Here is a 220,333-nt window from a genome sequence, read left to right as displayed (position 1 = left end):
GGAAAGATCGAGCTCGGCGAGGTCGCCGAGTTCGTCCTGTTGAACGCCGACACCACGGTGACACTCGTTCGATGACCGGACGCACCTACCCCGACGATCCGGCCGACTCGTTCCCGGAACCGCCGCTGTCGTTCACCGACGGCGAGGACCGAGAGATCCGGATCGAGGACAGCGGCGTCGACGACTTCGACGCGCTGGTCGAGATGTACGGCGAGTTCGACCCCGCCGACCGCGCCCAGGGGATCCCGCCGGTCAAGGAGGAGGCCATCCGCGAGTGGCTCGACACGCTGCTGTCCGAGGAGTCGATCAACGTCGTCGCCGTCCACGACGGCGCGCCCGTCGGTCACGCCATCCTCGTGCCCGACCGCGAGGAGGCGTTCGAACTCGCCGTGTTCGTCCTCGGCGACTACCAGAGCGCGGGCATCGGGACGAAGCTCCTGCAGGCGCTGCTGGGTCACGGCCAGGCCGAGGGCGTCGAACACGTGTGGCTCACCGTCGAACGCTGGAACGAACCGGCGATCGCGCTCTACGAGAAACTCGGGTTCGAGACGAGCAACGCCGAGAGCTTCGAACTGGAGATGTCGATCCGGCTGCGATGAGGACGAGCCGTCACCGAGCGGAGTTTCTGGAAAAGATATTTTAGACGGAGAGGACCGGCTGGCTGGCGTACTCGACGACGTACTGCGCGGACTTGCCGAGCGTCTCGTCCGGTTCGATCCCGTGCTCGCGGGGGACGACGATGAAGTCGACCGACAGCTCCTCGGCGACGTCGAGGATGGCGCTGCCGGGATGCTGGCGGAGTCGCGAGCGGGAGAACCCGACGACCGTCGAGTGAGTGACGGCCACGTCGTCGGCGAGTTCGTCGGTCTCGTCGGCGAAGGTGACCTGTTCGTCCGCGACCGTCTCGGCGTCGACCTCGCCGGTCTCGATCCCGCGTTTGACCGGTTCGTCGATCACGTGCAGGACGTGGACGGCGGCGTCGTAGCGCTCGGCGAGCGCGAGCCCGTAGCCGACGGCCCGCTCGGCCTGGTCGGTGGCGTCGACGGGCACGAGGACCTGCTCGATGTCGAGACTCATTGTCCACAGGTCTGTCAGGCGAGGGCAAAAAGTCACCGAGGTTCGGCCGTCGCGGGCGAGGCGGTCCGGATCGGCGCTCGCGCGAGCCGATTCCGGATAGCCCGCTCGGGGCTGCGCCGCCCCGTCCTGTGCCGGGTCGGCGGCGTCTCGCGTGGTTTATAGGCCTGGGCGGGGATACCTCGACCATGTTCGACACGGTGGTCATCGCGACCGACGGCTCCGAGAGCGCGTCGCGCGCCGTCGACGTCGCGCTGGACGTCGCCGCGAAGTTCGACGCGGACGTCCACGCGCTCTACGTGGTCGACCGGGGGGACGTCGCGGCCTCGCCCGACGAACTGCGGAAAGAGCTCGTCGAGGCCCTCGAATCGGCCGCCGAGGAGGCGCTCGACGACGTGCGCGAGCGCTCGGGCCGGTCGGTCACCACCGCCGTCCGGAACGGCCGCCCCGGCGCCGAGATCACCCAGTACGCCGAGGACGTCGACGCAGACGTCGTCGCGCTGGGGACGCGCGGCCGTCACGGCGACCACGGGTTCGTCCTCGGGAGCGTCGCCGACGCCGTCGTCCGGCGCTGTGACCGCCCCGTGTTGACCGTCCGCCAGCTCGACGCGGCCGAGAGCGACGCACAGGCCGTCTGAGCCGGCGTGCCGCACGGTCCCGGCGGTCGAATTCTCCCGTAACCGGGGCCTTCATTGCCTCGCGGCCGCTCCGACCCGTATGGACGACTGGATCATCGACGGCGACCGACTCCCGCTCGAACGGAAGTCGGTCCTGCCGGGCGAGGGATTCTTCTACCCGGATTCGCTGCAGGAGACGAAAAAAGAGAGCGAGGCGGTCGACGCGCTGTCGGGCGCCGAGACGGTCGTCATCGCCGACACGGACGCGGACGGACTGGGCTGCGTCGCCCTGATCCGCGAGGTCCACGGCGACGACGCGGCCATGGTCCCCTCCGGGCCGCACGAACTCCGCCAGAGCATCGAGTGGGCCGTCGAGTACGCCCCGGACGACGCGAGGGTCTTCGTCTGCGACCTCTGTCCCGACAGCCCCGACGACGTCGCGGGCATCGACGCGCTGGCCGAGCGGACGACCGTCCGCTGGTTCGACCACCACCAGTGGGACGACGACCTCGCCGCGGCCGTCGAGGAAGCGGGCGTCGACCTCACCGTCGGCGACTCCGAGGAGGTCTGCACGACCGACGTGGCCCTCGCCGAACTCGACGCCGACTTCCCCGAGAAGTTCGCGGACCTCGCGCGAGTCACCCGCGACCACGACCTCTGGATCAAAGAGGACGAGCGCAGCGACGACCTGGCCGACTACGCGATGTGGGCCGAACCCGAGGAGTACGTCCGGGTGATCCGCCGCTACGGCGTCGACTTCCCGCCGGAAGTCGAGGAGTACCTCGAAGAGGAACGCGTCGAGAAAGAGGCCCTCATCGAGAAGGCCGTCGAGCGCGCGGAGCTGCGCGAGGTCGGCGAGTGGACCGTCGGCGTCACCTACGGCCGCTGCTCGCAGAACGAGGTCGCCGAGGCGCTCCGCCAGCAGGGCGCCGACGCCTCGGTCATCGTCAAGCCCGCCGGGAGCGCCTCCATCCGCGGCTCCGAGGGCTTCGAGCGCGCCCACGAGGTCGCCGAGCAGGTCAGCGGCGGCGGCCACCCCCGCGCCGCCGGCTGCAAGCCCCACATCTACGACGACATGCTCGACTACGCCCACCACTGGACGACCCGCGGTGCCGTCGCGAAGCAGGCGATCCTGGACGCGTTCCGGGCGCTTCCTCCCGAAGAAGCCGAAGAAGGCCTCGACACCGACCGGTAGTCAGAGCAGCGCTTGGACGTTCTCGCGTAACTGCGCCGCCCGCTCGTCACGGGCGGACGCCTCGGCGCCGCCCCACCACACGTCGAAGTGTCCGAGTTCCGCGATCCACGAGACCGCCAGGTAGAACCGCTGGCGCCGCTCGAAGGCGGTATCGCGGTCGAACCGGATCCCTCTCTCGGTCTCGTACGCCTCGAAGAGCGCTCGCCGGACCCGTTCGCGGGTCGGCGAACCGACGGGCGCTCGCTCGGTGAACTCCCGGACGACCCACGCGAGTTCGTAGCGCGGGTCGCCGGCCTGCGCGGCGCCCCAGTCGAGCACAGCCGTGACCTCGCCAGTCCCGGGGTCGGCGAGTAGATTACCCGGTCGGTAGTCGCCGTGCAACAGCGTCGACTCGGCCGTCAGGTCGAGCGCGTCGAGTCGGTCGTCTACGTACTCGCGCAGGGGCGTCTCGAGGTCGGCGAAGCGGTCGTCGAGCCCGTCGAGCGCGGCGTCGACGATGTCCCGGAGGCGGTCGGCCCACGCGGCGCGACCGTCGGTGACCACCGGTTCTGCCAGGTCGGTCGGATCCCCCGCAGAACGGCCTGCGTCGGCGACGAGGTCACCGAACCGGTCGAACGACCGCAGGTCGTGGACCCTGGCGAGGTACCGGCCCGATTCGGCAAGCAAGCGGTCGGCGACCTCGTCGTCGCCCACAGCCAGCCCCATCGGGGGGTCGCCGGGCATCAGTTCCATCAGGAACGCGGGCGCGGGGCCCCCTTCGTGGGCGTCGGAGACGCCGAACACCTCGGGGACCGGCAGGTCCGTCTCGCGGCCCGCGAGCCCCAGTAGGTCGACCTCGGCGAGAAATCGCTCGGGCGTACGGCCTGCCAGCGCCTCGGCGCTCCGGAAACACTTCAGGACGACCCGGCGCTCAGCCCCGTCGCCGTTGCGGACGGTAACGGCGTAGACGTAGTCGCTGCCCCCCGGCATGGGTTCGGCGTCGACCGGGCGCCAGTCCCGTCTGACCGCGCCGACGGCCGCCGCGAGTTCCCCCGCCGAGAGGGAGTCGTCCGGGCCGAGGCTCGGGTCGGTCATGCCCGGCCTACTTCTCGCCGGCGAGCCACTTCTCGGAGTAGGCGGTCCCGCAGTCGCACTGGACGTAGGCGTGGATCACGTCTCCCTCGGCGTAGAGACCCTCGACCTCCTCGTTTTGCTCCTCGGCGAAGGCGAAGACGAACCGGGCGACGTGGGGGCCCTCGGTCTCGTCGGTGTCTGGGCACGTGCCGCCAGTGCAGTCGGGGTCGACGGTGCCGTCGTTGGCCATCGCCTGCTTGGCGAACGCCATCGGATCCATGTCGGTCGCCCGCTGGAAGGCGCTGCGGCCGCTGTCGCCCTCGACGACGAGGACGACGCCGTCGTCGACCCGCTCGCCGTGGCCGGCCAGCGCGTCGATGCCCGATACGGTGTGGTCTGCGAAGTACATGAACACGTCTTCCGGCCGGTCGCCGGCCAGGAACTCCTCGCGGTCGCTCATGCCCACACGGAGTCGGTCCCCGGTGAAAAAGGGCGCGTTCCCGGGCAGCACCGCGCGGCGGTCGGTCGCCGCCTTCACTCACCCACGCCGACCAGCGACGACCCGCCGACCAGGTTGAGGGCGACGAGCGCGCCCGAGGCGACGGCGACGAGGACGACGGCGACCGGGACGGCGGCGTCGAGACCGCGGCCCTGGAAGGTCGCCCAGATCTGCACCGGGAGCGTCCGGGGGTAGTACGCGAGCATGAGCGTCGCGCCGAACTCGCCGGCCGCGCGGGCGAACGCCAGCGTCGCGCCGGCGAGGATTCCCCGCCGGGCGAGCGGGAGCGTCACCCGGCGGACGGTCCGCCAGCGGGAGACGCCCTCGGTCCAGGCGACCTCCTCGAGGCGGCGGTCGACGCGTTCGAACGCGCTCCGGGCGGAGAGGACGACGAACGGCGAGGCGACGAACGTCTGCGCGAGAACGACGCCGGCGAGCGTGCCGTCGACCGAGAGACCGACGACCCCGCCCAGCCCGTTCGGTCCGAACGCGCTCAACAGCACCATCCCGCTGACGACCGGCGGCAGGACCAGCGGGAAGGCGACGACCGCGGTCACGAGCGTCTGCCCGCGGAACTCCGCGCGGGCGAGCCAGTACGCGAGCGGGAGGCCGAGCAGGAGCGCGAGACAGGTGCTCGCCGTGGCCGAGACGAGCGTGTTCCGCGCCGCGCTGGCGACGAACGGCTCGCCCAGCGAGGCGAGGATCCGGCCCGGGGACTGAGCGACCAGCAGCCAGGCGATCGGGAGCGCGTAGAGGGCGAGCAACGCCGCGCCGACGAGGGGAACCGCCGTCTCCCAGCGCCGGCGGTCACGGGCGGAGGCCACGCGGGACATCACCACTGTACTCGGGGTAGCTCTCGGGGAGGGCGAAGCCGTGGTCGGCGAGGTAGTCGCCGGCGACGAGGGCGTCGAACGTCTCCGCGACCCTGTCGCCGTCGCGCCGGGCGACCGCGCCGTACTCGACCGGTGCGCCGCGGACCGTCTCGCCGCTCGGCAGGTCGTAACTCACCGCGGCGTACTCCTCGGTGCGGGAGGGGTCGCTGAGGTCGACGGCGTCGGGGAGTTCGACGTGGTCGTAGCCGCGGTCGGCGGCCATGCTCCGGTAGACGACCGCGGCGTCGAGGTCGCCGGTCTCGAACCGCGAGAGCAGCGAGGTCTCGGGGTAGACCTGTCGCGGTTCGACGAGGGCCTCGCGGAGGCCGGGGCGGTCGTAGTACTCCCCGGCCAGGTCGAGGGCGAACAGCGTCCGGTAGCCCAGCGGGTCCAGGTCCGGGTCGGTCCGTCCGAGCGTCGCCTCGCCCGCGAGGACCGGGTCGAACCAGCGGTCGGCCTCGCCGACGCGTCGACCGCCCTCACTCCCTTCGTCGTAGGCGACGACGAGGGCGTTCGTCGCGAAGGTCGCGTGCCAGTCGGTCGCGAGCGGCCCGTCGAACAGCGCCGTATCGGCCAGCGCCACGACGTCCGGGTCGCGTCTCTCCCCGGCGACCAGGCGCGCGGCCGTCACCGACCCGTGGGCTTCGACCTGCAGCGGACGGCCGACCACCGCCCGGAGTCCCTCCGAGAACGCCAACTGGAGGCTGCCCGCGGCGAGGACCGAGACGGGCTCGTCGCTCCCGCCGCTCGCGCCCACGCCTGCGACGCTCCCCGGGCTCCCGACGCACCCACCGAGGGCAGACGCCAGTACCGTCGCCCCCGCAGCGCCCGTCGAACTGAGAAATCCGCGGCGGGTGACGCCCGACGACCCACCCCTGCCGCGGGACCGGCCGCTCCCCGACCGTTGTGTCGGCATAGACATATCGACGTTGTGCCGGTCGAGACATAACGGTTTTGGTCGGTCCGGTCGACCGGGGGGTATGGACGCGGGGTTCGAAGCACACCTGCGGGTCGGCGGGGAGACCTTCGACGGGAGAGACGCGGCGCTGTTGCGCGCCGTCGCCGAGCACGGGTCGCTCAACGCGGCGGCGTCGGCGCTCGGCAGGTCGTACTCTCGGGCGCACTCCCGTATCGGCGACCTCGAAGACGCGGCGGGGCCGCTCGTCGAGCGCGAGCGCGGCGGGAGCGAGGGCGGCGGCAGCCGACTGACCGACGGCGCGCGCGAGTTGCTCGCGCAGTTCGACCGGCTCCAGGCCGCGCTGGAGGGGACCGCCACCACGGAGCGGCTCGTCCTCGACGGCCGGGTCACCGAGCGCGACGGCGACCTCGCGACCGTCGAGACCGCGGCCGGAACCGTCCGGGCGCTCGCGCTGACCGACGCGGAAGACGTGCAGGTCTCCTTCCGCTCGGACGCGGTGACGCTGCACGACCCCGAGAGCGCACCCGAAGGCGGTGAAACGAGCGCTCGCAACCGATTCGTCGGCGAAGTCGTCGGCGTCGACGGCGGCGACGGAACGGCGCTCGTGCGCATCGACGTCGGCGCGACCGGCCCGCTCGCGGTCCGGGTGACCGAGACGAGTCTGGACGCGCTCGGTCTCGAACCCGGAACGCCGGTCGTCGCGTCGTTCAAGGCCACTGCGACGTGCGCGACGGCCGCGCCGGGTATCGACGGCGATCACTGAGGGAGGTGCTTGGCCGGCCCGCCGCGCTGTCAGAGCGCCTTCTCCATCTCGACGTGGTCGATGCCGGCCTCCTCGAACACGTCGCTCGTCGTCTCGTAGTCGAGGTTCCGGTAGAACTCCTCGACGTGGGTCTGAGCGTGCATGACCAGCCGGTCGATATCCCGGTCAGCGGCGGCCGATTCGAGCGTGGCCATCAGTTCGCGGCCGATGCCCTCGCCGCGGCGGTCGGCGACGACGGCGACGCGCTCGACCTTGCCGACACCCGATTCGACCTCGCGGAGCCGGGCCGCCCCGACCGGCTCGTCCCCGTCGGTCGCGACGAAGTGGACGGCCTCGTCGTCCTTTCCGTCCATCTCGATGTCCTCGGGGACGCCCTGTTCCTGGATGAAGACCTCGCGCCGGACCGACAGCGCGGCCTCCCGGTCGGCGTCGGAGTCTGCGGCGCGCACGTCGACACTCATGGCCGTACCGTCGTGTTCGGACGCCCCTGAGAATTTCGGTCGGATAGTCGAGGACGAAAGGAAAGTCGCTTACGAGCCGTCGGGGCTGTAGTTGGGCGCCTCGTCCGTGATGACCACGTCGTGGGGGTGGCCCTCCTGCTGGCCCGCCTGCGAGACCTTCACGAACTCCGCGCGCTCTTTGAACTCGGGGACGGTCTCGGCACCGACGTAGCCCATGCCCGACTTCATGCCGCCGACGAGCTGGTGGAGTTCGCTCGCGACCGAGCCCTTGTACGGCGTGGCCGCCTCGACGCCCTCGGGGATCATCTCCTCTTCCTCGTCCTCGTCGACGTCTTTCAGGTAGCGGTCGCCGCCGCCCGACTGCATCGCGCCGACCGAACCCATGCCGCGGTACTGCTTGTACTTCTTGCCGTTCATCGTGACGACGCGGCCGGGCGCCTCGTCGGTGCCCGCGAAGTACGAGCCGAGCATGACCGCGTCCGCGCCGGCCGCGATGGCCTTGATGGCGTCGCCGGAGTAGCGGATGCCCCCGTCGGCGATGACGGGCACGTCCTCGCGGCTCGCCACGTCGGCGACCTGCGCGACGGCGGTGATCTGGGGCATGCCGGCGCCGGTGACCACGCGAGTCGTACAGATCGAACCGGGGCCGATGCCGACCTTGATGCCGTCGGCGAAGTCGACGACGGCCTCGGCGGCCTCGCGGGTGCCGACGTTGCCGACGACCACGTCGGCGTCGACCTCCTCGGTGATCTCGCGGGCGCTCTCGATGACGTTCATGTTGTGCGCGTGCGCGCAGTCGATGAACAGCACGTCCGCGCCCGCCTCGTCGGCGGCGGCGGCGCGTTCGGCCTCGAAGGGGCCGACGGCGACGCCGGCCCGGAGCGAGCCGTCCTCGTCGCGCGCGGCCGAGTCGTACTCGCGGCGCTGGAGGATGCCCTGCATCGTGATAAGGCCGATGAGGCGGTTGTCGTCGTCGACGATGGGGACACGCTCGATCTTGTGCTCGTACATGAGTTCGAGCGCCTCCCGGGGCGTGACGTCCTCGGGCGCGGTGATGACCTCGTCGGTCATCGCCTCGCGCACCTCGTCGGACTCGCCGACTTCCAGATACGGGCGGATGTCGGTGCCCGAGATGATCCCGAGCACCTCGTCGTCGTCGCTGACCACGGGCGCGCCGGAGACGCCGGCGCGGGCCATCATCTCGTCGACCTCGCGCACCGTCTGGTCCGGTTCGGCCGTCACGACGTCGCGGATGATCAGCTCGTCGGCGCGCTTGACGCGCTCGATCTCGGCGACCATCTCGTCGACGGTCATGTTGCGGTGCATGACGCCCAGGCCGCCCTCGCGGGCCATCGCGATCGCCATCTCGCTCTCGGTGACGGTGTCCATCGCCGCCGAGAGGACGGGCACCTGCAACTGCACGTTCGTCGAGACGTGCGTCGCGGTGTCTGCGTCGTCGGGTTCCACCCGGCTCTCCTTCGGTCGGAGGAGCACGTCGTCGAACGTCAGCGCCTCCGGTACGCGGAGTTTCTCCGAGAAAGGTTCGGGATCGTTCGCCATGTAAACCGTCGCCGCCCACCGCCCAAAAACGTTGCGAGACGGTCCCTCCGTGCCAGCCCTTCCCGAGATCGCGATCCGGTAGCCGGCGGCCGCTCGGCCGCCGTCGCGGCGCATGTGTCCACCTCTCACGCAATTCTTATACTCGATAGGATAATAATGACAGATATGCACTCCGCCAGTCCCGCCGCTGCTGGCATCGGCCAGAAGACTGCCCGCGACGCCGCCGGCGTCGCGTTCACAGCTTCTGCCGACTTCTTCAAACGGGACTTCGCGGAGACACCCGCCTCGAAATTCGGCGCGAACCGGTGGCAGTCCGCCGCCCGCCGGAGACCGCATCGAGGATCGGGACACCCCCTGGCCACGGGAGACGGCCGCTGCTGAGCGGATGAGTAGCTCCCAGCACCCGGTCGCACTCACCGTCGAGCGACAGGTCGGCGGTGCGACGAGGCTCCTCGCGACCATCATGTGTCTCCCGCTGGTCGACGGCATCTTCCCGGCGCTCGTCCTCGCGGGCGCGCTCTCGGACCCGATCGGCATCCTCGAAGTCGGCCTGCTCATCTTCGGCGGCAGCGCTACCGTCGCCGTCATCCTCGCCGAGATGGACGGTACCCGCCGCGAGCAGGCGACGGCCATCCTCGCCGTCGGCGCGGTCCTGATACCCGTCGCCGCCGTCGAGGCCGCGCTCGCGCCGACCATCCGCGACATGCTCTCGATGGTCGTCTTCGAGCGCTTCGCCGGCCTCGTCATCCTCGCCGTCGCCGCGAAGACCGCGAGCGCCCGCATCGGCGAGTACCTCCCCCGGCCCGCGGTCATCATCGCCCTCGGGCTGGTGGCGAGTTTCGAGCCCGGCGGCTTCGCGCTGACGGTGACGACCGACCTCGAACTGGTCGCGCGAGCCGTCGCCGCGGCCGGTGTCGGCGTCGCCTTCGCGCTCGGCGTCGCCCTGCTCGGCCCGCAGTTGCGAGCGGTGGTCGACATCGACCGCTTCCGCTTCGGCAGCGCGGTCGCCCTCGGCGTGCTCCCGCTGTCCATCTTCGGGTTGGTCCCGGGGGACGCCCCCATCGCCCTCGCCGTCCTCGGCGTGACGGCCCTGTTCGCCTTCGACCCGTCCGGCGACCGCGAGTACGACGTCGTCCCGGAGGGGGTCGCCGACGACGCCGGGGTCGCCGACGGTGGCGACCCCGAGAGTGTGGAGGATGACGAGGACGGCGAAGACGACGACGCCGAGTCCGTCCCCGGCCGCGTCTCCAACTACGTCACCGCCGACAACGAACGCGCACCCTGGCTCTGAGCGTTCGAGTTTGGTGGTTTTCCTGTGGGAGTGGTGACAGCAGGATAGGACAGAGTAGGTGTTTCGAACAGGAATGCTACCAATGGCACCGCGAACGGGGTGAAAGCCTCCGTGTTCTGCGGTCCCGCGGCTCGTTGCGCGCTTCGCTCACTGCGTTCGCTCCAGTGTTTGCGTCGCCGGGGTTCCCGCAGAACACCGGCCCGTTTCATTCCCACCCGATTCGGCTTTCCGATCAGTCTGTGCGGGTGGGAATGAAAGGGGCCGCTCGCTCCGGGAAGACGGCCGAAGTAAGCACCGTGGTTCGAGAGAGCTTCGCTCTCTCGTCATCACGAAAGAGTGCGAAGCACTCTTTCGAACGACAGCGGAGCGAGGAGCACAGCGAGGCCCTCGACCGGAGCGAGCGGGGGCTTTCACCCCGTTCGCGGTGCTGTCGGTTCCAGTCTCCAGTCTGGTACTCGTGCTAGCTGCGGTGCTGTCGACGACCACTCTCCCCACAACAGAGAATCCGGCACCAGCAACTCGTAACCGCGAGTGGAAGGGCTTACGGACAGGCGCGGCTATGCAACGGTATGGCAGACAATCGCGTCGTGCAGGGGCGGATGGTCACGCCCAAGCGCCTGGCGGAACTCATCGAGGGCGAATCGGTCATGGACGCCGAGGCCATCGAGGACGCCGACCGGGAGTGTCCCGAATGCGGCGGCAACGTCTTGGAGGTCGGCTACATGCCCGGGGTCACGTCGTTCGTGACCGGCTACAAGTGCCAGGACTGCGACTGGTCCGAGATCGACGACGAGGACTGATCGGGGGAGACCGAAACCCCTTTAGTGGGATTGGGCATACCGGGTTATGCAGGCGGGGTCGTGGCCAAGTCCGGCATGGCGACTGACTCCAGAGGCAACGGCGCCCGGGACGACACTCCAGCTGATATACTGAACGGCCGGCTGATCACCGACCGTGTGATGACCCTCTGGAGTTCCGAGGCGCTACCGGAGATATCAGTCGATCGGGGGTTCAAATCCCTCCGACCCCATTCACACCTTATCGCTATCTTATCATTGCCGAGAGGTATCTGACGGAATTTTCTGCAGCCCAAGGGGGTGGTCAGCGTGAGCCGTTCGCACCCCGACGCGGACGGCAAGGACGTGCCGGAGACGGCCGTTCGGAACCGCTCGCAGTACGCAGACACGCTCCACCGCCCGGACCCGGACAGCGACGAACCGCGGCCGGCGTGTGTCGAGCCGGACTATCGGGAAGAGGCAGACTTCACGGACGTTCCGGTAGCGGCGTATCCGCACTACAAGCTCTGCGGCAATCCGGAGTGTTTCGGGAGTGAGTGGTGGTGAAGTACCAGTCGTCTCTCTTCGAGTACGAGGAGGATCTGTCGGCGCTCTCCGAGGCAGAGCGAGAAGTGTACGAGGCGGTCGAGCAGGACGGCTACGGGATGCGGGAGTACGCCCGCAAAACCGGCCGGTCGGCTGGCACCGTCGGAAACCTACTCCGCCGGGCTCGCCGCCGGCTTGACGGGGGTGAGGGCTCGTGAGCGACGACCAAGATCGGGCGACGACCCAGCAAGAGTTCTGGGCTGGAGCGGCCAGCGGGTCGTCGCGGAAGATGCTGGCCCGCGCCCAGCGCTGGCTGGAGGGACCGCGGCCGTCGCGGATCATGGTCAATTATCAGACCATGCTGAACGGTCGGGACTCGCGGTGGCGCGACTACGACCTGTTCATCGACCCCGGCGCTTACTCGATGTTCGCTCCGCCTGAGAACGGCGGTCAGGGGCTGGCGGAGTACCCCGAGTCGACGGAGTTGTATCTTCAGGCCATCGGGACGCTCCAGCCGACGTGCTACGCCTGGCGGGATTACGTCTGCGAGGATGACGTGCGGGAGTTCCACGACTGGAGTGTCCGTGAACAGCAACAGCGGACGTTAGAAGCGCATATCGAGTGCGCTGAACTGCACGATATCCTCGATATCAGCGCTGAGCCGGTTGCGGTGGTACAGGGTTGGGAACCGGAAGACTACCAACAGCACGCTCAGCAACTCCGAGACCACGATCTGGTGACCGACCGGGTCGGCATCGGGACGATGTGCGGCCGTGACGACGTGGAGGTTTGCGAAGAAATCGTCGCCGCGGTCCGCGAGGTACTCCCCGACGTAGAACTGCACGCATTCGGGCTGGACAAGCGGTGTTACGACAGCGAGTTCATCATCGGCGAGATCACTTCGACGGACTCGCTGGCCTACTGCTACCGCTACCAGCGGCCAGCGGGGTGGTCCCGGTGGGAGTATATCTTCAAGCTCTACCTGGACCACCGCGCCGCCTGGGACGACGCCGTCGGTGGTACCGAGTATCAGTCCCATGAGAACCGAGATCGTGGCCAGTCCTCACTGGAGGGGTTCGCGTGAGCGAGTTCGTCCGCGCCTCTCGCCTCTACGACGTAGCGGCAGGCGAGCGCGTCCGCTGGGACTGGAGCGGTCAACAACCTGTCGCAGAAAGCGAGGCGCGAGTCCAGCGCGCCGTCGCTGAAGTCGACCAGGAGGGGTGAAAGTGCGCGCAATCGAACCGGCCTGGCACGAGTACGCGGCGAATCTCCTGTTCGCCGAAGACGGCCTGATGCCGTACTTCGCGGCGGATTCGCAGGTCAAAGCGGGTGGCGGAAGTCAGCAGGCCCGCTTCGAGGTTGCCGGCGAATCATGGAACGTGAAGCTCTATTATCAAGATTCGGGTATCGTCCATCCCGGCCCATCTACGCCCACAGGCACCGAGTTCCGACTGAACGAGATCCGCGAGTTCCGGCTGCACGTTGCCCGTGAGTCCGACGAGGACCCGGTCGGCGAGCAGAGCTTCAACGCCCACATCGCCCCGCGCTGGCAGGGGATGGAAGTCGAGAGTGATGACGGCCAGCGCTTCGAGATGGACATTCCCGAGGAGATGGACGAGGGAATCAACGTCCGAATCCAGGGGAGCAACATCAACGCACTTCGGTACTCTCGCCTGCTCAAGCGCGCGGCGGAAGCCGTCGGGATCTCGATGGGATACTTCGAGAACCCGCTGGAGTTCAGCAACACCCAGGACGCCGAGCGGTACGTCCGAGTTCACAAAGCTGAGAGCGGCCCGGTTCATGCCCGGGACGGCCCGGTGGCGACGATGGGGCATCTACTCGAAGACGACCGGACGGGCTACCGGAAGGTCGTCCAGAACGATGACGATGAACACGGCCGGAACCTACCGGGCTACTATCACACGGTTACTCTCGGACCTCAGCGCGTCCGTGAGGCGTTCCCGTCACACGAGTTGCCCGTGGAGGTGAAGCACTACTATTCCCGCGAGGCGCTTGCGAGGGACCCGGACGACCCGCTGGCGCATCCGAAGGTGGGTGTCTCCTATCAGGTGAGTCGCTGGGATGACACCCTCGGCGCTGATCAGGAAGCGCTGGCACAGCTCGAACGCGAGTTGGACCGGGTGCTTCACGCGGTCCTCATCGATGCCGGCTTGGACGTTGCGCCGGACCACGGGAGCGGCCCGTTCGTCGAGGATGCCTACTTCGACGCGGAGGTAACTGACGGCTTCGAGGAGCCGCCGACGCTGGACATGGCGCATATCCACCACGAACAGGAAAGCGTCGTTCTCAAGCACGTCAAAGACGGCCTCTCGCCGGTTGAGTGGGAGTCCCTGGAGGTACTGGTTACCGACGGAGGCGACGTAGCCCCGGCGGACATAGCGGAGGAGAAAGGCCGTCACGTCGATAGCGTCCGCGACGCGCTCCGGCGGATGGACGACCTCGTGCAACGGGAGTACGGGAGTGTCTCGCTCCGGTCGACCTACGTAGCCGAGTTGGTCCACGACGCCGTGCAGCGGGCAGAGGAAGCGGTGCGAGACGCCGCGTCGGCGAGTGCGAAGGCGCTGGAGGCCGCGGAGCGCGGGCTGGACGAGCGGACCAGCGCGCTACTATAGTGGACGTTAGAAATAATTGCTCACCTTTGGAAGCGACAGTTGGTCGAGAGCAGTATCGATCGCGGTGGTCAGTTGCTCAAGCGAGTCGAAGAACCGGTTGCTGAGAGCGTTTTGGAGTTGTCGCCAGCACTCTTCGACAGGGTTGAGTTCCGGCGAATACGCCGGTAACGTGACGAAGGCGAGGTCGTCACGGGCCGCTAGGTCCGTGACGGCCGACGCCTGGAAGTACGGCGCACCATCTAATACGACGATCAAGTCTTCTTCGAATTCTTCGCATAACGCGAGAATGAAATGTTTTGCATGATCGGCGGTGACGTACTCGGTGAACCGTGAGAAAAAACAGTCACCGTCTTCGGTGATTGCGCCGAGCAGACACGTCCAGTCGCGTTGGCCGGACAATTCGGCGCTCGGCCGCGTGCCGCGCGGAAACCACGCGGCACGCGGCTCGACTTGCACCGATTTCTTCGTCTGATCGATACAGACTATTTTGGCGTCCATCTCCGCTCGCTTTTTTTGATCTCGTCGTGGAACTCTTCTTGGTCGGATTCTTCAGCTTCGGCGGCTGTGCGGCGTGGTTTTTGATAACTCAATCCAGCTTCTTTCAACAGCCGCCGGCAGCTCGGATAGGAGTACTCGACATCGTAGGCGTCTTCGAGAAATTCCTGGACGAGCGCCGGCGTCCACGCCGGCGCGTCGATCCCGGCCTCTTCGGGCGGTTCGTGCACGGCTTGTTCGAACTCTTCTTGCTGTGATTCTGAGAGTTTTCGTTTTCTCCCGGATCGATGATCATCAGACACAGCTTGCTCAAGCGGTTCGTCCGTATCAAATCGCATCAGCCAGCTGTAGATCGTTCTTCGACCGGTGTCGTGCCACTCTGCAAGTTCGGATTGCGTTACGCCGTTTTTGTACGCAATTGCGGCTAACAACCGTTGTGTCGGCTTGTTTCCCTCGACGTTGTCGAGGGCGTCTTGGAGGTCTTCGACGGAGATCTCGTCGAGGTGGTCCATTGATCACAGCAACACTCTCTGAGCGGAAAGTTCTAACGGCTACTATAGCGTTCTGCGACCGGTACAACATCGACTATCGGGACAAAGGCGATGCACGGATGAAGATACGCTTCGGGGAACTCGACCCCGACGCGGACCCGTCGCCGGCCTTTCTGGCGAAGCGGGCGTTCGGGCTGTGGACCGATGCGAAGCAAGATGCCGAGCGGTTCCGGTCGGCGGTCGTGAAGTGGTCGCGGCCTGACGGCGAGCGCTGCCGGGTGGACGCCTGGAGGCTGCTCGCGTAGCGGTCGCCTGCCCGCGGGCTGGGAGCGTCCCGGTTCGCGGGTAGTGGCGACACTCTCGATTCCCTCTATTTTCCGGGTGTTTTCGCCTCTGTTGCGGGTTTCACCCCGCGGTGAGGAAGGTAATCGAGGACGTCGAGCCGGGCGCGATGGGCTATGGGCGATGGGCCGTGGCCACCGCCCGAGCGGAAACGCGACCGGCGAGGTCGCGTTTCCACTTAGGGGTGTGAGGGTGTCATAGAACTCTTCTCACACCGTGATGATCGTGCTTCCCGGATTGTCTCCACGTTCGTAGTTGGTGATCGCGATGACAAGGCGAAGGCACAGCGCGAGGAACACCTGCGCTCGTGCGTGGACGCGGCCTCGGGCGTGGGTGCGCCCGAGGCCGCAGTCCTTCACTGATTCGTTGGTTCGTTCAACTCCCGTGCGGCGGTTGTACGTCTCATCTAGCGTCGGTTGCTTCAGCTGAACGTCTTCACTGTGTTCCTCGATGCGGTCTTCGACCCTGTACTCGATATCGAGCGGGTCGTCGGTGTTTCGCGCGTTGTACGGAGCGACTGGCACGACCCCTGCGGCCAGCAGGTGGTCGTGCCAGTCGAGCGTGTCGTAGGCGCTGTCACCGACCATCCAGATCGGTTGCTCGACGGCGAGCGCGTCACGGGTGACGCGCATCGCCGTCTCTTCTGGTGCTTGTTTGCTCTCGGTGAACTCCGCTGCGATCGGTATCTTTTGCCCGGTCGAGACGATTGTACAGCCGTAGCCGTAGTAGTACTCGTCCTTGGTTGGATCGTAGCACTTTGACGCATCTGGGTCGGCTGGCATCGCCCTCACGTCGGTCGAATCGATACAGTAGGTCAAGTCGAGCAGGCCGCGGCGGGCGGCCTGCTCGACGAGGTGATCGAACACCTCGTTAGCGACGTGTTCGAGGTCGGTGAGGAAGCGATCGACCGCGTCTCTCGACGGCGGTCGATCGAAGCCAGCTCAACCAGACGACCGTGTTCCGAAGCTCTCGTTCGACGGGGCGGATGCCGTAGATATCTTTGTAGTAGCAGTGGAGAAAGCCACGCATCAGCTCTGGTGGTTCGTGGTCTCGTGTTCGCCCCGTCTGCGCCGGGGCGAACACGTCAAACTCTTCGAGAAATTCGAAGGAGAGGTGCTCGAACAGCGCTAGCGTCTCTGTCTCCACGACATTGAAGAACGACTCTACCGAAGGATCATCTTGCAGGGTCGCTGAACTCATCCACCTCAGCGTTCACCCTGCTCTTTGGTGTGCTAATCGTTCTATGACACCCTCGTCTCCGGTTCCTCTGTCGACTATGCCCGCAGACGCCCGCCGGTTCGTCCTCGCGCCGGCCGTTCTCGCCCTCTTCGCCCTCCAGATTGTCTCCTACGCGGCGCTCCTGGCTGTCTTCTCCGTCCACGGCGAGGTGGCGCCGGTCGCCGCGGCGTTGCGCCTCCTCCCGGTGCCGGTGCTGGTCGCGCTGTCGATCCCGGCGATACCGGCAGTGGTCCTGTCGGTCGCGCTCGCAGAGATCCTCCGCCTCGCGACCGGCGTCTCGCCCTTCGACCTCGGGGCCGTCCTGCTGACGCCCGGCGACGCGCTGGTCGTTCTGACCGCGTACCTCCTCGCCGCCGGCGCCGTCGCTGCGCGACGAACGCTGTTCGGACCCCAAACCGGGGCGAGCGGGCCCGACTGAATGGCGGACCCCGTCTCGAATACCGCCGGGGCCGCGCCGTCGCCTACTTCGAGGAGAACAGGTATCCACCGACACCGAGCGACAGCACCGCGAACAGCACGGCGGCCAGCCGGAGTAGCTGGGGCGTCGCGCCCAGTGGCGGCTGCTCGGTCGACGTCTCCATCGCGTCGTACCGCATGGCCTGTTCGCGGCGCTGCTGGAGCTGCTCCTCTGTCATGTTCGTCTCCTCGGGCTCGGGCTCGTGGTAGTACTCGTCGGCCCGCGGGAGCCCGCTGTCGTCGGCCGGGCGCTTGATCACGACCTGGCCGAGCGCGGTCCTGTTGTCGTTCTCGTAGGCTCGCCGGGCCTCGCTCCGGGTGGGATAGCGGAACTCGTCGGCGCCCTGGTCTTGGGGAACGGTGTAGTCGCCGTCCTGCTTCAGCGCCTCCACGTACAGGTCCTGGGCCTGCGACGAGAGGTTCTCGTAGCCGACGATCCGGTAGCCCTCCTGTCGCAGTTCCTCCGGAGGCGCGTTCACCGACCTGTCCGTGTCGTGGACCAGCACCGGCTGGACCGGGAAGAACGCCGGCACCGTGAACAGCACGATTGCCAAGACAGCCAGCACCGTACCGAGTGTGTTGCGTCGATTCATCGATATCACTCCAGATCCGCCCGTTCGAACAACCAGTACCCGATCAACAGCGGTACCACGAGCCAGAACGCCAGCACGACCAGCGAGACCTGGTCCTGCAGGTACATCGGGAGCGCCTCGTTGGCCGCGGTCGGATCGTACTGCAGGTCTTCCGGCAGACTCGACCGGAAGACGTTCCGTCGCATCTCGGCCGGCATCACGAGATTGACGGCCTTGCGGTAGGCCACGTAGGGGCTGACGTACTGGATTGCGTTGTAGACGTCGGGGTTGGCGTCCGCACCGAGGATCGTCGTGTGGACCCACCCGACGATGGTCGAGACCGATACGACCGGGATCAGGAACAGGATGACGAGCACGAAGTACGTCCCGAACGCGCCCGCGATGGCGCGGCTCCGCGATGCCGCGGCCGAGGACATCGCGAGCGCGACGCTGACGAACGTCGACCCGTACACCAGCGTCACCAGCAGCGTCCCGAAGACGACCGCCGCCGGGAACGCGCCGTGGCGGGTCAGCGCCACGCTGATCACCGCGACGTACATGAACCCGATGCCGCCGGCCACGACGCCGTTCCGGCTGAGCACCTTCCCGGCGAAGACACTGCGGCGCGTATTCGGCAGCGAGAGCAGGAACTTGATCCCCCCGCCCTCGCGCTCGCCGGCGATGGCGAGGTAGCTCGCCACCAGCGCGACGATGGGCAACAGGACGCCGAGGAACATCGCCAGCGTGCGAAACAGCGACTGGACCCGCCGGACGTCGGTCGCTTCGGCCCCTCCGGCGACGTATCCGACGAACGCGGCGATCATCCCGAGAGCGATGGCCGCTCCCCAGAGCATCTTCGAGCGCCGCGCCGCCTTGAAGTCCTTCTTCGCGACGGTGACCGTGCTCATGGCGAGGCCTCCTGCGCGTCGGCACGCTGTCCCGTCTCGCCGGCGGGCATCTCGACGTCGTTGTCACGCCCGCCGCCAGTGAACTGGTTGAACAGCTCTTCGAGGGACGTGTTGTCCGCCAGGATGTCGACGACCTCCGCGCGGCTGTCGACTCGCTTGACCACGTCGACCTTCGCGCGCGGGTCGGTGCACGTCGCTGTCAGTTTCGTCCCCGCCACGTCCACGCTGGACACGCCGTCGATGTCGGCGACGCCGTCGCGCGGCGGCGCCTCGGCGCACTGCAGTTCGATAGTCGCCTGCCCGCTCGCGCTCTCGCGGAGGCCCTCGATGGTGTCCATCGCGACGAGTCGCCCCTCGTTCATCACGCCGACGCGGTCGCAGACCGCCTCGACCTCCGAGAGGATGTGACTGGAGAAGAAGACGGTCGTCCCGCCCTCGGCGCGGTCGCGGATGACCGACCGCATGTGCTGGATGCCGTTCGGGTCAAGCCCCGTCGACGGTTCGTCCAGGATGAGGAGGTCGGGGTCGTCCGCGAGCGCCATCCCGAACGCGAGGCGCTGTTGCATCCCCTTGGAGTAGCCGGAGGCGACGCGGCCCGCGTCCTCGCGGATCCCCACGAGGTCGAGCAACTGTTCGGGGTCGTCGTCGGCGCCTTTCGTCTCGACGGCCCACTCCATGTACTCCCGACCGGTGAGGTAGTCGTCGAAGCCGTACCCCTCGGGGAGGACGCCGATGCGCTCGCGGATGGCCGCCGCCTCGTCCTGGGCGTCCATGCCGAAGACCTCCGCCGACCCCGCGGTCGGCCGGATGAAATCGAGCAGCATGTTGATCGTCGTCGACTTCCCCGCGCCGTTCGGACCGAGGAAGCCGAAGATCTCCCCTTCCTCGATCGTCAGGTCGAGCCCGTCGACGGCGACCACGTCGTCGCCGAATTCCTTCGTCAGTCCGTCCGTCTGGATGGAGGGCATGTATAGTTCTCGTCCGCCGACACACGGTCGTCCAGTAAGTGTCTTCCCGTTTGTTCGACGGCTGTTTGAGCTACCACCTTTTTCTTCGTCGGGTCGCCGAAGGCGACCACTCCTCGAAAAAGATGGGGCAAAAAGGCCGCGACCTCACTCCGTTCGGTCGCGGTGAAACCGCTCGCTTCGCTCGCGGTACGTTACCGCTCTTCGGAGTCCAGCACGCGGATCTGGTCGCCACGGACCGTGACCGGAATCGGGACGGTCGCCTCGTACAGTTCGACGGTGACGCTGCCACCTTTTTCTTCGTCGGGTCGCCGAAGGCGACCACTCCTCGAAAAAGATGGGGCAAAAAGGCCGCGACCTCACTCCGTTCGGTCGCGGTGAAACCGCTCGCTTCGCTCGCGGTACGTTACCGCTCTTCGGAGTCCAGCACACGGATCTGGTCGCCACGGACCGTGACCGGAATCGGGACGGTCGCCTCGTACAGTTCGACAGTGACCTGGTCTTTGCCCTCGTCGATGCGCTGGACCTGCGCCTTCTCGCCCTTGAACGGGCCGGCGATGAGTTCGACGATGTCCCCTTCCGCGATGCCCTCGACGTCCGGCTTGGGAGAGAGGAAGTGCTCGACCTCGGAGATGCCGGACTCCCCGGGGACGACGCCGCGCATGTGGGGGATCTCGTCGGAGATGCGCTCGAAGACCGCGGAGTCCTCGGCCTCGACCATGACGTAGGAGGTCAGCGAGTCGGGGGCGAGCGCGGCGTGGATCGACTCCTCCTCGCGGTTCATGATCATGTCCGCGACGGTGCGCTCCTGGCTGGCCGTGGTCTTGACGGCGAAGATACCCATCAGAAACCACCCGGGCCGCCCGGCACGAAGTTCATGATCACGAAGATCAGGAAGCCGAGGATGCCGACGAGGACGATGCCGGCGCCGGCGATCTTCGCGACTTGCGAGAACTCCTCCCACGAGGGTGTGCTCGCCAGTTTCAGCACGCGGACGTAGGAGTTCAGGTCGTAGGGGACGTTCATACCGAGCGGTTGCTCCCGCGGGCTTTTCTATCTATTGATGCCGGCCGGCGGTCGTCGGCGACCGCGGCCGGCGCCCGGCGGTCCCGTCTTTCTCGCCCAGAACCGTTATACGGCCGAACGGCAACCAAGTGGATATGAATACGTGGCAGCGCCGGTCGGTGTGGTACACCGGCGTTCTCGTCCTCTCCATGGTCGTCTTCACCCTCCTCTACCAGTACGGGATGGGCGCCTACGAGAGCACGTCGCTCACGTTTCTCCAGGCGTTCCAGTTCGTCGTCGAGACCTTCACGACGACGGGCTACGGCGCACAGGCCGGTTGGGAGTCGTCGGCCATGCTCGTGCTGGTCGTCGTCATGGACATCTCCGGGACGGTCATGATATTCCTCGCGCTGCCGGTCGTGGCGTTCCCCGCCTTCGAGGAGGCGCTGTCGACGACCGTCCCCGGCGCGGTCGAGAACGGCCACGAGGACCACGTCATCGTCGCCACCTACACGCCCAGAGTCGAGACGCTCATCGCCGAACTCGACTCCCGGAACGTCGAGTGGGTCATCGTCGAACCCGACCGCGACACGGCCACGGATCTCTACGAGGAGGGCTACGAGGTCATCCACACCGACCCCGACTCCACGGACGGGCTGAGGGCCGCCAACTTCACCGACGCCCGCGCGCTGGTCGCGGACGTCTCCGACCAGGTCGACGCGAGCATCGTCCTGACGGCCAAGGAACTCGACGAGTCCGTCCGGGTCGTCAGCGTCGTCGAGGAGCCCGACCGCGCGCGCTACCACGAACTCGCCGGCGCCGACGCGGTGCTCTCGCCGCGGCCCCTGCTCGGCGAGAGCCTCGCCCGCAAGGTGACCGCCAGCGTCTCGACCGACCTCGGCAGCAAGGTCGAACTCGGCGAGGACTTCGACATCGTCGAGCTACCGGTCCACCGCGGCGCCGACCTGGCCGACAGCACGCTCGCCGAGAGCGGCCTGCGCGAGCGGGCCGGCGTCAACGTCATCGGCGCCTGGTTCGACGGCGAGTTCGAGAGCCCGCCCGAACCGGACTCGGTCATCGAACCCGGGACCGTCCTGTTGCTGACCGGCGAGGAGGCGCAGCTGGAGCGCCTCGCCGACCGCACCCGCTCGGAGGTGCGCCGCCACACCTCCGGCGAGACCATCGTCGTCGGCCACGGCGAGGTCGGCCGGAGAGTCACCGCCGTTCTTGGCGACGCCGACCTGCCGTACACGGTCGTCGACCGGGACGACGACCCCGGCGTCGACGTGGTCGGCGACGCGACCGACCCCGACGTGCTCGAACGCGCCGGCCTGGGCTCGGCCCGGTCGGTCATCCTCGCGATCCCCGACGACACCGCCGCGGAGTTCGCGACGCTGGTCGTCCGCGACGAGAACAGTGCCGTCGAGATCATCGCCCGCGCCGAAGAGGCCGAGTCCGTCCAGAAGATGTACCGCGCCGGCGCCGACTACGTCCTCTCGCTCGGGACGGTCACCGGCCGCATGGTCGCCTCGGCCGTCCTCGACGACGAGGACGTGATCTCCCTCGACACCCAGGTCGAGGTCATCCGGACGCGGGCGCCCGGCCTCGTCGGGTACTCGCTGGGCGACGCCGACGTGCGCGAACGGACCGGCGTCACCGTCGTCGCCGTCGAACGCGACGGCACCGTCCTCACCGACCTCGGCCCCGACTTCCGGCCCCGATCCGAGGACGAACTCGTCGTCGCCGGCCCTGACGAGGCCACGAACCGATTCACAGAAGTGTTCGGCTGAGAATCCGGACCAGCCACTGCGTCGCCCCGCCTGTCGGGTCCGCCCGACCCGTCCGGTTCGCAGCCTTCAGTCGCCGCCGAGACGGGTCGGCGTCACGATCCCGGGCTGTCCGAGCCGGAGGCGGTCGCCGACCTCGATCTCCTCGATGATACGGGGGTACTCGAAGGTCGTCGCGGCCTTCGACAGCGCGCCGGGGTCGGCCTGGATCGCCCGCCAGCGCCGCCAGTGCGTGGGGACGAGCCGGTCGATGCCCACCATGTTCGCGGCGTCGATCACGTCCTGGGCGTCGTTGTACAGCTTCCGCCGGACGACCTCGCCGTCCTGGTAGAGCCGCGCGCTCGTCCCGTAGGAGAGCATGCCCATGTCGACGTCGAACTCCTCGCCGACGGCCTCGAACGCGTCGCAGGGGCGGTTGTCGCCGCCGTGGAAGATCGTCCCCTCCTCGTGTTCGAGGACGTAGGTGACGCTCCCGTCGGCGTCGGGGTCGCGGCCGCCCCGGACGTGGACCGTCAGGTCGCCGACCTCGTAGCTGTCGCCGGGTTCGACGACCTCCTGCTGGTCGTCGGCGATCTCGCTCACGTCGAAGTTCTCGTAGCACGCCCCGGGCGCGTGGATCGAGGCTCCGTCGATATCGAGGAGCGGGCCGAACGACGGCGGCCAGAAGTGGTCGCGGTGGTCGTGCGTGCAGAACACGGCGTCGCAGGCGTCGGCCCACTGCGGTTCCATCGGCACCGGCGGCATCCGCGCGATGTACTCGCGGTCGCGCTCGGTGCTGAAGTACGGGTCGATGAACAGCGTGGTCTCGGGCGTCCGGATCGCCCAGCCCGTCACCCCGAGGAACCACAGTGACACGCCCTCCACGTCGGGGCCGTTGAACTCCTCGCGGGCCCACCACTCGCCCCAGTCGCTGTTTATCGTCATCGGGTCACCCGCCGGTTCGTGTCGATTTCGCTGTGAACGTGCATGCGGGACCCATCCGCTCGGGCGTGGGTAAATCTTCCGAGGGACCGACCGCGGGACGGTGACTGTCCCAGCCGGATCACCGGTCCCGACGACCGGGGAGGCAACCGAACGCAACGAGCGCCAGTGATCCGAGAAGTGCCGCGACTGCGCCGAAGCCGGGACCGTCACCCGTGGTCGTCCCGGCCGTCGCGGTCGGCGTCTGGCTCCGCGTCAGCGTCACCCCTGGGTCAGCGTGGGGTGTTGCGGTCGGGGTCCCCGTTGCGATCGGCGTCTGTGCGGACGTGCCGGTCGGGGCGGGGAGAGCCGTTTCGGTCGGCGTCGCGGTCGCAGTGGCCGTCGGCGCGAGTGTGGGGTCAACGAAGCCACGGGGCCCATCGTCCCAGGAGTCTTGCGGATTGAGCTGCGTCCCGTTCGACCGGATGTCGACATCGAAGGTAGTTCCTGGCTCGGCCTCACTGAGGTCGAACTCGGCTCGGTAGCGGTAGACGGCCCCCTCTGCGCCGGGCGGTCGCTCTTGCACGACTCTGACCGTCCGGGTCGCCGGGAACGAGTCGCCCTCGTCGTTCGACAGTTCGACCGTCACCGTCGACCCCGGTGCGACGGTCGTCCACCCGGCGACGACCTGGTTGGACGACGGCGCTGCCTGGAGGGTCCCGTCCCGCTTCCCGGGGTATGTGACGACCGCGTCCGGTCCGACCGCGGCGAACTGGCCAGTCCGGCTACCTTCGGAGATATCGCTCGGGTTCAGCCGGGAACGGTTGTCGACGAGGAACCGCGGGACGTAGGTGTTCCCGTACCTGAGAGGGGAATCGGCGAACGACAGTTCGCCCTCGCGGAGGCTGTGACTGTATTTCCAGGGGAGCACCGCCAGATCGGCCGCGACGTAGTAGGTGTCGTTGTCAGGGTCGGCGACGACAGTCGTGGTGTTCGATGCGTCGAGGGAGAGGTGGTGGCGCGGGCGCGACGGACCGGGCATCTGCTCGCTCAGCAGGAGCGACGTGTTCGAGCCCGCGAGCAGCCGCCGAAAGCGCGCTTCGTCGGTCGGCCCCGATTCGTTGGCGACCGCGCCCGCGACGCCGGGCACGTCCAGCCGCAGGACGAACGTGTCGCCGATCGCGACCTCGTTCGTCGGCGTCAGCCACCGTCGCTCCTGCGCGCGCTGGATCGCCGCCAGCGAGTCGAGGCGCTCGCGCGAGCCGTTCGGCGCGACCATGACCGTGGCGTTGCCGAGCCCGCGGTCGGTGAGCGTGAGCCCTGCGGTGTCAGCCGGCTCGCTGTCGGTCCCGTCGGCGTACGCCGCGATCCGGTACGACCCGGGCGGCAGTCGACCGGTGGCCTCGCCCTCGACCGACAGCCGGTCGCCATCGCCGACGCCGTACACCTCCGTTGCGGTCGCGTCCGGTCCGGCGAGATAGCTGTTGATCGACAGCGCGATCCGACCGTCTCCGCTCGCGTCCGAGAGATTCAGTTCCCGACTGCCGCCGGGTCCGTCCACGACGGCGGCGACCGACTCCCCCTGCGGAACCGACAGCATGAACTCGGCCACGTCGCCGTGGGCCTGTTCGACCGCATCTTCTTCGATGGCGAGGTGGGAATCGGCGACGACGGGCGCGCTCGCCGCCAGGGCGGCGACCGAGAGACACACCGCGAAGAGTGCGAGCATCGCCCCGAGACGGCGGGGCCGGAGAGACTCGACCATCAATCGTCCCTCCGTCGGCGTGCGCCCGTACCCAGTGCGGCGAGAACGAGAGCGAGGCCGGCGAGCGCCGGAAGCACGCCGAACCCGAGGCCGTCGGCGGTGGTCGTCTCGGTCGTTGCGGCCGGCGTCTGCGTCTCGGTTGGTGTCGTTCCCGGGTCTCGGTGCGGTGTCTCGGTCGACGTCTCGGTTGCAGTCGGCGTCGGCGCCGGTGTTTCAGTCGGAGTGGGAGTCGGCGTCGCAGTCGGTGCGAGTTCTGGATCGACGTAGCCGCGGTACGGTCCGCCGATCAGCGTGCCGTTCGCCCCGATTTCGATCAGGAACTCGGTCCCGGGATCGGCTCCGCTGAGGTCGACGGTCGCCCGAAATCGGTTCTCTTCTGAATCCGCAGCCGGCGGCGACTCCCGCGTGACGCGGGCGGTCTCGGTTATCGGGAACGGTTCGCCCGATCCGTTGAACAGTCGGACGGTCACCGTCGTTCCCGGTGCGACGTTCGTGTAGCCCGTGATCGTCTGATTCGGTGCCGGTCCGGCTGGCACCGTCACCGCTGTCTCGTTCGGGAATGCCACTGTCGCATCAGGGTCGAATATCGTGAACTGGCCGGTGCGATTCGGCTCACCGATGTCGCCTGGATTCAATCGACGGTGTCCGTCGACAACGAAGCGCGGGACGTACTGGTGCTCGTCGATCAGCCACGGTTCAGAGAACGACCGTTCGTCGTCGTTCGGCGACGACGACGGAAGCGCCGCCAGGTCGGCGGCGACGTAGTAGGTGTCGTTGTCAAGGTCGGCGACGGCCGTCGTTACGTTCGCTGCATCCAGATAGAGTTGTTGTCGATTGCGCGACGGAGTGGGGTATTTCTGGATCACCATCAGCGACGTGTTCGTATTAGCGAGGAATGACCGGAACCGTGCTTCGTCGGTAGCGCCGCTTTTGTTCGCCACGGCGCCGGCGATACCCGGTGCGGTGAGTCTGAGGCCGAACGTGTCGCCTTTCGTGTACGTTTCCGAAGTCGTAAGCCATCCCTCCCGCTGCGCTTGACGGATAGCCGCCCGCGACGACAGCGCCTCCCGTTTCCCGCTCGGCGCGACCATGACCGTCGCGTTCGGTGTCTTGGTTGAGTCATCGATCGCCGCTGCGGTGGCGTTCCACGAGACGGTCGCGCCGACCGGTCGCATCGAGTCGGCGTAGGACCGGTCGGCGCCCACGAAGTAACGTCCGTCGCCGTCGGAGTCGTGGGCGAGGGAGACCCGAAGGGTCGAGTTGTCGGCGACGTGCTCGCTAACTCTCACGCGTAGCCCCTCGTGGGTGCCGGGGTCGAGATAGCCGCTGCTGCCGACGACCGTGCCATCGGCCACTTGCTCCACTGCGACGAACCCGCCGTCGGGGAGAACCGCTCGCTCGACTCGGACGGCGTCGTTTCGGATCGGACTGGTCGCCGGCAGTTCGACCGCGGTGCCTGCCGAGTCGACCGGTGCCCGGAACCGATCCTGCTCGTACTGATCGCTGATGACCGTGCCGTTCGACGTGACGACGAGACCGATTTCGGTTCCGGGCTGGACCCCGCTGAGATTCAGCACGGACTCGAACACGAACTTCGGTGGCCCGTACTCGTCCGGTCTGGCCGTCGCTCTCGTGACCTGCCCCGTCGCCGTCTTCGGCGTCTCGATACCCGTGGCGTTCGTCACGGTGACGGTCACCGTCGACCCCGGAGCGAGCGTCGTATGACCGGTAACGGTCTGGTTCGGCGCGGCCGCGAACCCGGGCGCGAGGCGCTTGTCGGTGTCGACACCGGTCAGCGATCCCTCCCGGTCGACGAGAGTGAACTCGCCGGTCCGGTTCGACTCGTCGACTTCGCCGGGATTCAGCAGGTGGTCCCCCTCAACAGTTAGTCGAGGGACGAACTCGGCGTCGTGGAGGTAGTCGTCGACCCCAGACTCCCCCCAGGAGTTCGGTGCCTCGGCGAGGTCGGAAGCGACGTAGTATGTGTCGTTGGCCGGATCTGCGGTGACCGACCGCCCGGTTGACTCGTTCAGATAGACCGTAAGGCGCTCTCGGTGGGGGCTCACGTGTTTCTGGACGAGCCGGAGCGACACGTTCTCGCGACCGATCAGCGACCGGAATCGCACGTCGTCGGTCTCACCCGTCGCGTTCGCCACCCTGTCGGTGAGCCCAGGCACGGTCAGCCGAAGCACGACCGTGTCTCCGACGGCGACAGCGGGCGACGGCGTCACCCACCCGGCCTCGCGCCCCCGTTCGATGGCCTCGGCAGACGTGAGGCGGTCGACCGATCTGCGCGGGGCGACCATGACCGTCGCGTTCGTCCCGTTCGGAGCGGTGTCTGTCGTGGCAACGTCGGAGCGTACCCGGTCGTTCGTCTCGTCGCCGACGACGGCGATTGGACCGGAAATGACGGTGCCTCCGGCGGTGACGGCCGTCGCCGCGAGAGCGACGGCGAGGAGCGTCGCAACTACACCGCGAGCGGAGGGCAAGCGAGCGGCAACCATAGGTCCCCGTTCACCACTCCCCCGGAAGTGTCTTGTGGCTATCACCAACGCGGCGAGCGAGGGGACAGCCGGCGGCAGTCGCGGAGTCTGAGATCGTTCGATATCGACCAGAAGCGGCGCTAGAAGGACAGAAAGAACGGAGAATCCAGGCTATCGAGTCCGATTACTCGACGTAGTCGATGTCGTCGCCGAGTTCCTTCGCGGCGCGTTCCTTCTCGGCCTCGCTCTTGCCGTAGATCTGCGGGGACTCGACGCCGGTGACGACGATCATCGTCTCCATCTTGCCCTCGAACTCGTTGTTGACCGAGGCGCCCCAGATGATGCGGGCGTCGGGGTCGATGCGGTCGTAGATCTCCTCGACGACGCCCTCGGCTTCCTCGATAGACATGTCGGGACCGCCGACGACGTTGACGAGCGCGGAGTTCGCGCCGTCGAACTCCACGTCGAGCAGCGGCGAGCGCAGGGCCGAGCGGATGGAGTCCTGGGCCTTGTTCTCGCTGTCGGACTCGCCGAGGCCGATCATGGCGACGCCGCCGTTCTCCATGATCGTGCGAACGTCGGCGAAGTCGACGTTGACGAGGCCGGGCTTGGTGATCAGTTCGGTCATGCCCTTGACCGAGCGCATGAGGACGCGGTCGCAGATCTTGAACGCGTCCTGCAGGGGCATGCTCGGCGCGTAGTCGAGCAGGCGGTCGTTCGGCACGACGATGACCGTGTCGGAGACGGCGCGCAGCCGTTCGAGACCGGCGTCGGCGTTGGCGCGCCGGCGCTCGCCCTCCGCGGTGAAGGGGATCGTGACGATGGAGATGGTGAGCGCGCCGTTGTCCTGGGCGGCCTGGGCCACGACCGGCGCGGAACCGGTCCCTGTGCCCCCGCCGAGGCCCGCGGTGACGAACACCATGTCCGAGCCGTCGATGGACTGCTGGATGTCCTCGATGTTCTCCTGTGCGGCTTCCTCGCCGATCTTGGGGACGGAACCGGCCCCGCGACCGCCGGTTCGCTTGCGACCGATGAGGATCTTCGTGTCCGCGGCCACCTCGTCGGCGAGGTGCTGGGCGTCCGTGTTCGCGGCGACGAGCTTCGCCCCGTGGATCCCCTCTTCCATCATCCGCGTGACGGTGTTGCCGCCGGCGCCCCCGCAGCCGACGACGGTGATCTTCGTCTCCAGATCTTTGACGACATCGGCCAGCTCCTCGTCGGACATCTGCCCGGAGGTCGACATCTCGTCCGTCCCCGTCGTTCCCGTGCTCTCCTGGGCCTGTCCGCCGCCTTGCTGGGCCGCCTCTTCGCGCTCTTCCTCGGCCTCGTCGATCGCGTCGTCGATTATAGAGTCCATAATTTAAGTTGCCGTTGATGGCCAACATTTATGAAGCTTCCCCTGAGCGTCAGACGCCTGACTGACGATCGGTAACACGGGCGTACCGGACGGTTCCCGTCCGTAAGCCCGCGTTACTCAGCCGTATCGGCGTCTCTGCCGATCTCCACCTGAAACGGCGGGATCGCCGCCGGACGGACGGGTACGTTTCAGTTGGAGATCAGCTACGTACCGGATGGTCGCGATTACTGACGGCGCGCAGTCTGGGAAGTGCGGGCGCGGATCCGCGCGACACGGTGAACCATCTCGTCTCGGACGTGCGCTCCGTGGCGCCGTCGCTCGGGGGACGGCATCGGCGTCGCTCGGTGGGCCCAACGGTGTCGCTCCCGCGAGCGGTCAGTTACGAGAGAAGGTCGCCGACGGGGAAGCGATGCTCGCGGTCGACGTGGACGACCGAGGGGTCGATCCGGTCGCCGTCGACGGTGACGGCTTCGCCCTCGGCGAGTTTCCCGAACTTCGGGCCGTCCGGGATGCCGAGCGTACGGGCGCGCTCGGGGTCGAACGCCGTCTCGCGGGCGACGACGGTGCCGGCCTCCCGCTCGACGGAGTCGTATCGCTCTCCGAGGACGCCGGCGAGTTCGTCGACGAGCGCGTCCCCGTCGTGGTCGGCGTCGACGACGGCCCGGCGACCGAGTCGGGTCCCGCCCTCGGTCGTCTCGTAGGCGACCGTCGCCGCTTCGACCGCAGCGCGCGTCGCGTCGGGGTCGACGCCCTCGGCGGCGGCCACGAGTTCCTCGGGGAGGTCGACCACGGAGAGGTCTCCGCGGTCGGGGTCCCGTCCGTACCCGACCGCACTGTCGCCGAATCGGACGCCTTCGTCGACAGCGGCCAGTCGCTCCTCGACGACGTCGACCAGCGCGAGCGGGACGCCCGAAGTCTCACGGACCCACGTCTCGCCGACGGCGCGGTAGCCGAGGTCGGCGACGACCTCCCGGAGCCCCGGTCGGTCGCCCTCTACGACCGCGTAGTCGGCGGCGCTGGCTTCGAACGCGCGCCGTATCACGTCGCGGTTGGCGTCGGGGTCGCCCATCGCGTCGAGGCACCAGTCGGCCGCGACGTGGCCGACCGCCCAGTCGGTCTCCCGGACGATCCGCTCGAATCGGGGGGCGTAGTGACCCCCGCCGAAGCCGACGAGGTGGCGCCGTCTGCCGTTCTCCGTGGGTGCATCGGGGGCGACCTCGCGGAGCGATAGGATGGCCCGCGCGACGGCCTCGGCGGCGTCGGGGTCGTCCCACTGCGGTTCGTCGCTGCCGACCTCGACGAACATCGAGGGGACGCCGACCTCGGTCGGACCGTGGTGCGTGCACTCGATTCCGACCTCGTAGCCCGGCGGCGCGTGCGATTCCAGCGCCTCTACCACGCGGCTGTGGGCGTTCGGACACGTCCGCGCGAAGTGACCCGTCTCCCCGCCGTACTCCGCGGGTCCGAAGTTACCGGTCGGGTGTGCGGTCAGGAGTTCGTCCGTCTCACCGGCGTGTCGGGAGGCGAAGACGAGCAGGTCCGGCTCGCGGACCGTCTCCTCGTCGTCGACCCGACCGAAGGCGTCGCCCGCGTCCGCCAGGTTCAGGTGCAGGTCGTCGAACTCGCGGAGTTCGACGGCGTCCGTCCGAAAGACGGTCCCGCCCCCGTCGGCGTCGGGACGGGTCCCGTCGGCGTGTTCGGTCCAGTCGGCGAGGTCGCGCAGGCGCTCGCCGACGTGGACGGAGGCGGAGTCCGCCCGGGAGACGACGACGGCGAGCATCTCAGTCGGCGTACTCCGGGTGCACCGGTTCGCGGCCGAGGGCGGTCCGGCCGGCGTCGGCGGCCAGCCCGAGCATCTCCTTGAGCGCCTCGCGGCGGATGACGAACAGCGCCGTCCCGAGGAGCGCGTACGCCGCCGCGTAGACGAGCAGGAGTTCGTAGCTCGTCAGCGGGAGCGCCACGATGTCGCGGATGATGATGAACTCCAGCAGCACCTGCGAGATGAACAGGACGAAGATGGTCAGCGCCTCGCGGACGCTGATCTCGAAGTTGACGAGGATCGCCAGCGCGAAGTACGACTGGGCGGCCGTGATCCAGATCTCGGCGGCCTGCTTCTGGTCGAAGGGGAGGACGCCGTACTGCCCGTACGCCAGCGAGAAGACGACCGAGAGCGTCCCGATGAGCAGCGTCCACTGGTTGAGCTTCGAGGAGATGAGCGCGTTGAACCCGGCGGTCGACCGGGCCTTGTTCACGAGGACGACCACGACGATGAGCTCGGGCGACTCGCTGGCCAGCGGCGCGATCCACTGGATCATGAAGAACTCGGGGATGCCGTTCTCGACGCCGATCGTCTCCAGGCCGTGGGCGAACGGCTCGACGGCGGTGAAGATCATCGTGCCGGAGTAGGCGAACAGCGTGAGCACGACCATCGGCCGCCAGGGCAGCGACCACTGCTGGAAGTAGTTCGGGACGCCGACGTGCTCCTCCTCGGCGTCGACGTCGCCGCGGATGATGATCCCGATGTAGGTGACGTAGAGGCCGACGAGCAGGAACGTGTCCAGCGCGTCGATGCCGCCGCCGAGCGGCACGAAGAAGGCCCAGACCGTCGCGGCGAAGAGGAAAGCCACCTCTGTCGCGATGGCGCGGTCGAGCGTGACGGCGTCCGAGAGCCACCCCTCGCGGTCCCGGACGGCCGAGTCGTGGGTCTTGGCGGCGCGCCAGACCGTGAAGACGGCGATCCCGGCCCAGCCGATGCCGATGAGGATGCGGTTGGCGCCGGTCATGTTCGCGACCGCGAGATTGGCGTCGTGGCAGGCGCGGGCGAGCTGCGTCTCGCCGGCCTCGACGGCGGCCGCCGAGAGGTCGGCGCACGCGGCGGTGGTCGCGCCGCCCGAGCCCGCGTTCCAGGCGTAGAGCGCGTCGACGGCGTACTCCGGGGCGACCGCCAGCACCGCGAGGACGGCGATGGCGAACGCCCGCGGGACGTCTTTCTCCGCCGTCTCGGCGCCCCACGCGAGCAGGAACGAGGCGCCGAGGACGGCGACGCCGCTGACGACGACGGTCAGAACGACGCCTAACTCCTCGTAGGTCGGTATCACCGGGAGCGCGCCGCCGCCGAAGAAGACGGCGACCCAGCCCGCGGTGAGCGCCAGTGCGGCCGCGACCTGAACCAGTGGGTGACTGAGACGGCTCACTACCGAGTGTCACGCCGTGTCCGCATGAAATAGTTGCGAATGATCGACGCCGGTGGGTCCCGACGGGAGCCGACGGAACGCATCGATTATGTCGGCCGCCCCACAGGGGCCGGTATGGACGTCTACGGACTCATCGGCAACCCGGTGGGCCACTCGCTGTCGCCGCCGATGCACGAGGCGGGCTACGAGGCGCTCGGTCTCGACGCCCGCTACGTCACGTTCGAACCGCCGAGAGACGGCGCCGCGGCCGCGGTCGAGGGCGCCGCCGACCTGGGCGTCGCCGGCCTCAACGTCACCATTCCGTTCAAACAGGACGTGCTCGCGGCGGTCGAACCCGACTCCCTCGCCCGCCGCATCGGCGCGGTCAACACCGTCGACTTCTCCGGCGAGACGCCGACCGGCCACAACACCGACGCGGTCGGCGCGACGCGCGCGCTCCACGCCCACGACGTGTCACTCTCCGGGACGGCCGTCGTCGTCGGCGCAGGCGGCGCCGGACGCGCGGTCGCGTTCGGCCTCGCCGACGAGGGGATGGAGGTCCGGATCGCCAACCGCACCGAGTCGAAGGCCCACGATCTGGCCGCCGACGTCCCCGACGCGACCGGCCACGGCCTCGGTTCGCTGGCGGACCTGCTCGCGGACGCGGACGTGCTGGTCAACGCGACGAGCGTCGGCATGGAGGAAGACGCCACGCCGGTTCCCGCGGAGGCGCTGCACGGGGATCTCGGCGTCCTCGATGCGGTCTACCGGCCGCTGGAGACGCGACTCCTCCGGGACGCCGAAGCGGTGGGCGCCACGACGGTCGACGGCGCCTGGATGCTCCTCTACCAGGGCGTCGAGGCGTTCGAGCGCTGGACCGGCCGAGATGCGCCGGTCGAGGAGATGAACGACGCGCTCCGGTCGCGGCTCTGAATCGGACCGGATCCCACCCGACGGAGGGTCGCTGGCTGGTCCCATCCTCGCCGGGAGCGCAGAAAGAGGTTAAGTGATGGGGTACGCTATTGCCAGCCATGGGGCTTATCGAGCGTATCAAATCTGCACTCGGGCTGGGCACTTCTGCGTCGAGTTCTCAGTCTGCACCGTCCTCCACAGACGGCCCGTCGCCGGGCGACGGCGTCGACGTGACCGTCGAGCACGAACCCGCGACCGCCAGCGAAGACGCCGTCAAGGGGACCGACACCGCCGGCGACGCCGGTCCGACGGCCGACGTCGAGTCGACGACCGACGCCGAGTCGGCCGCCGAAACCGAACCCGACACGGAGACCGAACCGGAGACCGAGACGGAATCGGACGTCGACGCCGGTAGTGCCGACGGCGAGGGGGACGACGAGGCCGCCGAACCGATCGAAGAGGCCGAATCGACCGAATCAACCGAGGGGGCCGAGGGGGCCGAACCGGACGACGCGTCCGCGGAGGACGCGGACGAGGCCGACGAGAGCAGCGAGACGGACGAGGCCGCGCCCGACCCGGAGGAGCCGGCGCCGGACGCCGAACTCGAGGACATCAAGGGGATCGGGCCGACGTACGCCGAGCGGCTCCGCTCCGCCGGCGTCGAGGGGGTCGGCGGACTCGCCGCCGCCGATCCAGCCGAGATCGCGGAGGAGACCGACATCGCCGAGTCGCGCGTCGAGAACTGGGTCGAGCAGGCGAAGCTCTACTGACGCGGTCGAGCCCTCCGTCGCTTGCGTCGACCGCAAAACGGTTACTCTCCGCCCTGTTCTGTCCAGCCGATGACCGAGCCACGGATCGTCACCGACAGGGAGGCGTTCGAGCGCGCCGCGGCGGCGGGGCCGAGGGGCGCTCGCGTCCCCGTCGAGGTCCGCGTCCCCGTGGCCGACCCGTTCGACGCCTACCGCCGCGCCCGCGACGGCGCCGGCGGCTTCCACCTCGAAACCACCGGCGGGCAGTCCGGCTGGGGCTACTTCGGCGTCGACCCCGTCGACCGGCTGTCGGTCGAACCCGACGACGTTCCTGACGCACCGAGCGGCGAATCGCCGAGCATCGCCGCGCTCGTCGACCGGCTCGACCGGGAGTCGCTCGCCCGCGGCGACTGCGACGTGCCCTACCCCTGCGGCGCCGTCGGCTGGCTCTCCTACGACGTGGCCCGCGAACTCGAAGACTTACCCGCGAGTTCCGACCGCGACCGAGAGCTGCCGCGCCTCCAGATCGGGGTCTACGACTGCCTCGCCGCCTGGGAAGAACCGACCGACGGCGAGACGACGCTCCGGATCACCGCCTGTCCGCCCGTCGGCGGCGACGCGCCCGACGCACTCGAACCGGAAGCGGCCTACGAGTACGGCCGCGACCGCGCTCTCGAACTCGCCCGTGCCGCTGTCGAGGGCGACCCCGCGGTCGGCGACCCGCCCGTGGCGACCGACCAGGCCGAGTTCGAGAGCGACTGCGGCCGGGCGGCGTTCGCGGACCGCGTCCGCCGCGTCAAGGAGTACATCCGCGACGGCGACACGTTCCAGGCGAACGTCTCCCAGCGACTCACCGCACCGGCGGCCGTCCACCCCGTCGCGGCCTTCGACGCGCTCCGGACCGTGAACCCGGCGCCGTACTCCGCGCTCCTGGAGTTCCCCGGCGTCGACCTGGTGAGCGCGAGCCCGGAACTCCTGCTCCACCGGGACGGTGACCGCCTCGTCACCGAACCCATCGCCGGGACGCGCCCGCGCGGGGACACGCCCGAGGAGGACGAGTTCCTCGCGGAGGACCTCACAGCCGACGAGAAAGAGCGCGCCGAGCACGCGATGCTGGTCGACCTCGAACGCAACGACCTCGGGAAGGTCAGCGAGTACGGCAGCGTCGAGGTCAGCGAGTACCGCCGCGTCGACCGCTACTCCGAGGTGATGCACCTCGTCTCGCTCGTCGAGGGCCGCCTCCGGCCCGAGTTCGACCTCGGGGACGCCGTCGCCGCCGTGTTCCCCGGCGGCACGATCACCGGCGCGCCGAAACCCAGGACCATGGAGATCATCGACGAGGTCGAGTCGACCCGTCGGGGGCCCTACACCGGCAGCATCGGCATCTTCGGGTTCGACGGGCGGGCGACGCTCAACATCGTGATCCGGACGCTCGTCCGCTACGGCGAGGAGTACCACCTCCGCGTGGGGGCCGGCGTCGTCCACGACTCGGTCCCCGACCGCGAGTACGAGGAGACGCTGGACAAGGGCCGCGCGCTCGTCACCGCCGTCGACGAGGCGCTCGGCGACCGCGCGGCGTTCACCGTGGAGGACCATGACTGACCCCTCCGCGCCGGACGCCGCAGCCGGGGCCTCCGAGGACCGACTCGCCGCAGACGCGACCGCCGTCGACACCGTGGAAGAGATGACCGTCCTCGTCGTCGACAACTACGACTCGTTCGCATACAACCTCGTCCAGTACCTGGGCGAGGTCGTCACGACCGCCGACTGGCTCCCCGAGGTCGCCGACGGCGAGGTCGTCGTCCGCCGCAACGACGCGATCGACGTGGCCGGGATCCGCGAACTTGACCCCGACGCTATCGTCGTCTCCCCCGGCCCGGGCACGCCCGAGGAGGCGGGCGTCTCGATGCCGATCTTCAGCGACCTCGACTACCCGACGCTCGGGGTCTGTCTCGGCCACCAGGCGCTCTGTGCGGTCAACGGCGCGCCGGTCCGCCGCGCCGAGGCCGTCGTCCACGGCAAGCCCTCGACGGTCGGACACGACGGCCGCGGCATTTTCGCGAACCTGCCCGACCGCCTGGAGGTCGGTCGGTACCACTCGCTCGCCGTCGAGCGCGCGGACCTGCCCGACTGCCTGACCGAGACCGCCCGCACGGAGGACGTCTCCGGGAGCGAAGCGACCGGAGGCTCGTCGGACGAGCGGAGCGAGTCCGACGGTGAGGCCGGCGTCGTGATGGGCGTCCGCCACGACGACCGGCCCCACGTCGGCGTCCAGTTCCACCCCGAGAGCATCCTCACCGAACACGGGAAACAGATGATCGAGAGCTTCTGTCGCGCGGCGCTGGAGGGATCGCTGTGAGCGGCGAGCGAGACGGCGCAGAGCTGACCTACCACGTGAACGGCGACCTCGTCCCCGCGAGCGAGGCGACCGTCTCCGTCCGGGACCGCGGGTTCATGTACGGCGACGGCGCCTTCGAGACGCTGCGGGTCTACGGCGGGACGCCCTTCGAGTGGGACGCCCACCGCGACCGCCTCCGGCGGACGGCCGAGACGCTGGGATTCGGCGACGCCGTTCCCGACGACCTGCGCGAGCGGGTCGACGAGACCCTCGCCGCGAACGACCTCGCGGACGCGTACCTGAAGGTCTCGGTCACGCGGGGCGTCCAGCCCGGGAAGCTCACGCCCGGCCCCGACGTGGACCCGACGGTCGTCGTTTACGTCTCGCCGCTCGGCCGCGGCGGCGTCGACGGCGACCCGGTCTGGGACGGCCCGGCGACGGTCCAGACCGTTCGGACCCGGCGGCCGCCAGACGAGTCGTTCCCGGCCGACGCGAAGACGCACAACTACCTGCCGGGGATCCTCGCCCGCATCGAACTCCGGCGGGCGGCGACCGACGAGTTCGCCGCCGACGAGGCCGTGATGCGGACCACCGACGGCTACCTCGCCGAGGGCGCGACGAGCAACTGCTTCTTCGTCGACGAGGGCGTCCTGAAGACGCCGAGCGCCGACCTCCCGATCCTACCCGGAGTCACCCGCTCGGTCGTGATGGACCTCGCCGAGAGCGAGGGGTTCTCCGTGCGGACGAGTCGGTACGCGGTCGACGACCTGCGGGACGCCGACGAGGCGTTCCTGACCAACTCCACCTGGGAGATCCGCCCGATCGAGAGCGTCGACGGCATCGACGTGGGCATCGGCCCGATGACCAAGCTCCTCGCGCGGCTGTACGACGAGCGCGTCGAGCGCGAGCACTACGACGAGAACGACGAACGAGAGCGTCCCGACGCAGAAACCGTCGAACGCGAAGAACGCGACGAGTAGTTCGGCCGGTCAGACCGACTTCTGGACGGTCTCGACGGGGTCGTCGGTCCGCTCGACGCCCTCGATATCGAGGATCAGGTCCGGCCCGTACGCTCCAGCTGGCGTCTGGAACCCTTCGGGCGCGTCGCCACCGACGACGCGCTCCGCGATCTCGACCGCCGTGAGCTTCGTCAGGCGGTAGGTCTCGGGCGCGACGAGCCGCGAGACCGCCCGATCGCCGTCGGCCGTCTCGGCCTCGCCCCAGACGTAGCTCCGGCCGTCTCTTCGCTCGCACTCGTCCGGACCGTCGACCCGGGCGTCGACCAGCGATTCGAGCAGCGACTGCACCGGGCCGGAACCGGCGAGCGGGCCGAACAGTTTGCCGAGACGGGCCGCACGAGGGACCCACGAGGGGACGGCGGTGTAGACGGCGACGGTCTCGATCCCGGTCGTGTGGTAGGCGGTCGACACGTCGCCCCAGGGGATCGCCATCGCGGTGCGTTCGCCTCGGCCGAAGTCGATCCGGCGAGTGTCGATCCCGATTGGTACCACCTCGATGCGCCCGTTCCGCCGGACCGCGCCGCCGTCGCCGAGTCCGCGGATAGCCGTCTTCGCGGTGCCCGGGGAGATCCCGCCGGAGGCCTCGAACCCCAGGGCGATCCGGTCTGCGTCGGGCACGCGCTCGGCGAGGTGGGCCGCCAGACAGTCCGTGGGCACCACGTCGAACCCGACGCCGGGCAGGACCATCACGCCCGCTTCCGCGGCCTCGTCGTCGTACCCCGCCAGCCGCTCGAACACCTCGATCTCCCCGGTGATGTCGAGGTAGTGCGTCCCGGTCCGGAGACACCCCTCGACCATCGGTTCGGCGGTGTCTGCGAACGGGCCCGCGCAGTGGAGGACCGCCTCGACCTCCTCCAGCGCGTGGTCTACCAGTCGCGGCTCGTCCAGCGAGAAGACCCGTTCGTCGCACTTCTGTCTGATCGCCTGGTTCTCGACGGCGTTGCGGTCGCGGCCGGCGACGATCACGTCCAGGCCGCGGTCGAGCGCTTCGTCGACTATCAGCGACCCCGTGAACCCGTAGGAGCCGTAGACGAGGAGATCCGCCATGCCCCCGCGTTCGCCGGGTGCGTGGAAAAGGATAGGGGTGTCCCGGTCGCGTGTGGCCCCTCCCGCTCAGTCCTTGGCGACCTGTCCCCACCTGCGTTCGAGCCATAGGGGCCGCGTCGCCGCCTCGCGCAGTCGGACGAACGCGAGCCCGAACACGAGCAGGTTCCCCCACAGCCCCGGTTGGAGCACCCAGTACGGAGCGAGCAACTCGAACGGGGGGAACAACTGCGGGAGCCAGTCGACCGCGAACTTGAGGCCGAACGCGTGTAGGTGCAGCAGCAAGAGCCCGGCGACCGGGACCGCCGGATACCCGTCCCGCTCCAGTTCGCCGGCGAGCAGTACGACGATCGCGGGCAAGAGCGGGACGAAGTAGTACGTGTACGCCAGCGGCGTGAGCAGCGGGAACGCGGCCACTCCGACGGCGAACGCGAGCGGGTGGGCACTCCGAGGCGCCAGGAGCGCGTAGCCGGCGACGAGCAGGCTGACCGCGATGCGGATCCACTGCGCGGCAGGCAGCCAGTGGAGCGGCTTGTAGTACCCCGGAAGCCACAACGTGGGCGGGCGGCTTCCCGACCCCTGACCGACGCCCCACAGCAGCACCTCGAGGTACGTGCGGTGGACGTCCACGCCGAACCACAGGAGCGAAATCACGGCGAGCGCGACGCCGGCGCCGATCGCGCCGACGAATCGGCGCCAGTCCGCGAGGAGATGCGCACCGACGGGGGCGTACGCGAATTTGATCACCCCGACGACCGCGGTGACCGCCCCGCTCAGGTACTGGAACGCTCGGCTGTGCTCGCCCGTGTTCGCGAGAGCGACGAGGGCCACGCACAGCAGCGCGGCCATGAACGGCGCCAGTTGGCCGAGCTTCAGCGCGAACAGCAGCGGATGGAACCCGGCGAGCAGCCACAGGAGACCGACTCGCTCCCACGACTGCAAGCGGCCACCGACCGAACGCACGACCAACTGCAGCGCGAGCCACAGCCCGACCACCGAGAGGAGTGCCCACGTCTGGCCGGCGGCCCGATGGTCCAGTCCTTCGAAGGGCAGAAACAGGGGGAGCACGACCGGCGGATAGAGGTACGACCCGTGAAACCCGCCGTCTTCGGCCCGCTGGTACAGCGCCTCGCCGGCGTGCCACCGCTCGACGGCCGCGCGGAAGGCGCCGAAGTCGTGATACCGATACGCTCCCGCGACTTCGATCGACCGAAGCCACCAGTCGACGAACGGGTACAGGACCAACAGGACGATGGTGACGAGACAGAGAGCGACGAACAGCGGGCGCTCGTCACGCAGGTCCCAGAGTTTCGCTAGTGCAGCCATCGGTGGACGTCCTGTTAGGATTCTAACCCCTGGGGCAACTAATTCGATGCCGCCAGTCGCTGATCTGATTGCCCTCGATCGTTGCCATCACCTCCGCAGAACATTCGGTTCGGGGCAGGATTGGATCTCGGATGCTGCCACCGAGCACGCGTGGTCTCACCGACGCGTCGGACGTTCGTGTCGGGCGGGGTCGATTGCGCCGATCGGTGCGTTCAAGCGACGATGGGCCCACGGGCGAGTATGGACGGGACGCGAATCGCCGACCTGGCGGACCTCTCGACCGACGACACCTTTCTCTTCCGCGTGCGCTCGGAGGACACCGCCGTCGCCAGCGGTGACGCGGCCCTCAGATCCGACGAGAACACGGCCGCGAACGCGGAAGACGGGGACTCCACCGATTCCGACGACGGCATCGCGATGCCGGACGACATGAAGCAGGACGACGACGTGCGCGAGGCGATCCTGTTGCGACTCGCGACCGAGGACGGCGACCCGGCCGACGACGTGGCCTGCTGGCTGAACTACTGCCAGCACATGACCCACATCAAACTCGACAAGGGCTCCGGCGCGCCGGTCCGGGACGGCGAGGTGATCTGCGTCAACCACGGCGCGCTGTTCGCCGCCGACTCCGGGGAGTGCACCTACGGCCCCTGCGAGGGCGCGTTCCTGAACGAGATCGACGTGCAGGTGGCCGACGGCGGCGTCTTCCTCGCCGATGACGAATACGAGTACGTCGGTGAGGGGCCGGTCGAGAGCGACGACGACGACCTCTCGTCGTCCTCGAACGTGATCCTGTAGCGGGTCGGCCGATCGCCGAGGGGGCCGTCTGCCCTACTCGATGACGAACGTGGGTTCGGTGACGGACTCGCACTTGCACTCCGGGCAGCGCGCCGGGCGGTTGACGAGGTCGTCGAACTCCTCGAACCCGCAGTCGTCGCAGGTCGGCGGCGCGACGAGGAGCGTCTCGTCGGTGGATTCGAGCGACTGAGAGATGTGTTCGACGTGGTCGAGCGCGGCGTCCGTGCGGACTTCGAACTCGCGGGCGAGGGCCCCGGCGGCCATCGGTTCTTCCCGCAGACGGTCGGCGATTCGCTGGCGCGTCGTCCGACTGGCCTCGCGCATACCGGGCGTTGGGGAAGCGTTCACAAATCCTTTCTGCCGGAGGGACCCGCCGGCGGCCGCCCGGTATCGCCACCCGTCGCGGCTGTGTTACTCATTGGCAATGAAAAAGACCTTCACTGGCGGCGGAGGAGGATGGCGTATGGACGCTGTCGTACTCGCGGGTGGGTACGCCACCCGCCTCTGGCCGATCACGCGCCATCGGCCGAAGATGATGTTACCGGTGGGCGAGACGACCGTCATCGATCGCGTGCTGTCGGAGCTCGAATCCGACGACCGGATCGAGGACGTCTACGTCAGCACGAACGAGCGGTTCGCCCCCGACTTCGAGGCGCACCTCGCCGAGCGCGACTACGAGAAGCCACAGCTGTCGGTCGAAGACACGACCGACGAGGACGAGAAGTTCGGCGTCATCGGCGCGCTCGCCCAGCTGGTCGACCGCGAGGGCGTCGACGACGAGGACCTGCTCGTCATCGCCGGCGACAACCTCATCAGCTTCGACGTCAGCGACTTCATCGACTTCTACGAGGAGAAAGGCGGCACGACGCTCGCCGCCTACGACGTCGGCTCGCGCGAGAAGGCCAAGTCCTACGGACTCGTCACCCTGGACGGCGACGAGGTCGTCGACTTCCAGGAGAAGCCCGAGAGCCCCAACAGCACGCTGGTTTCGATCGCCTGCTACGTCTTCCCGTCCGATCAGGTGCGGTTCGCGGAGTACCTCGCGGACGGCAACAACCCCGACGAGCCCGGCTGGTTCGTCCAGTGGCTCGTCGAGCGCGATTCGGTCTACGCCTTCCCCTTCGACGAGGCGTGGTTCGACATCGGCACGCCCGAGAGCTATCTCGACGCGGTCGCGTGGCACCTCGACGGCGAGAACCAGATCGACGAGACCGCGACCGTCGAAGGGACGGAGCTCGGCGAGAACGTCCACGTGCTGGGCGATTCGACGGTGGTCGATTCGCACCTGGACAACTCCATCGTCTTCCCCGAGGCGGAGCTGCGCGACTGCGACATCCGCGAGTCGATCATCGACCGCGAGACCCACGTCGAGAACCTCGACCTCGCCGGCGCGCTCATCGGCGCGCACACGACCATCACGAACGGCGACGGCGAGCACTGACTACCTCGGCGCGCCTCCCCGTTCTCTCTAACTGCCGGCCGACTGCCCGCTTCAGCAGCAGGCGTCGGCGGAACAGCAGTCGTCGGCCTCACCGCCGTCCGCTGTGCCGTCCGCATCGAAGAGTGCGTCCGCTAGCTCCCTGGCGATCGCGACGCCCTCGTCGGCGGGGACGGCCGTCGTCGACGCGTCGACCTCGGCGGCCCACTCGTCGTACTCCGCGGCGTCCTCGAAGGTCTGGATGTACCCGCAGACCTCCTGGTAGACCGCCTCGATCGGCGTCTCGTCGTCCTGTTCGACGTCGTCGGAGACGCCGATAGAGACGAGCGCGTCGTCGTGCGAGACTGTCGGTCCGTCGGGGTCCATCTCGAAGGAGACCTCGGTGCCGCGGACGGGCGTCGTCGACCGGACAGTCCCGGACTCGCCGGTCAGAAACGGGTAGACGAGCGGGTCGAGGACGCAGATGTACGTCTGCGTCCCGTCGGCGCCGACGAACGCGTGGTCGCCGTCGTCGACCGTACAGAGGTCGTCGACGGTCGGGCTCCGGTCGCGCGTCCGCTCGATGGCCTCGCGGATATTCGCCACCCATTCGGCGGCCGTCTCCGGTCGCTCGTCGCTCCCGTACAGCCGCGCGAACCCCTCACCGACGGCCGGGGGCAGTTCCACGTCGTCGAGCGACAGGGTCGATCCAGTACCGTTCGAATTGCCTGCGTCAATCCACATGCGTCTATACTTCGGAGAGCAAAGTTATTAAACTGTCAAGTCCAAAGTATCGAATCAGATGCGAGAACCCGAAGCGATGGCGGAGAGCGAGTGTGCGTGCACCGACCCGGCGTGTCACTGCCTGCTGTCCGAGCCGATGGCGCTGCTCGGCCGCAAGTACGTGATGGACATCGTCTGCGTCGTCGCGAACCACGGGACCGTGCGGTTCGGCGAGATAGAGGAACACCTCCCGGACGCGAGCACGTCGACGCTGTCGACACGGCTGGACGAACTCGTCGAGGCCGGGCTCGTCGAGCGCGAGCGCTACGCCGAGATCCCGCCGCGCGTCGAGTACCGACTCAGCGACGACGGCGCGGAACTGGGCGAGCGGCTACAACCGCTCGTCGAGTGGGCGAGAGAGCGGGGCGAGGAGTGCTGTTAACAGTCGTCGATCGTCCGGTTTCTCAGCCCGGACTGGCCCCTGAAACAGGCCCGTCGACTCGCTACGTACGTGTGCGGAGTTATCGTCTGCTCAGACCGGCGCCGATCGCGACGCCGAACACGATCCCCAGTGGGATCCAGAGCGCTAGATCATCCGTATAGAGACCGATCACGGTCCCGAGTACGATTCCGAGCCCCATCCCAGCCCCGATCTCTTTTCCGCCCCTCCCGTCACCGACCGTCGTTGCCATGGACTACCACTCGTCTCCGACGTCAATAGGTATTTCTCCTTCATTGACCGGTGGTTTCGGGGGTTCTGGAAGCCAAGTGAACGCTTGCGTGGGCGGCGCCGCCGCTCGCCGGTTTGAGACGGCTGAGGGGAGTAAGCCCCCTTCTGTTCGGCCCGGCATTCGGCTGAGCGTCCGCGCCCTGTCCGGGCTACCTTGCGGCGCGGACTTGCACCGGTGAGGATTCGCCGTTCCATCCGTTCTCCACCGTCGGACGCGAAGCGCCCGACGAGCCCGCGAGTCCGGAGGACTCGCGGACGCCTTCTGCCCTCGGCGGGTTAGCTCCCCGTCGCTTCCCGGCGAGGCCGGTCGCTTCGGGTTCGCACGCCTCATCGGTCGAGCGGAGCGGTATCGTTTCTGTTCCAGCGCCAGCGGTCGCCCGCTCCGGGTTTGCACCCGGTCACCTGCCCGGACGGTGGGGGGACTTTCCTCGTGCGCCTTGCCCCGGTGGGGTGCCGGTGCACGGAGGCCGGGCTCCCTCTGCCACCGGACCGTAGACGACTCCGACGATTAAGGCGTTCGGTCCGCCCGCCGATCCGCCGGCAGACAGTGCGGCGATTTTTATGGCGTCCACTCCATGGTTCGGGTAGACATGCGTTCAGCCCTCTCAGCAGTCGTCGTCGGCCTCGTGGTGCTATCGGCGGTGGCCGCGGTCCCCGTCGCGAGCGCCCAGTCGGTCGCCGACGCGACGACGGACCGGTCGTCCGACGCGAGTGGTATCGACGCCGAAGGCGCCGCGGCGCAGGCGAGCGACGACTGCGCGCCCGTGGGGAACGGGAGTGCCATCGAGGACCCCGACGGCGATCCCCTCGGCTGGGAGAACGGCTGCTGGTACAACGAGTCGATAGAGGTGACTCGCGACGACGGACTCAACGACACCGAACTCGACGCGGTCGTCTCCCGCTCGATGGCCCGCGTCGAGGAGATCCGCGAACTTGAGTTCAACCAGACGGTCCCCGTCGAGGTCATCTCCCGCGAGGAGTTCCGCCAGAGCAACGCGACCGGCGGGAACCACTCGGTCAACAACACCCTCCACCAGAACGTCAAGTGGGAGGCGATGCTGATGGTCGGCGAGGACACCGACGCGATCTCGGTGCAGCAGTCGAACCTCGGCGAGTCCGTCGGCGGCTACTACAGCCCCCGGCAGGAACGGATCGTCATCGTCTCGGAGAACGCCACCTCGCCGAAGATGAACGAGGTGACCCTCTCCCAGGAGCTGTTCCACGCGCTGCAGGACCAGCGGTTCAACCTCTCCTCGTTCAACCAGACGACGCGCGAACTCCACAACGCCCGCGACGGAATCATCGAGGGCGACGGCAACCTCGTCGACAGCCTCTATCAGAAGCGGTGCCAGGCCGAGTGGAGCTGCCTGATGCCCCAGACCCAGGGGGGCGGCGGCTCCACGCCGGCGGGCTTCCACTACGGGATGTACTTCGTCAGCTTCCAGCCCTACAGCGACGGCCCGAAGTTCGTCGACCAGATCTACGAGGCCGAGGGCTGGGAGGGCGTCAACGCCGTCTACGAGAACCCGCCCGCGAGTACCGAGCAGGTCATCAGCCCCGAGAAGTACGGGAAGGACGAACCGACGAACGTGACGTTCACCGACCGGTCGAACGAGGAGTGGGCGGTCCCGCATCTGGAGAACGGGACCGTCGACTACGCCCAGTTCGGCGAGGCCGGACTGGCGACGATGCTGTTCTACCCCACCTACGCGAGCCAGGGGCAGGCGTCGCCGGTCGTCAGCATGCAGTCGTTTTTCAACACCACGGGCCCGAACCAGGTCAGCTCCTACGACCCGCTCAACTACACGACCCGGTACACCGACGGCTGGGACGGTGACAGGCTCTACCCGTACGTGACGAACGACTCCGCCGAGACCAACGAGACGGGCTACGTCTGGAAGACCGTCTGGGACTCCGAGAAGGACGCCGCCCAGTTCGTCGAGGGCTACCGGATGCTGCTCGACTACCACGGCGCCGAAGCCGTCGACGGCCGCGCGAACACCTACCGGATCCCCGAGGGCGAGTACGCCGACGCCTTCTACGTCAACCAGACCGGGTCGACGGTGACGCTCGTCAACGCCCCCACGGTCGAGGAACTGAGCGAGGTCCGCGCCGGCGCCGCCCCGGAGGACAGCGGCGGCGAGGAGGAGACGCCCACCGATACCGATACCGGGACCGACGAACCGACCGACACGACGACGACCGAACCGGGCGACGTGGAGACGGCCACGGGCACCGAGACTGACACCGACGCGACCGAGACCGCGACGCCCATCCCCGCCGACGGCGGGATGGACGGCGGCGACGGCGACTCGACCGACGCGCCGGCCGAGACCACCGCCGGCGACGGTCCCGGCTTCGGCGCGGCGCTCGCGCTCGCGGCGCTCGCACTCGCCGGATTCACGCTGCGCCGACGGGAGTGAGTCGACTCGATGGGACTCCGGGCATCTGAATCGACTCGCACGCAGATCGCGCTCGCGGCCGTCGTCGCCGTCGCGCTCCTGGCGGGCTGTACCGCGCTGGAGTCGATCGGCGGCCACCCGCAGGGCGACCCCGCCAGCGACCGCCTCGGCTGGGAGAGCGGCTACTGGTACGACGACGCGGTGGCCGTCACGCCCGCCGACGGCTACAACGCGAGCGAGCGGGAGGCCGTCGTCGCCCGGACGATGGCCCGCGTCGAGCGGATCCGCGAACTGGAGTTCAACGAGACGGTTCCCGTCGAGGTCATCTCCCGCCAGCAGTACCTCGAGAACCGGAGCAGCGGCGGCAACGGTTCGGCGACCTACGAGCGCTGGAACGACCAGGTCTGGGAGTCGCTGTTCGTCGTCGGCGAGCGCTCGTCGTACTCCAACAGCTCCGAGGAGACGCTCGGGCAGACCATCCAGGGGTACTACTCGCCCGGTAAGGACGCCATCGTCCTCGTCAGCGACTCCGAGACGCCGACCATCGACCGGACCACGCTCGCCCACGAACTCGTCCACGCGCTCCAGGATCAGCACTTCGGCTTCGGCGCCGAGGGGGAGACCCAGGACCAGCAACTCGCCAACCGCGGCGTCACCGAGGGGGACGCCCGCTACGTCGACGTGCTCTACGACAACCGCTGTGGCTCCCAGTGGTCGTGCATCCCCAAGCCGTCGAGCGACGGCGGCGGTGGCGGGTCCGGCGGTAGCGACTACAACCGCGGGCTGTTCCTGACCATCTACACGCCCTACGCCGCCGGGTCGCAGTTCGTCGACGGCGTCCGCTCCGATGGGGGCTGGAGCGCCGTCGACGATCTCTACGACGACCGCCCCGACAGCACCGAGCAGCTCATCCACCCGGAGAAGTATCCCGACGAGGAACCCGTCAACGTGAGCGTCGCCGACCGCTCCGGCGGCGAGTGGCGCCGCTTCGACCACGACCCGGTCGCCGACACCGTCGGCGAGGCCTCCATCTACGCCATGCTCGTCCACAACGGCGCCGTGAACCCCGAGAACCGCTACGGCTACCAGTCGACGCCCTCCGCGGGCTGGGCCGGCGACAGCGTCGTCCCGTACACGAACGGGTCGGCCGGCGGCTACGTCTGGACGTCCGTCTGGGACACGGAGAAGGACGCCAAACAGTTCCACCAGGCGTATCTCGACGTGCTGAACGAACACGACGCCCGGAATCCGCGCGGGAACGTCTACGTCGTCCCCGAGGACAGCCAGTTCGGCGACGCCTTCCGCGTCGTCCGCAACGGCGATACGGTGCGAGTCGTCAACGCGCCGACCGTGGACCAGCTCTCCGAAGTCCACTCGCGGACGGGATAGACCGGTACCGGCGCCGGTCGCCGGATCGGCGTGCCGATAGCGATTTTCTGCGCCGGGGCGGGACGAACGCCTACAGCCGCGTCTCCGCGGAGAAGAGGGCGAACCCTCGATTCCGTAGCGTCGCCCTGACGAAGTGCTCCAGCGCCCGACTGCCTTCCGGCGGCCCGTCGGTCCCCACCGACAGCTCATTGCTCTCGGAGAAGCTCAGGTACAGCCGATCGCCGACGGCCACCGGGTCCGAGAGTCGCCTCTCGCCGTGCCCCTTCGCGTCGGACAGGGCGACTCGCGTGTCCCGGGGCACCTCGCCGCCATTGACCATCTCGAGTTCGATCGCGGTCCCGTCCGCGACGGTGTTCATCTCGAACTGGATGCCCGTCTCGCGGGCCGTCCCGGCCCACTCGGGCGCCTCGACTGTCGTCTCGCCGACGGACTCGACCGTCCTGGAGACCTTCGATCGGATGCGCCTGTCCCCGCGCTCGACGGCGATGTCGTAGGCGATCTTCCGGACGTAGCCGGACTCCGCGACCGCGATCGTCGCGTCGAACTCCGCGACCCGGTCGCCGAACACGAGGCGGAGCAGTGGCCGCTCGTCGGCGATCCCGGTCGATTCGTAGGTGACGGCGTAGTCCTCGGCGCCCGCCTCGACGACCTCGGTCGCCTCGCCCCACTCCGCGCCCGCGAGCAGGCGCTTGAACCGAGAGAACTCGACGACTTCGTTCGGCCGGGGCGCCCGGTTGTCGATCCGGTAGCGCTCGTCGAAGCCCGATTTCATCTGCACGTAGGCCACCTCCTCGTCGGAGGGCGACCAGGACGACTCCGTGATGCCCTCCTGGGCCTGCTCGCGCGTGATAGCGATCCCGCCGTCCCCGAGCGCCTTCGTCGCCGTGGTCGTCGTTTCGAAGTCGGGCCGGATCGTGCGGACCGCTCCGGCAAGCGTCGCCGACCCGGCGCTGGTGAGCGTCGACTCGTGGGTCCGGTAGAGCTGTGCCGCGCTGACCCCGTCCCGGTTTGCGCCGTCGGGGTACGGGAACGCTTCGAGCGACGGGGCGGGATTCGCGGGCGTGGGCGTCTCCGTCGGCGTGGGCGTCTCCGTCGGCGTTGCGGTCGCCGTCGCGGTCGGTTCCGCGGTCGTCGGCGCCGGCGTCGGGGTCGACGCGTCGGTCGCCGGGGCCGGCGTGGCCGTCTCTTCGCCGCCGGAACAGCCGGCGAACGACACGCCGGCCGCGATGCTCGTCGCCAGCAGTGCACGTCTCGACAACTTCGTCTCGTCTTCCATCGGTCCCGACTGCCAGTCCGCCACTCAAGTAAACACCCCCCTGGTTTTCCCGATTGATAGCCAGCCCCCAGCAGGGTCGGCCGCCAGATCTCCGGTCGCCCGGGGCGCTGGGGTTCACGCGCCGGCTCCCGTCCGCCGCGGGCCGAACGCGGACAGTTTTTCACGGTCGCCTCGGTACACCACGGCATGACCGACGAGTCGGGCTTCGACATCGTGTCCCCGGACGCCATCGCCGACGGGCGAGCCACCGACGCCTACTTCGACCGGACGGTCGAGACGCTGGAACACGCCGACCGGAACCCCCGCGTCGTCGCCGAGGTGACGGCCGACCAGTTCCCCACCGGGGAGTGGGAACTGCTGGCGGGCGTGAAAGACGCCGCGCGCCTCCTGGAGGGGCGCGGCGTGGACGTCGACGCCCTGCGCGAGGGGCGGCTGTTCGACGGCGGGCCCGTTATGCGCATCGAGGGACCGTATCTGGAGTTCTGCCGCCTGGAGACCGCGCTGCTGGGCTTTCTCTCCCATCCGACGGGCGCCGCCACCGCGGCGCTCGAAGCCCGCTACGCCGCGCCCGACTCCGCGGTCCTGAGCTTCGGGTCCCGGCACGTCCACCCCTCCATCGGCGCGATGGTCGAGCGCTCGGCGCTGCTGGGCGGGCTCGACGGCTTCTCGAACGTCGCCGCGGGCGAGGTGATCGGCCGCGAGGCCGGCGGGACGATGCCGCACGCGCTCGTCATCTGCTTCGGGCGCGGCGAGCAGGAGGCGGCGTGGCGGGCCTTCGACGAGGCGGTCGGCGAGGACGTGCCGCGGATCGCGCTCACCGACACCTACAGCGACGAGGTCGACGAGTCCGTCCGGGCGGCCGAGGCGGTCGACGCGCTCGAATCGGTGCGGATCGACACCACCTCCTCGCGCCGCGGTGACTTCGAACACATCATCCGGGAAGTGCGCTGGACGCTCGACGCGAAGGGGTTCGAGGACGTGGGAATCTTCGTCAGCGGCGGGCTCGGCCCGGAGGAACTGGTCGAACTCCGCGAGTACGTCGAGGGGTTCGGCGTCGGCAGCCACGTCAGCAACGCCGACCCGGTCGACTTCGCGCTGGACATCGTCGAGGTCGACGACGAACTCGCCGCCAAGCGCGGGAAGCTCACGGGGAAGAAGGAAGTCTACCGGACCGACGACGGGGACCACGTCGTCGCGCTGGCCGAGGAGGGCGGCCCGGACGACGGCGAAGCGCTCCTCCAGCCGCTCGTCCGCGACGGGGAGGTCGTCCGGGAGTTCGACCTCGACGCCGCGATCGACCGCGCGGCCGAGGACGCGGCGGCGGTCGGGTTCGAGGCGCCCGTCGACGACGCCGAGTGACAGGACGTCCCGGCGGCGTCGTGCGGTGACGCCACGCCGGCCGGCGTGACGCACCGGACTCGCCGGCCGACGAACCGGGCGAGTATCGGCACGTCCGTCCGCGACGCCAGCGTTTACCCGTGGTGGGTTCGAACTCCTGACCGAACATGACGACAGTCGAGATCGAATACTGCGTCCCGTGTGGCATGCGCGACCGCGCCGTCGACCTGCAGACCGCGATCCTCGAGGAGTTCGGCCAGCGCGTCGAGGCCGTCTCGCTGGTGACCGGCGACGACGGCGTCTTCGAGGTCCGGGCGGACGGCGAGGTCGTCTTCGACAAGGAAGAAGACGAGTACGACGCCGACGCCATCGTCGATGCGGTCGGCGAGCGAGTCGGCGCAGCGGCCTGAGCGGTCGAATCACCGCCGAAACGACCCCGCTCCGACAGTTCTTTTGGCGCCCGCTCGCCAGCACACCCAGACGTGTCCGCGACACTGGCGAGGGCGGCCGACGCCGTCGACGACTACCTCCTGGTGTGGGTCCTCTGCTCCGTCGCGGTCGGCGTCCTCGTTCCGGACATCGCGGTGCTGACGCCGCTCGCGACCCCGATCCTCGCGGTGATGATCGGTAGCATCTCGCTGACGCTCTCGCCCGCGGCGTTCAGAGCGGTCCGCCCGCGCCCCCTCGCGACCATCCTCGCCGTCCAGACCGGGATGCCGGTCGCCGGGTACTTCGTCGCCAGCGCGCTCGGCGTCGGCCCCGCGCTGACGGTCGGGTTCGTCGTCCTCGGGGCGGTCACGCCCGAACTCGTCGCGCCGGTGATGACAGAACTGGCAGACGGCGACACCGCGCTGGCGACTTCGGTGCTCGTGATCGTCGGCGTCGGGACGCTCGCGCTGGTCCCGCTCTCGGTGCGCGTCCTCGCCGGCGAGTCGGTCCCCGTCGAGACGGCGAGCGTGGTCGAGCAGCTCCTGCTGGCCGTCGTCGGACCGATGGCGGTGGCCGTCGCGGTTCGCGCCCGGTTCCCCGCACGGGTCGGCCGGTACGACGAGTTCTACCCGTCCGTCTCCGCGCTGATGGTGATCCTCGTCATCGGGATCGTGACCGCCGCCAACGCGGGCGTGCTCCGCGCCGGCGGGTCGACCGTCCTGCTGGTCGCCGCCGGGGCCGTCGCGCTGAACGCCGTCGGCTACGCCGGCGGCTGGCTCGCGTCGCGACCGTTCTCCCGCGAGGAGCGCGTCGCGGCGCTGTTCTCGGTCGGGATGCGCGACTTCGCGGTGGCCGCCGCGCTCGTCGTCGGTGCCGGCCTCCCGACGCTCGCCGCGCTCCCGGCCGTCGTCTTCGGCGTCGTCGAGATGAGTTCGAGCGCCGCGCTGGTGAAGGTGCTCTCTCGGACCCGATTCCGAACCTGACGAGTCCCGGACTCGAACCCCGACCCGGACCTACCAGCGGCGGCGACTCGCGGACCGTCGCCCGAAGTATCAACTCGGACACGATCGGTTTGATGTGGAGTTGCCGACTGTATCGTACCGTGAACCACCGCTCGGACGCTCCGGAGAGAGCGCGTTTGGACAGTCGGACGACCGTCGGACGGACGGGGCAGACGGACCAATGACCGGCGAACCAACCGGTCGCGAACCGGCCCGGCTGGCGACCCTCGACGTCAGCGCCGCCGGCGGCCGACCGAAGACCCTGCTCGGTGACCTGACCGGCGACGGCCGGATGGAACTGCTGTTCGTCCAGGGCGACGACATCGACGCCACCTACGACCCGCATCAGGTGATCTCCCTCACGGCCATCGACCTCGACGGCGAGGTCCGCTGGCAGGTCGGCGACCCCGACCCGACGGGCGGGAGCCACGGCGCCGACTTCCCCGCCCAGATCTGGGACTTCGACGGCGACGGGTACAACGAGGTCGTCTGCGTGATGGACGACGAGTTCCGCGTGATCGACGGCCGGACGGGCGAGATCCAGCGGACGGCCGAACTGCCCGCGCCGCAGGCCCACGACTGCATCGTCCCCGCGAACCTGACCGGCGGCGACGGACGCCACGACATGATCGTCAAAGACCGCTACCGGCAGGTCTGGGCGCTCGACTCGGACTTCGAGACGCTGTGGACCCACGAGGGTAACACCGGCCACTACCCCTGGCCGCACGACGTCGACGGCGACGGCCGCGACGAGGTGATGGTCGGGTACTCCTTCCTCGATTCGGACGGCGAGACGCTGTGGACGGCCGACATCCCCGACGAGCACGCCGACTGCATCTGGGTGGCCGACCTCGACGAGGACGGGAACTCCGAGGAAGCCAACGACCCCGAAATAGTCATCGGCGAGGGCGGCGTGTACGCCTACGCGCCCGACGGCACCGAACGCTGGCGCAACCGCGAGCCCAGAGAGGTCCAGCACATCGCGCCGGGCAACTTCCGCGAGGACGTCGACGGCCTGCAGGTCGCGGGGCTGGACCGCATCGTCCGCGGCGGGCCGGACCAGACCGGGCAGGACGGCATCTTCCTCGTCGACAGCGACGGCGAGACGGTCTGCACCGAGGACCGCGACCCCGGCGGCTGGCTCACCATCGTCGAACCGATGACCGCGTGGGACGACGCGGATCTGGACTACGTCCTGGCCTGGCGCCGTGGCGGCGGGACGAACCCGACGCTCTACGATGGCCACCTCGACCCGGTCGTCACCTTCCCCGAGGACGGCTACCTGATCCACGGCGACCTGCTCGGTCGCGGGACGGAACAGGTGATCGTCCTCGACGACGGCACCGCCCACGTCTTCGGCCACGAGGAGGGCAGCCTCGACGCGCCCGGCGACGGCCCGCTCCCCCAGCCGAAACGGCTGGCCAACTCGACGCTGTACCCCGGCGGCGAGCGACCGGACGGACCGCTGCACGACGTGTAACGACCCGACTCGTCCCCCTCGCGATTCCGGCCGCTGACGGCAAACCTATTGGCGAACCGTTCGTAGTTTCGCGTATGAAACTCGACGCCGACGCTGCGGCCGTGGTCGTGGTGGACATGCAGAACGGCTTCTGCCACCCCGACGGCAGCCTCTACGCACCGGGCAGCGAGGAGGCCATCGAACCGGTCGGACAGGTCGTCGACCGGGCGCGGGCGGCGGGCGCCGAGGTCGTCTGGACCCGCGACGTCCACCCGCCCGAGCAGTTCGAGGACGCCCACTACTACGACGAGTTCGACCGCTGGGGCGAGCACGTCCTCGAAGACTCGTGGGAAGCCGAGATCGTCGACGAACTTGATCCCGCGGACGACGACCTGATCGTCGTCAAACACACCTACGACGCCTTCTACGAGACGCAACTGGAGGGGTGGCTCGACGCCCACGGCATCGACGACCTCGTCATCTGCGGGACGCTCGCGAACGTCTGCGTCCTGCACACGGCCTCCAGCGCCGGCCTGCGGGACTTCCGCCCCGTCCTCGTCGAGGGCGCCGTCGGCTGCATCGAGGACGCTCACCGCGAGTACGCGCTGGAGCACGCCGACTTCCTGTTCGGCGAAGTGACGCCGTTCGACGAGATCGAATTCGCCTGAATGGTCCGGGACACCTCCGGAACGCTCCGGCGGTACGAACCCCGCGACCGCGACGCGGTCTGGCACCTCCACCGGACGGCGCTGCGCGAGGCGGGGTCGAACCCCGAAGACGTGCCGAACAGCGACGACATCCGGGACGTCGAGGGGAACTACCTCGACGCCGGCGGCGAGTTCCTCGTGGTCGAGCGCGACGGCGAGATAGTAGCGATGGGCGGCCTCACCGCCGCAGACGCGGAGATTCCGCCCGGCGCGGGCGAACTATTGCGGATCGCAGTCCACCCCGACCACCAGCGAGCGGGACACGGGAGCGCTATCGTCGCCGGACTGGAAGACGCGGCCCGGGAACGCGGCCTCGAACGGGTGTTCCTGTGGACGGCCCAGCGCCAGCGGTCGGCGGTGGCGTTCTATCGGTCCCGGGGCTACGAGGGCACCGACCACCGGACGGAGGGGGAGTACGAGCTGCTCCGGTTCGAGAAGGCGCTCGACGGCGCTGGGTCAGAGCTGCTGGAACGGGCCGACGGATGAGCGACCCCGTCCGCGGCGAGGTCGCCGAAGTCGAGGGCGGCCCGGAGTACGACCTGGATTTCCGCGAGCACCCCGAGCGCTACCGGCACACGCCCGACGAGCGCGGCGCGTTCAAGATCGAGCCGTACAAGAGCGAACTCCTGCCGGAGTGGGGGATAGCGACGCTGGCGAACGCCGAGGACGGCGCCGAAGCGATCTACGAACGCTACTGCCAGTACCGCGCGGCCGATGACTTCGTCGGCATGGACCTGGCCCGGAAGTACCTCCAGATGGGCTGGACGCGGGCGATGCGGTACGCCAAGTACCCCGGCGGGAACAAGTACCGGACTGACGAGGACGGCGAGGCGCGAAGCGCCTCGGACAGCGCGAGCGGAGAAACCGCGAGCGGCGGCAAGCGCGTCGAGCGCGACCCCCAACAGTGGTACGACCCAGAGAAACGGGAGATAGCGGTCGTCTACAAGGAATATCTCGACCGCGTGCGCGGCGACGAAGCGTACGAGCGGTCGAAACGCGATCACCGCGAGCGCTACGGGGAGTAGCGCACGGCGGCCGGACTACGGGTCCCGGGTCTCGACGCTGACCGTCACGTCCGTTCCGACCGGCAAGTCGATGGACTCGCCGACGAGTTTCACGCCCGCCCGGTCCCGCCCGAACGCCAGGGCGAGTCCCGTGATCGGTTCGCCGTTCGCCAGGACGGTCACGTCGCTCCAGGCGATGTCGCGGCCGTCCGCGTGGCCGACTCGCTCTCCGGCGAGAAACACGTCGCCCGCGTCCGAGTCGGGGCGTCGACCAAGCAGCCCGCCGCCGTCGTAGTGGGGGAGTCCTCCGTCGAGGACGCCAACGGGGTCGCCACCTGCGTCCGTGGCGGCGAGACCGGCGAACCGCTCGCCGGGCGCGGGATGGGTCGGCGAGTCGAGGACGGCGTAGGTCTCGCCCGCCGCGACCACAGTCCCGGTCCCGTCCCAGTCGAGGACGGCGATGCGGAGCGCGGGGTCGATCTCGATCGGGAGCGACCCCGCCGCGCGGTGATAGTCGGCCCCGTACTCGCGGAACCCGAGGTGGAGGTGGTTCGCGACCCACGGCGCGAAGAATCCCGCGCGGACCAGGCGCCCGAGCGAGTCGCCGACGGCGACGGTGTCGCCCGCCGAGACCGCGGGGTCGACGTGCAGGATCCGCGCGACGCGCTCGCCGGTGTCGACGAGGATCAGGTGGTCCTCGTCGGCGGCGTAGGGCTGGGTAGGCGCGGTCACAGTCCGCGTTTCGAGAACCTCGCCGGTGACTGGTGAGGGCGCGTCGACGGGCGGGTCGTCTTCGGGGTTCGGGCGGACCGTCTCGCCGTCGCTATCGCCCGGGTAGAGGTCGACGGCACAGCCCCGGTCGTGCGCCGCGAACGGGGAGTTGTAGAGGGTGAACCGCGGGTAGCGCGACAGTACGTCGGCGGACAGCGTGACGGCCATCGGCGGTGGTTCGGCCGTGACCCTCATTACGGTCCCGTTCGATGCCGCCCTTGCTCCGCTCGACGTTGCCGAACGCCGGGCCACCGCTGCGGTTTTCGGCTTCGGGTCCGAATCCCCGCTATGCGCGTCTACCGCGGCCGCGCCGACACCATCGAGGCCGACCGCACGCTCTCGGACCGGCTGGTCGAGCGGGTCGCCTCCCACGGCGAGCCGGCGGTCCGTGTCTGGCGCCCGCACCGACAGATCGCCTTCGGCCGCCGCGACACCGCCGCCGACGGCTACGACCGCGCCCGCGAGATCGCCGAAGCGCAGGGATTTCCGCCCGTCGAGCGCGAGGTCGGCGGGCGCGCCGTCGCCTACACCGGTTCCACGCTCGCATTCGCGCGCGTGACGCCCGTCGAGGACCCTCGATCGGGACTTCAGGACCGATACGACGCGGCCACGGAGGACCTGCTCGCCGCGCTGGAGGACCTCGGCGTCGACGCTCGCGAGGGGGAACCGCAGGGCTCCTTCTGCCCGGGGACGCACTCGGTCCAGGCCGACTGCGGCGAGCGGGCGGGGAAACTCGCCGGGTTGGCACAGCGCGTCCGTGCGGACGCTGCGGTCGTCGCCGGCGTGCTCGTCGTCCGCGACCGGGCGGAGATCGCGGCGGTGCTCGACCCGGTTTACGACGCCCTGGGGGTCGCGTTCGACCCGGAGACCGTCGGGAGCGTCGCGGACGCGGGCGGCGAGTCCGATCCGTCGAGCGCCGTCGAACGCGTCGAGGCGGCGTTGGCCGGCCGAGACCCGGATCGAGTGACTCGCGTCGACCAGAGGGAGTGACGGACGGTCGGAACGGCCGCTGGGGGCCGCTCTCGCCGAGAGAGATCAGCCTGGACCAGTCCGGGAGATTTAGGACCACGCGCGTCAGAGGTGGCGTATGCTATTCCGGAACGCGACGCTCGCGGACGGGCGCCGCCGGGACGTCCGCGTGTCGGGCGAGACCATCGCGGCGGTGGGTGAGGGGCTAGAGGCCCGCGAGGGCGAACGGGTCGTGGACGCGACGGGCAAGCGCCTCCTCCCGGGGATGATCGACGCGCACGTCCACTTCCGCGAGCCCGGCGACTCGCACAAGGAGACGTGGGAGACGGGCTCCCGCAGCGCCGCTGCCGGCGGCGTGACGACCGTCGTCGACCAGCCCAACACCTCGCCGCCGACCGTCGACGGCGCCGCCTTCGACGAGAAGACCGACCTCGCGGAGGCCTCGCTGGTCGATTTCGGCCTCAACGGCGGCGTCACCGCCGACTGGGACCCCGACTCGCTGTTCGACCGTGACGTCTTCGCCCTCGGCGAGGTGTTCCTCGCCGACTCGACGGGGAACATGGGCATCGAGGAGCCGCTGTTCGTGGACGCGCTCGCCGAGGCGGACGCCCGCGACGTTACCGTCACGGTCCACGCCGAGGACGCCAGCCTCTTCAACGTCTCCGCGAAGGAACGCGACGACGCAGACGCCTGGAGCGCTTACCGGACCGCCCGCGCGGAGGCCGCCGCGGTCCGCCGCGCCTGCGAGGTCGCCGTCGAGCGCGAGACGCGGATCCACATCGCCCACACCTCCACCCCGGAGGGAATCGACGCCGCGACGGAGTCGGGGATGACCTGTGAGGTCACCCCTCACCACATGTACCTCTCCCGGAGCGACCTGCGCGGCCTCGGGACGCACGGCCGCATGAACCCGCCGCTCCGTCGCGAGAAGCGCCGCCAGCGCGTCTACGACCGGGTCGTCGAGGGGCAGGTCGATATGATCGCGACCGACCACGCGCCCCACACCGCCGCGGAGAAAGACGCCGACATCTGGGACGCGCCCTCGGGCGTCCCCGGCGTCGAGACCGCCCTGCCGCTCCTGCTCGCCGACGCCCGCACGGGCGCCCTCACCTACGAGCGCGTCCGCGACCTGACCGCCGCCAACCCCGCCGACGTGTTCGACCTGCCCGCGAAGGGCCGCGTCGCGGAGGGGATGGACGCCGACCTCGTGCTCGTCGACCCCGGGAAGACCTACCCGATCCGCGCCGACCGCCTGCACACGAAGTGCGACTGGACGCCCTTCGAGGGCCGCGAGGGCGTGTTCCCGACCGTGACGCTCGTCCGCGGGACCGTCGTCTACGAACGCGACCCCGACGACCGACCGGGTGGCGAGAGCGAGTCCTTCGGCGACCCTGTCGGCGAAAACGTGCGTGCCGGCGACGAGACGGGCGACGACGCCGGAGACGACGGGTTCACCCACAGCGACCGCGAGAGCGAGTCCATCGCCGACCTGGCCGCCGAGGTCGTCGAGGAGTCGCCCGAGGACGACCGTTCCTGACCGAGTTCCGAACCTCCCGAGTCCCCCTTCTCAGACTGCTCGTTTCTTCGCGCCATCGAGTCGCGACTCGGGAACGGGCCTGAGGACGCCGAAGACGATGCGATACCCCAGTAGACCGGCGCCCATGCCGGCGAGGACGACGCTGACGACGGTCAGAACGACCATGTCCGTCGCGACGACGACGGCTCCGCAGACGGCGACCACAGCGACGACGCCGACGATAGCGAGCGCGTAGCGGTAGAACTCGTCCACTGCGACTACTCGGTGTTCGTCGGCGTAGGTGGTCGCGACCGTCGCGGCGAGCGCCGCGAGAGCCAGCCACCACCCCTCGCGGAGGTCCGCGACGCCGACGTTCAGCAGCCCGAGCAGTATCCAGGCGAACCCCATCCCGCCCTCGAAGAGGACGACGCGGCGGGCAGCGTCCATACGAGAGGATACACCGCTCGAGTGATAAATCGACGGGCCCGTCTCCAGTCCGAAACTCGCCTCAGAGCCGCGAGTCGTCGCGGTCCCGTCTACTGGTCGGCTTCGATGTCGTGGCCGCACTCCGGACAGGTCACTTCGTCGTGGCGGAGCGCGGTCGAGTGCTCGCGCACCTCGCGCATCACCTCGGAGATCTCGTCCTCGGCCTCCAGCTCCTCCTCGACGGTGAGCTCGACACCCTCGACTTCGAGGAGGAACTTCGCGACCTCGGTCGCCTCGTACATCACGTCGTCCAGTTCCTCGGCGGTGAAGAAGTCGCACATCGCGCCGTAGAGGAAGGTCGCGCCCGCCTTCCGGACCTTCTCCTCGAAGGAGGCGCGGGCCTGGTTGACCGCCTGTGGCGTGTACGTGTCGGTCATGAACGGGACGAGTTCCGGCAGGTTCTCGCCGATCTTCGTCATCTCGACGCCCGTCTCAGTCCGGAAGTCCGCGCAGAGGCGCGCGATGGCCCACTCGCGAGCGGTGATGTAGGTGCGGTCGCGGAGGAAGTCGTTCGCGCGGTCGTAGGTCCCGCCGTCGATCTTCTTGAAGCGGTCGTACTTCTGGACGTCCGGCGGCACGTCGGGGGCGGGCGAGTCCGCCGGACCGTCGGCGGGCTCATCATCCGCCGTCGTGTCCGACGGCGGCGTGTCCGACTGCGGGTCGGCGGCCGCGTCGTCGTCGTCGGCCGAGTCATCGGTGGTCGCCTCGGCCTCGGTTTCAGTCGCTACCTCGTCTTCGGGGTCGGCTGTCGTGTCGCCTCCGGCGCCGGCTGCAGTGGGGTCCGTCGCCTCGTCTGTCTGCGTGTCGGCGGTCTCGTCGCGGTCGACATCGTCCGTCCCCTCGGCGTCCGTTCGACCCTCGGGGTCGGGCGACGTCCCGTCCGTGGCTTCCTCGCCCTCGCCCGTCGCCGGTCCGTCTGTCATGGTCACCACTGTGTCGGGGCCGGGAAAAAGGGTGTCGCCCTCGGTCGTCGGCCCCGCGTGGCCGGGATTCCCCTCGGCTTTCGTAAAGGAATAATTATAACGATCCGGCGGAAACTGGTATGCAGACACGTACCATGGTCAACACGGCGTACCTGGCGAGCACGGTGGTAACGGCGCTCCTGGGGGTCGGGGTGGTCATCCTGGCGCTGCGTTCGCGCCCCTGGCACCACTACGCGCCGCGGGTTTCCTACGGCGAGCTCGCTGGCGGCCGGCCGAGAGGAGGAGTGGCGCAGATCGCCGGGCGAACGAGCACCTGGACGGCGCTGTACGTCGTCCTCGTCCTCGGGTTCCTGGCGGGCGCGACGGGGTACGCGAGCGGCGCGATCACCGGGCCGGCGGTCATCGGCGCGGTCGTCGCCCTCGTCGCCAGCTTCCTGGTAGCCGGCGTCTACTTCGCGTTGCGCGAGCACGGCCGCCCGAGCGCGCAGGCGGCGGCCGGGAGCGCCGTCGCGACGGGCATGCTGTTCGTCCTCGCGATCACCGTCGTGCTCGTCACGAGCTGATCGATGGCGCACTCGACCCGGGAGACGGCCTGGCCCTGGCCGAGCGGGACGGGCGTGCTGGCCGCGGCGGTCGCGCTCGAAGGCGTCCTCGTGGTCGGCTACTTCCTCGCGACGCCCGGTGAGGTGACCGTCCCACGGTACGTCCTCTACCCGTTCGTCTGGATCAACGCCGTCCTCGTCGCGGCCTACCGGACGCCGATCTCACAGGCTCCGCGCCGCCGCCACCTCCTCGCGGGCGCCCTCGCCGCCGTCTACTTCCTCTTGCTCGCCAACTGGGCGGGACTGGTCGGCCTGACCGTCGGCGGCCACCACCCGATTCCCGAGAGCGTGCTGGGACTCAGCGTCGGGTCCGGCTCGCCAGGCTGGGGGCGCGTCCGGCTCATCACGCGCGTCTTCTACGTCTCGTTCGTCCCCTACCGGGTGATCGGCTACCTCGGGCTCACCTACCTCGTGTACGCCGCGATCCTCGACGCCAGCGGCGCCGTCGCCTCGGGCGCGCTCGGTCTCGTCTCCTGTCTCAGCTGTTCGTTCCCGGTCCTCGCCTCGTTCGCGACCGGATTTCTCGGCGGGTGGGTCACGCTCATGTCGACGGCGGTCGCCTACTCCGTCGACGTCTCGACGGCGGCGTTCCTCGCCTCGGTCGCCCTGCTGTACTGGCGACCCGGCTTCCCGTCGGTCGGGTACCGAAGCGACGACTCGGAGTGACACCGGTTCGAGCGCCCCGTCTGTCACCCTCTCAGGGCGCCTCACAGGTCGTCGCCGTCGTCTGGTTGTCGACGAGCATCCCGGTCCGGAACGAACAGCGGTAGGTCGCCGGCTCGTCGACGGGGAGCCGGATCGTCGCGTCTCGCAGCGGGTGTTCGACGAGCAGGCGGAACCGGGCGGTGACGTTCGACCGCTCGCCGCGGCGCACGTGACTGGTGAACCACTCGTCGATCTCGTCGTTGTCCATCGTCGCGACGACGGTCACGGTCCGCGTCTCCCCCGGCCGGAGCAGTTCCTCCGAGCTGACGTTCCGGAACGAGAGGGCTTCGGCGTCGTGTTCGAACAGCTCGACGCCGTTCGCCTCCACCTCCGCCCGGACGCTTTCGGGCGCCGCGACGACCGGTACGTCCCCGGGATTGGTGACCACGAGGTGGAACCGGACGTTCGTCCGATTCCGGTTCACCTCGCCCCAGGTCGCCCAGCCGCGCTCGACCTCGTAGCCGACGGTCACCGTCCGCTCGTCGAGCCCGAGCGCCGAGACGACGAACGGCGCCCGTCGCGCCAGGTCGATCTCCTCCGTGTACCGGCCGCTGGTGCGGTCCGCCGCCGTCGACAGCGCGTCGACGACGGGCCGAGAGTCGGCGAACATCGTCCGGTCTCGCTCGACGGTGTGGGTGACGTTCGGGCTCGGCCCCACGTTCGCGCGTAGCGTCGCGTCGACGTCGGCCCTGAGCGTCTCGTTGGCGCGGACGTACGCGACCCACCACGCCGGGATCCGCTCGTTGCGGACGTAGCTGTGCAACCGCACCGTCCTGTTGCCCGCCGGTAGGGATATCCCGGAGCGGTCGCCGGTGGCGACGGTGACCCCGTTGAACTGTACCTCGTACGCCGCGTCGAGTCCGGTCCCGAGCGTCGCACCGACGGGGTTCGGGTTGCGCACCCAGACGGTCGTCACCACTTCCGTTCGGTTCTCGGTGACCTCCCCCCAGTCACCGGCGTCGGCGACCCCGACCGACGGCGCGCCGAGGACGCCGAGCAGATACAGTACCACGAGCGCGACGATCACGACCAGCGGAACGACGGCGAGCCAGCGCCACCGGAACCCGGCGCCGTCACCGGATTCCTCGACCGTATCGTCGTCTGACATTCCCCTGGTCGTTGGGCAGCGAGCGGAAAAAGCGGCGCCTACGAAACAGCAAGCGGTCGCCGAGCGGGCCGTAGACGCCGGCGAGTGGGCCCGCCCGGTCGCCTGTCGCTCAGTTCCCGGTCGGGACGGCCGGCGGTTCGCACGTCGACGTGCTATTTTGACCGTCCACGAGGATCGCGGTCTGGAAGGCGCAGTCGTAGGTGATCGGCGAGTCGCGCGGGACCCGGATCTCGCCGCCGGTGGCGGGGTTGTCGAAGACGACCTGGAACTGGGCGCTGACCGCGGTCGCCTCGGCGCCCGGGCCGGCGTCCGCGCGGACGTGGCTGGTGAACCAGTCGTCGACCCTGTCGTTGTCCATCGTCACGGTGTAGGTGACCTCCCGCGTCTCGCCGGGCGCGATGACGGTGTCCGTCCCGGCGCTGCCGGCCGAGAGTTCGCCGCTCTCGGCCTCGAAGGTCCGCACGTCGTTCATGTCGACGCTGACGCCGATACCGTCCGGCGCGGCGGGCACCGGGACGTCGCCGGGGTTGTGGACGAGCATGTGGAACTGCACGGTCGTCTCGTTCTCGGTGACCTCGCCCCAGGTGGCCCAGCCGCGGCGGACCTCGTAGCCGACCGTCACGGTGTCGCTGTCGCCGAGCGTGTCGCCGAGCAGCGAGTCGTCCACCTCGCTCGCGCTCACCGACTCGGTGTACGTGTCGCTCGTCTCGTTGACGGCGGCCGAGAGCGCGTCGATGACGGGCGTCGACTCGTTGAGCATCGTCCGCTGGCGGCGCACCTCGTAGGGCACCGTGCCGACAGGCGTGTTCACGTTCACCGTCGCGTTCACGTCGAGGGCGACGGTCTCGTCGGCGCGGACGTACGCGACCCACCAGTCTGACAGCCGCTCGTTGATGAGGTCGGTCCGCAGTTCGGTCGTGCTGTTGCCCTTCGGCACCTGGATGTCCGACTTCGTCCCCTCCGCGAGCAACACGTCGTTGAGGACGATGCCGTACTCGGCGGTGACGGCGTTGCCCAGCGAGACGCCGACGGGGTTGGGGTTGTCGACCCAGACCGTCGTGACGATCTCCGTGCGCTGGTCGGTGACTTCGCCCCAGTCGCCGCGGTCGGCCAGTCCGGCCGCCGGCGCGCCGACGATCCCCAGCAAGTAGAGGACGAGTACCAGGCCGACGAACCCGCCGAGTACGACCCCGATCTTCCGGGGCCAGGTAGCGACGAGCGCCCCCAGGCGCGACCCGTTCCCCCCGTTCGTACCGCTCGATCCCGAATCCGCTGAACCGGCCTCTGACATGGCTGTCGACACAGTAACTGTGGACGGGATAAACCCTGACGATCACGGCCGAACCGGCTCGGCTGGGTGACAGGAACGCCGGCCGGCAGCGGTAGAATCGCCGCGGCCTACAGGATCGAGTAGGCCGCGGCGGTGGTGAGCGCGAGCGCGACGAACAGGCCTCCGAGCATCAGGTAGGTGACCGACCGGGGTTCCCACCGGAGGTGCATGTAGTACGTCGCGACGAACGTCGCCTTCACGAACGACAGCACGAGGATGATCCCGAAGGCCGTCCAGTAGGTCCCCGGGGCGTCGAAATCGACCAGGCCCGTCTGTTCGACGAGCGCCTGGGTCGTCGACAGCGCCATCAGTACCACGAATATCCCGGTGTAGAGTTTGAATCGTGTCATGGTTCTAGAGGATGTAGAACAGCGGGAACAGGAACAGCCAGACGATGTCCACGAAGTGCCAGTACAGCCCGAAGTACTCGATGGAGGTCTCGTCGTCGCCGAGGTACGCGCCCTTCATCGCCCGCGGGATCATGTACATGAGCATGATCAGCCCGACGATGACGTGGGCGCCGTGGAGCCCGGTGGTCAGGTAGAACGTCGACGAGGCGACGTTCGTCCCCGCGTTCCAGCCGTTCGGGAACGCCTCCGTGTGGATGTGGAACAGGTGCTGCCACTCCATGGCCTTGTTGATCAGGAAGCCGACGCCGAGCAGCCACGTCACCGAGAGGGCGGCCACGACGCCCCGGCTGCTGTTCCTGTGCGCAGCGACGAGGGCGAGCACGACCGCGAAACTGCTCGCCAGCAGCAGGTACGTGTTGACCAGCCCGGGGAACGTGACGTGGGCCTCGGGGATGAAGGCGTGGTGCCAGTGCATCCAGCCGTTGGCGACCCGCAGGAACAGGTACGAGCCGATGAAGCCGCCGAACAGCACCACGTCGGAGGCCAGGAACGTCCACATCCCGAGTTTCATGTTCTCGACGCCGCCGAAGGGCCACTGCTCCGCGACCGTGGGCTCGGGGACGTGGAACGGTTCGCGCGCGAGGCCGACGAACCCGACGGCGCTCAGGACGCCGCCGGTCCCGGTCAGCCAGTAGTAGGCGCCGCCCTCCTGGATGCCAGAGACGCCGAGGAACGTGAGGAAGCCGGCCAGGCCGATGATAAACGGCCAGATGCTCGCGTGGTCGGCGTGTTCCTCTTCGGCGTGGGCCGTCGCGCCGCCGGTCGCGCTCGGGGTCACCGCGTCGGGGCCGGTGACCAGCGCGCCGCCGCTCCCAGCCGTCGCGCCCTCCGCGCGGACGCCGCCGTCAGGCCGATGGCCGGCCGAAGTCGCGGTCGCGGTCGCGGGTTCCGCGTCGCCGCTGCCGTCCGCGGTCAGTTCGGGATCGTCGCGGAAGGAGAGCGTGCCGCCGGCGTAGCTCGGCTTGCCGGGGAAGTTCTCCAGGGGCGGCGGCGAGGAGACGGCCCACTCGGCCGTGGTCGCGTACTCCCAGGGGTTGTCGCCGACCTCCTCGCCGGTCGCCATGCTCTTGAACAGGTTGTAGAACATGACGAGGAAGGAGATCCCGAGCAGGAACCCGCCGATCGTGGCGACCTGGTGCCAGCCCGAGAGACCGGGCGCGTAGTCGAACACGCGCCGCGGGGTCTCCCAGGCGCCGAACATCGGGAAGTACAGCAGGTTGAACCCGACGAAGTACAGCCCGAAGTGGAGTTTCCCGAGGAACTCGTCGTACATCCGGCCGGTCATCTTCGGGAACCAGTAGTAGATGCCGGCGAACAGGCCAGTCGCGCCGCCGACCATTACGTAGTGGAAGTGCGCGACCACCCAGTAGGTGCCGCGGAACTCGTAGTCGAGGACGACCGCGCCGAGGAAGACGCCGGTGATCCCGCCGATGATGAAGAGGATCAGCGCGCCCAGCGAGAACAGGAACGGCGTCGTGAACCGGATGCGGCCCTTGATCATCGTGTAGATCAGCGAGAAGACCATCAGGTCGAAGGGGAGTGAGATGCCGATGGTCGTGACCATGAACAGGGTCTTGATCTCCAGGTTGATCCCCGTGAGGAACATGTGGTGCATCCAGACGACGAAGCTCTGGAGCGCGACGAGCACCATCGCGAGGACGAACCACTTGCGCCCGACGAGGCGCTGGCCGGTGAACGTCTGGAAGCACTCGGCCATGATGCCCAGCGCCGGGAAGAAGACGATGTACACCTCCGGGTGCCCGAAGAACCAGAACAGGTGCGTCCACAGGAGCGTCCCGCCGTCGGCGGTGAAGTAGGTGACGCCGAGCAGGTGCTCGGCGGCGAGGATCATCAGCGCCGCCAGCAGGGCGGCGAAGGCGAACAGCATCATCCACACCGTCAGCAGGATGGACATCGAGAACATCGGCAGGTCGCGCATCCGCAGGCCCTCGGCGCGCATGCGGTACATCGTCGTCAGGAAGTTGACCGACCCCATCGTCACCGCCGCGACGAACATGATGAGCGCGAGCACGACCGTCGTCCCGCCGACGTTGGGCATGTAGGTCGGCACGTTCAGGGGGGCGTACATCGTCCAGCCGCCGGCGAAGGTGCTCCCCTGGAAGAACGAGGCGATGAACAGGAGGCCCGAGAAGAGGTACGCCCAGTAGCTCATCGCGTTCAGCCGCGGGAAGGCGAGGTCGTCGGCCCCGATCTGCAGGGGCACGAAGTAGTTGGCGAAGCCGAAGGCGAACGGGGAGATGAACCAGAAGACCATCAGCAGGCCGTGCGCCGAGACCGCCTGGTTGTACGCGCCGGCGCTGAGGATGCTCTCGCCGGGGCCCCACAGCTGGACGCGCATCAGCATCGCGAGGACGCCACCGAGGACGAGGAAGAACAGCGCCGTGATGGTGTAGAGGATGCCGATGTCCTTGTGGTTGGTCGTGACGAACCAGCGCCGGACGGAACTCATCGGCGGGAAGTCGTGCCCGCCGGCCTCCTCGTGGCTCACGGAGCACCACCTCGTGCGGGCGCGGACGACGCGTCGAGCGCGCTCGGACCCTGTGGTGCGAGCGAGTGACCGCCACCGCCGGCCGTGGCGGTCTCGTTGCCCGCCGCGGTGTCAGTTCCGGCGGTCTCGTTCCCGCTCGGCTCGGCGTTCGCGTACCACTCCTCGAAGGCCGCGGGCTCCATCGCGACGACCTCCGCGGTCATCCCGGAGTGGCCCTCGCCGCAGATTTCGTAGCAGTTGGCCTGGTACGTGCCGGTCTCGTTGGCGACGAACCAGGTGTTCGTCGTCTGGCCCGGGATCGCGTCGGCCTTCGCTCGCAGTTCGGGTATCCCGAAGTTGTGGAACACGTCCCTTGAGGTCACCGAGAGGTTGATCACGGTGTCCGTCGGCACGCGGAGCGTGCTCGCCTGGGCGCCGTTCGGGTAGGTGAACTGCCAGCCGAAGCGGAACCCGTCGACCTCGACGTTCATCACCTCGCCGCCGGTCTGCTGGACCTCGGTCGGCTTCCCCTCGACGTACAGCAGCGACGCGTACGTCCAGATGACCAGCGAGAGGACGATGAGCGCGCTGATACCGAACGAGAGGAAGAGTTTCTTGCCCTTGCCGCCTCCCTCGGGGAGCTCCCCGAGTTCCGGCCGGTCGACGTCCGGTGCGGGGTCCTCGCCCTCGCGGTAGCGGTACTTGTACGCGTTGTACAGCGTGTACGAGATGACGACGACCCCGACCAGGGTCCCCAGGCCCAGGAAGACGACGAAGATGCTGTTGAACACCTCCGCCGGCGCCCTGATCCCGCTCGTGCCAGCCAGGACGGTGTCGCCGACCACCGGTCCACCGGACTCTACCATATTCGATCACCAACGACCTACCCGCTCTTATCGTTTGGGGGGCGTTGGCACATCGCTTTTTCAAGTACGCGAACAGGTTCGGACCGCGCTCTATCCGCCGAGGGTTTTTTGCCCGCTGCCGTGGTACGTGAGTACATGGCAGACACACGCGAACTCGACGACCCGACCGTCGACGAGGAGGAGTTCGAGGACCCGGCGGTCAGGGACGACGACTTCGACCGGCTGTTCGGGATCGCCGCGGACGGGGTGATCGGGGCGGCCGGGGGGCTCGTCGGGACGACGCTGATGACGGTCGTGTTGCTCATCGGCGAGTCGTTCGACGTGTTCTCGCGGTCGTCGTTCGCGACGGTGACGAGCATGGTCGGCCTCGACGGCGTCTTCCCCGAAGTGACAGCCGGCTACGTCCTGTTCGTCCTCGCCGGGATGTTCCCCTGGCCGCTGCTGTTCGCCTCGCTCAAGGAGTACCTCCCGGGCGCCCGCGACCCCGTCCACGGGATCGTCTTCGGGACCGCGCTGTGGACCGGCTTCGTCTTCGCGTTCTACGACGGGTACACCGGCCTCGCGCTCGTCGGCTACCTCGCGGTGACGCTCGTCGCCCACTGGGTGTACGGGATCGGCCTCGGCGCCGTCTTCGAGTACCTCGCGACGCGCCCGGACACGCTCGTGTAGAACGACCGGCGAGCGACCGACGAGCCGTCGGCGCACGCCTCCTCTCGCACCGCGTTCGTCTGCCGATGCCCGTCCTCGTCCCCGAACCCGTCTCGACGCCTCGACAGGGCCGATACGACCGTTTTTGTGGGAGACAGCCCTAGTCGTCACATGGTAGATACGGGAGAGCTGCTCGAACTCGTCGCCCACTACGTCGTCATCCTGATCATCGTGACGATCGTACTGGCGGTCGTCAGGAGCGTCGTCGGCGACATCGGTTTCTGGGTCGAACTCGGCGTCATCGTCGTCCTCGTCGCGCTGTACCGCCCCCCTCGTCAAGTCGCTGGGCGTCGAGCCCAGCGCGTGGCGCAGCGAGTGATCGCGACCCGGCGGCGGACCCGATCGGGCGCCCCGCTTTCGGGTCCGTTGGGCCACACCGCTTAACCCCCCGGCCGCGCGAGGGGCCGATATGCACCTCTCGGAGTCGACGTGGACCGACGCCGACGCCGTCGAGACGGACCTCGCGCTCCTGCCCGTCGGGAGCACGGAGCAACACGGCCCCCACGCGCCGCTCGGCACGGACGCGCTCACGGCCGAGGCGGTAGCCGAGGCCGGGGCCGACGCCTACGACGGCGAGGTCGTCGTCGCCCCCGCGATCCCCGTGGGCGTCGCCGAGGAACACCGCCACTTCGCCGGAACGCTCTGGGTCGGCGAGGACACCTTCCGCGACTACGTCCGCGAGACCATCGGCAGCCTCGCACACCACGGCTGGGACCGCGTCGTCGTCGTCAACGGCCACGGCGGCAACGTCGCGCCGCTCCGGGAAGTCTGCGCTCGCGTCACTCGCCACGACGACGCCTACGCCGTCCCGTTCACCTGGTTCGACGCCGTCGCGCTCGACGGCGACTGGACCGGCCACCCGGACGCCCCACCCGTCGACCTCGCGGAGATCGCCATGGGCCACGGCGGACCGGTGGAGACGGCGCTCGTCCGCGCGGTGGCTCCCGACCTGATCCGCGAGGAGCGCCTCGACGACGCGGCCGCGGGCGCCGCCGACGCCTGGGGCGAGTGGGTCGCGGGTGCCAACCTCGCCTACGACTCGGCGGAGTTCTCGGACAACGGCGCGGTCGGCGACCCGCGCGGGGGGACGGCCGAACTCGGCGCGTGGCTCCGCGACCGCTCGGCGGAGAAGGTAGCGACGCTACTGGACCGCGTCGCGGCGCGCGATTGTTCGCGACCGGACGACGGCTGACAGCGGACTGTGCCGCGGCGGGACGGTGACCGCGGCGCCGGGCCGTCTCAGGCCTCCGCCTCTGCCTCGTCGGCCTCTGCGTCGGCGTCCGTGTCCGCCTCTGCGTCTGCCTCGTCTTCGGCGTCTTCGTCAGCGTCGGCCTCCTCGGCGAACTCCTCGAGCGCGCTGCGGAGCTGCGGGACCGTACTGGCGAGGTCGCTGACCTGCTCGTGGGCGTCGGTCACGTCGTCGAGCACGTCCTCGACGGCCTCGATCTCCTCGGCGAGGTCGTCGGCGTCCTCGAAGGCGTCGGCGCGCTCGCCCATCGTGTACCACTTCTTGGCGTCGACGAGGTGGTCCTCGGCGTCCTCGATGTCGAGCGCCGAGCGGAGCGCGTTGAGTACACCCAGGGTGTTGTCGGCGTCGACCTCCCAGATGGCGTCGGCCTCCGGGAGCTCCGCGCGGGCCTTCCCGAGGCTCTCTTCGACGTCCTCGCGCATCTCGCTCGCCGCGTCCTCGAACAGCTCGTCGTCGTCGAGCGTCGCTTGACTCATGGTTCCCCCTTCGGCCCCTGCCGGTTTAAAAACACGCCTGAAAGTGAAAGTGAAAAACCGATACAGGACACCTGACGGGGGCGATACGCCAGAGGGGGCCGATCAGTTACGATCTGCCGCTATCGATCTCGACGTACGACCGGTATCCCCCTCGCGCCGCGGTCGTCGCTCCCGGCTATCTCGGTCCGCCGATCCGTCTTCTCTCGTCCACACGATCTATCCCCTCGGTCGCTTTCACGACCGACCGTCTCGGTCGTCGTCGCGATCGACGTTCCACCCGCCGTCGGCCTCGTCGACCGACGCGTCCGTTCTGCTGGCGTCCGTTCCGCCAGTTGGCGTTCCGTCCGTGTCCGTTCCGCCGACGCCCGGATCGTCCGGACCACCGCCGTTTCCGGTGGGAGCGCCACCACCGGTCGCTCCGTCGCGGTCGTCACCGCCGTCGGCACGCACCGCGGCGCGGGTATCGGGGATCACGTCCAGATCGCCGTCGACGTCACCGAGGACGAGCAGCGCGTAATATCGCAGGAACGTCTGGAACGGGACCAGGACGAGCAGCGACGCGACGAACAGCAGGAGCAGGTACGCGAACACGAGCACGAGGGCGACCAGTCCGCCGGCGCCCGAGAGCCCGAGGACGAACAGCAGCGGCGCGCCGACGACGAGGAACGGGACCGCGAACGCCACCGCGACCAGCACGAGTAGGAAGCTCACGGCCATCCCGACGGCGATGCTCAGCAGGAAGCTCACGAACAGGTACGCGAGGAACTCCACCAGGTTGCCGACGAGCGTCGACCAGAACCGCCGCCAGCCGCCGATCACCCCGCGGTCCTCCCGGAGCATCACGGGCACGACGAACATCGTCGTGAAGCCGAGGAGGGTGCCGACGACGACCGCGAGAAACAGGAATATCGGGATCGCGAGCAGTATCACCGCCAGTATCGTCCCGTCGGACCAGCCCGTGGGAGGCCACCCGCTCATCCCGGTCCCGACGCCGAGCAGGACTCCCGCGGCCGCCCCGGCACTCAGCGTCCAGACGAGGAACCGGAACGCGAAGAGCCGGGCGCCGCGCCGCCAGTACCGCTTGAAGTACCGCCGCAGTCGGACCTCCTCGTCGCGCAGCGAGGCGACGAAGACGAACTCCATCGTCGCGCCCGCGACGGAGTACAGGAGGAAGACGAGTATCCCGACGAGGACGATCCCGGCTAGCAGGACGAGCAGTTCGGTGGTCACCTCGGGCGTGATATCCGGCCCGGGCTCGCCCGGCATCGGCTCGCCGGGGTCCGTGTCACCGCCGAACCCGCCCGGGAAGCCCGGGAACGAGAAGCCGACGCCGCCGACGAAGAACATCACGACGGCGAGGCGGAACCACCGCACGCGGTCGAAGGGGGTGAGGAACCGCTTCGTCGCCTCGATGGCGTCGTCGATATCGTTCAGGGCGGCGAGGGACATACCGGCCCTCTACTCCGCCCGGACACATATCTCTCGTGGTCCGTTCAGCCAGTGGACCTGTCCGAACGCAGAGGTTCCCGTGACCCAGTCGGCCCCGTCAGTCGTCCGGGCGTACGTCTTCGACGCGCATCAGCGGGTAGCCGTCCTGCATGTCCATCCGCGTGCGGACCTCCGTGCCCTCGTAGTTGATAACCATCTCGACGTCGAGGAAGCGGCCGGTCAGTTCGGTGTAGTCGGCCGCCGACTCGGCGAGTTCGGCGGCGAGTTCCTCGCGCAGCACGTCGACTGTGACCGACTCGCAGTGGGGCTGGTTCTCGATGGCCTCCTCCATGGCGCGGGCGAGGCTGTCCGCGCTCGCGGGGCTGACCGGCGTCCCCGCGAACTGGTGGTACAGCGAACCGAACTTGATACCCGCCTCGAAACACGCCGTCTGGGCGTCGGTGGGGTCCATACCGGGCGCTGGACGCCCCGGGAGTAATCAGTGTCGCCTCTCGGCGCGCCGGTGGGTCGGACGTGCGGGCCGACTCCCCGGTGACTGTCGGCGGCGTGACACCCACCGCGCGGAACCGTACGTTACTTACTGGGCGGTCGCAAGGGTTCACCTGAATGGACGAGCCGGTCTTACTCACTGGTGCGGGAGGGCGCGTCGGGCGGGCCGTGCTACAGGGGCTCGAAGACGAGTACGAGTGGAAGCTCCTCCTCCACAGCCCGCCGGACGAGGAGCCCGACCACGAGTACCTCATCGGCGACGTGACCGACGAGGAGACCGTCGCGGAGGCGATGGACGGCGTCGGCGCGGTCATCCACCTCGCGGGGGACCCGCGACCGAGCGCGCCGTGGCCCTCCGTGCTGTCGAACAACATCGACGGCACCCAGAAGATGTACGAGGCGGCCGTCGACGAGGGCGTCGAGAAGTTCGTCTTCGCCTCCTCGAACCACGCCGTCGGCGCCTACGAGACCGACGAGCGGACGCCCGACATGTACCGCCGCGACGACGACTTCCGCCTCGACGGGACCGAGTTCCCCCGCCCCGGCAACCACTACGGCGTCTCGAAAGCCACCGGCGAAGTCCTCGGCCGCTACTACCACGACGAGTACGGCATCGCCGTCTGCAACATCCGCATCGGCAACCTCACGAAGGGCCACCCGCCGATCGACTACGAGCGCGGCCAGGCCATGTGGCTCTCCTACCCCGACTGCGCCCGCATCCACCGCTGCGCGCTGGAGGCCGACTACGGCTTCGAGATCGTCTACGGCATCTCCGACAACGACCGCAAGTACTACTCGCTGGAGCGCGCCCGCGAAGCGCTGGGCTACGACCCACAGGACAACTCCGCCGAGTGGGACGGCGACGAGCACGTCGCCGAGTGACCGCGATCGAAGACGAGACGGTTCTATTCCGTGAACACGCCCAGTACCTCTCTCAGTAACTGCGGGGCCGACTCGTTCCCGTGGTACCGGATCTCCTTGCTCCGCTGGTCGAACTCGAGCCACCCGGCCGCTTCCAGCATCGGGAGGTGCTTGTGCACGAGAGCCGTCGAGAGCGTCGCTCGGTCGCGGTCCGGGACGCGAGCGTCGATGTGGGCGACGATCTCGCTGATCGTCGACGTGACCTCGTCGACCGTGTTCTCGAAGTAGTTGATCACCTCTCTCCTGAAGTGGTGACTCAGAACGTCCAGCGTCTCGTTGACCGCCGCCGCTTTCTCCGGATAGCAATCAGCGGGAGGCATAGCCACAGTTCGGCGCCCGGGTCAAAAAATATTCCCTGGTTAACACCACTCGTAATGGCCGTGTCGGCGCAGAACCCCGGTAGTTCTCCGTCAATTCCCGGAGACACGCGGGCACCGAAGCGCCGAGCGAGAGGGTGGCCGGCCGGTCGCGGTTGCGATCCGGTTTCACGTCGTGCGTGACTCGATGGCGCACCTGAAAGCGGCCGGCAGGCCGGCGGTGGGTGGGCAGACGAGCGGTGGGAACCGGACCCGTGTCTGCCTCAGCCGGCCTCGACGGCCGGTGAGGGACACGTCCGCCCGTTCGACGCGCATTCCGCCGCCGTCTCCATCCCGTCGGTAGTTACCCGAACCGTGCCGGATAGTGACACTGGCGGAATTCTTACGGGGCCCGCACGTATGGATCCGCTACATGAGTTCCTCTTCGCGGAGTGACGCCGAACCGCACCGCCGAGCCCGCCAGCAGGAGGCGGTGGCGGACTTGGGGCAGCGGGTGCTGGAGGCGGACGAGCTCGACGGGGTGATCCGCGACGCGACGACTGCGGTCACGGAGACGCTCGATATCGACCACTGCGCGGTGTTCGAGCTCGATGCGGGCGGGGATCGGTTCGCGCTCAGGGGAGGCGCCGGCTGGTCCGACGAGGCCGCCGACGCCGCGACGGTCTCGGCGGCGCCCGACACGCAGGCCGGGTACACGCTCCGGTCCGGTGGACCCATCGTCGCGGCCGACCTCGCCGACGAGGAGCGCTTCGACGGGAGCGACCTCCTCGCCGAGAACGACGTGGTCGGTGGTATCACGGCGGTCGTCGGACCGGATTCGGACCCGTGGGGCGTGCTCGGGGCCTACGCGACCGAGCGCCGCGAGTTCGCCGACGGGGACGCCACCTTCATCCAGAACGTCGCGAACGTCGTCGCGTCGACCGCCGAGCGGGCGGCGACGCGGAGCCGGTTCGACGACCAGGAGCGCAGGCTCTCGGCGCTGATGAGCAACGTCCCCGGGATGGTGTACCGCTGTCGCAACGAGCGCGGGTGGCCGATGGAGTTCGTCAGCGAGGGCTGTCGCGACCTGACCGGCCACGACCCCGAGGCGCTGGAGCGCGGCGAGGTGTCGTTCGGTGAGGACGTCGTCGCCGACGCCGACCGCGAAGCGCTCTGGGAGGAGGTCCAGGAGGGACTGGCCGACGACGGGACGTTCCTGGCGACCTATCGCGTCGAGACGACAGAGGGCGAGGTCAGGTGGGTCCGCGAGCGAGGGCACGGACTCACCGAGGACGGCGACGTCACCGCGCTCGAAGGGGTCGTCATCGACGTCACCGAGGAGGTCCGCGCGGAGCGACAGCTCGCCGAGGAACGGGACATGTTCGCGGACGGGCCGGCGATCGTCTTCCGGTGGCGCAACGAGGAGGGGTGGCCCGTCGACTACGTCTCCGAGAACGTCGAGGACGTCCTCGGCTACGACCAGGCGACGCTGGAGTCGGAGGACGTCCCGTACACCGACCTGCTCTTCGACGAGGAGATCGACCGGATCGCCGCCGAAGTCGCGGAGCACAGCGACGAGACGACCGAGCGGTTCAGTCACGAGCCCTACCGCGTCGAGACGGCGGACGGCGACGTCAAGTGGGTGAAAGACACCACGAAGATCGTCCGCGATGAGGACGGCGAGATCACCCACTACCTCGGATATCTGGTCGACATCACCGAGCGCAAGGAGCGCGAGCGGGAACTCCGCCGCTACGAGACCATCTTCCAGGCGGTCAACGACGGGCTGTACGTGGTCGACGAGGAGGGGCAGTTCACGATGGTCAACGACGCCTACGCGGAGATGGTCGGCTACGACCGCGACGAACTCGTCGGCGAGCACGTCTCGATGATCGTCGACGACGCCGTCCGCGAGCAGGCGATGGACGAAGAGGCGGCGTTGCAGGCGGGGAGCACCGAGACGGCCATGGTCGAGGCGGAGATGAAGACCGCAGACGGCGAGCGGATCCCCGCCGAGGCGACGTTCGCGCTGTTGCCGACCGACGAGGGCGACCCGCAGCGCGTCGGCGTGGTCCGGGACATCGCCGACCGGAAGGAACGCGAGCGTGAACTGCAGCGCTACGAGCGCCTCGTGGAGAACCTCCCCGTCGGCGTGTACCGCAACACGCCCGGACCCGACGGCGAGTTCGTCGAGATGAACGACGCGCTGGCGCGGATCTTCGACGCCGACTCGCCGGCCGAACTGATGGAGGTGCCGGTCAGCGACCTCTATCCGGACCCCGAGGCCCGCGCGGCGTTCAGCGAGCGGTTGCGCCGCGAGGGGATCGTCCGGAACGAGGAGCTGCGACAGCGAACGCTCGACGACAGGGAGATCTGGATCTCGGTGACGGGGATCAAGACAGAGGAGGACGGCGAGGTGTACTTCGACGGGATCGTCCAGGACATCACCGAGCGGACGGAGCGCGAGCGGGAACTGCGGGAGACCGAGCGGCGCTTCGAGGCGGTGTTCGAGGACCCGAACATCCTCGTGGGACTGCTCGAACCGGACGGGACGGTGCTGGACATCAACGAGACGGCGATGGAGTATATCGAGGCCGACCTCGCCGACGTGCAGGGCGACCCGTTCTGGGAGACGCCGTGGTGGGGGATGGGCGACGACGTCGGCGAGGAAGTCCGCGAGTGGACCGAGCGCGCCGCCGCCGGCGAGTACGTCGAGTTCCAGGCCGACCTCACTCGGCCCGACGGCGAGCGGTACGCCCTCGAAGGCTACTTCAGGCCCGTCACCGACGACGACGGCGAGGTCGTCTCCATCATCGTCTCCGACCGCGACGTCACCGAGCGCCGCGAGTACGAGCGGCAGCTCGCCGAGTCCGAGCAGCGCTACCGCGCGCTCGCGGAGTACTTCCCCAACGGCATCGTGACGCTGTTCGACCACGACCTGCAGTACACGCTGGCCGCCGGCCAGGGGTTCGACAGGATCCCCGTCGAACCCGCTGACCTCGAGGGGAAACAGTTCTACGACGCCTGGCCCGAGGATACGGCCGACGCGCTCGAACCGGCGTTCGAGGCCGCGCTCGACGGCCGCGAGCGGGCGGTCGAGGTCGAGTACGAGGGGCGGGACTGGGTAGTCCACGGCGTGCCCATCACCGACGAGCGCGGCGACGTCTTCGCCGGCATGACGATGGCCCAGGACATCACCGAGCGCAAGGAGCGCGAGCGGGCGCTCGAGGAGTCAGAGCGGCGCTACCGGACGCTCGCGGAGCACTTCCCGAACGGCGCGGTGGGCGTGTACGACCGCGACCTCCGGTACACCTTGGCCGCGGGCGCGAAGCTGGGGACGGACCTCCCCGACTCGGACCGCATGGAGGGCGAGCGGATGCCGGACCTCTTCCCCGAGCAGACCGTCGCGGACCTCGAACCGCTGTTCAGGGCGGCTATCGAGGACGGCAAGACCGCCAGCACGACGACCGAGTTCGGCGGCCGACACTGGCGGGTGTGGGCGGCGCCACTGCGCCGCGCCGACGGCGAGATATTCGCCGGACTGAGCTTCGCCCAGGACGTCACCGAGCGCCGCGAGTACGAGCGGATGCTCGAGGAGTCCAACGAGCGCCTCGAACAGTTCGCCTACGCCGCCTCCCACGACCTGCAGGAACCGTTGCGGATGGTGTCGAGCTATCTCCAGCTGATCGAACGCCGCTACGAGGACGAGCTCGACGAGGACGGCCGCGAGTTCATCGAGTACGCCGTCGACGGCGCCGACCGCATGCGCGACATGATCGACGGGCTCCTCCAGTACTCCCGCGTCGAAACGCGGGGCAATCCCTTCGAGACGGTCGATCTCGACGCGGTCGTCGCGGAGGCCCGCGAGGACCTCGGGATGAAGATCGAGGAGAGCGACGCCGAGATCACGGTCGCGGACCTGCCCCGGGTCGAGGGCGACGACGGGCAACTCCGACAGGTGGTCCAGAACCTGCTCGACAACGCGATCGAGTACAGCGGCAACGAGCCCCCGCGGGTCCACGTCTCGGCCGAGCGGACGGGCGACTGGTGGGAGGTCTCGGTCAGCGACGAGGGCATCGGCATCGACCCGGAGGACGCCGACCGCGCCTTCGAGGTGTTCCAGAGCTTGCACGACCGGGCCGACTACGACGGGACCGGGATCGGCCTCGCGCTGTGTGAGCGGATCGTCGAGCGCCACGGCGGCGAGATATGGGTCGACTCCGAACCGGACGAAGGCGCAACCTTTTCGTTCACGCTCCCGGCACCGGAGGACGACAATGAGTGAACGACCCGGCGCCTCGGCCGATATCCTCCTCGTCGAGGACAATCCCGGCGACGTCAGGCTCACGCGGGAGGCCTTCGAGGAGGGGAACATCTCCAACACGCTCCACGTGGTGACCGACGGCGTCGAGGCTCTCGACTTCCTTCACCAGCGCGGGGACTTCGCCGACTCCCCGCGGCCGGACATCGTCCTGCTGGACCTCAACCTGCCGCGCAAGAGCGGCGAGGAGGTCCTCACGGAGATCAGGAACGACGACGACCTCTCCTGTCTCCCAGTGATCATCCTGACGAGTTCGGAGGCCGAGGAGGACATCGTCCAGTCGTACGAACTGCAGGCGAACGCGTACCTGACGAAGCCTGTCGACCCGAGCGAGTTCATCGAGACCGTCCGGCGCTTCCGGGCGTTCTGGCTGGAGGTCGTCAGGCTCCCGCCGGACGAGGTGGAGTGATGTCCGGAGACGAACAACTCGAAGTCCTCCTCATCGAGGACAACCCCGGTGACGCGCGCCTCATCGAGGAGATGCTGCGCGACGCGGGCGACCTCCGCCGGCGCGTCGAGGGCGACGCGGCCTCGGCGGGCGGCTCGCGGATCCACCACGAGACGCGTCTCTCCGACGGCCTCGACCGCCTGAACGAGACCGGCGCCGACGTGTTGCTCCTCGACCTGGGGCTGCCCGAGAGCACCGGCCTGGAGACGCTCGAACGCGTCCTGGACGCGACGGAGTTCGTCCCCATCGTCGTCCTCACGGGGCTGCGGGACGAGGGGGTCGGCATCGAGGCCGTCGAGCGGGGCGCCCAGGACTACCTCGTCAAAGACGAGGTCACGAGCGACCTGCTGGTGCGCTCGATCCACCACGCGATCGAGCGCAACCGCCAGGAGCGCGAGCGGGCCAGACGGCTCCAGCAGCTTGAGGCGCTCAACAGGCTCAACCGGGTCAGCCAGGACATCACGCACGCGGTCATCACGACGGACACGCGCGAGGACCTCGAACGGACGGTCTGCGAACGGCTCGTCGCCTCTGACGCCTACCGCTTCGCCTGGATCGGCGAGGTGAACCGCTCGACCGACGAGGTGACGCCGCGGGTGTCGGCCGGCGTCGAAGAGGGGTACCTCGACGAGGTCACGGTCACGCTGGACCGGGAATCCGAACCCGAGGGGCCGGGCGCGAAGGCGGTCCGGACCAAGTCGGTACAGGTCGTCCAGAACCTCCAGACGGACCCGGAGTTCGAACCGTGGCGAGAGCGAGCGATCGCGCGCGACTACGGGTCGGCAGCGGCCGTCCCCATCGTGCACGAGGACCTCTTCTACGGGATCCTGGCGGTCTACGCGGAGTCCCCGGACGCCTTCTCGGAACCGGAGGTCGAAGTCCTCGGCCGCCTCGGTGACGTCATCGGGCACGCGATCACCGCCGTCGAGCGCAGGGACGCTCTGGTGAGCGATGCGGCGCTCGAAATCGAGTTCGCGGTGAGGGGAGCCGCCCAGGAACTCGTCGGGCTCACGTCTGACGGCGACGCCTACATCGACGTCGAGACCGTCGTCCGCAGCGACGAGGGCGTCGTGGCGTACGGCCGGGCCGACGGCGTCGCGGAGGGCGAGTTCCGGGACGCGCTCGAGCGGACCGACGCGGCCGACGACTTCCGGTTCCTCTCCTCGGACGGTGACGAACTCGGGTTCGAACTCGTCACCGACGCCGCCACGTCGCTGGTCACGGCCGTCGCGACTCACGGCGGCCAGATCTCGTCGGCCACGATCGCAGACGGGGAGTTCCGCTTCGTCGTCGGGTTCCCGCGCGGCCGCGACAAGCGGCAACTGGTCGAACTCGTCGAGGAGCACTGCCCCGGCGCGACGCCGCGCGCCCAGCGGACGGTCCAGCGCGACGACGCCGACGTCGAGACGGCCACCTCGGTCATCGAGGACCGCCTCACCGAGAAGCAGCGCTCCGCTGTCGAGACGGCCGTCTTCGCCGGCTTCTTCGACTGGCCGCGGACGAGCACCGGCGAGGACGTCGCCGACCGCCTCGGCGTCTCGCCGGCGACGTTCACCCAGCACCTCCGGGCGGCCGAACGGAAGCTCTTCGAGGCGCTGTTCCGGGACGAGTCGGCCGAGGAGGAGTCCGCCCCGTGGACGCCGCTGGAGTCCGATTCGGGCGCCGATTCGGCGTCGGATTCCGGCTCGGCATCGGACTCCGGCTCGGCGTCTGACTCCGGGTCCGCATCCGACTCTAGCTCGGCCTCGGACTCGGACTGATCTCGACTGACGGTCGCCGCCCGACGCGCCCGAATCGCCACCAATTACGTACCACTAATTCTCGCTTTCGGGCCACATACCTCGTAAATATCGGCATATCGGCCCGCTCCAAAACACTTAGGCGGACCGTACTTCCCCCGTGCAGCATAAGGGAGACTTACGATGAGCACCTTGGAGGAGACTCCCACCCGACGCTTCGGTAACGAGACACTGGACGCCCTCACGAACGACGCGCGACGACACGTCCTGGCCGCACTGGCGGGCGCGTCGGGATCGATGACCGAGCGGGAACTCGCCGCCGAACTCGCCGCGGTCGACCGCGACGGGGACGCCGAATCGGTCGGCGAGGAAGCCGTCGAGTCGGCCCACGTGAACCTGCACCACTCTCACCTCCCGCGGCTCGCAGACGCCGGCCTCGTCTCGTGGGACCGGTCCGAGGGGGCGGTATCACCGACCAACCACCCGCTCCTCGACGACGGGCGCTTCGAGCAACTCCTTCGCGCCGGCGCCGACGAGTGGGAGGGCGTGCGTGCCTGCGTGGCGAACGAGCACCGCCGCGCCGTCCTCGACGTCGTCGCTGCCCGAACCGGTCCCGTGTCGCGCGCCGCGATCGCCCGCGAACTGGCCGCTCGCGACGTGTCGATGTCGTCCTCGCCGGACGCCGTCCACTCCGTCGAGATCCAGCTGCACCACGTCCACCTGCCGAAACTCGACGACGCGGGCCTGGTCGACTACGACGCCGACGCGGAGACCGTCGCGTCCAGCGAGACCGACACCTCGGCCGTTAGCGACCTGCTGGTCGGGGCGTAGATTCCGCTTACTCGTCCTCGACGAGCGTCGCGTCGGGCGCGTTCCGCATCACGCTCCGCAATCCCTTCTCCGCGTTGTGCTTCCGCGTGTACCCTTCCCCGCTAGACGCGATGACGTTCCCGTTCCGGTGGACGAGTCGCCAGCGCCACTCGTTCGCGCGGTCCCTGAAGAGTTCGAATCGCGCCTGACTCACGAGCGGCGCGACGGCCTCGACCGGGGGTTCCGCGGCGGCGTCGGGCGCCGACGCGCTCGCCTCCGCGGTCGTCTCGTCTTCCGGTCCGCCGGCGTCTTCCCCACCCTCGGATCCGTCGACGTCCGCGGCCTCGCCGGCCGCTTTGACCGTCGCCGTCTCGACGGCCGGCTGATCGGCCTCGGTCGTCGGCTCGTCGTCCGCCGATTCGGCCGCGTCTTCGGACCCGTCGGCCGGGACGGCGTCGCTCGTCGGCGGTTCGTCGTCGGTCGCCCACTCCAGTTCGACCTCGATCTCGACCTCGTCGTCGCCCCGTTCGTACTCGACCTCGAAGTCGAACTCGTCGGGGATCGCCGCGGTGACCGCGTCCTCGCCCGCGCCGATGCTGACCGCGCCCGCGTCGACGCCGTCTGCGAGCCCGCGGAGGACTGCGGCGGCCTCGGCCCGCGTCGCCGTGCGCTCCGACTCGAAGGCGTCTCCGGCCGATCCGGCGGTGGTCGATTCGCTCTCTATCGAGTCGTCTACAGACGCCTCGTCCGTGTCACGCGTCTCGTCGCCGTTGTCGCTCATGTCTGTACGTTGGGCGGGGCGGCGGAAAACGCTTGACCGTGAATCGGCGCGTTCGCGAGGGAACCGGAGTCACCGCTCGTCGAACAGCCCGTCCACGTCCGACTCGCGGTGTTCGCGGCGGTCGACGTGTTCGGAGAGCCGCTGAGCGACGATGCCGCGGTGGTCGGCGTCGCGGACGAAATCGAGCAGGAAGGTGACGAACTCGCTGCCCTCCTCGCCTGCCTCCAGGTCCGCCCGGGCGTACCGCGTCGCCTGCTCGATGACGTCCTCGTCGTAGCCCAGGTCCTCGGCCAGCACGTCCGCGGCGACGAACGCGCTCTCGACGTGGAGGTCGGCCAGGCCGAGCGCGTCGCCCTCGTAGGTGAGCGCCGGCGCGGGGCCGCGCTCGATACGCTCGGGGTCGCGTTCGAGGGCGGCCAGGTACTCCCGGACCGTCGCGACGTTCACACCGCGGTAGTCGCCCGGGAGGTCGGCGAGGTAGTCGTCGGCGCTGTCGGCGAGACCGGTCGCCCCGGACCAGTTGCGCTCGCGGGCGTGGTAGACGGCGGCCGTGAACTGGATGAGGCCGTGGAGGAATCGCTCGTCGTCGCCCTCGGGCAGGTCGAGCCAGCGCGCCTCCCACGCGTCGTGGGCGGCGTGGTAGTGGCCGGCGTTGTAGACGGCGACCCCCGCCCGGAGCTCTGCATCCATGCTCGGGCGTTCGCTCGCCGGACCGAAAACGCCTACGACGCGGGGTCGCCGGCCGACGCCGCGGGCGAGCGGGACTCGTCGGCGGTCTGGGCCTCGTAGTGGCGGACGAGCGCGTTGACGAACGCGAACTTCAGCGCCATCGACAGGGCCGTCAGCACGGCGGTCGACCGCGGTTTACGTCGGTACGCGGCGTAGAGCGCCCCGACGGTGACCGGCAGGGTCGCGACGTCGAGCGAGCGGAGGAGCGCCCCGTGTTTCCCCTGGTCGACCCAGTAGCGCTCGGCCTGGACCACGTCGCTCGTCCACGCCCGCGCGTCGTCGGGCTGGGGGAGGACGACGGGATTGACGGCGATGGCCGCCACCGCCGCCACCAGGAGCCGCTTGCGCCGCGTCAGGATGGCGTACACCAGCACCGGGAAGGCGAACACGCGCGTCCACCCGCTCCAGGGGTTGGCGTGGCGTTCCCAGAGGAACTCTGCGAGCCGTTCCGATGGCACTGTGGTCGACACGCTCGTTACTTGGTAGCTAGTCGCAATAAGCGTAGGGTACGACCGACCGATGGCGACCGAGTCGCGGTCACTCCGCGACCGGCTCAGACGGGTACGGCGGCGCCGGCGGCCACTCGATCTCGTCCTCGTAGCGTCTGACCAGCGCAGCGACGAACGCGAACTTCAGCGTCATCGCGAGCGCGCCCGCGACCGTCGCGCCGCCCACGTCCCGGCGAGCGGCGGCGTAAACGGCACACAGCGTCGCCAGTCCGTTCCCGACGTTGAGCAACTGGAGCGCGCCCAGTCGGTCGCCGCTCTCGCGCCAGTACCGCTCGGCGAGGACAACCTTCGTCATCCAGGCGTCGCCGTCGTCCGGCTTCGGGAACAGGACCGGGTTGAACACCGCGAACGCCACTGTCGCGGCGAGTAGTCGCCACCGGCGGTGATACACCGCGTACAGCAGCGCCGGGAGCGTCAGCGTCCGCGACCAGCCGCTCCAGGGATTGGCGTGGCGCTCCCAGAACACACGCCAGGCCCGCGCTCGCGTCGAGTCGTCCATACCGTGACTTCGCAGGTAGGCGTGAAAAGTCGGCGGGGTGGAGCCGCCCTACAGGTCCTCGACGAGTTCGATGCCCCAGCCCTCGGGTCCCTCGACGAACGCCACGCGGCAGTCGTACTCCTCCATCGTGATCGGCCCGTCCTGGATCCGCTCGTCGTCCAGTTCGTCGAGCACCGCGTCGACGTCCTCGACGGTGAGCGCGACGTGCTCGAAGTCGCCCGTGTCGACCGGCCTGTCGGCCTCGACGAACTGGAACGCCGCGGGATCGTCGGTGTCCGCGTCCGCGGGGTCGCCGACGAAGACGTTCCGCGTGCCGTCGTCGGTCTCGAACTCGCGGAGCACCTCGTAGCCGAAGAGATCCTCGTAGAACTCGACGCTCGCATCGACATCTTCCACCTGGATCGCCGTGTGCCGGAGTGTCATCGGGTAGTCGGTCGGACAGTTCCGGCTTAAACGTACTGTGATTGTCCGGTGAGCACGTTGCGGCTCGCTCCGTTCCAACCGCAGAGGGCATGATTGCCACGGCAGCCGATCGATCTACTGCCGTGAACAGCGTGAAAGCCCCGGCCTGCTTCGGTCGCGCGGCTGGCTGCGCGCTTCGCTCACTACGTTCGCTCCAGTGCTTGCAGCGCCGTGCTTCCCGAAGCAGGCCGCCCCTTTCATTCCCACCCGTGTCAGCTGATCGGCTAGTCTGTGCGGGCGGGAATGAAAGGGGCCGCTGGCTCGGCGAACCCCGGGGAAGCAAGCACCGTGGTTCGAGAGAGCGAAGCTCTCTCGTCATCACGAAAGCTTTCGAACGACAACGGAGCGAGGAGCGCAGCGACCCGCGGGAGCCGAGCCAGCGGGGGCTCTCACGCTGTTCCGTACGGTACTGTCATCCCCGATCGCAGGTTCCAATCACTCACTCGTCGCGGTCGGTCCAGAAGTCGAACGAGCGGCCGGGGACGAAGATGTCGAGTCCCACCGCCGTCTCATCGCCCTCGTTCTCGACGCGGTGGGACTCCCACGGGTCGAGCCACACCGAATCGTACCGCGTTAGCCGCTCCCTCTCGGTCTCTGTGTGGATAGTAAGTTCACCGTCGAGGACGAGACACACCTGGCCGTTCTCGTGGTCGTGCATCGGCGAGCTGTGGCCCGGCGGTTTCTCGAACCACTCCAGGCTCACGTCGTCGTCGCCCGCGAGCGCGACGCGGCGCCACCCCTCGTCGGGTTCGTACGTCTCGGCGTCGTCGAAGCTGACTCGCTCCATGGCGGCGGTTGCGCCGCTCGCTACAAATCTCTGGCGTAGACACAGTCGCCTCGCTGTCGCTCGGAAAGTTGCGTCGACAGAAACGTCCGGACGGAGATTCGAACTCCGGTCCCTGGCTCCGCAAGCCAAGAGGATAGTCCACTACCCTATCCGGACTCACTCCTACGTACCGCGGTTGATTGTAAAGGGGTTACGATCCGTCCGGCGAGTGTCAAAGGATCGCTTGATAGTCGAGAAGGCCCTTTATCCGGCACCGCGATGGTCGACTCGTGAAGCGACGAACCCTCCTCCGCGGCCTCTCCGCCGCGGGCGCGTTGACCGTGACGGGCTGTCTGTCCGACGGATCCGGCGGGCAGCCGACGACGACCGACGAACCGACCGACACCGACTCGCCCACACCGACCGACGACGCCGGCGGGGACACAGACACCGACACTGACACGACCGCGCCGGCGGACACGCAGACCGACAACCCGGGAGACACAGTGACCGAACCAGACCCCGACGGGAGCGACACGCCGAGCGACGCACCGACGGACACGGTGAGCGAAACGCCGGACAGCGAACCGTCCGCGACGCCCAGCGGCGTCGCCGACAAATCGTTCTCGGTCACCGGCAGCGGCTGCGGCGGCCAGACCGACGACGCGTCCGTGTCGTTCGACGAGAGCGGCGGGACCGTCACGGTCACCGGAACTATCTGGGGGAACGACGCCTGTTACACCGCGGTCCTGTCAGACGTACGCCTCGACGGAGGCGCCCTCACCGTCGTCGTCGCTGCGGAGTCAGACGCGGGCACCGATACCGCGTGCGCCGAGTGTATCACCGAAATCAACTACGAGGCGACGGTCGCGCTCGACGCCGCGCTCCCCGAAACGGTGACGGTCGTCCACGAGCACGGCGGCGAGGACACCCGGGTCACGTCGGCATCTCGATAGCCGAGCGTCCACCCCAGCAGGCTTTTCACACCCGGTCCGACCCCTGCCCGCCGGTCTCGCGTCGACCCTCGATTTTATCAGCGAAGGGGCGACCATCGCAGTCCATGCACGGAGCGAACGCGGCGGCCGCCCGGACGATCAGATCGGTCGAGGCCGGGGCCGCTACGACGGCGAAATCGCCGTACCTGAGCGGGGTACCGGGGCAACGACAACGCTTAAGCGGCGACATACCGTGCCAACGGCTAGACTAATGGGAGAGATCGAGGAGATCTACGCGGATCTGGAGACCGACGTCTCCGAGGAGGAGTTCCGCGAGGCCGTCGAGGAGAAGGTCGAGCAGATGGGCGGACTCGCCGACGAGGAGACGGCGGCGATGCTCCTCGCCCACGAGCTCAACGAAGGGGAAGTCGACACCGTCGCGGACATCGAGCCCGGCATGGAGGAGGTGAAGTTCCTCGCCAAAGTCGTCTCTATCGGCGATCTGCGGACCTTCGAACGCGACGGCGAAGACGAGGACGGCCGCGTCGTCAACGTCGAGGCCGCCGACGAGACCGCCAGCGTCCGCCTCGCCTTCTGGGACCAGCAGGCCGAGGCCATCACCGACGGCATGCTGGAGGAGGGGCAGGTCCTCCGCATCGCCGGCCGACCGAAGGACGGCTACAACGGCCTCGAGGTCTCCGTCGACAAGGCAGAACCCGACGACGACGCCGAGATCGACGTGCAACTCGGCGCGGGGTCGTCCGTCGAGGGACTGACGATGGGCCAGTCCGACGTGAACGTCACCGGCATCGTCCTGGAGACCGAATCGATCCGGACCTTCGACCGCGACGACGGCTCGGAGGGGAAGGTCGCGAACTTCCTGCTGGGCGACGAGACCGGGCGCGTGCGCGTGACGCTGTGGGACGACCGCGCCGACCGCGTCGAGGAGATAGAGCCGGGGACCGCCGTCGAGATCGTCGACGGGTACGTCCGCGAGCGCGAGGGCGACCTCGAACTCCACGTCGGCGACCACGGCGCGGTCGACGAGATCGAAGAGACCGTCGAGTTCGTCCCCGAGGCGGACCCCATCGACGGCGTCGAGATAGACCAGGTCGTGGATCTCGCAGGCGTCGTGCGGTCGGCGGATCCCAAGCGCACGTTCGACCGCGACGACGGCTCGGAGGGACAGGTCCGGAACATCCGCGTGCAGGATGACACGGGCGACATCCGCGTCGCGCTGTGGGGGGAGAAGGCCGACAAGGAGATCGCGCCCGGCGACGAGGTGTTCGTCGCCGACGCCGAGATCCAGGACGGCTGGCAGGACGACCTGGAAGCGTCGGCCGGCTGGCAGTCGACGGTCGTCGTCCTCGATGAGAACACCGGTGCCGGCGCGGCGGCGCCCTCGCCCGGCGGCGCGGGCGGCAGCGGCGACTCCGGCGGCTCGGGCGACTCGGAGTCGGCCGGTCTCGACGCGTTCACCGGTGACGGCGACGGCACCGACGCTGCGAGCGATTCCGACGGCGCCGCGACCGAGTCGGAGGCCGGCGGAGCCAGCGCGGACGGCGGTGCCGTTGCGGCCGCGACGGAGGAGGTCGAGTTCACGGGGACGGTCGTCCAGACGGGCGATCCCGTGATTCTGGACGACGGGCAGGAGACGATGCAGGTCGAGACGGACGCGGCGCTGACGCTCGGCCAGGAAGTGACCGCGCGCGGGTCGATGAGCGGCGACCGCCTGGACGCAGACGACGTGTTCTGACGCGTTCGACCACACAACGGGTGTTTCGCGGCCCCAAACGGCGCCACGGCGGCGTCACGTGAGGGCAGTTGCAGTCCACGCGTCGCGTCACAGCGGTTTTCGGAAACGCTTAAGGCCGGAACAGACCGCTTGTGGTGTATGAGCGTCGAGCTACCGTTCGCGCCGGTGGATACGATCATCCGGCGGAACGCCGGGAGTTTGCGGGTCAGCGCCGAGGCCGCCGAGGAACTCGCCCGTCGCATCCAGCAGCGAGGGGCCGATCTGGCGGTCGAGGCGGCGGAGGTGGCGACCGCGGACGGGCGGAAGACGCTGATGGCGTCGGACTTCGGCGTCGAGGTCACCGAGGACAAGGACGACCTCGAGCTGCCGATCGCCCCCGTCGATCGCATCGCCCGCCTCGACATCGACGACTACCGCGTCTCCATGGACGCCCGCGTCGCGCTGGCCTCGGAACTGGAGACCTTCGCCGACCGCGTGGCCGCGGCCGCGGCCGACCTGGCCCGCCACGCCGACCGGCGGACGGTCAAGGCGGAGGACGTCGAGGCCTACTTTCGACTAGCACAGTACTACGAGTAAGCCCGTCATGAACTTCGGTTACCGGGAGGCCTGTCTCGACCACGACACCGGCAAGCGCCACCCCGAGAGCCCCGACCGCCTGCGCGCCATCCGCCAGGGTCTCTCGGAGTCCCACGGCGTCAGGTACGTCTCCCCCGACGACGCGACCGAGGAACAGATCGCGGCCGTCCACGACGCCGACTACGTCCAGGACGTCAAGGAGTTCTGCGCCGACGGCGGCGGCGACTGGGACGCCGACACCGTCGCCGTCGAGGCCACCTGGGACGCCGCGCTCGCGGCCGCTGGGATGGCCAACTGGGTCGCAGATGCGGCGCTCGACGGCGCGGACGGCCGCGATACGCCGTTCTCGCTCGGCCGGCCACCGGGCCACCACGCGGTCGAAGACGACGCCATGGGGTTTTGCTTCTTCAACAACGTCGCCGTCGCGGCCCAGCACGCGCTCGACGACCGCGACGTCGACCGCGTCGCCATCGTCGACTGGGACGTCCACCACGGCAACGGAACGCAGGACATCTTCGACGACCGCGAGGACGTGTTCTTCGTCTCCATCCACGAGGAGGGCATCTACCCCGGCACGGGCGACGTGACCGAGATCGGCACCGGCCCCGGCGAGGGGACGACGATGAACGTCCCGTTCCCGCCCGGAACGCGGACCGCGGGCTACCTCGCGGCGGTGGACGACCTGATCGTGCCCGCCTTCGAGGCGTTCGAACCGGACCTCGTTCTCGTCTCGGCGGGCTTCGACGCCCACGAGCACGACCCCATCTCCCGGATGCGCGTCTCGACCGAGGGGTACGGCTGCCTGGCGCGCCGGCTGTCGACGTTCGCCGACCGGATCGGCGCCGGCCTCGGGTTCGTCCTCGAGGGCGGCTACGGCCTCGACACGCTGACCGAGAGCATCCGGAACGTCCACGACGTCTTCGACGGGTACGAACCGGCCGACCCGGACGAGGAGGTTCAGGACGCGGCGCGACAGGTCATCGAGGACGTCAAGACCCAGGGGTTCGACCTCGCCGGCGAGTGAACCTACGGGAGGCCACGGGTCGACGTACTCCGGTCGGCGTGCACCCGGTTCATCCGTCTGTCGGCCGTTATTGAACGTCGAGTGATAGTTGCGGCTCGGCCAGTTGAATTTTTCACAGGAGGCGTTCTGTCCCCGCCGAACGGTGTCATTCAGTCGATGAGTGTAGACATACATATCAACGAACGGCGGAAACCATTACAAGTGTGTACACGGAACGAGTCTCTTGGTGATTTCACCCCGTGTGTTGCTGTACGGAACAAACGTATCGTGACTGGGAATCGCAGCTCGACGACCTGACACCGAGCGCCAAGTTCGTGTATACGGTCCTCGAGTACGAGGGACCCTTGACCCAGAAAACGCTCGCCGAGGAGACGCGCCTCTCGCAGCGCAGCGTCCGCAGCGCGCTGTCGGACCTGACCGAGGCCGACCTCGTCGAGGAGCGGATCTACCCGGCGGACGCCCGCCAGCGACTCTACGCGATCGACACCGAGTGACCACCCACACCCCACCGGGTCGGCCGCGTGCTCGTCCGATTTTTGCGCGTGCTCGTCAGGGCCGCGGGTCCAGATAGCGCGCGAACTCTACGCCGAACTCGCCGGCCAGTGCGCTCACGTCCTCGCCCGCGAGCACCGCGTACCCAGATTCCATCGCCGACTCGACGTGCGCGCCCAGCGCCACGTCGAAGACGGCGTCGCTCTCCAGGAACTCCACGGCCGTCTCGAACTCCCGCGGGCGCTCGACGACGTACCGCTCGCCGTCGAGGAAGGGCCCGTACGTGCCGTCGGCCTCCGGATCGTCGTCCGCGTACGCCTCGTAGAACCCCGCGGCGTGGTCGCGGACGTGGACCGGCGGCCCCTCGTGACGTTCGACGGCCGGCCGCTCGGCGACTTCGAGTTCGGCCAGCAGGACGACGGTCTCGTCCGCCCACGCGGCCGCGCGGAGCACGTCGAATCCCCGCCGGTCGAGTTCGCTCGTGACGCCGCCGAGCGACCGGTCGAGTTGCGGGTATAGCTGGTCGTCCACCACGTCGGGTGCATCGAACCTGAGCGCGACCGGCGTGGTCCCGCGCCGCTCGAAAGCCTCGCGAACGCCGTCCGCGCCGAGCGGTTCGGGTTCTGCGGGGTAGAATAGTTCCTCACGTGGGCTGTCGAGCAGGTCGCGAGCGTAGTGCTGGAGGCGCGCGACGGCCTCGGCCGAGCAGACGGCGGCGACGTTGCGCTCGGGGTCCGTCGGGTCGATGACGACGAGCGGGTCGTCGAAGGTCTCTCGGCCGTGATCCTCGGGATCGAATTCGACGGGCGGGTGCCAGTTCGCCGCGGCCTCGGCGAACGCGCGGAAGCCGCCGTACTCGTGGACGAGCAGTTCGGTCAGGTAGCCGGAGAACCCGCGCGTGCGGAGGTCGCTGCCGTAGACGCCGATGCCGGTCAGGAACTGCTTGGCGACGCGGACCTCGCTCGCCAGCGCGGCGTCGATGCGCTCGGCGAGGTACTCGGTGTGAAACGGCGTGCGGTCCACTGCGGACTGGATCTCGGTCGCGTCCTCGACGGCGTAGCACGGCACGAGGTCGACCTCGAACCCGTCGCGGGTCCCCTTGACGTACGGGTGTTCGGCGTACTCCTCGTGGCCCTCGGGCAGCACCGCGTGGCCGACGTCGAGCCCGTAGGACTCCAGATCCTCCCGGTCGATCTCGGGCGGGAAGGAGACGAACAGGTCGATATCGCGGTCGCCCGCCAGCCACGTGTCGCGCGCGGTCGATCCGACCTGAATCACCTCGGCGTCGACCGGCAGGTCGGCGATAGCCGCCCGCGCGCGTTCACGGAGGTCGTCGGCGACTCGCTCCAGCCGCTCGCGCTCGGCCGCGTCGGGTTCGACCCGCTCGCGGACCCGCTCGACGACCGCGTCGAACTCGTCGCTCATGCGTCGGGATTGGGTGGGGGCCGTGAAAATCTGTCTGATGTGCGGTTGAATCCGGACTGTCGCGCCAAAATAATGCCAGAACTGGCACTCTATAAACAGTTATATCTGGTTAGCCTGAAACACCGCGTATGAACGCAACCGCGATGCGGTTCGCGGCGGTCGCGACTGCCGTCGCTTCGCTCGGGCTGTTCGCCTACATGGTCCTCATTCCGGGGACGTTACTGGGTGCCGTCTTCGCCGCGCTCGTCCCGGTTGTGGTGTACATGGCGTTGCGGTACCTGTCGCTCGACGACGGCCGTGGCGGTCTTCTCAGCTAGACGCCACGTGGTGGCCACGTCCTGATCGGCGGGGACGAAGAAGCGGTCCCAAATACAGGAACTGTTGGTTCGGCTACGTGCGTGACTCGGTGACGCGGCGGGGCCAAAGCGAAATCCATATACAACAACTCCGGCTATGGGTGAATGCGTGCCGCCGTAGCTCAGTTGGTAGAGCACCTCGCTGTTAACGAGGTTGTCCCAGGTTCGAGTCCTGGCGGTGGCGTTCTCGGATTCGTTATTTTGATCGACGAGTCGTGTCTCTGTCGTTATAAGGAGCCTATCTTCGACGAGAACTGAAAGCCCCGATTGGTTCGGCTCGCGCGACTCGCTCCGCTGTCGTTCGAAAGAGTGCGGAGCACTCTTTCGTGATGACGAGAGGGCTTCGCTCTCTCGAACCACGGTGCTTACGTCGCCGTGCTTCGCCGAACCAATCGCCCCTTTCATTCCCACCACCACACAGCACCGCAGACAACCTCACACCTCCCCAACCGACTGCGTTGCTCGGTCGCTTCGCTCCCTGCGCTACTCATCCCTCGCACGGCTACGCCGCGCGGTTCTCGCAGTGCTCGAACACGCGCGACAGCGCGCGCCACAGCATCCGGCAAACTCACTCGGTCTCGGCGATTCGGGTGATGGTCTCACGTTCCTCGCTCTCGTCTCGCTCCGGTACGGGCACGTCCCAGCCGTGTCGCTGGAATGCGATGCGGAACCGAGAGTCGTCGAGTGAGACGGGGCGGCGACCGTGCGGCGACCCGGCTCGGTCGGGCGCGGAGAGACAGTGCTAAATGGATGCGCCCCGAGGTGCGTGGGCATGAGCGACGCGTTCGAGGTCTCCGAGAAACGGTCCGTCCCGCCGGCCGAGGCGTTTGCCCTCCTCGGTAACGAACTGCGCGTGTCTATCCTCCTCGAACTCGGCGACGCCAAGGAGGGGAACCAGCCCCGTCCGCTCCCCTTCGAGGAACTGCGCCGCCGCTGTGACGTCACCGACAGCGGCCGGTTCAACTACCACCTCCAGGAGCTGCTCGACGTCTTCGTGACCGAGAAAGAGGACGGCTACGGCCTGCTGTACCCCGGCGTCATCCTCTATCAGGCGATCAAGGCCGACAGCTTCACCGACCGGACGACCGTCGACCCCTTCTCGGTCGGATCGGCATGCGCCGCCTGCGACGGGGAGCTCGAAGCGACCTACCGCAACAGCATGCTCGTCGTCCGCTGTCGTGACTGCGGCGACCTGGCGTTCAAGTACCACCTCCCGCCGGGCGCGATCCGATCGAACGACCCCGACGCCGTGCTGTGGGCGGCGAACGTCTACGCCCGCCGGGACCTCGTGACCGTCGCCAGCGACGTCTGCCCGACCTGTGCCAGCGAGATGTACCACGACGTGGTCCCCGAGGACGAGAAATCGAGCGACCTCGAACACGCGATGCCCGGGCCCGCCGTCGTCCACCACTGCTCGTACTGCAAGAACTTCTTCTCGACGGACCTCCCCGAGGTGCTCGTCTATCACCCCGACGTATTGCCGTTTATCGCGGCCAACGCGCCCGACCTGTTGACCGACCGGCTCTGGACCGTCGGCGCCTGCGACCCCGACGACATTGCCGTCACGGGGCGCGACCCGCTGCGCGTGACCGTCCCGCTCGCGGCCGGTGGCGAACGTCTGGAGGTGACGGTCGACCGCTCGCTCGACGTCGTCGACACCGAGCGGTCGTGACAGCGTCCGCCAGCCGCACGATCGATGCCTGTGCCAACCGTTGACACTGAGATATTTGCCGTAACTCGTGGTTATAGATGTTTGGAGAGATATGCACGACACACATGACTGATCCGTACGCCTTCGGTACCCGCTGTGTCCACGCCGGCCAGGAGGTCGATCCGGCGACAGGGGCCCGCGCCCCACCGATCTACCAGACGACCTCGTACGTCTTCGACGACGCGGACACCGCGGCCGACCGGTACGCGCTGGACGACGGGGGGAACGTTTACTCCAGGTTCGACAACCCGACCGTGTCGACGCTCGAACGCCGCCTCGCCTCGCTGGAGAACGGGACCGCCGCCGTCGCCACTGGCTCGGGGATGGCGGCGCTCGACGCGGGCACCTCCATCCTCGCCAGCGCCGGCGACAACGTCGTCACCGCCTCCTCTATCTACGGCGGTACTCACTCCTACCTCTCGAACATGGGCAGTCGCCGCGGCATCGAGACGCGCTTCGTCGACACGCTCGATCCCGACGCCTACGCCGAGGCCATCGACGAGGACACCGCCTACGTCCACTACGAGACCATCGGGAACCCCTCTCTGGTCACGCCCCCGATGGAGGAGATCGCGGAGGTCGCCCACGAGCGCGGCGTCCCCGTCTTCGTCGACAACACCTTCGCCACGCCCGCGCTCTGCAACCCGCTCGACCACGGCGCCGACGTCGTCTGGGAGTCGACCACCAAGTGGATCCACGGGTCGGGCACCACGGTCGGCGGCGTCCTCGTCGACGGCGGATCGTTCCCCTGGGCCGACCACCCAGAGAAGTTCCCCGAGATCGGCGCGCCCAACGACGCCTTCGACGGCGTCACGTTCGCCGACCGCTTCGGCGATCAGGCGTTCGCGATGGCGGCCCGACAGCGCGGCGTCCGCTCGCTCGGCGACGGCCAGAAGCCCTTCGACGCCTGGGCGACCCTCCAGGGGACCGAGACACTCTCGCTCCGGATGGAGCGCCACTGCGAGAACGCCCAGGCCGTGGCGGAGTTCCTCGCCGACCACGACGGCGTCGAGTGGGTGACGTACCCCGGCCTCGAATCGCACGAGACCCACGACTCCGCCAGCGAGTACCTGGAAGGCGGCTACGGCGGCATGATCGCCTTCGGCCTCACCGGCGGGTTCGAAGCGGGCAAGCGATTCTGCGAGGAGACCGACCTCGCCCAGTTCCTCGCCAACATCGGCGACGCGAAGACGCTCGTCATCCACCCCGCGAGCACCACTCACGCACAGCTCTCCGCGGAGGAACAGCGCGCAAGCGGCGTCACGCCCGACCTCGTCCGCCTCTCGGTCGGCATCGAAGACGTCGACGACGTCCTGGCCGACGTCGACGGCGCCATCGAGCGCGCGAACGGAACAGGTGACTGATCGATGGAGATCGAACGCGACTCGGTCTCGCTCGGCGAGTTCGAGTTCGAGTGCGGTCGCTCGATCCCGGAGCTCGAAGTGTCCTACGAGGCCTACGGGGAGTTCACCGGCGACAACGCCGTCCTCGTCTGCCACGCGCTCACCGGCAGCGCGCACGTCGCCGGACGCCATCCCGACGACGAGACCGACGGCCAGGCCCGCGCCTGGTGGGACGACATCGTCGGCCCCGGCAAGGCCATCGACACCCGGGAGTACTACGTCCTCTGTGCGAACGTCCCCGGCTCGTGCTACGGCACCACCGGTCCCGCAAGCGAGAATCCCGAGACCGGCGAGCCCTACGGCACCGACTTCCCGGCCGTCACCGTCACCGACTGGACCGACGCCCAGCGCCAGTTGCTCGACGAACTCGGCATCCCGCACCTCCACGCCGTCGTCGGCGGGAGCGTCGGCGGGATGAACGTCCTCGAGTGGGCGAAACAGCACCCCGACCACGTCGAGCGGATCGTCCCTATCGCCGCCGCCGCGCGCCTCGACGTGCAGTGCCTCGCGCTCGACGCCATCGCCCGCCGCGCGATCACCACCGACGACGACTGGCAGGGCGGCGACTACTACGGCGACGGCCCCGACCCCGACGACGGACTGGCGCTCGCCCGCCAGATCGGTCACGTCATGTACCTCTCGAAGGCCTCCATGGAGCAGAAGTTCGGCCGCCGCGCCGCCGGCCGCGACGCCGCGCGCTCGTTCCCGACCGACCCCGCCGCCGGCTTCTTCCCCTACCGGGACGTCGAGTCCTACCTCGACTACAACGCGGAGTCGTTCGTCGAGCGCTTCGACGCCAACGCCTACCTCTATCTCACCCGCGCGATGGACAACTACGACCTCTCGGCGGGCTTCGAGTCCGACGAGGACGCGCTGGCGGCCTTCGACGGCGAGGCGCTCGTCATGTCCTTCACCGGCGACTGGCACTTCACGCCGACGCAGGCCGAGGAACTGGCCGACTCGCTGCGCGACGCGGACGTGCGCTCGGCCCACCACCTCGTCGAGTCCGACCACGGCCACGACGCGTTCCTCGTCGAACCGGAGAGCGTCGGGCCGCCGCTCGCCGACTTCCTCGCCGACGGCGTCGAGGGGACGGCGGTCACCGACACCGACGAACCCCCCGAGGACGACGACCCGTCCTTCGCGCCGGTCCACACGAGCCTGTTCTCTGATTGACGGGTTTGCAGGGCCAACAAGCTTTTTTCTCCCCACTGCGTTTGCTCGGATACTCGTCTCGGGGGGACGGGCACGGGTGGACTGCCGCTGCCCCGCGGGGAGAGCGTAGGGAGCCTCTACAGCATGACAATCGACCTGGACGCGACCCGGCCGCAGATCCGCCAGCACCCGAGTCGCCACGGCGCACAGATCGTCGACCCGATCCAGGAGACACAGTTCGCGCTCCTCACCCCCGAGCAACCTGACATCGCCGACTGTGACACCGACCGGTTCTACTTCCCGGCCGACACCGGCGCCACGATCTGGACCGATACGATCGAGACGCCGTATTTCGTCCCGCTGTGGATCCGCGACGAAGAAGGAAACACAGTCGCGGAAGTCAATGACCAAGAATCAGTGACGTTACCTCCCGAACGCTATAACGTCGAGTTGGCGACTACACAGGTCAAATTACAGTTTGCGGTCGATGGCGGCATCGCGGTTACCTCGATGGAAGACTGCGTCCGTCTTTCGCTATCGGGAACTGATCACTTGCATGTCGGCGCACGCTCAGTTCACGAACAGCCAGCGGCCACTGTGACGACCACGGAGCAGCCCGAAGATATCATGGCTGCGCTCTCGACCCTCGGGTCGGCGCTAAAGACGACCAGTTGCGAACGGTCGTTCCCGTCGCTACGGGGGCACCCCCCGCTCGTCGAACTCGGTGACGAACTCTCGATTCCAGCGGAGATCGACTCTCCGAACAACGGAGTCGCCATCGAAGTGCCGCCCGTAGAGGAGTTCATCTACCCGGTCGTACCGCTCGTGTACTATCTCGGGGCGACGCTCCAACCGGGCCCGTCACCCCGAATCGTGACGGACGAGTGGTCGTACCCGCTGGACGGCGACGACGGATTCGAACCCGCAGTCACCCGAACCCTCAAACAGGTCCTCCTGCTCGACTGCGTCACGCGGACGGAAGGGTACTACCAGGTAGACCTGCACGAACGCACTGAAGTGGAGGAGCGAGTCGATCTCGACTTCGCGGAGGTCTACGACAGTTCGCTTCCCGAGCAACTCAGGACATACCTCGAGATTCCGTACGAGTCGCTCGCCGACATCGTCCCGAAGTGGAAACTGACGGCCGACGTGCGACCGTACGCCGAGCACGTTAGCGCGCTCCCGTTCCTCGCGAACGAACTCGCGATCGTCCGCTGTCCCGGAGCGGTCCCCTCGGACGACGAAGCGCTCGAAGACCTCTCGGAGCAGGTCGAATCGTTCTTCCGCGACAACCCGCAGGCGCTACGACGGAGTACGAAAGCCCGGTCGACGAACTCGTCCGCCTCGACGACCGACGCGGACATCTTCCGCCCGGAGCCAGCGGACAGCATCGAGCAGGCATACGTCGGCGACGGGCTCCCCGTCGGTGCGAGCAAGATGACGGTCGACGCGTACTACCGTCGACTATCGTTCGAACCGACGACCGACCCGCAGATCCAGGTCGCGGTTGTGTGTAACGACGAGGAGATGACCGACGAGAACGTCGTCTCTGATATCTACGGGACACGAGACTGGGTCGAGTTCGACATCACGTTCCGGGATCAGTTGACGACGATGGAGATGCGTGAAGTCCTGAAATCCGATGTCGACTTCCTCCACTACATCGGTCACGTCGACGACGAAGGCATCCGCTGTACCGATGGATATCTCGACACGCGGCACCTCTCTGAGGTGAACGTTAGCGCATTCCTCCTCAACGCCTGTGATTCATACGAGCAGGGCCGTGGACTGGTTAAGAGCGGAGCGGTGGCCGGAATAGCGACAGTAACAGACATCGTCAACGAAGCAGCGACCTCGGTCGGCCGTACCGTCGCAAAGTTGCTTAACCAAGGCTTCTCGCTAGCAGCGACTGTTTCAATAATCAAGGAATACGAACAAATCGGGCACCATTATCTCGTCGTCGGTGACGCGAGCGCATCTATCGTCGAAAATCGGTCCGGGACCCCGAACAAAGCCGTTGTCGAAAAGGTTGGATCGGACCTCTATAACCTCCGTTTGTTTGGATATCCAACTTTATCCACACCGATGGGCACGATGTTTATTCCGCAAATTGCTGGTGTCTCTTCATTTTACATAAATTCTGGCCAGATGGGATCTTTTAGACTCACAGAGTCAGAGACTATCGACTTCCTCCACAAACAAGATGTGCCCGTTGATATCGACGATTCTCTCAACTGGAGTATGGATATATCTGAACTCTAAATTAGGGACCAGTCATTGAGCCACCGTTAGCCGCTGCGGCGGAGCCGGCCTGCGAGAGCAGCAACAGCGCGCTGAACATGACGCCGATCCATTTGGGGTTCTCTTCGAGGAATTCGCGGAGTCGCGTTGATTCTTGGCTCATAGCCAAATATTTATTTATCCGCGACCTGATTGAATTTATCTAAAAATTAGAGATAAATTAACCGTTATATTATCAGTACTTACGAGAGAGATTAGGAATTCGCGTCTCACGGCGTTTCGGAGGGAATCTCTGATACCGATTCACGTGTCTTTGAGACGATAGGATGTCGGGGTATAATAAGATTCATTGTCACGTGGACCCGTGGTCGGAATATCTATGGCGAACGGGGTAGACGGGGAGAGGGTCAGATAATGTCCGGATCCGACGGTGGAACCGCTTTCGCGGACGCGACGACGGTCCTCCTGTTGGCGTCCGACGTACAGAACCGATCGATAGACGCCGGCGTACGTGCGTTGCGGCGGGTCGATGAGCACGTCGACCGCGCCGCCGCAGTCACGATCAGGCAGTCCGCCTCGGAGTGGCTCTCGCTGTGGGACCGGAGCCCGCTGTCCGCGACGATGCCCGTCACCTGCGTGGACGTCGACGAAGACACTCGGTCGGCGGCGACCGAAGCAGATGGCTCGTCCGACCCGACAGTAGAGCGTGTTTCCGACCCGACCGACCTGGAGGCGCTCGGACGGCAGATCAGCGACGTGCTCGAACGCGCCGACGACGAGGACGACGACGTCGGCGTCGTCGTCCACTCGCTGACCGGTGTTCTCCGGTACGTCGACGAGTCGACCGCGTTCAAGTTCGTCTACACGCTCGGCGAAGTGACTCGGCGCGTCGACGGCGTCGTCTTCTTCCACCTCGATCCGGAGGCGCACGACCCGGCCTCGGTAGAGACCTTCCGGATCCTCTGTGACGCGGTCGTCCAGTTCGACGGCCCCCGCTCCAGCGTTTCCGATCGGTGACGAAATCGCGGGACGGCAAAGGGACGACTCTTTATACCTCCCTGGCGAGTCGCCGAGTATGACTTCGGGACGGCACCTGGTCGTGCTCGCAGGTGCCGACGCTGGGGTCGTGGACGCGATGGCAGCGACCCTCCGCGAAGACGGCACAGTCAGGACCGCGTACTCCCCCGCGGCCCTCTACGAGACCCTGGACCGGGAAGTCGACGTCGTCCTCGTCGACAGCGACCTCGGTGACGGACCGATAGATCAGATACTCGACGGCCTGCGCTGTCGCGGCTCGGACTGGCAGGTCGCGCTCCTCGATGCGGACGCCGGTCGGAACCGAGACCGACCTCGGTTCGCCCGCGAGGCACCCGTGGACGCAGTCGTCGAGCGGGACGAGGACGCTGTCCGCGAGACGGTGTCGCGGCTGGCGGTCCGCGCCCGGTACCGGAAGCGGCTGGACGAGTACTACGCCCTCGCGGAGGAGCGGGCCGCTCTCGCTGACGACGACGAGGACGCGACGCTGGAACGCGACAGACTGGACCGACGGCTCGACGCTCTCCGGCGCGACCTCGCCGACGCCTACCGGCGGATCGACGCCTCGTCCGCGTTCGATGCCGCGCTCTCACCGCGTGAGCGCAGGCTGGACGATGACTGTCGAAACGAGTCCGACGATCCGGCTGGGGCGAGTGAGATTGACGGGGCGGAGTCGGACGTTTGCGACGAGTGAGCGGCCGCAGTGGGAGACCTGACCGGCGGTCAGCAGCCCTGTCACGTGGTTTTATGCGAGTGTCGTGCCAATATCGGGTATGAGCCAGCCAGCGGAGGAGATCGACCTCGGGTTCGGTCAGGCGGTCTATGACGACGAGGGGAACCGACTGGGGACCGTCCGCGGGTTCGACGAACACGGGTTCTACGTGACGACGGACCAGGGGATCGCCGAGCTGTCGGGCGAGCACCTCACGACCGGCCAGGCGGGCGAGGCGGAGTTGATGTGGCGCTGCTGGGAGTGCGGGGAGATGGGCGACATCGAGACGATCCCGGACGCCTGTCCGTCCTGCGGCGCCGCCCGCGAGGAGCTCTACTACTGGATCGAAGACTGAGCCCCGTGCGAATCCTCGTCTTCGGCGCCGGGAGCCTCGGCAGCCTCCTCGGCGGGCTCCTCGCGCGCGCCCACGACGTGACGCTGGTCGGCCGCGACCCGCACGCGGAGCGAGTCCGGGAGGACGGCCTCCGGGTCGAGGGCGAGGTGTCGGCGCACGTCGAGCCGGCGGCAGCGACCGCAGTCCCCGCCGAACGCTTCGACCTCGCCGTCGTGACCGTGAAGGCGTTCGACACGGACGCGGCCGCGGCGGCTCTCGCCTCCGTCGATCTTGACGGCGTGCTCTCCCTCCAGAACGGACTGGGTAACGAGGAGCGACTGGCCGACGCGCTGGCCTGCCCGGTGCTCGCGGGGACCTGCACCTACGGCGCTCGCCTCCGCGGACCGGGTCGCGTCGACTACACCGGCATCGGTGAGGTGGTCCTCGGTCCGCCCGGAGGGGGTACCTCGTCTCTCGCCGACCGGGTCGGCACCGCGTTCGACGCGGCCGGCATCGAGACGACGGTCGCCACGGACATGCCGCGGCGCCGCTGGGAGAAGCTCGCGGTCAACGCCGGGATCAACGCCGTGACCGCGCTGGCCCGAGTCGAGAACGGGGCGCTCTCCGAGGGGCCGGCGGGCGACACGGCCCGTCGGGCCGCCGTCGAGACGGCCGCGGTCGCCCGCGAGCGCGGGATCGACCTCTCGGACGAGACCGCCGCGGACGAGGTCGAGCGGGTCGCTGACGCGACCGCCGCCAACCGGTCGTCGATGCTCCAGGACGTGGACGCCGGCGATCGGACGGAAGTCGACGCGATAAACGGGGCCGTCGTCGAACGGGCGGAGGAACCGGTCCCGGTCAACGAGACGCTGACGGCGCTCCTCCGGGCCTGGGAACGAGAGCGCGGTCTGCGATAGAGCGAGTGTGGCGAGAGAACAGATCGGCGAGAAGACGGGACGGACGATTGCTGGCGGAACCTGCGATCGCCGGCTGGCTCGCCGAGAGCGACGTGCGTTCGCCGGCAGTCACCCGGTCGGGGGTTCCAGTGCGGTCGCGTTCCCCGCGGACGCGCCGGTGCCGGGGGAGCGGGCGGTGAAGAAGACGGTCTTGCTCCCGTAGACACGCATGCGGTGGACCTCCGAGTCGTAGCCCTCGACCGCCGGACTGAGATCGTTTTCGAGCGACTGCGGGGCGATGACGACGAGCGGGTCGGAGTCCTCGCTCTGCAGTCGCTGGACGGCCTGGTCGGCGCTCTGGACGCAGTCCCCGGTCGCGCCGTATGACTCGATGTACCACTGCAAGGGGAGCGTCTCACTGATGCTCGAACACCGGGGTTCGAGCCCGCCGCTGCGCGGGTTGTCCCGGACGTAACTGGACCCGACGATGAGCACGTCCGTCCCCTCGTGGGTCTCGGCGCGCTCTTCGAGGACCTGCATCGACGGCCGGAAGTCGTCTGCGGGCTGGGCGTACTGGACGAGTTCGTTGCCCTCGCTCGACGGGTTGAGGTAGACGCTGGTGGCCATGGAGGTGGCCATGTAGCCGCCGATCAACAGGAGGACGAACGCGGTGACGCCGAAGCGGACCGAGCCGGTGTGGAGCGAGTCGCGGGCGCGGTCGACGACGAGCGCGATGCCGACGCCGGCGGGGACCGCCAGCGGGACGAGCGCGTTCACCGCGATCCAGGCGTTGGCGATGTCGGTCCCCAGCGGGTACCCGATGACCGAGACGAAGCCCCAGTAGGCGCAGAAGAGGACGACGGCGCGCGAGCGGACGCGACCCCAGCGCTCTGCGATGAAGCCGACGACGGCCATCGCCGAAAGGGCGAACGCCGCCTGGGCCATCGCGTGGAGTTCCTGCCCGAGGAAACAGAGGTAGGCGTCGATGACGTTCTCCTTCCGACAGCCCGCGTCGGTCGTCCCGCCGAACCAGTAGCTGTACCCCTCGACCACGTCGTCGAGGGTGCGATCGAACAGCTCCGGGAACAGCGTCGGATTGAACACCGTCTGCCAGAACCCGACGGCCTCGGTGCCGGGCGACCGCGGCGCGTAGAAGTACAGCGTGACGCCGAGGAAGAGGACGACGGCGACGGCGAAGTGCCAGACGAAGTCGGCGACGTACTCCGCGATCGGTCGCCGGTCTGTCTCGGCGACGCGGGCCCTGAGCCACTCGAAGCCCGACTGGTCGTCGCCGGTCCGGAAGAGCAACTGGTCGACGAGCAGGGCCGTCGCGCCGACCCACACCAGCAGGTAGACCGCCGCGTTCTCCTTCGCGGTGAACGCGAGCGCGACGAAGACGACGGCCGCGTGGACGTACCGCACGTTCCACTCGTCGTACGCGCGCACGAGCAGGCCGAAGGCGACGAAGGCGAACGCGGCCGCGATCAGCGTGCTGCGGTAGAACCGCGAGTAGTAGACGAGCAGGGGATTCAGCGCGAGGAAGAAGGCGACGCCGACGATCTCGTCGCGGTCGAGGTGCTCGCGGAACAGCAGCGCGGACAGCGGGAGCAGGGCGCCGACGACGGCGACGAACAGCCGCATCGTGACGTCGCTGGTGCCGAAGGCGTCGAAGATGAACTTGTTGACGTGCTGGACGAGCGGGCCGTGGATGATGTAGCGGTACTCGAACTGGCCGGTGTCGAGGAAGTGGTCGGCCCACCAGGCGACCCGCCCCTCGTCGAAGTGCGCGACGCGCGCGCCGAGGAGGGCGAAGCGGAGGACGAACCCGACGAAGACGATTCCGAGCACCCACCGGGTCGCCTCGTCGAGGCGGTCGAGGGGGCCGAACCGGGAGGGATCGCCGTGGTCCGGGCCTGACTCCGGACCGGGCTCGGACGCCTCGTCGACGCCGTCGTGGGAGGACTCGGACTCGGGTGCGTCCGCGGCGTCGTCGGACTCGTCGCGGGCGGCTGACTCGGAGTCGGAGCGGCGCATATCCGCCGTGTCACGTCCTCACGATTTTAACGCTTGGATCTATTTCGGCGTGCAACCCAGTCCGCGATCGACGGTCGCGACGGCTCGCTGGGCGGAGACTACTGGGGCTCACTTCTCGTCGTCGTCGGGCGATTTCACGACCGTCCCGACCGTCTTCTCGACCGCGGTTCCCGCGAGATCGCCCGGCGTCGTGACGTACTCCTCGATGGCGATCATCAGCCCCGCCGCGACCAGCAGGGCGGCGCCGAGACCCGTCCTCCCCTGGAGCACGAGGTAGTCGAACCCCAGCATCGCGACCGGGATCGCGAACACGAGCGTCGCCCCCAGCCCGACTAATCCGAGGATACTGCGCGCCATGCCCCCCGATACCCTCCCGACCGGCAAAAGCCCCGCGCCTCCCGGAGGCGCGGCCGCTCGAAACCGTCCCATATCCGTGAACGATAATCCTTTTGTGACGATCTTCCCAACCGTGGCGTATGTTCACCGGCATCGTCGAGGAGACGGGCGAGATCGTCGGGATCGAGGACACGGACGCCGGCCGCCGACTCCGGATCGGGACGGGCTTTTCGGGCCTGGAGGGTGGCCAGAGCGTCAGCGTCGACGGCGCCTGCCTCACCGTCGAGGAGCACGAGGACGGGGAGTGGTTCTCGGTGTTCCTGGCCGCCGAGACGCTCGACCGGACGACGTTCGATTCGGTCGTCGAGGGCCAGGAAGTCAATCTGGAGCGGGCGCTCGCCGCCGACGAGCGCTTCGACGGACACGTCGTGCAGGGTCACGTCGACGGGACGACCGAGATCGTCGACGTCGAGCGGGTGGGCGAAGACTGGGCCTACACCTTCGAGTTGCCGCCGGGGCTGGCCCAGTACGTCGTCGAGAAGGGGTCCATCGCGCTCGACGGGATCAGCCTCACCGTCGCTTCCCTCGACGAGGCGGCGGGGACGTTCTCCGTGGCGATCATCCCGACGACGTACCACGAGACGACGCTCTCGGCGAGAGAGCCCGGCGACGAGGTCCACGTCGAAGTCGACGTGTTCGCGAAGTACGTCGAGCGGATGCTCGGCCTGGCCGACCGCGACGCGGAGGCCGGCGCCGACGTGGCCGCCGTCCGCGAAGCGCTCGGCGAGTACCGATAGGGCCGACCGCCGCGTACCGCCGGATCAGCTATCGAACTCGGTGAGTTCCGCCCGCTGTCCCTCCGGGGGTTCGTCGTGGGCCTCGTGGTAGGCCTTCCGGTATCGGGAGATCTTCCGGATGAGCAGGAGGCCGAATATCCCGTCGTAGACGATGATGAACCCGAAGAAGACGAGGATCCACGGGATGCCGGTGGCGTTCGACACGACGGCGGGAACGACGCTCGACAGCGAGTTGTACGTCGCGTGGATCAGCGCGGCGATCAGCAGCCCCTTGACCACGATGGGGCCGGCGTTCTCGCGGTTGAACTTCGCGAGACCGAGGTAGTAGCCCGCGAAGGCGGAGTAGATGACGTGACCCGGCCCCGCGAGCGCGCGGACGGCCGAGATGCCGGTGCCAGCCGCTATCAGGTTCAGCGGGTCGGCGATGCCCTGGGTCTGGCCGGAGATGTAGATGGCGTTCTCGATGGTCGCGAAGCCGAGGCCGGCCATCGCGCCGTAGACCGCCCCGTCGACGACGGCGTCGAACTCCGGCTTCCGATAGGGGTACAGCCACACCGCGAGGAGTTTGACGGTCTCCTCGATCGGCCCGACGACGACGTAGAAAAAGAGGATCTGGAAGACGAAGCCGACGAGTCCGGCCGTCAGCCCCAGCGACTGCAGCCCCCAGTCAGCGATCCCATTCACGATGCCGGCGAAACTGGCGAACAGCACGCCGAGGACGAACGTGCCGACGAGCAGTTCCAGCGGTTCCGACGTCGTCACGTCGGCGTACCAGACGTAGACCGCGAGGGCGAACGCCGGCACGGCCGACAGCAGGACGAACACGCCGATGATCGGGTTGGTGACCGCACCGAGGCCGCCCAGCGCGAACTGCAAGGCGAGGATCGCGACTGCCACCAGGATCACCAACAGTCGCGCCGCCGAGACGCCGACGGAGTAGAGCCCCGCCGACAGTTTGTCGAACGCCGACCGCGCCTCCCAGGTCGACACCTCGTAGAGGTCCCGTCCCTTGTCCGCGCGCGCCTCGACCGGGTCCCGCCTATCTGACATGGATAGCCGTTAGGGCTTCCCCGTCCCTAACAGTTTGGCCGGTGTTCGCGTGTCGAGTGCTGATTCCGGCGATCGAGGCGCCTTATATTACCTTAATGTGTCTTAATACTGCATATTACATTCAGGGGTACGGTTATCAGTGTAAACCGGCGAGTGCGAGACAATGACACGAATCAGCGCGAGTCGCGGGATGCTCTACTCCGCGCCGCCGGCGGACGAGGCCGACGAGGAACAGACAGCGGAAGAATCGGCGGACGACTGAACCCGGCGGGAGACCGCTCGCCGACCGACGGCGGCGAAACGGGCGGGTTCGGGACGGAGAACGAGAGTTTTTTCGCGCCGCGTCCGGTAACGGAGGTATGACCATCAGGGCGGGCGTCGTCGCCGTCCAGGGCGACGTGAGCGAACACGCCGAGGCCATCCGGCGAGCCGCGGCCAGCCACGACGAGTCGACGGAGGTCGTGGAGATCCGCCAGTCCAGCGTCGTCCCGGACTGCGATCTGTTGCTCCTCCCGGGCGGGGAGTCCACGGCGATCTCCCGGCACCTCCAGCGCGAGGGCATCGCCCCGGAGATCGTCGACCACGTCGACGCCGGCAAGCCGGTTCTGGCGACGTGCGCCGGCCTCATCGTCGCCTCGGCCGACCCGAACGACGACCGCGTCACCTCGCTGGACCTGATCGACGTGACCGTCGAGCGCAACGCCTTCGGGCGTCAGGCGGACAGCTTCGAGGCCCCCCTGGACGTGACGGGCCTCGACGAGCCGTTCCCGGCCGTGTTCATCCGCGCGCCGCTCATCGACTCGGTGGGCGACGCCGAGGTGCTGGCCGAGTGGGACGGCCGGGCGGTCGCGGTGCGGGACGGTCCCGTCGTCGGGACGTCGTTCCACCCGGAGCTGACAGACGATTACCGGATTCACGATCTGGCGTTTTTCGAGAGCGAGGTCGCGAACGCAGTGAGCGGCCTCGAATAGCGAGTGGGGAACGGAGTGACCCGCGAGAAGTGTGGCGTGAGCGTAGCCGTCGCTGCCGCGTGCGGAAACCCGAGGGGACTTACCTCGGGGCGTCGACAGGGCGGGTAATGACCGACGACGTGCTCGACGAGCTGTTCGCCGTCATCGAGGACCGCAAGGAGAACCTGCCCGAGGACTCCTACACCGCGTCGCTGTTCGACCACGAGAAAGGCGAGAACGCCGTGCTGGAGAAGCTCGGCGAGGAGAGTACGGAGCTACTGCTCGCCGCGAAGGACGACGACCGCGAAGAGATCGCTCACGAGTCCGCCGACATCGTCTACCACCTGCTCGTCCTGCTAGCGATGAAGGACATGGACCTGGAAGACCTGCGCGCTGAACTGGCCGAGCGGCGGTAACTACTGTTCTCGCGGCTCGAATCGGTGGCGGACGACGTCGCTGTCGTCGTCCCACTCGAACTCGTCGTGGACGCGGTTCAGCCGCTCGCGATAGGCGTCGAGGTCCGCTGAGCCCTCGCGCCGGGCGTCCTCGTCGGTGAGGTCGCCGAGCGTCCGTCGGATCACGTCGGTCACCTCGAACGTCTGGCCGTCTATCTCGAAGGTGTCGCCCTCGTCGGCGTACTTGTGTCCGCGGTGCATCTGGGTGATCTCGCCGTCGGCCGCCAGTTGCTGGACGTGGCCGTTCGGGAGGAGTTCGCTCGCGTCGATCTTCGCCATACGCTGGCTGGGTGCGGAATCGGGAAAAGCGTGACTCCGACCGCGACTGCCGGGGGGTACATCAGATTCGGGTCAGTCCGCGGGACGCGACGGCGCCGAAGACGCCGCCGAGTGCGCCGAGCGGGACGAGAACGAGCAGCGAGACGGCGTAGGCGAGCAGGGAGGCGAGCCCGAGAACCGGGCCGAGTGCGGCGACGCCGAAGACCACACCGGCCCCGGCACGGGCGGCGCCACCGCTCCCGAGCGCGGCACCGACGAGGAGTGCGACCGCTGTCAGGACGGCTGCAAGCACGGCCCCGACGACGGGAGCGAGCGCCGCGGCTGTCCCGCCCGTGACCGCGCCGGCCCGGAGACGCCCAGCGAACGCACCGGCCACGAGCCCGCCGACGGTCGTCCCGAGGAGGACGACGTCGGTCGCGACCAGCAGCACTGCGAGGACCGCGACGTTCGTCGCGGTGGCCGCCAAGAGGGCACGGCGGTGGAGCATACCGGGGAGACGGTACCCCCGAAAATAAAACCGACCGGCGTCAGTCCGCGAGGATCGCGCCGATCATCCCGCCGACGGCGCTGTCGAGGGCGAACACGAACGCGATGACGAGGCCGACGACGATCACGCTGAGGCCGCTGAAGACGCCGCCGATTGGGCCGCCGAGCGCCCCGCCGAGCAGGCTCGCGATCGGTGCGGTGAGGACGACGAGGACGACGCCGCCGAGGGCGCCGGCGAGCAGGCCGTGCCACGCGCCGCTGCCGAGCGTCCCGCCGGCGAGGTACCCGGCGACGAATCCGGCGATCAGGCCCGCGCCGACGTGACCGACCACCGGGACGAGGAAGGCGGCGATACCGGCGACGATGCCGGCGACGAATCCCCAGACGACAGCGCTCCAGTCAGTCATGGCCCGGGGTAGACCGCGGGGACGCATAGGCGTCTCGCAGGGATACGCCGGCAGGGGCGGTCCCACCGGTGTGACGCCGTGTCGCGGGCGGCGGCGAGTAAACGGCCTTTTACGCGCCGGCCGTCTATCGGGGGGCAATGAGCCAACCGTTCGAGGACCTGCCGACGACGCCGACGTCCGAGGAGCTGGTGGACAAGGCGTTCTCGCGGGCCGCGCGCGCGGGGCGGGCCAAGAGCGGCCACGACGCCCCCCTCTCGATGCTGCAGACCGCCTCCAATATCGCCTCCGACAACCTGGAGAACGTCGTCTCCGACTGGCCGGACTTCGACGATCTGGACCCGTTCTACGAGGAACTGGCCGACGCCGTCATCGCGTCGAACACCACCGACGACGACGCGCCCGACATCGGCGGCATCGACGCCGTCCGCCAGCACCTCTCGGAGATCAACTGGGCGAGCCGCAAGACCTCCGAGATCCGCGACGAGTACCAGGGCCGCATCGCCACCGGCGACATCGACACCGCCCGCAAGCTCCGCAAGCAGGCCTTCGCTCGCATCGCCGACGTGGTCGAGGAAGTCGAGGGCGACCTCGCGGCGGTCGGCGCCGCGCGCGACGACCTGAAGACACTGCCCGACATCCGCCCCGACGAACCGACCATCGTCGTCGCCGGCTACCCCAACGTCGGCAAGTCCACGTTCGTCAACGCGGTCACGAACGCCCGCAACGAGACCGCCTCCTACCCGTTCACGACGACCGAGATCCGCGTGGGCCACTTCGACGACGGGCACATCCGCTACCAGATAGTGGACACGCCGGGCCTGCTCGACCGCGCGCCCGAGGAGCGCAACGACGTGGAAGCCCAGGCGGCCAGTGCCGTCGAACACCTCGCCGACGCGGTCCTCGTCCTCGTCGACGCCAGCGAGGAGTGCGGCTACCCGCTCGACCTGCAACTGGCGCTCCGGGACGACATCGAGGCGCGCTTCGACGTGCCCGTCCTCACGGTCTGCAACAAGGCCGACCGCTCGCGCGACGTCGAGGCCGACCTGTACATGAGCGTCACCGAGGACGAGAACGTCCAGGGCGTCCTCGACGCCGCCGTCGAGGCCGTCGACTACGAACCTGAGCTCCCCTACGACGGACAGTAGTCGGCCAGTCGAACCCGCCGTCGAGTTCTGCGGATACCGACGCGACCGTGAGCGGCGGATCTCCCAGGGGAACCCGAAACGGCGGACGCGGAGGCGAGAAAGCGAACGTCACCGGAGACCGGTGACGGGAGAACGGAGCGCCAGCGGGACTCGGGGGCGCGGGCGTCAGCGGGTGACAGAGCGTGTGGGCGGACCGAGTGGGTCGGTCGTCACTCGGAGTTCGTCTCGTAGACGACGGTGACAGAGGCGCTCACCGTCACCGGACCGCTGTTGATGGAGGTGCTGGCGCCGCCGTCAGCGGCGAGCGCGGCGGTCTCGACCGAGTAGGTGTGGCTGTTGTACTGCGTGGTGGAGACGCGGTCGACGCCGGTGACGCTCAGGTCCTCGGCGCTGGCGATGGTGCTGGCCTCGCCGCGGGCCGAGTCCATCGCCTCGCTGAGAGCCTTCTGCCGGAGGCTCTCGCGCTTGTCCTCGGAGAGGGTGAACTGGATGCCGTCGACCTCGTTCGCGCCGTTGGTCACGGCCGTGTCGACGACCTGCCCGACGCTATCGGGGTCGTCGACCGTGATCGAGAACGAGTGGACGGCGCGGTACTCGGGCTGGTCGGTCTGGCCGCCACCGCCGTAGCGGCGGTTCGTCGAGATGTCGTAGTAGCCCGTGCGGATCTGGCTGCTGTCGATGCCCATCTTGTTCAGGGCGCTGCGCATCTGGCTCGCGTTGTTGGAGAGCTGTTTGCGCACCGTCTGGATGTTGTCGCCCGTGGCGACGACGCCGACGCGGACGACCGCGCGGTCGGCCTCGGCCTGGACCTGGCCGGAGGCGCCGACGGTGATCGTGTCGCTCATGTTGTCCTGTGTTGCGGTCTGCTGCGTCTGGACCGGGGCGCCGCCGGACGTGAACGCCGCCGCGGCGCCCGCCGTGGCCAGGAGGGCCGCGACGAGGGCCACTCCGGCGAGTGTGACTCGTGAGTTCATGCGTCCGCTCCAACGACGGGCTATCAAAAAGAGATCACGTTAACTCAAACGCGTCTTTGAAGGATCGAAATCGGCCGTCAGACGCGCGTCAGACGGGGCGAATCGGTCGACGACGACCGGTGGGTAGTGGCGGTAACCTGTCACGACGAGTCGACGACGACGTACCGGACCTGGGTCCGGACCTCGCGGTCGATGGCGCGCTCGACCCGTCGGTCGATCGGCTCGGCCAGTCGCGGGTGGGTCTGGTTCTCGACGCCGACCGTGACGGTGATCGCCACGGGGTGTTGCAACAGGAAGTTGCTGCTCCGGTTGACTTCGAGCGAGAGCACTTCGGCGTCGGCCGCGGACTCGTTGATGGCGGCGCTGGTCGCGTCCTGGATGCGTTCCTCGGTCGTCGCGCCGCGGAACGAGTCGTAGGTGACGCCGCCGAGGAAGACCGACAGCATGACGATTGCGACGACGAGGACGGCGACCCGCCGGACCGTCGCGCCGCGCGCCGTGTCGAGCTGGAACCAGTTCGTCGGCCGGTAGCCGCTGTAGCGCAGGATGACGAGCGCCGCCAGGTTGATCGACAGCAGGTTCACCAGGACGAGGACGGTCGACCCGAACGTGACGATGGGTTTGCCCCAGGCGATGCCGATGCCGACGGTCGCCGCCGGCGGGATGAGGGCGACCGCGATCATCACGCCGACCAGCGCGGAAGAGACGCCAGCCGTCAGCGACAGCGAGCCCGCGACCCCGGCGCCGAGGGCGACGACCAGCGAGAGGAAGTCCGGGTAGAGCCGGCTGCGGACCTGCGGGATCGCGGTCACGTCGGTGAACGGCGGGATCAGGTGGACGGTCTTGACGACCCAGGCGAAGGCGGCGGCCGCCGCGACCGAGACGACGAGGCCGACGGCCTGGAGCTTGACGCCCTCGGCGAACAGCTCTTCGTCGACGACGACAGTCCCCACGCTCGCGGCCATCGCCGGGCCGATGAGCGGCGCGATCACCATCGACCCGACGACGACGGCCGGCGAGTTGAGCAACAGGCCCGCGGTCGCGATGACGGCGCTGACCACGGTCATGATGATGTAGGTCGGCATCGACATCAGCAGGTCTTCGGCGGCCGTGACCAGTTCCTCGCGGGCGATCCGGTCGGTGTCCTGCTCCTCGCTGAACCGCTCCTCGAGCGCCTCGAAGTCCTTCGAGACGACGGTCTCGGCGTCGAGCACGACGGTGTAGGTGCTCTCGTCGATACCGGCCGTCCGGAGGGTTTCGAGCACCGGTTCGACGGCGTTGGTCGGGAGCGGCACGTAGGCGACGGCGGCGTACTCCCGGTCGCTGGTCTCGTCCGTGACGATGAAGTCGATGTCCTCGTCGTCGAGCGCTCGCGTGACGGTCTCCCGTTTGCCGGTCGGGATCGTGATCTGGACGAGACGCACGTCACACGAATCGACGAGCGTCGGGATATATTCTGGGATCAGACCGCTCGAACGCTCCGCCACCGCGGCGGGGACGGCGGCTGTCGTGACCGGATCCGCGAGCCGAAAGCTTTTGCCATCGATCGACATAGCATCTCGCATGCGACGCGACGACCGCGACGACCCCTTCGACGAGTTCTTCCGGGAGATAGAGCGGATGATGAACGACGTGATGGACGACGCACGCGCTCGCGGCGGCGCGAACGCGGGAGCCGGCCCCTCCGACCCCGGCGCGGCGGACGTCCACCTCGACGTCTACGAGGAAGACGACCAGCTGCGGGTCGTCGCGGACATCCCCGGCGTCGACAAGAGCGACATCGACCTGCGCTGCGACGGCGAGGTGCTCACCCTCGACGCCGCCGGCGACGCCCGCGAGTACCACGAGCGGGTCCGCCTGCCCGCCCGCGTCGACGAGCACTCCGCCTCGGCGTCGTACAACAACGGCATCCTGGAGGTCACGTTCGACCGCGCCGACGACTCGGCCAACATCGACCTCTCCTGAGCCGCCCGCGACGTCGTCGCTCCCGCGGCGGAAGCCGCACGTCTCTCGATTCCCGTCGTAATTCTCTCGATACCCGCTGGCTCGCCAGCGCCGCCGTTGCGGTCCTGCGGCACCGCCGACCCGGCCACAAAGTACAGGACCCGAGCGCCCGGAGCGCCCGACATGACCGATTCGGTCGACGACCCTGCCGAGGCCTTCGACGTGCTGAGCGACGAGACGCGCCTCGACATCCTCCGCGCGCTCGCCGACGCCGACGGCCCGCTCCCCTTCTCCCGGCTGCGCGAACGCGCCGGGATCCGCGACTCCGGCCGCTTCAGCTACCACCTTCGACGGCTCTGCGAGTACTTTGTCCGCGAGACCGACGAGGGCTACGCGCTCGGCCACGCCGGCAGTCGCGTCGTCGCGGCGACGGCGACCGCAGCCGAAGCCGCCGAACCGCAGGACGAGGCCGCCGAGCCCGCAGAAATCGACGAGTGCCCGGTCTGCGGTGCCGAGGACTGCGAGCGGCTGTTCCACGTCCACCTCTCGCCGCCGTGGCGCGGCGACTGACCGGGCGGCGCGCGAGCGTTATCCCAGCGCGACGACGGCGGCGACAGCCAGCCCGCAGGCCACCGCCGGCGTCGCGACCCAGGTCACGACGATGCGTCTGGTCACGTCGGGGTCGTAGAGCGCAGCGCCGGCCGGGGTCGACTCGGCCGTCTCTTCGGGGCCGCGCTCGTCGCGTTCGCCGCCGTCTGCGACGCGGCTTGCCCGCCCCCAGCCGAGGCCCACGACGCTCATCGTGGTCGTGATCGCGAGGCTCGCGGGGACGGCGGCGACGTTCAGCAGCGTGATGATCGTCGCGGCGACCGCCTGGACGATCAGGGCGCCGGCCACGGACAGTTCGGTGATGCCTTCGCCGACCGTCTCGAGCGTGCGCGGGCCCAGGACCGCCGCGCCGAGGGCGATCCCGACGACGCCGACGAGCGTCGCCGGTCCCATTCGGAGGAGGTCGGCGCCGACCAGCGCGCCGACGGCGTTGGCGACGTTCGATCCGCCGGCGGCCGCTCCCATCGCGCACCCGCCGGCGACGAGCGCGAGTCGGGCGCGCCGCGGGTGGCCGCGGAGCGCGGCCGCGATCCGCTCGTAGCGGTAGCGGCCGAGCACCGCCGCGACCCAGAAGGCGACCACCGCGGCCGCGACCCACGACCCGCCGATGCGGGCGACCGTTCCCCAGCGGAGCGCGTCGGCGGCCAGTCCCAGCCCCGTGACCGCACCGACCGCCGTCGCCGACGTGCTGACCGAGATGCGCCGATAGTTCCCCACCAGGATCCCGACGCCCGTCACCCCGAGGACGACCAGGGCCGCCTCGACAGTGAACACGGACGGCGCGACGAACTCCTCGCCCAGGGTCTCGGTCACCCGACCGCCCAGAGCGACCCCGCCGACGGCCACCGACAGCCCCATCAGGACCGCCGCGAGGCGGTAGCCGACGGCGTCGCTCCCGGTGACTGGCCCGAACGCGACCCCCATCGACGACCCGCCGACGTTCACCGCGACGAACGCGGAGGCGACCAGACCGACCGCGAGCGTGAGCGTCGAACTCATCGTCCCGATCCCGTATTTTTCGTCGATGCTCGGTAAACCTTTTCCATAAGTTACGTGACCCGTACGGCCCCGCCGGGCGGTCCCGGACGACGGGCCCGCGACTCGCCTGGCTGACCGCCGCCAGGACGCCGAGTCGGATGCACGTCACGCGACTGTGTCGATTGCGTCGACGGTGTCGCCTTGGCATCAAAACTACCATACCACCTCGCGCCGACCGTCTCGGTAACAGACGGTGGTTCCAGTGCCCAAGAAACAGGAATACACAGGCGACTACGACGACAAGACGCTGTACATCCCCGGTCCGACCGAAGTTCGCGAAGACGTCATCGAGGAGATGGCCCAGCCGATGTTCGGCCACCGGATGGACCGGATGACCGACCTCTACACGACCATCGTCGAGGACACGAAGGAGTTCCTCGACACCGACCACGAGGTCGTCATCCTCACCGCGTCCGGCACCGAGTTCTGGGAGGCGTCGACGCTCAACCTCGTCGACGAGAACATCCTCGTGCCGACCTGCGGGAGCTTCAGCGAGCGCCACGCCAACGTCGCCGAGCGCCTCGGCAAGGACGTCGACCGCCTCGAATACGAGTGGGGTCAAGCCATCAAGCCCGAGGACATCCGCGAGGAACTCGAAAACAGCGACAAGCACTACGACGTGGTCGCGACCGTGATGAACGAGTCCTCGACCGGCGTCCGCAACCCGATCGAGGAGATCGGCGACGTCGTCGCCGAGTACCCGGATACCTACTTCGTGGTCGACGCCGTCTCCGCGCTCGGCGGCGACTACGTGAACATCGACGAGCACAACATCGACGTGATCTTCGCCTCGACGCAGAAGGCGTTCGCGATGCCGCCGGGGCTGGCGGTCTGCGTCGTCAGCGACGACGCCTACGACCGCGAACTCGACAAGGACTCGGCCTCGTGGTACGGCGGCTTCCAGCGCACCATCGACTACTACGAGCGGAAGGGCCAGACCCACTCGACGCCCGCCATCCCGGTCATGCTCGCCTACCGCAAGCAGATGAAGCACATGCTCGAGGAGGGCCACCGCGCCCGCGACCAGCGCCACCAGGAGATGACCGAGTACGTCCACGACTGGGCGCACGAGCACTTCGATCTGTTCGCAGAGGAGGGCTATCGCTCCCAGACGGTCTCCTGCATCGAGAACACGCAGGACATCGACGTGGCCGCGACCATCGAGGAGGTCTCGGAGGAGTACGACTTCGTGTTCTCCAACGGCTACGGCTCCCAGCTCGGCGAGAAGACCTTCCGCATCGGGCACATGGGCGAACACGACCTGGAGAGCATCGAGGAACTCACCGACGCGATCGAAGACGTGGCCGACCTCTGATCGGTCGTTCGACGCTCACGCCGACCTGACGGCTGTGGCTTTTCTCCGCGTCTCTGTGTCGGTCGGGATCCGAAGCGGGCGGCCGGCCGCGTGAACATGTTCGCCCGCGCTGTCGGAAGTCGGGAACCTGAGAGCCGTTCCTAAACGTGGGGATCGAACGGTCGCGTATGAAGGTGAGACGAGAGACGATCGCGAAGCTACTCGCAGCGGCCTTCGTGTTCAACCTGGTCGTGATGGCCGGCGGCGCCTGGCTGGCCTACCAGGAGGCGCCGCCGATACCGGAGGAGGTCGTCGGCCCCGACGGCGCGACCATCGTGACCGGTGAAGACGTCCGCGAGGGCAAGAAGACCTTCCAGCGCGACGGCCTGATGAACCACGGGTCGATACTGGGCAACGGCGCCTACTACGGCGTCGACTACACCGCCGACACGCTCGATTTAAAGGTCGAGCACATGCGGGACTACTACGCCCGCGAGCGCTACGGCGGCGAGTACGAGAGCCTCGACTCCGCCGAGCAGGCGGCCGTCGACGACGTGGTCCAGAACGACCTCGACGGCGCCTACGACGGCGGCGCGATCGAGTACTCAGCGGCCGAGGCCTACGCCCACCGGCAGGTCCGTCAGGAGTACGTCGAGCGCTACCACGAGGGGAGCCACGAGCGGGGCGTCCCCGCCGACATGATCGACTCCGAGGAGGAGGCCCGCCAGTTCGCCGACTTCGCGCTCTGGACGGCGTGGTTCTCCCACACCGACCGCCCGGCCGGCGACCACTCATACACGAACGACTGGCCCTACCAGCCCGTCGCCGGCAACGACGCCACCGCCGCGGCGATGACCTGGAGCGTCGTCGCGATGGTCCTGCTCGTCGGCGGCGCCGGGGCGGGCATCTGGCTGTACAGGTCCGTCGAACTCCCCGAGCCCTCCGCGGAGGGCATCTCCGTCCCCGAACCCGGCGACGTGAGCGTCTTCCCGAGCCAGCGCGCGGCGATGCGGTTCGTTCCGGTGGCGGCCGGGCTGTTCCTCGCCCAGGTCCTGCTGGGGGGACTGCTCGCGCACTTCTACATCGAGCGGGCCGGCTTCTTCGGGATCGAGGAGGTCTTCGGCGTCCACATCCTCCAGGTGCTGCCGTTCGCCATCGCGAAGACCTGGCACATCGACCTGGGCATCCTCTGGATCGCCGCGACGTGGCTGGGCGCCGGCCTGTTCCTGCCGCCGCTGCTGACCGGTCACGAGCCCGAGCGCCAGGCCACGTACGTCAACGGCCTGCTCGGCGCCATCGTGGTCGTCACCGTCGGCGGCCTGGCGGGCATCTGGCTCGGCGCGCAGGGCTACCTCGACGGCGCGCTGTGGTGGCTCGTCGGCAACGAGGGCCTGGAGTACCTCGAAGTCGGGAAGCTCTGGCAGGTCGGCCTGCTCGCGGGCTTCCTCGCGTGGGCCGCCCTCTCGGTCCGCGGTCTCAAGCCCATGCTCGACCGCGAACCCGTCTACGGGCTCGGCCACATGATCCTTTACGCCGGCGGCTCCATCGCCCTGCTCTTTACCGCCGGGTTCCTGTTCACCCCCGAGACCAACATCGCCGTCACCGAGTTCTGGCGCTGGTGGGTCGTCCACATGTGGGTCGAGGGCGCCTTCGAGTTCTTCATCGTCGCCATCGTCGGCCTCACCCTCGTCTCGATGAACCTCCTCACTCGCCGCAGCGCCGAGAAGGCGGTCATGCTCCAGGCGCTACTGGTGATGTCCACGGGCGTCATCGGCGTCTCCCACCACTACTGGTGGGTCGGCATGCCCGACCTGTGGGTGCCCATCGGGAGCGTCTTCTCGACCCTCGAACTGATCCCGCTCGTCTTCATCCTCTACGAAGCCATCGGACAGTACCGCGCGATGGCCGGCGGCGGCGAGACGTTCCCGTACAGGCTCCCGTTCATGTTCATCGTCGCCAGCGGCGTCTGGAACTTCGTGGGGGCCGGCGTGCTCGGCTTCTTCATCAACCTCCCGCTGATCAACTACTACGAACACGGCACCTACCTCACGGTCGGCCACGCCCACGCGGCCATGTTCGGCGCGTTCGGCTTCCTCGCCCTGGGGATGGTCACCTACATGCTCCGGATCGCCATCCGACCCGACCGCTGGGACGGGTCGTGGCTGCGCGGCGCGTTCTGGTTGTGGAACGTCGGCCTCGCGCTGATGGTGTTCGTCTCCGTGCTCCCCGTCGGCTTCCTGCAGCTGGAGGCCATCTTCACCGAGAGCTACGCCGCCGGCCGGAGCCTGGCGTTCTACAACCAGCCCGTCGTCCAGAACCTCTTCTGGGCGCGCCTGCCCGGCGACACCATGATAATCGCCGGCACCGCGCTGTTCGCCGCGGATCTCGTCCGCAAGCGGTTCGTCCTCCGCGCGACCGCCGACGACCCCGACGTCGACGACATGGCCGTCGCCGAAGGCGTGTTGAGCGACGACTGACCCGTCGGGCGGCGGGCACGGTAGCCGGCAGCGGGCTGTCGGCGGCGGGCTGTCGACGCTCGCCGATAGTGGCCGACGAGCGGTCGCCCGCTGTGAGTTCGCCCTCGCATCTGAACGCTGTGGGAATCTCGATTGATTCTGATAGTAGTTCGAGTATATCGATAATAATCGCCATCAAGCTGAATCTAAATTCGGTTATCATCTCGTATACTCGGACAGGTACGAATAAGAGAGCGGTCACGAAATCCGGAGCTAGCAATGGATACGGTGACAGGATCTGCGATCAGAGACCACTACAGCCGGCGTATCGCGGCGGCGGTCGCGCTGACGGCGACCGTGACCGTCGCCCTGGGATGGCTGTTCGCGGGGCACGTCGCGTCCGCGACGGACCCGGGCGCCGGCGTCTCCGGGATCGCGGGGACGGTGTTCGTCCTCGTCCTCAACCTCGGACTGCTGGCGATCGTGTTGGGCGGCAACGCCGCCGTCGCGCTCCGTCGGCTCACGGAGGCGGCCGAGGCCGTCGAGGACGGCGACCTCGACGCCACCGCGGAGGTCGAGCGGGCCGACGAGTTCGGCCGGCTCGCGGACACGTTCGACAGCATGCGCCGGTCGCTCGGCGAGGCGTTCGACGAGTCCGACGAGGCCCGCCGCGAGGCGGAACAGGCGCGCAAGGAAGCGGAAGCGGCGACCGAACAGGCCGAGGCGTTCAACGAGGAACTGCTCGACCACGCCGAGCGGATCGGCGACGCGATGACCGCGGCCGCCGAGGGCGACTTCACGCGGGAGCTCTCGACGGACACGGACGTCGACGCCGTCGACCGGATCGCCGACGCCTACGACGAGATGGCCGGCGGCCTCTCCGAGACGGTCGAGGAGATCCGCACCTTCGCCGAACGGGTCGAGGCGTCGAGCACGGCGGTCGCCGAGGAGTCCGCGGAGGTCCAGCGGCTCAACGAGCAGTTGGCCGACGACATCCGCGAGCTCGCGGCCGACCTGGAAGATCAGGCCGAACAGCTGGAGAGCGCCGTCGCCGAGGTCGACGACCTCTCGGCGACCATCGAGGAGGTCGCCGCGACGACCGACGAGATCGCCGACCAGGCCGCGGCGGCCTCCGACGTGGGGGCGACCGGCGCCGAGCGCGCCGAGGAAGCCGTCGAGGCCATCCGGACCGTCGAGACGACGGTCGACGAACTCCACCGGCTGGTGACCGAACTCGACGACCGGATGGACGACGTCGCGGCGACGACGGGCATCATCGACGACATCGCCGAGCAGACGAACATCCTCGCGCTGAACGCCAACATCGAGGCCTCGCACGCCGACGCGGGCGGCGACGGGTTCGCCGTGGTCGCCGACGAGGTCAAACAGCTCGCCGAGGAGACCCAGTCCGCCATCGACGAGATCGAGACCATCGTCGAGGGCGCCCGGGCCGACGTCGACGACGTGACCGACGAGATGGACCGGACGCGCGAGCGGATCGGCGAGAGCGTCGACACCGTGACCGACGCCGGCGACACGCTCGGCTCCCTGACCGATACCGTCGACGACGTCGACGCCGCGATGGGCGAGATCGCCCGCGCCACCGACGACGGCGCGGCCGCCACCGAGGAGGTCGCCGCGACCGTCGACTCCGTCGGCGAGGTCGCCCGACGCGTCGCGGACCGCTCGCACGAACTCGCGGACACCGCCTCGGAGACTGCCGGGACGATGGCCGACGTGCGCGAGCGCGCCGACGGCCTGGCCGGTCGCACCGACGACCTCCTCGACCGCCTCGCCGTCTTCGAGACGCGCGACGACGCGAGCGCGGCCGGGGACGGACCGAACCCTGGCGCCGTGACGCTCGCGGGGGGCGACGATGATTGATCTGCCGACCGTCTCCGCGGTCGCCGCGGCCTGCTACGCCCTGGCCACCGTCGGGCTGATCGCCTGGCTCCGACGAGTTCCCGAGTCGAAGCGGCTGTTCTGTTACCCGGTCGTGGCGGCCGTCGGCATCTCCGCCGTGACGACCGCCCTGTCGCTGGCCGGCGTCGGCGTCCTCACCGTCAACGGGACGGCGCTCGACGTCCCGAGCGTGCTCGACGACCTGATCGCGTACCCGCTGCTGTGGGCGGTCGCGGCGCTGCTCGCGAACGAGTCGCGCAAGATGGTCGGCGTCTTCGCGCTCGTGCCGGCCGTCCAGGTCGTCGCGTTCAACGGCGCCTCGGTGGTCGGCGGCGTCGTCGGTCTCGTCGGCATCGCGTCCGTCGTCGGCGGGCACGTCTACCTCACGTACCTGCTGTTCGGCCCGGTCTGGGAGCGCGCCCGGCGGCTCCCCGACCGCCAGCGGCTCTTACACTGGAAGGCGCGGAACCTCCTGCTGTTCCTGATCGGGATGCTCATCGTCTTCGCGGTACTCGGCGTCGCCGGCGTCTTCGACGCCTACGTCTCCGGCGTCATCGGCGAGTACCTCGGCGCGTTGATCCGCGTCGGGTTCGCGGGCTTCCTGTTCGCGAACGTCGACGCCATCGCCGCCGAGGGGACCGCCGGGGGACTTCTCGACGCGGTGAACGCGGAGTCCAACCGCGACCGCGCGGGCGCGGCCGGCGGCGACTGACGGGTTGCCGCCCGGATCAGACGGTCTGTCTCGCCCTTCTCCGGCCGAAATCGACGCATAACAATGGTCAATCCCCGCCGAGCGTGGAGTATGCCGACGCCAACTCGCCGCGACGGTGCGGTCGCGGCCCCATCGCTGACCGAGACGCAGTCGCAGATCCTCTCGCACCTCCGCGAGCAGGTCGACGGGACCGCCTACTTCAAGGCGAAGTACATCGCCGAGGAACTGGGACTGTCCGCCAAGGAAGTCGGGATCAACATGGGGCTCCTCCAGGAACGGACGCGGGACATCGAGATCGAACAGTGGGGCCGCTCGGACAGCACGACGTGGAAAGTGACGCTCTGATCCGGAGACGGAACCAGCGGTGCCGCGAGCCGGCCGACCGGCTCGGCTCGCACCGAACCTTCAAAGAGGGTGCCGCCGCGAGAGAGGGGTAATGACGGACGAGGCGGCCCAGACGCACGCGGACAACCCCTACGTCGACGACCCGCCGACCGACTTCGACCCGGTCGAGGCGCTCTCGGAGGACGCGGCCCGCGAGCAGGCCGAGCGGCTCCGCGAGGCGGTCCGCTATCACGACCACCGCTACTACGTCGAGAACGACCCGGCGATCGACGACCGGGTGTACGACGCCCTGTTCTCCCGCCTGCGCGACCTCGAAGAGGCGTTCGGCATCCAGACCGAGGACAGCCCGACCCAGCGCGTCGGCGGCGCGCCCCGTGACGAACTACCCGACGTGGAGCACGTCGCGCCGATGCGCTCGATCGACCAGGGCGGCGAGGCCGCGGAGGTCCGCGAGTTCGACCGCCGCGTCCGCGAGGGGCTGGAAGCCACCGACTACGACGGGGAAATCGACTATTACTGCGAGCCGAAGTTCGACGGGCTCTCCGTCGAGGTCGTCTACGAGAACGGCGTCTTCCAGCGCGCGGCGACCCGGGGTGACGGCGAGGTCGGCGACGACGTGACCGCGAACGTCCGGACCATCCCGAGCGTCCCCCAGCGACTGCGCGGCGACCACCCGGACTTCCTCGCGGTCCGCGGCGAGGTGTACATGCCCAAGGAGGCGTTCCAGGCGTACAACCGCGAACTCGTCGAGCGCGGCGACGACCCGTTCGCCAACCCGCGCAACGCCGCCGCCGGCACGCTGCGCCAGCTCGATCCATCAGTGACCGCCGAGCGCCCGCTCTCGATGTTCTTCTTCGACGTGCTCGACGGGGCCGAGTTCGACACCCGCTGGGAGATGCACGAGACCTTCCCCGAGTGGGGCCTCCGGGTCTGCGAGCGCACGGAACTCGTCGACGACGTCGAGGCGGCCATCGACTACCGCGACGCCCGCCTGGAGGAGCGCGACGACCTGGACTACGAGATCGACGGCGTCGTGATCTCCGTCAACGATACCGACGCCTGCGACGAACTGGGCACAACCTCGCGGGCGCCCCGCTGGGCGTTCGCCTACAAGTTCCCCGCCCGTAGCGAACACACCACCGTTCGAGACGTGGTCGTCCAGGTCGGCCGGACGGGGCGACTCACGCCCGTCGCGCTCATGGACCCCGTCCAGGTCGGCGGCGTCACCGTCTCGCGCGCCTCGCTGCACAACCCCGCCGAGATCGAACGGCTCGGCGTCGGAATCGGCGACGAGGTGCGCGTCCGCCGCGCCGGCGACGTGATCCCCGAAGTGGCCGAAGTCACCGACGCGGCGGGCGAGGGGCACTTCGAGTTCCCCGAGGAGTGTCCGGTCTGCGGGAGCCCCGTCGAGCGCGACGGTCCGATGGCCTTCTGCACCGGCGGCCTCGGCTGTCGCGCCCAGCGCGAGCGGTCGGTCCAGCACTACGCCTCCCGCACGGGCCTGGACATCGAGGGACTGGGCGAGGAGCGCGTCCAGCAACTGCTCGACGCCGCCCTCGTCTCGGACGTGGCGGATCTGTACGAACTCACCGTCGAGGACCTCACCGACCTGGAGGGGTGGGGCGAGACCAGCGCCGAGAACCTCGTCGCGGAACTCGACGACGCCCGTGAACCGCCGCTCGCCGACTTCCTCACCGCCGTCGGCATCCCCGAGGTCGGCGAGACGGTCGCCGCCTCGCTCGCGCGGCACTTCGGTACCTTCGAGGCCGTGCGCGCGGTCGACGAGGACGAACTCCAGGCGGTCGAAGACGTCGGCCCGACGGTCGCCCGCGAGATCCGCGAGTTCTTCGACAGCGAGGCCAACGCGGACGTGCTCGACCGCTTGCTCGAACACGTCGACCCGCAGGAGGCCGAGACCGACACCGGCGACGCCCTCGACGGGCTGACCTTCGTGTTCACCGGCTCGCTCGACGGCTACACCCGCAGCGAGGCCCAGGATCTGGTCGAGCGCGCCGGCGGCTCGGCGACCAGCAGCGTGTCGAGCAACACGGACTACCTGGTCCTCGGCGACAACCCCGGACAGTCCAAGCGGGACGACGCCGCAGAACACGACGTGCCGACGCTCGACGGCGTCGACGCGTTCGAGGCGAAACTGCGGGAGGAGGGCGTCGAAATAGCGGCGTAGAGCGCAGACGGGAGAAGGCGGCGGAACGCTGTTCTACAGGTCGACGCGGTCGAACGTGTAGTAGCTGAGCGCCGCGGCGAGGCCGATCCAGAGGAAGAAGCTCAGGAAGACCGCCGGGTCCGAGAAGTAGATCGGCAGCGACGATCCGCCGCTCTCGCAGACGGTCCGGTTGCCGAACATGCTCTGGACGGTCCGCGGGTTTCCGGCCAGCACGTCCCCACAGATGGTCTGCATCGTCTCCGGGCCCTTCCGGAACATGCTGTAGCGGGCGGTCATCGCAGCGCCGGCGCCCTCGCCGAGCATCGAGTTCGTGAGCGTCTTGTACGCCTGCGTGGGGCTGATCAGCTTGACGAACAGGACGATCTGCCAGCGGAGCGCGCCGGCGATCCCGGCGTAGTCAGCCAGCAGGTCGCCGATCGTGTTCGCGAGCGAGTTCCAGCCGAACGAGAGGTAGAAGTAGACGAGACCGGCGCCGGCCAGCGACCGGAGGTTCGTCGACATCGCGCCGGAGATGCTGACGACGATGGCGGTCATGACGAGCGTGAACCCGAACGTGAACAGCGCGAACCACGCGAACACGTCGAGCTTGAACTGGAAGTCCGAGAGGGCGAAAAACAGCCCGGTGAGCCCCATGGCGACGAGCAGCGGGACGCCGACGACGGCGCTCCGCCCGACCACTTTCCCGACGATCACGTCGCGACGGGAGAACGGCAGCGAGAGGAGCACCTTCAGCGACCCGCTGGTCCGCTCGTCGGAGACGGCGGCGTACCCGGCGAAGATGACGACGATCGGCACGAGCAGCGTCACGATGTTCAGGTAAAACCGGGAGATGAACAGCTGCATCCCGACCTGCGCCACGTCCTGGCGGATGTTCCCGCCGAAGAACAGCGCCTGTCCGGCCGGGATGAGGAACAGGGCCGTGAAGACGAACGAGAGGATCCACAGGCCCTTCGAGCGGATGGCGTCGCGGAACTCCTTCTTGGCGACCGGGTACCAGTCGAAGGTGTCGCGGAGCGCGCCGTCGAGTCCCGTGCTTTCGGTGCTCATCGGGCGTCACCCCCCTCGGGAGCAGCGTCGGCGGGCTCCGCATCCGCGCCCGGTCCCTCGCCGTCCTCGGTGTAGGCTGCGAACAGGTCTTCCAGCGACGCCTCGCGCGTCTCGAAGTCCTCGACGTCGACGCCGGCGTCCTCGATGGCCGTCAGCACGTCCATCTTCGCGTCGCCGTCGCAGCTGACCACCAGATCGTCGCCCTCGACGGTCGCGCCGTCGACGACGTCGAGTTTCCTGGCGGCGTCGGCGGCCCGCTCGGCCTCGCCGGGGGCGACGTTCACCACGAGCGTCGTGCCGGTGTCGGTGGCGGCGCGCAGTCCCTCGACGCTGTCCTCGGCGACGATCTCGCCGTCCTGGAGGATGGCGACGCGGTCGCAGACCGCCTCGACCTGTCCGAGGATGTGCGAGGAGAAGAAGACGGTCGCGCCGCGCTCGTTCTCCTCGCGGACGATCCGGCGCATCAGCCGGGCGCCGTTGGGGTCCAGCCCCGACGAGGGCTCGTCGAGGATGAGGAGGTCGGGCTCGCCGACGAGCGCCATCGCGAGCGCGAGGCGCTGTTGCATCCCGCGGGAGTAGCCGCCGGCCTTGCGGTCCGCGTCCTCCGGATCGAGACCGACGCGGTCGAGCAGCGCCTCGACGTCGGGGTCGGCCCGCTTGGCCTCGGCCACGAACTCGAGGTGCTGGCGGCCGGTCAACCGGTCGTACAGGTCGTATCCGTCGGGGAGGACGCCCAGTCGCTCCCGGATGGCTTCCGAGTCCTCGCGGGCGTCCATCCCGAGGACCTCGGCCGACCCGGCGGTCGGGCGGACGAAGTCGAGGAGGATGTCGATCGTCGTCGTCTTGCCGGCGCCGTTCGGCCCCAGAAACCCGAAGACGTCCCCGTCCTCGACGGTCATGTCGACCCCTCGCAGCGCGGCGACGTCGCCGAACCGCTTGGTCAGTCCGTCGAGTTCGATGGCTGGCATGGCCGGGGCTTTCGCGCCCTCATTTATAGGTTTTCATAAGTCTCCGGACGGCGACGGGCGCGTTACACCTCGTCGTCCGGGTCGTGCTTCTCGGCCATCGACCGGGCCTGCGTGGCGTAGCGCTCGCGGTCGTCGTCGGGCGTCGGTTCGAGGTCCTCCGGGGCGACGTCGATGGCGGCGGTCGTCGGCTTGCGCGAGAGCAACTGGAAGGAGAGCTGTTTCGTGAGGTGGCGCTCGCCGTCGGTCGTCGCGTAGACCAGGGTGACGAGGTTCTCGTCGCGCGACTGTCGGTCCACCAGCCAGCACCTGACGCTGTCGTCGCTCATACGCGTCCGTGGGCGCCGGGCGGGCTTGTAGACGGCGATCCGGACCGCTCAGCGGGCGCGGGACCACGACCCGCGCGCACGCCGCGCCGGGACCGTGTGTTCGCTGCGCTCGCGGCGGGCGAACCGGACGACCAGCAGCCGTTCGACGAGCAGCGCGGCCGCGAGGACGACGCCGCCCGCGGTCGTCGGGTCGAGCCCGCTCGCGACGAACGAAACCAGCGGCGCGGTGCCGGCGACCGGCGTCGACAGCGCCAGCCAGAGCGAGGCGCCGGCGGCGGTCAGGAGGCTGAAGCCGACCGTCGCCGAGTCCAGCAGGCGGTAGGCGAGCGGCCGGCCGCGCAGGGCGTTCGCCTCGACGGTGTGCTGGACGGCGAGCGCGACGGCGAAGGCGACGCCGGCGACGAAGACGCCCCGGAGCTCGCCGAGCGTCTTCGCGGCCGCGAACCAGCCGATCCACAGCAGCGCCTCGGTGACGCTGACCGCGAGGGTCCGGCCGAGGGGGAACCCGACCGCCGAGCCGTTGGCGGCCAGGTCCGTGAGGAAGTGTTCCACCTGCAGGCCGACGACGAGGACGACGACGCCGACGGCGGCCGTTCGCGACAGCGGCGCGGCGCCGTCGACCAGCGCCAGCCAGAGGGTCAGCGTCGCCACTTCGAGGCCGGTGAGCGCGAGGACGAGCGCCCAGCGGCAGGCGGCGACGACCCGCTCCGTCCGGAACCGATCCCAGTCGGGCACGTCTCGCGTTCGCCGGGTGGATCACTTGGTTATACGCCGCCTACCGTCGATCGAGTGGCCGGAAACCGCGGGCAGTCGAACGGCGACCGGCCGGGCGAGGCCGCCGCACAGTTTAAGTCGGTGTGTCCGCCTCCATAGGGCATGTCTCTGTTCGCTCGGCTCTCCGGACGCGTCAGCGGGCGGGACGGGAGGGCGTGGGCGGGGTCGGTCGAGGACCTCCTCTTCGACGGGGAGACCGTCGAGCGACGCGTCGAACTGGGCGGCGACGACCGCGTCGTCGTGACGAGCCACCGCCTGCTCGCGTTCACGCCGGGGAGCGGCGGTGAGAACTACCGCGGCGTCGACCTGCCGAACGTCGCGGACGTCCGGGCGGGTCACGAAGGCGAGCGCAACCTGCTCGGGATCGGCGGGCGGACGGCCGTCTACGGCGCCGTCCTGCTCGCCGTCGGCGTCTTCGTCGACTTCGGCGCGTTCGTCCCGACCGATGCCTTCCAGCAGACGGGCGTGAGCGGGCAGTTAGGGATGGGCGGCCTGCTCGCCATGCTCCAGCAGTTCCTCGGGGTGATCGCGCGCATCGACGAGTTCGCGCGGCTGATCGGGGCGGTCCTCGTCCTCTTCGCCGTGTTCGTCTTCGGCGTCTACCTGCTGACGCGCGACCGCGTCCTCGTCGTCGACGTCGCCGGCGACGACGGGGACATCCGCGTCCCCGCCGAGGACGACGCGCTGGACGCAGCCGTCGCGGACCTCGAAGTCGTGCTGTTCGGCAGCGACGCCAGCGTCGACGCCGGTGGGGCCGAGACGGTGGGCGTCGAGGCGGCCGAGACCAGTGCCGGCGTGGGTTCCGCCCCCGACGGCGACTCGGACCCGCTGGCTCCCAAGTCCGGTGCCGTCCGGAGCGACGGGATCACCGGCGGGGCGGAGTCGACAGCGAGCGGGTCCGACGAGTCGGTGTCCGCGGAGGTCGACCGCGCCGTCCGCGAGACCAGCGGGACGGACTTCTCCGAGACGGTCGACGAGGTGGTCGGGGAAGCGGGCGACGACGCCGATTCGGAGGGTGACGGCGCCGATACCGAGGACGGCGCCGCGGACGCGACGGGCGACGCGGATGCGTTGGGTACCGATACGGAGGCCGACGCAGAGGACGGAAACGGGGACGGATCGGCGTTCGGGTTCGATAGCTGAGGGGCGGAGCGATCGGACCCGGAATCGGCGGACGCAGGGTTCAAATTCTCCGAGTCGCTACGGGAGAGCGATGGATCCCGACGCCGTCCGGGACCGAGCCTCTGACCTCCCCGCCGAGCCCGGCGTCTATCAGTTCCTCGCCCGCGAGTCACGCGGAGGGAGCGGCGCCGGGACCGACGAAATCAGCGAGGACAGCGGCGCAGACGGCGCCGACAGCGACGAGGAGACCGAGGGCACCGCCGTCTACGGTGCGGGCGGCGCCGCACTCACCGACGACGTCGCGGCGGCGGACCCCGACTCCTACGAGCGGGTCCTCTACGTCGGGAAGGCGGTCGACCTGCGGAGTCGAGTGCGCTCGTACGCCGACCCGCGCAGCCAGCGCATCCGCCGGATGGTCGCCGAGGCCGACTCGGTCGACGTGGCCGTCACCGACACGGAGACCCAGGCGCTCCTCCTCGAAGCCAACCTCATCAAGCGCCATCGGCCGCGCTACAACGTCCGGCTGAAAGACGACAAGTCATACCCGCTCGTCCAGCTGACCGACCACGAGTTCCCCCGGATCGAGATCACCCGCGACCCCGCCCCCGGCGCCACCGTCTTCGGCCCGTTCACCGACAAGGGCCGCCTGGAGACGGTCGTCAAGGCCGTTCGGGAGACCTACGGCCTGCGCGGCTGCTCGGACCACAAGTTCGCCAACCGCGACCGGCCGTGTCTCGACCACGACATCGGCCTCTGCACTGGCCCCTGCGTCGCCGAGACCGACGTGGACGGCGAGTCCTATCTGGGGGACGTAGAGGCCGTCGAGCGCTTCTTCGAGGGCGAGACCGGCGCGCTCGCCGACCCCATCCGCCGGGAGATGGAGGCGGCCGCGGGCGACCAGCACTTCGAGCGCGCGGCGAATCTCAGGGACCGCCTCGACGCCGTCGAGGCGATCCACGGCGAGTCGGGCGACGCCGTCGCCAGCGAAGGCCGCCACGAGGACGGCGACCGCGAGCGCGTGGTCGACGTGCTCGGCGTCGCCGTCGAGGGCGAGACCGGCACCGTCGCCCGCCTCCACAGCGAGGACGGCAAGCTCGTCGAGCGCGACCGCCACCGCCTCGACGCCCCCGAGGGCGAGCGCTCCGGCGCCGTCCTCGCGGCCTTCATCGCCCAGTACTACGCCGAGCGCGAGTTGCCCGACGCGATCCTCTGCTCGGACCACCCCGACGACGCCGACCTCGAAGCGTGGCTGGAGCGGGAGGGCGTCGCGCTGCGGGTGCCCGGTACCGGCCGCGAGTCGACGCTCGTGGACCTCGCGCTGAAGAACGCCCGCAGTCGCGACCGGCGCGACGACGAGGGCCGGGCGCTGGCCGACGCGCTCGGCCTCGACGCCCGCGTGGGCCGCGTCGAGGGCTTCGACGTGAGCCACGCCCAGGGGAAAGCCGCCGTCGGCAGCGACGTGACCTTCGTCGACGGCAGCCCCGAGAAGGCCGACTACCGCCGGAAGAAGCTCGACGACGAGAACGACGACTACGCGAACATGCGGTCGCTGGTGCGCTGGCGTGCGGATCGGGCTGTGGAAGGTCGGGACGACCGCCCCGACCCCGACCTGCTCCTCATCGACGGCGGCGAGGGGCAACTGGGTGCCGCCCGCGACGCACTCGCGGCGGCGGGGTGGGACGTGCCCGCCATCGCGCTGGCGAAAGACGAGGAACTGGTTGTCACGCCGACCGGCGTCTACGACTGGCCCGACGACGCCTCGCACCTGCACCTCCTCCAGCGCGTCCGCGACGAGGCCCACCGCTTCGCCGTCCAGTACCACCAGACGCTCCGCGACGACGTCTCGACCGTGCTGGACGACATCGACGGGATCGGCCCGGCGACTCGTAAGCGTCTGCTGCGCCGGTTCGGCTCCGTCGAGAACGTCCGCTCGGCGTCCGAGGACGAACTCCAGCGCGTCGACGGCGTCGGCTCGAAGACCGCCGAGACGCTCGCCGAGCGGCTCTGACAACCGGGTGTCCGCTGATTCGATCCAGCGGCGCGCGATTTATCACGTCACGGGCGATACTGTCAGGTGAACAACTATGTCCCGGACTGGTCCCCTCCCCGGTACGCTCTCGCGGACGTGGCAGTACGCCCTCGTCGGCGGCGTCGTGTCGATGCCACTCACGCTCGCGGCCTACTGGAGTTCCGGCGCGAGCGACCACTTCTCGTTCAACATGGTCGTCGTCGGCGGCCTGATCGCGGGCTTCCTCGCCCGCCGGTACTCGGCCGACGTGAGCGCCGCGAGCGTCCGGGCCGGGGTGATCGGCGGCCTGGCCGGCTACGTCTGGATCGCGCCCACGATCCTCGTCAGCGCCGAGAGCTTCGCCGACGCGTGGTCGTTCCCGCCCGTGATGGTCCTGCTCGTCGTCGTCTTCAGCGGCTTCGTCCTCGGTACCGCCGCGATCTTCGGTCTCCTCGGCGGCCTCGTCGGCTCGTGGATCTGCCGAGTGACCGGTCAGGAACGGGCCGTCGCCGCGAACGGCTGATCTGGAGACCGTGTCCGGGTAGTTTCGGTTTGGATCTGTTCGAGAGGTATCGTTGTGACCGTCGCCGATAGCAGGCCGTGAAAGCCCACGACCCGCTCGCTAGCAGTTGACTCCAGCACGGGAGACAGCAGGCCATGAAAGCCCTCGACTCGCTCGCGGTCGCTGTCTCCGAAAATCGAAGATTTTCGGGATGACGAGAGACGCCGTAGGCGTCTCTCGAACCAAGCGGGATATCCTCGCTGCGCTCGGATAGTGCCCGCTCAGGCGACTCTCCGCTGGCGCGAGCGAGTCTCGCCCTTTCAGTCCGCCAGGGACAGCAGAACCGCGGCCGCACAACACTGCGCCTCACACCTCCCCAACCGATTGCGCTTCTCGCTCACTGCGTTCGCTGCGATGCTCATCCCTCGCACGACTTCGTCGCGCCACGAAGGGCGCGACAGCGCGCGCCACAACTCCTGTGACGCCGCCGAAACCCCCGCCTCACTCCGCGTCGACGCTCACGTCGGCGAGCGGGGCGTCGGTCACGGCGACGTCGAACTTCTCGATGTCACCGTCGCCGAGGTGCCACGTCGCGTCCGCGGGCGCGTCGGCGCGCACGGAGTCGCTCGTGAAGTTCGCAACCCAGGTCAGGCCGCCCCGCCGCGCCAGGCGGACGCCGTCGGGGAGCGGCCCGGCAGTGGGAACCCCGGCGTCGTCCAGGAAGTCGCCGACGACGGCGTCGGCGAGCGGTTCCTCCGGCCAGACGCCGAGGTAGGTGACGGCGCCGTCGCCGCGCTCGTTGCGGGTGATGGCCGCGGTCCCCGCTGCAGGACCCGTCTCGTGGGTCGCGACGGCCTCCGCGGCGTCCGCGTCGAGCCACTCGCCCCAGGTCCGGAACGCGTAGGTCTCGCCGCGGTACTCGACTTCGGGGTCGGCGTCGCCGCGGTACCCCTCGTACTGCTCGACGGTCGCGCCCGCGAGGTCGCCGAGCGGTCCGGGCAGCGTCGGGCGGAGCCGATTGTGTTCGTTCTTCACCCCGGAGCGGACCGTCACCAGCACCTCGCCGCCGTCGCGGGCGAACGAGTCGAGGCTGTCCGCCAGATCCTCGTCGGCGAAGTAGAGCGTCGGGCCCACGACGGCGTCGTAGCCGCCGAGGTCGGCGTCGGTCGGGAGCACGTCGACCTCCGCGCCGTGGCGGCGCAGCGCCGCGTAGTAGGTCAGCAGGTGGTCCCAGTAGTCGAAGTCGACGGAGGCCGGTTCGATGTCCAGCCCCCAGAGGTTCTCGTAGTCGTGGAGCAGGGCGACGCGGGCGCCGTTGTCACTCTCGCCGTCAGTCTGGTCCGACAACTCGTCCAGTTCCCCGGCCGCGCGGACGGCGTCGTGATACCCGCGGTCGGGCGAGCCGTCCTGGTTGCGCAGGCCAGCGTGGTACTGCTCCTGGCCCATGTCGCAGCGCTGCCAGCGGAAATACGACACCGTCTCGGCGCCGTAGGCGCTGGCGTAGTGCGCCCAGAGCGCCATCGCGCCCTCGCCGGGGCTGGGTCGGGTGGGGCGGCCAGTTGACGCCGCCGGGGCTGTTGCTCCATCACCCAGAAGTCGCCGTCGGCGGCGTCCCGGTAGATCGCGTGGTCGAGGCCGACGACGTCCGGGTCGCCGGCGCGGAGGTCGTCGGCCGTCGCGTCCTCGCCGCGGGCGTGCTGGACGTGGCCCGTCGGGTAGGAGTCCCACGAGAGGAAATCGAGGTCCTCGCCGAGGTCGTAGGCGTCGTACCCGCCGAACAGGGACATGTCGTTGTGGGTGACGAACCAGTCGTCGTCCGCCGCGCGGAGTATCTCGACCTGCTTGCGGTTGAACTCGACGACGCTGTCGCTACAGAACCGGTAGTAGTCGAGCAGCCGTGCGGGGTGGTGCCCGGCGGGGGTCGACCGGGGCGGGTCGACCTCGTGGAAGCCGGTGTACTCCTGGCTCCAGAAGGCGTTGCCCCACGACTCGTTGAGGTCGTCGATGTCGTCGTAGCGCTCGCGGAGCCACTCGCGGAAGGAGGTGGCGCAGTCGTCACAGTAACACCGCGTCGTGCCGTGGCAGCCGTACTCGTTGTCGGTCTGCCAGCCGGCGACGGCGTCGTGGCCGGCGAACCGCTCGGCCATGCGCTCGACGATGCGCGCGCTCTCCCGCCGGTACACCGGCGAGTTGAAACAGTACTGGCGGCGACTACCGAACCCCTCCGTCGTCCCGTCGGCCGTCTCGCGCAGGATGCTCGGATGTTCGTCGCTGAGCCACTTCGGCGGGGTGGCGGTGGGCGTACAGAGGACCGCCTTCATGCCGTGGTCGCCGATCAGGTCGACGGCCTCGGCGAGCCACTCGAGGTCGTAGACGCCCGGTTCGGGCTCGTAGCGCGACCACGCGAACTCGCCCATGCGGACGTACTCGATGCCCGCTTCTGCCATCTGTGTGACTTGCTCCTCCCACTGCTCCCGGGGCCAGTGCTCCGGGAAGTAACAGACGCCGATGTTCATGGCGTGCGGAGTCGACGGGCACCGCCAAAACAGTTCCCCTGGTCCGGAACAGTCAACCCGCCGCTCGCCGTGGACCGTGACAACGCGTGACCGACACATCTGACCTCGACGTCGACGAACTGCCGCCCGAGGCCGTCGCAGCCGCGACCCCCGAGCGACCCGGCGAAGACGACCCCGTCTACGCCGTCGGCATCGGCCCCGGGAACCTCGACTACCTCACACCCCGCGGCGAGCGGGCGATCCGCGAGGCCGACGCCGTCGTCGGCTTCGAGACCGTCGTCGACTTCGTCGGCGACCGGATCGACGGAGACGCCTTCGCGTGCGGCTACGACGACGAGGACGAGACCCTCGCCGCGTTCGCCGAGCGCGTCGCCGACGGCGCCGCGGGCACGGCGGTCCTGATGGGCGATCCCAACTTCTCGGGCTACCAGTTCCTCGGGCGCGTCCAGGCCGCGGTCGACCGACCCGTCCGCGTCGTTCCGGGCATCTCCTCGCTCCAGATCGCCGCGAGCCGCGCCCGCACGCCCATGGAGGACTCGACGTTCGTCACGCTCCACAAGCGCGGCGACCTCGCCGCGGACCGCGAGCGCCTCCGCGCCGCCGTCGGCGACCGCCACTTGCTGGTCCTCCCCCGGCCCTACGACGTGATGCCCGGCGATATCGCCGCCGACCTGCTCGACGCCGGCGCACCCGAGTCGCTGCCCGCGCTGGTCTACGAGCGGCTGACGCACGATGACGAGGCCGTCACGGAGACCACCCTCGACGAGCTGGCGACGCACGCCGGCGGCTCCGACCCCGACGACACGCCGTTCTCGGACCTCTCCGTACTGGTCGTGCGGGCCGACGCCGATAGCCCGGGGGGGCCGCCGTGAAGGGGTTCGTCCTCGGGGGCACGAGTTCCGGCGTCGGCAAGACGGTGGCGACGCTCGCAGTCGTCCGCGCGCTGGAGCGCGAAGGGTTGGCCGTCCAGCCGGCGAAGGCCGGCCCGGACTTCATCGACCCGAGCCACCACGAGCAGGTGGCCGGGACCCCATCGCGAACGCTCGACCGCTGGCTCCAGGGCGAGGACGGCCTCCGCCGCAACTACCACCGCGGCGAGGGCGACGTCTGCGTCGTCGAGGGCGTCATGGGGCTGTACGACGGCGACGGGTCGAGCACGGCGATGGTCGCCGAGGCGCTCGACCTCCCGGTCGTCCTCGTCGTCGACGCCAGCGCCGGGATGGAGAGTGTCGCCGCGACGGCGCTGGGCTTCCGCGAGTACGCCGACACCGCGGACCGCGACGTCGAGGTGGCCGGCGTCGTCGCCCAGCGCGCCCACGGCGGCCGCCACGCCGAGGGGATCCGCGGGGCGCTGCCCGACGACATCACCTACTTCGGCCGAATCGCGCCCCGCGACGACCTGGAGATCCCGGACCGGCACCTCGGACTCCACATGGGCGAGGAGGCGCCGCTCGATTCCGACGCGCTTGACGCCGCCGCTGACCATCTCCGCACCGATAGATTGCGCGACGTCGCACGGACGCCGCCCGAACCGGAGCCGACGGACGTCGATCGCCGGACGGCGAGGGAGACAGCCGACGTCGACGGCCCGCGCGTCGCCGTCGCCCGCGACGAGGCGTTCTGTTTCGTCTATCCGGCGACGCTGGAACGCCTGGCCGAACGGGCCGACGTGGTACCGTTCGAACCCGCAAGCGGCGACGACCTGCCCGACTGCGACGGGGTGTACCTGCCGGGCGGGTACCCCGAGCGCCACGCCGCCGCGCTGGCCCACAGCCCGGCGCTCTCCTCGCTGGCCGACCGCGCCGCCGACGGTCTGCCCGTCTTCGGGGAGTGCGGCGGCCTGATGGCGCTCTCGGAGTCGCTCACCACGACCGACGGTGAGACCCACGAGATGGCCGGGATCCTCCCCGCGGACGTGCAGATGCACGACCGCTACCAGGCGCTCGACCACGTCGAACTCCGGGCCAGGCGCGACGCCCTCACTGCGTCGGCCGGGGAGACGCGTCGGGGCCACGAGTTCCACTACTCGACGGCCGACCCCGCCGCCGACGCCCGCTTCGCCTTCGACGTGGAACGCGGCGACGGCATCGCCGACGGCAGCGACGGCCTCACCGAGTACCGGACGCTCGGCACCTACTGCCACTGCCACCCCGAGAGCGGCGCGTTCGACGCGTTTCTGGCATCGCTGTAGCTGTTTTTCGCGACTTCACTCGGTTCCGGGGTGGCCGTCGCACCCCGGATTTTATATCGCGGCATGGGGTTTACTGGAGCCTGTCGACGACAGACCGGCAGGCGTCGCGGACTGTCGAAAACCGTCCGAAAAAGCCGTGACGGACGAAAACCTGTCCGTCGAAGCGGCGAACCTCTCACCTCGATCGGTCTCGGCGCTACTCCGGCACGAACTCGCGGATCAGGTCGACGACGACGCGGGGGCGTTCTCGCGGCGCCCAGTGGGCACACTCGCTGAGAAGGTGAAACTCGCTCTCCGGGATCCGCGCCGCGGTCGCCCGCCGCGATGTAGTGCATGCGGTGACCCTCGACGACCGCCGTCTGGTGCGCTCGGTCGACCATATCGACGCGTCGGCCGGCCCCCCATTCAATCTCGGGGCGCGACGCGGTCGAGGATCCGGGATCGACTCGCCGACAGCGCCGTCAGGTGATCGGCGTCCAGCCGCGTCAACTGCCCGTTCGACAGTCGGTCGCGGAGTCGCGACGCGTCGGCGACCGGCACGTTCGCGTCGCGGTCCCCGTGCCACAGCGTCACCGGACAGTCGACGTCACGGACGTCGAACCCCCACCCCTCGACGACCCACGAGAGTTCCGTCACCGCCCCGTTGCGCGACCGCGTGCAGCTCTCGACGAAGTCGCGGCGCACCAGTTCGGCCGTCGACGCCCGGATCTCGCCCGGTTCGTCCGTGTACTGGCCGACGACTGTCGACGGCGAACCACGCGCCGCTATCGACGTTTGCCCGCGCAGCGCGGCCCCGAGGAGTCGCGGTGTCCGGACAGCGACTCGGCCCAGCGTCCGCTGGAGTCGGGGCGTCCCACGAGCGATCGACGGCGGTACGGCGCCGGAGACGAGGTCGAGGCGGTCGACGAGATCGCCGCGCGTCGCGGCCAGCGCCAGGCCGTCAGCCGACCCGCCGGAGAACGCCGCCACGGGCGCCGTCGAGACGTCGGCGTCCGCCAGGAGCGCTTCGAACCAGGCGCCCGCGTCGATCGGCCGTCTCCCGGACCAGTCCGCGGACCGCCCGAACCCCGGTCTATCGGGTGCCAGAACCCGAACGCACCGGTCTCGCGCGTCTTCGTCGAAGAGCGCCCCCAGAAGCCGCGATCCCGGCGTCCCGTGAAGGACGACGACCGGTTCACCGCTCGGGTCGCCGTACTCCGCGTAGGACAGCCTCCGCTCCTCGGGCCCGTATTCGACGGACTCGACCCGTTCCGGGTGGATCGGTCGCTCCCGTTGCGCCCCGGATCCATCTGTGCGTTCCCCGCTGACCGCCCGCGCACGACCCATACCCGATCGAACGCACGCCGGCCGCCAGAACGCTGTCCCGGATCAGTGCGGTCTTTTATATGGGTGCCGAGAGTGCAGTCGATGCGCCAGGCCACGTTCGAGACGACCTATCCGGAGGAGGCGGCCCACCCGTTTCACCGACGGATGATGGAGGGCGGTCCGGTCTCGCGGGCCGAACTGCTGATATGGGGGCCGACCGCCGAGGTGACGACGCTCACCTGGTTCGACGCGGCGCCGTCGGCCGTCGAAGACGTGCTCGCGGCCGTCGAATCGACCACTCGGACGCACCTCGTGGCGGCCGACGGGGGGACCTACGCCTTCGTCCGTCAGACCGACTACGAACTCCCCGACCCGGTGATGGACCTCGTCGCCGCGTCGCGGGTGGTCTTCGTCCCGCCGCTGGGCTTCGAGGATAGCGGCGTCGTCCGGTTCGACGCCGTCGGCGAGTCGGACGCGCTGGGGGAGTTTTACGCCGATCTCGCCGACCTGTTCCCGACCGAACTCCGCCGGGTGCGTGCGTTCCGACAGTGGTCCGCGCCAGCGGCGCTGACCGACCGCCGGCGAGAAGCGCTCGAAGTCGCCGTCGCCGTCGGGTACTACGACGTGCCCCGCTCGGGCTCGGTCGCCGACGTGGCGGCCGAACTCGACTGTTCGCCGAGCACTGCCGGCGAACTCCTCCGGCGGGCCGAATCGACCGTCCTGACCGCGTTCGTCGGCGGGTCGGATCGCGCCGCGCCCCCGTCCCGCTAATCGCGCTCACTCCAACGCGTCGAAATCGATGATTTTTGTACGCACGGTGCGTCTTATCCGGAATCACTGTGTTTCCCTCTCGTTCCCAGTCAGCTCGGCCGACTCTGTGATAAACCCGTATTCGCGATATCGAATAGCGGTACGTCCGGCGGGGACAGCGGTCGCTCGGCGCTCGCGAGGTCGCGAAAAACGGTCGGTCGGCTACCTGTCGTCGTCGTCGAGGCCGCCGCCCCAGTCCAGCGCGTCCGCCTGCTTGCCGCCGGACGATCCGCCGCCGGCGAACCGTTTGACGAGCGCGCCGACGGCGACGACGGCCGCAACGGCGCCTGCGCCCGCGTACGGGACCCACCCGCCGGTGACGCCGTCCAGGGGTCCGCCTCCGCCGCCGTTTCCGCCCGGATCGGTCGTCGGCGTCGCGGTCGGCGTGGACGTCGCCGTTCCGGTCGGGACAGCCGTTCCGTCGGTCCCGGACGGCGAGGTGGGTTGGGACGTCCCGGTTCCGGCTGTCGACGTCGCGGTCGTCGTCGGCGTCGCGGTCGGAGGAGACTCTCCTGCGGTCGTCGTCGGCGTCGCGGTCGGGGTCGTCCCGTCGGGCGTATCGGTCGGCGTCGCCGTCGCCGTGGTGCCCGGCGTGTCAGTCGGCGTCCGGGTCGGCGTGGGAGTGTCCGCCGGTGTCGCGCTCGGCGTCGGCGTCTGGACCGCGCCGGGCGGGTCGAGCGACGCGACCTCCGCGCTCGCGACGTAGACCGAATCGTTGCCGAACGCCGCGGTCGACCGGACAGGCGACGCGGTGTCGTACGACCACCGCTTTTCGCCCGACGCCGCGTCGAAGGCGTACATGCTCTCGTCTTCGCTCCCGACGGTGACGAGGTCCCCCGCGACGCCCGGCTTGGCGCGGACGGACTCGCCGGCGTCGGCGGTCCAGCGCCGCTTGCCCTCGAGGTCGTACGCGTGGAGCCGCCCGTCGACGGTCCCGACGAAGATGGTGTCGCCGGCGACTGTCGGCGCGGCCCTGACGGCCGAGTTCAGCTCCGTCGACCAGCGCTTCTCGCCCTTCTTGGCGGTCAGCGCGTAGAACCGCCCGTTCCGGTCGCCGACGTAGACCGTCTCGTCGTCGGCGGCCGGTTCGGCGACGGTGCTGCTCGCGCGGAACCCCCACAGCTCGTCCCCGCTCGTCGCGTCGAACGCGGAGACGACCCCGCTGGGCGAACTCGCGAAGACGCGGTCGCCCCCGACGGCCGGGCTGGTTCCGCCGCTGTCGACGTTGCCGCTCCAGCGCTGTGACCCGTCGCTCCGGTCGAGCGCGTAGAGTCGTCCCCGCTTGTCGAGGGCGATGACGAGGTCCCCGCGGCGGACCGGCGCTGCGGTGACCGGGTCGTCGGTCTCGGCGGTCCACCGTTCGCTCCCGTCGTCCGCGGACAGGGCGCGGACGGTGCCGTCGGCACCGCCGACGTAGACGCCGTCGGCGTCGACCGCGGGGCCGGTCAGGCCGGTGTCGGCCTCGTATCGCCACAGCCGTTCCCCTTCGGTCGGCGAGAGGGCGTAACAGGCGTCGGCGTCGTCGACGACGTAGAGCGCGTCGCCGGTCAGCGCCGGCGACCCGGTCGCGGTCCCGTCGGTCTCGTACGTCCACCGGGTCGAGACCGCGTCGAACGAGTCACGGGTGATCTCGGTCTGTGACCCCTGTTCGAGACCGACGTACAGGCCGCCGACGACGGCGACCAGCCCGTCGACAACGGACAGGGCGGGGTCGTCGACCGGCAGTTCCGCCCGCCAGAGCTCGGTGCCCTTGGTCCGCGAGTAGGCGTAGACGTCGTCGTTCGCCGTCGGGACGTAGACGGCGTCGTCGGTGACGGCCGGCTTCCGACTCGCCGCCGCCCCGATGTCCGTCGTCCATCGCTCGCTGCCCTCGCTCGTGTTGAGCGCGTGAAGCCGCCCGTCTGCCGTCGGGACGAACAGCGTGTTCGTCGCTGTACTGGGACCGCCGACGACGGCGCTCTCCAGGTCGATCCGCCAGCGGACCTGGCCGTCGGTCTTGTCGAGCGCGTAGACGACGCCGTCGGCGTCGCCGACGAAGACGCGATCCCCCTTGACGACGGGTGTCACGTCTTCGATCGGCCCGTCGGTGCTGAACTCCCAGCGGCCGTTGCCGCTCTGCGCGTCGCGCGCGGTGACGGTACCGTCGGTAGCTGCGACGAACACGCGGCTCCCCCCGTAGGCCGGCGCCGCGGCGACGCTATCGCCGGCGTCGAACGTCCAGCGCTCGCTGCCGGCGTCGCGGCTGAGCGAGTAGACCGTCCCGGCCTCAGTCGCGGCGAGTACGCGGTCCCCGCTCACCGTCACCGGCGCCGAGACGCTGCCGTCGAGTTCGGTGCGCCAGAACTGTCGCTGGGACCCGGTCCTGACGGCGAGCACCGCCTCGCCGTCGTCCATGAACGCCGTCCCGTCGCTGACGGCCGCCGCCGTCGGCGTGTCGTCGGCCGAATCCGTCTCGTAGCGCCACCTGGTCTCGCCCGTCGCGCGGTCGAGCGCGTAGAGACTCCCGTCCCCGCTCCGGACGTACGCGTTTGTGCTGTCGAACGTCGGTTCTCCCGTCGCGTCTATCGCCCTGTCCCACCTGACCGCGATTCCCGTGTTCGGGGCCTTGGCGCCGCTGTACCCGGTGTTCGCGGCGTCGTAGGCGTGCATCGGCCATTCGTTGCTCGACGCGTCGATGCCGTCGCGAGTGGAGAGCGCGCCTCGCTCACCGGAAGCGGAGGCGACGAGCGCCGAACCGGCGACGCCGCTCGCCGTCAGTCCGGCGAGGAATCGCCGCCGCGTCGGAGCGAGACGGGCAGTGTCTGAGTGCGGGGTCGTATTGTCCATCCAACGGACCTCTGCCGGGTGGTCGACCCGGGCCGTCAAATATCTTGTCGCACGGCCGCAGCCGCCGGTCAGTGCCCGTCGTCGTCGGTCGGCCCGTCGTCGGTCCCGCCGACCCCGTCAGTTCCGCCGCCTCGAACCCCCAGCGCCGCCAGCCCGCCGATGCCGGCGAGGGCCGCCCAGGCCGGCAGCGCGCCGTCGCCGCTGGTCGTCGCGGGGTCGTCACCGTCCTCCCCGTCGGCGGGCACCGCCGTCGCCGTCGCGGTCGGTGCGTCGGTCTGAGTCGCCGTCGGCGTCAGAGTCGGGTCGGGGGTCGGGGTCGCCGTCGGCGTCCGAGTTGCGGTCGAGGTCGGCGTGGACGTCGCCGTCGGTGTCTGGGTTGCGGTCGGAGTCGGCGAGGGCGTCGCCGTCGGCGTCGCGGTGGCAGTCGGGGTCGCCGTCGGCGTCGGAGTCGGCGTCTCGACCGTGACGGTCGTCTGGTTGCCCTCGTCGACGGCCGTGACGCCGTCGCCGACGGCGTAGACCGAATTCGAGACGGCCAGCGCCGGCGCGCCGACGGACAGCTGCGCGCGCCACAGTTCGTTGCCCTGCCGGTCGAACCCGACGACCTGCCCCTCCTCGGTGGGGACGAAGACGCCGTTGTCCGCGACCGCCGGCGCGGAGGTAACCGTTCCCTTCACGTCCGCCTGCCAGATCTCGTCGCCGCTCTCGTCGCCCAGCGCGTACAGCGTGCCGGCTTCCGTGCCGACGTAGGCGCGCCGACGCTCGAAGGCCGGCGTCGCGGAGACGGCCCCGTCGGCGTCGAACGTCCAGCGCTGGCTCCCGTTGCGCGAGTCCAGCCCGTAGACCGTCCCGTCGTCGGTCCCGACGTACAGGTAGTTGCCGTCGACGGCGACCGACCCGCGAACCGGCTCGTGGAGGTCCGTCGACCACCGCTCGCGGCCGGTCTCGATGTCGATTCCGTACACCGTCCCCGACTCCGCGGGCGCGTAGGCCGTCTCGGTTCCGGGCGAGGCCGCCACGGCCCCGGAGATCGCCGCGTCGGCCCCGTCGAACCGCCAGTTCTGGCGACCGCGAACGGGGTCGAACTCGTAGACGTAGCCCGCGTCGGTGCCGGCGTGGACCTCGGTGTCGCTGGTACCGGTGGTGATCGACGGCGCGGCCGTCAGCCCGGCGTCGACCTCGTTCGCCCACGCCTCGTCGCCCGTCGACGCGTTCAGGGCGTACATCGTGCCGCCCTCGGTGCCGACGAAGACCTCGTTGTCGAAAAACGCCGGGCACCCGCCGACCGGCGTCTCCGTCTCGAAGGTCCACTGCTCCTCGCCGTCGGCCGTCCCGAGGGCCACGACGCCCTCGCTCGTCCCGAAGACGAGCCGGTTGTTCTTCTTCGCCGCCGCGGTCGTCGCCGTGCGGTCGCTCTGCCAGCCGATCTCGACGCCGTCTTTGGGCGCCCGGTCGTTCGTGGCCCCTCGATGCTGGGCGTTCTGCCCGAACATCGGCCACTCGGTGTGCGTCGTCGCCACGGACCCGCTGTCGGCGGCGCCGCCGAGCGCGGTCCCGCCGTCTCCCGCCCTCGACCCGTCGGACCCCGCCGCGACGCCGCCGACGAGTCCGGCGCCCGCGAGCCCACCTGCGAGAGCGCCCAGGAAGCGCCGCCTGTTCGTCGACCCGTCGTCGGTCATGCGTCCCCTCCGTCGGATCCGCCCGTTCTATCGGCGATACGCCGCTGCGTGCCCTGTGCCCGTTCCATACGGGGGTAACTGTCGACTCTCGGGAAATAACTTTCCGTTAGCAGGGCGCTGGAAGCGGGCGAGCGGCGCCCTCGTTCAGGCGATCCGGTCGATCTCAGCCCGGAGCCGACGAGCGGCCTCGTCGCGGCGGTGGTCGAAGTCGGCGCCGACGCCGTCGAACCAGGCCGCGAAGTTCGCCATCTCGTGGGCGCGGACGAGCGGCGCGTAGCACTCGCGGTTCGCGCGGAACTGCTCGACGACGTGGTCCGGGCCGGCCGCCCCGTATCCCTCCACCAGCGCCTCGCGGATCGCCGCGCGGTGGTCGGGTCCCTCCGGGAGGAGCCGCCAGTGGCCGCCGACGAGCGTGTATTCGACGAACGCGAGGTCGTAGGCGGGCGTCGCGGCGACGCAGAACTCCCAGTCGAGCAGCCCCGTCACCCGCCCCGTGTCGGGGTCGACCAGCGAGTTGTCGAGCGACTGGTCGACGCGGGCGAGGACCGGGTCGAACTCGCCGGCGAGGTCGTCGATCCGGGCGCCGACCGCCGAGAGTACGGTCCGGCGGAGATCCGCGAATCGCGTGTCTGCGAGGTGGTCGTCGAGCCGTTCGACCTCGCCGCGGAGGTAGTCGGTCCACGACTCGGTGGGGTCGTGAACGACTATCTGGTCGAGATCAGCGCTCGGCCGCCCGCCGTCGAGGCGCTCGTCGGCGGCGACGCCGACGAACCCGTAGGCGTCGACCGCGTCCAGTCGGTGGAGTTCGGCCAACAGTCGGCCGGTCGAGCGGGCCAGTTCGCGGACTCGCTCCGTCGAGAACTCCACGAGGGCGGTGCGGCTGTAGTTTCCACCGGGGAGCGCGGTCGCGAGGAACGCCGGCGTCGGCAGGCCGTCGGCGTCGTCGACCGCGCCGAGCACCTCCGGAACCGGGAGGTCGGTGTGGTCGTCGAGGACGGCGAGCAGCCGGGCTTCGTCGTCGCACGACGATGACTGGCCGGAAGGAGTCCCCTTGAGGACGACCTCCCGAGTCCCCTCGGGCGTCGCGACGTCGAGGAAGTAGACGACGTGGTGGCCGTCTTCGGCCGGGGTGGCGTCTTCGACGCGCCAGGTCGGTTCGACGCGCTCGACGAGTTCGGTGATCTGTGCGTCGGGGATCGTTCGATCGCTCATGTGTGGTGTCGTATCGCTGTGGAATCGGTCTGCGCACGCGTCCGTCCGGAACTGGATTGGACGGACTGACGGCCGCGGATCGGGTGTGGAGAAGGTCGCCGGCCGAACGGAGAGTGACCCTGCGGCCGGCGGCGACCGGAGCGGAGGACGACACGCTGGTCGGCACTGCTGGCAGCGTCACGGCGTCCCCGGCCCGGTCAGCGGTCGGCGTTCATTGCCGGCGGTTCGAACGGTCCCGGGAAAACAGTTCCGTTGGCATGAGATGGTTTAACAAGGCGAGGCGAGTCTGCGCCCAGGGCTGGAACCGGGCCGGCTGCCGCGGTCTGCGAATCCAGAACCGTGAAACGCAGGCTTGAACCACCACAAAGCGCCTATACCGCGCTCGCATATCCGGAGCTATGTGCGACCGAACGCGTCGCGGGTTCCTGGCCCTCGGGGCCGGTCTCCTCGGCGCGACCGCGGGCTGTGTCGACGCCGATCCGGCGAGCGCCGGTCCGACCGCTACCGACCGACCGCCGGGAACTCGAACGGGGACGGAGTCGGGGTCGGCGGAAGCGGTCGCGACACTGGCGTTCAACCACGCCGACGAGCTCCACCGGGTCGACGCGTCCTTTCCGCAACGCGACGTGGCGACGTACTACCTGGCGCTCCTGACCGGCGACGGCCACGCGGCGTCGTTCCCGACGGGCCGCTTCGGGAACGCGGAGGCCCGAGCGTTCCTCAGGGAGACGGACTTCGCGAGCGAGGCCGCCCTCGTCCTCCACGACCGGCAGAGTTCGTCCCATCCGGATCTCGAACTCCGCGGGGTGGCCCTCGAGGGGGGCGTCCTGGCCGTCGACGGCGGTTATCCCGGCGAGGGAGCGACGTCAGACGTGACGACAGATACACTGCTCGTACGGGTGGCGACCGACGGCGCGGCGGTCCGGGGCGCGCGCGCGACCGTCGCCCCGCAGTACGGCGACCCGGACCGGTTCGCCACCGCGACCGTCTACGATGCGACGTCCGCCTTCGATTCCCCGGGCGACCTCGTCGTCGGGAACCGCGACTGCGCGGAGCGCGCGTTCGACCTGGACGTCACGTACGACGGCGACCTCTTCCTGCGGGAATCGATCGCGCTCTCTCCGGCAGAGAGCCGCCGCTTCGCCGGGGTCTTCGCGCTGCCCGGCGAGTGGCGAGTCTCGGTCCGCGCCGACGGCGAGTCCGTCGCGGAGGCGCTCTCGCTGTCGAGCGATCCCCCCGGAGACGTGCTCGCCGGCGCGGCCGGCGACGGGTCGGTCTCGGTCACCCATCGATCCGGTGGCGTCGACGACCCGACCGCCACGGGCTGTGAGACGGACGGCTACCCCTACGAGTCGTCGAACCCGGACGAGAACCTGTCCGACCCGGTCGATCTGTGGGTCCTCGACCGCTCCGAGAGCGCCCACCGGCTGACCGTGGACATCCGCGACGGCGACCGGACGGTCTTCTCCGAGACGTTCGAGACCCGAGCGGGGTACGACAAGGCTCGCCGCGCCGGACTGCTGGCCAAGCGGTCGACGTACACTGTCGAGGTGACCGCGGACGACGGAGCGGCCGTCACAGAGACGATAACCGTCGAAGACGGCGTCTCGAAGATCACCGTCCGGGTGACGGAGGCGGGAGAGGTGGCGGTATCAGTCGGATAAACCGGCGTTCGGCTGAGAGACCGTCCGCCGAGCGAAGCGAGGCGGTTCACGCGGGCGAACGCAGTGAGCCCGCGCTTTTTCACCCATGTTTTTGCGTCGGGGGTGCCCGCAGGTCGCCGCAGGCGACCGAGGACACCCCCGGCGGAAAAAGATGGAAACTAGATGGTTTAGAAGTCCTCGGTCACGGGCTCGGGGACGACGCCCTCCTCGCCGTCGCCGCCGGCCAGGTCGTACTCCTCGCGGAGCTGGTGGATGCGGTCGCGGATGTCGGCGGCGAGTTCGAACTCGAGGTTGTCGGCGGCTTCCTGCATGCGCTCTTCGAGGCGCTCGATGGCGCGGGCGGCCTCCTCGTCGTCGTCGGGGTCGAGCGAGGAGGCGCCCTCGGTCTCGGTCTTCGAGCCGGGCAGGGAGGACTCGCCGATCTCCTTCTCGATGGTGGTGGGCTCGAAGCCGTGTTCCTCGTTGTACTCCTCCTGGATGCGGCGGCGGCGGTTGGTCTCCGCGATGGCCGACTCCATGGCGTCGCTGGGGTCGTCGGCGTAGAGGACGACCTCGCCGTTGACGTTGCGGGCGGCCCGACCCATCGTCTGGACGAGGGTGGTCTCCGAGCGGAGGAACCCCTCCTGGTCGGCGTCGAGGATGGCGACCAGGGAAACTTCGGGGATGTCCAGGCCCTCGCGGAGCAGGTTGATCCCGACGAGGACGTCGATCTCGCCGAGGCGGAGCGAGCGGATGAGTTCGTGGCGCTCCAGGGTGTCGGTCTCGTCGTGCATGTACTCGACGGCGACGCCCGCCTCTTCGAGGTACTCGGTGAGGTCCTCGGCCATGCGCTTGGTGAGCGTGGTGACGAGGACGCGCTCGTCGCGCTCGACGCGGTCGTCGATCCGGTCCATGAGGTCGTCGATCTGCCCCTCGGCGGGCGAGACCTCGACCGCGGGGTCGACGAGGTGCGTGGGGCGGACGATCTGTTCGACGATCTGGTCGCTGTGCTCGCGCTCGTAGTCGGCGGGCGTCGCGCTCACGTAGAGGGTCTTGTCGGTCTTCTCCTCGAACTCCTCGAAGGTGAGCGGGCGGTTGTCGTAGGCCGTCGGGAGGCGGAACCCGTTGTCGATCAGCGACTCCTTGCGCGAGCGGTCGCCGGCGAACTGGCCCTTGATCTGGGGGATCGTCTGGTGGGACTCGTCGATGACGGTGAGGAAGTCGTCGGGGAAGTAGTCGAGCAGGGTGTACGGCGGGTCGCCCGAGTCGCGTTCGGAGAGGTGGACGGAGTAGTTCTCGATGCCCGAGCAGTAGCCGGTCTCGCGCATCATCTCCAGGTCGAAGGTGGTCCGCTCGTCGATGCGCTGGGCGGCGACGTGGTCGCCGTTGCGCTCGAAGTACCGCACCCGTTCCTCTTTCAGGTCCTCGATCTCCGCGATTGCCCGCTGGAGCCGGTCTTCCGGGATCGAGTAGTGCTCCGCCGGGTGCAGCAGGACCGCGGGCTCGGTGGATTTCACCTCGCCCTCCAGGGGGTCGACCTTGAGCATGCGGTCGATCTCGTCGCCCCAGAACTCCACGCGGACGGCGTAGCGGCCGTACATCGGGAATATCTCCAAGGTGTCGCCGCGGACGCGGAAGGTGCCCTGCGTGAAGTCGACGTCGTTGCGCTCGTAGTTCAGGTCGACGAGCCGCGAGAGCACCTCGTCGCGGTCGATCTGCTGGCCCACTTCGAGTTCGAGGCTCATGTCGACGTAGTTCTGCGGGTCGCCGAGCCCGTAGATGGCCGAAACCGAGGCGACGACGATGACGTCGTCGCGGGTCAGCAGCGAGCGGGTCGCCGAGTGGCGCAGCTTGTCGATCTCGTCGTTGATGGAGGCGTCTTTCTCGATGTACTTGTCGGTCTGCTCGACGTAGGCCTCCGGCTGATAGTAGTCGTAGTAGCTGACGAAGTATTCGACGGCGTTGTCGGGGAACAGCTCGCGGAACTCCTCGTAGAGCTGCGCCGCGAGCGTCTTGTTGTGGGCGATGACGAGCGTCGGTTTCTGGATCTCCTCTACGACCCAGGAGACGGTGTTGGTCTTGCCCGACCCGGTCACGCCGAGCAGGGTCTGCTCGTCCATGCCCTGCCGGTAGCCGTCGGCGAGTTGCCGGATGGCGTCGGGCTGGTCGCCCGCCGGTTCGAAGGGCGCGTCGACGCGGAACTCGCTCTCCGCCTCCGGTCTGTCCGGGGAGAGGGGGCCCTCGGTGTCGCTCATTACCCGGAGGTAGGGCCCCAGCGACTTGAGGAGCGTGGTCCGAGCGAAGCGAGGGCCACGAAAACGCGAGCGGGGAGTGCGACGACCCGCGAGCGACTTGAGGGGTGCGCCTGCTCGGAGACACTAGCGCGACGGCGTTCACTACAGCCAGCAGAAGCACCGATCGCGGTGGCGCGCGCTGTCGCGAGTCTCGTCTCGCGACAGTAGCCGTGCGAGGGATGAGCGACCGCAGGGAGCGAATCGGCTGGGGAGGCGTGAGGCGCGGTGCTGGGCGGTTGCCGTCTTCCTGGGGGACTGAAAGGGCGAGGCGGGCTCGCGGCGAACGGAGTGAGCGGAGTCGCCTGCGCGGGCACTATCCGAACGAAGTGAGGATATCCCGCGCAGCGACCGCGAGTGCGAGGGCGAGGGCGACCGAAGGGAGCCCTCGATTGCGAACGGGGAGCGAAGCGACCCGTGAGCGAGCGCGCCGAGGGCTTTCATCGCGTGCTGTCCCCCGCGGTCACTGTCGATCCACTTCTATTCACCACTCATTCACCAGAATCAACTACTCAGTTCGCACACGAACCGAACGCGACCGCTCTCGACAGCAGGTTCAACCGGATCGCGCCCCTAGCACGGGCGCAATGCACGTTTACTGTACCGACGGGACCGTCTTCGAGTGCGCCAGATACGAGGCCAACGACTACGGACTCGTCCTCTACGGAACGGAAGAACAGCGCGATCGAGAGCGCTACGAGACGGAGGACCCACAGCAGGTCGGGTTCGTGCCGCACGACCGCCTGTGGTACGTGCTTCCCAAGGGCGTCACGCCGCAGGTCGGACTGGCACCGCCCCAGCAGAATCAGCAGAATCAGCAGAATCAGCAGAATCAGCAGACACAGCAGAATCAGCAGCCGGGGGCGACCACTCGGCCCCAGCCCACGCGGCCGCCGAAGTAGGCCCCCCGTCCGCGCTCGGCCGCGACCGGTGGCTCAGGGTTGTAACCCCTGGCGTTCGATCTCCGCGCCGATCGGCTCGGGCAGGTACTCGTTCTCGCCGGGTGTGATGCGGGGCGTGAGCCACCCGCCGTCGCAGTAGTGGTGCGGGTCGCTCTCGCAGGCGCCCGGCGCGTCGATGCGGCCGACGACGTTGTGGAGGAGTTCGTGGACGATCACGTGCCGCTTGGTCCCCTCCGTGGCTCCCGCGTCGACGACGGAGAAGCGACCGCCGACTTCGCCGTAGCCCACTTCGTCGGTGGCGAAGTCGGTCACGACGACGTGGTGGTAGAGTCCCGCTCGCGGCCCCAGACGGTCGCGGTAGAGTTCGCCCTTGAGCGACCAGAAGTTGTCGCCGGTGTAGACGACCGTCTCGTTGATGTGGCCGCCCTCCCGGAGGTGAACGTCGATACCGGTCTGGTTGGTCCGCTGGACGGGCATCTCCGCGAACGCGGCCTCGACCCGGTGGTAGAACTCCTCGGACTGGGTCTCGACGCCGCCGGCGTAGTCGACCTGCACGTACACGTCCATCGCGAGCGGGTCGCTCCCGGGGAGGGCCGCTCCGTCGGTCGTCACCTGACGGTGCTCCCAGCCGTCGAGGAGCCTGTCCCCGTCGGTGTCCGGGTCCGCCGGGTCCGTCCCCAGCTTGACTTCCCGCCAGTCGCCGAGGCCGTCGCCGTCGGTGTCGTGCTCGAAGGGGTCGGTCCCCAGGTCGAGTTCGCGCTCGTCGGTCAGCCCGTCGGCGTCGGCGTCGATCGACCGCGGGCTGGTGCCGCGCCTGACCTCTTTCCCGTCCGAGACGCCGTCGCCGTCGGTGTCGGGATCCAGCGGGTCGGTGCCGATCGACCACTCGCGGCCGTCTTCGAGGCCGTCGCCGTCGGAGTCCGCATCGAAGAGCCCGGTCCCGATATCCCGCTCTTTCGCGTTCGATAGCCCGTCGTCGTCGGCGTCGGGCGCGTCCGAGCTACCGTTCGCGTCCGCGGGCACGTCGGGCGGTGGCCCGGGGCTGTCCGTTTCGGCGGGCGTCTCGGTCGCCGCCCCGCCGTTCGTCTCGGACGCGACCCCCGGGCCGCTCCCGTTGGACTGCGAGGCGAAGACGAACTCGTCGAGTTTGTCGAGAAGCGCGTCGCTCTGCGCCCCGTCCCCCAGCGGGGTGGTCTCGTCGGTCGAACTGTCCGGCGGTGTGGTGACGTGGTCGCGGGCGTCTACCGTCTTCGCCCCCAGCGCCCCGACGCCCGCGACGATGACGATCCCCAGCACCGCCAACGCCAGGACCCGTCGCACACGCTCCTCGTGGACTCCCGCCGTAAAAATAGTTACTCATCCGAACAGATTCGGCCGGCAATCTCGCCGCGGCCGGCGTCGGCCGCCGGAGTGCCGGCGCTTCCCGTCCGCGGCGGCTAACAGACCGGCTTCGGGTTGACGCCGAGCGATTCCAGCGTCTCGAAGTAGTCCTCGTAGTCGGCTTCGATCGTCGCGGTGGCGGCATCGACGGCGTCCGCCCACGTCTCGTCGTCGCAGACGTCCGCCAGCAGGTCGCTCGCCGTCTCGACGTACTCGTCGTAGTCGTCGCCGAAGGCGCGGAACGTGCTCGCCGTTCTCGGACTGGCCTGGCCGACGAAGTACCCGACGACCTGGTCCGCGTTGTTCCCGGCCGCGAGCGCCCAGCCGACGAACGCGCCGAGGCGCTCGGGCGTCCCCTCGACGCCGGCGAGGTGCTCCTGGACGGCGGGGGCCTCGCCGGGGTCGTAATCGCCGCGCTCGTCGGCGGCGGCCTCCGAGTGGTCGCGTTCGGTCTCGGCCGCGTCGGCGAACAGTTCGGCGACGGCCTCGCTCTCCTCGTCGGCCCACGCGTCGAAGCGCTCGGCCGCGAAGTGCGCGCGGTCGGCCGCTGCCTGCAGGACGGCGTCGTCCTCCATCTCGCCCGCGGTGTCGGCGAACAGCGCTTTCGAGGAGCCGAGCCGCGAGAGCGGCGTGGCCGCCTCGTCGCGGACCGTCTCGACGAACTCCTGTGAATCCATGTCCGGAGGGTCGGACGGCCGCGGCTTGTAACCATCGTCTCGGTCGCTATCGCGAAATCCACGTCAGGCGCGGGCCAGCCCACGCGACAGTTCGTCGAAAGGTGAGAGAGACGGCCGCGAAACGGGCGGCTAGTCGTCTGTCAGAACGCCGACCGGTAGTCCGCCACGACGGGGTCGACCCGCTTCGCGACGCGCTTGCCCGCGAGGCCCGACAGGACCGAGCAGGCGATGTACCAGGCCGTCCAGACCTGGATCGGGCCGACCAGCCGCGCCGTCCAGACGACGCGGCCGGCCAGCGGGAGCACCTGGGCCGCCGGCGTGATCGCCGCGGCGGGGTTGGCGGTGAGCCACGTGATCCACAGGAACACCGGAATCGTGACGAGCATCGCGTACACCATCGGGCGGAGCATCTGCTTCAGCGCGCCCAGCTGCTCCAGCATCAGCTCCTGCTGGCGCGACTGCAGTCGCTCGACGGCATCGTCGTCGCCGCGCTCGCGGGCGGCGTCGAGTCGCTCCGACACGGTGTCCATCCGGGCTTTGAGTCGCTCCTGGGGGTTCCCGTCGGTCAGGCGGCGGCGGAGCGTCGTCGAGACGACCGTCGTCGCGACGGCCAGCAACGCGACGGTCGCACCGAACGGCAGCACCGCCTCGACCGGCCCGAACAGGAGGTGGGCCGTGCTCCCGACGGCGTCCCGCGCCATCGGCACCTGGTAGCTGGCCATCAGGCTCAGCGCGGCGACGCCCGCCAGTTTGTCGGCCGTCGACCAGCCGTCGCTCTCGTCGCCAGCGGCGGTGTCTCCGTCGACGGTCGCCTCCGCGGGGTCGCGGTCGCCGACCGCCGCTCGCACGGCGTCGGGGTCGTCGACGACGAACCCGCCCTCGGTCGCCACGACCACCTCGCGTTCGAGCAGTCGACCCCACTGTTCGGCCGGCACGGCGTCGCTCACGTCCACCCACGCGATAGTGCCGTCGCCCGACTCCGCGCGGTCGAGGACGACCACGGCGGCGTCCCCGAGCGCGTCGTCGGATTCGAGCGCTTCGCGAAGCGAGTCCTCCATGCGTTGACGTATCGGTCTCGACCTATGAATCTTCTCGTCGACCGTCACGTCGCCGTGCCGTCCATCGCGGCCGCCGCCGGGACGACGCGGCCCTCCACCACTGGCAGTTACAATCGGGCCCCTCCAAACGGGGTGCATGGACAGACTCGCGACGCTTCGCGGGCCGCCCGAGCGGCTCCGTCGGCTCGTCCGGGAAACGACGCTGACGACCGACGCCGACGACCCGTTCTATCCGCTGGTCCGGCTGTCGGTCACCGGCGCCGGCCTCGAGGCGGCGACGCCGACCGGCGGCGCCGAACCGACCTTCTGCGCGCGCTACGACGCCGCCTTCTTCGACTCGTTCGCCGGGCCGGACGAGCCCTGTCTCGCCGCGCTGGGGACCGGCGCCACGCTCCGGTGGCTCGACTGGGTCGACGGCGGTGACCTCGCGGTCGCGCTGCTGGGCGACGCCGACGAGGGGATCGCCCGCGCGATCCGACTGGAGGGCGGCGACGACAGCGTGGAGATCAGCCCGCTCCCCAGCGACACCGTCGACCCGGACTTCTCGACCGGGCGGCCGGACGCCTTCGAGGACGGCCGCTTCGTCTACGAGGGGACGGCCGCGCCGACGCGCGTCGAGACGACGGGGGAGACGCTCGAACGCCTCGTCGACGCGACCGACATCGTCGGCGACGAGACGGTCCCCGTGGTCGTCGCGGACGGCGAGTTCCGGCTCTCGGTCGTCGGCGACCTGATGCGCGGCGACGGAGCGCTCCCCGGGACCGTCGAGGGGCCGGACTGCGAGAACCGCTACGGCGACGGGCTGGCCGCCATCGCGCGGACGCTCACCGGCCCGGTCACGCTGCAGGTCGTCCCCGGCGGACCGCTTGCGGTCGTGCAGGACACCGACGACGCGAGCAGGCGCTACGTCCTCAGCCAGTCGATGTAGCGGGACGCGCCGGAATCGTGCGGCGGACTCGCCGCTGTGGGATCGGCGTCGAAAAAACGCGAGTGTCGAACGGTATCCCGCCGGCTGTCCCGGTCGGCGGGGAAACTACGCCTATTCGCCCTTCTCGATGGGGGCGCCCACGAGGTTGCCCCACTCGGTCCAGGAGCCGTCGTAGTTGATGGCGTCGTCGTAGCCCAGCAGCTCGTGCAGGGCGAACCAGGCGACCGACGAGCGCTCGCCGATGCGGCAGTAGGCGACGGTCGTCTCGTCGCCGTCGATGCCTTCCTCGGCGTAGAGCTCCTCGATCTCGTCGGCGTCCTTGAAGGTGCCGTCGTCGTTCGTGACGGCGGCCCACGAGATGTTGCTGGCGCCCGGGACGTGGCCGCCGCGCTGGGCGGTCTCCTGGAGTCCCGGCGGCGCCAGGACCTCGCCGGAGAACTCCTCGGGCGAGCGGACGTCGACGAGCGGCAGGCCCTTCTCGACGGCGTTCTCGACGTCGTCGCGGTAGGCGCGGATGGACTCGCGCGGGCCGGAGGCGTTGTACTCGACCGCGGAGAACTCGGGGACCTCGTCGGTCAGCGGGTAGTCGTTCTCGACCCAGTAGTCGCGGCCGCCGTCGAGCAGGCGCACGTCGTCGTGGCCGTAGTACTTGAACTGCCAGTAGGTGTAGGCCGCGAACCAGTTGGCGTTGTCACCGTAGAGGACGACCGTCGTGTCCTCGCTGATGCCCGCCGAGCCCAGCAGGGCCTCGAAGTCCTCCTTGTCGAGGATGTCGCGCTCGACCTGGTCCTGGAGGTCCGTCTCCCAGTTCCAGCCGACGGCGCCCGGCGCGTGGCTCTCGTCGTACAGCTCGGTGTCCACGTCGACCTCGACCAGTCGATAGTCCGAATCGTCGCTCTGGAACTCGTCCAGGTGCTCTTCCACCCAGTCCGCGGTGACGAGTACGTCTTTGGCGTAGTCGCTCATGATTCATAGAACCGTAAGTCTACCAACTATATACACCTAGGACTTTCGGCATGACCCGCCCCTTGACGACTATAGCGGAGAGTGTTGCCGGAGATGGCCGTGTCTATCGTTCTCACGGTCTCTCTATTGGGCTCGCAGTCGACCGACCGGACCGACTGACGGCTTCGACCGGTGGGCGACCACCGGCGACCGGGCGGGGTTTATGTCGGAGTCGGTGATCGATTCATGCGGACATACTTGCCACTACCTCCGAGCGGCCGGGACAGACATCTTCAAGCGGCTCCTCGCCCGACACGGGGACATGAGTGAGATCGTGGTCTCGGCCGAGTGGGTCGCGGACCGGCTCGACGAGGTCCGGATCGTCGACGTACGCGACGCCTGGGAGTTCGAGGGCATCGGGCACGTCCCCGGCGCGGTGAACGCTCCGTTCGACTCGTTCCGCGCCGACGCCCACGCCGCCGAAGACGGAGCGGACGACGGCGACGAAACAGCCGCCGGAACGAGCGGAGCGGGCGACGACCAGGGGATGTTACCCGGCGCAGACGTCTTCGCCGACCTGATGAGCGAGGCGGGGATCGACGGGGACGACCGGATCGTCGCGTACGACGACACCCACGGCGTGTTCGCCGCCCGCTTTCTCGTGACTGCCGAGCTCTACGGCCACCCGCGCGACCGACTGCACCTGCTCGACGGCGACTTCTCCGCGTGGCGCCTCGACCACGAGACGACGAGCGAGACGGCCGAGTTCGCGCCCTCCGACTACGAGGTTGACCCGCCCGCGGAGACGCCGCTCGTCGGCATCGAGGAGGTCGCCGCGGCCACCGAAGACGACGACACCGTCGTCGTCGACACGCGGGAGGCGTGGGAGTTCGAGGAAGGCCACATCCCCGGCGCGGTCCGACTGGACTGGCGCGAACTCGTCGACGACGAGACGCGCGGGCTCAAGCCCCGCGAGGAGATAGAAGCGATCCTCGACGAGCGGGGGATCACCCCCGACCGGCGAGTGGTCCTGTACTGCAACACCGCGCGGCGCATCAGCCACACCTACACCGTCCTCCGACACCTCGGCTACCCCGATCTCGCGTTCTACGAGGGGAGCCTCACGGAGTGGAAGGCCGCCGGCCGCGAACTGGCGACCGGCGAGTGAGCGACTGCTGAGCGCTCAGTCGTCGGCGGCGGGATCGGCCGGTTCCGGCGGTGGGTCGTCCGAGGGGTCCGGGGCGGGTTCCGGGACGGTCTCGTCGATGGTCTGCTGGATGCTGGTGCGCTCGTCGGTGATGATGTCGACGATCTCGACGAGCAGCGCGACGATCAGCGGGCCGGCGATGACGCCGACGATCCCCAGGCTCAGCGTCCCGCCGGTGAACCCGACGAAGTAGAGGCTGGCCGACATCCCGGTCGTGATCGAGGCGAGTCGCGGCCGGATGAGCGCGTCCGGGAGGAAGCCGATCAGGACGAGCCCGGCGATGGTGACGATGAGCGCGGCCGTGACCTCGCCGGCGAGGGCCTGTCCGGCCGCGACGGCGACGATGAGCAGGCTCGGCCCGATGACGGGGATGAACTGGAGGAGCCCGGAGAAGAAGGCGAGCGTGAACGCCGCCTCGTAGCCCAGCAGCCAGAAGACGACGTAGGCGACGAGGAAGGTTCCCAGCGCCGTCGCGGCCTGGAGGACGTACAGCGCGTAGAGCGTGTCACGCACGCAGCGGTGCAGCGCGAGGACGACGTCGTGGTACTCGCCGGGGATGAGCCGCAGCATCGCCTGGCGGACGTTCCCGGGTCGCAGGAGGAGACCGTAGACGAGGAAGACGAACAGGAACGCCTTGAGCGCGATGACCGGCGCCGCGCTGGCAGTGCTGACGGCGACGTCGAGGACCGCCTCCCGCGCCTGCGTCAGCAGCGCGCTCACGTCGATCACGTAGGTCATGCCGAAGAGCGTGATCGGTTGTTCGCTCGGTATCGACCGGAAGAATCCGAACAGTAACGACTGCCGGATGTAGACGGCGTAGACGATGGGGGCGAGAACGAGCACGACGAACAGGAATCCGACGGCGGTCGCGCCGGCGGCGGCGAGACGACGGGGGAGGCCCCGTCGGACGAGGACCCGCCGTACCGGGTAGAGCACGTATGCCACCGTGATGGCGAAGAAGACGGTGCCGAGCACCCGTGACAGTATCCCGAGCGTCAGGAGCCCGATCCCGACGAAGAGCCCACCCAGCACCTGCTGGCGCCGCGTCAATGCCATATCACTCCGTGTGTGCGATGCCTACAAAACGTTTGGCACGGGCTCGCCGACGCGACCGCGCTCACCCCGGATATCGTCCGTCTCGGGACTCACGGGACGACGCCGACGGTCAGCAGCGTGCCGTGCTCGCGGTAGCGCTCGACCATCTCCTCGCGCGTCTCGAAGCCCTCTATCGGGAACTCGTTCGCCGGCGGGAGCTCGGTCTCCGTGTCGGGGATGCGGTCCTGGCCGGCGACGTGGAAGCCGGCCGCGCGGAACCGCTCGCGGTACTCCCGTTCGGTCCAGCGGATCATCGGCACGTCGACCAGATCCTCCCAGCGGTGGGTGTGAACGCTCTCCTCCCAGTAGTTCACCGCACAGTAGAACGTGCCGCCCGGCCGGAGCACCCGGGTTAGCTCCTCCAGCACGGCGTCCGGGTCCCGGGCGTAGAAGAACGCCTCCATCGACCAGCAGTGGTCGATGCTGTCGTCGTCGAACGGCAGGTGTTCGAAGTCGCCGTTCAGGAAGCCCGAGCGGGGGTCGTCGGTGTACGACCGGGCGTTGCGGGCCATCTCCGGCGAGGCGTCGAGGCCGTACGTGCGCGCGGCGTCGTTGGTCTCCCGGAGCGCGCGCCCGGCGTAACCGCTGCCGCAGCCGAGGTCGAGGACGGTCTCGCCCTCCTCGACGGGCATCCGCGAGAGCGCGTGTTTGGCGGTGTGCCAGTGGCGCTCCTCCATGCCCTCGTCGCGGCCGTCCCGGGCCCACTCGTCGAACTCCTCGCTGACGCTCATGTTCGAGGCGTGGGCGGGCGCGATGAAAACGGTTCTGTGTCGTCTGGCCTGCGCCGAAGCGGACGCGACGGCCGTGATGTCGACGAGGTGAGAAGACCTATATCCGACGGCGAGGTACAGCCGGCCGTGCAACTCCCCCCGCTGCTGGTAGAGCGGCCGCTGGTAGCGGTCGCGGTCGGGCTGACCGCGCTCGTCGTCATCGCTAATCCATTCGTACTCGCCTACTGGGCGCGCAGCGAAGCGCGGGCGAAGGGGTCGTCGACGCTCGACGTCTTTATCTACATGCAGCTCGCCGTCGGGACCGTCCACTACTGGTACGTGCGGTTCGCCCGCGGCGACGCCGGACCGCGCGACGCCCCACCGACCCGACGTGAGCGGGTGGCAGGAAGCTACGCGATGGCAGTTGTCACCGCCTTCGTGGTCGGTGCGACCGTCTCGCCGCCGGACCCGATCACGCAGGCACTGTACTTCCTCCCGCTGTTCGCCGCCTCGTTCGCCGCGGCGTACCTGGTGGCCTCGACCGCGAGCGGTCAGCGCGCGGCGGCGACGAACTGACCCGTCCGCCGCCACCGTCGCCGTCGCGGTGGGGAACGCCAGGATTTAGGTGGTGCCGCGGATATCGCGGAGCAATGGGACGGGCGCCGCGGTACAAGCTCGCCGACACCGCCCAGCAGGTGGTCGGGGGGTTCCTGCTCGCCGGGCCGTTCGTCGTCACCGAGGAGGTGTGGGTGCTGGCGACGAACATGAGCTGGTGGCACGCCGCCGTGACTGTCGCCGTCGTGTTCGCCATCGGCTACGGCGCCCTCTACGAGGCCGACGACGACCGCGACCCCGACCGCGAGGCCGAGGTCGCCGGCGTCCCCCTCCGCTTCGTCTCGCTCATGCTGGTCTCGTACGGATCCGTCGCCGTCCTCGCGCTCACGCTGACCGCGCCGAGCACGTTTCTCGAGAACGTCACTACCATCGAGCGCGCCCAGATCACCGCCCGCGCCGTCAGCGTCGGCGCCATCTTTAGCGTCGTCGGCGCCGCGACCGCTGATTCGGTGTTCTGACGGACAGTCCTGCGTACGCACTGATCACTTCGTGGAACTGGGTCTGACGGGTAGAAGGGCTCACTCAGCTAGAGGTCTATTGCCGTCGCTATCGAAACGTGCTCATGGTCGAGAAGGACACGCTGCCAGGGTGGTCCTCGCACGGGAACGCGTTATCGGTCTTGGCGATGGTGAGTGTGGTCCTCGCTGCACTGATCGTCCTCCCGTATCTCCAGTACGTCCTGTTCGCAGTCGTACTCGCATACGTCCTCGCACCCGTCCAACGCGTTCTGGAGCGACGGACGAGTTCTACGAAGGCCGCACTCCTCCTCATCGCGACGTCGATCTTCGTGATCCTCCTCCCGATCGCGTACGTCCTCACCATCGCACTCCGACAGGGTCTAGAGCTACTAGCCGTCGCCCAGGAGGGCGCGTTCAGTCTCGACAGGATCGAGGACCGACTCGAAACGATCGGGTACGTCGTCGACCTCGACCTGCTGTACGCGACGTATCAGGAACCGATCGCCACAGGATTGCAGGGGCTGGCCACTGGCGCGCTGTCCATCATCGGCGGCCTGCCAGGTGTGCTCATCGGGGTCACTGTGACGGTGTTCGTCCTCTTTACGCTGTTGCGGGACGGCGACCAACTCATCGCTTGGCTGCGATCGGTCCTCCCCATCGACGACCACGTGCAGCGGGAACTGCTCGTCGAACTCGACCACCTCATGTGGGCCTCCGTCGTCGGAAACGTTGCCGTCGCGGTCGTCCAGGCGGTACTCCTCGGTGTCGGACTGGCGGTCATCGGCGTGCCCGGAATCGTCTTCCTGACCGTCGCGACGTTTATCCTGACCTTGCTTCCGCTGGTCGGCGCGTTCGGCGTCTGGGTGCCGGTATCGTTCTACCTTCTCGCGCTCGGACGCCCAGTCACGGCTGGCATCCTCGTGGTGTACGGGTCGATAGTCAGCGGTTCAGATATGTATCTTCGACCCGCCCTCATCGGCCGGAGCGGAGCGATCAACGTAGCTGTTATCGTGGTAGGAATCTTCGGAGGGCTCATCCTGTTCGGAGCCGTGGGGTTGTTCATCGGTCCCGTGGCCCTCGGTGGAGCGAAAGTCGTTCTGGACCTGTTTGCCCAGTCGAAGGAAGAGACGGCCACCGTCTGAGCGAGACTCTACACGTCCTGTTTCCGTGCGGCCCGACGAATCCACGACGTATGAAACACCCACTCAACACGAGAGCCTCCGGGCCACGCGGCGAACACTGACGACTGTTGTCGGCGTCGGTGATACGCCCGCCCTCTGTACTGAGCATCCGCCGAGCGAAGCGAGGCGGTTCACCGCTCGCACTCCGCGCGAGCGGCCTCCCTCGTGAGTAGCGAGGGAGCGGAGCTCCCTCGGACCGTTCGCGCGGCTCCGCCGCGCGAAGACGAAGCGAACGAGGTGGTTCGAGAGACGCTTTGCGTCTCTCGTCATGCGGAAAATCTTCGATTTTCCAGCAGCTCGGGAGAGATTGCTCTCCCGGTGTTTTCACCCATGTTTTTGGCCGGGGGGTCGTCGCAGGTGACCCACCGGCGAAAAAGATGGGATCAGGTCCCGCAGGCTTAAGGCGATACCAGCCTCTCAACTGGACATGGATTACCGTCTCGCTATCGAGAACGCGCCGGACACGGTTCCCGGCGGGACCGGGATCCTCCTCGTGCACCCGAGCACGGGTGAGACAGACCGGATCGACACGGACTTCCTGAGTACGGACACCGACCACATGCTGGTCATCTCGACGCGGACGACGGCGCGGGAAGTGCGCCAGAAGCTCGAACACTACGAGGTCGACGAGGACCGGGCGACCATCCTCGACGCGCTGTCGGTCGAGCGCGGCTACACCCGCCGCCAGTCCGAGAACGTCAAGTACGTCTCCGCGCCCGACGACCTGGAGGGCATCGTCGACGAGACGCGCGTGTTCCTCGAATCCACGGGGGGCAAGCGACGCGTCAGCCTCGACTCGGTCACCGAGATGATCTACTACTCCGACGCCGAGCGGGCGGCCGAGGCCGTCGACGCCATCCTGGAGTTGCTCGACGAACACGACGCCGTGGGCCTGTTCCACCTCGCGAAGGGCGTCCACGACGAGGCCGAACTCGAGGACTTCCGCGCGCGCTTCGACGGCGTCGTCGACCTGTCCGAGGACGGCTCGGTCACCGCGGATTTCTGAGGCGGAGCCTCGTTCGCGTTCACTCGCCGGAGAACGTTCCCAGAGCGGCGGCGCCGTCAGTCGTCCGAGTCGGCTCGTGACGACGAGTCGCCGGAGGACCGGAGTCGGTCGTAGCCGGCGCGGAGGCGGTCGCGGATCCAGCGCCGGTGATAGACCGCCTCGCCGCCGGCCCAGCCGACGGTGAGGGCGGCGGCGCCGATGAAGGCGACGAACGCCCAGGGGTCCATCCACACTGGGCGGACCCACGGCGCGACGTGCGCCCACCGTTCGGCGAACGCGTCGACCGGGCCCGAGATGGGGGTCCCCGCGAACGTGTCCCGGAGCCACGCGGCGAAGGTCGCGCGCTCGGTGGCCCCCGGCGTCAGCGCGGCCGAGCCGTTCAGGCCGTAGGCGCCCGTGGCGTTCTGGTCGGCGATCGTGGGGCCGCCGGGTTCGTCGCCGAGCTGGACCCGCTCGGCCTCGTAGGTGCCCCAGGGGGCGTAGTACTCCCAGACGACCTCGCCCTCGGGGGTGACCTCCATGACGCGGTGGTTGAGCGAGTCGGTGACGAGCGTGTTGCCCGACGGGAGGCGGTCGGCGTCGCGCGGCCAGTTGAGGTTGCCGTCGACGCCGAGGTTCCAGGTGCGCTCCCAGGTCGCGTTGCGGCCCGACCCGTTCCGCAGTTCGTACTCGACGACGCGGTCGTTCTCGCTGTCGGCGACGAGGATCGTCGGGACGCCAGACTCGCTCTCCAGATACTGGGGGTTGTGCTGTTCGTACATGACGCTGTGGTCGTCGGGGCTCCCCAGAGAGAGCTCGACGTCCTTGGTCGAGCGGTTGATCACGACCACCTCGTCCATGTTGCGCGGCGAGGCGAGATAGCGGCCCTCGCCGATCTTGTCCACGTCGTTGACGTGGGTCCAGTCGCCGGTGTAGTCGCCGCCGTCGCCGCGGTCGTAGATGCGCTCGAAGCGGTACTCCCAGACGACCGACTCGGTCGTCCGGTTGTAGACGTACAGGCGGTCGTCGTTGACCCCCGTGGTCTCGTTGTAGTTGCGCATGTTGGCGACGAGCAGCTCGTCGCCGTTGATCAGGTCCACGTCGTGGGTGTCGTGGGCGTCGAGGCGCTCGGTCCAGACGCGGCTGTTGGTGGCGGGGTCGTACTTGAACACTGTCGTCCCGTCGCGGGTGACGCCGGTGACCAGCAGGGTCCCGTCGTCAAGCGGGTCGACGTCGTAGAACCACGTCACGTCGTCTTTGGGCTCGTAGTGCCACTTCAGGTCGCCCTCGGGGCCGACGCCGACGAGGCGAGCGGGCTTCTTGGAGCTGTTCTGGCCGCGGCCCTTGAACCCCTGGACGGCGATGACGGTGGTGCCGTTGGCGGGTTCGTCGATGGTCCCCCGCTGGAGTTCGATCGGTTCGTGCGTGAGCGCCGAGACGCCGGAGGGAACCAGTAGTACGACGATGAGGGCGAGTACGCAGAGGCGGGCGACCAGCGGTCGCGTGAGCGAATCCCTGTCCATGATAGACCCCGAGGAACGCGCGTTCCGGTTGTCGAAGTGCAACCGTCTCTCGGATATAACCGTACCGCTCTCTACCGGTCGCCCCGCCGTCCCGCCGGCCCGGTGGACAGTTCCCGGTGAAGCTTGCACGAACAGTAACGGCGTTCCGTCGGACGGCGCGGCCGTGGATTCCGGGCGCGCTCGATCCGTCGGTTCACCCGATGAGACCGGGGATCAACGGGGTGTGCGTGCTACTACCAAATCACCAACCATTAAGGTTCAGTACTCGAAGGGATACAACGTATGCCGGAATGCCAGAACTGCGGTTCCTTCGTTACGGCAGACTACGCACGGGTGTTTACGCCGAACGGGGTCGAGTCGCCGCGCGTCTGTCCTCAGTGTGAGGACAAGATCCGCGACGGGGCCGACGTTCGCGAGGCGCGCTCGACCCGTCGCGGATAGGGTCCTGTATCGTCGTGAAATTCTCGGGGGGAGGCGACCTGACGGAGTCGGGGGGAACACCCGGACGCCCAGGACGCTTCTCCTGTTTCCTCGCCGTCTAGCGGCGCCTCCCGGCGTCCGCCGGAGCGACGGCCGTCACTCGTCGACCGCTGCGAGCAGCAGGTCGCGCGCCTCGGCGAAGACCTCCTCGGCGCGGTCGTCGTCGCGAGCCTCTGCGGTGATGCGGACGATCGGCTGCGTGCCGCTGGCCCGCAGGAGGAACCACGCGTCGCCGAGGTCGACGCGGACGCCGTCGAGCGTCGTCACGTCGTCGTACTCCGCGAGGACGCGCTCGCTGACGCGTTCCATCACCGCGCCCTTCTCGTCGGTCTCGACGGAGTCGCGCCGGATGGGATAGGTCTCCACGTCGGCGAGGCGGTCGGCGAGGGGGCGCTCGGCGGCCAGCGCCGTCAGCTTGCACGCCGCGAGCGGGCCGTCGGGACAGAGCGTCTCCGACGGCCAGATCCAGGCACCGCTGGGTTCGCCGCCGAAGGCGACGCCGGCCTCGCTCGCCCGCTCGGCGACGTAGACGTCGCCGACGCGCGTGCGTTCGACGGTCACGCCGTCGTCGGCGAGGTGGTCGTCGACGGCGAGGCTGGTGTCGACCGGGGCCGCGACGCTCTCGCCCTCGCTGGCCGCTTCGCGGGCGAGGATCGCGAGCGTCACGTCGCCGGAGAGGTAGGTCCCGTCGCCCGCGACGGCGCGCATCCGGTCGGCGTCGCCGTCGTGGGCGATCCCGAGGTCGGCGTCGCTCGCGGCGACCAGCGACGCGAGCGATCGGCAGTTGTCCTCCGTCGGCTCGCTCGGCCGGCCCGGGAACGACCCGTCGGGCTGAGCGTTGAGCGTCTCGACCTCGCAGCCCAGGCGCTGGAGCGCCTCGACGGTGACGCCGCCTGCGCCGTTACCCAGATCGACGACCACGGAGAGGGGTTCGACCACGTCGACGCTGTCGACGAGGGCCTCCACGTGGCGGTCGGCGCCGTCGCGGCGCTCGCGGTCGCCGAGTTCGTCCCACGCACGGAGGTCGGCCGTCCCCTCGCGGACGCGCTCGGCGATCGCTTCCCGGAGCGGGCCGTCGTACGCCTGGCCGGAGGGTTGCCAGAGCTTGATGCCGTTGTCGGGGGCGGGGTTGTGTGAGGCGGTGACGACCACGCCGGCGTCGGCGTCCTCCAGGGAGACGCTCCGCGCGACCGTCGGCGTCGCCGCGAACCCGAGGTCGACCACGTCGGTGCCGGACTCCCGGAGGCCCGCGGAGAGGGCGTCCACGAGGAGGCGCCCGCTGTCGCGCGCGTCCCGGCCGACGACGGCGCGGTCTGCGTCGACGCCAACCGCTCGCCCCACAGAGAGCGCGAGTTCGGCGGTCACGTCTTCGCCGACGGGTCCACGGATGCCGCTGGTTCCGAACATACATGACCCTCGAACGACTGGACCAAAAAACTCGGCCGTCCGCCGCGGACGCGGCGCCCGATCGCGGTCGGTTCACGGCGCGGAACGCGAGCGCGTTCCGCCGCTCCGGATCAGTCGGCGCCGTGTCGCGGCACGTAGCCGCAGTCGCCGCACTGCCACGATTGGTGTTCGAAGTCGATCTCGCCGTCGCAGTCGGGACAGTCGTACGCCCCGACGTTCGCGTACTGCTGGGTTGCCATTATCGACCTCCACCTCTTCGCGCCGTTTAAGCGTTCCTATTATTCTGAATTGAGAATATAAGGTATCCTATCGCGCAGCGTTAGTCCCTGATCCACACCGTTGGGAGAGATTCGCACGGATGATCAACTCGAAATCGAGTAAACCGATTACGCCGAGTTGGATAATAGGGTGTATAATCATCACGCCACTGCCCTTAGGTATTTTCCGGAAACCTTTACGTGGGCTGACGGCGGCGTTCCCGATATGGCAACGTCAGAATCCTGGAGCGATCCGGAGCGGTGTCCGTTCTGCGGCGCGCGCCTCGCCTCGCCCGGTGCGGGGTTCGTCGACCACACGGCCGAGAGCCCGGACTGCGAGGCGAAGTTCGAGACGTGGCGGGACCGGATCTCGGACGACGTGACCGGCGGCTGGAGCGGCTGATCGGGTAGAAACCGGCCATCCGCGCGCAGGTCGTCGGTCCGTCCTCACCGGCAGTCCGCGTCGGGCGACCACTCGCAGGCGTCCCCGACGACCAGTTCTTCCGATTCGATGTGCGCCGACAGGCAGGCGTAGTTACAGAACTGCCCGACCGTCCCGTCCGCGTCTCCGACGACGAGCGGGTCGTGGGCCGCCACGTCGGACCCGCAGTAGGTACACTCGCCCTCCATACCGTCTCTCTCGACGCGGCCCACTTCAGCGTGTCTCGGCCGTGCGCGCCGCCGACCGATCCGGGCGAGGTCGGCGGCCTCGGAACGTTGCCAGTAGCGTTTTGCCGGGGGGCGGTCTTGACTCGGACATGAACCAGAGCGAACGCGAGGAGGCCAAGCGCCGCGCGGGCGAGAGCGCGGCCGCGGAAGTCGAGGACGGGACAGTCGTCGGACTGGGTAGCGGGAGCACGGCGGCCCACGCCATCCGCGCCCTCGGCCGCGAGGTCGACGGCGGTCTCGATATCGAAGGCATCCCGACCTCCTTCCAGGCCCGGGAGATAGCCATCGACGCGGGGATCCCGCTGACGACGCTGGACGAGACCGCCGTCGACGTGGCCATCGACGGCGCCGACCAGTTCGACGGCGCGGACCTCGTCAAGGGCGGGGGCGGCGCGCACGCCCGAGAGAAGATCGTCGACGCCGCCGCCGACCGGCTCCTGGTGGTCGCCGACCCGACCAAGGAGGTAGACGTTCTCGATTACCCGGTCCCGATCGAGGTGCTCCCCGACGCCAGGACGACGGTCGCGGACGCCGTCCGCCGGCTCGGGGGCCAACCAGAGCTCCGGCGAGCCGACCGCAAGAGCGGCCCCGTCGTCTCGGACAACGGTAACTTGATCCTCGACTGCGACTTCGGCGCGATGCCGGACCCGGCGGGACTCGCGGCCGATCTATCGGCGCTGCCGGGCGTCGTCGAGCACGGGCTGTTCGTCGACTTCGCCGACGAGGTACACGTGGGGACGGAGACTGACGTAACCGTGTTCGAGCCGTGACGACTTCCCCCAAAAAAGCGAAACTGAGTCGACCTTACAGGTCGCGCGGCTGCACCGTCTTCCGGTCGTTCGCTTCGGCTCGTCGCTGGGCTCGCTCGAGGAGTCCTTCGACTTCCTCGTCGAGGGCGTCGTAAAAGTCGCGGGAGACGTTCATCTCGTCGAGCGCTTCCTTCACCGAGTTCTTGACAATGAGGTCTGCCATACAAGGTGTCTGAACAAATGGATGGTTTATAAACTTTCCCAATTATACGCAGTCTCGCCGGCTTTGTCGGGGGTCTGAGCGTCGCTCACGGCATGTCGGGACATCGGAACGACGATAGTTTAAGTATCTTTTGGGAGATCGGGGGTCGAATCGACCCGAATCAGGCTGCAACGGCCCCCTGGGGCCGCTCGCGCGCGCTCACCGGACAGTGAGCGGTCGGTCGCGCGGCGACAGTGCCGACCGGGAGGGGGAGGGTCAAGTGGGTCGAACACAGAGGGGGGATATGCGCGAACTACTCGAAGCCGTCGCGGCGGGAGAGCTCTCGCCCGCGGCGGCCGAAGCCGAACTCGCGGGCTACGCCACCGGCGAGGCAGGGCGGTTCGACGCCGCTCGCGCCGGCCGGAGCGGCGTCCCCGAGGCGGTGCTGGCGACGGGCAAGACGCCGGCGGAGGTCGCCGCGTTAGCCTCGACCTCCGTCGAGACCACAGGCCGAGCGATCGTGACGCGAGCGGACGAAGCGGTCGCCGAGGCGGTCCGAGACGTGCTCGCGGCGGACCACCCGGAGGCGGCCGTCGACGTGGACGACCGGTCGGGCGTCCTCGTGGCGAGAGCACCGGAGTTTGAGCGGCCGGACCTCGACGCGACGGTCGGCGTGGTGACCGCGGGGACCTCCGACGCCGTACCGGCCGGCGAGGCGGCGGCCATCGCCAGGGAGATAGGCGCGACGGTCGAGCGGGTGGACGACGTGGGCGTCGCGTCGCTCGCACGCGTGGTGGACTCTCTCGAAACTCTCCGCGAACAAGACGTGCTCGTCGTCGCCGCCGGTCGGGAGGGCGCGCTCCCGACCGTGCTCGCCGGCCTCGTCGACGTCCCGATCATCGGGCTCCCGGTCTCGACGGGATACGGCCACGCCGGCGAGGGCGAGGCGGCCCTGTCGGGCATGATCCAGTCGTGTACCGCGCTCTCGGTCGTCAACGTCGACGCCGGCTTCACCGCCGGCGCGCAGGCGGGGTTGATCGCCCGCCAGATCGACCGGGCGAGAAGCGATCGATGACCACGGAGCGCCCGCGCTGGCGGCCAGCGGCCGGTTACACGGACGACACCAAACCACGTTGGTACACTCGTTTTATCCGGGGCGTGCCAACTGTCTGGTACCGGTTGACAGCCGGCAGAAACCAATGCCAACGTGTAATCACTGCGGCGCGCACGTCTCCGACCAGTTCGCTCGCGTCTTCGCCGACGAAGGCGGTGCGGTCCACGCCTGTCCGAGCTGCTCGGCGAACGCGGGCATCGCCGAGGTCGCGAGAGAGCGCGCGCTCGAAGCGTAGTCCCCGCACAGCCCCATGACCGACCTGCGGACCACGGACCCCGACCACTTCGTGTACGTCCTGCGGTGCGGCGACGACACGTTTTACACCGGCTACACCACCGACGTCGAGCGCCGCGTCCGCGAACACGACGCCGGCGAGGGCGCGAAGTACACACGCGGCCGGACGCCCGTCCGCCTCGTCCACGTCGAGGGGTTCGCCTCGCAGTCGGCGGCCATGTCCCGCGAATACGAGATCAAACAGCGCTCGCGGGCCGCAAAGGAACGGCTCCTCGCGGATGGCGGCGTGCCCGCGACGCTGGATCTCCCCGCGTCGCTCCTGGCCGACGACGCCCGCTGAGCCCCGGTCGGTCGGCGAGTACCGCCGGCCCGTCCGTCGTGATAGCACGCCACGCACACACCTTTTTCCGGTCGGCACCGGTGCCTTCTGGCATGACCGCAGACGCCGACGCCATCGACTTCGGCACCGACGGCTGGCGGGCGACGCTCGACGAGTTCACCGCGCCGCGCGTCCGGATGGTCGGCCAGGCCGTCGCGTCGTACCTGCGCGAGGAGGCTGAGGGTATCGACGCCGACGCGACCGCCGGGACCGTCGCGGTCGGCTACGACGCCCGCGAGTCCTCCCGCGGGTTCGCCGAGGAGCTGGCCCGCGTCCTCGCCACCAACGGCTTCGACGTGCTCGTCCCCGGCCGCGACCTCCCCACGCCGGTCGTCGCCTGGACCGTCCGCGAGCGCGACCTCGCCGGCGGCCTGATGATCACCGCCTCGCACAATCCGCCCGAGTACAACGGCGTGAAGTTCCTCCCGAGCGGCGGCGCGCCCGCGCTCCCCGACGTGACCGACGCGCTCGCCGACCGCCTCGCCGAACCGGACCCGCTCCCCGACGGGGAGTGGGGCACCGTCGAAGAGACCGACCTCGTCGGCCCCTACACCGAGCGCGTCCTCGATGCGGTCGACGCCGACCTCTCGGACCTGTCGGTCGTCTACGACGCGATGCACGGCAGCGGTCGCGGCGTCACCGACGCGATCCTCGAACGCGCCGGCGCCGAGGTCGAGCAACTCCGCTGCGAGCGCGACCCCGAGTTCGGCGGCGACTCGCCGGAACCGACGGCCGACCACCTGACCGACCTCGCCGACCGCGTCGCCGAGTCCGGCGCGGATCTGGGCGTCGCCAACGACGGCGACGCCGACCGCATCAGCGTCGTCACGCCCGAGCGCGGCGTCCTCGACCCGAACCTCTTCTTCGCCGCAACCTACAAGGCGCTCCTCGACGACGGCGACCTGTGGTCGGCGGAGGCGACCACGAGCGAGGACGTCGTGCGGACCGTCTCGACCAGCAGCATCGTCGACCGCGTCGCCGAGGACCACGGCCAGGACGTCCACGAGACCGCGGTCGGGTTCAAGTGGGTCGCCCAGGCCATGGACGACCACGACGCCGTCATGGGCGGCGAGGAGAGCGGCGGATTCGGCCTGACCGCGCACGTCCGGAACAAGGACGGCGTCGCGTTCGCGCTCCTCGCGGCGGCCATCGCGGACGCCGAGGCCTACGACGAGCGCGTCGACGGCCTCCTCGACCGCCACGGCGGCATCGTCCAGGACCGCGTCAGCGTCGACTGCCCCGAGGACCGCAAGGAACCGGTCCTCGCCGCCCTCGAAGACGCCCTGCCGGACGAACTCGCCGGCACCGCGGTCGAGGACATCTCCACCGTGGACGGGTTCAAGGTCTTCCTCGCGGACGGGACCTGGCTGCTCATGCGCCCGAGCGGGACCGAACCCAAACTGCGCGTCTACGCCGAGGCGGGCTCGCAGGACCGCGTCGACCAACTGCTCGGCGCCGGCCGCGATCTGGTCGAGCCGCTCGTGTAGGCCCCTCCGACCGACGTCGCGCGGCCTCGCTCAGCCGCCGAGCGCGTCCAGTTTCGCGCACAGTTCGTCCACGTCGGGTCGGTCCCGCGGCGAGTCGCCCCTGTGCGCCCAGGCGAAGCGGGGGTCGTCGCCGCGCCCGTCGAGGACGAACACGGCCGGGAGGCGGCCGAGGAAGTCGTTCGCGGCCCCGAGCCCGCCGAGTTGCGTCGGCTGGTCGTAGGCGTCGGCGACCGTGCCGTCGGGGTCGACCAGCAGCGGGAACGGCGGGTCGTACCTGTCCACCCATCGACGGGCGCGCTCGGCGGGTTCGGGGAGGACGGCGACGACCTCGGCGTCCCGGGACCGCAGGTCGTCGTAGCGATCGGTCAGGCTCCGCACCTGCTTGCGACACCAGTCGCAGTGGTAATCCCGGAGGAAGGCGAGCACGGCGAACTCGGCGTCGCCGAGCGCCGCCAGCGAACACGGGTCCGGCCCGGGACCGACGTTCGCCAGCAGGAACTCCGGGGCGGCGAGCGGGTGGTTCATCGACCGCCGGTTTCGTCCCGAGGGTCATGAACGCTCGGCTCTCGGTCCGCGCCGGAGGAGTCCGCCGTCATCCCCCTTCGCAGTCCAGATAGCCGCGGAACCGCTCGCTCCCGTCGACGGGCATCACTTCGAACTCCAGGCCTTCGTAGAACGGTCGGACGTTCCCGTCGAACTCCGCGACGAGTCGGTCGCGTCGGTCGGCGGCGGCCGCGACCAGCGCGGACCCGATCCCCTGGCCGCGGCGTCGCCGGCGCACGGCGACGGCCGCGATCTCGTCGCCGTCGAGGACCAGCGCGCCGAGAGCGACGCCCTCGCCGGCCGAACCGTCGTCGCTGTCGGCGGTTCCGTCGCGGACGGCGACGAACGCGTCGCCGCAGTCGATGCTCGCCCGCACCCGATCGGCGTCGGTTTCGAGGGCGCCGGCGTCGAGCACGCCGAGGACGCTCGAAAGGTCGTCGGGCGTCGCCGGCCGGACGGTCACGTCGCGAGCCATCGGACGGTGTGGCGGGGAATCGGGGCGGTGTGGCGGGACATCGACCTCACTCCCGGAGGTCGTCGAGCGCGTCGAGGACGGTCGTCATCGAGGGGTGGTCCCACGAGGACCGGCCGCGGTACGTCCACGCGACTTCGGGGTCGCTCCCCCGAGTGTCGACGATGACGGCAGCGGGCAGGCGGCCGAACACCGGGACCCACTCGCCGAGGAACGCCAATCGCGTCGGCTGCCCGTAGTCGGCGCCGGCGGTCGCGCCCGGGTCGACCAGCAGCGGGTGCGGCAGGTCGAAGCGCTCCTGCCACTCCTCGGCGCGCTCGCGCGACTCGGGGAGGACGGAGACGGCGACGGCGTCGCGGGCCCGCAGCGCCGAGAACCGCTCGCCGGCGCGTTTCGCCTGTGACCGACACTCCGCGCAGTCGTGGTCGTCCTGGAAGAGGAGGACCACGAACGACTCCCGCTCGGCGAGCGCCGCCAGCGAGCACGGGTCGGGGCCCGGCCCGACGTTCGGTAACTCGAAGTCGGGCGCCGGCTGTGTGCGACTCATCGGTTCCCGATTGCGGCCCCCGTGGCATGAACGCTACGTCCCATCTCTTTCGCTCGGAGGTCGCCTGCGGCCATCCCGGGTAAAAGCAAGGGTGAAAAAGCCACACCTGCCGTCGGTAACGGTCGCGTTCGGCCGACTCCGTTCCACAGCTCCAGGCACAGAGACGAGCGTTCGATGAGCAGGTCGCTCTCACAGCGGCGTCACGCGGTCAGAGCGAAGCGAAAACGCGACCGACGATGCGGATCCGGCAGCAGGGGCGGAAGCTGATCCGCGGCGTCGCCGCTCTCGAACACCGGGACGCGTGCAGTTATCCCCCCTTGACGAGCCGCAGTACTTCGACCTCGTCGCTCTCCACGGGGGCGTCCTCGGGGACGGGGCGGCCGTCGACGAGGACCGAAACCTGGTGGGCGCTGTAGGGGAGGGGGTCGAGCAGGTCGGCGTAGGTGGCGCCTTCGTCGACTTCGACCTCGCGGGTGTCCTCGCCGGCGACGGCGACCGTGACGCGCATACTCGGCCATTCGTTCGAGCGGGCTTGAGCGTGTCGTCCCGGGACGACGCCGGCAGTCAGTCGGGGAGGGCGGTCGGCACTCGGTAGGTTTACGGACGGCCCGCGCTTGCGATATCTCATGAGCGAGGCCGACCAGGACTCGGAGTCGCGGGCGGGCCGGGAGGAAGTCTGGATCGAGAAGTATCGCCCGCAGACGCTCGACGAGATCGTCGGACAGGAGGACATCGTCGAGCGACTCCAGAGCTACGTCGACCGCAACGACCTGAGCCACATGCTGTTCTCGGGGCCGGCCGGCATCGGGAAGACGACCTCCGCAACGGCCATCGCCCGCGAACTCTACGGCGACGACTGGGGGGAGAACTTCCTCGAACTCAACGCCTCCGACGAGCGGGGGATCGACGTCGTCCGGGACCGCATCAAGAGCTTCGCGCGGACCTCCTTCGGCGGCTACGACTACCGCATCATCTTCCTCGACGAGGCCGACGCCCTCACTTCCGACGCCCAGTCCGCCCTCCGCCGGACGATGGAGCAGTTCTCGAACAACGTCCGGTTCATCCTCTCGTGTAACTACTCCAGCCAGATCATCGACCCGATCCAGTCGCGGTGTGCGGTCTTCCGCTTCTCGCCGCTGTCGGACGAGGCCGTCGCCGAGGAGATGCGCCACATCGCCGAGCAGGAGGGGATCGAACTCACTGAGGAGGGCATCGACGCGCTCGTCTACGCCGCCGACGGCGACATGCGCAAGGCGATCAACGCGCTCCAGGCCGCCTCCGTCACCGGCAGCGTGGTCGACGAGGACGCCGTCTACGCGCTCACTTCGACCGCCCGCCCGGAGGAGATCAAGGAGATGGTCGTCGAGGCGCTCGACGGCGACTTCACCGCGGCGCGCTCGACGCTCGACCGCCTGCTGACCGAGGAGGGCATCGCCGGCGGCGACGTGATCGACCAGCTCCACCGTTCGGTCTGGGAGTTCGACCTCGGCGACGAGGCGGCGGTCCGCCTGCTCGACCGCATCGGCGAGACCGAGTACCGGATCACCGCCGGTGCGAACGAGCGGATCCAGCTCGAAGCGCTGCTGGCGTCGATCGCGCTCGACGACTGAGCGGCGGGACACCGCCTCGACGCCGCGCCGCGACAGACCGTCAATCGTTCGGCGGGTCGGCGACGGTCCCCTCGATGGATTCCACGCGGTAGTCCTCCGGATCGACGTAGTTCAGGTCCTCTCGCGAGTACGCCTCCTTGCAGCCCCAGGGGATGATGCCGAGGCCGTCGGGGCGGGTCCGGACGCTGATAACCCGCTCGCCGGCCGGATCCCCGGAGCAAGTGTCGATGACGCCGGTCACGCGGTCCGACGGGGGCGCGCCGGGGAGTGCAGCCCGCACCGAGTAGACGATCCCGCTCTCGATGACGTTCTGGAACTCGAGCGCGTAGCCCTGGGGGACGCGGTACCAGGCCGAGATGACGGCGTCTGGCGCTCCCAGCGCCGCCGTCCCGCCCCCGGCCGTCGTGCCCAGCGCCCCGCCCTCGGCCGTCCCTTCGGACCGCGCCACGACCCGCAGCGCCACCCGGTGGTCGGCGTTGTCGGTGTTCTCGACGTAGATGTGTCCGGTGCCGGGCCCCTCGTCGCGGAGAACGCAACCGCCGAGTCCGCCCGCCGCGGCGAGGCCGGCGGCTCGCAGTAGCTCACGGCGAGATGTCACACTCATCGACACCGCCTAGCCGTGCGGGCCAGAAAGGGGGCCGCCCGGGCGTTGCAAGCCGCCGGGAGGCGCGGACCCGTCGAAACTCCGGGGGTTCAGGCCGACGCCTCGTAGCCGGCGTCCTCGACCGCCCGCACGAGCGCGTCCTCGTCGGCGTCGCCCTCGACGGTCGCCGTCTCGGACTCGCGGTCGGCCTCGGCGCCGTCGACGCCCGGGACGTCTTCCAGCGCGTCCTCGACGCTCTGTTCGCAGCCCTCACAGCTCATGCCGGTGACCGTGATCTGTCGTTCCATACGCGGGGGAAGGGCCGGGACGCTCTTGTGTGCAACGGACCCGGCGACCCGTTCGGCGCGGTTCCGGGGCGGGGGCGTCGAGAGGTGTGAGCGAACCGTCGTTTTATCAGTTCGGCGGTCGAACGGCCGGTATGCGCCGTTCCGTCCGTACGCTCCTCCTGCCGGCCGTCCTGACGGTCCTCGCCGTCGCGTCGAAGTCCCTCCCGCCGATCGTCCTTGCACGCCGACCGGTCCCCTCGTGGCTCCCAAGGCTCGGGTCCACGGAGGTCACAGTTGCCGTCTACCGCGAAGCCGGACTCGCACTCGGCACGCTCGCCGTGCTCGCGGGGGCGTTCGCGCTGGGGTATCGCGAGGCCCGTCACCGCGACGTCGGCCGGACGTACCTGCGGTACGTGGGAGTCGTCTGCGCCGCCGGTGCGACGGCGCTGCTCCTGACGGTCGCGGGGGTCCTCGTCGCGGGCGGTTCGTCCGGTTCTAGCCCGTTTCTGACCGTGCTCGTCGTCGCGGCGATGTTGGTCGCGATCCCCGGCGTCCTCACTGTCAGCGCGCTGGCCGGCGTCACGTTCGCGTCGACGCGCGACGACGGGTCGCGAACTCGGTCCGCGCGGGAACTGCTCCCGTTCGGAGTCGCCGCCGGCGTCGTCGCCGGTGTCGGCCACGCGCTGGACTCGGTGGGCGGCGTCGCGCTGGCGGCGGGCGACGGCGTCGGGGTCCCGGCGTGGCTCCCGCAGTTCGGGACCGTCGGGACGACCGTGACGACGTACATTCAGGTGGGTCAGCTCGCCGGCGACCTCGCAGTCGTCGGCGGCGGGCTCGCGCTGGGCGTGCTGGCGGTCCGGCGGGCCGGACTGACGGCGCCGTCGCGTCGGTTCGTCGTCGCGACGGCGACCGGCGCCCTCGGCGGGTCGCTGCTCGCGTGGCTCCCGATCGCCTGGTTCGTGACGGCCGACCGGGCCGGGCCGGGGCTCGCAACGGTCGCGGCGGCGGTCCCGAACGTGGTCGTCTCCACCGCCTTCGTCGCGGTGCTCGCGGTCGTCGCCGGCGTGGGCGTCGCGCGGTTCGAGGCCGACGGCTCGTCCGGGAGCAGTGGCGGTCCGGACGCCGCAGGCTTCGAGGCGGTGACGGAGACGCCGGTGAGCGAGCGGTCGCTGCGCGACCACTGACGACCGAGTCGCCGCCCGAAATTCCGCTCGGGAGTACAGTTTTGGGGCCGGGAGTGTTACGGAGTACCATGAAGTTCGTCATCGTCGGCTTCGGTCGCGTCGGGATGCGGACGGCCCGTATCCTCCGGAGCGAAGGCCACGACCTCGTCATCGTCGACAACGACCCGAAGAAGGTCGAGCGCGCCAGAGAGGAGGGGTTCACGGTCGTCGAGGGGGACGGCGCGCAGGAGGCGACGCTGGAAGAGGCGGGCATCCAGGACGCCGACGCCGTGGGCGCGCTCACGGGGGACCTCAACACCAACTTCTCGGCGTGCATGCTCGGCAAGCACTACGGCCTGCGGACGGCGCTGCGCATCGACGAGGACTACCGCCAGGAGATCTACGAGAAGTACGCCGAGGACGTCGACGAGATCATCTACCCCGAGCGGCTGGGCGCCGCCGGCGCCAAGACCGCGCTCCTCGGCGGTGACTTCAACGTGCTCGCCGACCTGACCGAGGAGCTGTCGGTCGCGACCGTCGCCATCCCGGAGGGCTCGCCGCTCATCGGCCGACGCGTCGTCGACGTCGACCTCCAGGGCGACGCTCACATCTACGCCCACGGGCGGAGCGACGAACCGATGGAGATCCCGCTCCCGCAGACGAAGATCGAGGCCGGCGACGACGTGGCGCTCATGGCCGCTCCCGCCGACCTGCCCGACATCCGCGCGTTCCTCCGCGGCGAGGAAGCGGCTGCCTGACGCGGTGGCTGTTCGGAGTCGGAAAGTCGCGGTCGCGGGATGCGACCGCGGGGCGTCTTGGAGTGGTTGCGGAGCGGGCGCGCCGTGGGGAGGATGGGAAACGAGGCCGTCGCTGCGCGCCCACGCACGACTTCTCGACCTGTCTACGTAAACACCCGTCAGACGTGTGGCAGACCGGCCGCAGTCCGGCGATTCTCCGTACTCGATCGAAGCTTCACTTCCTCGATCCGTGCGTTTTACCCGCCTCAGTCCGTCCGATCGGGCATGTCCTGGGGCGAACTGTTCGAGCGGGCGGACCGCCGAGAAGTGACGGTCGCGGACGTGCGAGAATCGCTCGTCCGGCGACGCGAGGGCGACGACGACGGAGACGGAACTGCGGAGGTGTCGGGGTCGTGACCGACGCCAGCCCCGCCCGGATCGTCGCCGACGCGGACGTGCTCGCGGCGGACCTCCTCGTGGGCGGTGACGCCCGGGAGGCGCTGGATCACGTGCGGTCGCACTCCTGGGTGACCCTCGTCGCAAGCGACGCGCTCCTCGACGACGCCGAGGCGGTCGTCGCGGACCTGGCCGACGCCGACCTCGCGGCGGACTGGCGCGACCGGATCGAGGGCCTCCGGGAGCCTGTCGACCAGCCCGCGGGCGACCACCCGGCGCTGGCCTCGGCGCTCCACGGCGGGGCGATGCACGTCCTGACGTTCGAGGAGCGCCTCCAGTCGGCCGAGGCCGGTGCGGCGATTCGCGGTCGCGTCGAGACCAGCGTCAAGCACCCGAAGGCGTTCGCGACGCTGTTCGACGCCGAATCGCTGTACGAAGCGGTCGAGGGCGGCGAGTATCCCGGGCCGGACCGCGACCCGCGGGCGTAGAAGCGGTCCGGGAACCGCCGTCGGTCCGTTACTCGGTCGTCTCGCGGGTCTCCAGCCACCCGGCGAACTTCGCGAGGGCGCGGCCCCGGTGGGAGACGGCGTTTTTCTCCTCTGCGTCCATCTCCGCGAAGGTGCGGTCGTCGTACTCGAAGATGGGGTCGTAGCCGAACCCGCCGGACCCCCGCGGTTCGACGATCTCGCCGGGAACGACGCCGTAGAAGAGCTTGACCGGTAAGTCGCCGTCGCCGTCACCCGCGCGGACCTGCTCGTCGGTCGTCGCCGCCGCGCGCTCCTCGGCCGAGAGGTCCTGGCCGCGGCGGTCGTCTCTGTCCACGGGCTCCGGCGTGGCCTCGAACTCGCCGCCGTCGCAATAGGCGACGACACCCCGAAAGCTCGCGCCGCGGTCGTCTTCGTCGCTGGCGAGTCGCCAGACCCGCTCGACGCCGACGGTGTCGTGGACGTACGAGGAGTACGGGCCCGGGAACCCGTCGAACGCGTCGATGAACAGGCCCGCGTCGTCGACGAAGACCGGTTCGTCCGCGTACTCGTAGGCCGCTCTCGCCTTGTGCGCGGCGATGGCCCCCAGGTCGTCGCTCTGGATCTCCGGCGTGTCGAAATCGAGCTGTTCGACCGGCTCAGCGAGGTACTCCCGGGCCTCGCGGACCTTCCCTGGATTCGTCGTGACGAACCGGATGGTCATGTCCGAGGAGTGCGCTCGCCTCGCCATAGGTGCGTTGGTTTCCGGCGTCTCGTCGGACAGCGCGGTCGCTGGCCGGCGAACGGGGACACGGAAAACGGGACGGACGCTCAGTCCTCGACGACGACTTCGACGGGTTCGTCGCGTTCGTCCTCGAACTCGGTCTGCTTCGCGCCCTGGCTCTGTTGCCACCAGAGGGCGCCGGCGACGGCGAGGACGACCCACGAGCGCCAGCTCGCCAGGTTCAGGGTGTAACCGACGCCGAAGGGCTTCTCGACGAGCATGCCCTCGCCGGGCTGCCAGTACGTCGAGAGCATGCGCTTGAGGCTGGGCTGCTCGAAGTTGTACGGAATGCCGAAAAGCGACCCCGAAGTGGGCTTGTCGACCATGTGCCACGATTGGGGCGGACCGGTTAAGTGATTTTCCACCGCAGACGCCGGAGCGCCCGCCGCCGGCGACAGCCGACAGCCGCCCCGGCCTGTCACTCGTCGCTCAGTTCGGTCACTCGTCGCCGTCGGACCCCGCGGCGCGGAGTCGGTGCCACGCGCCGACTCCGAGCGCGCCGAGCGCACCGACGGCGCCGAACCCGGGTCCGTCGCCCGTCGTCGTCTCGCCCGAACCACCGACCGGGGCCGTGCCGGTCGGGGAGTCGTCGGTCGCGTCCGGGGGCGTCGCGCTCACGGACTCGCCGCCCGTGGGGTCGCCGACGGCGTAGACGCGGCTGTCGCTGCTGCCGACGAAGACGGCGCCGGCCGTCACGGCCGGCGACGAGAGGACCGGTCTGCCGGTCTCGACGCTGAACAGTTCCTTGCCCGTCTCGCGGTCGATCGCGTACAGCGAGTGGTCGGCGCTGCCGACGTAGACGGCGTCTCGGGTGACGGCGGGCGAGGAGAAGATCTGGTCGCCCGTCGCGTACGACCACTCGATGTCGCCGTTCGCGGCGTTCATCGCCCAGAGCGTGCCGTCGAACCCGCCGACGTAGACGGTGCCGTCGACGACGACCGGGGAGGCGAGGATCTCGCCGTCGAACTGCCGCCCCCAGACGAGTTCCGCCGTCCCGGTGTCGACGGCGTAGATCGTGCGAGCGTAGTCGCCGAAGTAGACGACGCCGTCGAGGACGGTCGGGCTACAGGCGATCTCGCCCGACGCGGGGTACTCCTGGACCTGCTCGCCGTTCGCGGCGTCGAGCGCGACCACGCTCCCGGTGCGGTCGTCGTTCCAGAGCCCGACGTAGACCGTGCCGTCGACGACGGCGGCCGTCGAGTCGACGCGGTCGGCGACCGAGCGCTGCCAGACCTTCTCACCGGCGGTGTCGACGGCGTACATCGACCCCGCCTGCGTGCCGACGTATAGGGTCCCGTCGCGGTAGGTGGGGGAGGCGAAGACGGGGCCGTCGGCCTCGAAGGCCCACTCGCGCTCGCCGCTGTCGGCGCCGACGGCGTGGAGGCGCCCGTCGTGGCTGCCGACGTAGACGGTGCCGTCGACGACCGCCGGCGAGGACATCACCTCCTCGCCGGTCTCGTAGGTCCACGTCTCCTCGCCGCTGACGGCGTCGATCGCGTAGAGGTACCCGGCGTTGCTCCCGACGTAGACGGTGCCGTCGACGACCGCCGGCGAGGAGACGACGTTGTCCCGGGCGTCGTCGGGCGGTTCGCCGAACGGCGTGCCGGTCGCCGGCGGGGTCGCCGTGGACTGTCCCGGGTCGCCGGTGTCGAACTGCCAGGCCACCGATCCCTCTACCGGGCCGGGGGTCTCGGTGTAGCCGCTGTTGACTGCGTCGGCCTGGAACTGCGGCCACTGCGTCGGGGACGCGCTCGGTCGCTGGCGCGCGGCGGGACCGGACTCGTCGCTGTCGGCGTCTGTCACGGCGGCGGTACCCGTCCCGGTCGCACCTCCGAGCGTCGCGAGGGCGAGCGCGCCCGTCCCGGCGCGGCGGAGGAGGGTCCGCCGGCGCCAGGTCTGCTGGTCGTCCATGTATCCGGGACAGGAGGGTCGGGCGGAGTAAGTCTTCCGTTACCCGAGCAGGCTGGTCACCGGGCCGTCGAAGTTCAGGATGATCGCCTGCGCGCGGTCGCCGAAGACGGCCTTCCCGGTCGGCGAGCGCTTCTTGCCGGTGATGAACACGTGGTCGACGTCGTTGTCGTCGGCGACTTCGAGGATGCGGTCGGCTTCGCTCTCGTTGTCGCCGATGCGGGCGCCGACGACCCGCCAGTCGACGTCGCCGTCGTCGAAGACCTCCTCGGCGGTCTCGCTCGCCTGCCGTTTGGCCGCGTCGATGACGACGCTGTCATCGTAGCTGGTGTGTTCCTCCTGCGCGACGATGTCGAGCGCTTCGCGCGCGTCCCTGAACTCGTCGGCGGTCATCAGCGACACGATGGTCAGCGTCGCGTCCACGCCCGCGGCGAGTTCCCCCGCTTCTTTCAGCAGCTCCGTGTTCTCGTCGTCGTACACGACCAGTGGCTGGTCCATAGTGTTCGTATGTTCACCGACGGGTATTTAAAACTCCGTGGTACCGGCTAACACGGCCGGCGACAGCGCGGGGTCGGGCGACTATCGACCTGTCGGACCGAACTGGACTTCCCGACGGTTGCTCTCCGCGGACTACTGGTACCGGCCCCGGCCTTCGATCTCCCGGAGGCGGTCGAGTACGGCGTCGGGGCGCTCGCTCGCGGCGCGATAGGCGTCCTCCGCGGCGGTCTGTAGTCGCTCGTGGTCGTCGGCCGTGCCCGCGAGGCTCTGGGCGAAGACGTGCAGGTCCATCGCGTGGTCCTCCTCGTGGCCGGTGTGGTAGCCGAGCCCGAAGTCGATGAGGAAGACGCGATCGGTGCCGTCAGTCCCCGACGCACCGACGCGCACGTTCCTGGTCGTCGGGTCGCCGTGGACGAACCCCGCGTCGTGGATCGCCGCGAGGTGGCGCCCGACCGCCGCCGCGCGCTCGGCCGAGAGCCCGTCGTCCAGGTCGCGCTCGCCGACCCGCTGGAAGACGATCGTCGCCGATTCGGTGTCGACGTCGCGCACGAGCGGCGTCGGGACGCCGTGCCGACGCGCCTCGCTGGTCAGGCGCGCCTCGATGCGGGTCCGCTCGCGGCGCAACCGCTCGTCGAGCGCGGGGTGGCGATACGACCGCGGGTGCCGGCGCTTGACGACGTGATCGCCCTCGACCGTGACCGTCGCCTCGGCGCCCTGCTGTTCGGCCGGGCCATCGGTATCGTCCGCGCTCGACCCTGCGCTGGCTGCGACCGGTTCGCCGGCCCGCCAGGTCACCGGCACCTCGTCGGGCCGGAAGTCCGCGTCGATGGCGGAGTCCTCGACCGCGAGCGTGTCGCCCGCGGCGGCCATCTTCGCGCCGAGGACGGCGATCATGCCGGCGTTGTCCCGCAGGAAGCGGTTCTCGGGGACGTGCAGGTCGGCGCCGCGCTGCTCGCACATCTCGCGGAGCATCCCCTGGAGGCGCTCGTTCTGGCCCACCCCTCCGCCGAGGACGAGTTCGTCGCGACCGGTCAGCGACAGCGCCCGCTCGCTCACCTCGGTGAGCATCGCGAAGACGGTCTCCTCCAGCCCGCGACAGACGTCCTCCACGGGGGTCCCGTCGTCGTATTCCTGCTTCGCGGCGCTCATGATCCCCGAGAAGGAGAAGTCCATCCCCTTGACGACGTAGGGCAGGTCGACGTACTCCCCCTCCAGCGCGTGGGATTCGACCTTCGGCCCGCCGGGGTGGGACCAGCCGACGTGGCGGGTGAACTTGTCCAGCGCGTTGCCGACGCCGGTGTCCATCGTCTCGCCGAGGACGCGATAGCGGCCGTTCCGGAAGGCCAGCACGTGCGCGTTCGCGCCGCTCGCGTTGAGACAGACCGGCGCCTCGAAGCCCGACCGGTGGCGTCCGATCTCCAGGTGAGCGACCATGTGGTTGACGCCGACCAGAGGCACGTCGAAGCGCTGGGCGACCGCACGCGCTGCGGTGCCGACGATCCGCAGACAGGGGCCGAGTCCCGGCCCCCGCGAGAACGCGACGGCGTCGATCGGCGAGTCGTTCGGGTCCTCGCCCGCCGCGGCCGCGCGCTCGCGGGCCGTCTCGATGGCCGTCTCGACGACCGACGGGACGGCCTCGCTCATGTGCTCGGCCGCCTCGCGGGGGTGGATGCCGCCGCTGTCGGGCTGGTACGGGTCGCTCTCGATGGTGACCTCGTCGGACGCGACCTCGTAGACGGCGGCGCTGGCCGCCCACGCGGTCCCCTCGATGCCCAGCACTCGCCGGATCGCTCCGTCTCCGTCCCCGTTCGGCGGACTCGCGGCCATGTGGTTGCCGCATATCTCCTCCGGACGGAAAAGACGACTTCGGTCTCCGGCGGGGTCTCGGTTCCCCCGCCCGGTTACTGGCTCGTGAAGCCGCCGTCGACGGTCAGCGTCTCGCCCGTCACGTACGAGGCGTCTTCCGAGCAGAGCCAGACGACCGCGTCCGCGACCTCGTCCGGGTGTCCGAGCCGACCCATCGGCGTCGCCGCGACCGCCCGGTCGACGACCGAGTCGCCGTCGCCGCTCGTCGACCGCCGGACCATCGGCGTGTCGATCACGCCCGGACAGACCGCGTTGACGCGGATATCCTCGCCGCTGTACTCCAGTGCGGCGTTTTTCGTCAGGCCGATCACGCCGAACTTGCTCGCGACGTACGGGCTGATCTGGGGGAACCCGACCTGTCCGGCGACCGACGACGTGTTCACGATCGCGCCGCCGCCGTCTTCGAGCATCGCGGGGATCTCGGCGCGCAGACAGAGGAAGACGCCCCGCAGGTCGACACCGACGACCCGGTCCCAGTTCTCGATCGACTGGTCGGCCGTCGGGCGGCTCTCGCCCTCGATCCCGGCGTTGTTGAACGCCACGTCGAGGCCGCCGTATGTGTCGACCGCCGTCTCGACCATCGCCGCCACGTCGTCGGGGTCGCTGACGTCCGTCTCGACGAACGTCGCCGCTCCGCCCGCGTCCTCGATGTCGGCGACCGTCCCCTCGCCGCCGTCGACGTTCACGTCGGCGACGACGACCGACGCGCCGTCCTCGGCGAAGCGCTTCGCCGTCGATTCGCCGATGCCGGTGCTCGCCCCCGTCACGATGGCCGTATCGCCGTCAAACTGTGTCATTGGTAGTCTCCACCCGCCGATTCGACCGCCGACGGCATGAATATGTCACTCAGGACTACGGAGTCGGGACGGCGCCGCTCCGGGATCCCCGGGAGCGGTGGTACCGGTCGGCTCGTCAGCAGCGGTCGACCGCCCGGACTCGGTGCCGTAGCGGCGTTTCGGCCGCTCGTCGGTCAGGACCTCGGTGGCGTTCGCCGTCACGTCGCCGCTCTCGCCGACGACGAGCGTCACGTCGCCGTCCAGACGGTGGCTGGTCGTGTTCACGTGGTCGCCGTCGACGAACACGTGGAGAAAGAAGCCGTACGGCCAGTCCGAGGAGTGCAAGACGCCGTCGATACTGGCGGTCGCGCCCGATTCGACCGACCGGGTCCAGTTCCGGACGGGATACGACCTGCCCCGGTCGAACTCCACGGTGACCTCGTGGGCCGCATCGTCGTCGTTCCGCACCGTGACGTCGTACGACGCGCTGTCCCCGATTCCGATGCAGCCGGATAGTGCGGCCGCTGACCCGACGAGCGGGACCAGCAGAACGACTCTCTGTACTGTTCCGTCCGCTCCAGTCATCGCCCGACGGTTCCCCGTAACGCGACGACTGCACTGACGAACGCGACCTGGGCTGCCACTCCAGACACCGCGGCGACTCCCGTCGCGGTTCGGCCCCACTGCACGATAGACCACGTGACCCCCTCGCTCGCGACGAACGCGACGACGACGGGGACGACGTGGTCGTAGCCCAGCGCGGCCCCGACCGGCAACAGCGCGACGCCGACGGCGACGAGGAGCGCGCGCACTCCCGCCGAGAGCGGTTCGCCCGACCACCACCGCTCGCTCAGCAGCGCGCTGCGGCTCCGATAGAGGACCGTCTCGACCGCGAGCAGCAGCCCGACCGCGGCCGCGACCTGCGCTTGCAGGAGGATCACGTCCCACGGCGTAGTGGCGACGACGGTGACGCCGGTCGCCGACACCAACTCGGACTTCAACACGGGCCAGACGGAGACGCGCAACGCGAACCAGGTCGATACGGTCCCGACCAGAAACGCGGTGATCGCGGCCAGAGCGGTCCAGAGGTTCCGTATCTCGGCGCCGACGGCCCGGACCCCCGAGCAGTCGCTCGCCATCCGCTCCGTGGAGGGACTGGTCATTCAGACGGAAGATCCGCCGGCGCCGGTATCAACCTTCTGCCCGGTCGGCGCAGTCGGGGGTTCCGGAAAGCGCCGGTACAGCGGCTACGAAGTCGCGAAAACGGCGGAGAAGTCGGGACCTACTCCCACTCGGTGTAGCCGCACTTCCCGCAGTGCTTGCGGTCGCCGTGGTCCGCGAGGAAGGTGTCGCCGCAGCGCGGGCACTGCTCGCGCTCGGTGGTCCCGTCGTCCTCGTAGAGTTCGTGACGCGCCATCTCAGGCCTCCTCGGCCTCTTCGGCCTCGCCCTCGTCGGCGACGATCTTGTTGCGTTCGAGCATGTGGTCCTGCTCGACGTCGCGGGCGTGCTCGGCGTCGTCGTAGACCTTCGCGTAGCCGACGGTCTTGCGCATGCCGAACTTCGTGTCGAGCTCGTGGACGACGACCTCGCCGGCGTCCTTGTTGAGCTTCGCCGCGAGAGAGTCGCGCACAGAGAGCCGCGAGGGGGTCGCCTCGTCGTGAGTCATCTCGAATCGCACGTCCGTCCGATGCAACATCGGATTCTCCTCTTCCGCGATGATGTCGATGTCCATGGTTCGTTGTCCAATACTCCCCCCGAAGCGGGTAAAAGGATTTCGAAGCGGACAACGCGGCCAGCGGCGCCGGTCGAAGGGCCCGCGGGCGCTCGCCGACTCGTTCGCACCGCACCGGCCGCGACCCGCACCGGATGCGACCGATCGTCACCGACCGCGACCGATCGTCACCGGCCGCGACCGATCGTCACCGACCGGCGCGCATCTCGCCGAGTTCGGCGAGCAGGTGCGAGACGTGGATGCGGTCGTTGGTCCCCTCGTGGAGGTCGAGATCGATCTCGCCGGCCAGCTGATGGACTCGCGCCAGTTCCGCGCCCGAATAGCGGGAGCGCGCGACCGTCAGCACGTCTTCGAGGACCTCCTCGCCGCTGTGGCCCTCGTCGACGAGCAGGTCGTCGAGCGTCGATCGAGCGTCGGTGAACTCGCCGGCCTCGGCGGCCGTGATCATCTCCTGGACGCGCTCGTCCGCGCCCAGCGACCCCAGCACCTCGTAGGCGGTGTTCATCGTGATCTCGCCTTCCTGCTCGTAGGTGGTCTGGGCGGCCAGGATCGCCTCGCGGAGGTCGCCGTCGGCGTAGCCCGCGACGTACTCGATGCCCTCGTCGTCGTGGTCGGCGCCCTCCGCCTCGACGATGTCTTCGAGGACGGCGACGGTCTCGTCGTGCGTGGGCTTCCTGACAGAGACGGGGAAACACCGCGAGCGGATCGGCGGGATGAGCGCCGAGGGCTGGCGCGTCGCGATGACGAACTGCGTCGCCTCGTAGTACTGCTCCATCACGCGGCGCAGCGCCTGCTGGAAGTCCTCGCGGACGCCCTCGGCGTTGTCCAGCAGGACGGTCTTGTAGTTGCCCGAGACGGGCGCGTAGCTCGCCGACTCCTTGAGGACGTGGTTGATGAGGTCGGCCTTCGAGGACTCACGGCGGCGCTTCGAGTCGATGAACTGCGAGAAGCGGTCGTCCTGGCTGACCTCCTTTTTCGTCATGTCGAAGAAGTCGGCGACGTTGATTTCCACGAGGTCGGCGTCGGGGTTCTCGTGGAGTTCGTCGGCCAGCGCGCGCACGGCGGCGGTCTTGCCGGCGCCTTTCGGCCCGTGGACGAGCAGGTTCATCGGCTCCTCGACGACGCTCCGGAGGTGCTCGCGCACCTTCGGCTGGGGGAGGTCTTCGAGCGCCGGCGCGTGGGTCTCGGTCCACAGCGGCCCCTCGACCGCGGCGGCCGCGTCGTCCTCGGACTCGTCGGCCATCGCCAGTCGGTAGGCGACCCCGGCGTATCAATCCATCTCTCTCGGTCCGGCACCGCCGGCCGAACTACTACCTCGGTGTGCTACGCCCGGCGGCCGGAGTGCGGATCGAACAGCTCGTCGAACACCTTCCGCTGGGCGGCGCGGAGGTGCTGGTGGTAGGTCGGCCGGGAGATGTCCATCGACTCGGCGAGGTCGTCGCCGTCGACGTCGCGGGGCCACTCGAAGAACCCGCCGAGGAACGCCGTCCGGATGGCCGTCTCCTGGCGGTCGGTGAAGCGGTCGGTGACCGCCTCGCGGAACTCCTGGCGGGTGCGGACCGGCCGCTCGTGCTCGTGGTAGCCCACCAGGTCCGTCCCCTCGTAGCGGTCGGCGACGAGTTCGAACAGTTCGCGGGCCTCGGCCTCGTAGGGGAGTTCGATGGTGTACCGGGCCACGCCGTCCTCCGCGGTGACCGCCCGCGTGACCGCGCCGTGGTCGGCGAGCACCTCGACGAGCGAGTCCTCGACGACCGCCTCGAACAGCACGTCGCCGTCGTGGTCGACGATGGTCGTCGCCGAGGTGACCGCGTCGTCACCGGCCAGTATCGATTCGAGTTCGCCGGCGTCGGCGCCGCTCGCTGCGACGTACAGCCGGAGGCTGCCGTCGGACTCGTGGACCGAGCCCGTCAGGTCCAGCGCGGCGTCCGTCTGCGCCGACAGGCGGCCGAAGAGGAGGTCGCTGTCGCGGACGGTGAACTCCAGTTCGACGACGCGGTCGGTCGAGAGGATGCGCCCGCTCTCGATGGCGTTGACGGCGTTGGCGACGGCCCGGCCGAGCGCGCTGAGGACGACCTGCTCGCGGTCGGCGAAAGCGTCGGTCGCCGGCGCGTAGACGCAGAGGACGCCGTAACTCGCGTCCTTGTACGTGAGCGGGACGGCGATCATCGAGCCGAGGCCGGCCTCGTGGGCGACGGCGTGGACGCTGCCCGCGGGCGCGTCCGCGAGGTCGTCGACGATGTGGATGGTCTCGTCGTCCAGCGCGAGCGCGGCGGGGTCGGCGCCGTCGCGGGCCGCCGCTCGGTCGAGCGAGAGCGACTCGACGGCCGATTCCAGTTCGGGCACGTCGCCGTCCCACGCGGCGGCCTCGACCCGATCGGCGGCCAGGTCGGGCTGGCCGATCCACGCGAAGGCGTAGGGGTCGGTGGCGACGAGTTGCTCGACGACGCCGCGTTCGAGCTCCTCGCGCGTGCCGGCCTGGACGAGCACCTCGACGGTGTTCTCGATGAGGCCGTTGATCCGGTCGACGAGCGTGTCGACCCGCTCGCGGGCGTCGCGGACCTCCTGTTCGCGCTTGGCGCGGTTGGCCGCCGCGGCCGCGCTGGTCGCGAGCAGTTGGGCGGCCCGACGGTCGACGTTCGAGAAGTCGTCTGGGTCCTCGGAGCCGATGCTGATGGTGCCGTGGACGCCCATCGGAATGTGCAGCGCCGAGCGGACGCCCCCGTTCTCTCGGTCGTCCCCCGATCCGTCCGCTGTGGTCGACGTGCCCTCGTCGACGACCATCTCGCCGTCGACGAACGCCCGGCCCGGGCCGCCCTCGTCGACGTCGTAGCTGGGGGTCGCCAGCCCGCGTTCGACGACGGCGTCGGTCGTGCCGGCGGGGTGTAGCCGGTCCTCGTCGCGGTCGAACAGGCGGACGACGTTCAGATCGAACCCGAGCACGTCGCTGACGGCCCTCGCGGCCATCTCCGCGACTTCCTCGCGGTCGCGTGCCTGCATCAGCGACCGCGAGGAGGTGACCAGTTCCGAGAGCATCTCCCGCTGGGCCTTCTGCTCGGTCACGTCGCGGACGACGCCGACGACGGCGCGGACATCCCCGTCCTCGTCGGTACGGACCGTCATGCTATCCTCGCAGGGGACCGGCGGCCCGCGCTCGCGCTGGACGACCGACTCGACGGTCCGCTCGGTCTCGTCGCCCGCCAGCAGCGCCGCGACGGCGTCCTCCGTCGCCTCGTCGCCCTTGATCACCGAGACGTGCTCGCCCACGAGTTCGTCCGGTTCGTACCCGGTGATCCGGCACAGCGCGGGGTTGACGAACGTGAACCGGCCGTCGGCGTCCAGTTCGTAGACGCCGTCGTCCACCGACCGGACGATCGTCTCGTAGCGACCCAGTTCCCGCTCGTGCTCGCGGCGTTCGAGTTCGTAGCTGACCCACTCGATGAGCAGTTCGATGAACGTCTCCTCGGCGTCGCTGAACGGCGCCTCGCGGGTCCTGTCGGACCCGAAACAGAGCGTGCCGTACCGCTCGCCGCCGACCAGCAGCGTCCCGCCGAGGTAACACTCCAGGCCGAACCGCTCGTCGGCCCGGTCGTCGTTCCAGCCCGCGGCGGCGGTGTCCTCCACCGCGAGCACCCCGTCTGCGTCGAGCGCTCGCCGGCAGTAGGTCTCGCACAGCGGCGCGCTCGATCCCGGTTCGAAGGCCTCGGGGTCGCCGTAGGTCGCCACGATCGTCTGCGTGCCGTCCTCGATCCGGGTGAGATAGCCGAGTTCGAGGCCGAGGCGTTCGCAGCCGACCGCCAGCGCCCGGTCGAGCTTCTCCGGGAACGAGAGGTCCCGCGACGAGGCCAGCCGCTGGAGGTCCCGGAGCGCCCGCTCGTTGCGCTCCAGTTCGGCCTTCGTCCGCTTCCTGTCGGTCACGTCGCGGAGCGACACCGAGAGCCCGTCGGGCGCCGGGAAGACCGTCACCTCCAGCCACGACTCGGTCGCCTCGTCGTAGGTCTCGAACGACCGGACGGTCTGGCTCTCCAGCGCCTCGCGGTACTCCCGCTCGCACACCGTCCCCTCCGCTTCGGGGAACACGTCCCAGACGTCCTCGCCGACCACTTCGTCGCGCGGTCGACCGAGGGCGTCCTCGGCCCGACTGTTGAGGTAGGTGACCCGCAAGTCGTCGTCAAGGCCGACGACGCCGCGGTCGACGCGGTCGAGCACCCGTTCGGCGCTCGTCTCGGCCGTCGAGGCGGCACCGCCGCGCAACCGTTCGGCCTGTTCTCCGCCGCCGTCAGCGGCCGCAGCGGAGTCGCCGTCGACCGAGTCGGCCGCGTCCGCGAGCAGTCGCTCGATCCGTCGCGCGAGAACCGCCGCCTCGCCGCCGCCTGCCCGGACGTAGTCGGCGACGCCCGCGTCGAAGGCCGCTTCCGGCGTCAGGTCGCCGTCCCCGACGACCACGACCGGCGTCCCCGCTCGACCACCGGCGCGGCCGACCAGATCCGCGAGGCCGTCGGCCGTCGCGTCGCCGACCCACACGAGGCAGTCCACGGTCGTCGGGTCGTCGATCTCGCTCGGAGTATCCGCGGTCCCGGTCTCCGTCGACAGCGACCCGGCCGCCGCGAGTTCGTCGGCGACGGCCGACACGCGCCCGGAGCGCCGCCCGACCACGAGAACCCGCCCACTCCCTGACATTGCCGATCTCTTTCGCTCCGAGCGGCTTAAACCCAAGTATCGCGAGTGATCGCCGCAGGCGGTCGAATTGACGGGTCGGCCGTCAACGCCGGTATTCAGCGCTCGGACGACGTGGTGGCCGTCAGTCGGTGGTCCGTCGCGGTCTCGAATAGGGGTCGAGGGCCGAGGGCATCCCGGACGGTGGCGGTTTCGAATCGGTACGGTATCTGCGGTCACTGGTGCTGCGCGGTATTAGAGTGGCTGTACGGAGTGGTAGCGGAGTGGCTGTACGGAGTGGTAGCGGAGTGGCTGTGCGGTAGCGGAGTGGCTGTGCGGTAGCGGAGTGGCTGTGCGGTAGCGGAGTGGCTGTGCGGTGCGGTAATAGTGAATCTGTTGTACCGGACGCGAGGGAGCGAAGCGACCGAGTCGTCCGGCTTTTTCACCCATGTTTTTGGCGGACGGGTTCCCGCAGCGAGCCTACGGCTCGCGAGGAAACCCGTCCGCGAAAAAGATGGTAGTGCGCCGTCCGGGAATTGAACCCGGGCTATTAGCTTGGGAAGCTAATGTCCTACCACTGGACCAACGGCGCTCGCTCCGGGTGGAAATCGCAGGGCCGCCCACTTGAACGTAGCGCTTCGCGAGAGTGGACGGACGGTCACCGATGAGCGCCGACGCGAGGGTATTAGTCGCCGCCACCCCAATCGCCTGCCATGACTGCGACAGAGACGGTCGTCCGGGCGGACGAGCCGCTCGACCTGACGCTCTCGACCGAGGAGCTCGACGCGCACCGCGAGCACATCACCGACTTCATCGAGGCGCAGTACGAGGCCGCCGGGGCCGACCAGGCGGTCATCGGCCTCTCCGGCGGCATCGACAGCACGCTCACTGCGCACCTGCTCGTCGAAGCGGTCGGCGCCGAGAACGTCCACGCGCTCGTCCAGCCGAGCGAGGTCAACCGCGAGGAGAACATGAGCGACGCCGAGCGGGTGGCGAGCGAGCTGCTAGACGTCGAGTACGACGTGGTCGGGATCAACCCGCTGGTCGACTCGTTCCTCGACGCCTACCCCGACGCCGCCGAGGACACGACCGCGACGGGGAACCTCCGGGCGCGCGTCCGCGGCGTCCTGAACTACCTCGTCGCCAACCACAAGGACGGGCTGGTCGTGGGGACGGGCAACCGCAGCGAGGCGCTGGTCGGCTACTTCACGAAGTACGGCGACGGCGCCGTCGACTGCCACCCCATCGCCAACCTCTACAAACAGCAGGTGCGACAGCTCGCCCGGCACGTCGGCGTCCCGGACGACCTTGCGGGCAAGCAGTCCAGCGCCGGGCTCTGGGAAGGGCAGACCGACGAGGGCGAACTCGGCATGGGGTACGACACCCTCGACTCCGTCCTCGCGCTCCACGTCGACGGCCCGCTGTCGACCTCGGCGACGGCGAGGGAGCTCGGTGTCGATCCGGAGACCGTCGAGACGGTCCGCGGGCTCTACGAAGCGAGCGAACACAAGCGCAAGGCGCCGCCGGGCCCGGACCGGTTGTACTGAGCGGTGCCGTCGGCCGCTACCCGGACTCGGCGACGACCCGGACCTCGTCGCCGTCACTCAGCGTGTAGGACTCGGGGTCGACCTCCTGACCGTTGACTTCGTAGACAACGGTGTCTCCGTCCGTCTCGTTGTAGGTCGTGCCGCGGAACGAGAGCGACGAGTCGGTCACGCCGATGTCGAGCGTCTCCAGCGCGAACTCGAGGGTGACGCCCTGTGCGTGGACGTGGTACGTCGAGCCGTCGCCGTTCTCGAAGTGGAACGGGTCGGCCTCTAGCTGGTACTCCTGCTTGCTGAAATCGAGCTCCTGACCGCCGATGGTCACGGTGATCCCGCCGTGGGAGTGGACGCTCCCGAGGTTGGACGGCTGCGCCACGGAGTCGTCGAAGGCACTGCCGGACCCCGCGCCCGGACTGGCGGCGCCGGTTCCGCCCGACCCGCCCATCAGGAACGTGACGTAGACGACGAGCGCGCCCGAGAACACGAGGAGTCCGACGAGCACGGCCGGTCCCAGCGGGAAGCTGCCCTCGGACTCCGCGTCGTGGTCCTCGACGCGCCGCTGGTCGATCGACCGCAGTTCGCCCTCGTGTTCCGCGGCGAGGTGGTCGAGATAGGCCCCCTCGCCGTCGAACGTCGCCCCGCAGTAGTCGCAGTCCGGCATTATACGTACACTGAGTCGTCGGTGCTTTCAACGGTTTCGGTTCTCGGAGTGATAGAACGGTCCTCGGATCGACGCCGCGCTCCCAGCGGAGTCGGTCCCGCTTTCCCCAGTCCGGCCCTCTAGCGGTCGAAATCGGCGTGCAGGTCCGCGAAGGCCTCGGCTTCCCGGCGCTCCTGGACGTTGCGGCTAGCGCCGTCCCGCAGCCGGGTCTTGATGACGCGCAGCGCGGCCGGGTCGTTGCCGGCGATCTCCGCGGCGACCGCTCGCGGTTCGTCGACGACGCGGGAGACCAGCCCCATCCGGAGCGCCGCGTCGGCGTCGACGACTCGTCCGGAGAGGGCGATGTCCATCGCTTCGCCGAGGCCGACGACGCAGGGCAGTCGAGACGTGCCGCCCCAGGCGCCGAACAGCCCGATAGTCGCCCCGGTCTCGGCGAACGTCGCGTCGGCCGTCGCGACGCGCACGTCGCAGGCCAGCGCGAGTTCCACGCCGCCCCCTCTCGCCGGTCCGTCGACGCCCGCGACGACGACCGCGTCGGCGTCTCCGATCGTCGCCGCCACCTCCTGGCCGCGCCGGGCGAACGCTTCGGCCGCGTCGCGACCGTCGAGCGCGGCGACGGCGTCCAGATCCGCGCCGGCGCAGAACGCCGAGCCCGCTCCGCGGAGGTAGACGACGGGCGCTTCGGCCGCTTCGATGGCCGCTTCGAGGTCGTCGAGCGCCGCGGGTGTGAGGGCGTTCCGGCGGTCCGGTCGGTCGAGCGTCACCACGCGCACGTCGCCGTCGGTGGCGGTCTCGATCACCGCGCGGCCCCCGCGATGGAATGGTGAACGCGCACGAACGGCGAGTCTGCCGTCGCAGGCGTCGGCATAGGTGTCGTTCGGTAATTCGTTTCCAAAGGTCTTTGCCCTTCCCCCCGCTAGCCGACGCCAATGGAGGAAGCCGCGGCGGTCCGCGTGGCCGCGACGGACGCGGTCGGCGACGTCGAGCCCGACCGCCTCCGCGAGCGCATCCGCGAACGCCTCGAAGACGGGTCGATGGCACCGGGCGTGCTGACGGTCCTGAGCGCCCGCGCCGCTGCCTCACGGGCGCCGGAGAGCGACGCCCCTTCGATCTCGCTGGACGCTGTCGCCGAGCGGGGCGCGGGCGTCCAGCTCATCTACGAGGGCCTGCGACTCACGCGGACGCTCTCGCAGGACCCGCCGTGGGAACGCGACGCCGCGTCCGTGGCCCCCGGGAGTGACGAACTCGCCGACGGCGTCCCCGAGACCGGCGTGAACGAGCGGTCGTCGGGGACCGAGCGCAGCGAGTGGACCGACGGCGGGGACGTGACGCTCTCCGACGCGGACCGGACGCCCGCGGATCCCGCGGCGACCACCGAGGCCGACGCCGCGGACATGGATATCCTCGTCGCGGACGTGATGGTCGCTCGCGGGTTCTACCTGCTCGCGCGCACCGAGGCCGCCGCCGAGGCCGTCGCGGTCGTGCGGTCGTTCGGCGGCGACCAGACGCGCCGGCGGACCAGCGGCGACGAGACCTTCGACGGCAACCTGGAGGTCGACGTGTTCGAGCTCGCGGCGGTCGCCGGGGCGACGGCGGCCGGCGGCGAGGCCACCGCCGATCTGCGGGCGCACGTCGGCGACCTGGCCAGAACCGAGGGGGCGCTACCCCTGGCCGAGGGCCTGTTCTCCGACGCGACGCCGGCGGCGCTGGCCGAGTGGTTCTGATCCGGCGTCCCGGCGCCGTCTCCCATGTGTCGGGACCGCACGCCGGCGAAAGGATCGAAACGCCTAAAGACGAATCGCGGCAACTGACGGATGGCGCCTGGGTAGCTTAGAGGTAAAGCGCGTCCTTGGTAAGGACGAGAGCCCGGGTTCAAATCCCGGCCTAGGCTCTTCTCGCGAACTCACATCGACGAGCGACATCGCTCGACAGCCGGTCACGCCTCGGATTTCGTGAACACGAGACAGTACGAGTGGTCGTAGCCGTATCCGAACTGTCCGTCCCCGCCGGGATCGTCGCGGCCCTCCCAGGTGACGACGACTTCGCCGTCGAAGTGGAAGACGTTCGAGACGCGCTCGGCGACGTCCCACGCCAGCGTCGTCACTCGCCCCTCGTACTTCATGTTCGCGACGTCGACGACGACGCGGGCGCCCGGCGCCAACACGGAATCGAGTCGGACGAACGCGGCTTCGATGTCGTCCAGGTACTCCCTGTAGGTGCTCTCGCCGGCGTAGTTCTCGAAAGGGTTGCGGTCGTCCGTCCGCTCCATGAACGGCGGCGAGGTGAAACAGCAGTCGCAGGCCGGGAACCACGACGCGTCCAGGTCCAGCACGTCGCCCTGCCGGACGTGGTCGGGGTCGTCGATCTGTCCCTTCACGTAGGCGGCGCGGTCCGGGTCGAACTCGACGCCGTACGGGACCCTGTCGAGGCGCTCGGCGACTTTGAGGGTCGTGCCGTAGCCGGCGAAGACGTCGATCACCCGGTCGCCCTCCTCGGTCAACTCCCGCAGGAAGTGTTCGACGAGGGCGTCGGGCGTCCGGAACTCGCCGTCCTCCCCGTCCGGTAATTCGTCGGCGTGTGCGTACTCGAACGAGAGATAGGTCGCCATAGCTCGAAGTTGCGCAACGCCGTGATAGGATTTGTGGCCGGGCAGTCGCTGGCCGCTCGTCGGGAGTCGCGCGGGGAGCCCTCCACTCACCCGAAGTCCGTCCGGCAGACGACGGACCACTCGCACTCGGAGCGCTCGCAGAGTCGGTCGTAGAAACGGCGCAGTCCCGCCGATTCGGTCTCCGGCAGTACGTGCAGTTGGATCGCGCTGTCGCGCACGGTGACGCGGAATACGTCGGCGGTCTCCTCGTCGCGGACGAGATAGAGCGGCATCGGGAGCTCCATGAAGTCCCCCGAGCGGTAGGGGCCGGATTCGAGGACGTCGGCGACGAGCGCGTCGAGGTCGCCGTCCGAGTGGTCGGCGTCGGGGGTCAGGGCGAACACCGTCTCGCCCTCGTACTCGACGCCGCCGCTCCGCGGATACTTGCGCTCGGGCCGTCCCGGGATCGCGAACGAGGGGTCGCGCGCCGTCATGTGGTCGCCTCGCGGGGGAATAGGGCGGGATCCCTTTTAACTTCTCGCGCGTGGCGGGGGTCCGGACGGAAACGGCGGAGCGGACTGTCAGTCGACCGCAGAGCGGACTGTCAGTCGTCGGTCGTCGGTTCGGCCTCGGCGTCCGCTCCGGCGCTGGCGGCGCCGACGCCGGGAGTGTCCTCGGTGAGGTCGGCGTCGCGCCAGGTGCCGCGCATGTACCAGGCGAAGGCGAGGGCGGCGCCGCAGACGTTCGAGACGGCGAAGGAGAGCCAGATGCCCTCGTATCCCATCTCGAAGGCGGCGACGGTCTCGATGGGCGCTCGGACGAGCACCGCGACCGGGTCGAACGGGATCGCGCCGACGAGGCCGGCGACCCACGTGCCCTCGTAGGGGAGCGACTGGGAGGCAAAGAGGGCGACGGGCAGTCGGATTGCGCCGAGCATGGCGATGGAGATGAGCGCGGCGGTCATCGTCTTGCCGGCGCCGCGGAACCCGCCCTTGTAGGAGTGGAAGATGCCGGTGAAGCCGAAGGTGGGCGCGACGTAGCGCAGGAACAGACGGCCGATCTCGACCACGTCGGCGTCGTCCGAGAAGACGGCGACGATGTTGCCGGCGCCGAGCCAGGTGAGCACGCCGACGGCGGCGAGGACGACGAACATGGCGCGGGAGGCGAAGTGCGTGGCCGCGGCCGCGCGCTCTTGCTCCTTCGCGCCAATGTTCTGGCCCGACATCGTCTCGACGCCGCGGCCGACCGCGATGGCCGGCAGGAAGATGACCGAGAACATCCGGACGCCGACGCCGTAGGCGGCGACGACGACGGTCGGGAACGCGCTGACGATGACGAGCATGAGGTTGACCGCGATGGCGTTGCCGGTCCCCTCGATGGAGGCGGGGACGCCGATGCGGAGTAGCTTGCGCAGGTACGAGAGGTCTGGCTTCATGTCTTCGAGACGGATCTTGACGCCGCGGGTGCCCTGGAACATGATCCCCAGGCCGATGACGGTCGCGAGTGCTCGCGAGAAGATCGTCGCGTAGGCGGCGCCCTCGACGCCGAGGGGCGGGAACGGGCCCCAGCCGAAGATGAGGAACGGGTCGAGGACCATGTTGACGACGACGGTGACGAACATGACGAGCATCGGCGTGATGGTGTCGCCGTAGCCGCGCATCAGCGACATGAACACGAAGAAAGCGAACATGAACACCATCCCGATAGAGATGATCTCCAGGTACGCCGTCGCTCCGGGGAGCACGTCGTCGGACGCGCCGAGCAGCTGCAGGATGTCGCCGACGAAGAAGTAGCCGACGCTCCCGAGGACCAGCGACGCGATGATGGCGAACGTGACGGTCTGGGAGGCGGCGAACTCGGCCTCGCGCTCCTCGTCGGCGCCGACGTGCTGGGCGACGAGGATGCTCCCGGCGATGGAGACGCCCAGCCCCAGCGAGATGAGGAAGAAGACGACGGGGAACGCGAAGCTGATGGCCGCCAGCGCCTCCGTGCTGTAGCGGCCGAGCCAGATGGTGTCCACCAGGTTGTACATCGTCTGGAGGAGGTTGGTGACGACGATGGGGATCGAGAGGTAGAACAGCGGCCTGGCGATGCCGCCCGAAGTCAGGTCGAACTCGTCGCGGCTCTTGAACACCACGTTCACTCGCTCGCGGACGGCGCGGACGAGGCGGTCGACGCGGTCGCCCGCCATCAGTCCTCACCCTCCGAGACCGCGCCGAGCGTCTCGCCGTCGACGGCGATGTCTGCGTCCGGCGCGACGAGGTTCTCGCGGACGTAGGCGACGAAGATGTTCCGGGTGCTCCCGTCTGTCTCGCCGATGGCGACGCGCCGGGTGTTGACCCCGTCGACGAGCGTCGCGACGAACGCGGCGGTGTCGTCGGGGTCGACGTCCTCGCGGACGACCCCGTCGTCGATCCCGTCGGCGACGATCTCGCGCACGCGGTCGCGGACGAACGCGTCGATCCGCTCCAGTTCCTCGCGGTATGCCTCGACGTAGGGGCCCTGTGCCTTGATCTCCAGCAGCGCCGTCTGGAACTCCTCGGCGCCCTCGACGTCGGACTTGCAGAGCACCTCGTCGACGAACGTGATCAGTCGGTCGATAGCGTGCTCGCCGTCGGTGGTCGCGAACTCCGCGGTGAACGACGCGTAGAGGTGGTCGAGAAACGCCAGCAGGAGGTCCTCTTTCGTGTCGAAGTGGTAGTGCAGAGACGCCTTGCTCTTGTCCGATTCGTCGGCGATGTTCTGCATCGTCAGGTCCGCATAACCGTGTTTGCAGAGCGCGCTGTAGGTGGCCTCCATGATGGCCTCGGGCGTGTCCGAGGCGGCCGCCGCGGCGCTCTCCGTCTCTCCGCTCATTGACGAGGTTAACTGACCGGTCAGTCAAAAAGATTCCGAACTGACTGACCCGTTAGTCAAGGCGTGGCACGGCCGAGACGACGCCGCCGCGTCCCGAACACCGCCAACATCGCCAGGCGGTCGGGGCGCGAGAAGGGAGTCGGCGCGGCGATTCAAATGGCTCGCGCCCCACGGTTCGATCGGAGACGACCCATGACCCACCACCCTGACCACGAGGTCGAACTGTTCAGAGACGAGGGCGCCTACGAGGTGTACGTCGACCTCCCCGGCTACGACCGGGGGGACGTCGACCTCCGCTGGCACGACGGGCGACTCCACGTCTCGGCGGAGCACCGGACCGACGACGGGGAGACGCGCGTGTACAATCACGATGTCTCGGTCCCTCGGTCGGTGGACGAGGAGTCCATCTCGGCCACGTACAGCGACGACGTGCTGCACGTTCGACTCCCGATCACCGACGACGATTCGCGGCCCGGGACCCGGATCGAGGTCGGCGAGTAGACGACTGCCTCGGGCGGTACCGGCCGTCTCCTGCCCACTCCCGGTTCGGCTGATCCGGGCGCACTCGGAACGGGAGGCTCATGTGCGCGCGTCCGATAGGGTCGTCCATCACTCCCGACGGAGGAGACTTCATGACACGCGAGGGACCACAATGACACGGCAGACGCGCGGGAGCCCGTACGCGCCCCACGACGCGGCGGACACAGAGGCGATGCTGTCGGCCGTCGGCGCCGACAGCGAGGAGGACCTGTTCGACATCCCCGAGCCGGTCCGTTTCGACGGCGACTTCGGCATCGAGGCGCGCGACGAGCGGACCGTCCGCCGGCAGACCGAGCGGGCGCTCGGGCGCAACGACGACCTGACCGAGTTCATGGGGCGGGGCCACTACGACCACTACGTCCCGGCGCTGGTCGACGACCTGGCGAGCCGCCAGGAGTTTCTCACCTCCTACACGCAGTACCAGCCCGAGGTCGCCCAGGGGTTCCTGCAGGCGCTGTTCGAGTACCAGTCGATGCTCGTCGAGCTGACGGGTCTCGACGTGGCGAACTGCTCGATGTACGACGCCGCCTCCGCGCTCGGCGAGGCGGCGACGCTCTCCCAGCGGGTCCGCTCGGTCTCGGGCGACCGCGTCCTCGTCCCCGACCAGTTGCGCGAGGGCAAGCGCGCGGTGCTGGAGCAGTACGCGGACGGCCCCGACCTGTCCGTCGAGACCTATCCGACCGAGGCGGGCAACGTCGACGTAGACGGCCTCACCGACGCCCTCGACGGCGACGCAGCGATGGTCTACGCCGAGAACCCGACCGTCACCGGCGCCATCGAGGAGTCGCTCGGCGCGGTCGGCGACCTCGCCGCCGACCACGACGCGCTGTTCGTCCTGGGCTCGGACCCAGTGGCGCTCGCGCTGCTGGAGCGCCCGGCCGACGTGGGCGCCGACGTGGTCGTCGGCGAGGCGAGTTCGCTCGGCCTCGGGACCGCCTACGGGATGGGCATGGGGATCTTCGCGACCCGCGAGGAACACCTCCGGCAGGTCCCCGGTCGGCTCGTCGGCGTGAGCGAGGACGCCACCGACCGGCGGGCGTTCACGCTGACGCTCCAGACGCGCGAACAGCACATCCGCAAGGAGCGGGCGACGAGCAACATCTGCACGAACCAGGCGCTGCTGGCGCTCCGGGCGGCCATCCACGCCGCCACGCTCGGCCCAGACGGGCTCGTCGACCTCGCCGAGGACTGCGTCCGACTGGCCGAAGATCTGGCCGCGCGCCTCGACGACGTGTCGGGGATCGCTGCACCGGTCCACGACCGCTATCACTTCCGCGAGTTCCAGGCCCGCACCGACCAGCCGGCGTCCGCGGTGGCGAGCGACCTCGAAGCCGAGGGGTTCGCCGTCCACGTCGTCGGCGACCACCGCATCCAGGTCTGCGTCACCGACGCGAACGAGCCCGCGATCGACCGATTCGTCGACGCGGTGGAGGAGGTGGCCTGAGATGAGCGACGAACCGGGAGAGATCGGGGACGTCGACGACGCCGCGGACCACGCGCCCGAGGCGGGCACGCTCTACGACCAGGCCCGCTGGACCGACGACGGCGAGTACGAGCCGCTGCTCGCCGAGAAGGATTCGACGGAGGTCGAGATAGGCGACGACTCGCCGCTCCCGGAGGACCTGACGCGCGACTCGCTCGAACTGCCCGGGCTGGCCGAACCGGAACTGGCCCGGCACTACACGCGCCTGTCGCAGATGAACTACGGCGTCGACAGCGGGCCGTTCCCGCTCGGGTCGTGCACGATGAAGTACAATCCGAAGTTCACCGAGCGGGTCGCCGCGCTTCCCGGCGCCGCGGTCCACCCCGACCGCTCCGGCGAGAGCCTCCAGGGGACGCTCGAACTGCAGGCGAAACTCCAGGACTACCTCGCGCGTATCGGCGGGATGGACGCGGTGACGCTCCAGCCGCCGGCCGGCGCCGCGGGGGAGTTCGCCGGCATCCGGATCGCCGCCGCCTACCACGAGGCCAACGGCGACGACCGCTCGGAGGTCGTCATCCCGGACAGCGCCCACGGGACGAACTTCGCGACGGCGGCCATGTCGGGCTTCGACGTGGTCGAACTCCCGAGCGACGACGACGGCCGCGTCGACATCGAGGCGCTGGAGGCCGCGGTCGGCGACGACACCGCCGCGCTGATGCTCACCAACCCGAACACGCTCGGCCTCTTCGAGCGCGACATCGAGCGCATCGCCGACGTCGTCCACGACGCCGGCGGCCTGCTCTACTACGACGGCGCGAACCTCAACGCGCTGCTCGGGCGGGCCAGGCCCGGCGACATGGGCTTCGACGTGATGCACTACAACGTCCACAAGACGTTCGCGACGCCCCACGGCGGCGGCGGCCCCGGCGCCGGACCGGTCGGCGTCGTCGACGAACTCGCGCCGTTCCTGCCGACGCCGCACGTCCGGGAGCGCGCGGAACGGAGTTCCGCGGACGGTTCGAGCGGGGAGCAAAGCGGCCCGCGAGAACAGCCGGACGGCAGCGGCTACGAACGCTACGAACCCGAGCAGACCATCGGCAAAGTCCACGGCTTCTCGGGTAACTGGCTCGTCCTCGTCCGGGCGTACGCGTACATCGCCAGGCTGGGCGACGCGGGACTCGCCGACGCGAGCGCGAAGGCGGTGCTGAACGCCAACTACCTCGCGAGTCAGATCGACTACGAGGTGCCCTACGGCCCCTTCCACCACGAGTTCGTCGCGAGCGCGGGCGAGCAGGACGCCGCGGACGCGGCCAAGCGGATGCTCGACTACGGCGTCCACCCGCCGACCACGAAGTGGCCCGAGATCGTCGACGAGGCGCTGATGACCGAGCCGACGGAGGCCGAGACGCGCGGATCGCTCGACGACCTCGCGGCGGCCTTCAACGCCGTCGCCGCCGAGGACGACGCGGCGCTCGAAGCGGCCCCCGAGCGGACCGCGGCCCGCCGGATCGACCAGGTGAGCGCCGCGCGCGAGCCGCGACTCTCCTGGCACGCCCTCGACGAGTAGCCCCGCGGTCGGCCCGGGACTCGCTCCGGCGGTCGCGGTCGATTCAGTTTCGATAATCGGGGGGAAGCGGCTATATGGTGGGATTTCATTGTCTCGGCGCACATGGGAGCCAGGGTTCTCGCTGTCGGTCCGGGTCGGGACGACGACTGGATCGACGACGTCGAATCCCGCGGGTGGGACGTCGAGACGGTCGAGACGACGCGGGCGACCCTCGACGCGCTTCGAAGCGAGGCCGTCTCGTGCGTCGTGGTCGACGGTGGGTACGGTGACGGGGACACCGGCGGCGTTGACGACCTGCTCGACCCGCTCGCGGGGGTCCGCGAGTTCGGACACGACGTCCCGGTGGTCCTCACCACGGAGGCGCCGGACGGCGACCTCGCCGCGGCGGCGACGCGACTCGGTGTCACCGAGTACGTCCCGCGGTCCACGACGGAGGCGACGCTGGCCGAGCGCATCTGCGCGTACCTCCCCGACGGAGGCCAGGCGATGGCGGCGGACGGGGACGGAGCGGCCGACGACGCGGCCGCGACGGTGACGCGTGCGGAGGACGGGGACGCGACCGGGCAGCGAGACGGGAATGCGTCGATGGCGGTCGGGATCGACGACACCGCCGCGGCGCTCGACGCCGTCAACGACGGGCTGTACGTCCTCGACAGGCGGGGAACCTTCCTCGTCGTCAACGAGTCGCTCGCCGAGATGACCGGGTACGGCATCGACGAACTCGTCGGCGAGAACGCCGCGATGATCACGTCGGACTCGTCGATGACCGATATCTTCCCGGCGATCCGGCGGGTGGTCAACGGCGAGAGCGAGGCCGAGACGGTGTCGACGACCGTCGTCCCCAGGGACGGCGAGCCGTTCCCCGCAGAGGACCACGTGACCGCGGTGGAGGAAGACGGCGAGGTGGTCGGTATCGCGGGCGTGATCCGCGACGTGTCGGACAAGCGCGAACGGACGCGGGAGCTCGAACGCTACGAGTCGATCATCGAGGCCGTCGACGACGGCGTCTACGCGCTCGACGACGAGGGGCGATTCGACGTCGTCAACGACGCGCTCCTCGACCTGACCGGCTACGACCGCGAGGCGCTGCTGGGCGAGCACACGTCGATCGTCAAGGACGAGCCGACGGTCCAGCTCGCCGAGAACAAGCTCCGCGAGCTCGCCAGCGGCAACGCCGTCGAGACGACGTTCGAACTCGCGCTCCAGCCCCGGTCCGGCGACCCCGTCGAGGCCGAGGACCACATGACGATGCTGACCGACGAGCAGGGCGAGTTCGAGGGGACGGCTGGGGTCATCCGCGACATCACGGACCGGAAAGAGCGCGAGCGGGAGCTCCGCGAGGCCCGCGAGCGCTTCGCCGAACTGCTCGACACCTCGCGCGGGCTGCTGGGCGCCCACAGCCGCGGACGGGTCGCCGACATCGTCGCCGGCGCCGTGGCGGAGACGCTGGGCTACGACCTCAACGTCGTCCGGCTGTACGACCCGGAGCGCGAGCGCCTCGAACCCGCCGCCGGGTCCGGGGCCGGCGTGGTCACGGTCGAGAGTCGGCCCGCCTACGCGGTCGGCGAGGGCGGTCCCGGCCGCGCGTTCGAACGCGGCGAGACGCTCCACGTGCCCGAGGACGTCGAGGCCGGCCTCGGCGATCCCCCCGACCCGGTCACGGAGACGCTGTACGTGCCGCTGGGTACTCGCGGCGTCGTCAGCATCGGCTCGATCGACGACGGCCCGTTCGACGACTTCGACCGGTCGCTCGCGGAGATCCTGGCGTCGAACGCGGCGGTCGCGCTCGACCGCGTCGCCCACGAGGACGAGCTCGTCCAGTACCGGACGGTGCTGGAGAACGTCCAGGACATGGTGTACGTCGCCGACGAGGACGGCCGCTTCTCCCTCGTGACCGAGCCCTTCGCGGCACGGCTCGGGGTCGATCGAGCGGATCTCGTCGGGCGCCCGGTCGCGTCGGTCGTCGCCGACGACGAGGCGCTGGAGAGCGCCCTCGCGGACCTCCGAGACGATGGCGTCGAGAGTCGCGTCGTCCAGACGGCGCTCCGGCGGGACGACGGCGAGGCGCTCCCCGTCGAACTGGAGGTGTCACCGCTGCCCACCGACGGGGCGGGCGCCGGGACCGTCGGCGTCGTTCGCGACCGGAGCGAACTCGTCGAGACCCGCGAGCGGCTGGAGACCCAGCGCGACCGGTTCAGCTACCTCTTCGACAACCTGCCGGACGCCGTCGTCGAGGCGTCGCTCGACGAGGACTGCGAGCCCATCGTCACGACCGTCAACGACGCCTTCGCCGACGTGTTCGGATTCGATCCCGAGACGATCACCGGGGAGCCGCTCAACGACTACATCCTGCCGGCGGGCGAGCGCGAGACGGGCCGAGAGCTCGACCGGGAGGCGGCGAGCGGTGCGGTCGTCCAGCGCGAGATCCGCCGCGAGGCGGCCGACGGCTACCGGGACTTCCTCTTCCGGGGCGTCCCGTTCGAGACGGGCCGAGGCGGGACGAACAGCTTCGGCATCTACACCGACATCACGGACCAGAAGGAGCGCGAACGACGGCTCCAGGTGCTCAACCGCGTCCTGCGGCACAACCTCCGCAACGACCTCAACGTCGTGATGGGGTACGCGGAGATGATCGCCGGCCGCGTCGACGACGAGACGGTCGACGAGTGGGCGGAGACGCTCGTGGACACCGCCGCCGACGTCGCCTCGCTCAGCGAGCGGGCCCGGTCGCTCGACCGAACCATGCGCGAGGGGTCGCTCCGCGACGGCACGGTCGAGGTCGGCGACCTCGTCGCGGACGTCGTCACGGAGTACCGTGCGGAGTATCCCGACGTGCGGATCGACACGGACGTCGAGGAGGCGACGGCCGTCGGCGACGGACGGCTCGAACTCGCGCTCAGGGAACTGCTCGAAAACAGCGCCGAGTACGGCGACGGACGGATTCGCGTCGGCGTCGCGGCCGACCGCGAGGACGGTCGGGTCACGCTCAGCGTCGCCGACGACGGCCCCGGGATCCCCGAGTACGAGCGGGCGGTCGTCGACGAGTCGACCGAGATCACGCAGCTCGAACACGCCAGCGGCCTCGGCCTGTGGGTCGTCCGCTGGGTCTGCGACGGCTGCGGCGGCCGAATGCGGTTCGAGGAGAGCGACCTGGGCGGGTCGGCCGTCGTACTCTCGCTGACGGTCGCCGACGAGTGAGCGCCGCGGTCCCGGGAGACGCGGCCCTTCTGCGGGGACGCTACGCTACGGAGTCGCGACGGCGCGAAAACGGGTGCGTCCGGCTTACGCCGTGGCCTTGCTCGTGTCGACGGTCTCGTCGATGCGGACGAACCCGTAGTCGCACTCGGGGCAGTGCCACTTGACCTTCTTCCCGAGGTGGACGTTCATGCTCGCCGCCTGGAAGAACTCCCGCTCCGTCTCGCAGTTCGGGCACTTGTGCTTCAGGACCTGGCTCATGGCCCCGTCTTCTCCGCGGCGGTAATTTAACGTGCTGATCTCTCGCCGGCGGGACACCTCGGCCGCCGCGAAGACGGCGTTCGACAGTTCGCCGGCTCGGCCTCGTCGCTCGCCGGCTCGGCTTTCGGTCGCTCACCGGTCCGGCGTTCGACCCCTCCCCGGTTCGGCTCCGTGTTTAAGTCGCTGGCCGTCCGAGCGGTGCGTATGAAGATCTACACCGGTCGCGGCGACGAGGGACTGACGGACCTGCGGGACATGTCCCGTGTCTCGAAGACGAGCCCGCACATCGAGGCCTACGGGACCGTCGACGAGGTGAACGCGCTCGTCGGCGTCGTCCGGCCGACGGGTCACGACGACGTCGACGACCTCCTGCGCGAGGTCCAGAACCACCTCCACGTCGCGCAGGCGGACTTCGCCAACCCGGACCCCGACGAGGACGACCCCAGGGTCCGCGAGGAACACGTCGAGCGCCTCGAAGACAGCATCGACGCCTTCGACGAGGAACTGGACCCGCTGGAGAGTTTCATCCTGCCGAGCGGGTCGGAACCGGGTGCGAAACTCCACCAGGCGCGAGCGGTCTGCCGGCGCGCCGAGCGGCGCGCGGTCGCCTTCGCCGAGGCCGAGGAGGGCGTCAACGAGACCGCCCTCGTCTACCTCAACCGCCTCTCGGACCTGCTGTTCACGCTCGCCCGCGTGGTGAACAAACGCGAGGGCGTCCGCGAGGAATCGCCCTCGTACTGAGCGGCCCGCTGCTGCTGCGCGGCCACCGCCCACTCGGTCTGGTCACTCGTCGCGTTCGTAGCGGATGGCGTCGTCAGCTTCGATGACGGTCACCCGTTCGGCGGCTTCGAGCACGTCCAGGTGACCGACCGCCTCGCTCATCCCGGGGAACTGCTCGGTGACGGGGAGGTCGCCGAACAGCTCGTTCATCACCTCGACGGGCGTGGTCGGCTCGTCGAGCATGCCAGCCACGCGCTCGGTGCGCTCGTCGTGCTCGGCGAGGATGTCGTCGATGCGGCCCGGCGGGTCGTCGATCCGGCCGCGGTGGCCGGGATGCATGCGGTCGTAGCCCGCGTCGTGCAGGGTCGCGAGCGAGTCGTTGTACGCCGGGAGCACGCGGGGCCGCTCGGCGTCGGGTTCCGGCGGCGGCTGGAGGAAGGGGTTGGGGGTGATCTCCGCGAGCACGTTGTCGCCGACGATGGCCTCCCGGCCGGCCGGGCCGTCGAACGCGAACAGCACCTCGCCGCTGGCGTGGCCGACGAGGTCGTCGACGCGGAGGTCGCGGCCGTCGACGGTGACCGTCTCGCCGGCGCTCACCTCGCTGTCGACGGTCACGCTCGGCGCGTAGTGGACGAACGCGCCGGGGAGTTCGGTGACGGTGTCGGCCGTCGAGGGCGCCATGCCGCAGCGCTCGAAGAACTCGCGGAAGTAGGCCTGTTCGGCGTCGAGTCGACCGGGGAAGTCGGCCATGATAGCCGCGGCGTCGGGATGGGCGACGACAGACGCGCCGCGTCCCCGGAACCGGCTGGCGAGGCCGAAGTGGTCGGGGTGGGGATGCGTGATGAGTAGCCGTTCGATGTCCCCGGGTGCGAGGTCGCGCTCGGCGAGCGCGTCGGTGAGGGCCGACCAGGCCTCGTCGCTGTCCGGGCCCGGATCGACGAGCGTCCGGTCGGCGAGATACGCGTTCACTGGGCCGACCTGAAACGGCGTCGGCACGGGAACCTGCTCGAACACGGCTGTCGATACCGGCCGCGGCAGTAAGTGCGTGGCGGCTGTGACGAGAAAATCGTCTGCACACGGCGATGCCCACCGTCGTGTGCGGACGCGGCGGCGTTTGGGACAGACAGACGGCGGCGGCCGGGCGGTCGGCCGCTCGCCGACATGTTTTAGGTTTGCCTAAAAGAGCATAAACGTTGCGGTGGGCAAAGCATATATCTGTTGGCACCGTAAGGACAGATATGAACAGGCACTTCGAAGACACCCTGTACTACCTGAAGCGAGCGGTCGAGACGGCGAAAAAGGGCGTGACCGAGGAGGTCGCGCCGGCCGAGGAGAAGGTACGGGAGCTGACCGGCCGGGAGAAAGAGCCCGAGCCGGGGCGGATCGAGGCTGTCCGGACGAAGGTCGCCGGCGAGGCCCGGAGCGTCGTCGACGAGGTCCGATCGACCGTCGGGTCGTACCGCGGGCGCGCCGGGTCCCGGTAGCGTCCCGACGGAAAGCAATTCTTAAGGTGGGCGGCGGATTATCGCCGAGTGTCCGGGTTGGTGGTCTAGTCCGGTTATGACGGCTCCTTCACACGGAGCAGGCCCCAGGTTCAACTCCTGGCCAACCCATTCAGTTACTCACCCGGAGTGGTGACTTTTGCTTCCTTGTGGTCGGGCCCAGTAGTGGTCGAAGCGTCGATCAGCGAAATCAGCTAGAAGCGAGCCCAGGTGCGGAACCGGACTCAGCTATCCGTCCTTTTGAAGGATATCTTTCCGCTGCTCGTACTCCTCCTCGTCGATTTCGCCCTCTGCATATCGTGTTCGGAGCTTCTCCATCGCTTCATCCATGCTTCCGGTAGACTCCTCCACGTCTCCGTTCTTCAACTCGCGAACTTTCGCCCGGAGCTCCTCGAACTCGCTCAACGATTCCTTGTCGAACAGGACCGTGTTCTCGTCCGATGTCGCATCCATCAGCCCGTCATCACTCTCGGAGTATCCACTCTGTCCAAACTGGATATACCCCCGAGTGACCGACGACGGTTTCCGCAGCTGAATACTCGTTATCGATTCGTACGGGATGTCTTTGTCGCCCTTGAACCCGTGCTGCATTTTGTGAAGCATCCCGATGTCCTCTCTCGATATCTCGAGCCTGTTCTGATAGAGCGTCACTTTCCCGTTCGCGCCAGTGGCGCTCATCACGGCGTCGTCCGGAAGCGATTCGGTCGCGTTCCCGCCACTGTCTCCGCTTCCCGTCTCGATGTTCTCCGAAGGTCCCTCTCCGGTAGCCGCCCCGTCTCCAGTCTGAGCGCTTGCACCGAACCACTGGGGATTCTTGTAATATTTGTACCCGTCGTAGAATCCCAGAACCATCGGGACGAGCGTCCAAAAGAAGGCGAGATAGATCGCGCCTTTTTTGTATTCTCCCAGGTAGAACCGATGCAACCCGTACACTCCGAGAACTGACAGTAACATCGCGACCGTCCGACTCTTATCAGGATATTTTCTATCACTCACGTTTGGGTGTGCCGACTATCCCAAGATAAATTCACTGGGCTCAGTACAGACTTTGATAATCGAGTGAGCGGCCCCAATACTGTATGTTTCGGTGCAGCAAGATAGCTGTGGCCGCGTACTGTTGTACGATTTCCACAGAGGATATCCACACCGATTTCATGCGCATATATCATATTTCCGACACTCGAAGTCTGAGTAACGGGTAGTAGATCGGTTGCGATTTGGACTCCACTATCAGAAGCACGCTTCTATCAGATTGAAAGGCCAGCGTCGTATCGGCCATACACTGTACTGTCGAATCTGTGCATCTGCTGTCGTTCCGCAAGGAGCGAACGTGATCATTTTTTACCCGTCCCGGTGAGCACACCCGTATGGACGTTTACGGCATCATCGGGAATCCCGTCGAACACTCGCTATCGCCGCCGATGCACCAGGCCGCCTTCGACCACCTGGGCATCGACGCCAAGTTCGTCACCTTCGAGGCCGACCCCGACCGGATCGAGGAGGCGTTCCGCGGCGCGGAGGCGCTCGGTATCGACGGTCTGACGGTCACGCTGCCGTTCAAACACGACGCCTACGAGTTCGTCGACCCCGAGGAGTCGGTCGAACGCGTCGGCGCGGTCAACACCATCGACTTCACCGACGACGGCCCGATCGGCTACAACACCGACATGACCGGGACGCTCCGCGCGTTCGAGCACCACGACGTCGAACTCGACGGCGCCAAGGCCGTCGTGGTCGGCGCTGGCGGCGCCGCCCGCGCACTCGCGTTCGGATTCGAAGAGGCCGGCGCCGACGTGGCGGTCGCCAACCGGACCGAGTCGAAGGCCCACGACCTCGCCGAGGAGGTGCCCGGCGCGACGGGCCACGGCCTCGACGAACTGCCCGACCTGATGGCCGACGCCGACGTCGTCGCCAACGCCACCAGCGTCGGCCTCGAATCCGACGAGTCGGTCGCGCCCGCCGACGCCTGGCACGGCGACTGCGTGGCCTTCGACGCCGTCTACAAACCACTCGACACGACGTTCCTCACGGACGCCGCGAACGCCGGCGCACAGACCATCGACGGCGCGTGGATGCTGCTGTTCCAGGGCGTCGACGCCTTCGAGACGTGGACCGGCGAGGACGCGCCCGTCGACGTGATGAACGACGCGCTGCGCGCCGAACTCTAAGCGGTTCTCACACCCCGGGGCGTTCCAGCCTCGGGCGCTCACCTCCGGATCCTCACTCCGCGGTTCTCTGTACGCGAGGGGCCCCTCACGGCCCATCAGTCGTCACTTCCCCGGCGAGGCGGATAACCGTTCGAGCACGAGGACCCAGTCCCCATCGGCCGGCGTCGTGAACTCGCGCCGACCCCCTCCGACCCGACCCCGGTCGATCCACTCTCCGGCACGGGGGTCGTACCACCGGACGGCGAACTCGCCCGCGGGGAGGTCGAGTGCGGTCGACTGGGGATGGCTTCGCACCGCGGTGGTCTCGGGGCCGTCGCCGGCCGGATTGGCGAAGTACGCCAGGTACACGCGGTCGTCGTGACAGCAGACGACCCGGTCGGGTTCGTCGGCCAGCATTCCGGTGTCGGGGACGAATCCCGCGAGCGAGAGCGCCGTCTCCTCGAAGAAGGCGTGGATCCGGACGAAGTCGTCCATCCCGACGAGACCGCTGTCGTCGTAGCCCCGGACGCCCTGTTCGTCGCCGTCGTGCGGTTCGAAGGTCCGGTTGCCGCCGTAGGTCGGATGGCCGCCGGAGAGCAGGGTCGCCCAGAACAGTCGGCGGAAGAAGTACCGAGGATGGTCCGGTCCCCGGTAACGCTCGTAGCGGTCTTCGTCGAGGATCACGGGGTCGGCGGCCCGCTCGCGGTACTCCCGGACGCGCTCGCCGCCGGCCTGGTCGAGGTCCTGGAGCGTGGCCAGGTCGGACCACTCGGCGTCGGCGAAGTCGTAGCCCGTCGAGCGCTGCTGGTGGCTGGTGATCAGCGTCCCCCACGGCTCCCGCTCGGCGAAGTCACGCCCGAGCGCGTCGACGACCGACTTCGAGAGGCCCTTCTGGACCTTCGCCCCGCTCTCGACGACCTCGGGATCGACCTCGCCCTCGACCAGTTCGGCGTCGTTGACCACGCACCAGTGGACGTTCGGGAACGCCGAGAACCGCGCCTGGACGTGCTCGCCGACGAAGCGCACCATCGGGTCGTCGCGGTAGGCGCGGAGCGTCTCGCCGTCCTCGGCGTAGGGGATCACCTGGAACTGGAGGTGCGGATGCTCTTCGAGCGCGTACCGGTATCGGCGGTCGATCTCCCGCCAGTAGTCCAGGTCCAGTTCCTCGCTCTCGCGGGACTCGTCGGCGAACAGCGCCTCGACGTGATAGCGCGACCGGGCGAACCACGTCCGGATCTTCGTCGCCCCCGAGCGGGCCACGCTGTCGACGTACTCGCGCCACTCGGGCTCCGAATCGGCGGGATACCGGTAGCCCGTGTCGCCGACGTGCAGGAACCACTCCCCGTCGTCGTACCGGAGCTGTCGGGGGTCCTCCGGGTGCTGTCGGAGTTTCCCGGGCAGGCTCGACGGGCCGACCGTGAACGATCCCGACGCCTGCAGGTCGGGATCTGCCGCCTCCGACTCCCAGCGCCACTCGCCGAGCGCGTCGCAGTAGGCCCGCGCCCGGTACGTCCCGTCCCCGTCGTAGAACCCGTCGACCGTCACCGTCGAGCCGTCGGGACGCTCGAACTGCACCTCGACGTCGACGCCCAGGTAGGGATTCTCGGCGGGAGTGGCCGTCCGAAGCGCGATCTCGTGGACGCCGCGATGCGCGGCGTCCTCGTCGTCCGTGCTCAATACGTTCATAGGGGGCCCTCTTCTCGGACGACGAAAAGTCTATCCGAGAGACGGTGGACGGCTATCGATTTCGATGGGCGCTCCCGGAGTCGATCACCCGGTCGAAACCGAAGCCGGCGAAACCGGTCGGATACCCGTTACTCGGCGCCGGCTTCGCGCAGTCGGGTCCCGGAGATCAGGAACCAGCCCTGGCCGTAGAGGTTGACGGCCTGCGGGGCCTCGGGGCCGCCGGGCATCGCGGCGTTGCGCTGGACGGCGCCGTCCGAAGTCACGGCAGTCTTCGCCGCGCTCATCGCGTTCTCGGCGACCTCGCGGTACTCCTCGTCGAGCAGGCCGCGGTCGACGGCCTCGGTGAAGGCGTAGGCGTACTGCATCGTGCCCGAGGTCTCCAGGTACATCGACGTGTCGTCGATGAGGTGGTGCCAGAAACCGCTGCGGTCCTGGTACTCCGCCATGCTCAGGAGGTGGTCGGTGACGATCTCCTCCAGACGGCCGCGTTCGGGATGGTCCTCGGGGACGTACTCCAGCGTGTCGAGGATGCCGTTGGCCATCCAGCCGTTGCCGCGCAGCCACAGCGAGCCGTCGGGGTAGCTGTCGGGCGTCTCGCGCCAGATGTGTCGATAGAGGTCGCTCTTGGGGTCGACGAGGTGGTCGTGGTGGACGATGATCTGGTCGACGGCCTCCTCGACTGCCTCGGGAGTGTCCGTGAGCTGGCCGTAGCGGGCCATGAACGGGCACATCATGTAGACGGCGTCGATCCACAGCTCGATGTCGTCGATGTGGTGGGAGATGCCGCCCGCCTCGCTGCGGGGGGCGTCCTCGTGGAAGTACTCGAATTGCCGCCGAGCGGCGTCGAGGAAGTACTCGGGACCGTCGTCCTCGTAGGCTTCGAGGACGAGGTAGCCGAAGGCGCCGGCGTCGGGCACGGGCCGGAAGATCCGGTGTTCGTCCCACTCGGGGACGACGTCGATCGAGCCGTAGGCCAGTTGGCCCTTGGTCGACTGCGAGCGGACCGCCTTGTCGAGATACTCCTCGGCGATCTCGGTGTGTTCCTCGTCGTCGGTTGCGAGCAGGCCGCGGATGACCATCGGCCGCTCGCCCTGGATGAACTCCTCGAAGTCCAGTCCGAGGGTGTACTCGGCGACCGTCGGCAGCAACTCCTCCAGTGTGCGCTCTGCGGGCATACTCCCCCATGCGACCGGCCCAATCTTAAGAGCGAGGGGATCGGTCGCGGCGGACGCGGCGGCCAACTGTTCGAAACGGCCGGAACACGTAATCGGCTGGCGTCGAGTGGAGGGGGTGTGACCGACGATCCGCTCCACGAACGGATGGCCGAGTACGAGACGGCGGCGGAGGAAGCCGCCGAACGAGCGCGCGAACGGGACGACATCGCCCGCGACGTCGGCGACCGGCTGGCGGAAGAGATCGCCGAAGCGGTCGCCGAAGCGGGGGTAAACGTCGAGCACACCGAGCGCTCCCGCGACGGGCACCGCCACCGGTTTACCGCGCGACTTGACCGGGCGGCGCTCGTCGCCGCGCTGACCGAGTCGCTCCCCGGGGGGTTCGTGGTCTCGCACGTCAACGAAGACGGGTCGCTGAGCGTCGAGTGGACGGGCGACAGGAAGACGCCCTCGAAGCGCGAACACGGCGCGGTCCTGAAGGCGATCGTCGCCGAGGAGACCGTGACCGACGACGACGGCCTGATCGAGTCGGTCCCGACGCGGGAGCGGGTGCTGGCGCGCGCGGTGGAACTGGGCGTCGACGAGGGAGACGCCGCCGACCGACTGGACCGGCTGGCGACGCTCGACGTGGTGGATATCGCGGACGGGCGCGTCTATCCCGACGAGAACTTCTCGCGCTACTGAGGCGGCCGACCCGCTCCGACTGAATCGTCCGACTGGCGGCGCTCTGGAGCGACTGTGTCGGGCGCGCGGCGAAACAAAGCGGTGGTGTCGAGAGGAAGCAGCCAGTCGAGGAGCGCGTTACCGCATCTCGTCGAGCGCGACGACGGTGTCGGACATCAGCCACGCGGTCTCGCTGTCCTCGCGTTCGATGCTCAGGGCGAAAAACGAGTCGCGGCCGTCGTCGACGGTGACGTGATAGGCGTCTGTCGTCAGAGAGCCCGGCGCGTCCGGGTCGTCGGAGTCAGTGGAGGTCACACGCACCTTCACCGGTGCCCACGGATAACCGACTCGATCTCCATCCGACCGTGATAACGATTATATTATTCGATATCTCATATACTAATCGTAGATATGTGAGTCGAAGAGGGGTCTATCTCCATGCCTTCGCCGAAGTCCCTGATTTCGCGTGTTTAGGCGGTACGTATTCCGAATGTATCGGTATCGAAATTCGAAACAGAGTGCAGCTACCGCTCGCTGAACAGCAAGCAGTGATTGCACTCTGATGCCGCGAAAAACCGTTTCATGCCACATCCATCCGTACAGCCGATGCCATCCGGGGCAAGCCTAGATGTTCTGTCTATTTCTGGAAACAGTCTAGTTTTGAGTCTGTATTTTCTGGTGTCATCTGTCCGTCGGAGGGGCTCGCCGTCTGCGGGTTGCGGCGGTCGTCACTGAGTAGACGCTGGCGGGCAGGGGGAAGCCGGCGAGCAGGGCGACGAGCGGGCCGCTGGTGCCGACGAAGAACGTGCTGACGATGACGGCGAGCACGACGGATCGCTGTGAGTCTGTCGTGGCTGTGTGAGTGAAGTCGTAGAGGCGGACTGCGAACGGCGAGCGTCCTATCGGTGGCGAAAACGGGCGGCCGATCCCGCGGGTTACAGGCCCGGCCGCGCGAAGATGGCGACTGCCCCGTCGGGAAACGGGGCAGCCTGGCACCGACAGCGCGGCACTGTCGGGGCGGTGTCGGGTCGCGGGTGGGGTTGTCGGGCACGCGGACGGCAAGCGCCGGGTGGAGGGCGCGCGCCGACCGCACTCCGAGAGAGGGACGGCCGGGACATAATGACACCTAAAACTAAAATGCGGATTTCACAGACCGGTCACTCGTCGCGAGCACCCGACGGCCCCGCGACGCGGTCGGTCTCCTCGGCCGTCTCGGCGGCGGACGGCGCCGGTTGGACATCGTCCAGACCGTCGGCGTCGAACTCGGGGTCCGCGCCGCGCCCGGCCAGCCTCCGGGCGGCGACCGTCGCGACGACCGAGACGACCACGCTCGCGACCGCCAGTTTGGCGAACCGGCCGCGACCGCTCCCGGTTCCGTCCGTGGACTCCGAATCGGCGCCGCTGCCTGTCTCGGCCCCCCGCCCGTCCGCGTCTCGCCGGGCCGCCTCGTCGGACCCCCCGCGGGCGTCGTCCGGTCGGGCGTCGCGGGGGCCGAACTGCGCGTCGTCGAGGTGTACTTCGAACAGGGTGACGTTCTCGAATACCATACGTCTAACACGTCCCGCGGGTACTTAAATGCGCAGTGAGGAGTGCTGTCAGGCCGTCTGTGCGGTCGGGGACCGCGGCGGTCTCCGACGGGTGTCAGTTCCGCGCGACGGTGTCGGTCGGCGCGTCTCGCTCGGCACACCAGAACGGTTAACCGCCGCATGACCCAACTTTACGACGATGAACCGACGGAGCTTCCTCCACTCCGCGACGGGCGCCGCTGCGCTCGGACTCGCCGGCTGTCTCGGTGACGGCGGCGGGACCGACGCGACCGACACCCGGGCGACCGAACCGTCGCCCGCGACGGCGTCTCCCACCGACGAGAACTCACAGACTACCAGTCCCACGGCGTCCCCGACCGCGACACCCGACGGACCGAGCGGCGTCTACGTCCAGTCGTTCCGCGAGACGATGGTGATGCCGGGGACGAAGACGGCCGGCGACTACCGCTTCGCCCTGCTGATCGCGGTCCCCCACCGCTTCTGGACGGTCACCCTCGCCGAGCGCTCGGTGACGCCCATCCGCGACGGCGACGACGTTCACCTGATGGCGACCGTCTGGGACCCGGCGACGGGGACGGTCCTGCCCGATTCGAACCTCTCGGTCGAGATCGCTCGCGACGGCGAGTTGGTCTCTCAGGAGGTCATCTACCCGATGCTCTCCCAGCGGATGGGGTTCCACTACGGCGCGAACTTCGGGCTCGAGGGCGACGGGACCTACACCGCGCGGCTCAGCGTCGGCGGCGTGAGCGCGCGGACGACCGGCGCGTTCGCCGACCGGTTCGGCGACGGCGAGACCGCCGAAATCAAGTTCGAGTGGTCCAAACAGGTCCGCGAGCAACTGAAGACCGAACAGCTCGACGCGGCTGGCAAACGCGGCGCGCTCGCGCCGATGGAGATGGGCGAGCTCCCACAGCCGCTGGCGGCCGAGCCCGCCGACCTCCCCGGGACGGTCCACGGCACCGGCCGCAGCGACGACGCGAAACTCGTCGCGACGCACCTCTCCGCCGACGCGGCGAGCCGGTTCACCGACGGCGACCCCTACCTGGCGATATCGGCCCGGACGCCGTTCAACCGCCTGGTCCTGCCCGCGATGGGGCTGTCGGCGACGGTCGCGCGGGGCGGCGAGACCGTCTTCGAGGGGCAACTCCGCCGGACGCTCGACCCCGACCTGGGGTATCACTACGGCGCGGCCGTCCCGGAAGCGCCCCAGTCGGACGACGAGATCACCGTCTCCGTGGACACGCCGCCGCAGCTGGCGCGCCACGAGGGGTACGAACGGGCGTTCCTGCAGATGGAGCCGGCGACGATCACCGCCTGACATGCTCGGGAACGCCTCTCGCCGGGTCGCGGCGGTTCTCGTGCTGGCCGTCGTCCTCGCGACGCCGGTCGCGGTGGCGACGGTCTCGGCGCACGGCGACCACGTCGCCGCGGACTCCCAGATGACCGGTGACGGCACCGTCGTCGTCGAGACGGTGTCGGCGCTGACGCCGGGGTTCGTCGTTCTCCGCGCCGACGACGGGGGGACGCCGGGCGAGTCGCTCGGCCACACCTACGTCGGGCGGACGCCGGACATGACGTACATGTCGAGCGTCCCGGTTTCCGTCGACGAGTCCGCCTGGGCGGAGTGGTCCGGCAACAGGACGGTCTGGGCGGTCCTCCACGACGACATGGACGGCAACGGGGAGTTCGACGCCGGGACCGACACCTCGGCGGCGATACGCAGTGCCGCCGCGCAGACGAAGATAACCGTCAGGAAGAGCGACAGCGCGGAGGCGCGGGTCCTCGGCGCGCGGTTCGACCCCCAGCCCGTGGGCGACGGGACGCTGACGGTCCGGCGGGTCGACCTCCCCGCGTCCGGCCACGTCTCGGTCCGCCCGGTCGGGACGAACGAGACGATCGGCTCGCAGTCGCTCGCGGCCGGCAGCCACGAGAACGTCACCGTCGAACTCGACGAGTCGTACGTCGCCGATCAGTCGAGGGATTTCCGCGTCCACGTCGTCGCCCACCGCGACGACGGCGACGGTAGTTTCGGCCCCGAGGACCCGCCGATCACCGCCGGGGACCGGACCGTCGGCACGTACCTCGTGGTGTCGCCCGACGCCGAGACCGACGACGGACCGGTGATCAACACGCCCACGGTGACGACCGCGCCGGGCGGCTCCGCGACGCCGTCGGCGTCCGCGACCGCCTCGGCGACTGCGTCGGATCCGGCCACGACCGATCCGGCCGGTGAGTCGACCTCCAGCGAGACCGACGCCGCGACCGGAACGGCGGCCGACGGCCCCGGGTTCGGCGTCGCCCTCGCCGTGCTGGTGGTCGTACTGAGTCTCGTCGCCGCACGCTCCCATCGCCGGTAGTTGGCTTCGGTCTCGCCGCGTGTCACCAATCCACACCTGCCGCGCGTATGGTTGGAATCGCAACGTCCATTTCCGAGCGGTCCCGTACTCCCAGTGATGGCTCCCCGCACGCCCGACCCCTCCCGGCGCGAGTTCGTCAAGGCCGCCGTCGCCATCGGCGGGTCCGCCGCGCTGTCGGCCTGCCTCGACCGCGAGGGCGACGCCGCGACGCCGACGGGCACGGACCCGTCGGCCCGCCCCTCCCGCCAGCACGCCTGGAACGACGCCCTCTCGACGGACGAGCACGGCAACCACGTCCCGCCGCGCCACCACCTCCTCCTGTACCTCGACTACGCCGGCGACGGAACGCCGACCGCCGACGACCGGGAGCGGACCGAAGCCGCCTTCCGGTCGCTGGAGCGCGCGTTCGCCCGCAGCAACGACGGCCTGCTGTTCACCGTCGGCTACGCGCCGGCGTACTTCGAGCGGTTCGACGCCGCGCTCCCCGACAGCGTCGACCTGCCCGCTCCCGAGGCGCTCTCGACGTTCGAGGATCCCGCGCTCGACGAGCCGGACGCCATCTTGCACCTCGCCAGCGACAGGGGTTCGGCCCTGCTCGCCGCCGAGGAAGGCCTGCTCGGTGAGCGGAGCGAGATCAACGGCGTCGAGATGGAGGCGGACCTGTCCGGCGTCTTCGCGGAGGCGTCGCTGGCGGGGGACGGCCCCGCCCGACGGACCGGATTCATCGGCGAGGGCCTCCCGGCCGAGAACGCGGACGTGGAGGGGATCCCCGACCCCGACGCCGTCCCCGACGACGCGCCGCTGTTCATGGGCTTCGAGTCCGGGTTCGAGAAGAACCAGGCCAGCGAGGACCGCGTGACCCTCGAATCGGGGCCCTTCGCCGGGGGCACGACTCAGCACGTCTCGAAGATCCGCCTGCGCCTGGACGACTGGTACGGCGAGCAGGACCACGACGACCGGGTCGCCGAGATGTTCTGCCCCGTCCACGCCGAGGAGGGCCGCGTGGAGGGGACCGGCGAGAACCTCGGGAACGACAACGGCGTCGGCGAGTGCGTCGACGACATCGAGGCCCACGCCCGGGAGTACGGCCGCGTCGGCCACGCCCAGAAGAACGCCCGGGTCCGCGAGGACGGCTCGCCGATCATCCTCCGGCGGGACTTCGATTCGACCGACGACGGCGAGGCGGGACTGCACTTCCTCGCCTTACAGGAGGGCATCTCCGACTTCGTCGCGACCCGTTCGGCGATGAACGGCACCGACCTCGCGGACAATCCCGCGGTCCGCCAGCGGGTCAACAACGGCATCCTGGAGTACATCTTCGTCCGCCGCCGCGGGAACTTCCTCCTGCCGCCCCGCGGACACCGGGCGCTCCCGCGTCCGGACCCGTGAGCGAGCGAGAACCGCGACGGCGAACCGCTGGACCGCCGCCGCTCAGACGTAGTCGCCTTCGACGCGGATCGTGACGGCCTCGTCGCCGACCACGAGGTCGTAGTGGCCTGGCTCGACGCGGTGACCGTCGCCGGGGGCGTAGACGCCCAACTGCTCGACGGGGACGTTCACTGAGACGGTCGCCTCCTCGCCCGCGTCGAGATCGACGCGCTCGAACGCCTGCAGGCGCCGCTCTGGCATGACGAGTGTCTTCGATTCGGTCCTGCTGTAGACCTGAACGATCTCGGTGCCCGCGCGGTCGCCGACGTTCTCGACGGCGACCGAGACCTCGGCGGTGTCGCCGGGGCCGAGGACTTCCTCTGCGACGACGGGCTGGTCGGTCTCGAACTCGGTGTAGGTCAGCCCGTGGCCGAACGGGTACAGCGGGTCGTAGGAGTCGGGATGCTCCGAATCGCCGATGGGTCGGGGCTGGTGGAGGTGGTCGTGGTGGACGTCGACCTGCGTGCCCGAGCGCGGGACGGTGATCGGGAGGCGACCGCTGGGGTCGTTCTCGCCGACGAGCGTCTCGGCGACGGCCTTCCCGCCCATCGTCCCGGGGAAGTACGCCATCAGGACCGCCTCGGCCTGCTCGTCGAGGCGCTCGACGGCCAGCGGGCGGCCGGTGACGAGGACGCCGACGACGGGCGTCCCGGTCTCGGCGACGGCGTCGACGAGTTCCTGCTGGGCCTCGGGGATGTCGATCTGCTCGCGCGTCGGGAACTCGCCGGTCTCGGTGCGCGGGCCGCCGGCGCCGAACTCGTGGAGGTACCACCCCTCGCCGAGCGCGAGGACGGCCACGTCTGCGTCGGCGGCCTGTTCGGCGGCCGCCTCGACGTCGATGGTCTCGTGGAGGCCCGCGCCCTGTTCGTGGGTCACGTCGCCGTCGACGTGGGCGCGGATCTCTTCGAGGATCGTCGTCCCGTCGACGTGTTCCTCGGACTCGACGGACCAGCCGCCGACCTGATGGACGAGGTTGTCGGCGTTCGGGCCGCCGACGAAGACGTCCTCGTCGCCCGAGAGGGGGAGGAAGTCGTCGTTCTTGCAGAGCGTGAGCGAGTCGCGGACGACCTCTAGCGCGCTCTGCTGGTGGTCCGCGGCGCCGACCGTGTCGAGGGCCTCGCGCTTGTCGACGTAGGGGTCCTCGAACAGCCCCATCCGGAACTTGCGTTCGAGGACGCGCTCGACGCTCGCGTCGAGGACCGACTCGGCGAGGTCACCCGACTCGACGAGGTCGACCAGCTCCTCGGCTTCGAGGTCGTTCCCCACGGAGGCGACGTCGAGGCCGGCGGTCCGCGCGTCGTAGGTCGCCTCGCGCAGGTCGGCCGCGGTCTTGTGGTCGTCGGTGAGGTGACGGACGCCGCCCCAGTCGGAGACGATGGTGCCGTCGAAGCCCAGGTCGCCGCGCAGCAGGTCGGTGAGCCAGCGCGCCGAGCCGTGGACGGGTTCGCCGTTGATCGAGTTGTAACAGGGCATCACCGACTCGACGCCGGCGTCGAGCGCGGCCTCGAACGGCGGGACGAACGTGTTGCGGAGTTTGTACTCCGAGACATCGACCGGCGCGGCGTCCTCGCCGCGCTCGGGCTCGCTGTAGGCCGGGAAGTGCTTGGCCGTCGAGACGACGGTGTCCTCGGCCTCCAGGCCGTCGCCCTGGTAGCCCCGCACCTTCGCGGCGGCCATCTCGGCGACCAGCCGCGGGCTCTCGCCGAACGTCTCGAAGACCCGCCCCCAGCGGGGGTCGCGGCCCACGTCGCAGGTCGGCGAGTAGTTCTGGTGGGCGCCGGTCGCGGCGATCTCCGTCGCGGTGATCGACGCGCCCTCCTCGATCGCGTCGGGGTTCCACGTCGCCGCCGCGCCGAGGCCGTTGGGGAACACCGTCGCGTCCGCGACGTACGCGTGTCCGTGGACGGCGTCGACGTTGAGGAACAGCGGGATGCCGAGGCGCGTCTCCTCGGTCGCGACCTCCTGGAGTTCGTTGACGATGTCGACGATCTCGCCGACCTCGGTCCCGGCGGACCCGCCCCACCCGAACGGGGCCGCGCAGCCGAGGTGTTTCTCCCTGATCAGGTCTTTCACGTCGTCGACGTCGAGCTCGCGGTGCATGGTCCCCGCCCACGTCCCCACGAGCTGGCCGGCCTTCTCTTCGAGCGTCATGCGCTCGAGCAGATCCGAGACGCGCCGCGAAACCGGGAGTTTCGACTGTTGATACTCGGCCTCCCGTCCACTCTCTGGCATGTTCGGATGGATATCTGTCACCTATATAAATATTGCGAGGCGCTGTCGAACGCCTCACGGCGGCGTTCACTCGGGCGGTACGGGAAGTCCGGGCTCGACAATCGGTTTCGCGGTCGCTCCGGGGAGTGTCGGATCGGTAGTCGACTGATACTGAGTCCTCCCCAGACGAACGCCGACCGCCCGTCGCCCTCGGACCGACAGCCGATCGTCCCGCGCCCGAGCTAAAGACTTATATGTGATCCCCGAAACGAACTCGCTACCGGGGCGTTTGCTCGTCGGAAATCCCCCGTTCGAGCCCGGATCTGGGTCAGTTGTGGGCGACTGTTGGGTGATATTCGGGTCCTACTTGGGTGGATGATCCACAACATTTATTTACTATGGATGTACGGAATTTAGTGAGTCATGGCAAGCGATAACAGCGACTACAGAGACGTAATTAGCCGCCGTCGGTTCGTCGAACTGACAGGCGTGTCGGGTGCTGCCGCGCTTGCGGGGTGTGGTGGCGGTGGCGGGACGGACACTCCCGAAGACGGGGGTAGTGACGGTGGCGACGGTACTGGTGACGGTGGAACCAGTGGCGGAGACGGTGGGTCGACCGACGTCAAGGACGTCACGCTCGTGGGCGCGACTAACAACGGCGTCCCGTCGGACCTCCATTTCAACACGTACGCGACCCAGAACGTGGGGACGTACATGACGTACGACCTGTTCGACCAGTACATGAAGTACGACGCCGCGAACGGGGAGTTCATCCCGTACGCGATCAGCGATTACACCATCGACGGGACGACGGTGACGCTGAACATCCGCGAGGACCTCGTCTGGCACAACGGTGACGACGTCACCTCCGAGGACCTCCTCACGCAGTTCGAGATGCTGACGCTGGTCAACGACCCCGTCTCGGACTTCGTCGACAGCTGGAAGGCCGACGGCGACAAGACGGTCGTCCTGGAACTGGCCGGAGACACGAACGAGACGATCCTGCTTCACCAGCTGGCCCAGCTCCGCATCGACGCGAAGTCGGAGATCTTCTCCCAGTTCGAGGGCGACGCCGAGGGCCTGCAGGGCTTCCAGTGGCACGGGAAAGACCAGAAAGTCATCGGGAGCGGCCCGTGGCAGTTCGACAACAAGGACAACCAGCAGGCCACGCTGACCCGCTTCGGCGACCACCCGGACGCCAGCGGGATCAACTTCAACGAGTACCAGTACCTCTACCGCGACGGCAACGAGCAGGGCCATCAGGGGCTGCTCGGCGGCGAACTCGACGTGCACATCAGCCTGTTCGCGCCGCCGCCAGTCGTCGACAACTTCCCGGACCACGTCGTCGAGGCGAACCCGCCGGCCAAGTGGGGGTACGGGATCTGTTTCAACCACGACGACCCGCACTTCGGCCAGCGGAAGGTCCGCCAGGCCGTCGCGCACATCGTCAACCGCGAGGACATCGTCAAGAACGCGGGACCGCGCACGAAGGTCGCGACCTCGGTCCCCTGCGGCATCACGCCGGACGACATCGACCGCTGGATCGGCGACTCGAAGGACAGCTTCGAGAGTTACGGCGTCGCCTCCTCGCAGAACAAGAAGGCCGCCAAGCTCATGCGCGAGGCCGGCTACGAGGGCGAGGTCGGCGGCTCGTGGTCGAAGGACGGCAAGAAGCTCTCCGTCGACTTCATCTCCCCGGCGGGCTGGACCGACTGGACGACGGCCACCGAGTCGGTCGTCGACCAGCTCTCCTCGTTCGGGATCGAGGCGACGGTCAACACGCTGCCGGGCAGCGACTGGACGAACGCGTTCGTCAACGGCAACTTCAGCATGGGCGCTCGCCCGTGGACGCCGGGCGGCCCGCGCTCGTCGTTCCCGTACTTCGTCCTGCGCCACCAGCTGCTCGCCACCGCGTTCGACGGCGGGCACAACTACCCGGCCGACAAGGAGTTCACGCTCTCGGGCGGCCCGAACGGCGAGGTGACCCTCAACCCGAAATCGGCCGTCCAGAAACTCGCGACGACCACCGACGAGAAGGAGGTCCAGAGCCTCATCTCGAACCTGGCCTACCACAACAACCAGGAGCTTCCCTTCCTGTCCGTGGTCGGGAAGCTAGAGCAGTCCTGGCTGACCAACGACGACTGGAAGGTCCCCTCGGAAGACGCGGACATTCTCCAGATCAAGTGGCCGGCCAACTGGCTGCCGCGTCGGGGCAAGCTGCAGGCGAAATAAGCGGTCCGCGACAACCGCTCACATAAATTTTATTGGCGCAACTGCCAACCATAAACCATGAGCAATTACTACCTGAGACGAACAGCCAGAGTGTTCGTCACCATCTATCTGGTGGCGACGCTGACCTTCGGACTGATCCGCCTGCTCCCGGGCGGGCCCTACTCCCAGTTGCGGAACAGCCTCCGCAGGCAGGGGATGTCATCCCAGGAGATCGAGGCGCGGATCAAAGCGCTGCAGAACATCAATCCGGACACGCCGCTGTGGCAACAGTACATCGACTACATGGCCGGCCTCGTCCAGGGGAACCTGGGCCAGTCGATCCACTATCAGGAGCCGGTCGCGGACATCATCGCCAGGGCCGCCCCGTGGACGATATTCGTCGTCGGCGTCTCGACGGTCCTCGTGTTCGGCTTCGGGATCGTCTTCGGCGCGCTGCAAGCGTACTGGGAAGGGTCGCGGTTCGACCGCGCGCTGACGGTGCTTTCGATCAGCGTCATGTCGGTCCCCTTCTACGTCTACGCCATCCTGCTGCTCTACGTCCTGAGCTACCAGATGGGGATCACGCCGACCGCGGGGACGGTCGGCTCCGAATATCGGGGTGAGAACCTTTCGATCGGGTTCGTCATCAGCGCGCTCCAGCACGCGTTCCTGCCGATCCTCTCGTACACGGTCGCGGAAGCGGGGATCCAGATGCTCGCCATGCGGGGCAACAGCATCCAGGTCCTCGGGAAGGACTACGTACGCGTCGCGCGACTGCGCGGCATCGCCGACACCCGGATCGCCACGCGGTACGTGGCACGCAACGCCGTGCTCCCGATGTACACGGGATTCCTGCTCCTGCTCGGCTTCCGCCTGGGCGGGACGGTGATCCTCGAGGACATCTTCTCGTACACGGGGCTGGGCTACTACCTGTTCGACGCGCTTGACAGCAACGACTACCCGCTGATGATGGGCACGTTCCTCATCATCACGGTGGCGCTGGTCGTCGGCGTCTACATCGCCGACCTGACCTACGGCAAGATCGACCCGCGGGTCAAATCGGGTGAGTCCAATGAAGCGTTCTGAGATGGACTCCACGGTCGGCGGCGTCGACTGGACCAGCGACGACTCCTCGGCGCCGGACCTGTCCCGGAGCGACCGCGCCCGGGAGTTCTACGAGGAGAGCATCTACAAGCCCGCCGTCGTCGCCTGGAGCGACACGCGGACCCGCATCGGCCTCCTGCTGATGAGCGTCTACGTGCTGATGGCGGCCGTCGCCGTCGCCGGCCTGTGGCGGACGCCGAAGTCCAGCCAGGCGCCCGAGCGGTACATGCAGCCGTTCCAGAACTGGGCGTACCCGCTGGGGTCGACGAACTCGGGCGTCGACATCCTGGCGCTGATCATCCACTCGACCGACGAGATGCTGCTGATGATCCTCGCCGGCGGCGTCTGGGCGACCGGCCTGGCCGTCGTCGTCGGCACCCTCGCGGGGTACAAGGGCGGGACCATCGACCGCGTGTTGATGTCCTTCTCCGACCTCGTGATGGCGATCCCCGGCCTCCCGCTGGTGATCATCCTCGCGTTCACGTTCAACCCGCGCAACCCCATCTTCGTCGGGATCATCATCAACATCAACTACTGGGCCGGCCTCGGCCGGTCGCTGCGCTCGCAGGTGCTGACGATCCGCGAGGAGAGCTACGTCGAGGCCTCGCGCACGATGGGGGTGTCGACGCCCCGGATCCTCCGGAAGGACGTCATCCCCAACCTGATGCCGTACATCACGGTCAACTTCGTGTTCGCGGCCCGGTACGTGGTGTTCGCCTCGGTCGGCCTGTTCTTCCTGGGCGTGTTGCCCTACACGGACTCCAACTGGGGCGTGACGCTCGCGTCGGCGTACCGCGGCGGCGCGCTGTTCGCGCCGGAGGCGGCCCACTGGCTGATCGCGCCGATGCTCGCCATCGGCCTGCTCTCGCTGGCACTGATCCTCCTCGGACAGGGGCTCGACCGCGTGTTCAACCCGCGCGTCCGCACCCGTCTGGCCGGGGAGTCCGAATCGACCGCGGCCGAAGAAGACGAAGACACCTTCGGCGGGAAGGTGATGTGAGATGGCTACGACAGACCAACAATCGCACTTCACGACTGACGACCCGATCGTCGAGGTCCGCAACCTCAAGGTGACCTACGACGACGGCGAAACGTACGTGCTGGACGACGTGAGCATGGACATCGAGCGCCGGGAGATCCTCGGCGTCGTCGGCGAGTCCGGCTCGGGCAAGTCGATGTTCGCCTCGGCGATGCTCGACGCGATCCCGGATCCGGGCCTCCTCAGTGGGAAGGTCCTCTACCACAAGGGCGACGGCGAGACCGTCGACGTGCTCGAACTCGACCACGAGGAGCTCTACAAGTTCCGCTGGGAGGAGATCTCCATGGTCTTCCAGGGCGCGATGAGCTCGTTCAACCCGACGATGAAGGTCGGGGCGCACTTCCGGGAGACGCTGAAGGCCCACGACAAGAACGTCGACCAGGGCATGCAGTTCGCCCGGGAACTGCTCGAAGACCTCTATCTGGACCCCGAGCGCGTGCTCGGCTCGTACTCCCACGAGCTCTCCGGCGGGATGCAACAGCGGGCGCTCATCGCCCTGAGCATCGTCCTCGAACCGGAGGTGCTGGTGATGGACGAGCCGACGGCGGCGCTGGATCTGCTGATGCAGCGGTCGATCCTGATGCTGCTGAAGGACCTCCAGCAGAAGTACGACCTGACGATGGTGTTCATCACGCACGACCTGCCGCTGGTCGCCTCGCTCGCCAGCCGCATGGGCGTGATGTACGCCTTCCAGATGATCGAGATCGGCCCGCGCGACGAGGTCATCGGCGACGCCGGGCACCCCTACACGCGGGCGCTGCTGAACGCGACGCCGAACCTCGACGCGCCGCTGGAGGAGATGAAACCCATCGAGGGCCAGAGCCCGGCGCCGGTGAACGTGCCCGACGGCTGCTCGTACCACCCGCGCTGTCCGCTCGCCGACGACAAGTGCGTCAGCGAGGACCCCGGGTTCTACACCGTCTCCGACGGTCACGGCGCCGCCTGCCACCACTGGGAGGCCGCCAAGGCCGAGATCCCCCTCAACTTCGAGTCCGCGGGGGACACCGGCGGCGACAGCGACGTCGCGGCCGACGGGGGTGAACTACGATGAGCGACGCGCGACAGCCCGCGAGCGGCGCGAGCATCGACGAGCGCGACGAGGAACCGGTCCTCTCGCTGACCGACGTCGAGGTCCACTTCGAGGAGGAGCAGGGCATCATCGAGTCCTTCCGCGAGGACCCCCAGATCGTGCAGGCGGTCAACGGCGTCTCGCTCGACATCTACGAGAAGGACGTCGTCACGCTGGTCGGCGAGTCCGGCTGCGGGAAGACGACCCTCGGCAAGACCTGCATCGGCCTGCAGGAGCCGACGGGCGGCACCGTCGAGTACCGCGGCACGGACATCTGGGAGGCCAAGCGGGGCAACGCAGACGTCCCGTTCTCGGAGATCCGCAAGTCGCTGCAGATCATCCACCAGGACCCGGGGAGTTCGCTCAATCCCAACCGGCGGATCGTCGAGATCCTCGCCGAGCCGATCAAGCAGACCCACCCGAACCTCGGGTCGAGCCAGCGCCGCGAGCGCATCTACTCGCTGCTCGAACGCGTCGGGATGAACCCGGCGGCGGACTTCGCCGACCGATACCCCCACCAGCTCTCGGGCGGCGAGCAACAGCGGGTCGCGCTCGGTCGCGCGCTGCTGATGAACCCGGACGTCATCCTCGCCGACGAGGCCATCAGCGCGCTCGACGTCTCGCTGCGCGTCGAGATGATGGACCTGATGCTCGAACTCCAGGAGGAGTTCGACACCTCGTACGTGTTCATCAGCCACGACCTCTCGAACGCCCGCTACTTTAGCGAACACGGCGGCGGGCGCATCGGCGTGATGTACCTCGGCGAGATCGCCGAGATCGGGTCGGCCCAGCGGATGATCGACGACCCGCACCACCCGTACACGAACGTCCTGCGGTGGGCGACACCGGATCTCGGCCTCGACGCCGAACAGGCCGGCGAACCGCCGATGCGGAAGATCGACGTGCCGGACCCGGTGAACCCACCGTCGGGGTGTCGCTTCCACACCCGCTGCCCGGAGGCCCGCGAGGCCTGCGTGAGCGAGGAACCGGACCTCTACGAGGTCGAGGGCGCCGAGCAGGCCACCGCCTGCTTCCGCGAGCTAGAGGACCACGAGTACTGGTCGAGCCCCGAACTCGAAGACTGACCCGCCGGCGCTGACCGGCACTGCGGCGCGCTCTCTTTTCGCGGTCCGCGTTTCCCACTACCTTCATTGCGGGCCGTCCCCTCCCGTCGGGTATGTCTGCACGCGAGAGCATCGTGAACGCGGCCTGCAGCCAGCGCCAGCAGGCCAAGCCGCTCCTGCTCGTCCTCGCAGTGTTGACCGCGCTGCTGGTCTTCTCGCTGTTCTACCTCGAACCGAAGACGCCGGCTTACAACATCGCGCTTGTCGACGCCGGGATCCTGGCCGTCGGATTCGCTCTGTTCGGAGGCACGTTCTGGTACTGTACGCGCCGCGAGATGAACGAGGAGGAGACTATCGGCGAACG

Annotated in this window: 223 protein-coding genes, 6 tRNA genes, 1 other RNA gene and 4 pseudogenes (2 of these 234 cut by a window edge); 119 read left to right on the top strand and 115 right to left on the bottom strand. The window is 69.1% G+C overall.

What is annotated here, in order from left to right; all coding sequences use genetic code 11:
• Together PSC72_RS10760 and PSC72_RS10755 are read left to right on the top strand one after the other, a co-directional pair.
• On the top strand, positions 1-75 hold the 3' end of the coding sequence (locus PSC72_RS10760; RefSeq protein ID WP_274325874.1) for a universal stress protein. It extends 291 nt beyond the left edge of the window; 75 of the gene's 366 nt are visible here — the last part of the coding sequence; its start codon lies beyond the left edge, outside the window; it ends in the stop codon at positions 73-75.
• Positions 72-599 carry a GNAT family N-acetyltransferase gene (locus PSC72_RS10755; protein WP_274325873.1) on the top strand — a complete coding sequence of 176 codons (528 nt, stop codon included), beginning with the start codon at positions 72-74 and terminating at the stop codon, positions 597-599. Before PSC72_RS10760 ends, PSC72_RS10755 begins: the two co-directional genes overlap by 4 nt.
• Positions 600-639: 40 nt before the next feature.
• Here the strand turns inward: PSC72_RS10755 and PSC72_RS10750 are convergent, their stop codons facing one another.
• Positions 640-1,077 carry a universal stress protein gene (locus PSC72_RS10750; RefSeq protein WP_274325872.1) on the bottom strand — a complete coding sequence of 146 codons (438 nt, stop codon included), beginning with the start codon at positions 1,075-1,077 and terminating at the stop codon, positions 640-642.
• A gap of 185 nt (positions 1,078-1,262) precedes the next feature.
• Between PSC72_RS10750 and PSC72_RS10745 the strand changes: the two genes are divergently transcribed.
• Positions 1,263-1,712 (top strand): universal stress protein, encoded by a 450-nt coding sequence (locus PSC72_RS10745; RefSeq protein ID WP_274325871.1) that lies wholly within the window; start codon positions 1,263-1,265, stop codon positions 1,710-1,712.
• A 79-nt stretch (positions 1,713-1,791) separates the two neighbouring features.
• Complete coding sequence (locus PSC72_RS10740) at positions 1,792-2,886, top strand: DHH family phosphoesterase (RefSeq protein WP_274325870.1); 1,095 nt, start codon at positions 1,792-1,794, stop codon at positions 2,884-2,886.
• Here the strand turns inward: PSC72_RS10740 and PSC72_RS10735 are convergent, their stop codons facing one another.
• The 4 genes from PSC72_RS10735 to PSC72_RS10720 form a co-directional block, all read right to left on the bottom strand.
• On the bottom strand, positions 2,887-3,960 hold the full coding sequence (locus tag PSC72_RS10735) for a phosphotransferase family protein (protein WP_274325869.1): 1,074 nt from the start codon (positions 3,958-3,960) through the stop codon (positions 2,887-2,889).
• 7 nt (positions 3,961-3,967) lie between these two features.
• Complete coding sequence (locus PSC72_RS10730) at positions 3,968-4,399, bottom strand: DUF5807 family protein (protein ID WP_274325868.1); 432 nt, start codon at positions 4,397-4,399, stop codon at positions 3,968-3,970.
• A 74-nt stretch (positions 4,400-4,473) separates the two neighbouring features.
• The gene (locus PSC72_RS10725; protein WP_274325867.1) at positions 4,474-5,271 is read right to left on the bottom strand and encodes a molybdate ABC transporter permease subunit; all 798 of its coding nucleotides are present in this window, start codon (positions 5,269-5,271) and stop codon (positions 4,474-4,476) included.
• On the bottom strand, positions 5,246-6,226 hold the full coding sequence (locus PSC72_RS10720; RefSeq protein WP_274325866.1) for an extracellular solute-binding protein: 981 nt from the start codon (positions 6,224-6,226) through the stop codon (positions 5,246-5,248). The genes PSC72_RS10725 and PSC72_RS10720 overlap by 26 nt, the downstream gene beginning before the upstream one ends.
• Before the next feature lie 64 nt (positions 6,227-6,290).
• Here PSC72_RS10720 and PSC72_RS10715 point away from each other — a divergent pair, with 64 nt between their 5' ends.
• Positions 6,291-6,992 (top strand): TOBE domain-containing protein, encoded by a 702-nt coding sequence (locus tag PSC72_RS10715; protein ID WP_274325865.1) that lies wholly within the window; start codon positions 6,291-6,293, stop codon positions 6,990-6,992.
• 29 nt (positions 6,993-7,021) lie between these two features.
• Here the strand turns inward: PSC72_RS10715 and PSC72_RS10710 are convergent, their stop codons facing one another.
• Together PSC72_RS10710 and guaB are read right to left on the bottom strand one after the other, a co-directional pair.
• Positions 7,022-7,453 (bottom strand): GNAT family N-acetyltransferase, encoded by a 432-nt coding sequence (locus tag PSC72_RS10710; RefSeq protein WP_274325864.1) that lies wholly within the window; start codon positions 7,451-7,453, stop codon positions 7,022-7,024.
• Between the two features lie 69 nt (positions 7,454-7,522).
• On the bottom strand, positions 7,523-9,013 hold the full coding sequence (gene guaB / locus PSC72_RS10705; RefSeq protein WP_274325863.1) for an IMP dehydrogenase: 1,491 nt from the start codon (positions 9,011-9,013) through the stop codon (positions 7,523-7,525).
• A gap of 385 nt (positions 9,014-9,398) precedes the next feature.
• Here guaB and PSC72_RS10700 point away from each other — a divergent pair, with 385 nt between their 5' ends.
• From PSC72_RS10700 to PSC72_RS10665, 8 genes are all read left to right on the top strand, one after another.
• Positions 9,399-10,304 carry a DUF5794 domain-containing protein gene (locus tag PSC72_RS10700; RefSeq protein ID WP_274325862.1) on the top strand — a complete coding sequence of 302 codons (906 nt, stop codon included), beginning with the start codon at positions 9,399-9,401 and terminating at the stop codon, positions 10,302-10,304.
• A 569-nt stretch (positions 10,305-10,873) separates the two neighbouring features.
• Positions 10,874-11,104: a DUF5795 family protein gene (locus PSC72_RS10695; RefSeq protein WP_274325861.1), complete on the top strand. Its 231-nt coding sequence runs from the start codon at positions 10,874-10,876 to the stop codon at positions 11,102-11,104.
• A gap of 54 nt (positions 11,105-11,158) precedes the next feature.
• Positions 11,159-11,334 (top strand) — tRNA-Trp (locus PSC72_RS10690).
• A gap of 76 nt (positions 11,335-11,410) precedes the next feature.
• The gene (locus PSC72_RS10685) at positions 11,411-11,647 is read left to right on the top strand and encodes a hypothetical protein (RefSeq protein WP_274325860.1); all 237 of its coding nucleotides are present in this window, start codon (positions 11,411-11,413) and stop codon (positions 11,645-11,647) included.
• Positions 11,644-11,844: a sigma factor-like helix-turn-helix DNA-binding protein gene (locus tag PSC72_RS10680; RefSeq protein WP_274325859.1), complete on the top strand. Its 201-nt coding sequence runs from the start codon at positions 11,644-11,646 to the stop codon at positions 11,842-11,844. Before PSC72_RS10685 ends, PSC72_RS10680 begins: the two co-directional genes overlap by 4 nt.
• Complete coding sequence (locus PSC72_RS10675) at positions 11,841-12,710, top strand: deazapurine DNA modification protein DpdA family protein (protein ID WP_274325858.1); 870 nt, start codon at positions 11,841-11,843, stop codon at positions 12,708-12,710. Before PSC72_RS10680 ends, PSC72_RS10675 begins: the two co-directional genes overlap by 4 nt.
• Positions 12,707-12,850, top strand: coding sequence for a hypothetical protein (locus tag PSC72_RS10670; RefSeq protein ID WP_274325857.1), 144 nt, complete (start codon positions 12,707-12,709; stop codon positions 12,848-12,850). Before PSC72_RS10675 ends, PSC72_RS10670 begins: the two co-directional genes overlap by 4 nt.
• 2 nt (positions 12,851-12,852) lie before the next feature.
• Positions 12,853-14,259 (top strand): DUF7845 domain-containing protein, encoded by a 1,407-nt coding sequence (locus PSC72_RS10665; RefSeq protein ID WP_274325856.1) that lies wholly within the window; start codon positions 12,853-12,855, stop codon positions 14,257-14,259.
• A 6-nt stretch (positions 14,260-14,265) separates the two neighbouring features.
• On the opposite strand, the gene PSC72_RS10660 is transcribed toward PSC72_RS10665, so the two are convergent.
• A protein-coding gene (locus PSC72_RS10660; RefSeq protein WP_274324088.1) for an IS630 family transposase occupies positions 14,266-15,266 on the bottom strand; the annotation gives its coding sequence in 2 pieces (ribosomal slippage) (positions 14,266-14,774 and positions 14,774-15,266; 1,002 coding nt in all).
• Between PSC72_RS10660 and PSC72_RS10655 the strand changes: the two genes are divergently transcribed.
• Positions 15,266-15,550, top strand: a complete 285-nt coding sequence (locus tag PSC72_RS10655) for a hypothetical protein (RefSeq protein ID WP_274325855.1) — start codon at positions 15,266-15,268, stop codon at positions 15,548-15,550. The genes PSC72_RS10660 and PSC72_RS10655 overlap by 1 nt on opposite strands.
• A gap of 246 nt (positions 15,551-15,796) precedes the next feature.
• Here PSC72_RS10655 and PSC72_RS10650 read toward each other — a convergent pair.
• Positions 15,797-16,787, bottom strand: a pseudogene (locus tag PSC72_RS10650) (transposase).
• A gap of 76 nt (positions 16,788-16,863) precedes the next feature.
• Here PSC72_RS10650 and PSC72_RS10645 point away from each other — a divergent pair.
• Positions 16,864-17,244 carry a hypothetical protein gene (locus PSC72_RS10645; protein ID WP_274325854.1) on the top strand — a complete coding sequence of 127 codons (381 nt, stop codon included), beginning with the start codon at positions 16,864-16,866 and terminating at the stop codon, positions 17,242-17,244.
• A 43-nt stretch (positions 17,245-17,287) separates the two neighbouring features.
• Here the strand turns inward: PSC72_RS10645 and PSC72_RS10640 are convergent, their stop codons facing one another.
• The 6 genes and pseudogenes from PSC72_RS10640 to PSC72_RS10615 all read right to left on the bottom strand — a co-directional run bounded on the left by PSC72_RS10640 (position 17,288) and on the right by PSC72_RS10615 (position 20,753).
• Positions 17,288-17,875: a hypothetical protein gene (locus PSC72_RS10640; RefSeq protein ID WP_274325853.1), complete on the bottom strand. Its 588-nt coding sequence runs from the start codon at positions 17,873-17,875 to the stop codon at positions 17,288-17,290.
• Positions 17,876-17,880: 5 nt separating this feature from the next.
• A complete protein-coding gene (locus PSC72_RS10635) occupies positions 17,881-18,762 on the bottom strand; it encodes an ABC transporter permease subunit (protein WP_274325852.1) in 882 nt (293 codons plus the stop codon).
• Positions 18,759-19,730, bottom strand: coding sequence for an ABC transporter ATP-binding protein (locus tag PSC72_RS10630; RefSeq protein WP_274325851.1), 972 nt, complete (start codon positions 19,728-19,730; stop codon positions 18,759-18,761). The genes PSC72_RS10635 and PSC72_RS10630 overlap by 4 nt, the downstream gene beginning before the upstream one ends.
• A 191-nt stretch (positions 19,731-19,921) precedes the next feature.
• A pseudogene (locus PSC72_RS10625) lies at positions 19,922-20,041 on the bottom strand (transcription elongation factor Spt5); the annotation flags it as partial.
• A 92-nt stretch (positions 20,042-20,133) separates the two neighbouring features.
• Positions 20,134-20,571 carry a transcription elongation factor Spt5 gene (locus tag PSC72_RS10620; RefSeq protein ID WP_274325850.1) on the bottom strand — a complete coding sequence of 146 codons (438 nt, stop codon included), beginning with the start codon at positions 20,569-20,571 and terminating at the stop codon, positions 20,134-20,136.
• Positions 20,571-20,753 (bottom strand): protein translocase SEC61 complex subunit gamma, encoded by a 183-nt coding sequence (locus PSC72_RS10615; RefSeq protein ID WP_274325849.1) that lies wholly within the window; start codon positions 20,751-20,753, stop codon positions 20,571-20,573. The genes PSC72_RS10620 and PSC72_RS10615 overlap by 1 nt, the downstream gene beginning before the upstream one ends.
• 134 nt (positions 20,754-20,887) lie before the next feature.
• Between PSC72_RS10615 and PSC72_RS10610 the strand changes: the two genes are divergently transcribed.
• Positions 20,888-22,522 carry a potassium channel family protein gene (locus tag PSC72_RS10610; protein ID WP_274325848.1) on the top strand — a complete coding sequence of 545 codons (1,635 nt, stop codon included), beginning with the start codon at positions 20,888-20,890 and terminating at the stop codon, positions 22,520-22,522.
• Positions 22,523-22,588: 66 nt separating this feature from the next.
• Here PSC72_RS10610 and PSC72_RS10605 read toward each other — a convergent pair whose 3' ends face one another.
• The 6 genes from PSC72_RS10605 to PSC72_RS10580 all read right to left on the bottom strand — a co-directional run bounded on the left by PSC72_RS10605 (position 22,589) and on the right by PSC72_RS10580 (position 32,218).
• Positions 22,589-23,443, bottom strand: a complete 855-nt coding sequence (locus tag PSC72_RS10605; protein ID WP_274325847.1) for an MBL fold metallo-hydrolase — start codon at positions 23,441-23,443, stop codon at positions 22,589-22,591.
• A gap of 118 nt (positions 23,444-23,561) precedes the next feature.
• Positions 23,562-25,184: a BGTF surface domain-containing protein gene (locus PSC72_RS10600; protein ID WP_274325846.1), complete on the bottom strand. Its 1,623-nt coding sequence runs from the start codon at positions 25,182-25,184 to the stop codon at positions 23,562-23,564.
• Positions 25,184-27,688, bottom strand: a complete 2,505-nt coding sequence (locus PSC72_RS10595; protein ID WP_274325845.1) for a DUF7282 domain-containing protein — start codon at positions 27,686-27,688, stop codon at positions 25,184-25,186. The genes PSC72_RS10600 and PSC72_RS10595 overlap by 1 nt, the downstream gene beginning before the upstream one ends.
• A 163-nt stretch (positions 27,689-27,851) precedes the next feature.
• Entirely contained in the window at positions 27,852-29,024 is a 1,173-nt protein-coding gene (gene ftsZ / locus PSC72_RS10590; protein ID WP_274325844.1) for a cell division protein FtsZ, read from the bottom strand.
• A gap of 379 nt (positions 29,025-29,403) precedes the next feature.
• Positions 29,404-30,804 carry a D-aminoacyl-tRNA deacylase gene (locus PSC72_RS10585; protein ID WP_274325843.1) on the bottom strand — a complete coding sequence of 467 codons (1,401 nt, stop codon included), beginning with the start codon at positions 30,802-30,804 and terminating at the stop codon, positions 29,404-29,406.
• 1 nt (position 30,805) lies between these two features.
• Positions 30,806-32,218: a sodium:calcium antiporter gene (locus PSC72_RS10580; RefSeq protein WP_274325842.1), complete on the bottom strand. Its 1,413-nt coding sequence runs from the start codon at positions 32,216-32,218 to the stop codon at positions 30,806-30,808.
• 114 nt (positions 32,219-32,332) lie between these two features.
• Between PSC72_RS10580 and PSC72_RS10575 the strand changes: the two genes are divergently transcribed.
• From PSC72_RS10575 to PSC72_RS10555, 5 genes are all read left to right on the top strand, one after another.
• A complete protein-coding gene (locus PSC72_RS10575; protein WP_274325841.1) occupies positions 32,333-33,130 on the top strand; it encodes a shikimate dehydrogenase in 798 nt (265 codons plus the stop codon).
• 98 nt (positions 33,131-33,228) lie between these two features.
• Positions 33,229-33,879 carry a helix-hairpin-helix domain-containing protein gene (locus PSC72_RS10570; protein WP_274325840.1) on the top strand — a complete coding sequence of 217 codons (651 nt, stop codon included), beginning with the start codon at positions 33,229-33,231 and terminating at the stop codon, positions 33,877-33,879.
• Positions 33,880-33,948: 69 nt separating this feature from the next.
• Positions 33,949-35,460, top strand: a complete 1,512-nt coding sequence (gene pabB / locus PSC72_RS10565) for an aminodeoxychorismate synthase, component I (RefSeq protein WP_274325839.1) — start codon at positions 33,949-33,951, stop codon at positions 35,458-35,460.
• The gene (locus tag PSC72_RS10560; RefSeq protein ID WP_382261630.1) at positions 35,453-36,217 is read left to right on the top strand and encodes an anthranilate synthase component II; all 765 of its coding nucleotides are present in this window, start codon (positions 35,453-35,455) and stop codon (positions 36,215-36,217) included. Before pabB ends, PSC72_RS10560 begins: the two co-directional genes overlap by 8 nt.
• A 23-nt stretch (positions 36,218-36,240) precedes the next feature.
• Positions 36,241-37,176: an aminotransferase class IV gene (locus PSC72_RS10555; RefSeq protein WP_274326164.1), complete on the top strand. Its 936-nt coding sequence runs from the start codon at positions 36,241-36,243 to the stop codon at positions 37,174-37,176.
• Positions 37,177-37,185: 9 nt separating this feature from the next.
• Here the strand turns inward: PSC72_RS10555 and PSC72_RS10550 are convergent, their stop codons facing one another.
• Together PSC72_RS10550 and PSC72_RS10545 are read right to left on the bottom strand one after the other, a co-directional pair.
• The gene (locus PSC72_RS10550) at positions 37,186-38,262 is read right to left on the bottom strand and encodes a saccharopine dehydrogenase family protein (protein ID WP_274325838.1); all 1,077 of its coding nucleotides are present in this window, start codon (positions 38,260-38,262) and stop codon (positions 37,186-37,188) included.
• Between the two features lie 66 nt (positions 38,263-38,328).
• Complete coding sequence (locus PSC72_RS10545; protein ID WP_274325837.1) at positions 38,329-39,585, bottom strand: glycosyltransferase family 87 protein; 1,257 nt, start codon at positions 39,583-39,585, stop codon at positions 38,329-38,331.
• A gap of 240 nt (positions 39,586-39,825) precedes the next feature.
• Between PSC72_RS10545 and PSC72_RS10540 the strand changes: the two genes are divergently transcribed.
• Complete coding sequence (locus tag PSC72_RS10540; RefSeq protein ID WP_274325836.1) at positions 39,826-40,383, top strand: Rieske (2Fe-2S) protein; 558 nt, start codon at positions 39,826-39,828, stop codon at positions 40,381-40,383.
• A 33-nt stretch (positions 40,384-40,416) separates the two neighbouring features.
• On the opposite strand, the gene PSC72_RS10535 is transcribed toward PSC72_RS10540, so the two are convergent.
• Positions 40,417-40,707, bottom strand: a complete 291-nt coding sequence (locus PSC72_RS10535) for a transcriptional regulator (protein WP_274325835.1) — start codon at positions 40,705-40,707, stop codon at positions 40,417-40,419.
• A gap of 139 nt (positions 40,708-40,846) precedes the next feature.
• Between PSC72_RS10535 and PSC72_RS10530 the strand changes: the two genes are divergently transcribed.
• Positions 40,847-41,824, top strand: a complete 978-nt coding sequence (locus PSC72_RS10530; RefSeq protein ID WP_274325834.1) for an NDP-sugar synthase — start codon at positions 40,847-40,849, stop codon at positions 41,822-41,824.
• A gap of 51 nt (positions 41,825-41,875) precedes the next feature.
• Here PSC72_RS10530 and merB read toward each other — a convergent pair whose 3' ends face one another.
• Positions 41,876-42,544: an organomercurial lyase gene (gene merB / locus PSC72_RS10525; RefSeq protein WP_274325833.1), complete on the bottom strand. Its 669-nt coding sequence runs from the start codon at positions 42,542-42,544 to the stop codon at positions 41,876-41,878.
• A gap of 58 nt (positions 42,545-42,602) precedes the next feature.
• Here merB and PSC72_RS10520 point away from each other — a divergent pair, with 58 nt between their 5' ends.
• Entirely contained in the window at positions 42,603-42,965 is a 363-nt protein-coding gene (locus PSC72_RS10520) for a winged helix-turn-helix transcriptional regulator (protein ID WP_274325832.1), read from the top strand.
• A 79-nt stretch (positions 42,966-43,044) separates the two neighbouring features.
• Here the strand turns inward: PSC72_RS10520 and PSC72_RS10515 are convergent, their stop codons facing one another.
• Both PSC72_RS10515 and rnpB read right to left on the bottom strand, forming a co-directional pair.
• Entirely contained in the window at positions 43,045-43,215 is a 171-nt protein-coding gene (locus PSC72_RS10515) for a hypothetical protein (RefSeq protein WP_274325831.1), read from the bottom strand.
• Positions 43,216-43,335: 120 nt separating this feature from the next.
• An RNA gene (gene rnpB, locus PSC72_RS10510) (RNase P RNA component) lies at positions 43,336-43,736 on the bottom strand.
• Between the two features lie 107 nt (positions 43,737-43,843).
• Between rnpB and PSC72_RS10505 the strand changes: the two genes are divergently transcribed.
• On the top strand, positions 43,844-45,676 hold the full coding sequence (locus tag PSC72_RS10505) for an Hvo_1808 family surface protein (protein ID WP_274325830.1): 1,833 nt from the start codon (positions 43,844-43,846) through the stop codon (positions 45,674-45,676).
• A 9-nt stretch (positions 45,677-45,685) separates the two neighbouring features.
• Positions 45,686-47,044, top strand: coding sequence for an Hvo_1808 family surface protein (locus PSC72_RS10500; protein WP_274325829.1), 1,359 nt, complete (start codon positions 45,686-45,688; stop codon positions 47,042-47,044).
• A gap of 70 nt (positions 47,045-47,114) precedes the next feature.
• Here PSC72_RS10500 and PSC72_RS10495 read toward each other — a convergent pair whose 3' ends face one another.
• Entirely contained in the window at positions 47,115-48,320 is a 1,206-nt protein-coding gene (locus PSC72_RS10495; protein ID WP_274325828.1) for a hypothetical protein, read from the bottom strand.
• 186 nt (positions 48,321-48,506) lie between these two features.
• Between PSC72_RS10495 and PSC72_RS10490 the strand changes: the two genes are divergently transcribed.
• The 7 genes from PSC72_RS10490 to PSC72_RS10460 all read left to right on the top strand — a co-directional run bounded on the left by PSC72_RS10490 (position 48,507) and on the right by PSC72_RS10460 (position 54,279).
• Positions 48,507-49,679 (top strand): nicotinate phosphoribosyltransferase, encoded by a 1,173-nt coding sequence (locus tag PSC72_RS10490; protein WP_274325827.1) that lies wholly within the window; start codon positions 48,507-48,509, stop codon positions 49,677-49,679.
• 146 nt (positions 49,680-49,825) lie between these two features.
• Positions 49,826-50,068 carry an Rdx family protein gene (locus tag PSC72_RS10485; RefSeq protein ID WP_274325826.1) on the top strand — a complete coding sequence of 81 codons (243 nt, stop codon included), beginning with the start codon at positions 49,826-49,828 and terminating at the stop codon, positions 50,066-50,068.
• A 72-nt stretch (positions 50,069-50,140) separates the two neighbouring features.
• A complete protein-coding gene (locus PSC72_RS10480; RefSeq protein ID WP_274325825.1) occupies positions 50,141-51,070 on the top strand; it encodes a bile acid:sodium symporter family protein in 930 nt (309 codons plus the stop codon).
• Between the two features lie 199 nt (positions 51,071-51,269).
• Positions 51,270-52,568 (top strand): rhamnogalacturonan lyase family protein, encoded by a 1,299-nt coding sequence (locus PSC72_RS10475; RefSeq protein WP_274325824.1) that lies wholly within the window; start codon positions 51,270-51,272, stop codon positions 52,566-52,568.
• Positions 52,569-52,642: 74 nt separating this feature from the next.
• A complete protein-coding gene (locus tag PSC72_RS10470) occupies positions 52,643-53,215 on the top strand; it encodes a cysteine hydrolase family protein (protein WP_274325823.1) in 573 nt (190 codons plus the stop codon).
• Complete coding sequence (locus PSC72_RS10465) at positions 53,216-53,740, top strand: GNAT family N-acetyltransferase (RefSeq protein WP_274325822.1); 525 nt, start codon at positions 53,216-53,218, stop codon at positions 53,738-53,740.
• Positions 53,737-54,279, top strand: coding sequence for a DUF4385 family protein (locus PSC72_RS10460; RefSeq protein WP_274325821.1), 543 nt, complete (start codon positions 53,737-53,739; stop codon positions 54,277-54,279). The genes PSC72_RS10465 and PSC72_RS10460 overlap by 4 nt, the downstream gene beginning before the upstream one ends.
• Before the next feature lie 15 nt (positions 54,280-54,294).
• Here PSC72_RS10460 and PSC72_RS10455 read toward each other — a convergent pair whose 3' ends face one another.
• Positions 54,295-55,197, bottom strand: a complete 903-nt coding sequence (locus tag PSC72_RS10455; RefSeq protein WP_274326163.1) for a hypothetical protein — start codon at positions 55,195-55,197, stop codon at positions 54,295-54,297.
• Between the two features lie 120 nt (positions 55,198-55,317).
• Between PSC72_RS10455 and PSC72_RS10450 the strand changes: the two genes are divergently transcribed.
• Both PSC72_RS10450 and PSC72_RS10445 read left to right on the top strand, forming a co-directional pair.
• Positions 55,318-56,019, top strand: a complete 702-nt coding sequence (locus PSC72_RS10450; RefSeq protein WP_274325820.1) for a lipoyl protein ligase domain-containing protein — start codon at positions 55,318-55,320, stop codon at positions 56,017-56,019.
• A 97-nt stretch (positions 56,020-56,116) separates the two neighbouring features.
• Positions 56,117-57,535, top strand: a complete 1,419-nt coding sequence (locus PSC72_RS10445) for a dihydroorotase (protein WP_274325819.1) — start codon at positions 56,117-56,119, stop codon at positions 57,533-57,535.
• 30 nt (positions 57,536-57,565) lie between these two features.
• Here PSC72_RS10445 and PSC72_RS10440 read toward each other — a convergent pair whose 3' ends face one another.
• Together PSC72_RS10440 and PSC72_RS10435 are read right to left on the bottom strand one after the other, a co-directional pair.
• Positions 57,566-57,961 (bottom strand): hypothetical protein, encoded by a 396-nt coding sequence (locus tag PSC72_RS10440; protein WP_274325818.1) that lies wholly within the window; start codon positions 57,959-57,961, stop codon positions 57,566-57,568.
• An 89-nt stretch (positions 57,962-58,050) separates the two neighbouring features.
• Positions 58,051-58,923, bottom strand: a complete 873-nt coding sequence (locus PSC72_RS10435; protein ID WP_274325817.1) for a DUF5806 family protein — start codon at positions 58,921-58,923, stop codon at positions 58,051-58,053.
• A gap of 119 nt (positions 58,924-59,042) precedes the next feature.
• Between PSC72_RS10435 and PSC72_RS10430 the strand changes: the two genes are divergently transcribed.
• Together PSC72_RS10430 and PSC72_RS10425 are read left to right on the top strand one after the other, a co-directional pair.
• Positions 59,043-59,486 (top strand): hypothetical protein, encoded by a 444-nt coding sequence (locus PSC72_RS10430; protein ID WP_274325816.1) that lies wholly within the window; start codon positions 59,043-59,045, stop codon positions 59,484-59,486.
• 3 nt (positions 59,487-59,489) lie between these two features.
• Positions 59,490-60,191 (top strand): DUF7546 family protein, encoded by a 702-nt coding sequence (locus PSC72_RS10425; RefSeq protein ID WP_274325815.1) that lies wholly within the window; start codon positions 59,490-59,492, stop codon positions 60,189-60,191.
• 31 nt (positions 60,192-60,222) lie between these two features.
• Here PSC72_RS10425 and PSC72_RS10420 read toward each other — a convergent pair whose 3' ends face one another.
• The 5 genes from PSC72_RS10420 to coxB all read right to left on the bottom strand — a co-directional run bounded on the left by PSC72_RS10420 (position 60,223) and on the right by coxB (position 66,432).
• The gene (locus tag PSC72_RS10420) at positions 60,223-61,338 is read right to left on the bottom strand and encodes an LEA type 2 family protein (protein WP_274325814.1); all 1,116 of its coding nucleotides are present in this window, start codon (positions 61,336-61,338) and stop codon (positions 60,223-60,225) included.
• A gap of 109 nt (positions 61,339-61,447) precedes the next feature.
• Positions 61,448-62,629 carry a hypothetical protein gene (locus tag PSC72_RS10415; protein ID WP_274325813.1) on the bottom strand — a complete coding sequence of 394 codons (1,182 nt, stop codon included), beginning with the start codon at positions 62,627-62,629 and terminating at the stop codon, positions 61,448-61,450.
• Positions 62,630-62,736: 107 nt separating this feature from the next.
• A complete protein-coding gene (locus PSC72_RS10410) occupies positions 62,737-63,018 on the bottom strand; it encodes a cytochrome C oxidase subunit IV family protein (protein WP_274325812.1) in 282 nt (93 codons plus the stop codon).
• A 4-nt stretch (positions 63,019-63,022) separates the two neighbouring features.
• Positions 63,023-65,548 (bottom strand): cbb3-type cytochrome c oxidase subunit I, encoded by a 2,526-nt coding sequence (locus tag PSC72_RS10405; RefSeq protein WP_274326162.1) that lies wholly within the window; start codon positions 65,546-65,548, stop codon positions 63,023-63,025.
• A gap of 35 nt (positions 65,549-65,583) precedes the next feature.
• Positions 65,584-66,432, bottom strand: coding sequence for a cytochrome c oxidase subunit II (gene coxB, locus PSC72_RS10400; RefSeq protein ID WP_274325811.1), 849 nt, complete (start codon positions 66,430-66,432; stop codon positions 65,584-65,586).
• A 135-nt stretch (positions 66,433-66,567) separates the two neighbouring features.
• Between coxB and PSC72_RS10395 the strand changes: the two genes are divergently transcribed.
• The 3 genes from PSC72_RS10395 to PSC72_RS10385 all read left to right on the top strand — a co-directional run bounded on the left by PSC72_RS10395 (position 66,568) and on the right by PSC72_RS10385 (position 68,332).
• A complete protein-coding gene (locus PSC72_RS10395) occupies positions 66,568-67,101 on the top strand; it encodes a DUF6789 family protein (RefSeq protein WP_274325810.1) in 534 nt (177 codons plus the stop codon).
• A gap of 150 nt (positions 67,102-67,251) precedes the next feature.
• On the top strand, positions 67,252-67,524 hold the full coding sequence (locus tag PSC72_RS10390; RefSeq protein WP_274325809.1) for a hypothetical protein: 273 nt from the start codon (positions 67,252-67,254) through the stop codon (positions 67,522-67,524).
• 25 nt (positions 67,525-67,549) lie between these two features.
• Positions 67,550-68,332, top strand: a complete 783-nt coding sequence (locus tag PSC72_RS10385) for a creatininase family protein (RefSeq protein ID WP_274325808.1) — start codon at positions 67,550-67,552, stop codon at positions 68,330-68,332.
• Between the two features lie 47 nt (positions 68,333-68,379).
• On the opposite strand, the gene PSC72_RS10380 is transcribed toward PSC72_RS10385, so the two are convergent.
• The 3 genes from PSC72_RS10380 to PSC72_RS10370 form a co-directional block, all read right to left on the bottom strand.
• A complete protein-coding gene (locus tag PSC72_RS10380) occupies positions 68,380-68,865 on the bottom strand; it encodes a DUF5790 family protein (RefSeq protein ID WP_274325807.1) in 486 nt (161 codons plus the stop codon).
• Between the two features lie 234 nt (positions 68,866-69,099).
• The gene (locus tag PSC72_RS10375) at positions 69,100-70,314 is read right to left on the bottom strand and encodes a DUF7544 domain-containing protein (protein ID WP_274325806.1); all 1,215 of its coding nucleotides are present in this window, start codon (positions 70,312-70,314) and stop codon (positions 69,100-69,102) included.
• A 97-nt stretch (positions 70,315-70,411) separates the two neighbouring features.
• A complete protein-coding gene (locus PSC72_RS10370) occupies positions 70,412-70,765 on the bottom strand; it encodes a dihydroneopterin aldolase family protein (protein ID WP_274325805.1) in 354 nt (117 codons plus the stop codon).
• Positions 70,766-70,920: 155 nt separating this feature from the next.
• Between PSC72_RS10370 and azf the strand changes: the two genes are divergently transcribed.
• On the top strand, positions 70,921-71,685 hold the full coding sequence (gene azf, locus PSC72_RS10365; RefSeq protein ID WP_274325804.1) for an NAD-dependent glucose-6-phosphate dehydrogenase Azf: 765 nt from the start codon (positions 70,921-70,923) through the stop codon (positions 71,683-71,685).
• A 23-nt stretch (positions 71,686-71,708) separates the two neighbouring features.
• Here the strand turns inward: azf and PSC72_RS10360 are convergent, their stop codons facing one another.
• Positions 71,709-72,044 (bottom strand): DUF7344 domain-containing protein, encoded by a 336-nt coding sequence (locus PSC72_RS10360; protein ID WP_274325803.1) that lies wholly within the window; start codon positions 72,042-72,044, stop codon positions 71,709-71,711.
• Between the two features lie 409 nt (positions 72,045-72,453).
• Here PSC72_RS10360 and PSC72_RS10355 point away from each other — a divergent pair, with 409 nt between their 5' ends.
• From PSC72_RS10355 to PSC72_RS10340, 4 genes are all read left to right on the top strand, one after another.
• Positions 72,454-76,305 carry a PAS domain S-box protein gene (locus PSC72_RS10355; RefSeq protein ID WP_274325802.1) on the top strand — a complete coding sequence of 1,284 codons (3,852 nt, stop codon included), beginning with the start codon at positions 72,454-72,456 and terminating at the stop codon, positions 76,303-76,305.
• On the top strand, positions 76,298-76,750 hold the full coding sequence (locus tag PSC72_RS10350) for a response regulator (protein WP_274325801.1): 453 nt from the start codon (positions 76,298-76,300) through the stop codon (positions 76,748-76,750). The genes PSC72_RS10355 and PSC72_RS10350 overlap by 8 nt, the downstream gene beginning before the upstream one ends.
• Entirely contained in the window at positions 76,750-78,549 is a 1,800-nt protein-coding gene (locus tag PSC72_RS10345; protein ID WP_274325800.1) for a bacterio-opsin activator domain-containing protein, read from the top strand. Before PSC72_RS10350 ends, PSC72_RS10345 begins: the two co-directional genes overlap by 1 nt.
• Positions 78,550-78,711: 162 nt before the next feature.
• Positions 78,712-79,359 (top strand): DUF7344 domain-containing protein, encoded by a 648-nt coding sequence (locus PSC72_RS10340; protein WP_274325799.1) that lies wholly within the window; start codon positions 78,712-78,714, stop codon positions 79,357-79,359.
• 7 nt (positions 79,360-79,366) lie between these two features.
• Here PSC72_RS10340 and PSC72_RS10335 read toward each other — a convergent pair whose 3' ends face one another.
• The 7 genes from PSC72_RS10335 to PSC72_RS10305 all read right to left on the bottom strand — a co-directional run bounded on the left by PSC72_RS10335 (position 79,367) and on the right by PSC72_RS10305 (position 83,261).
• Positions 79,367-80,119, bottom strand: coding sequence for an HVO_2922 family protein (locus PSC72_RS10335; RefSeq protein ID WP_274325798.1), 753 nt, complete (start codon positions 80,117-80,119; stop codon positions 79,367-79,369).
• A 69-nt stretch (positions 80,120-80,188) separates the two neighbouring features.
• On the bottom strand, positions 80,189-80,809 hold the full coding sequence (locus PSC72_RS10330; protein ID WP_274325797.1) for a DUF309 domain-containing protein: 621 nt from the start codon (positions 80,807-80,809) through the stop codon (positions 80,189-80,191).
• Between the two features lie 32 nt (positions 80,810-80,841).
• Positions 80,842-81,318, bottom strand: coding sequence for a DUF6653 family protein (locus tag PSC72_RS10325; protein WP_274325796.1), 477 nt, complete (start codon positions 81,316-81,318; stop codon positions 80,842-80,844).
• 67 nt (positions 81,319-81,385) lie between these two features.
• Positions 81,386-81,856, bottom strand: a complete 471-nt coding sequence (locus PSC72_RS10320; RefSeq protein ID WP_274325795.1) for a DUF6653 family protein — start codon at positions 81,854-81,856, stop codon at positions 81,386-81,388.
• A 48-nt stretch (positions 81,857-81,904) separates the two neighbouring features.
• The gene (locus tag PSC72_RS10315) at positions 81,905-82,279 is read right to left on the bottom strand and encodes a VOC family protein (protein WP_274325794.1); all 375 of its coding nucleotides are present in this window, start codon (positions 82,277-82,279) and stop codon (positions 81,905-81,907) included.
• 478 nt (positions 82,280-82,757) lie between these two features.
• Positions 82,758-83,105 carry a cupin domain-containing protein gene (locus tag PSC72_RS10310; protein WP_274325793.1) on the bottom strand — a complete coding sequence of 116 codons (348 nt, stop codon included), beginning with the start codon at positions 83,103-83,105 and terminating at the stop codon, positions 82,758-82,760.
• 83 nt (positions 83,106-83,188) lie between these two features.
• Positions 83,189-83,261: transfer RNA gene (locus tag PSC72_RS10305), tRNA-Arg, on the bottom strand.
• A gap of 113 nt (positions 83,262-83,374) precedes the next feature.
• Here PSC72_RS10305 and PSC72_RS10300 point away from each other — a divergent pair.
• The 5 genes from PSC72_RS10300 to PSC72_RS25615 all read left to right on the top strand — a co-directional run bounded on the left by PSC72_RS10300 (position 83,375) and on the right by PSC72_RS25615 (position 87,869).
• Positions 83,375-84,040: a hypothetical protein gene (locus PSC72_RS10300; protein WP_274325792.1), complete on the top strand. Its 666-nt coding sequence runs from the start codon at positions 83,375-83,377 to the stop codon at positions 84,038-84,040.
• 250 nt (positions 84,041-84,290) lie between these two features.
• Positions 84,291-85,775, top strand: a complete 1,485-nt coding sequence (locus PSC72_RS10295; RefSeq protein ID WP_274325791.1) for a single-stranded DNA binding protein — start codon at positions 84,291-84,293, stop codon at positions 85,773-85,775.
• Positions 85,776-85,913: 138 nt separating this feature from the next.
• Complete coding sequence (locus PSC72_RS10290) at positions 85,914-86,351, top strand: histone family protein (protein WP_274325790.1); 438 nt, start codon at positions 85,914-85,916, stop codon at positions 86,349-86,351.
• 7 nt (positions 86,352-86,358) lie between these two features.
• Positions 86,359-87,375 (top strand): histone deacetylase family protein, encoded by a 1,017-nt coding sequence (locus PSC72_RS10285; protein ID WP_274325789.1) that lies wholly within the window; start codon positions 86,359-86,361, stop codon positions 87,373-87,375.
• Between the two features lie 344 nt (positions 87,376-87,719).
• The gene (locus PSC72_RS25615) at positions 87,720-87,869 is read left to right on the top strand and encodes a MarR family transcriptional regulator (RefSeq protein ID WP_407653012.1); all 150 of its coding nucleotides are present in this window, start codon (positions 87,720-87,722) and stop codon (positions 87,867-87,869) included.
• Positions 87,870-87,924: 55 nt separating this feature from the next.
• Here the strand turns inward: PSC72_RS25615 and cca are convergent, their stop codons facing one another.
• Positions 87,925-89,292, bottom strand: a complete 1,368-nt coding sequence (cca, locus tag PSC72_RS10275; protein ID WP_274325787.1) for a CCA tRNA nucleotidyltransferase — start codon at positions 89,290-89,292, stop codon at positions 87,925-87,927.
• 128 nt (positions 89,293-89,420) lie between these two features.
• Between cca and PSC72_RS10270 the strand changes: the two genes are divergently transcribed.
• The 6 genes from PSC72_RS10270 (at position 89,421) to PSC72_RS10245 (ending at position 96,179) form a co-directional block, all read left to right on the top strand.
• Complete coding sequence (locus PSC72_RS10270) at positions 89,421-89,609, top strand: hypothetical protein (protein WP_274325786.1); 189 nt, start codon at positions 89,421-89,423, stop codon at positions 89,607-89,609.
• Between the two features lie 150 nt (positions 89,610-89,759).
• Positions 89,760-89,832, top strand: a tRNA-Asn gene (locus PSC72_RS10265).
• Positions 89,833-90,420: 588 nt separating this feature from the next.
• Complete coding sequence (locus PSC72_RS10260) at positions 90,421-91,320, top strand: DUF7351 domain-containing protein (RefSeq protein WP_274325785.1); 900 nt, start codon at positions 90,421-90,423, stop codon at positions 91,318-91,320.
• 104 nt (positions 91,321-91,424) lie between these two features.
• Complete coding sequence (locus PSC72_RS10255) at positions 91,425-92,723, top strand: O-acetylhomoserine aminocarboxypropyltransferase/cysteine synthase family protein (protein ID WP_274325784.1); 1,299 nt, start codon at positions 91,425-91,427, stop codon at positions 92,721-92,723.
• A 3-nt stretch (positions 92,724-92,726) separates the two neighbouring features.
• Positions 92,727-93,938 carry a homoserine O-acetyltransferase MetX gene (gene metX / locus PSC72_RS10250; protein WP_274325783.1) on the top strand — a complete coding sequence of 404 codons (1,212 nt, stop codon included), beginning with the start codon at positions 92,727-92,729 and terminating at the stop codon, positions 93,936-93,938.
• Positions 93,939-94,061: 123 nt separating this feature from the next.
• On the top strand, positions 94,062-96,179 hold the full coding sequence (locus PSC72_RS10245) for a hypothetical protein (RefSeq protein ID WP_274325782.1): 2,118 nt from the start codon (positions 94,062-94,064) through the stop codon (positions 96,177-96,179).
• A 1-nt stretch (position 96,180) separates the two neighbouring features.
• On the opposite strand, the gene PSC72_RS10240 is transcribed toward PSC72_RS10245, so the two are convergent.
• Positions 96,181-96,321, bottom strand: coding sequence for a DUF7503 family protein (locus PSC72_RS10240; protein ID WP_274325781.1), 141 nt, complete (start codon positions 96,319-96,321; stop codon positions 96,181-96,183).
• Between the two features lie 251 nt (positions 96,322-96,572).
• Between PSC72_RS10240 and PSC72_RS10235 the strand changes: the two genes are divergently transcribed.
• From PSC72_RS10235 to PSC72_RS10220, 4 genes are all read left to right on the top strand, one after another.
• A complete protein-coding gene (locus PSC72_RS10235; protein WP_274325780.1) occupies positions 96,573-97,175 on the top strand; it encodes a DUF7504 family protein in 603 nt (200 codons plus the stop codon).
• 58 nt (positions 97,176-97,233) lie between these two features.
• Positions 97,234-97,887, top strand: a complete 654-nt coding sequence (locus tag PSC72_RS10230) for a hypothetical protein (RefSeq protein WP_274325779.1) — start codon at positions 97,234-97,236, stop codon at positions 97,885-97,887.
• A 79-nt stretch (positions 97,888-97,966) separates the two neighbouring features.
• Complete coding sequence (locus tag PSC72_RS10225; RefSeq protein ID WP_274325778.1) at positions 97,967-98,260, top strand: DUF7130 family rubredoxin-like protein; 294 nt, start codon at positions 97,967-97,969, stop codon at positions 98,258-98,260.
• 5 nt (positions 98,261-98,265) lie between these two features.
• Positions 98,266-99,156: a ketopantoate reductase family protein gene (locus PSC72_RS10220; RefSeq protein ID WP_274325777.1), complete on the top strand. Its 891-nt coding sequence runs from the start codon at positions 98,266-98,268 to the stop codon at positions 99,154-99,156.
• Between the two features lie 108 nt (positions 99,157-99,264).
• On the opposite strand, the gene PSC72_RS10215 is transcribed toward PSC72_RS10220, so the two are convergent.
• Positions 99,265-101,169, bottom strand: coding sequence for a flippase activity-associated protein Agl23 (locus PSC72_RS10215; protein ID WP_274325776.1), 1,905 nt, complete (start codon positions 101,167-101,169; stop codon positions 99,265-99,267).
• A 108-nt stretch (positions 101,170-101,277) separates the two neighbouring features.
• Entirely contained in the window at positions 101,278-101,526 is a 249-nt protein-coding gene (locus tag PSC72_RS10210) for a DUF7533 family protein (RefSeq protein ID WP_274325775.1), read from the bottom strand.
• Between the two features lie 119 nt (positions 101,527-101,645).
• Between PSC72_RS10210 and PSC72_RS10205 the strand changes: the two genes are divergently transcribed.
• The gene (locus tag PSC72_RS10205; RefSeq protein WP_274325774.1) at positions 101,646-102,302 is read left to right on the top strand and encodes a riboflavin synthase; all 657 of its coding nucleotides are present in this window, start codon (positions 101,646-101,648) and stop codon (positions 102,300-102,302) included.
• 24 nt (positions 102,303-102,326) lie between these two features.
• Here the strand turns inward: PSC72_RS10205 and PSC72_RS10200 are convergent, their stop codons facing one another.
• Complete coding sequence (locus tag PSC72_RS10200) at positions 102,327-103,352, bottom strand: PrsW family intramembrane metalloprotease (RefSeq protein WP_274325773.1); 1,026 nt, start codon at positions 103,350-103,352, stop codon at positions 102,327-102,329.
• A gap of 359 nt (positions 103,353-103,711) precedes the next feature.
• Here PSC72_RS10200 and pdxT point away from each other — a divergent pair, with 359 nt between their 5' ends.
• Together pdxT and hisE are read left to right on the top strand one after the other, a co-directional pair.
• Complete coding sequence (gene pdxT, locus PSC72_RS10195) at positions 103,712-104,323, top strand: pyridoxal 5'-phosphate synthase glutaminase subunit PdxT (RefSeq protein ID WP_274325772.1); 612 nt, start codon at positions 103,712-103,714, stop codon at positions 104,321-104,323.
• Between the two features lie 107 nt (positions 104,324-104,430).
• Complete coding sequence (gene hisE / locus PSC72_RS10190) at positions 104,431-104,718, top strand: phosphoribosyl-ATP diphosphatase (RefSeq protein WP_274325771.1); 288 nt, start codon at positions 104,431-104,433, stop codon at positions 104,716-104,718.
• Here the strand turns inward: hisE and PSC72_RS10185 are convergent, their stop codons facing one another.
• The 3 genes from PSC72_RS10185 to PSC72_RS10175 form a co-directional block, all read right to left on the bottom strand.
• Positions 104,719-105,036, bottom strand: coding sequence for an ASCH domain-containing protein (locus PSC72_RS10185; RefSeq protein ID WP_274325770.1), 318 nt, complete (start codon positions 105,034-105,036; stop codon positions 104,719-104,721).
• A gap of 61 nt (positions 105,037-105,097) precedes the next feature.
• Entirely contained in the window at positions 105,098-105,523 is a 426-nt protein-coding gene (locus tag PSC72_RS10180; protein WP_274325769.1) for a hypothetical protein, read from the bottom strand.
• 40 nt (positions 105,524-105,563) lie between these two features.
• Complete coding sequence (locus tag PSC72_RS10175; RefSeq protein ID WP_274325768.1) at positions 105,564-105,929, bottom strand: DUF5518 domain-containing protein; 366 nt, start codon at positions 105,927-105,929, stop codon at positions 105,564-105,566.
• A 137-nt stretch (positions 105,930-106,066) separates the two neighbouring features.
• Between PSC72_RS10175 and PSC72_RS10170 the strand changes: the two genes are divergently transcribed.
• Positions 106,067-107,074 carry an NOG1 family protein gene (locus PSC72_RS10170; RefSeq protein WP_274325767.1) on the top strand — a complete coding sequence of 336 codons (1,008 nt, stop codon included), beginning with the start codon at positions 106,067-106,069 and terminating at the stop codon, positions 107,072-107,074.
• Positions 107,075-107,283: 209 nt separating this feature from the next.
• Here the strand turns inward: PSC72_RS10170 and PSC72_RS10165 are convergent, their stop codons facing one another.
• Positions 107,284-108,048, bottom strand: a complete 765-nt coding sequence (locus tag PSC72_RS10165) for an SIMPL domain-containing protein (RefSeq protein ID WP_274325766.1) — start codon at positions 108,046-108,048, stop codon at positions 107,284-107,286.
• Positions 108,049-108,188: 140 nt separating this feature from the next.
• The gene (locus PSC72_RS10160) at positions 108,189-109,472 is read right to left on the bottom strand and encodes a TIGR00341 family protein (protein WP_274325765.1); all 1,284 of its coding nucleotides are present in this window, start codon (positions 109,470-109,472) and stop codon (positions 108,189-108,191) included.
• Between the two features lie 139 nt (positions 109,473-109,611).
• Here PSC72_RS10160 and PSC72_RS10155 point away from each other — a divergent pair, with 139 nt between their 5' ends.
• Both PSC72_RS10155 and PSC72_RS10150 read left to right on the top strand, forming a co-directional pair.
• Entirely contained in the window at positions 109,612-110,013 is a 402-nt protein-coding gene (locus PSC72_RS10155) for an Hsp20/alpha crystallin family protein (protein ID WP_274325764.1), read from the top strand.
• 162 nt (positions 110,014-110,175) lie between these two features.
• A complete protein-coding gene (locus PSC72_RS10150; RefSeq protein WP_274325763.1) occupies positions 110,176-110,562 on the top strand; it encodes an ArsR/SmtB family transcription factor in 387 nt (128 codons plus the stop codon).
• Positions 110,563-110,580: 18 nt separating this feature from the next.
• Here PSC72_RS10150 and PSC72_RS10145 read toward each other — a convergent pair whose 3' ends face one another.
• Positions 110,581-111,600, bottom strand: a complete 1,020-nt coding sequence (locus PSC72_RS10145; protein ID WP_274325762.1) for an inorganic phosphate transporter — start codon at positions 111,598-111,600, stop codon at positions 110,581-110,583.
• A 241-nt stretch (positions 111,601-111,841) separates the two neighbouring features.
• Here PSC72_RS10145 and PSC72_RS10140 point away from each other — a divergent pair, with 241 nt between their 5' ends.
• The 6 genes from PSC72_RS10140 to ligA all read left to right on the top strand — a co-directional run bounded on the left by PSC72_RS10140 (position 111,842) and on the right by ligA (position 120,533).
• Complete coding sequence (locus tag PSC72_RS10140) at positions 111,842-112,954, top strand: pyridoxal-phosphate-dependent aminotransferase family protein (RefSeq protein ID WP_274325761.1); 1,113 nt, start codon at positions 111,842-111,844, stop codon at positions 112,952-112,954.
• 167 nt (positions 112,955-113,121) lie between these two features.
• The gene (locus PSC72_RS10135) at positions 113,122-115,410 is read left to right on the top strand and encodes a nitric-oxide reductase large subunit (protein WP_274325760.1); all 2,289 of its coding nucleotides are present in this window, start codon (positions 113,122-113,124) and stop codon (positions 115,408-115,410) included.
• Between the two features lie 258 nt (positions 115,411-115,668).
• Positions 115,669-117,273, top strand: coding sequence for a methyl-accepting chemotaxis protein (locus tag PSC72_RS10130; protein ID WP_274325759.1), 1,605 nt, complete (start codon positions 115,669-115,671; stop codon positions 117,271-117,273).
• Positions 117,266-118,003, top strand: coding sequence for a bacteriorhodopsin (locus PSC72_RS10125; protein WP_274325758.1), 738 nt, complete (start codon positions 117,266-117,268; stop codon positions 118,001-118,003). The genes PSC72_RS10130 and PSC72_RS10125 overlap by 8 nt, the downstream gene beginning before the upstream one ends.
• A gap of 90 nt (positions 118,004-118,093) precedes the next feature.
• Positions 118,094-118,348, top strand: a complete 255-nt coding sequence (locus PSC72_RS10120) for a DUF7123 family protein (RefSeq protein ID WP_274325757.1) — start codon at positions 118,094-118,096, stop codon at positions 118,346-118,348.
• A 91-nt stretch (positions 118,349-118,439) separates the two neighbouring features.
• Positions 118,440-120,533: an NAD-dependent DNA ligase LigA gene (gene ligA, locus PSC72_RS10115; protein WP_274325756.1), complete on the top strand. Its 2,094-nt coding sequence runs from the start codon at positions 118,440-118,442 to the stop codon at positions 120,531-120,533.
• A gap of 33 nt (positions 120,534-120,566) precedes the next feature.
• On the opposite strand, the gene PSC72_RS10110 is transcribed toward ligA, so the two are convergent.
• From PSC72_RS10110 to PSC72_RS10095, 4 genes are all read right to left on the bottom strand, one after another.
• Positions 120,567-121,580, bottom strand: a complete 1,014-nt coding sequence (locus PSC72_RS10110; protein ID WP_274325755.1) for an ABC transporter permease subunit — start codon at positions 121,578-121,580, stop codon at positions 120,567-120,569.
• A complete protein-coding gene (locus PSC72_RS10105) occupies positions 121,577-122,548 on the bottom strand; it encodes an ABC transporter ATP-binding protein (RefSeq protein ID WP_274325754.1) in 972 nt (323 codons plus the stop codon). Before PSC72_RS10105 ends, PSC72_RS10110 begins: the two co-directional genes overlap by 4 nt.
• 62 nt (positions 122,549-122,610) lie before the next feature.
• Positions 122,611-122,874, bottom strand: a complete 264-nt coding sequence (locus PSC72_RS10100) for a hypothetical protein (protein WP_274325753.1) — start codon at positions 122,872-122,874, stop codon at positions 122,611-122,613.
• A 48-nt stretch (positions 122,875-122,922) separates the two neighbouring features.
• On the bottom strand, positions 122,923-123,609 hold the full coding sequence (locus tag PSC72_RS10095) for a hypothetical protein (protein WP_274325752.1): 687 nt from the start codon (positions 123,607-123,609) through the stop codon (positions 122,923-122,925).
• Positions 123,610-123,750: 141 nt separating this feature from the next.
• Here PSC72_RS10095 and PSC72_RS10090 point away from each other — a divergent pair, with 141 nt between their 5' ends.
• The 3 genes from PSC72_RS10090 to PSC72_RS10080 all read left to right on the top strand — a co-directional run bounded on the left by PSC72_RS10090 (position 123,751) and on the right by PSC72_RS10080 (position 127,301).
• The gene (locus PSC72_RS10090) at positions 123,751-124,791 is read left to right on the top strand and encodes a hypothetical protein (protein WP_274325751.1); all 1,041 of its coding nucleotides are present in this window, start codon (positions 123,751-123,753) and stop codon (positions 124,789-124,791) included.
• A 70-nt stretch (positions 124,792-124,861) separates the two neighbouring features.
• Complete coding sequence (locus PSC72_RS10085) at positions 124,862-126,778, top strand: excinuclease ABC subunit C (RefSeq protein ID WP_328518188.1); 1,917 nt, start codon at positions 124,862-124,864, stop codon at positions 126,776-126,778.
• A gap of 76 nt (positions 126,779-126,854) precedes the next feature.
• Entirely contained in the window at positions 126,855-127,301 is a 447-nt protein-coding gene (locus PSC72_RS10080) for a DUF5518 domain-containing protein (protein WP_274325750.1), read from the top strand.
• Positions 127,302-127,781: 480 nt separating this feature from the next.
• Here the strand turns inward: PSC72_RS10080 and PSC72_RS10075 are convergent, their stop codons facing one another.
• The 3 genes and pseudogenes from PSC72_RS10075 to PSC72_RS10065 all read right to left on the bottom strand — a co-directional run.
• Positions 127,782-128,627, bottom strand: a complete 846-nt coding sequence (locus tag PSC72_RS10075; protein WP_274326161.1) for a beta-galactosidase — start codon at positions 128,625-128,627, stop codon at positions 127,782-127,784.
• A gap of 60 nt (positions 128,628-128,687) precedes the next feature.
• Positions 128,688-128,801 (bottom strand): annotated as a pseudogene (locus PSC72_RS10070) (beta-galactosidase); the annotation flags it as partial.
• A 116-nt stretch (positions 128,802-128,917) separates the two neighbouring features.
• Positions 128,918-129,727: pseudogene (locus tag PSC72_RS10065) on the bottom strand (beta-galactosidase); the annotation flags it as partial.
• A 155-nt stretch (positions 129,728-129,882) separates the two neighbouring features.
• On the opposite strand from PSC72_RS10065, the gene PSC72_RS10060 reads away from it, so the two are divergent.
• Together PSC72_RS10060 and PSC72_RS10055 are read left to right on the top strand one after the other, a co-directional pair.
• Positions 129,883-130,668, top strand: coding sequence for a cobalt-precorrin-7 (C(5))-methyltransferase (locus PSC72_RS10060; RefSeq protein ID WP_274325749.1), 786 nt, complete (start codon positions 129,883-129,885; stop codon positions 130,666-130,668).
• Positions 130,665-131,987 carry a cobyrinic acid a,c-diamide synthase gene (locus PSC72_RS10055; RefSeq protein ID WP_274325748.1) on the top strand — a complete coding sequence of 441 codons (1,323 nt, stop codon included), beginning with the start codon at positions 130,665-130,667 and terminating at the stop codon, positions 131,985-131,987. Before PSC72_RS10060 ends, PSC72_RS10055 begins: the two co-directional genes overlap by 4 nt.
• A gap of 405 nt (positions 131,988-132,392) precedes the next feature.
• Here PSC72_RS10055 and PSC72_RS10050 read toward each other — a convergent pair whose 3' ends face one another.
• Entirely contained in the window at positions 132,393-133,313 is a 921-nt protein-coding gene (locus PSC72_RS10050; protein WP_274325747.1) for an alpha/beta fold hydrolase, read from the bottom strand.
• 81 nt (positions 133,314-133,394) lie between these two features.
• On the opposite strand from PSC72_RS10050, the gene PSC72_RS10045 reads away from it, so the two are divergent.
• Entirely contained in the window at positions 133,395-134,063 is a 669-nt protein-coding gene (locus PSC72_RS10045) for a helix-turn-helix domain-containing protein (RefSeq protein ID WP_274325746.1), read from the top strand.
• Positions 134,064-134,264: 201 nt separating this feature from the next.
• Here the strand turns inward: PSC72_RS10045 and PSC72_RS10040 are convergent, their stop codons facing one another.
• The 3 genes from PSC72_RS10040 to PSC72_RS10030 all read right to left on the bottom strand — a co-directional run bounded on the left by PSC72_RS10040 (position 134,265) and on the right by PSC72_RS10030 (position 139,819).
• Entirely contained in the window at positions 134,265-136,928 is a 2,664-nt protein-coding gene (locus tag PSC72_RS10040; protein ID WP_274325745.1) for an outer membrane protein assembly factor BamB family protein, read from the bottom strand.
• A 68-nt stretch (positions 136,929-136,996) separates the two neighbouring features.
• Positions 136,997-138,607 (bottom strand): outer membrane protein assembly factor BamB family protein, encoded by a 1,611-nt coding sequence (locus tag PSC72_RS10035; RefSeq protein ID WP_274325744.1) that lies wholly within the window; start codon positions 138,605-138,607, stop codon positions 136,997-136,999.
• Positions 138,608-138,751: 144 nt separating this feature from the next.
• Positions 138,752-139,819: a phosphotransferase family protein gene (locus tag PSC72_RS10030; RefSeq protein WP_274325743.1), complete on the bottom strand. Its 1,068-nt coding sequence runs from the start codon at positions 139,817-139,819 to the stop codon at positions 138,752-138,754.
• A 398-nt stretch (positions 139,820-140,217) separates the two neighbouring features.
• Between PSC72_RS10030 and PSC72_RS10025 the strand changes: the two genes are divergently transcribed.
• A complete protein-coding gene (locus PSC72_RS10025) occupies positions 140,218-141,483 on the top strand; it encodes a hypothetical protein (RefSeq protein ID WP_274325742.1) in 1,266 nt (421 codons plus the stop codon).
• 167 nt (positions 141,484-141,650) lie between these two features.
• Here the strand turns inward: PSC72_RS10025 and uvrB are convergent, their stop codons facing one another.
• Entirely contained in the window at positions 141,651-143,717 is a 2,067-nt protein-coding gene (gene uvrB / locus PSC72_RS10020; protein WP_274325741.1) for an excinuclease ABC subunit UvrB, read from the bottom strand.
• Between the two features lie 623 nt (positions 143,718-144,340).
• On the opposite strand from uvrB, the gene PSC72_RS10015 reads away from it, so the two are divergent.
• Positions 144,341-144,655, top strand: coding sequence for a hypothetical protein (locus PSC72_RS10015; RefSeq protein WP_274325740.1), 315 nt, complete (start codon positions 144,341-144,343; stop codon positions 144,653-144,655).
• Between the two features lie 33 nt (positions 144,656-144,688).
• Here the strand turns inward: PSC72_RS10015 and PSC72_RS10010 are convergent, their stop codons facing one another.
• The 3 genes from PSC72_RS10010 to PSC72_RS10000 all read right to left on the bottom strand — a co-directional run bounded on the left by PSC72_RS10010 (position 144,689) and on the right by PSC72_RS10000 (position 147,770).
• Positions 144,689-145,975: a hypothetical protein gene (locus PSC72_RS10010; RefSeq protein ID WP_274325739.1), complete on the bottom strand. Its 1,287-nt coding sequence runs from the start codon at positions 145,973-145,975 to the stop codon at positions 144,689-144,691.
• 116 nt (positions 145,976-146,091) lie between these two features.
• Positions 146,092-146,712: a rubrerythrin family protein gene (locus PSC72_RS10005; RefSeq protein ID WP_274325738.1), complete on the bottom strand. Its 621-nt coding sequence runs from the start codon at positions 146,710-146,712 to the stop codon at positions 146,092-146,094.
• Positions 146,713-146,852: 140 nt separating this feature from the next.
• The gene (locus PSC72_RS10000; RefSeq protein WP_274325737.1) at positions 146,853-147,770 is read right to left on the bottom strand and encodes a DUF106 domain-containing protein; all 918 of its coding nucleotides are present in this window, start codon (positions 147,768-147,770) and stop codon (positions 146,853-146,855) included.
• A gap of 136 nt (positions 147,771-147,906) precedes the next feature.
• Between PSC72_RS10000 and PSC72_RS09995 the strand changes: the two genes are divergently transcribed.
• A complete protein-coding gene (locus PSC72_RS09995) occupies positions 147,907-148,698 on the top strand; it encodes a hypothetical protein (protein WP_274325736.1) in 792 nt (263 codons plus the stop codon).
• 111 nt (positions 148,699-148,809) lie between these two features.
• Here PSC72_RS09995 and PSC72_RS09990 read toward each other — a convergent pair whose 3' ends face one another.
• Positions 148,810-149,664, bottom strand: coding sequence for a sulfurtransferase (locus PSC72_RS09990; RefSeq protein ID WP_274325735.1), 855 nt, complete (start codon positions 149,662-149,664; stop codon positions 148,810-148,812).
• Positions 149,665-149,965: 301 nt separating this feature from the next.
• On the opposite strand from PSC72_RS09990, the gene PSC72_RS09985 reads away from it, so the two are divergent.
• Entirely contained in the window at positions 149,966-150,811 is an 846-nt protein-coding gene (locus PSC72_RS09985; protein WP_274325734.1) for a sulfurtransferase, read from the top strand.
• Positions 150,812-150,826: 15 nt separating this feature from the next.
• Here PSC72_RS09985 and PSC72_RS09980 read toward each other — a convergent pair whose 3' ends face one another.
• Together PSC72_RS09980 and PSC72_RS09975 are read right to left on the bottom strand one after the other, a co-directional pair.
• On the bottom strand, positions 150,827-151,906 hold the full coding sequence (locus PSC72_RS09980) for an AI-2E family transporter (RefSeq protein ID WP_274325733.1): 1,080 nt from the start codon (positions 151,904-151,906) through the stop codon (positions 150,827-150,829).
• Positions 151,907-151,995: 89 nt separating this feature from the next.
• Positions 151,996-152,676: a class I SAM-dependent methyltransferase gene (locus PSC72_RS09975; protein ID WP_274325732.1), complete on the bottom strand. Its 681-nt coding sequence runs from the start codon at positions 152,674-152,676 to the stop codon at positions 151,996-151,998.
• 126 nt (positions 152,677-152,802) lie between these two features.
• Here PSC72_RS09975 and PSC72_RS09970 point away from each other — a divergent pair, with 126 nt between their 5' ends.
• From PSC72_RS09970 to PSC72_RS09955, 4 genes are all read left to right on the top strand, one after another.
• Positions 152,803-153,231, top strand: a complete 429-nt coding sequence (locus PSC72_RS09970; protein ID WP_274325731.1) for a hypothetical protein — start codon at positions 152,803-152,805, stop codon at positions 153,229-153,231.
• A gap of 74 nt (positions 153,232-153,305) precedes the next feature.
• Positions 153,306-153,728 carry a DUF2391 family protein gene (locus PSC72_RS09965; RefSeq protein WP_274325730.1) on the top strand — a complete coding sequence of 141 codons (423 nt, stop codon included), beginning with the start codon at positions 153,306-153,308 and terminating at the stop codon, positions 153,726-153,728.
• Positions 153,729-153,832: 104 nt separating this feature from the next.
• Positions 153,833-154,870: an AI-2E family transporter gene (locus tag PSC72_RS09960; protein WP_274325729.1), complete on the top strand. Its 1,038-nt coding sequence runs from the start codon at positions 153,833-153,835 to the stop codon at positions 154,868-154,870.
• A gap of 466 nt (positions 154,871-155,336) precedes the next feature.
• Positions 155,337-155,915, top strand: coding sequence for a DUF7090 family protein (locus PSC72_RS09955; RefSeq protein ID WP_274325728.1), 579 nt, complete (start codon positions 155,337-155,339; stop codon positions 155,913-155,915).
• 56 nt (positions 155,916-155,971) lie between these two features.
• Here the strand turns inward: PSC72_RS09955 and PSC72_RS09950 are convergent, their stop codons facing one another.
• Positions 155,972-157,417, bottom strand: coding sequence for an aryl-sulfate sulfotransferase (locus PSC72_RS09950; protein WP_274325727.1), 1,446 nt, complete (start codon positions 157,415-157,417; stop codon positions 155,972-155,974).
• Positions 157,418-157,699: 282 nt separating this feature from the next.
• Here PSC72_RS09950 and PSC72_RS25725 point away from each other — a divergent pair, with 282 nt between their 5' ends.
• Positions 157,700-157,858: a DUF7563 family protein gene (locus PSC72_RS25725; protein ID WP_006883194.1), complete on the top strand. Its 159-nt coding sequence runs from the start codon at positions 157,700-157,702 to the stop codon at positions 157,856-157,858.
• 135 nt (positions 157,859-157,993) lie between these two features.
• On the opposite strand, the gene glmM is transcribed toward PSC72_RS25725, so the two are convergent.
• A complete protein-coding gene (glmM, locus tag PSC72_RS09945; protein ID WP_274325726.1) occupies positions 157,994-159,304 on the bottom strand; it encodes a phosphoglucosamine mutase in 1,311 nt (436 codons plus the stop codon).
• A 110-nt stretch (positions 159,305-159,414) separates the two neighbouring features.
• Complete coding sequence (locus PSC72_RS09940) at positions 159,415-159,543, bottom strand: hypothetical protein (protein ID WP_274325725.1); 129 nt, start codon at positions 159,541-159,543, stop codon at positions 159,415-159,417.
• Positions 159,544-159,787: 244 nt separating this feature from the next.
• Between PSC72_RS09940 and PSC72_RS09935 the strand changes: the two genes are divergently transcribed.
• Positions 159,788-159,964, top strand: coding sequence for a DUF7501 family protein (locus tag PSC72_RS09935; protein ID WP_274325724.1), 177 nt, complete (start codon positions 159,788-159,790; stop codon positions 159,962-159,964).
• Positions 159,965-160,008: 44 nt separating this feature from the next.
• Here PSC72_RS09935 and PSC72_RS09930 read toward each other — a convergent pair whose 3' ends face one another.
• Positions 160,009-160,191 carry a hypothetical protein gene (locus tag PSC72_RS09930; RefSeq protein WP_274325723.1) on the bottom strand — a complete coding sequence of 61 codons (183 nt, stop codon included), beginning with the start codon at positions 160,189-160,191 and terminating at the stop codon, positions 160,009-160,011.
• A 128-nt stretch (positions 160,192-160,319) separates the two neighbouring features.
• Between PSC72_RS09930 and rpiA the strand changes: the two genes are divergently transcribed.
• Positions 160,320-161,000 (top strand): ribose-5-phosphate isomerase RpiA, encoded by a 681-nt coding sequence (gene rpiA, locus PSC72_RS09925; protein WP_274325722.1) that lies wholly within the window; start codon positions 160,320-160,322, stop codon positions 160,998-161,000.
• 34 nt (positions 161,001-161,034) lie between these two features.
• Here the strand turns inward: rpiA and PSC72_RS09920 are convergent, their stop codons facing one another.
• The gene (locus tag PSC72_RS09920) at positions 161,035-161,202 is read right to left on the bottom strand and encodes a DUF1931 domain-containing protein (protein ID WP_274325721.1); all 168 of its coding nucleotides are present in this window, start codon (positions 161,200-161,202) and stop codon (positions 161,035-161,037) included.
• A 283-nt stretch (positions 161,203-161,485) separates the two neighbouring features.
• Between PSC72_RS09920 and larB the strand changes: the two genes are divergently transcribed.
• The 4 genes from larB to PSC72_RS09900 all read left to right on the top strand — a co-directional run bounded on the left by larB (position 161,486) and on the right by PSC72_RS09900 (position 164,395).
• Positions 161,486-162,256 (top strand): nickel pincer cofactor biosynthesis protein LarB, encoded by a 771-nt coding sequence (gene larB / locus PSC72_RS09915; protein ID WP_274325720.1) that lies wholly within the window; start codon positions 161,486-161,488, stop codon positions 162,254-162,256.
• A 124-nt stretch (positions 162,257-162,380) separates the two neighbouring features.
• Positions 162,381-162,530 (top strand): DUF7563 family protein, encoded by a 150-nt coding sequence (locus PSC72_RS09910; protein ID WP_274325719.1) that lies wholly within the window; start codon positions 162,381-162,383, stop codon positions 162,528-162,530.
• 15 nt (positions 162,531-162,545) lie between these two features.
• Entirely contained in the window at positions 162,546-162,869 is a 324-nt protein-coding gene (locus PSC72_RS09905; protein WP_274325718.1) for a GIY-YIG nuclease family protein, read from the top strand.
• A 92-nt stretch (positions 162,870-162,961) separates the two neighbouring features.
• The gene (locus PSC72_RS09900) at positions 162,962-164,395 is read left to right on the top strand and encodes a phosphohexomutase domain-containing protein (protein ID WP_274325717.1); all 1,434 of its coding nucleotides are present in this window, start codon (positions 162,962-162,964) and stop codon (positions 164,393-164,395) included.
• A gap of 30 nt (positions 164,396-164,425) precedes the next feature.
• On the opposite strand, the gene PSC72_RS09895 is transcribed toward PSC72_RS09900, so the two are convergent.
• From PSC72_RS09895 to samp2, 4 genes are all read right to left on the bottom strand, one after another.
• Entirely contained in the window at positions 164,426-164,920 is a 495-nt protein-coding gene (locus PSC72_RS09895) for a peroxiredoxin family protein (protein ID WP_274325716.1), read from the bottom strand.
• 67 nt (positions 164,921-164,987) lie between these two features.
• On the bottom strand, positions 164,988-165,413 hold the full coding sequence (locus tag PSC72_RS09890; protein WP_274325715.1) for a GNAT family N-acetyltransferase: 426 nt from the start codon (positions 165,411-165,413) through the stop codon (positions 164,988-164,990).
• Positions 165,414-165,459: 46 nt separating this feature from the next.
• Complete coding sequence (locus PSC72_RS09885) at positions 165,460-165,957, bottom strand: peroxiredoxin family protein (protein ID WP_274325714.1); 498 nt, start codon at positions 165,955-165,957, stop codon at positions 165,460-165,462.
• 307 nt (positions 165,958-166,264) lie between these two features.
• The gene (gene samp2, locus PSC72_RS09880) at positions 166,265-166,465 is read right to left on the bottom strand and encodes a ubiquitin-like small modifier protein SAMP2 (RefSeq protein ID WP_274325713.1); all 201 of its coding nucleotides are present in this window, start codon (positions 166,463-166,465) and stop codon (positions 166,265-166,267) included.
• Between the two features lie 118 nt (positions 166,466-166,583).
• Between samp2 and PSC72_RS09875 the strand changes: the two genes are divergently transcribed.
• The gene (locus tag PSC72_RS09875; protein ID WP_274325712.1) at positions 166,584-167,567 is read left to right on the top strand and encodes a replication factor C small subunit; all 984 of its coding nucleotides are present in this window, start codon (positions 166,584-166,586) and stop codon (positions 167,565-167,567) included.
• A 40-nt stretch (positions 167,568-167,607) separates the two neighbouring features.
• Here the strand turns inward: PSC72_RS09875 and PSC72_RS09870 are convergent, their stop codons facing one another.
• Both PSC72_RS09870 and PSC72_RS09865 read right to left on the bottom strand, forming a co-directional pair.
• Entirely contained in the window at positions 167,608-168,171 is a 564-nt protein-coding gene (locus PSC72_RS09870; protein WP_274325711.1) for a hypothetical protein, read from the bottom strand.
• Positions 168,172-168,260: 89 nt separating this feature from the next.
• Positions 168,261-168,458: a heavy-metal-associated domain-containing protein gene (locus tag PSC72_RS09865; RefSeq protein WP_274325710.1), complete on the bottom strand. Its 198-nt coding sequence runs from the start codon at positions 168,456-168,458 to the stop codon at positions 168,261-168,263.
• A 131-nt stretch (positions 168,459-168,589) separates the two neighbouring features.
• Between PSC72_RS09865 and PSC72_RS09860 the strand changes: the two genes are divergently transcribed.
• The 4 genes from PSC72_RS09860 (at position 168,590) to PSC72_RS09845 (ending at position 171,221) form a co-directional block, all read left to right on the top strand.
• Positions 168,590-169,621 (top strand): hypothetical protein, encoded by a 1,032-nt coding sequence (locus PSC72_RS09860; protein ID WP_274325709.1) that lies wholly within the window; start codon positions 168,590-168,592, stop codon positions 169,619-169,621.
• 68 nt (positions 169,622-169,689) lie between these two features.
• Positions 169,690-170,358, top strand: coding sequence for a potassium channel family protein (locus tag PSC72_RS09855; RefSeq protein ID WP_274325708.1), 669 nt, complete (start codon positions 169,690-169,692; stop codon positions 170,356-170,358).
• A 264-nt stretch (positions 170,359-170,622) separates the two neighbouring features.
• Positions 170,623-170,754 carry a hypothetical protein gene (locus tag PSC72_RS09850; protein ID WP_274325707.1) on the top strand — a complete coding sequence of 44 codons (132 nt, stop codon included), beginning with the start codon at positions 170,623-170,625 and terminating at the stop codon, positions 170,752-170,754.
• The gene (locus PSC72_RS09845; protein WP_274325706.1) at positions 170,751-171,221 is read left to right on the top strand and encodes a DUF7384 family protein; all 471 of its coding nucleotides are present in this window, start codon (positions 170,751-170,753) and stop codon (positions 171,219-171,221) included. Before PSC72_RS09850 ends, PSC72_RS09845 begins: the two co-directional genes overlap by 4 nt.
• A 28-nt stretch (positions 171,222-171,249) precedes the next feature.
• Here the strand turns inward: PSC72_RS09845 and PSC72_RS09840 are convergent, their stop codons facing one another.
• From PSC72_RS09840 to PSC72_RS09780, 13 genes are all read right to left on the bottom strand, one after another.
• Positions 171,250-171,921 (bottom strand): non-canonical purine NTP pyrophosphatase, encoded by a 672-nt coding sequence (locus PSC72_RS09840; protein ID WP_274325705.1) that lies wholly within the window; start codon positions 171,919-171,921, stop codon positions 171,250-171,252.
• A gap of 107 nt (positions 171,922-172,028) precedes the next feature.
• Entirely contained in the window at positions 172,029-172,307 is a 279-nt protein-coding gene (locus PSC72_RS09835; RefSeq protein ID WP_274325704.1) for a DUF5808 domain-containing protein, read from the bottom strand.
• A 112-nt stretch (positions 172,308-172,419) separates the two neighbouring features.
• Positions 172,420-173,892 (bottom strand): beta-alanine-activating enzyme beta-propeller domain-containing protein, encoded by a 1,473-nt coding sequence (locus PSC72_RS09830; protein WP_274325703.1) that lies wholly within the window; start codon positions 173,890-173,892, stop codon positions 172,420-172,422.
• A 39-nt stretch (positions 173,893-173,931) separates the two neighbouring features.
• Complete coding sequence (locus tag PSC72_RS09825) at positions 173,932-174,387, bottom strand: universal stress protein (RefSeq protein WP_274325702.1); 456 nt, start codon at positions 174,385-174,387, stop codon at positions 173,932-173,934.
• Between the two features lie 132 nt (positions 174,388-174,519).
• Positions 174,520-176,214: a bifunctional N(6)-L-threonylcarbamoyladenine synthase/serine/threonine protein kinase gene (locus tag PSC72_RS09820; protein ID WP_274325701.1), complete on the bottom strand. Its 1,695-nt coding sequence runs from the start codon at positions 176,212-176,214 to the stop codon at positions 174,520-174,522.
• Positions 176,215-176,288: 74 nt separating this feature from the next.
• Positions 176,289-177,050, bottom strand: coding sequence for a glucose 1-dehydrogenase (locus PSC72_RS09815; protein ID WP_274325700.1), 762 nt, complete (start codon positions 177,048-177,050; stop codon positions 176,289-176,291).
• 45 nt (positions 177,051-177,095) lie between these two features.
• Positions 177,096-177,614, bottom strand: coding sequence for a hypothetical protein (locus PSC72_RS09810; protein ID WP_274325699.1), 519 nt, complete (start codon positions 177,612-177,614; stop codon positions 177,096-177,098).
• On the bottom strand, positions 177,611-178,192 hold the full coding sequence (locus tag PSC72_RS09805; RefSeq protein WP_274325698.1) for a twin-arginine translocase subunit TatC: 582 nt from the start codon (positions 178,190-178,192) through the stop codon (positions 177,611-177,613). Before PSC72_RS09805 ends, PSC72_RS09810 begins: the two co-directional genes overlap by 4 nt.
• A gap of 119 nt (positions 178,193-178,311) precedes the next feature.
• Positions 178,312-178,446 (bottom strand): 30S ribosomal protein S27ae, encoded by a 135-nt coding sequence (locus PSC72_RS09800; protein WP_274325697.1) that lies wholly within the window; start codon positions 178,444-178,446, stop codon positions 178,312-178,314.
• Position 178,447: 1 nt separating this feature from the next.
• A complete protein-coding gene (locus PSC72_RS09795) occupies positions 178,448-178,762 on the bottom strand; it encodes a 30S ribosomal protein S24e (protein ID WP_274325696.1) in 315 nt (104 codons plus the stop codon).
• A gap of 187 nt (positions 178,763-178,949) precedes the next feature.
• On the bottom strand, positions 178,950-180,005 hold the full coding sequence (locus PSC72_RS09790) for an AAA family ATPase (protein WP_274325695.1): 1,056 nt from the start codon (positions 180,003-180,005) through the stop codon (positions 178,950-178,952).
• Positions 180,006-180,085: 80 nt separating this feature from the next.
• Positions 180,086-183,439, bottom strand: coding sequence for a bacterio-opsin activator domain-containing protein (locus PSC72_RS09785; RefSeq protein ID WP_274325694.1), 3,354 nt, complete (start codon positions 183,437-183,439; stop codon positions 180,086-180,088).
• 497 nt (positions 183,440-183,936) lie between these two features.
• Positions 183,937-184,007: transfer RNA gene (locus PSC72_RS09780), tRNA-Gly, on the bottom strand.
• A 121-nt stretch (positions 184,008-184,128) separates the two neighbouring features.
• Here PSC72_RS09780 and PSC72_RS09775 point away from each other — a divergent pair.
• A complete protein-coding gene (locus tag PSC72_RS09775) occupies positions 184,129-184,962 on the top strand; it encodes an NAD+ synthase (protein ID WP_274325693.1) in 834 nt (277 codons plus the stop codon).
• Between the two features lie 16 nt (positions 184,963-184,978).
• Here PSC72_RS09775 and PSC72_RS09770 read toward each other — a convergent pair whose 3' ends face one another.
• Together PSC72_RS09770 and PSC72_RS09765 are read right to left on the bottom strand one after the other, a co-directional pair.
• Positions 184,979-185,620 carry a DUF3105 domain-containing protein gene (locus PSC72_RS09770; RefSeq protein WP_274325692.1) on the bottom strand — a complete coding sequence of 214 codons (642 nt, stop codon included), beginning with the start codon at positions 185,618-185,620 and terminating at the stop codon, positions 184,979-184,981.
• A 119-nt stretch (positions 185,621-185,739) separates the two neighbouring features.
• A complete protein-coding gene (locus tag PSC72_RS09765) occupies positions 185,740-186,420 on the bottom strand; it encodes an enoyl-CoA hydratase/isomerase family protein (protein WP_274325691.1) in 681 nt (226 codons plus the stop codon).
• A gap of 129 nt (positions 186,421-186,549) precedes the next feature.
• Between PSC72_RS09765 and PSC72_RS09760 the strand changes: the two genes are divergently transcribed.
• Together PSC72_RS09760 and PSC72_RS09755 are read left to right on the top strand one after the other, a co-directional pair.
• Positions 186,550-187,344 carry a DUF7114 family protein gene (locus tag PSC72_RS09760; RefSeq protein WP_274325690.1) on the top strand — a complete coding sequence of 265 codons (795 nt, stop codon included), beginning with the start codon at positions 186,550-186,552 and terminating at the stop codon, positions 187,342-187,344.
• 95 nt (positions 187,345-187,439) lie between these two features.
• A tRNA-Thr gene (locus PSC72_RS09755) sits at positions 187,440-187,511 on the top strand.
• A gap of 45 nt (positions 187,512-187,556) precedes the next feature.
• Here PSC72_RS09755 and PSC72_RS09750 read toward each other — a convergent pair.
• The 4 genes from PSC72_RS09750 to PSC72_RS09735 all read right to left on the bottom strand — a co-directional run bounded on the left by PSC72_RS09750 (position 187,557) and on the right by PSC72_RS09735 (position 191,063).
• Entirely contained in the window at positions 187,557-188,228 is a 672-nt protein-coding gene (locus tag PSC72_RS09750; RefSeq protein ID WP_274325689.1) for a DNA methyltransferase, read from the bottom strand.
• 86 nt (positions 188,229-188,314) lie between these two features.
• Positions 188,315-188,701, bottom strand: a complete 387-nt coding sequence (locus PSC72_RS09745; protein ID WP_274325688.1) for a hypothetical protein — start codon at positions 188,699-188,701, stop codon at positions 188,315-188,317.
• A gap of 110 nt (positions 188,702-188,811) precedes the next feature.
• Positions 188,812-190,398 (bottom strand): MATE family efflux transporter, encoded by a 1,587-nt coding sequence (locus PSC72_RS09740; RefSeq protein ID WP_274325687.1) that lies wholly within the window; start codon positions 190,396-190,398, stop codon positions 188,812-188,814.
• On the bottom strand, positions 190,398-191,063 hold the full coding sequence (locus tag PSC72_RS09735; RefSeq protein WP_274325686.1) for a TetR/AcrR family transcriptional regulator: 666 nt from the start codon (positions 191,061-191,063) through the stop codon (positions 190,398-190,400). Before PSC72_RS09735 ends, PSC72_RS09740 begins: the two co-directional genes overlap by 1 nt.
• A gap of 192 nt (positions 191,064-191,255) precedes the next feature.
• On the opposite strand from PSC72_RS09735, the gene PSC72_RS09730 reads away from it, so the two are divergent.
• The 4 genes from PSC72_RS09730 to PSC72_RS09715 all read left to right on the top strand — a co-directional run bounded on the left by PSC72_RS09730 (position 191,256) and on the right by PSC72_RS09715 (position 197,791).
• Complete coding sequence (locus PSC72_RS09730; protein ID WP_274325685.1) at positions 191,256-191,564, top strand: Hsp20/alpha crystallin family protein; 309 nt, start codon at positions 191,256-191,258, stop codon at positions 191,562-191,564.
• Positions 191,565-191,715: 151 nt separating this feature from the next.
• On the top strand, positions 191,716-193,047 hold the full coding sequence (gene gcvPA, locus PSC72_RS09725; protein ID WP_274325684.1) for an aminomethyl-transferring glycine dehydrogenase subunit GcvPA: 1,332 nt from the start codon (positions 191,716-191,718) through the stop codon (positions 193,045-193,047).
• A gap of 1 nt (position 193,048) precedes the next feature.
• The gene (gene gcvPB / locus PSC72_RS09720; protein ID WP_274325683.1) at positions 193,049-194,593 is read left to right on the top strand and encodes an aminomethyl-transferring glycine dehydrogenase subunit GcvPB; all 1,545 of its coding nucleotides are present in this window, start codon (positions 193,049-193,051) and stop codon (positions 194,591-194,593) included.
• Positions 194,594-194,695: 102 nt separating this feature from the next.
• Entirely contained in the window at positions 194,696-197,791 is a 3,096-nt protein-coding gene (locus PSC72_RS09715; protein WP_274325682.1) for a PAS domain S-box protein, read from the top strand.
• Positions 197,792-197,875: 84 nt separating this feature from the next.
• On the opposite strand, the gene PSC72_RS09710 is transcribed toward PSC72_RS09715, so the two are convergent.
• Positions 197,876-198,049, bottom strand: a complete 174-nt coding sequence (locus tag PSC72_RS09710) for a DUF7838 family putative zinc beta-ribbon protein (RefSeq protein WP_274325681.1) — start codon at positions 198,047-198,049, stop codon at positions 197,876-197,878.
• Between the two features lie 204 nt (positions 198,050-198,253).
• Between PSC72_RS09710 and PSC72_RS09705 the strand changes: the two genes are divergently transcribed.
• Positions 198,254-198,790 (top strand): cob(I)yrinic acid a,c-diamide adenosyltransferase, encoded by a 537-nt coding sequence (locus tag PSC72_RS09705; protein WP_274325680.1) that lies wholly within the window; start codon positions 198,254-198,256, stop codon positions 198,788-198,790.
• Positions 198,791-198,832: 42 nt separating this feature from the next.
• Here PSC72_RS09705 and PSC72_RS09700 read toward each other — a convergent pair whose 3' ends face one another.
• The gene (locus PSC72_RS09700) at positions 198,833-199,783 is read right to left on the bottom strand and encodes an MBL fold metallo-hydrolase (RefSeq protein WP_274325679.1); all 951 of its coding nucleotides are present in this window, start codon (positions 199,781-199,783) and stop codon (positions 198,833-198,835) included.
• Positions 199,784-200,007: 224 nt separating this feature from the next.
• On the opposite strand from PSC72_RS09700, the gene PSC72_RS09695 reads away from it, so the two are divergent.
• Positions 200,008-200,253 (top strand): DUF7553 family protein, encoded by a 246-nt coding sequence (locus PSC72_RS09695; RefSeq protein WP_274325678.1) that lies wholly within the window; start codon positions 200,008-200,010, stop codon positions 200,251-200,253.
• A 54-nt stretch (positions 200,254-200,307) separates the two neighbouring features.
• Positions 200,308-200,382, top strand: a tRNA-Val gene (locus PSC72_RS09690).
• A gap of 117 nt (positions 200,383-200,499) precedes the next feature.
• Here PSC72_RS09690 and PSC72_RS09685 read toward each other — a convergent pair.
• Entirely contained in the window at positions 200,500-201,267 is a 768-nt protein-coding gene (locus tag PSC72_RS09685; RefSeq protein WP_274325677.1) for an NINE protein, read from the bottom strand.
• A gap of 371 nt (positions 201,268-201,638) precedes the next feature.
• Between PSC72_RS09685 and aroE the strand changes: the two genes are divergently transcribed.
• Positions 201,639-202,439, top strand: coding sequence for a shikimate dehydrogenase (gene aroE, locus PSC72_RS09680; RefSeq protein ID WP_274325676.1), 801 nt, complete (start codon positions 201,639-201,641; stop codon positions 202,437-202,439).
• A 102-nt stretch (positions 202,440-202,541) separates the two neighbouring features.
• Here aroE and PSC72_RS09675 read toward each other — a convergent pair whose 3' ends face one another.
• Positions 202,542-204,104 (bottom strand): apiosidase-like domain-containing protein, encoded by a 1,563-nt coding sequence (locus tag PSC72_RS09675; protein ID WP_274325675.1) that lies wholly within the window; start codon positions 204,102-204,104, stop codon positions 202,542-202,544.
• Between the two features lie 128 nt (positions 204,105-204,232).
• Positions 204,233-205,279, bottom strand: a complete 1,047-nt coding sequence (locus PSC72_RS09670) for a glycoside hydrolase family 88/105 protein (protein WP_274325674.1) — start codon at positions 205,277-205,279, stop codon at positions 204,233-204,235.
• 117 nt (positions 205,280-205,396) lie between these two features.
• Here PSC72_RS09670 and PSC72_RS09665 point away from each other — a divergent pair, with 117 nt between their 5' ends.
• Positions 205,397-205,960 carry a hypothetical protein gene (locus PSC72_RS09665; protein ID WP_274325673.1) on the top strand — a complete coding sequence of 188 codons (564 nt, stop codon included), beginning with the start codon at positions 205,397-205,399 and terminating at the stop codon, positions 205,958-205,960.
• A 117-nt stretch (positions 205,961-206,077) separates the two neighbouring features.
• Here the strand turns inward: PSC72_RS09665 and PSC72_RS09660 are convergent, their stop codons facing one another.
• From PSC72_RS09660 to PSC72_RS09650, 3 genes are all read right to left on the bottom strand, one after another.
• Positions 206,078-206,254 (bottom strand): hypothetical protein, encoded by a 177-nt coding sequence (locus PSC72_RS09660; protein ID WP_274325672.1) that lies wholly within the window; start codon positions 206,252-206,254, stop codon positions 206,078-206,080.
• A 366-nt stretch (positions 206,255-206,620) separates the two neighbouring features.
• Entirely contained in the window at positions 206,621-206,767 is a 147-nt protein-coding gene (locus tag PSC72_RS09655) for a hypothetical protein (protein ID WP_274325671.1), read from the bottom strand.
• Between the two features lie 329 nt (positions 206,768-207,096).
• On the bottom strand, positions 207,097-207,486 hold the full coding sequence (locus PSC72_RS09650) for a hypothetical protein (RefSeq protein ID WP_274325670.1): 390 nt from the start codon (positions 207,484-207,486) through the stop codon (positions 207,097-207,099).
• Between the two features lie 178 nt (positions 207,487-207,664).
• Here PSC72_RS09650 and PSC72_RS09645 point away from each other — a divergent pair, with 178 nt between their 5' ends.
• The 3 genes from PSC72_RS09645 to PSC72_RS09635 all read left to right on the top strand — a co-directional run bounded on the left by PSC72_RS09645 (position 207,665) and on the right by PSC72_RS09635 (position 211,232).
• On the top strand, positions 207,665-208,804 hold the full coding sequence (locus PSC72_RS09645) for an iron transporter (RefSeq protein WP_274325669.1): 1,140 nt from the start codon (positions 207,665-207,667) through the stop codon (positions 208,802-208,804).
• Between the two features lies 1 nt (position 208,805).
• Positions 208,806-209,843 carry a DUF7282 domain-containing protein gene (locus PSC72_RS09640; RefSeq protein WP_274325668.1) on the top strand — a complete coding sequence of 346 codons (1,038 nt, stop codon included), beginning with the start codon at positions 208,806-208,808 and terminating at the stop codon, positions 209,841-209,843.
• Between the two features lie 96 nt (positions 209,844-209,939).
• Positions 209,940-211,232 carry a DUF7405 family protein gene (locus tag PSC72_RS09635; protein ID WP_274325667.1) on the top strand — a complete coding sequence of 431 codons (1,293 nt, stop codon included), beginning with the start codon at positions 209,940-209,942 and terminating at the stop codon, positions 211,230-211,232.
• A 42-nt stretch (positions 211,233-211,274) separates the two neighbouring features.
• Here the strand turns inward: PSC72_RS09635 and PSC72_RS09630 are convergent, their stop codons facing one another.
• Entirely contained in the window at positions 211,275-213,503 is a 2,229-nt protein-coding gene (locus PSC72_RS09630) for a glycoside hydrolase family 3 N-terminal domain-containing protein (RefSeq protein ID WP_274325666.1), read from the bottom strand.
• Between the two features lie 402 nt (positions 213,504-213,905).
• Between PSC72_RS09630 and PSC72_RS09625 the strand changes: the two genes are divergently transcribed.
• The 6 genes from PSC72_RS09625 to PSC72_RS09600 all read left to right on the top strand — a co-directional run.
• Positions 213,906-215,714, top strand: coding sequence for an ABC transporter substrate-binding protein (locus PSC72_RS09625; protein WP_274325665.1), 1,809 nt, complete (start codon positions 213,906-213,908; stop codon positions 215,712-215,714).
• Positions 215,715-215,771: 57 nt separating this feature from the next.
• The gene (locus PSC72_RS09620) at positions 215,772-216,779 is read left to right on the top strand and encodes an ABC transporter permease (protein WP_274325664.1); all 1,008 of its coding nucleotides are present in this window, start codon (positions 215,772-215,774) and stop codon (positions 216,777-216,779) included.
• Positions 216,766-217,797, top strand: coding sequence for an ABC transporter permease (locus tag PSC72_RS09615; RefSeq protein WP_274325663.1), 1,032 nt, complete (start codon positions 216,766-216,768; stop codon positions 217,795-217,797). The genes PSC72_RS09620 and PSC72_RS09615 overlap by 14 nt, the downstream gene beginning before the upstream one ends.
• A 1-nt stretch (position 217,798) precedes the next feature.
• Entirely contained in the window at positions 217,799-218,887 is a 1,089-nt protein-coding gene (locus PSC72_RS09610) for an ABC transporter ATP-binding protein (protein ID WP_274325662.1), read from the top strand.
• The gene (locus PSC72_RS09605) at positions 218,884-219,990 is read left to right on the top strand and encodes an oligopeptide/dipeptide ABC transporter ATP-binding protein (protein ID WP_274325661.1); all 1,107 of its coding nucleotides are present in this window, start codon (positions 218,884-218,886) and stop codon (positions 219,988-219,990) included. Before PSC72_RS09610 ends, PSC72_RS09605 begins: the two co-directional genes overlap by 4 nt.
• Before the next feature lie 92 nt (positions 219,991-220,082).
• Positions 220,083-220,333, top strand: the 5' portion of a protein-coding gene (locus PSC72_RS09600; RefSeq protein WP_274325660.1) for a hypothetical protein. 37 nt of this gene lie beyond the right edge of the window; only the first 251 of its 288 coding nucleotides appear in the window; it begins with the start codon at positions 220,083-220,085; its stop codon lies off the right edge, out of view.

It is taken from the genome of Halosimplex aquaticum, assembly GCF_028747785.1.
GTDB classification, from domain to species: Archaea; Halobacteriota; Halobacteria; order Halobacteriales; family Haloarculaceae; genus Halosimplex; species Halosimplex aquaticum.
The sequence above is the reverse complement of the archived record's forward strand: the minus strand, read 5'-3'. Positions and strand labels throughout refer to the sequence as shown.

What these genes read in the sequence shown, in the direction of transcription:
- PSC72_RS10755 (WP_274325873.1), top strand. Translation starts at nt 72, where the DNA reads ATGACCGGACGCACCTACCCCGACGATCCGGCCGACTCGTTCCCGGAA.
- PSC72_RS10750 (WP_274325872.1), bottom strand. Translation starts at nt 1,077, where the DNA reads ATGAGTCTCGACATCGAGCAGGTCCTCGTGCCCGTCGACGCCACCGAC.
- PSC72_RS10745 (WP_274325871.1), top strand. Translation starts at nt 1,263, where the DNA reads ATGTTCGACACGGTGGTCATCGCGACCGACGGCTCCGAGAGCGCGTCG.
- PSC72_RS10740 (WP_274325870.1), top strand. Translation starts at nt 1,792, where the DNA reads ATGGACGACTGGATCATCGACGGCGACCGACTCCCGCTCGAACGGAAG.
- PSC72_RS10735 (WP_274325869.1), bottom strand. Translation starts at nt 3,960, where the DNA reads ATGACCGACCCGAGCCTCGGCCCGGACGACTCCCTCTCGGCGGGGGAA.
- PSC72_RS10730 (WP_274325868.1), bottom strand. Translation starts at nt 4,399, where the DNA reads ATGAGCGACCGCGAGGAGTTCCTGGCCGGCGACCGGCCGGAAGACGTG.
- PSC72_RS10725 (WP_274325867.1), bottom strand. Translation starts at nt 5,271, where the DNA reads ATGTCCCGCGTGGCCTCCGCCCGTGACCGCCGGCGCTGGGAGACGGCG.
- PSC72_RS10720 (WP_274325866.1), bottom strand. Translation starts at nt 6,226, where the DNA reads ATGCCGACACAACGGTCGGGGAGCGGCCGGTCCCGCGGCAGGGGTGGG.
- PSC72_RS10715 (WP_274325865.1), top strand. Translation starts at nt 6,291, where the DNA reads ATGGACGCGGGGTTCGAAGCACACCTGCGGGTCGGCGGGGAGACCTTC.
- PSC72_RS10710 (WP_274325864.1), bottom strand. Translation starts at nt 7,453, where the DNA reads ATGAGTGTCGACGTGCGCGCCGCAGACTCCGACGCCGACCGGGAGGCC.
- guaB (WP_274325863.1), bottom strand. Translation starts at nt 9,013, where the DNA reads ATGGCGAACGATCCCGAACCTTTCTCGGAGAAACTCCGCGTACCGGAG.
- PSC72_RS10700 (WP_274325862.1), top strand. Translation starts at nt 9,399, where the DNA reads ATGAGTAGCTCCCAGCACCCGGTCGCACTCACCGTCGAGCGACAGGTC.
- PSC72_RS10695 (WP_274325861.1), top strand. Translation starts at nt 10,874, where the DNA reads ATGGCAGACAATCGCGTCGTGCAGGGGCGGATGGTCACGCCCAAGCGC.
- PSC72_RS10645 (WP_274325854.1), top strand. Translation starts at nt 16,864, where the DNA reads ATGCCCGCAGACGCCCGCCGGTTCGTCCTCGCGCCGGCCGTTCTCGCC.
- PSC72_RS10640 (WP_274325853.1), bottom strand. Translation starts at nt 17,875, where the DNA reads ATGAATCGACGCAACACACTCGGTACGGTGCTGGCTGTCTTGGCAATC.
- PSC72_RS10635 (WP_274325852.1), bottom strand. Translation starts at nt 18,762, where the DNA reads ATGAGCACGGTCACCGTCGCGAAGAAGGACTTCAAGGCGGCGCGGCGC.
- PSC72_RS10630 (WP_274325851.1), bottom strand. Translation starts at nt 19,730, where the DNA reads ATGCCCTCCATCCAGACGGACGGACTGACGAAGGAATTCGGCGACGAC.
- PSC72_RS10620 (WP_274325850.1), bottom strand. Translation starts at nt 20,571, where the DNA reads ATGGGTATCTTCGCCGTCAAGACCACGGCCAGCCAGGAGCGCACCGTC.
- PSC72_RS10615 (WP_274325849.1), bottom strand. Translation starts at nt 20,753, where the DNA reads ATGAACGTCCCCTACGACCTGAACTCCTACGTCCGCGTGCTGAAACTG.
- PSC72_RS10610 (WP_274325848.1), top strand. Translation starts at nt 20,888, where the DNA reads ATGAATACGTGGCAGCGCCGGTCGGTGTGGTACACCGGCGTTCTCGTC.
- PSC72_RS10605 (WP_274325847.1), bottom strand. Translation starts at nt 23,443, where the DNA reads ATGACGATAAACAGCGACTGGGGCGAGTGGTGGGCCCGCGAGGAGTTC.
- PSC72_RS10600 (WP_274325846.1), bottom strand. Translation starts at nt 25,184, where the DNA reads ATGGTCGAGTCTCTCCGGCCCCGCCGTCTCGGGGCGATGCTCGCACTC.
- PSC72_RS10595 (WP_274325845.1), bottom strand. Translation starts at nt 27,688, where the DNA reads ATGGTTGCCGCTCGCTTGCCCTCCGCTCGCGGTGTAGTTGCGACGCTC.
- ftsZ (WP_274325844.1), bottom strand. Translation starts at nt 29,024, where the DNA reads ATGGACTCTATAATCGACGACGCGATCGACGAGGCCGAGGAAGAGCGC.
- PSC72_RS10585 (WP_274325843.1), bottom strand. Translation starts at nt 30,804, where the DNA reads ATGCTCGCCGTCGTCGTCTCCCGGGCGGACTCCGCCTCCGTCCACGTC.
- PSC72_RS10575 (WP_274325841.1), top strand. Translation starts at nt 32,333, where the DNA reads ATGGACGTCTACGGACTCATCGGCAACCCGGTGGGCCACTCGCTGTCG.
- PSC72_RS10570 (WP_274325840.1), top strand. Translation starts at nt 33,229, where the DNA reads ATGGGGCTTATCGAGCGTATCAAATCTGCACTCGGGCTGGGCACTTCT.
- pabB (WP_274325839.1), top strand. Translation starts at nt 33,949, where the DNA reads ATGACCGAGCCACGGATCGTCACCGACAGGGAGGCGTTCGAGCGCGCC.
- PSC72_RS10560 (WP_382261630.1), top strand. Translation starts at nt 35,453, where the DNA reads ATGACTGACCCCTCCGCGCCGGACGCCGCAGCCGGGGCCTCCGAGGAC.
- PSC72_RS10550 (WP_274325838.1), bottom strand. Translation starts at nt 38,262, where the DNA reads ATGGCGGATCTCCTCGTCTACGGCTCCTACGGGTTCACGGGGTCGCTG.
- PSC72_RS10545 (WP_274325837.1), bottom strand. Translation starts at nt 39,585, where the DNA reads ATGGCTGCACTAGCGAAACTCTGGGACCTGCGTGACGAGCGCCCGCTG.
- PSC72_RS10540 (WP_274325836.1), top strand. Translation starts at nt 39,826, where the DNA reads ATGGACGGGACGCGAATCGCCGACCTGGCGGACCTCTCGACCGACGAC.
- PSC72_RS10535 (WP_274325835.1), bottom strand. Translation starts at nt 40,707, where the DNA reads ATGCGCGAGGCCAGTCGGACGACGCGCCAGCGAATCGCCGACCGTCTG.
- PSC72_RS10530 (WP_274325834.1), top strand. Translation starts at nt 40,847, where the DNA reads ATGGACGCTGTCGTACTCGCGGGTGGGTACGCCACCCGCCTCTGGCCG.
- merB (WP_274325833.1), bottom strand. Translation starts at nt 42,544, where the DNA reads ATGTGGATTGACGCAGGCAATTCGAACGGTACTGGATCGACCCTGTCG.
- PSC72_RS10520 (WP_274325832.1), top strand. Translation starts at nt 42,603, where the DNA reads ATGCGAGAACCCGAAGCGATGGCGGAGAGCGAGTGTGCGTGCACCGAC.
- PSC72_RS10515 (WP_274325831.1), bottom strand. Translation starts at nt 43,215, where the DNA reads ATGGCAACGACGGTCGGTGACGGGAGGGGCGGAAAAGAGATCGGGGCT.
- PSC72_RS10505 (WP_274325830.1), top strand. Translation starts at nt 43,844, where the DNA reads ATGCGTTCAGCCCTCTCAGCAGTCGTCGTCGGCCTCGTGGTGCTATCG.
- PSC72_RS10500 (WP_274325829.1), top strand. Translation starts at nt 45,686, where the DNA reads ATGGGACTCCGGGCATCTGAATCGACTCGCACGCAGATCGCGCTCGCG.
- PSC72_RS10495 (WP_274325828.1), bottom strand. Translation starts at nt 48,320, where the DNA reads ATGGAAGACGAGACGAAGTTGTCGAGACGTGCACTGCTGGCGACGAGC.
- PSC72_RS10490 (WP_274325827.1), top strand. Translation starts at nt 48,507, where the DNA reads ATGACCGACGAGTCGGGCTTCGACATCGTGTCCCCGGACGCCATCGCC.
- PSC72_RS10485 (WP_274325826.1), top strand. Translation starts at nt 49,826, where the DNA reads ATGACGACAGTCGAGATCGAATACTGCGTCCCGTGTGGCATGCGCGAC.
- PSC72_RS10475 (WP_274325824.1), top strand. Translation starts at nt 51,270, where the DNA reads ATGACCGGCGAACCAACCGGTCGCGAACCGGCCCGGCTGGCGACCCTC.
- PSC72_RS10470 (WP_274325823.1), top strand. Translation starts at nt 52,643, where the DNA reads ATGAAACTCGACGCCGACGCTGCGGCCGTGGTCGTGGTGGACATGCAG.
- PSC72_RS10465 (WP_274325822.1), top strand. Translation starts at nt 53,216, where the DNA reads ATGGTCCGGGACACCTCCGGAACGCTCCGGCGGTACGAACCCCGCGAC.
- PSC72_RS10460 (WP_274325821.1), top strand. Translation starts at nt 53,737, where the DNA reads ATGAGCGACCCCGTCCGCGGCGAGGTCGCCGAAGTCGAGGGCGGCCCG.
- PSC72_RS10455 (WP_274326163.1), bottom strand. Translation starts at nt 55,197, where the DNA reads ATGGCCGTCACGCTGTCCGCCGACGTACTGTCGCGCTACCCGCGGTTC.
- PSC72_RS10450 (WP_274325820.1), top strand. Translation starts at nt 55,318, where the DNA reads ATGCGCGTCTACCGCGGCCGCGCCGACACCATCGAGGCCGACCGCACG.
- PSC72_RS10445 (WP_274325819.1), top strand. Translation starts at nt 56,117, where the DNA reads ATGCTATTCCGGAACGCGACGCTCGCGGACGGGCGCCGCCGGGACGTC.
- PSC72_RS10440 (WP_274325818.1), bottom strand. Translation starts at nt 57,961, where the DNA reads ATGGACGCTGCCCGCCGCGTCGTCCTCTTCGAGGGCGGGATGGGGTTC.
- PSC72_RS10435 (WP_274325817.1), bottom strand. Translation starts at nt 58,923, where the DNA reads ATGACAGACGGACCGGCGACGGGCGAGGGCGAGGAAGCCACGGACGGG.
- PSC72_RS10430 (WP_274325816.1), top strand. Translation starts at nt 59,043, where the DNA reads ATGCAGACACGTACCATGGTCAACACGGCGTACCTGGCGAGCACGGTG.
- PSC72_RS10425 (WP_274325815.1), top strand. Translation starts at nt 59,490, where the DNA reads ATGGCGCACTCGACCCGGGAGACGGCCTGGCCCTGGCCGAGCGGGACG.
- PSC72_RS10420 (WP_274325814.1), bottom strand. Translation starts at nt 61,338, where the DNA reads ATGTCAGACGACGATACGGTCGAGGAATCCGGTGACGGCGCCGGGTTC.
- PSC72_RS10415 (WP_274325813.1), bottom strand. Translation starts at nt 62,629, where the DNA reads ATGTCAGAGGCCGGTTCAGCGGATTCGGGATCGAGCGGTACGAACGGG.
- PSC72_RS10410 (WP_274325812.1), bottom strand. Translation starts at nt 63,018, where the DNA reads ATGACACGATTCAAACTCTACACCGGGATATTCGTGGTACTGATGGCG.
- PSC72_RS10405 (WP_274326162.1), bottom strand. Translation starts at nt 65,548, where the DNA reads ATGAGTTCCGTCCGGCGCTGGTTCGTCACGACCAACCACAAGGACATC.
- coxB (WP_274325811.1), bottom strand. Translation starts at nt 66,432, where the DNA reads ATGGTAGAGTCCGGTGGACCGGTGGTCGGCGACACCGTCCTGGCTGGC.
- PSC72_RS10395 (WP_274325810.1), top strand. Translation starts at nt 66,568, where the DNA reads ATGGCAGACACACGCGAACTCGACGACCCGACCGTCGACGAGGAGGAG.
- PSC72_RS10390 (WP_274325809.1), top strand. Translation starts at nt 67,252, where the DNA reads ATGGTAGATACGGGAGAGCTGCTCGAACTCGTCGCCCACTACGTCGTC.
- PSC72_RS10385 (WP_274325808.1), top strand. Translation starts at nt 67,550, where the DNA reads ATGCACCTCTCGGAGTCGACGTGGACCGACGCCGACGCCGTCGAGACG.
- PSC72_RS10380 (WP_274325807.1), bottom strand. Translation starts at nt 68,865, where the DNA reads ATGAGTCAAGCGACGCTCGACGACGACGAGCTGTTCGAGGACGCGGCG.
- PSC72_RS10375 (WP_274325806.1), bottom strand. Translation starts at nt 70,314, where the DNA reads ATGTCCCTCGCCGCCCTGAACGATATCGACGACGCCATCGAGGCGACG.
- PSC72_RS10370 (WP_274325805.1), bottom strand. Translation starts at nt 70,765, where the DNA reads ATGGACCCCACCGACGCCCAGACGGCGTGTTTCGAGGCGGGTATCAAG.
- azf (WP_274325804.1), top strand. Translation starts at nt 70,921, where the DNA reads ATGGACGAGCCGGTCTTACTCACTGGTGCGGGAGGGCGCGTCGGGCGG.
- PSC72_RS10360 (WP_274325803.1), bottom strand. Translation starts at nt 72,044, where the DNA reads ATGCCTCCCGCTGATTGCTATCCGGAGAAAGCGGCGGCGGTCAACGAG.
- PSC72_RS10355 (WP_274325802.1), top strand. Translation starts at nt 72,454, where the DNA reads ATGAGTTCCTCTTCGCGGAGTGACGCCGAACCGCACCGCCGAGCCCGC.
- PSC72_RS10350 (WP_274325801.1), top strand. Translation starts at nt 76,298, where the DNA reads ATGAGTGAACGACCCGGCGCCTCGGCCGATATCCTCCTCGTCGAGGAC.
- PSC72_RS10345 (WP_274325800.1), top strand. Translation starts at nt 76,750, where the DNA reads ATGTCCGGAGACGAACAACTCGAAGTCCTCCTCATCGAGGACAACCCC.
- PSC72_RS10340 (WP_274325799.1), top strand. Translation starts at nt 78,712, where the DNA reads ATGAGCACCTTGGAGGAGACTCCCACCCGACGCTTCGGTAACGAGACA.
- PSC72_RS10335 (WP_274325798.1), bottom strand. Translation starts at nt 80,119, where the DNA reads ATGAGCGACAACGGCGACGAGACGCGTGACACGGACGAGGCGTCTGTA.
- PSC72_RS10330 (WP_274325797.1), bottom strand. Translation starts at nt 80,809, where the DNA reads ATGGATGCAGAGCTCCGGGCGGGGGTCGCCGTCTACAACGCCGGCCAC.
- PSC72_RS10320 (WP_274325795.1), bottom strand. Translation starts at nt 81,856, where the DNA reads ATGGACGACTCGACGCGAGCGCGGGCCTGGCGTGTGTTCTGGGAGCGC.
- PSC72_RS10315 (WP_274325794.1), bottom strand. Translation starts at nt 82,279, where the DNA reads ATGACACTCCGGCACACGGCGATCCAGGTGGAAGATGTCGATGCGAGC.
- PSC72_RS10310 (WP_274325793.1), bottom strand. Translation starts at nt 83,105, where the DNA reads ATGGAGCGAGTCAGCTTCGACGACGCCGAGACGTACGAACCCGACGAG.
- PSC72_RS10295 (WP_274325791.1), top strand. Translation starts at nt 84,291, where the DNA reads ATGGGAGAGATCGAGGAGATCTACGCGGATCTGGAGACCGACGTCTCC.
- PSC72_RS10290 (WP_274325790.1), top strand. Translation starts at nt 85,914, where the DNA reads ATGAGCGTCGAGCTACCGTTCGCGCCGGTGGATACGATCATCCGGCGG.
- PSC72_RS10285 (WP_274325789.1), top strand. Translation starts at nt 86,359, where the DNA reads ATGAACTTCGGTTACCGGGAGGCCTGTCTCGACCACGACACCGGCAAG.
- cca (WP_274325787.1), bottom strand. Translation starts at nt 89,292, where the DNA reads ATGAGCGACGAGTTCGACGCGGTCGTCGAGCGGGTCCGCGAGCGGGTC.
- PSC72_RS10270 (WP_274325786.1), top strand. Translation starts at nt 89,421, where the DNA reads ATGAACGCAACCGCGATGCGGTTCGCGGCGGTCGCGACTGCCGTCGCT.
- PSC72_RS10260 (WP_274325785.1), top strand. Translation starts at nt 90,421, where the DNA reads ATGAGCGACGCGTTCGAGGTCTCCGAGAAACGGTCCGTCCCGCCGGCC.
- PSC72_RS10255 (WP_274325784.1), top strand. Translation starts at nt 91,425, where the DNA reads ATGACTGATCCGTACGCCTTCGGTACCCGCTGTGTCCACGCCGGCCAG.
- metX (WP_274325783.1), top strand. Translation starts at nt 92,727, where the DNA reads ATGGAGATCGAACGCGACTCGGTCTCGCTCGGCGAGTTCGAGTTCGAG.
- PSC72_RS10245 (WP_274325782.1), top strand. Translation starts at nt 94,062, where the DNA reads ATGACAATCGACCTGGACGCGACCCGGCCGCAGATCCGCCAGCACCCG.
- PSC72_RS10240 (WP_274325781.1), bottom strand. Translation starts at nt 96,321, where the DNA reads ATGAGCCAAGAATCAACGCGACTCCGCGAATTCCTCGAAGAGAACCCC.
- PSC72_RS10235 (WP_274325780.1), top strand. Translation starts at nt 96,573, where the DNA reads ATGTCCGGATCCGACGGTGGAACCGCTTTCGCGGACGCGACGACGGTC.
- PSC72_RS10230 (WP_274325779.1), top strand. Translation starts at nt 97,234, where the DNA reads ATGACTTCGGGACGGCACCTGGTCGTGCTCGCAGGTGCCGACGCTGGG.
- PSC72_RS10225 (WP_274325778.1), top strand. Translation starts at nt 97,967, where the DNA reads ATGAGCCAGCCAGCGGAGGAGATCGACCTCGGGTTCGGTCAGGCGGTC.
- PSC72_RS10215 (WP_274325776.1), bottom strand. Translation starts at nt 101,169, where the DNA reads ATGCGCCGCTCCGACTCCGAGTCAGCCGCCCGCGACGAGTCCGACGAC.
- PSC72_RS10210 (WP_274325775.1), bottom strand. Translation starts at nt 101,526, where the DNA reads ATGGCGCGCAGTATCCTCGGATTAGTCGGGCTGGGGGCGACGCTCGTG.
- PSC72_RS10205 (WP_274325774.1), top strand. Translation starts at nt 101,646, where the DNA reads ATGTTCACCGGCATCGTCGAGGAGACGGGCGAGATCGTCGGGATCGAG.
- PSC72_RS10200 (WP_274325773.1), bottom strand. Translation starts at nt 103,352, where the DNA reads ATGTCAGATAGGCGGGACCCGGTCGAGGCGCGCGCGGACAAGGGACGG.
- pdxT (WP_274325772.1), top strand. Translation starts at nt 103,712, where the DNA reads ATGACCATCAGGGCGGGCGTCGTCGCCGTCCAGGGCGACGTGAGCGAA.
- hisE (WP_274325771.1), top strand. Translation starts at nt 104,431, where the DNA reads ATGACCGACGACGTGCTCGACGAGCTGTTCGCCGTCATCGAGGACCGC.
- PSC72_RS10185 (WP_274325770.1), bottom strand. Translation starts at nt 105,036, where the DNA reads ATGGCGAAGATCGACGCGAGCGAACTCCTCCCGAACGGCCACGTCCAG.
- PSC72_RS10180 (WP_274325769.1), bottom strand. Translation starts at nt 105,523, where the DNA reads ATGCTCCACCGCCGTGCCCTCTTGGCGGCCACCGCGACGAACGTCGCG.
- PSC72_RS10175 (WP_274325768.1), bottom strand. Translation starts at nt 105,929, where the DNA reads ATGACTGACTGGAGCGCTGTCGTCTGGGGATTCGTCGCCGGCATCGTC.
- PSC72_RS10170 (WP_274325767.1), top strand. Translation starts at nt 106,067, where the DNA reads ATGAGCCAACCGTTCGAGGACCTGCCGACGACGCCGACGTCCGAGGAG.
- PSC72_RS10165 (WP_274325766.1), bottom strand. Translation starts at nt 108,048, where the DNA reads ATGAACTCACGAGTCACACTCGCCGGAGTGGCCCTCGTCGCGGCCCTC.
- PSC72_RS10155 (WP_274325764.1), top strand. Translation starts at nt 109,612, where the DNA reads ATGCGACGCGACGACCGCGACGACCCCTTCGACGAGTTCTTCCGGGAG.
- PSC72_RS10150 (WP_274325763.1), top strand. Translation starts at nt 110,176, where the DNA reads ATGACCGATTCGGTCGACGACCCTGCCGAGGCCTTCGACGTGCTGAGC.
- PSC72_RS10145 (WP_274325762.1), bottom strand. Translation starts at nt 111,600, where the DNA reads ATGAGTTCGACGCTCACGCTCGCGGTCGGTCTGGTCGCCTCCGCGTTC.
- PSC72_RS10135 (WP_274325760.1), top strand. Translation starts at nt 113,122, where the DNA reads ATGAAGGTGAGACGAGAGACGATCGCGAAGCTACTCGCAGCGGCCTTC.
- PSC72_RS10130 (WP_274325759.1), top strand. Translation starts at nt 115,669, where the DNA reads ATGGATACGGTGACAGGATCTGCGATCAGAGACCACTACAGCCGGCGT.
- PSC72_RS10125 (WP_274325758.1), top strand. Translation starts at nt 117,266, where the DNA reads ATGATTGATCTGCCGACCGTCTCCGCGGTCGCCGCGGCCTGCTACGCC.
- PSC72_RS10120 (WP_274325757.1), top strand. Translation starts at nt 118,094, where the DNA reads ATGCCGACGCCAACTCGCCGCGACGGTGCGGTCGCGGCCCCATCGCTG.
- ligA (WP_274325756.1), top strand. Translation starts at nt 118,440, where the DNA reads ATGACGGACGAGGCGGCCCAGACGCACGCGGACAACCCCTACGTCGAC.
- PSC72_RS10110 (WP_274325755.1), bottom strand. Translation starts at nt 121,580, where the DNA reads ATGAGCACCGAAAGCACGGGACTCGACGGCGCGCTCCGCGACACCTTC.
- PSC72_RS10105 (WP_274325754.1), bottom strand. Translation starts at nt 122,548, where the DNA reads ATGCCAGCCATCGAACTCGACGGACTGACCAAGCGGTTCGGCGACGTC.
- PSC72_RS10100 (WP_274325753.1), bottom strand. Translation starts at nt 122,874, where the DNA reads ATGAGCGACGACAGCGTCAGGTGCTGGCTGGTGGACCGACAGTCGCGC.
- PSC72_RS10090 (WP_274325751.1), top strand. Translation starts at nt 123,751, where the DNA reads ATGTCTCTGTTCGCTCGGCTCTCCGGACGCGTCAGCGGGCGGGACGGG.
- PSC72_RS10085 (WP_328518188.1), top strand. Translation starts at nt 124,862, where the DNA reads ATGGATCCCGACGCCGTCCGGGACCGAGCCTCTGACCTCCCCGCCGAG.
- PSC72_RS10080 (WP_274325750.1), top strand. Translation starts at nt 126,855, where the DNA reads ATGTCCCGGACTGGTCCCCTCCCCGGTACGCTCTCGCGGACGTGGCAG.
- PSC72_RS10050 (WP_274325747.1), bottom strand. Translation starts at nt 133,313, where the DNA reads ATGGGTCGTGCGCGGGCGGTCAGCGGGGAACGCACAGATGGATCCGGG.
- PSC72_RS10045 (WP_274325746.1), top strand. Translation starts at nt 133,395, where the DNA reads ATGCGCCAGGCCACGTTCGAGACGACCTATCCGGAGGAGGCGGCCCAC.
- PSC72_RS10040 (WP_274325745.1), bottom strand. Translation starts at nt 136,928, where the DNA reads ATGGACAATACGACCCCGCACTCAGACACTGCCCGTCTCGCTCCGACG.
- PSC72_RS10035 (WP_274325744.1), bottom strand. Translation starts at nt 138,607, where the DNA reads ATGACCGACGACGGGTCGACGAACAGGCGGCGCTTCCTGGGCGCTCTC.
- PSC72_RS10030 (WP_274325743.1), bottom strand. Translation starts at nt 139,819, where the DNA reads ATGAGCGATCGAACGATCCCCGACGCACAGATCACCGAACTCGTCGAG.
- PSC72_RS10025 (WP_274325742.1), top strand. Translation starts at nt 140,218, where the DNA reads ATGTGCGACCGAACGCGTCGCGGGTTCCTGGCCCTCGGGGCCGGTCTC.
- uvrB (WP_274325741.1), bottom strand. Translation starts at nt 143,717, where the DNA reads ATGAGCGACACCGAGGGCCCCCTCTCCCCGGACAGACCGGAGGCGGAG.
- PSC72_RS10015 (WP_274325740.1), top strand. Translation starts at nt 144,341, where the DNA reads ATGCACGTTTACTGTACCGACGGGACCGTCTTCGAGTGCGCCAGATAC.
- PSC72_RS10005 (WP_274325738.1), bottom strand. Translation starts at nt 146,712, where the DNA reads ATGGATTCACAGGAGTTCGTCGAGACGGTCCGCGACGAGGCGGCCACG.
- PSC72_RS10000 (WP_274325737.1), bottom strand. Translation starts at nt 147,770, where the DNA reads ATGGAGGACTCGCTTCGCGAAGCGCTCGAATCCGACGACGCGCTCGGG.
- PSC72_RS09995 (WP_274325736.1), top strand. Translation starts at nt 147,907, where the DNA reads ATGGACAGACTCGCGACGCTTCGCGGGCCGCCCGAGCGGCTCCGTCGG.
- PSC72_RS09990 (WP_274325735.1), bottom strand. Translation starts at nt 149,664, where the DNA reads ATGAGCGACTACGCCAAAGACGTACTCGTCACCGCGGACTGGGTGGAA.
- PSC72_RS09985 (WP_274325734.1), top strand. Translation starts at nt 149,966, where the DNA reads ATGAGTGAGATCGTGGTCTCGGCCGAGTGGGTCGCGGACCGGCTCGAC.
- PSC72_RS09980 (WP_274325733.1), bottom strand. Translation starts at nt 151,906, where the DNA reads ATGGCATTGACGCGGCGCCAGCAGGTGCTGGGTGGGCTCTTCGTCGGG.
- PSC72_RS09975 (WP_274325732.1), bottom strand. Translation starts at nt 152,676, where the DNA reads ATGAGCGTCAGCGAGGAGTTCGACGAGTGGGCCCGGGACGGCCGCGAC.
- PSC72_RS09965 (WP_274325730.1), top strand. Translation starts at nt 153,306, where the DNA reads ATGGGACGGGCGCCGCGGTACAAGCTCGCCGACACCGCCCAGCAGGTG.
- PSC72_RS09960 (WP_274325729.1), top strand. Translation starts at nt 153,833, where the DNA reads ATGGTCGAGAAGGACACGCTGCCAGGGTGGTCCTCGCACGGGAACGCG.
- PSC72_RS09955 (WP_274325728.1), top strand. Translation starts at nt 155,337, where the DNA reads ATGGATTACCGTCTCGCTATCGAGAACGCGCCGGACACGGTTCCCGGC.
- PSC72_RS09950 (WP_274325727.1), bottom strand. Translation starts at nt 157,417, where the DNA reads ATGGACAGGGATTCGCTCACGCGACCGCTGGTCGCCCGCCTCTGCGTA.
- PSC72_RS25725 (WP_006883194.1), top strand. Translation starts at nt 157,700, where the DNA reads ATGCCGGAATGCCAGAACTGCGGTTCCTTCGTTACGGCAGACTACGCA.
- glmM (WP_274325726.1), bottom strand. Translation starts at nt 159,304, where the DNA reads ATGTTCGGAACCAGCGGCATCCGTGGACCCGTCGGCGAAGACGTGACC.
- PSC72_RS09940 (WP_274325725.1), bottom strand. Translation starts at nt 159,543, where the DNA reads ATGGCAACCCAGCAGTACGCGAACGTCGGGGCGTACGACTGTCCCGAC.
- PSC72_RS09935 (WP_274325724.1), top strand. Translation starts at nt 159,788, where the DNA reads ATGGCAACGTCAGAATCCTGGAGCGATCCGGAGCGGTGTCCGTTCTGC.
- PSC72_RS09930 (WP_274325723.1), bottom strand. Translation starts at nt 160,191, where the DNA reads ATGGAGGGCGAGTGTACCTACTGCGGGTCCGACGTGGCGGCCCACGAC.
- rpiA (WP_274325722.1), top strand. Translation starts at nt 160,320, where the DNA reads ATGAACCAGAGCGAACGCGAGGAGGCCAAGCGCCGCGCGGGCGAGAGC.
- PSC72_RS09920 (WP_274325721.1), bottom strand. Translation starts at nt 161,202, where the DNA reads ATGGCAGACCTCATTGTCAAGAACTCGGTGAAGGAAGCGCTCGACGAG.
- larB (WP_274325720.1), top strand. Translation starts at nt 161,486, where the DNA reads ATGCGCGAACTACTCGAAGCCGTCGCGGCGGGAGAGCTCTCGCCCGCG.
- PSC72_RS09910 (WP_274325719.1), top strand. Translation starts at nt 162,381, where the DNA reads ATGCCAACGTGTAATCACTGCGGCGCGCACGTCTCCGACCAGTTCGCT.
- PSC72_RS09905 (WP_274325718.1), top strand. Translation starts at nt 162,546, where the DNA reads ATGACCGACCTGCGGACCACGGACCCCGACCACTTCGTGTACGTCCTG.
- PSC72_RS09900 (WP_274325717.1), top strand. Translation starts at nt 162,962, where the DNA reads ATGACCGCAGACGCCGACGCCATCGACTTCGGCACCGACGGCTGGCGG.
- PSC72_RS09895 (WP_274325716.1), bottom strand. Translation starts at nt 164,920, where the DNA reads ATGAACCACCCGCTCGCCGCCCCGGAGTTCCTGCTGGCGAACGTCGGT.
- PSC72_RS09890 (WP_274325715.1), bottom strand. Translation starts at nt 165,413, where the DNA reads ATGGCTCGCGACGTGACCGTCCGGCCGGCGACGCCCGACGACCTTTCG.
- PSC72_RS09885 (WP_274325714.1), bottom strand. Translation starts at nt 165,957, where the DNA reads ATGAGTCGCACACAGCCGGCGCCCGACTTCGAGTTACCGAACGTCGGG.
- samp2 (WP_274325713.1), bottom strand. Translation starts at nt 166,465, where the DNA reads ATGCGCGTCACGGTCGCCGTCGCCGGCGAGGACACCCGCGAGGTCGAA.
- PSC72_RS09875 (WP_274325712.1), top strand. Translation starts at nt 166,584, where the DNA reads ATGAGCGAGGCCGACCAGGACTCGGAGTCGCGGGCGGGCCGGGAGGAA.
- PSC72_RS09870 (WP_274325711.1), bottom strand. Translation starts at nt 168,171, where the DNA reads ATGAGTGTGACATCTCGCCGTGAGCTACTGCGAGCCGCCGGCCTCGCC.
- PSC72_RS09865 (WP_274325710.1), bottom strand. Translation starts at nt 168,458, where the DNA reads ATGGAACGACAGATCACGGTCACCGGCATGAGCTGTGAGGGCTGCGAA.
- PSC72_RS09860 (WP_274325709.1), top strand. Translation starts at nt 168,590, where the DNA reads ATGCGCCGTTCCGTCCGTACGCTCCTCCTGCCGGCCGTCCTGACGGTC.
- PSC72_RS09855 (WP_274325708.1), top strand. Translation starts at nt 169,690, where the DNA reads ATGAAGTTCGTCATCGTCGGCTTCGGTCGCGTCGGGATGCGGACGGCC.
- PSC72_RS09850 (WP_274325707.1), top strand. Translation starts at nt 170,623, where the DNA reads ATGTCCTGGGGCGAACTGTTCGAGCGGGCGGACCGCCGAGAAGTGACG.
- PSC72_RS09840 (WP_274325705.1), bottom strand. Translation starts at nt 171,921, where the DNA reads ATGACCATCCGGTTCGTCACGACGAATCCAGGGAAGGTCCGCGAGGCC.
- PSC72_RS09835 (WP_274325704.1), bottom strand. Translation starts at nt 172,307, where the DNA reads ATGGTCGACAAGCCCACTTCGGGGTCGCTTTTCGGCATTCCGTACAAC.
- PSC72_RS09830 (WP_274325703.1), bottom strand. Translation starts at nt 173,892, where the DNA reads ATGGACGACCAGCAGACCTGGCGCCGGCGGACCCTCCTCCGCCGCGCC.
- PSC72_RS09825 (WP_274325702.1), bottom strand. Translation starts at nt 174,387, where the DNA reads ATGGACCAGCCACTGGTCGTGTACGACGACGAGAACACGGAGCTGCTG.
- PSC72_RS09820 (WP_274325701.1), bottom strand. Translation starts at nt 176,214, where the DNA reads ATGGCCGCGAGTCCGCCGAACGGGGACGGAGACGGAGCGATCCGGCGA.
- PSC72_RS09815 (WP_274325700.1), bottom strand. Translation starts at nt 177,050, where the DNA reads ATGACACAGTTTGACGGCGATACGGCCATCGTGACGGGGGCGAGCACC.
- PSC72_RS09810 (WP_274325699.1), bottom strand. Translation starts at nt 177,614, where the DNA reads ATGACTGGAGCGGACGGAACAGTACAGAGAGTCGTTCTGCTGGTCCCG.
- PSC72_RS09805 (WP_274325698.1), bottom strand. Translation starts at nt 178,192, where the DNA reads ATGACCAGTCCCTCCACGGAGCGGATGGCGAGCGACTGCTCGGGGGTC.
- PSC72_RS09800 (WP_274325697.1), bottom strand. Translation starts at nt 178,446, where the DNA reads ATGGCGCGTCACGAACTCTACGAGGACGACGGGACCACCGAGCGCGAG.
- PSC72_RS09795 (WP_274325696.1), bottom strand. Translation starts at nt 178,762, where the DNA reads ATGGACATCGACATCATCGCGGAAGAGGAGAATCCGATGTTGCATCGG.
- PSC72_RS09790 (WP_274325695.1), bottom strand. Translation starts at nt 180,005, where the DNA reads ATGGCCGACGAGTCCGAGGACGACGCGGCCGCCGCGGTCGAGGGGCCG.
- PSC72_RS09785 (WP_274325694.1), bottom strand. Translation starts at nt 183,439, where the DNA reads ATGTCAGGGAGTGGGCGGGTTCTCGTGGTCGGGCGGCGCTCCGGGCGC.
- PSC72_RS09775 (WP_274325693.1), top strand. Translation starts at nt 184,129, where the DNA reads ATGACTGCGACAGAGACGGTCGTCCGGGCGGACGAGCCGCTCGACCTG.
- PSC72_RS09770 (WP_274325692.1), bottom strand. Translation starts at nt 185,620, where the DNA reads ATGCCGGACTGCGACTACTGCGGGGCGACGTTCGACGGCGAGGGGGCC.
- PSC72_RS09760 (WP_274325690.1), top strand. Translation starts at nt 186,550, where the DNA reads ATGGAGGAAGCCGCGGCGGTCCGCGTGGCCGCGACGGACGCGGTCGGC.
- PSC72_RS09750 (WP_274325689.1), bottom strand. Translation starts at nt 188,228, where the DNA reads ATGGCGACCTATCTCTCGTTCGAGTACGCACACGCCGACGAATTACCG.
- PSC72_RS09745 (WP_274325688.1), bottom strand. Translation starts at nt 188,701, where the DNA reads ATGACGGCGCGCGACCCCTCGTTCGCGATCCCGGGACGGCCCGAGCGC.
- PSC72_RS09740 (WP_274325687.1), bottom strand. Translation starts at nt 190,398, where the DNA reads ATGGCGGGCGACCGCGTCGACCGCCTCGTCCGCGCCGTCCGCGAGCGA.
- PSC72_RS09735 (WP_274325686.1), bottom strand. Translation starts at nt 191,063, where the DNA reads ATGAGCGGAGAGACGGAGAGCGCCGCGGCGGCCGCCTCGGACACGCCC.
- PSC72_RS09730 (WP_274325685.1), top strand. Translation starts at nt 191,256, where the DNA reads ATGACCCACCACCCTGACCACGAGGTCGAACTGTTCAGAGACGAGGGC.
- gcvPA (WP_274325684.1), top strand. Translation starts at nt 191,716, where the DNA reads ATGACACGGCAGACGCGCGGGAGCCCGTACGCGCCCCACGACGCGGCG.
- gcvPB (WP_274325683.1), top strand. Translation starts at nt 193,049, where the DNA reads ATGAGCGACGAACCGGGAGAGATCGGGGACGTCGACGACGCCGCGGAC.
- PSC72_RS09715 (WP_274325682.1), top strand. Translation starts at nt 194,696, where the DNA reads ATGGGAGCCAGGGTTCTCGCTGTCGGTCCGGGTCGGGACGACGACTGG.
- PSC72_RS09710 (WP_274325681.1), bottom strand. Translation starts at nt 198,049, where the DNA reads ATGAGCCAGGTCCTGAAGCACAAGTGCCCGAACTGCGAGACGGAGCGG.
- PSC72_RS09705 (WP_274325680.1), top strand. Translation starts at nt 198,254, where the DNA reads ATGAAGATCTACACCGGTCGCGGCGACGAGGGACTGACGGACCTGCGG.
- PSC72_RS09695 (WP_274325678.1), top strand. Translation starts at nt 200,008, where the DNA reads ATGAACAGGCACTTCGAAGACACCCTGTACTACCTGAAGCGAGCGGTC.
- aroE (WP_274325676.1), top strand. Translation starts at nt 201,639, where the DNA reads ATGGACGTTTACGGCATCATCGGGAATCCCGTCGAACACTCGCTATCG.
- PSC72_RS09675 (WP_274325675.1), bottom strand. Translation starts at nt 204,104, where the DNA reads ATGAACGTATTGAGCACGGACGACGAGGACGCCGCGCATCGCGGCGTC.
- PSC72_RS09670 (WP_274325674.1), bottom strand. Translation starts at nt 205,279, where the DNA reads ATGCCCGCAGAGCGCACACTGGAGGAGTTGCTGCCGACGGTCGCCGAG.
- PSC72_RS09650 (WP_274325670.1), bottom strand. Translation starts at nt 207,486, where the DNA reads ATGGTATTCGAGAACGTCACCCTGTTCGAAGTACACCTCGACGACGCG.
- PSC72_RS09645 (WP_274325669.1), top strand. Translation starts at nt 207,665, where the DNA reads ATGAACCGACGGAGCTTCCTCCACTCCGCGACGGGCGCCGCTGCGCTC.
- PSC72_RS09640 (WP_274325668.1), top strand. Translation starts at nt 208,806, where the DNA reads ATGCTCGGGAACGCCTCTCGCCGGGTCGCGGCGGTTCTCGTGCTGGCC.
- PSC72_RS09635 (WP_274325667.1), top strand. Translation starts at nt 209,940, where the DNA reads ATGGCTCCCCGCACGCCCGACCCCTCCCGGCGCGAGTTCGTCAAGGCC.
- PSC72_RS09630 (WP_274325666.1), bottom strand. Translation starts at nt 213,503, where the DNA reads ATGCCAGAGAGTGGACGGGAGGCCGAGTATCAACAGTCGAAACTCCCG.
- PSC72_RS09625 (WP_274325665.1), top strand. Translation starts at nt 213,906, where the DNA reads ATGGCAAGCGATAACAGCGACTACAGAGACGTAATTAGCCGCCGTCGG.
- PSC72_RS09620 (WP_274325664.1), top strand. Translation starts at nt 215,772, where the DNA reads ATGAGCAATTACTACCTGAGACGAACAGCCAGAGTGTTCGTCACCATC.
- PSC72_RS09615 (WP_274325663.1), top strand. Translation starts at nt 216,766, where the DNA reads ATGAAGCGTTCTGAGATGGACTCCACGGTCGGCGGCGTCGACTGGACC.
- PSC72_RS09610 (WP_274325662.1), top strand. Translation starts at nt 217,799, where the DNA reads ATGGCTACGACAGACCAACAATCGCACTTCACGACTGACGACCCGATC.
- PSC72_RS09605 (WP_274325661.1), top strand. Translation starts at nt 218,884, where the DNA reads ATGAGCGACGCGCGACAGCCCGCGAGCGGCGCGAGCATCGACGAGCGC.